This is a genomic window from Bacillus sp. LNXM12-1, from assembly GCF_003004375.1.
Lineage (GTDB): Bacteria > Bacillota > Bacilli > Bacillales > Bacillaceae > Bacillus.
This window is the reverse complement of sequence record NZ_PVWX01000002.1, coordinates 115,344-346,029: the sequence shown is the minus strand read 5'-3', so window position 1 is coordinate 346,029 and position 230,686 is coordinate 115,344. Positions and strand designations below refer to the sequence as shown.

230 protein-coding genes, 2 pseudogenes and 3 riboswitches (1 of these 235 running past the window's edge) are annotated in these 230,686 nt (G+C 42.6%); of the genes and pseudogenes, 65 read left to right on the top strand and 167 right to left on the bottom strand.

Annotated features, from left to right (window positions below; genetic code table 11):
* Positions 1-9: 9 nt before the first annotated feature.
* Complete coding sequence (locus tag C6Y07_RS09240) at positions 10-2,121, bottom strand: (Fe-S)-binding protein (RefSeq protein ID WP_060597499.1); 2,112 nt, start codon at positions 2,119-2,121, stop codon at positions 10-12.
* A gap of 143 nt (positions 2,122-2,264) precedes the next feature.
* Between C6Y07_RS09240 and cls (C6Y07_RS09235) the strand changes: the two genes are divergently transcribed.
* The 3 genes from cls (C6Y07_RS09235) to C6Y07_RS09225 all read left to right on the top strand — a co-directional run bounded on the left by cls (C6Y07_RS09235) (position 2,265) and on the right by C6Y07_RS09225 (position 4,764).
* A complete protein-coding gene (gene cls / locus C6Y07_RS09235; RefSeq protein ID WP_106048093.1) occupies positions 2,265-3,461 on the top strand; it encodes a cardiolipin synthase in 1,197 nt (398 codons plus the stop codon).
* Positions 3,462-3,473: 12 nt separating this feature from the next.
* Complete coding sequence (gene uvsE, locus C6Y07_RS09230) at positions 3,474-4,436, top strand: UV DNA damage repair endonuclease UvsE (protein WP_106156607.1); 963 nt, start codon at positions 3,474-3,476, stop codon at positions 4,434-4,436.
* Positions 4,437-4,509: 73 nt separating this feature from the next.
* On the top strand, positions 4,510-4,764 hold the full coding sequence (locus tag C6Y07_RS09225; RefSeq protein WP_095285673.1) for a general stress protein: 255 nt from the start codon (positions 4,510-4,512) through the stop codon (positions 4,762-4,764).
* A gap of 29 nt (positions 4,765-4,793) precedes the next feature.
* Here C6Y07_RS09225 and C6Y07_RS09220 read toward each other — a convergent pair whose 3' ends face one another.
* The 3 genes from C6Y07_RS09220 to cls (C6Y07_RS09210) all read right to left on the bottom strand — a co-directional run bounded on the left by C6Y07_RS09220 (position 4,794) and on the right by cls (C6Y07_RS09210) (position 9,392).
* On the bottom strand, positions 4,794-5,792 hold the full coding sequence (locus C6Y07_RS09220) for a S66 family peptidase (RefSeq protein ID WP_106156605.1): 999 nt from the start codon (positions 5,790-5,792) through the stop codon (positions 4,794-4,796).
* Positions 5,793-6,068: 276 nt separating this feature from the next.
* On the bottom strand, positions 6,069-7,784 hold the full coding sequence (locus C6Y07_RS09215) for an ABC transporter ATP-binding protein (RefSeq protein ID WP_060597738.1): 1,716 nt from the start codon (positions 7,782-7,784) through the stop codon (positions 6,069-6,071).
* Between the two features lie 105 nt (positions 7,785-7,889).
* Entirely contained in the window at positions 7,890-9,392 is a 1,503-nt protein-coding gene (gene cls / locus C6Y07_RS09210; protein ID WP_060597739.1) for a cardiolipin synthase, read from the bottom strand.
* 157 nt (positions 9,393-9,549) lie between these two features.
* Between cls (C6Y07_RS09210) and C6Y07_RS09205 the strand changes: the two genes are divergently transcribed.
* Positions 9,550-10,521, top strand: coding sequence for a S66 family peptidase (locus tag C6Y07_RS09205; RefSeq protein ID WP_106038965.1), 972 nt, complete (start codon positions 9,550-9,552; stop codon positions 10,519-10,521).
* 293 nt (positions 10,522-10,814) lie between these two features.
* Here the strand turns inward: C6Y07_RS09205 and argS are convergent, their stop codons facing one another.
* The 3 genes from argS to C6Y07_RS09190 all read right to left on the bottom strand — a co-directional run bounded on the left by argS (position 10,815) and on the right by C6Y07_RS09190 (position 13,390).
* On the bottom strand, positions 10,815-12,488 hold the full coding sequence (argS, locus tag C6Y07_RS09200; RefSeq protein WP_106072029.1) for an arginine--tRNA ligase: 1,674 nt from the start codon (positions 12,486-12,488) through the stop codon (positions 10,815-10,817).
* Complete coding sequence (locus C6Y07_RS09195) at positions 12,485-12,907, bottom strand: YwiB family protein (protein WP_003215400.1); 423 nt, start codon at positions 12,905-12,907, stop codon at positions 12,485-12,487. Before C6Y07_RS09195 ends, argS begins: the two co-directional genes overlap by 4 nt.
* Before the next feature lie 135 nt (positions 12,908-13,042).
* Positions 13,043-13,390: a hypothetical protein gene (locus tag C6Y07_RS09190; RefSeq protein ID WP_060597506.1), complete on the bottom strand. Its 348-nt coding sequence runs from the start codon at positions 13,388-13,390 to the stop codon at positions 13,043-13,045.
* An 81-nt stretch (positions 13,391-13,471) separates the two neighbouring features.
* On the opposite strand from C6Y07_RS09190, the gene C6Y07_RS09185 reads away from it, so the two are divergent.
* On the top strand, positions 13,472-14,386 hold the full coding sequence (locus tag C6Y07_RS09185) for a hypothetical protein (protein WP_060597507.1): 915 nt from the start codon (positions 13,472-13,474) through the stop codon (positions 14,384-14,386).
* Positions 14,387-14,433: 47 nt separating this feature from the next.
* On the opposite strand, the gene speB is transcribed toward C6Y07_RS09185, so the two are convergent.
* The gene (gene speB / locus C6Y07_RS09180; RefSeq protein ID WP_106071336.1) at positions 14,434-15,306 is read right to left on the bottom strand and encodes an agmatinase; all 873 of its coding nucleotides are present in this window, start codon (positions 15,304-15,306) and stop codon (positions 14,434-14,436) included.
* Between the two features lie 69 nt (positions 15,307-15,375).
* Positions 15,376-16,206: a spermidine synthase gene (gene speE / locus C6Y07_RS09175; protein ID WP_012011597.1), complete on the bottom strand. Its 831-nt coding sequence runs from the start codon at positions 16,204-16,206 to the stop codon at positions 15,376-15,378.
* A 224-nt stretch (positions 16,207-16,430) separates the two neighbouring features.
* Between speE and C6Y07_RS09170 the strand changes: the two genes are divergently transcribed.
* On the top strand, positions 16,431-18,500 hold the full coding sequence (locus C6Y07_RS09170) for a transglycosylase domain-containing protein (RefSeq protein WP_106071335.1): 2,070 nt from the start codon (positions 16,431-16,433) through the stop codon (positions 18,498-18,500).
* Positions 18,501-18,625: 125 nt separating this feature from the next.
* On the opposite strand, the gene C6Y07_RS09165 is transcribed toward C6Y07_RS09170, so the two are convergent.
* Both C6Y07_RS09165 and C6Y07_RS09160 read right to left on the bottom strand, forming a co-directional pair.
* The gene (locus tag C6Y07_RS09165) at positions 18,626-19,144 is read right to left on the bottom strand and encodes a YwhD family protein (RefSeq protein ID WP_060597510.1); all 519 of its coding nucleotides are present in this window, start codon (positions 19,142-19,144) and stop codon (positions 18,626-18,628) included.
* A 12-nt stretch (positions 19,145-19,156) separates the two neighbouring features.
* Positions 19,157-19,813 (bottom strand): site-2 protease family protein, encoded by a 657-nt coding sequence (locus C6Y07_RS09160; RefSeq protein WP_223250429.1) that lies wholly within the window; start codon positions 19,811-19,813, stop codon positions 19,157-19,159.
* A 114-nt stretch (positions 19,814-19,927) separates the two neighbouring features.
* On the opposite strand from C6Y07_RS09160, the gene C6Y07_RS09155 reads away from it, so the two are divergent.
* The gene (locus C6Y07_RS09155) at positions 19,928-20,113 is read left to right on the top strand and encodes a 2-hydroxymuconate tautomerase (RefSeq protein ID WP_012011601.1); all 186 of its coding nucleotides are present in this window, start codon (positions 19,928-19,930) and stop codon (positions 20,111-20,113) included.
* Between the two features lie 50 nt (positions 20,114-20,163).
* Here the strand turns inward: C6Y07_RS09155 and C6Y07_RS09150 are convergent, their stop codons facing one another.
* The 4 genes from C6Y07_RS09150 to C6Y07_RS09135 all read right to left on the bottom strand — a co-directional run bounded on the left by C6Y07_RS09150 (position 20,164) and on the right by C6Y07_RS09135 (position 23,424).
* Positions 20,164-20,976, bottom strand: coding sequence for a zinc-dependent metalloprotease (locus tag C6Y07_RS09150; protein WP_060597512.1), 813 nt, complete (start codon positions 20,974-20,976; stop codon positions 20,164-20,166).
* Positions 20,977-21,199: 223 nt separating this feature from the next.
* Positions 21,200-21,700 carry a YwgA family protein gene (locus C6Y07_RS09145; protein ID WP_012011603.1) on the bottom strand — a complete coding sequence of 167 codons (501 nt, stop codon included), beginning with the start codon at positions 21,698-21,700 and terminating at the stop codon, positions 21,200-21,202.
* A 30-nt stretch (positions 21,701-21,730) separates the two neighbouring features.
* Complete coding sequence (locus C6Y07_RS09140) at positions 21,731-23,032, bottom strand: HD domain-containing protein (RefSeq protein ID WP_007497716.1); 1,302 nt, start codon at positions 23,030-23,032, stop codon at positions 21,731-21,733.
* Positions 23,033-23,202: 170 nt separating this feature from the next.
* The gene (locus C6Y07_RS09135) at positions 23,203-23,424 is read right to left on the bottom strand and encodes a YuzB family protein (protein ID WP_003215259.1); all 222 of its coding nucleotides are present in this window, start codon (positions 23,422-23,424) and stop codon (positions 23,203-23,205) included.
* Positions 23,425-23,662: 238 nt separating this feature from the next.
* On the opposite strand from C6Y07_RS09135, the gene C6Y07_RS09130 reads away from it, so the two are divergent.
* Complete coding sequence (locus tag C6Y07_RS09130; RefSeq protein WP_034660339.1) at positions 23,663-24,463, top strand: RsfA family transcriptional regulator; 801 nt, start codon at positions 23,663-23,665, stop codon at positions 24,461-24,463.
* Between the two features lie 34 nt (positions 24,464-24,497).
* Here the strand turns inward: C6Y07_RS09130 and C6Y07_RS09125 are convergent, their stop codons facing one another.
* The 11 genes and pseudogenes from C6Y07_RS09125 to pta all read right to left on the bottom strand — a co-directional run bounded on the left by C6Y07_RS09125 (position 24,498) and on the right by pta (position 31,340).
* Positions 24,498-24,731, bottom strand: a complete 234-nt coding sequence (locus C6Y07_RS09125) for a DUF5970 family protein (protein WP_060597513.1) — start codon at positions 24,729-24,731, stop codon at positions 24,498-24,500.
* A 19-nt stretch (positions 24,732-24,750) separates the two neighbouring features.
* The gene (gene lipL / locus C6Y07_RS09120; RefSeq protein ID WP_060597514.1) at positions 24,751-25,596 is read right to left on the bottom strand and encodes an octanoyl-[GcvH]:protein N-octanoyltransferase; all 846 of its coding nucleotides are present in this window, start codon (positions 25,594-25,596) and stop codon (positions 24,751-24,753) included.
* 170 nt (positions 25,597-25,766) lie between these two features.
* On the bottom strand, positions 25,767-26,159 hold the full coding sequence (locus C6Y07_RS09115; protein WP_106061436.1) for an SMI1/KNR4 family protein: 393 nt from the start codon (positions 26,157-26,159) through the stop codon (positions 25,767-25,769).
* Between the two features lie 252 nt (positions 26,160-26,411).
* Positions 26,412-26,801, bottom strand: coding sequence for a hypothetical protein (locus C6Y07_RS09110; protein WP_106061434.1), 390 nt, complete (start codon positions 26,799-26,801; stop codon positions 26,412-26,414).
* A gap of 15 nt (positions 26,802-26,816) precedes the next feature.
* Entirely contained in the window at positions 26,817-27,188 is a 372-nt protein-coding gene (locus C6Y07_RS19220) for a hypothetical protein (RefSeq protein WP_189318342.1), read from the bottom strand.
* Between the two features lie 36 nt (positions 27,189-27,224).
* Positions 27,225-27,404: pseudogene (locus C6Y07_RS19285) on the bottom strand (pre-toxin TG domain-containing protein); the annotation flags it as partial.
* 218 nt (positions 27,405-27,622) lie between these two features.
* Positions 27,623-27,949 (bottom strand): hypothetical protein, encoded by a 327-nt coding sequence (locus tag C6Y07_RS09100; RefSeq protein ID WP_034660349.1) that lies wholly within the window; start codon positions 27,947-27,949, stop codon positions 27,623-27,625.
* Positions 27,950-27,965: 16 nt separating this feature from the next.
* Entirely contained in the window at positions 27,966-29,489 is a 1,524-nt protein-coding gene (locus C6Y07_RS09095) for a T7SS effector LXG polymorphic toxin (RefSeq protein WP_106156604.1), read from the bottom strand.
* Between the two features lie 11 nt (positions 29,490-29,500).
* Complete coding sequence (locus C6Y07_RS09090) at positions 29,501-29,779, bottom strand: YwqI/YxiC family protein (protein WP_095285665.1); 279 nt, start codon at positions 29,777-29,779, stop codon at positions 29,501-29,503.
* A gap of 1 nt (position 29,780) precedes the next feature.
* On the bottom strand, positions 29,781-30,182 hold the full coding sequence (locus tag C6Y07_RS09085) for a YwqH-like family protein (protein WP_106061428.1): 402 nt from the start codon (positions 30,180-30,182) through the stop codon (positions 29,781-29,783).
* Positions 30,183-30,368: 186 nt separating this feature from the next.
* A complete protein-coding gene (pta, locus tag C6Y07_RS09080; RefSeq protein ID WP_034660357.1) occupies positions 30,369-31,340 on the bottom strand; it encodes a phosphate acetyltransferase in 972 nt (323 codons plus the stop codon).
* A gap of 240 nt (positions 31,341-31,580) precedes the next feature.
* Between pta and hemQ the strand changes: the two genes are divergently transcribed.
* Positions 31,581-32,351 (top strand): hydrogen peroxide-dependent heme synthase, encoded by a 771-nt coding sequence (hemQ, locus tag C6Y07_RS09075; RefSeq protein WP_034660358.1) that lies wholly within the window; start codon positions 31,581-31,583, stop codon positions 32,349-32,351.
* A gap of 67 nt (positions 32,352-32,418) precedes the next feature.
* Positions 32,419-33,579, top strand: coding sequence for an MFS transporter (locus C6Y07_RS09070; RefSeq protein ID WP_106048083.1), 1,161 nt, complete (start codon positions 32,419-32,421; stop codon positions 33,577-33,579).
* A gap of 13 nt (positions 33,580-33,592) precedes the next feature.
* Here the strand turns inward: C6Y07_RS09070 and C6Y07_RS09065 are convergent, their stop codons facing one another.
* Complete coding sequence (locus C6Y07_RS09065; RefSeq protein WP_041816025.1) at positions 33,593-34,072, bottom strand: Lrp/AsnC family transcriptional regulator; 480 nt, start codon at positions 34,070-34,072, stop codon at positions 33,593-33,595.
* A 145-nt stretch (positions 34,073-34,217) separates the two neighbouring features.
* Between C6Y07_RS09065 and C6Y07_RS09060 the strand changes: the two genes are divergently transcribed.
* From C6Y07_RS09060 to C6Y07_RS09035, 6 genes are all read left to right on the top strand, one after another.
* Complete coding sequence (locus C6Y07_RS09060) at positions 34,218-35,450, top strand: MFS transporter (protein ID WP_060597520.1); 1,233 nt, start codon at positions 34,218-34,220, stop codon at positions 35,448-35,450.
* Between the two features lie 149 nt (positions 35,451-35,599).
* A complete protein-coding gene (locus tag C6Y07_RS09055; RefSeq protein ID WP_060597521.1) occupies positions 35,600-36,202 on the top strand; it encodes a type 2 periplasmic-binding domain-containing protein in 603 nt (200 codons plus the stop codon).
* A gap of 1 nt (position 36,203) precedes the next feature.
* On the top strand, positions 36,204-36,911 hold the full coding sequence (gene bacB, locus C6Y07_RS09050; protein ID WP_106156602.1) for a 3-((4R)-4-hydroxycyclohexa-1,5-dien-1-yl)-2-oxopropanoate isomerase: 708 nt from the start codon (positions 36,204-36,206) through the stop codon (positions 36,909-36,911).
* A complete protein-coding gene (locus C6Y07_RS09045; protein ID WP_106156600.1) occupies positions 36,908-37,669 on the top strand; it encodes an SDR family NAD(P)-dependent oxidoreductase in 762 nt (253 codons plus the stop codon). Before bacB ends, C6Y07_RS09045 begins: the two co-directional genes overlap by 4 nt.
* Before the next feature lie 15 nt (positions 37,670-37,684).
* Entirely contained in the window at positions 37,685-39,106 is a 1,422-nt protein-coding gene (gene bacD, locus C6Y07_RS09040; RefSeq protein WP_106156598.1) for an alanine--anticapsin ligase, read from the top strand.
* Between the two features lie 17 nt (positions 39,107-39,123).
* Positions 39,124-40,317, top strand: a complete 1,194-nt coding sequence (locus tag C6Y07_RS09035) for an aminotransferase class I/II-fold pyridoxal phosphate-dependent enzyme (RefSeq protein ID WP_034660730.1) — start codon at positions 39,124-39,126, stop codon at positions 40,315-40,317.
* Positions 40,318-40,331: 14 nt separating this feature from the next.
* Here C6Y07_RS09035 and C6Y07_RS09030 read toward each other — a convergent pair whose 3' ends face one another.
* The 12 genes from C6Y07_RS09030 to C6Y07_RS08975 all read right to left on the bottom strand — a co-directional run bounded on the left by C6Y07_RS09030 (position 40,332) and on the right by C6Y07_RS08975 (position 51,380).
* Positions 40,332-41,123, bottom strand: a complete 792-nt coding sequence (locus C6Y07_RS09030) for an SDR family oxidoreductase (protein WP_275718509.1) — start codon at positions 41,121-41,123, stop codon at positions 40,332-40,334.
* A gap of 103 nt (positions 41,124-41,226) precedes the next feature.
* The gene (locus C6Y07_RS09025) at positions 41,227-41,682 is read right to left on the bottom strand and encodes a dTDP-4-dehydrorhamnose 3,5-epimerase family protein (RefSeq protein WP_106043059.1); all 456 of its coding nucleotides are present in this window, start codon (positions 41,680-41,682) and stop codon (positions 41,227-41,229) included.
* Positions 41,675-42,529 carry a dTDP-4-dehydrorhamnose reductase gene (gene rfbD, locus C6Y07_RS09020; RefSeq protein ID WP_060597528.1) on the bottom strand — a complete coding sequence of 285 codons (855 nt, stop codon included), beginning with the start codon at positions 42,527-42,529 and terminating at the stop codon, positions 41,675-41,677. The genes C6Y07_RS09025 and rfbD overlap by 8 nt, the downstream gene beginning before the upstream one ends.
* Positions 42,530-42,532: 3 nt before the next feature.
* Positions 42,533-43,498, bottom strand: coding sequence for a dTDP-glucose 4,6-dehydratase (gene rfbB / locus C6Y07_RS09015; RefSeq protein WP_106156596.1), 966 nt, complete (start codon positions 43,496-43,498; stop codon positions 42,533-42,535).
* Complete coding sequence (locus C6Y07_RS09010) at positions 43,495-44,235, bottom strand: sugar phosphate nucleotidyltransferase (RefSeq protein WP_106156594.1); 741 nt, start codon at positions 44,233-44,235, stop codon at positions 43,495-43,497. Before C6Y07_RS09010 ends, rfbB begins: the two co-directional genes overlap by 4 nt.
* A gap of 2 nt (positions 44,236-44,237) precedes the next feature.
* The gene (locus C6Y07_RS09005; protein ID WP_106038952.1) at positions 44,238-45,266 is read right to left on the bottom strand and encodes a PseG/SpsG family protein; all 1,029 of its coding nucleotides are present in this window, start codon (positions 45,264-45,266) and stop codon (positions 44,238-44,240) included.
* On the bottom strand, positions 45,263-46,003 hold the full coding sequence (locus C6Y07_RS09000) for a cytidylyltransferase domain-containing protein (protein WP_106156592.1): 741 nt from the start codon (positions 46,001-46,003) through the stop codon (positions 45,263-45,265). The genes C6Y07_RS09005 and C6Y07_RS09000 overlap by 4 nt, the downstream gene beginning before the upstream one ends.
* A complete protein-coding gene (locus tag C6Y07_RS08995; RefSeq protein WP_060597531.1) occupies positions 45,993-47,117 on the bottom strand; it encodes an N-acetylneuraminate synthase family protein in 1,125 nt (374 codons plus the stop codon). The genes C6Y07_RS09000 and C6Y07_RS08995 overlap by 11 nt, the downstream gene beginning before the upstream one ends.
* Position 47,118: 1 nt before the next feature.
* Entirely contained in the window at positions 47,119-47,994 is an 876-nt protein-coding gene (locus tag C6Y07_RS08990) for a GNAT family N-acetyltransferase (protein ID WP_106036421.1), read from the bottom strand.
* Positions 47,991-49,169: a DegT/DnrJ/EryC1/StrS family aminotransferase gene (locus C6Y07_RS08985; protein ID WP_106036420.1), complete on the bottom strand. Its 1,179-nt coding sequence runs from the start codon at positions 49,167-49,169 to the stop codon at positions 47,991-47,993. The genes C6Y07_RS08990 and C6Y07_RS08985 overlap by 4 nt, the downstream gene beginning before the upstream one ends.
* Positions 49,170-49,190: 21 nt before the next feature.
* Positions 49,191-50,603 carry a capsular polysaccharide export protein, LipB/KpsS family gene (locus C6Y07_RS08980; protein WP_106036419.1) on the bottom strand — a complete coding sequence of 471 codons (1,413 nt, stop codon included), beginning with the start codon at positions 50,601-50,603 and terminating at the stop codon, positions 49,191-49,193.
* A 6-nt stretch (positions 50,604-50,609) separates the two neighbouring features.
* Complete coding sequence (locus tag C6Y07_RS08975) at positions 50,610-51,380, bottom strand: glycosyltransferase family 2 protein (RefSeq protein WP_181185421.1); 771 nt, start codon at positions 51,378-51,380, stop codon at positions 50,610-50,612.
* A gap of 175 nt (positions 51,381-51,555) precedes the next feature.
* Here C6Y07_RS08975 and C6Y07_RS08970 point away from each other — a divergent pair, with 175 nt between their 5' ends.
* The 3 genes from C6Y07_RS08970 (at position 51,556) to C6Y07_RS08960 (ending at position 53,759) form a co-directional block, all read left to right on the top strand.
* Positions 51,556-52,230 (top strand): YIP1 family protein, encoded by a 675-nt coding sequence (locus C6Y07_RS08970; RefSeq protein ID WP_106036418.1) that lies wholly within the window; start codon positions 51,556-51,558, stop codon positions 52,228-52,230.
* 235 nt (positions 52,231-52,465) lie between these two features.
* On the top strand, positions 52,466-53,008 hold the full coding sequence (gerQ, locus tag C6Y07_RS08965) for a spore coat protein GerQ (protein ID WP_060597535.1): 543 nt from the start codon (positions 52,466-52,468) through the stop codon (positions 53,006-53,008).
* Between the two features lie 133 nt (positions 53,009-53,141).
* Entirely contained in the window at positions 53,142-53,759 is a 618-nt protein-coding gene (locus C6Y07_RS08960) for a cupin domain-containing protein (RefSeq protein WP_060597536.1), read from the top strand.
* Between the two features lie 41 nt (positions 53,760-53,800).
* On the opposite strand, the gene C6Y07_RS08955 is transcribed toward C6Y07_RS08960, so the two are convergent.
* The 3 genes from C6Y07_RS08955 to C6Y07_RS08945 form a co-directional block, all read right to left on the bottom strand.
* Positions 53,801-54,172, bottom strand: coding sequence for a DUF423 domain-containing protein (locus C6Y07_RS08955; protein ID WP_060597537.1), 372 nt, complete (start codon positions 54,170-54,172; stop codon positions 53,801-53,803).
* 70 nt (positions 54,173-54,242) lie between these two features.
* Positions 54,243-55,550 carry a purine/pyrimidine permease gene (locus tag C6Y07_RS08950; RefSeq protein WP_106036416.1) on the bottom strand — a complete coding sequence of 436 codons (1,308 nt, stop codon included), beginning with the start codon at positions 55,548-55,550 and terminating at the stop codon, positions 54,243-54,245.
* A 33-nt stretch (positions 55,551-55,583) separates the two neighbouring features.
* Positions 55,584-55,916, bottom strand: a complete 333-nt coding sequence (locus C6Y07_RS08945) for a YwdI family protein (protein ID WP_034660391.1) — start codon at positions 55,914-55,916, stop codon at positions 55,584-55,586.
* A gap of 170 nt (positions 55,917-56,086) precedes the next feature.
* Here C6Y07_RS08945 and C6Y07_RS08940 point away from each other — a divergent pair, with 170 nt between their 5' ends.
* Complete coding sequence (locus tag C6Y07_RS08940; RefSeq protein ID WP_106036415.1) at positions 56,087-57,445, top strand: aldehyde dehydrogenase; 1,359 nt, start codon at positions 56,087-56,089, stop codon at positions 57,443-57,445.
* 33 nt (positions 57,446-57,478) lie between these two features.
* On the opposite strand, the gene C6Y07_RS08935 is transcribed toward C6Y07_RS08940, so the two are convergent.
* The gene (locus tag C6Y07_RS08935; protein WP_034660393.1) at positions 57,479-58,159 is read right to left on the bottom strand and encodes a uracil-DNA glycosylase; all 681 of its coding nucleotides are present in this window, start codon (positions 58,157-58,159) and stop codon (positions 57,479-57,481) included.
* A complete protein-coding gene (locus tag C6Y07_RS08930) occupies positions 58,156-58,983 on the bottom strand; it encodes a glycosyltransferase family 2 protein (protein WP_060597540.1) in 828 nt (275 codons plus the stop codon). The genes C6Y07_RS08935 and C6Y07_RS08930 overlap by 4 nt, the downstream gene beginning before the upstream one ends.
* A 128-nt stretch (positions 58,984-59,111) precedes the next feature.
* Here C6Y07_RS08930 and C6Y07_RS08925 point away from each other — a divergent pair, with 128 nt between their 5' ends.
* Complete coding sequence (locus C6Y07_RS08925) at positions 59,112-59,417, top strand: general stress protein (RefSeq protein ID WP_106036414.1); 306 nt, start codon at positions 59,112-59,114, stop codon at positions 59,415-59,417.
* Between the two features lie 126 nt (positions 59,418-59,543).
* Positions 59,544-60,353: a bifunctional hydroxymethylpyrimidine kinase/phosphomethylpyrimidine kinase gene (locus tag C6Y07_RS08920; RefSeq protein WP_034660396.1), complete on the top strand. Its 810-nt coding sequence runs from the start codon at positions 59,544-59,546 to the stop codon at positions 60,351-60,353.
* Between the two features lie 53 nt (positions 60,354-60,406).
* On the opposite strand, the gene C6Y07_RS08915 is transcribed toward C6Y07_RS08920, so the two are convergent.
* The 6 genes from C6Y07_RS08915 to C6Y07_RS08890 all read right to left on the bottom strand — a co-directional run bounded on the left by C6Y07_RS08915 (position 60,407) and on the right by C6Y07_RS08890 (position 65,700).
* On the bottom strand, positions 60,407-60,898 hold the full coding sequence (locus C6Y07_RS08915) for a hypothetical protein (RefSeq protein WP_106036413.1): 492 nt from the start codon (positions 60,896-60,898) through the stop codon (positions 60,407-60,409).
* A 75-nt stretch (positions 60,899-60,973) separates the two neighbouring features.
* Positions 60,974-61,228 (bottom strand): hypothetical protein, encoded by a 255-nt coding sequence (locus tag C6Y07_RS08910; protein WP_008359596.1) that lies wholly within the window; start codon positions 61,226-61,228, stop codon positions 60,974-60,976.
* A 187-nt stretch (positions 61,229-61,415) separates the two neighbouring features.
* The gene (locus C6Y07_RS08905; RefSeq protein ID WP_106036412.1) at positions 61,416-62,873 is read right to left on the bottom strand and encodes a sucrose-6-phosphate hydrolase; all 1,458 of its coding nucleotides are present in this window, start codon (positions 62,871-62,873) and stop codon (positions 61,416-61,418) included.
* Between the two features lie 19 nt (positions 62,874-62,892).
* A complete protein-coding gene (locus tag C6Y07_RS08900; protein WP_106036411.1) occupies positions 62,893-64,281 on the bottom strand; it encodes a sucrose-specific PTS transporter subunit IIBC in 1,389 nt (462 codons plus the stop codon).
* A gap of 254 nt (positions 64,282-64,535) precedes the next feature.
* Positions 64,536-65,369: a PRD domain-containing protein gene (locus tag C6Y07_RS08895; protein ID WP_066031570.1), complete on the bottom strand. Its 834-nt coding sequence runs from the start codon at positions 65,367-65,369 to the stop codon at positions 64,536-64,538.
* A 52-nt stretch (positions 65,370-65,421) separates the two neighbouring features.
* Positions 65,422-65,700 carry a hypothetical protein gene (locus C6Y07_RS08890; protein WP_106036410.1) on the bottom strand — a complete coding sequence of 93 codons (279 nt, stop codon included), beginning with the start codon at positions 65,698-65,700 and terminating at the stop codon, positions 65,422-65,424.
* Positions 65,701-66,199: 499 nt separating this feature from the next.
* On the opposite strand from C6Y07_RS08890, the gene C6Y07_RS08885 reads away from it, so the two are divergent.
* The gene (locus C6Y07_RS08885) at positions 66,200-68,626 is read left to right on the top strand and encodes a S8 family peptidase (protein WP_106071317.1); all 2,427 of its coding nucleotides are present in this window, start codon (positions 66,200-66,202) and stop codon (positions 68,624-68,626) included.
* A 309-nt stretch (positions 68,627-68,935) separates the two neighbouring features.
* On the opposite strand, the gene C6Y07_RS08875 is transcribed toward C6Y07_RS08885, so the two are convergent.
* The 3 genes from C6Y07_RS08875 to C6Y07_RS08865 form a co-directional block, all read right to left on the bottom strand.
* Entirely contained in the window at positions 68,936-69,940 is a 1,005-nt protein-coding gene (locus tag C6Y07_RS08875; RefSeq protein ID WP_181185420.1) for an LLM class flavin-dependent oxidoreductase, read from the bottom strand.
* Between the two features lie 54 nt (positions 69,941-69,994).
* Entirely contained in the window at positions 69,995-70,744 is a 750-nt protein-coding gene (gene nfsA / locus C6Y07_RS08870) for an oxygen-insensitive NADPH nitroreductase (RefSeq protein ID WP_034660404.1), read from the bottom strand.
* A gap of 110 nt (positions 70,745-70,854) precedes the next feature.
* Positions 70,855-72,066, bottom strand: a complete 1,212-nt coding sequence (locus C6Y07_RS08865; protein ID WP_058013388.1) for an FtsW/RodA/SpoVE family cell cycle protein — start codon at positions 72,064-72,066, stop codon at positions 70,855-70,857.
* A 476-nt stretch (positions 72,067-72,542) separates the two neighbouring features.
* Here C6Y07_RS08865 and C6Y07_RS08860 point away from each other — a divergent pair, with 476 nt between their 5' ends.
* Positions 72,543-72,809, top strand: a complete 267-nt coding sequence (locus C6Y07_RS08860; RefSeq protein ID WP_003215279.1) for a spore morphogenesis/germination protein YwcE — start codon at positions 72,543-72,545, stop codon at positions 72,807-72,809.
* Positions 72,810-72,887: 78 nt separating this feature from the next.
* On the opposite strand, the gene qoxD is transcribed toward C6Y07_RS08860, so the two are convergent.
* From qoxD to C6Y07_RS08820, 8 genes are all read right to left on the bottom strand, one after another.
* Positions 72,888-73,268: a cytochrome aa3 quinol oxidase subunit IV gene (gene qoxD / locus C6Y07_RS08855; protein ID WP_003215204.1), complete on the bottom strand. Its 381-nt coding sequence runs from the start codon at positions 73,266-73,268 to the stop codon at positions 72,888-72,890.
* A 1-nt stretch (position 73,269) separates the two neighbouring features.
* Positions 73,270-73,887, bottom strand: coding sequence for a cytochrome aa3 quinol oxidase subunit III (gene qoxC / locus C6Y07_RS08850; RefSeq protein WP_007497820.1), 618 nt, complete (start codon positions 73,885-73,887; stop codon positions 73,270-73,272).
* The gene (qoxB, locus tag C6Y07_RS08845; protein ID WP_060597551.1) at positions 73,887-75,845 is read right to left on the bottom strand and encodes a cytochrome aa3 quinol oxidase subunit I; all 1,959 of its coding nucleotides are present in this window, start codon (positions 75,843-75,845) and stop codon (positions 73,887-73,889) included. The genes qoxC and qoxB overlap by 1 nt, the downstream gene beginning before the upstream one ends.
* Before the next feature lie 27 nt (positions 75,846-75,872).
* Entirely contained in the window at positions 75,873-76,829 is a 957-nt protein-coding gene (gene qoxA, locus C6Y07_RS08840; protein ID WP_095285740.1) for a cytochrome aa3 quinol oxidase subunit II, read from the bottom strand.
* 515 nt (positions 76,830-77,344) lie between these two features.
* On the bottom strand, positions 77,345-78,427 hold the full coding sequence (locus C6Y07_RS08835) for a M24 family metallopeptidase (RefSeq protein ID WP_106030647.1): 1,083 nt from the start codon (positions 78,425-78,427) through the stop codon (positions 77,345-77,347).
* Between the two features lie 4 nt (positions 78,428-78,431).
* On the bottom strand, positions 78,432-79,952 hold the full coding sequence (gene galT / locus C6Y07_RS08830; protein WP_060597553.1) for a UDP-glucose--hexose-1-phosphate uridylyltransferase: 1,521 nt from the start codon (positions 79,950-79,952) through the stop codon (positions 78,432-78,434).
* Between the two features lie 35 nt (positions 79,953-79,987).
* A complete protein-coding gene (galE, locus tag C6Y07_RS08825) occupies positions 79,988-80,980 on the bottom strand; it encodes a UDP-glucose 4-epimerase GalE (protein ID WP_106036407.1) in 993 nt (330 codons plus the stop codon).
* Entirely contained in the window at positions 80,980-82,158 is a 1,179-nt protein-coding gene (locus C6Y07_RS08820; RefSeq protein ID WP_060597742.1) for a galactokinase, read from the bottom strand. Before C6Y07_RS08820 ends, galE begins: the two co-directional genes overlap by 1 nt.
* A gap of 181 nt (positions 82,159-82,339) precedes the next feature.
* Here C6Y07_RS08820 and C6Y07_RS08815 point away from each other — a divergent pair, with 181 nt between their 5' ends.
* On the top strand, positions 82,340-83,185 hold the full coding sequence (locus C6Y07_RS08815; RefSeq protein WP_106156590.1) for an AraC family transcriptional regulator: 846 nt from the start codon (positions 82,340-82,342) through the stop codon (positions 83,183-83,185).
* A 35-nt stretch (positions 83,186-83,220) separates the two neighbouring features.
* Here C6Y07_RS08815 and C6Y07_RS08810 read toward each other — a convergent pair whose 3' ends face one another.
* Together C6Y07_RS08810 and C6Y07_RS08805 are read right to left on the bottom strand one after the other, a co-directional pair.
* Positions 83,221-83,478, bottom strand: coding sequence for a hypothetical protein (locus C6Y07_RS08810; protein ID WP_003215318.1), 258 nt, complete (start codon positions 83,476-83,478; stop codon positions 83,221-83,223).
* A gap of 27 nt (positions 83,479-83,505) precedes the next feature.
* Complete coding sequence (locus tag C6Y07_RS08805) at positions 83,506-83,889, bottom strand: GtrA family protein (RefSeq protein WP_012011676.1); 384 nt, start codon at positions 83,887-83,889, stop codon at positions 83,506-83,508.
* A 456-nt stretch (positions 83,890-84,345) separates the two neighbouring features.
* Here C6Y07_RS08805 and C6Y07_RS08800 point away from each other — a divergent pair, with 456 nt between their 5' ends.
* From C6Y07_RS08800 to C6Y07_RS08780, 5 genes are all read left to right on the top strand, one after another.
* Positions 84,346-84,486: an anti-repressor SinI family protein gene (locus C6Y07_RS08800; protein ID WP_008345506.1), complete on the top strand. Its 141-nt coding sequence runs from the start codon at positions 84,346-84,348 to the stop codon at positions 84,484-84,486.
* A gap of 301 nt (positions 84,487-84,787) precedes the next feature.
* Positions 84,788-85,477 (top strand): class I SAM-dependent methyltransferase, encoded by a 690-nt coding sequence (locus C6Y07_RS08795; protein ID WP_034660413.1) that lies wholly within the window; start codon positions 84,788-84,790, stop codon positions 85,475-85,477.
* Positions 85,470-86,141, top strand: coding sequence for a glycosyltransferase family protein (locus tag C6Y07_RS08790; protein ID WP_106036404.1), 672 nt, complete (start codon positions 85,470-85,472; stop codon positions 86,139-86,141). Before C6Y07_RS08795 ends, C6Y07_RS08790 begins: the two co-directional genes overlap by 8 nt.
* A 107-nt stretch (positions 86,142-86,248) precedes the next feature.
* On the top strand, positions 86,249-86,563 hold the full coding sequence (locus C6Y07_RS08785) for a DUF485 domain-containing protein (protein WP_106036403.1): 315 nt from the start codon (positions 86,249-86,251) through the stop codon (positions 86,561-86,563).
* Entirely contained in the window at positions 86,560-88,101 is a 1,542-nt protein-coding gene (locus C6Y07_RS08780) for a solute symporter family protein (RefSeq protein ID WP_106030654.1), read from the top strand. Before C6Y07_RS08785 ends, C6Y07_RS08780 begins: the two co-directional genes overlap by 4 nt.
* A gap of 26 nt (positions 88,102-88,127) precedes the next feature.
* Here C6Y07_RS08780 and C6Y07_RS08775 read toward each other — a convergent pair whose 3' ends face one another.
* The 4 genes from C6Y07_RS08775 to cidR all read right to left on the bottom strand — a co-directional run bounded on the left by C6Y07_RS08775 (position 88,128) and on the right by cidR (position 91,021).
* The gene (locus tag C6Y07_RS08775; RefSeq protein WP_060597556.1) at positions 88,128-88,502 is read right to left on the bottom strand and encodes a nuclear transport factor 2 family protein; all 375 of its coding nucleotides are present in this window, start codon (positions 88,500-88,502) and stop codon (positions 88,128-88,130) included.
* 134 nt (positions 88,503-88,636) lie between these two features.
* Positions 88,637-89,305 carry a thiamine phosphate synthase gene (gene thiE / locus C6Y07_RS08770; protein WP_106036402.1) on the bottom strand — a complete coding sequence of 223 codons (669 nt, stop codon included), beginning with the start codon at positions 89,303-89,305 and terminating at the stop codon, positions 88,637-88,639.
* Positions 89,292-90,116, bottom strand: a complete 825-nt coding sequence (thiM, locus tag C6Y07_RS08765) for a hydroxyethylthiazole kinase (protein WP_106036401.1) — start codon at positions 90,114-90,116, stop codon at positions 89,292-89,294. The genes thiE and thiM overlap by 14 nt, the downstream gene beginning before the upstream one ends.
* 17 nt (positions 90,117-90,133) lie before the next feature.
* Positions 90,134-91,021 carry a cidABC operon transcriptional activator CidR gene (gene cidR / locus C6Y07_RS08760; protein ID WP_003214744.1) on the bottom strand — a complete coding sequence of 296 codons (888 nt, stop codon included), beginning with the start codon at positions 91,019-91,021 and terminating at the stop codon, positions 90,134-90,136.
* A gap of 165 nt (positions 91,022-91,186) precedes the next feature.
* Between cidR and C6Y07_RS08755 the strand changes: the two genes are divergently transcribed.
* Both C6Y07_RS08755 and C6Y07_RS08750 read left to right on the top strand, forming a co-directional pair.
* Entirely contained in the window at positions 91,187-91,570 is a 384-nt protein-coding gene (locus tag C6Y07_RS08755; protein WP_012011691.1) for a CidA/LrgA family holin-like protein, read from the top strand.
* Complete coding sequence (locus C6Y07_RS08750; protein WP_034660418.1) at positions 91,564-92,244, top strand: CidB/LrgB family autolysis modulator; 681 nt, start codon at positions 91,564-91,566, stop codon at positions 92,242-92,244. Before C6Y07_RS08755 ends, C6Y07_RS08750 begins: the two co-directional genes overlap by 7 nt.
* A 35-nt stretch (positions 92,245-92,279) precedes the next feature.
* Here C6Y07_RS08750 and C6Y07_RS08745 read toward each other — a convergent pair whose 3' ends face one another.
* A complete protein-coding gene (locus C6Y07_RS08745) occupies positions 92,280-93,461 on the bottom strand; it encodes a class I SAM-dependent rRNA methyltransferase (protein ID WP_106156588.1) in 1,182 nt (393 codons plus the stop codon).
* 118 nt (positions 93,462-93,579) lie between these two features.
* On the opposite strand from C6Y07_RS08745, the gene glxA reads away from it, so the two are divergent.
* Entirely contained in the window at positions 93,580-93,963 is a 384-nt protein-coding gene (gene glxA / locus C6Y07_RS08740; protein ID WP_034660421.1) for a glyoxalase GlxA, read from the top strand.
* 110 nt (positions 93,964-94,073) lie between these two features.
* Here the strand turns inward: glxA and C6Y07_RS08735 are convergent, their stop codons facing one another.
* From C6Y07_RS08735 to C6Y07_RS08725, 3 genes are all read right to left on the bottom strand, one after another.
* Positions 94,074-94,802, bottom strand: coding sequence for an amino acid ABC transporter ATP-binding protein (locus C6Y07_RS08735; protein WP_106038309.1), 729 nt, complete (start codon positions 94,800-94,802; stop codon positions 94,074-94,076).
* The gene (locus tag C6Y07_RS08730; protein ID WP_003215015.1) at positions 94,799-95,443 is read right to left on the bottom strand and encodes an amino acid ABC transporter permease; all 645 of its coding nucleotides are present in this window, start codon (positions 95,441-95,443) and stop codon (positions 94,799-94,801) included. The genes C6Y07_RS08735 and C6Y07_RS08730 overlap by 4 nt, the downstream gene beginning before the upstream one ends.
* Before the next feature lie 69 nt (positions 95,444-95,512).
* Positions 95,513-96,277 (bottom strand): transporter substrate-binding domain-containing protein, encoded by a 765-nt coding sequence (locus C6Y07_RS08725; RefSeq protein ID WP_034660424.1) that lies wholly within the window; start codon positions 96,275-96,277, stop codon positions 95,513-95,515.
* A gap of 528 nt (positions 96,278-96,805) precedes the next feature.
* Here C6Y07_RS08725 and C6Y07_RS08715 point away from each other — a divergent pair.
* Positions 96,806-97,891: a Rap family tetratricopeptide repeat protein gene (locus C6Y07_RS08715; protein ID WP_060597562.1), complete on the top strand. Its 1,086-nt coding sequence runs from the start codon at positions 96,806-96,808 to the stop codon at positions 97,889-97,891.
* Between the two features lie 19 nt (positions 97,892-97,910).
* Entirely contained in the window at positions 97,911-98,051 is a 141-nt protein-coding gene (locus C6Y07_RS18910; RefSeq protein WP_162839379.1) for a hypothetical protein, read from the top strand.
* A 48-nt stretch (positions 98,052-98,099) separates the two neighbouring features.
* On the opposite strand, the gene ywaC is transcribed toward C6Y07_RS18910, so the two are convergent.
* From ywaC to C6Y07_RS08690, 5 genes are all read right to left on the bottom strand, one after another.
* Positions 98,100-98,732 carry a GTP pyrophosphokinase YwaC gene (gene ywaC / locus C6Y07_RS08710; protein ID WP_003215004.1) on the bottom strand — a complete coding sequence of 211 codons (633 nt, stop codon included), beginning with the start codon at positions 98,730-98,732 and terminating at the stop codon, positions 98,100-98,102.
* A 94-nt stretch (positions 98,733-98,826) separates the two neighbouring features.
* Positions 98,827-99,840: an ABC transporter permease gene (locus tag C6Y07_RS08705; protein ID WP_034660426.1), complete on the bottom strand. Its 1,014-nt coding sequence runs from the start codon at positions 99,838-99,840 to the stop codon at positions 98,827-98,829.
* Complete coding sequence (locus tag C6Y07_RS08700; RefSeq protein ID WP_066031554.1) at positions 99,837-101,333, bottom strand: sugar ABC transporter ATP-binding protein; 1,497 nt, start codon at positions 101,331-101,333, stop codon at positions 99,837-99,839. Before C6Y07_RS08700 ends, C6Y07_RS08705 begins: the two co-directional genes overlap by 4 nt.
* Before the next feature lie 69 nt (positions 101,334-101,402).
* The gene (locus C6Y07_RS08695; RefSeq protein WP_106030659.1) at positions 101,403-102,521 is read right to left on the bottom strand and encodes a sugar ABC transporter substrate-binding protein; all 1,119 of its coding nucleotides are present in this window, start codon (positions 102,519-102,521) and stop codon (positions 101,403-101,405) included.
* A 169-nt stretch (positions 102,522-102,690) separates the two neighbouring features.
* Positions 102,691-102,800: riboswitch (SAM riboswitch) on the bottom strand.
* 116 nt (positions 102,801-102,916) lie between these two features.
* Positions 102,917-104,344 (bottom strand): DUF1565 domain-containing protein, encoded by a 1,428-nt coding sequence (locus C6Y07_RS08690; RefSeq protein WP_106073049.1) that lies wholly within the window; start codon positions 104,342-104,344, stop codon positions 102,917-102,919.
* 368 nt (positions 104,345-104,712) lie between these two features.
* Between C6Y07_RS08690 and C6Y07_RS08685 the strand changes: the two genes are divergently transcribed.
* On the top strand, positions 104,713-105,804 hold the full coding sequence (locus C6Y07_RS08685) for a branched-chain amino acid aminotransferase (RefSeq protein ID WP_060597564.1): 1,092 nt from the start codon (positions 104,713-104,715) through the stop codon (positions 105,802-105,804).
* A 314-nt stretch (positions 105,805-106,118) separates the two neighbouring features.
* On the opposite strand, the gene C6Y07_RS08675 is transcribed toward C6Y07_RS08685, so the two are convergent.
* From C6Y07_RS08675 to sigY, 13 genes are all read right to left on the bottom strand, one after another.
* Positions 106,119-106,517 carry a hypothetical protein gene (locus C6Y07_RS08675; protein WP_034660737.1) on the bottom strand — a complete coding sequence of 133 codons (399 nt, stop codon included), beginning with the start codon at positions 106,515-106,517 and terminating at the stop codon, positions 106,119-106,121.
* A gap of 117 nt (positions 106,518-106,634) precedes the next feature.
* Positions 106,635-107,963 (bottom strand): 6-phospho-beta-glucosidase, encoded by a 1,329-nt coding sequence (locus tag C6Y07_RS08670; RefSeq protein WP_106156586.1) that lies wholly within the window; start codon positions 107,961-107,963, stop codon positions 106,635-106,637.
* Positions 107,960-108,286, bottom strand: coding sequence for a PTS lactose/cellobiose transporter subunit IIA (locus C6Y07_RS08665; protein WP_003215078.1), 327 nt, complete (start codon positions 108,284-108,286; stop codon positions 107,960-107,962). The genes C6Y07_RS08670 and C6Y07_RS08665 overlap by 4 nt, the downstream gene beginning before the upstream one ends.
* 26 nt (positions 108,287-108,312) lie before the next feature.
* Complete coding sequence (gene celB, locus C6Y07_RS08660) at positions 108,313-109,662, bottom strand: PTS cellobiose transporter subunit IIC (protein WP_060597567.1); 1,350 nt, start codon at positions 109,660-109,662, stop codon at positions 108,313-108,315.
* A gap of 14 nt (positions 109,663-109,676) precedes the next feature.
* Positions 109,677-109,982 carry a PTS sugar transporter subunit IIB gene (locus tag C6Y07_RS08655; protein WP_034660433.1) on the bottom strand — a complete coding sequence of 102 codons (306 nt, stop codon included), beginning with the start codon at positions 109,980-109,982 and terminating at the stop codon, positions 109,677-109,679.
* A 122-nt stretch (positions 109,983-110,104) separates the two neighbouring features.
* On the bottom strand, positions 110,105-112,048 hold the full coding sequence (locus C6Y07_RS08650) for a BglG family transcription antiterminator (protein ID WP_060597568.1): 1,944 nt from the start codon (positions 112,046-112,048) through the stop codon (positions 110,105-110,107).
* A 237-nt stretch (positions 112,049-112,285) separates the two neighbouring features.
* A complete protein-coding gene (locus C6Y07_RS08645) occupies positions 112,286-112,900 on the bottom strand; it encodes a class F sortase (protein WP_106156584.1) in 615 nt (204 codons plus the stop codon).
* A gap of 70 nt (positions 112,901-112,970) precedes the next feature.
* Positions 112,971-113,711 (bottom strand): hypothetical protein, encoded by a 741-nt coding sequence (locus tag C6Y07_RS08640; RefSeq protein ID WP_223254142.1) that lies wholly within the window; start codon positions 113,709-113,711, stop codon positions 112,971-112,973.
* Positions 113,712-113,927: 216 nt separating this feature from the next.
* Positions 113,928-114,041: a hypothetical protein gene (locus tag C6Y07_RS19085; protein WP_223250414.1), complete on the bottom strand. Its 114-nt coding sequence runs from the start codon at positions 114,039-114,041 to the stop codon at positions 113,928-113,930.
* An 83-nt stretch (positions 114,042-114,124) separates the two neighbouring features.
* Complete coding sequence (gdhA, locus tag C6Y07_RS08635; RefSeq protein WP_060597570.1) at positions 114,125-115,495, bottom strand: NADP-specific glutamate dehydrogenase; 1,371 nt, start codon at positions 115,493-115,495, stop codon at positions 114,125-114,127.
* Positions 115,496-115,809: 314 nt separating this feature from the next.
* A complete protein-coding gene (locus tag C6Y07_RS08630) occupies positions 115,810-116,022 on the bottom strand; it encodes a hypothetical protein (protein WP_060597571.1) in 213 nt (70 codons plus the stop codon).
* On the bottom strand, positions 116,019-116,330 hold the full coding sequence (locus C6Y07_RS08625; RefSeq protein WP_034660438.1) for a YxlC family protein: 312 nt from the start codon (positions 116,328-116,330) through the stop codon (positions 116,019-116,021). Before C6Y07_RS08625 ends, C6Y07_RS08630 begins: the two co-directional genes overlap by 4 nt.
* Positions 116,327-116,860: an RNA polymerase sigma factor SigY gene (gene sigY / locus C6Y07_RS08620; protein WP_106156583.1), complete on the bottom strand. Its 534-nt coding sequence runs from the start codon at positions 116,858-116,860 to the stop codon at positions 116,327-116,329. Before sigY ends, C6Y07_RS08625 begins: the two co-directional genes overlap by 4 nt.
* 510 nt (positions 116,861-117,370) lie before the next feature.
* Here sigY and C6Y07_RS08615 point away from each other — a divergent pair.
* On the top strand, positions 117,371-118,381 hold the full coding sequence (locus tag C6Y07_RS08615; RefSeq protein ID WP_414428756.1) for a pectate lyase family protein: 1,011 nt from the start codon (positions 117,371-117,373) through the stop codon (positions 118,379-118,381).
* 57 nt (positions 118,382-118,438) lie between these two features.
* Here C6Y07_RS08615 and cydC read toward each other — a convergent pair whose 3' ends face one another.
* The 15 genes from cydC to C6Y07_RS08540 all read right to left on the bottom strand — a co-directional run bounded on the left by cydC (position 118,439) and on the right by C6Y07_RS08540 (position 134,909).
* Positions 118,439-120,172: a thiol reductant ABC exporter subunit CydC gene (gene cydC, locus C6Y07_RS08610; protein WP_106072997.1), complete on the bottom strand. Its 1,734-nt coding sequence runs from the start codon at positions 120,170-120,172 to the stop codon at positions 118,439-118,441.
* Positions 120,162-121,898, bottom strand: a complete 1,737-nt coding sequence (cydD, locus tag C6Y07_RS08605) for a thiol reductant ABC exporter subunit CydD (protein ID WP_106156581.1) — start codon at positions 121,896-121,898, stop codon at positions 120,162-120,164. The genes cydC and cydD overlap by 11 nt, the downstream gene beginning before the upstream one ends.
* Positions 121,898-122,914 (bottom strand): cytochrome d ubiquinol oxidase subunit II, encoded by a 1,017-nt coding sequence (gene cydB / locus C6Y07_RS08600; RefSeq protein WP_060597575.1) that lies wholly within the window; start codon positions 122,912-122,914, stop codon positions 121,898-121,900. Before cydB ends, cydD begins: the two co-directional genes overlap by 1 nt.
* Positions 122,901-124,316, bottom strand: coding sequence for a cytochrome ubiquinol oxidase subunit I (locus C6Y07_RS08595; protein ID WP_060597576.1), 1,416 nt, complete (start codon positions 124,314-124,316; stop codon positions 122,901-122,903). Before C6Y07_RS08595 ends, cydB begins: the two co-directional genes overlap by 14 nt.
* A 331-nt stretch (positions 124,317-124,647) precedes the next feature.
* On the bottom strand, positions 124,648-125,769 hold the full coding sequence (gene isdG / locus C6Y07_RS19245; RefSeq protein WP_060597577.1) for a heme oxygenase: 1,122 nt from the start codon (positions 125,767-125,769) through the stop codon (positions 124,648-124,650).
* Between the two features lies 1 nt (position 125,770).
* Complete coding sequence (locus tag C6Y07_RS08585) at positions 125,771-126,784, bottom strand: FecCD family ABC transporter permease (protein ID WP_106071305.1); 1,014 nt, start codon at positions 126,782-126,784, stop codon at positions 125,771-125,773.
* Entirely contained in the window at positions 126,781-127,719 is a 939-nt protein-coding gene (locus C6Y07_RS08580) for an ABC transporter substrate-binding protein (RefSeq protein WP_106156579.1), read from the bottom strand. The genes C6Y07_RS08585 and C6Y07_RS08580 overlap by 4 nt, the downstream gene beginning before the upstream one ends.
* Positions 127,720-127,737: 18 nt before the next feature.
* Entirely contained in the window at positions 127,738-128,490 is a 753-nt protein-coding gene (gene srtB, locus C6Y07_RS08575; RefSeq protein ID WP_106156578.1) for a class B sortase, read from the bottom strand.
* 16 nt (positions 128,491-128,506) lie between these two features.
* On the bottom strand, positions 128,507-129,277 hold the full coding sequence (locus tag C6Y07_RS08570; protein ID WP_034660447.1) for an ABC transporter ATP-binding protein: 771 nt from the start codon (positions 129,275-129,277) through the stop codon (positions 128,507-128,509).
* Positions 129,264-130,250 (bottom strand): FecCD family ABC transporter permease, encoded by a 987-nt coding sequence (locus C6Y07_RS08565; RefSeq protein WP_106156576.1) that lies wholly within the window; start codon positions 130,248-130,250, stop codon positions 129,264-129,266. Before C6Y07_RS08565 ends, C6Y07_RS08570 begins: the two co-directional genes overlap by 14 nt.
* A 33-nt stretch (positions 130,251-130,283) precedes the next feature.
* Positions 130,284-131,171 carry a heme ABC transporter substrate-binding protein IsdE gene (gene isdE, locus C6Y07_RS08560; RefSeq protein WP_106071303.1) on the bottom strand — a complete coding sequence of 296 codons (888 nt, stop codon included), beginning with the start codon at positions 131,169-131,171 and terminating at the stop codon, positions 130,284-130,286.
* A gap of 75 nt (positions 131,172-131,246) precedes the next feature.
* Positions 131,247-133,055, bottom strand: a complete 1,809-nt coding sequence (locus C6Y07_RS08555; RefSeq protein WP_106073001.1) for an NEAT domain-containing protein — start codon at positions 133,053-133,055, stop codon at positions 131,247-131,249.
* Positions 133,056-133,073: 18 nt separating this feature from the next.
* A complete protein-coding gene (gene isdC, locus C6Y07_RS08550) occupies positions 133,074-133,727 on the bottom strand; it encodes a heme uptake protein IsdC (RefSeq protein WP_060597745.1) in 654 nt (217 codons plus the stop codon).
* 20 nt (positions 133,728-133,747) lie between these two features.
* Entirely contained in the window at positions 133,748-134,206 is a 459-nt protein-coding gene (locus C6Y07_RS08545) for an NEAT domain-containing protein (RefSeq protein WP_066031542.1), read from the bottom strand.
* Between the two features lie 370 nt (positions 134,207-134,576).
* Positions 134,577-134,909 (bottom strand): winged helix-turn-helix transcriptional regulator, encoded by a 333-nt coding sequence (locus C6Y07_RS08540; protein WP_060597584.1) that lies wholly within the window; start codon positions 134,907-134,909, stop codon positions 134,577-134,579.
* A gap of 177 nt (positions 134,910-135,086) precedes the next feature.
* Between C6Y07_RS08540 and C6Y07_RS08535 the strand changes: the two genes are divergently transcribed.
* From C6Y07_RS08535 to fosM, 4 genes are read left to right on the top strand one after another with little or no spacing between them, the layout of a single operon-like run.
* Positions 135,087-135,980: a VOC family protein gene (locus tag C6Y07_RS08535; protein WP_060597585.1), complete on the top strand. Its 894-nt coding sequence runs from the start codon at positions 135,087-135,089 to the stop codon at positions 135,978-135,980.
* Positions 135,958-136,719 (top strand): GTP cyclohydrolase II, encoded by a 762-nt coding sequence (locus C6Y07_RS08530; RefSeq protein ID WP_066031541.1) that lies wholly within the window; start codon positions 135,958-135,960, stop codon positions 136,717-136,719. Before C6Y07_RS08535 ends, C6Y07_RS08530 begins: the two co-directional genes overlap by 23 nt.
* The gene (gene ribD / locus C6Y07_RS08525) at positions 136,706-137,797 is read left to right on the top strand and encodes a bifunctional diaminohydroxyphosphoribosylaminopyrimidine deaminase/5-amino-6-(5-phosphoribosylamino)uracil reductase RibD (protein WP_060597587.1); all 1,092 of its coding nucleotides are present in this window, start codon (positions 136,706-136,708) and stop codon (positions 137,795-137,797) included. The genes C6Y07_RS08530 and ribD overlap by 14 nt, the downstream gene beginning before the upstream one ends.
* 58 nt (positions 137,798-137,855) lie before the next feature.
* The gene (fosM, locus tag C6Y07_RS08520) at positions 137,856-138,281 is read left to right on the top strand and encodes a FosM family fosfomycin resistance protein (protein WP_060597588.1); all 426 of its coding nucleotides are present in this window, start codon (positions 137,856-137,858) and stop codon (positions 138,279-138,281) included.
* 129 nt (positions 138,282-138,410) lie between these two features.
* Here fosM and C6Y07_RS08515 read toward each other — a convergent pair whose 3' ends face one another.
* The 7 genes and pseudogenes from C6Y07_RS08515 to C6Y07_RS08485 all read right to left on the bottom strand — a co-directional run bounded on the left by C6Y07_RS08515 (position 138,411) and on the right by C6Y07_RS08485 (position 145,180).
* The gene (locus C6Y07_RS08515) at positions 138,411-139,268 is read right to left on the bottom strand and encodes a polysaccharide deacetylase family protein (RefSeq protein WP_060597589.1); all 858 of its coding nucleotides are present in this window, start codon (positions 139,266-139,268) and stop codon (positions 138,411-138,413) included.
* 65 nt (positions 139,269-139,333) lie between these two features.
* Positions 139,334-139,663 carry a PTS sugar transporter subunit IIA gene (locus C6Y07_RS08510; RefSeq protein ID WP_060597590.1) on the bottom strand — a complete coding sequence of 110 codons (330 nt, stop codon included), beginning with the start codon at positions 139,661-139,663 and terminating at the stop codon, positions 139,334-139,336.
* 19 nt (positions 139,664-139,682) lie between these two features.
* A complete protein-coding gene (locus C6Y07_RS08505) occupies positions 139,683-140,006 on the bottom strand; it encodes a PTS sugar transporter subunit IIB (protein ID WP_060597591.1) in 324 nt (107 codons plus the stop codon).
* A 12-nt stretch (positions 140,007-140,018) separates the two neighbouring features.
* A complete protein-coding gene (locus C6Y07_RS08500) occupies positions 140,019-141,452 on the bottom strand; it encodes a glycoside hydrolase family 1 protein (protein WP_066031540.1) in 1,434 nt (477 codons plus the stop codon).
* A pseudogene (locus tag C6Y07_RS19280) lies at positions 141,449-141,780 on the bottom strand (mannonate dehydratase); the annotation flags it as partial. The pseudogene C6Y07_RS19280 and the gene C6Y07_RS08500, both read right to left, overlap by 4 nt.
* 41 nt (positions 141,781-141,821) lie before the next feature.
* Complete coding sequence (locus C6Y07_RS08490; RefSeq protein ID WP_034660464.1) at positions 141,822-143,132, bottom strand: PTS sugar transporter subunit IIC; 1,311 nt, start codon at positions 143,130-143,132, stop codon at positions 141,822-141,824.
* Between the two features lie 89 nt (positions 143,133-143,221).
* Positions 143,222-145,180, bottom strand: a complete 1,959-nt coding sequence (locus tag C6Y07_RS08485) for a BglG family transcription antiterminator (protein WP_066031538.1) — start codon at positions 145,178-145,180, stop codon at positions 143,222-143,224.
* A gap of 136 nt (positions 145,181-145,316) precedes the next feature.
* Here C6Y07_RS08485 and C6Y07_RS08480 point away from each other — a divergent pair, with 136 nt between their 5' ends.
* Complete coding sequence (locus C6Y07_RS08480) at positions 145,317-145,529, top strand: hypothetical protein (RefSeq protein ID WP_223250412.1); 213 nt, start codon at positions 145,317-145,319, stop codon at positions 145,527-145,529.
* A 48-nt stretch (positions 145,530-145,577) separates the two neighbouring features.
* Here C6Y07_RS08480 and C6Y07_RS08475 read toward each other — a convergent pair whose 3' ends face one another.
* The 6 genes from C6Y07_RS08475 to C6Y07_RS08450 all read right to left on the bottom strand — a co-directional run bounded on the left by C6Y07_RS08475 (position 145,578) and on the right by C6Y07_RS08450 (position 151,303).
* Entirely contained in the window at positions 145,578-146,003 is a 426-nt protein-coding gene (locus C6Y07_RS08475; protein ID WP_060597595.1) for a YwqH-like family protein, read from the bottom strand.
* Between the two features lie 287 nt (positions 146,004-146,290).
* Positions 146,291-146,554 carry a YwqI/YxiC family protein gene (locus tag C6Y07_RS08470; protein ID WP_060597596.1) on the bottom strand — a complete coding sequence of 88 codons (264 nt, stop codon included), beginning with the start codon at positions 146,552-146,554 and terminating at the stop codon, positions 146,291-146,293.
* 38 nt (positions 146,555-146,592) lie between these two features.
* Complete coding sequence (locus C6Y07_RS08465; RefSeq protein WP_060597597.1) at positions 146,593-147,018, bottom strand: YwqH-like family protein; 426 nt, start codon at positions 147,016-147,018, stop codon at positions 146,593-146,595.
* A gap of 295 nt (positions 147,019-147,313) precedes the next feature.
* Positions 147,314-148,720 carry a Na+/H+ antiporter NhaC gene (nhaC, locus tag C6Y07_RS08460; protein ID WP_106042955.1) on the bottom strand — a complete coding sequence of 469 codons (1,407 nt, stop codon included), beginning with the start codon at positions 148,718-148,720 and terminating at the stop codon, positions 147,314-147,316.
* Positions 148,721-148,860: 140 nt separating this feature from the next.
* Complete coding sequence (aspA, locus tag C6Y07_RS08455) at positions 148,861-150,285, bottom strand: aspartate ammonia-lyase (protein WP_066031535.1); 1,425 nt, start codon at positions 150,283-150,285, stop codon at positions 148,861-148,863.
* A 28-nt stretch (positions 150,286-150,313) separates the two neighbouring features.
* On the bottom strand, positions 150,314-151,303 hold the full coding sequence (locus C6Y07_RS08450) for an asparaginase (protein ID WP_003215391.1): 990 nt from the start codon (positions 151,301-151,303) through the stop codon (positions 150,314-150,316).
* Between the two features lie 207 nt (positions 151,304-151,510).
* Here C6Y07_RS08450 and C6Y07_RS08445 point away from each other — a divergent pair, with 207 nt between their 5' ends.
* The gene (locus C6Y07_RS08445; RefSeq protein WP_003214932.1) at positions 151,511-151,858 is read left to right on the top strand and encodes a helix-turn-helix domain-containing protein; all 348 of its coding nucleotides are present in this window, start codon (positions 151,511-151,513) and stop codon (positions 151,856-151,858) included.
* A 61-nt stretch (positions 151,859-151,919) separates the two neighbouring features.
* Here the strand turns inward: C6Y07_RS08445 and C6Y07_RS08440 are convergent, their stop codons facing one another.
* From C6Y07_RS08440 to C6Y07_RS08420, 5 genes are all read right to left on the bottom strand, one after another.
* On the bottom strand, positions 151,920-152,387 hold the full coding sequence (locus C6Y07_RS08440; protein ID WP_034660471.1) for a helix-turn-helix domain-containing protein: 468 nt from the start codon (positions 152,385-152,387) through the stop codon (positions 151,920-151,922).
* Positions 152,388-152,485: 98 nt separating this feature from the next.
* Complete coding sequence (locus tag C6Y07_RS08435; protein ID WP_106156575.1) at positions 152,486-153,013, bottom strand: YfjD family protein; 528 nt, start codon at positions 153,011-153,013, stop codon at positions 152,486-152,488.
* A gap of 21 nt (positions 153,014-153,034) precedes the next feature.
* Positions 153,035-153,793, bottom strand: a complete 759-nt coding sequence (locus C6Y07_RS08430) for a hypothetical protein (protein ID WP_060597601.1) — start codon at positions 153,791-153,793, stop codon at positions 153,035-153,037.
* Positions 153,794-153,805: 12 nt separating this feature from the next.
* Entirely contained in the window at positions 153,806-155,002 is a 1,197-nt protein-coding gene (locus tag C6Y07_RS08425; protein WP_106156573.1) for a DUF6861 domain-containing protein, read from the bottom strand.
* Positions 155,003-155,006: 4 nt separating this feature from the next.
* Positions 155,007-155,330, bottom strand: coding sequence for a WXG100 family type VII secretion target (locus C6Y07_RS08420; protein ID WP_034660474.1), 324 nt, complete (start codon positions 155,328-155,330; stop codon positions 155,007-155,009).
* A gap of 226 nt (positions 155,331-155,556) precedes the next feature.
* On the opposite strand from C6Y07_RS08420, the gene pepT reads away from it, so the two are divergent.
* Together pepT and C6Y07_RS08410 are read left to right on the top strand one after the other, a co-directional pair.
* Entirely contained in the window at positions 155,557-156,789 is a 1,233-nt protein-coding gene (gene pepT, locus C6Y07_RS08415) for a peptidase T (protein ID WP_034660475.1), read from the top strand.
* Positions 156,790-157,076: 287 nt separating this feature from the next.
* Positions 157,077-157,256, top strand: a complete 180-nt coding sequence (locus tag C6Y07_RS08410; RefSeq protein WP_003215411.1) for a hypothetical protein — start codon at positions 157,077-157,079, stop codon at positions 157,254-157,256.
* A gap of 83 nt (positions 157,257-157,339) precedes the next feature.
* On the opposite strand, the gene C6Y07_RS08405 is transcribed toward C6Y07_RS08410, so the two are convergent.
* Entirely contained in the window at positions 157,340-158,017 is a 678-nt protein-coding gene (locus tag C6Y07_RS08405) for a DUF3298 and DUF4163 domain-containing protein (RefSeq protein WP_106071996.1), read from the bottom strand.
* Between the two features lie 211 nt (positions 158,018-158,228).
* Positions 158,229-158,341, top strand: a riboswitch (SAM riboswitch).
* 87 nt (positions 158,342-158,428) lie between these two features.
* Between C6Y07_RS08405 and C6Y07_RS08400 the strand changes: the two genes are divergently transcribed.
* A complete protein-coding gene (locus C6Y07_RS08400) occupies positions 158,429-159,553 on the top strand; it encodes a 5-methyltetrahydropteroyltriglutamate--homocysteine S-methyltransferase (RefSeq protein ID WP_060597603.1) in 1,125 nt (374 codons plus the stop codon).
* Positions 159,554-159,606: 53 nt separating this feature from the next.
* Here the strand turns inward: C6Y07_RS08400 and bglH are convergent, their stop codons facing one another.
* The 11 genes from bglH to C6Y07_RS08345 form a co-directional block, all read right to left on the bottom strand.
* Complete coding sequence (bglH, locus tag C6Y07_RS08395) at positions 159,607-161,025, bottom strand: aryl-phospho-beta-d-glucosidase (protein ID WP_106071295.1); 1,419 nt, start codon at positions 161,023-161,025, stop codon at positions 159,607-159,609.
* Positions 160,997-162,904: a beta-glucoside-specific PTS transporter subunit IIABC gene (locus tag C6Y07_RS08390; RefSeq protein WP_060597605.1), complete on the bottom strand. Its 1,908-nt coding sequence runs from the start codon at positions 162,902-162,904 to the stop codon at positions 160,997-160,999. The genes bglH and C6Y07_RS08390 overlap by 29 nt, the downstream gene beginning before the upstream one ends.
* Positions 162,905-163,231: 327 nt before the next feature.
* Positions 163,232-164,065 (bottom strand): BglG family transcription antiterminator LicT, encoded by an 834-nt coding sequence (licT, locus tag C6Y07_RS08385; RefSeq protein WP_034660482.1) that lies wholly within the window; start codon positions 164,063-164,065, stop codon positions 163,232-163,234.
* Between the two features lie 235 nt (positions 164,066-164,300).
* Positions 164,301-165,116 carry a YwqG family protein gene (locus tag C6Y07_RS08380; RefSeq protein WP_060597606.1) on the bottom strand — a complete coding sequence of 272 codons (816 nt, stop codon included), beginning with the start codon at positions 165,114-165,116 and terminating at the stop codon, positions 164,301-164,303.
* Between the two features lie 171 nt (positions 165,117-165,287).
* Positions 165,288-165,743, bottom strand: a complete 456-nt coding sequence (locus C6Y07_RS19275) for a methyl-accepting chemotaxis protein (RefSeq protein WP_258395123.1) — start codon at positions 165,741-165,743, stop codon at positions 165,288-165,290.
* A 533-nt stretch (positions 165,744-166,276) separates the two neighbouring features.
* A complete protein-coding gene (locus C6Y07_RS08370) occupies positions 166,277-167,011 on the bottom strand; it encodes an energy-coupling factor transporter transmembrane component T family protein (protein WP_060597607.1) in 735 nt (244 codons plus the stop codon).
* Complete coding sequence (locus C6Y07_RS08365; RefSeq protein ID WP_060597608.1) at positions 167,001-168,599, bottom strand: ABC transporter ATP-binding protein; 1,599 nt, start codon at positions 168,597-168,599, stop codon at positions 167,001-167,003. The genes C6Y07_RS08370 and C6Y07_RS08365 overlap by 11 nt, the downstream gene beginning before the upstream one ends.
* Complete coding sequence (locus C6Y07_RS08360; RefSeq protein ID WP_034660488.1) at positions 168,574-169,173, bottom strand: ECF transporter S component; 600 nt, start codon at positions 169,171-169,173, stop codon at positions 168,574-168,576. The genes C6Y07_RS08365 and C6Y07_RS08360 overlap by 26 nt, the downstream gene beginning before the upstream one ends.
* A complete protein-coding gene (gene tenA, locus C6Y07_RS08355) occupies positions 169,170-169,856 on the bottom strand; it encodes a thiaminase II (RefSeq protein WP_106071993.1) in 687 nt (228 codons plus the stop codon). The genes C6Y07_RS08360 and tenA overlap by 4 nt, the downstream gene beginning before the upstream one ends.
* Before the next feature lie 87 nt (positions 169,857-169,943).
* A riboswitch (TPP riboswitch) is annotated at positions 169,944-170,047 on the bottom strand.
* A 56-nt stretch (positions 170,048-170,103) separates the two neighbouring features.
* On the bottom strand, positions 170,104-171,231 hold the full coding sequence (locus C6Y07_RS08350; RefSeq protein ID WP_106156571.1) for a hypothetical protein: 1,128 nt from the start codon (positions 171,229-171,231) through the stop codon (positions 170,104-170,106).
* A gap of 141 nt (positions 171,232-171,372) precedes the next feature.
* A complete protein-coding gene (locus C6Y07_RS08345) occupies positions 171,373-172,029 on the bottom strand; it encodes a type 1 glutamine amidotransferase domain-containing protein (protein ID WP_106156569.1) in 657 nt (218 codons plus the stop codon).
* A gap of 254 nt (positions 172,030-172,283) precedes the next feature.
* Here C6Y07_RS08345 and C6Y07_RS18905 point away from each other — a divergent pair, with 254 nt between their 5' ends.
* The gene (locus C6Y07_RS18905; RefSeq protein ID WP_003214630.1) at positions 172,284-172,448 is read left to right on the top strand and encodes a hypothetical protein; all 165 of its coding nucleotides are present in this window, start codon (positions 172,284-172,286) and stop codon (positions 172,446-172,448) included.
* Between the two features lie 33 nt (positions 172,449-172,481).
* Here C6Y07_RS18905 and C6Y07_RS08340 read toward each other — a convergent pair whose 3' ends face one another.
* From C6Y07_RS08340 to C6Y07_RS08285, 11 genes are all read right to left on the bottom strand, one after another.
* Positions 172,482-172,853: a DUF1304 domain-containing protein gene (locus C6Y07_RS08340; protein ID WP_034660494.1), complete on the bottom strand. Its 372-nt coding sequence runs from the start codon at positions 172,851-172,853 to the stop codon at positions 172,482-172,484.
* Positions 172,854-172,858: 5 nt separating this feature from the next.
* Positions 172,859-173,113 carry an ORF6C domain-containing protein gene (locus C6Y07_RS08335; RefSeq protein WP_012011773.1) on the bottom strand — a complete coding sequence of 85 codons (255 nt, stop codon included), beginning with the start codon at positions 173,111-173,113 and terminating at the stop codon, positions 172,859-172,861.
* A 208-nt stretch (positions 173,114-173,321) separates the two neighbouring features.
* Positions 173,322-175,703 carry an immune inhibitor A domain-containing protein gene (locus C6Y07_RS08325; protein WP_066031529.1) on the bottom strand — a complete coding sequence of 794 codons (2,382 nt, stop codon included), beginning with the start codon at positions 175,701-175,703 and terminating at the stop codon, positions 173,322-173,324.
* A 189-nt stretch (positions 175,704-175,892) separates the two neighbouring features.
* A complete protein-coding gene (locus C6Y07_RS08320) occupies positions 175,893-176,186 on the bottom strand; it encodes a putative quinol monooxygenase (protein ID WP_106048024.1) in 294 nt (97 codons plus the stop codon).
* A gap of 25 nt (positions 176,187-176,211) precedes the next feature.
* On the bottom strand, positions 176,212-176,850 hold the full coding sequence (locus C6Y07_RS08315) for a nitroreductase family protein (protein WP_012011776.1): 639 nt from the start codon (positions 176,848-176,850) through the stop codon (positions 176,212-176,214).
* Between the two features lie 14 nt (positions 176,851-176,864).
* Complete coding sequence (locus C6Y07_RS08310) at positions 176,865-177,308, bottom strand: MarR family transcriptional regulator (protein WP_008345718.1); 444 nt, start codon at positions 177,306-177,308, stop codon at positions 176,865-176,867.
* Between the two features lie 180 nt (positions 177,309-177,488).
* Entirely contained in the window at positions 177,489-178,790 is a 1,302-nt protein-coding gene (locus C6Y07_RS08305; RefSeq protein ID WP_095285603.1) for a pyrimidine-nucleoside phosphorylase, read from the bottom strand.
* 25 nt (positions 178,791-178,815) lie between these two features.
* Positions 178,816-179,997: a NupC/NupG family nucleoside CNT transporter gene (locus tag C6Y07_RS08300; RefSeq protein ID WP_106048022.1), complete on the bottom strand. Its 1,182-nt coding sequence runs from the start codon at positions 179,995-179,997 to the stop codon at positions 178,816-178,818.
* 166 nt (positions 179,998-180,163) lie between these two features.
* A complete protein-coding gene (gene deoC, locus C6Y07_RS08295) occupies positions 180,164-180,835 on the bottom strand; it encodes a deoxyribose-phosphate aldolase (RefSeq protein WP_060597615.1) in 672 nt (223 codons plus the stop codon).
* Positions 180,836-180,917: 82 nt separating this feature from the next.
* Entirely contained in the window at positions 180,918-181,862 is a 945-nt protein-coding gene (gene deoR / locus C6Y07_RS08290) for a DNA-binding transcriptional repressor DeoR (protein WP_034660503.1), read from the bottom strand.
* A gap of 60 nt (positions 181,863-181,922) precedes the next feature.
* Positions 181,923-182,798 (bottom strand): aldose 1-epimerase family protein, encoded by an 876-nt coding sequence (locus C6Y07_RS08285; RefSeq protein ID WP_066031525.1) that lies wholly within the window; start codon positions 182,796-182,798, stop codon positions 181,923-181,925.
* Positions 182,799-183,039: 241 nt separating this feature from the next.
* Between C6Y07_RS08285 and C6Y07_RS08280 the strand changes: the two genes are divergently transcribed.
* Positions 183,040-184,863 (top strand): acyltransferase family protein, encoded by a 1,824-nt coding sequence (locus C6Y07_RS08280; protein WP_106156567.1) that lies wholly within the window; start codon positions 183,040-183,042, stop codon positions 184,861-184,863.
* 27 nt (positions 184,864-184,890) lie between these two features.
* Here the strand turns inward: C6Y07_RS08280 and C6Y07_RS08275 are convergent, their stop codons facing one another.
* Together C6Y07_RS08275 and C6Y07_RS08270 are read right to left on the bottom strand one after the other, a co-directional pair.
* Positions 184,891-185,988, bottom strand: a complete 1,098-nt coding sequence (locus tag C6Y07_RS08275) for a saccharopine dehydrogenase family protein (RefSeq protein ID WP_106156565.1) — start codon at positions 185,986-185,988, stop codon at positions 184,891-184,893.
* Positions 185,985-186,692 carry a class I SAM-dependent methyltransferase gene (locus C6Y07_RS08270; protein ID WP_106048019.1) on the bottom strand — a complete coding sequence of 236 codons (708 nt, stop codon included), beginning with the start codon at positions 186,690-186,692 and terminating at the stop codon, positions 185,985-185,987. The genes C6Y07_RS08275 and C6Y07_RS08270 overlap by 4 nt, the downstream gene beginning before the upstream one ends.
* Before the next feature lie 130 nt (positions 186,693-186,822).
* Between C6Y07_RS08270 and C6Y07_RS08265 the strand changes: the two genes are divergently transcribed.
* On the top strand, positions 186,823-187,830 hold the full coding sequence (locus C6Y07_RS08265; RefSeq protein ID WP_106048017.1) for a helix-turn-helix transcriptional regulator: 1,008 nt from the start codon (positions 186,823-186,825) through the stop codon (positions 187,828-187,830).
* A gap of 36 nt (positions 187,831-187,866) precedes the next feature.
* Here the strand turns inward: C6Y07_RS08265 and yidA are convergent, their stop codons facing one another.
* The gene (yidA, locus tag C6Y07_RS08260; protein ID WP_106030694.1) at positions 187,867-188,679 is read right to left on the bottom strand and encodes a sugar-phosphatase; all 813 of its coding nucleotides are present in this window, start codon (positions 188,677-188,679) and stop codon (positions 187,867-187,869) included.
* A 310-nt stretch (positions 188,680-188,989) separates the two neighbouring features.
* Here yidA and C6Y07_RS08255 point away from each other — a divergent pair, with 310 nt between their 5' ends.
* A complete protein-coding gene (locus C6Y07_RS08255) occupies positions 188,990-189,349 on the top strand; it encodes a MerR family transcriptional regulator (RefSeq protein WP_039182663.1) in 360 nt (119 codons plus the stop codon).
* A gap of 143 nt (positions 189,350-189,492) precedes the next feature.
* The gene (locus C6Y07_RS08250) at positions 189,493-190,476 is read left to right on the top strand and encodes a Gfo/Idh/MocA family protein (RefSeq protein ID WP_066031520.1); all 984 of its coding nucleotides are present in this window, start codon (positions 189,493-189,495) and stop codon (positions 190,474-190,476) included.
* Between the two features lie 39 nt (positions 190,477-190,515).
* Here C6Y07_RS08250 and C6Y07_RS08245 read toward each other — a convergent pair whose 3' ends face one another.
* On the bottom strand, positions 190,516-192,030 hold the full coding sequence (locus C6Y07_RS08245; RefSeq protein ID WP_060597623.1) for a methyl-accepting chemotaxis protein: 1,515 nt from the start codon (positions 192,028-192,030) through the stop codon (positions 190,516-190,518).
* A gap of 319 nt (positions 192,031-192,349) precedes the next feature.
* Between C6Y07_RS08245 and C6Y07_RS08240 the strand changes: the two genes are divergently transcribed.
* Positions 192,350-193,687 carry an amino acid permease gene (locus tag C6Y07_RS08240; protein ID WP_066031519.1) on the top strand — a complete coding sequence of 446 codons (1,338 nt, stop codon included), beginning with the start codon at positions 192,350-192,352 and terminating at the stop codon, positions 193,685-193,687.
* Between the two features lie 31 nt (positions 193,688-193,718).
* Here C6Y07_RS08240 and C6Y07_RS08235 read toward each other — a convergent pair whose 3' ends face one another.
* The 6 genes from C6Y07_RS08235 to C6Y07_RS08210 form a co-directional block, all read right to left on the bottom strand.
* On the bottom strand, positions 193,719-194,825 hold the full coding sequence (locus C6Y07_RS08235; RefSeq protein ID WP_066031518.1) for a DNA alkylation repair protein: 1,107 nt from the start codon (positions 194,823-194,825) through the stop codon (positions 193,719-193,721).
* An 89-nt stretch (positions 194,826-194,914) separates the two neighbouring features.
* Positions 194,915-196,243: a GntP family permease gene (locus tag C6Y07_RS08230; RefSeq protein WP_034660515.1), complete on the bottom strand. Its 1,329-nt coding sequence runs from the start codon at positions 196,241-196,243 to the stop codon at positions 194,915-194,917.
* A 24-nt stretch (positions 196,244-196,267) separates the two neighbouring features.
* Positions 196,268-197,812 carry a gluconokinase gene (gene gntK / locus C6Y07_RS08225; protein WP_060597626.1) on the bottom strand — a complete coding sequence of 515 codons (1,545 nt, stop codon included), beginning with the start codon at positions 197,810-197,812 and terminating at the stop codon, positions 196,268-196,270.
* A 185-nt stretch (positions 197,813-197,997) separates the two neighbouring features.
* A complete protein-coding gene (locus C6Y07_RS08220; protein ID WP_060597627.1) occupies positions 197,998-198,855 on the bottom strand; it encodes a MurR/RpiR family transcriptional regulator in 858 nt (285 codons plus the stop codon).
* Between the two features lie 164 nt (positions 198,856-199,019).
* Positions 199,020-199,358, bottom strand: coding sequence for a DUF3969 family protein (locus C6Y07_RS08215; RefSeq protein ID WP_045210169.1), 339 nt, complete (start codon positions 199,356-199,358; stop codon positions 199,020-199,022).
* Between the two features lie 3 nt (positions 199,359-199,361).
* Positions 199,362-199,805, bottom strand: coding sequence for a hypothetical protein (locus C6Y07_RS08210; RefSeq protein ID WP_024427564.1), 444 nt, complete (start codon positions 199,803-199,805; stop codon positions 199,362-199,364).
* Positions 199,806-200,202: 397 nt separating this feature from the next.
* Here C6Y07_RS08210 and C6Y07_RS08205 point away from each other — a divergent pair, with 397 nt between their 5' ends.
* Positions 200,203-201,879 carry a hypothetical protein gene (locus tag C6Y07_RS08205; RefSeq protein ID WP_060597628.1) on the top strand — a complete coding sequence of 559 codons (1,677 nt, stop codon included), beginning with the start codon at positions 200,203-200,205 and terminating at the stop codon, positions 201,877-201,879.
* A 15-nt stretch (positions 201,880-201,894) separates the two neighbouring features.
* Here the strand turns inward: C6Y07_RS08205 and C6Y07_RS08200 are convergent, their stop codons facing one another.
* Positions 201,895-202,794 (bottom strand): LysR family transcriptional regulator, encoded by a 900-nt coding sequence (locus tag C6Y07_RS08200; protein ID WP_034660520.1) that lies wholly within the window; start codon positions 202,792-202,794, stop codon positions 201,895-201,897.
* Between the two features lie 172 nt (positions 202,795-202,966).
* Here C6Y07_RS08200 and C6Y07_RS08195 point away from each other — a divergent pair, with 172 nt between their 5' ends.
* The 7 genes from C6Y07_RS08195 to C6Y07_RS08165 all read left to right on the top strand — a co-directional run bounded on the left by C6Y07_RS08195 (position 202,967) and on the right by C6Y07_RS08165 (position 212,557).
* Positions 202,967-203,962, top strand: coding sequence for a LacI family DNA-binding transcriptional regulator (locus tag C6Y07_RS08195; RefSeq protein ID WP_060597629.1), 996 nt, complete (start codon positions 202,967-202,969; stop codon positions 203,960-203,962).
* 172 nt (positions 203,963-204,134) lie between these two features.
* Positions 204,135-205,400 (top strand): galactooligosaccharide ABC transporter substrate-binding protein GanS, encoded by a 1,266-nt coding sequence (ganS, locus tag C6Y07_RS08190; protein ID WP_106156563.1) that lies wholly within the window; start codon positions 204,135-204,137, stop codon positions 205,398-205,400.
* 138 nt (positions 205,401-205,538) lie between these two features.
* A complete protein-coding gene (locus C6Y07_RS08185) occupies positions 205,539-206,777 on the top strand; it encodes a carbohydrate ABC transporter permease (RefSeq protein WP_076840566.1) in 1,239 nt (412 codons plus the stop codon).
* A 1-nt stretch (position 206,778) separates the two neighbouring features.
* Positions 206,779-207,621, top strand: a complete 843-nt coding sequence (locus tag C6Y07_RS08180) for a sugar ABC transporter permease (protein ID WP_012011808.1) — start codon at positions 206,779-206,781, stop codon at positions 207,619-207,621.
* Positions 207,622-207,632: 11 nt separating this feature from the next.
* Entirely contained in the window at positions 207,633-208,841 is a 1,209-nt protein-coding gene (locus tag C6Y07_RS08175; RefSeq protein WP_106073015.1) for a glycoside hydrolase family 53 protein, read from the top strand.
* Between the two features lie 23 nt (positions 208,842-208,864).
* The gene (locus C6Y07_RS08170) at positions 208,865-210,931 is read left to right on the top strand and encodes a beta-galactosidase (RefSeq protein ID WP_106156561.1); all 2,067 of its coding nucleotides are present in this window, start codon (positions 208,865-208,867) and stop codon (positions 210,929-210,931) included.
* A 297-nt stretch (positions 210,932-211,228) separates the two neighbouring features.
* The gene (locus C6Y07_RS08165) at positions 211,229-212,557 is read left to right on the top strand and encodes a CitMHS family transporter (protein WP_106156559.1); all 1,329 of its coding nucleotides are present in this window, start codon (positions 211,229-211,231) and stop codon (positions 212,555-212,557) included.
* Between the two features lie 45 nt (positions 212,558-212,602).
* Here the strand turns inward: C6Y07_RS08165 and C6Y07_RS08160 are convergent, their stop codons facing one another.
* The 7 genes from C6Y07_RS08160 to C6Y07_RS08130 all read right to left on the bottom strand — a co-directional run bounded on the left by C6Y07_RS08160 (position 212,603) and on the right by C6Y07_RS08130 (position 219,368).
* On the bottom strand, positions 212,603-213,031 hold the full coding sequence (locus tag C6Y07_RS08160) for a DUF4064 domain-containing protein (protein ID WP_060597634.1): 429 nt from the start codon (positions 213,029-213,031) through the stop codon (positions 212,603-212,605).
* A 24-nt stretch (positions 213,032-213,055) separates the two neighbouring features.
* A complete protein-coding gene (locus C6Y07_RS08155; protein WP_060597635.1) occupies positions 213,056-214,009 on the bottom strand; it encodes an ABC transporter permease in 954 nt (317 codons plus the stop codon).
* Positions 214,006-214,935 (bottom strand): ABC transporter ATP-binding protein, encoded by a 930-nt coding sequence (locus C6Y07_RS08150; RefSeq protein ID WP_106071987.1) that lies wholly within the window; start codon positions 214,933-214,935, stop codon positions 214,006-214,008. Before C6Y07_RS08150 ends, C6Y07_RS08155 begins: the two co-directional genes overlap by 4 nt.
* A 327-nt stretch (positions 214,936-215,262) precedes the next feature.
* Entirely contained in the window at positions 215,263-215,601 is a 339-nt protein-coding gene (locus tag C6Y07_RS08145) for a zinc ribbon domain-containing protein YjdM (RefSeq protein ID WP_060597637.1), read from the bottom strand.
* A 93-nt stretch (positions 215,602-215,694) separates the two neighbouring features.
* Positions 215,695-216,834 carry a glycerate kinase gene (locus tag C6Y07_RS08140; protein ID WP_106156557.1) on the bottom strand — a complete coding sequence of 380 codons (1,140 nt, stop codon included), beginning with the start codon at positions 216,832-216,834 and terminating at the stop codon, positions 215,695-215,697.
* Between the two features lie 31 nt (positions 216,835-216,865).
* Positions 216,866-218,137, bottom strand: a complete 1,272-nt coding sequence (locus C6Y07_RS08135) for a GntP family permease (protein ID WP_106156555.1) — start codon at positions 218,135-218,137, stop codon at positions 216,866-216,868.
* Between the two features lie 118 nt (positions 218,138-218,255).
* Positions 218,256-219,368 carry a CdaR family transcriptional regulator gene (locus tag C6Y07_RS08130; RefSeq protein ID WP_106156553.1) on the bottom strand — a complete coding sequence of 371 codons (1,113 nt, stop codon included), beginning with the start codon at positions 219,366-219,368 and terminating at the stop codon, positions 218,256-218,258.
* A 161-nt stretch (positions 219,369-219,529) separates the two neighbouring features.
* On the opposite strand from C6Y07_RS08130, the gene C6Y07_RS08125 reads away from it, so the two are divergent.
* The 4 genes from C6Y07_RS08125 to C6Y07_RS08110 all read left to right on the top strand — a co-directional run bounded on the left by C6Y07_RS08125 (position 219,530) and on the right by C6Y07_RS08110 (position 224,605).
* Positions 219,530-220,177: a TetR/AcrR family transcriptional regulator gene (locus C6Y07_RS08125; RefSeq protein ID WP_066031508.1), complete on the top strand. Its 648-nt coding sequence runs from the start codon at positions 219,530-219,532 to the stop codon at positions 220,175-220,177.
* Between the two features lie 72 nt (positions 220,178-220,249).
* Positions 220,250-221,503 carry an MFS transporter gene (locus C6Y07_RS08120; protein ID WP_106156552.1) on the top strand — a complete coding sequence of 418 codons (1,254 nt, stop codon included), beginning with the start codon at positions 220,250-220,252 and terminating at the stop codon, positions 221,501-221,503.
* Positions 221,500-223,830 carry an FtsX-like permease family protein gene (locus tag C6Y07_RS08115; RefSeq protein ID WP_106156550.1) on the top strand — a complete coding sequence of 777 codons (2,331 nt, stop codon included), beginning with the start codon at positions 221,500-221,502 and terminating at the stop codon, positions 223,828-223,830. The genes C6Y07_RS08120 and C6Y07_RS08115 overlap by 4 nt, the downstream gene beginning before the upstream one ends.
* A gap of 13 nt (positions 223,831-223,843) precedes the next feature.
* Positions 223,844-224,605, top strand: coding sequence for an ABC transporter ATP-binding protein (locus C6Y07_RS08110; protein WP_106156548.1), 762 nt, complete (start codon positions 223,844-223,846; stop codon positions 224,603-224,605).
* 32 nt (positions 224,606-224,637) lie between these two features.
* On the opposite strand, the gene C6Y07_RS08105 is transcribed toward C6Y07_RS08110, so the two are convergent.
* Positions 224,638-224,850: a hypothetical protein gene (locus C6Y07_RS08105; RefSeq protein WP_066031504.1), complete on the bottom strand. Its 213-nt coding sequence runs from the start codon at positions 224,848-224,850 to the stop codon at positions 224,638-224,640.
* Between the two features lie 413 nt (positions 224,851-225,263).
* Between C6Y07_RS08105 and C6Y07_RS08100 the strand changes: the two genes are divergently transcribed.
* On the top strand, positions 225,264-226,442 hold the full coding sequence (locus tag C6Y07_RS08100; protein WP_106156546.1) for a response regulator aspartate phosphatase: 1,179 nt from the start codon (positions 225,264-225,266) through the stop codon (positions 226,440-226,442).
* A gap of 100 nt (positions 226,443-226,542) precedes the next feature.
* Here the strand turns inward: C6Y07_RS08100 and C6Y07_RS08095 are convergent, their stop codons facing one another.
* The 3 genes in view from C6Y07_RS08095 to C6Y07_RS08085 are tightly spaced (at most 30 nt apart) and all read right to left on the bottom strand, a layout consistent with a single transcriptional unit that may run on beyond the window.
* Positions 226,543-227,391 (bottom strand): PRD domain-containing protein, encoded by an 849-nt coding sequence (locus C6Y07_RS08095; protein ID WP_106156544.1) that lies wholly within the window; start codon positions 227,389-227,391, stop codon positions 226,543-226,545.
* A gap of 30 nt (positions 227,392-227,421) precedes the next feature.
* Positions 227,422-228,888 (bottom strand): glycoside hydrolase family 1 protein, encoded by a 1,467-nt coding sequence (locus tag C6Y07_RS08090; protein ID WP_106036357.1) that lies wholly within the window; start codon positions 228,886-228,888, stop codon positions 227,422-227,424.
* Between the two features lie 4 nt (positions 228,889-228,892).
* On the bottom strand, positions 228,893-230,686 hold the 3' portion of the coding sequence (locus tag C6Y07_RS08085; protein WP_106036356.1) for a beta-glucoside-specific PTS transporter subunit IIABC. Its footprint extends 66 nt past the window's final position; the window shows 1,794 of its 1,860 coding nt (coding positions 67-1,860); its start codon lies off the right edge, out of view; its stop codon occupies positions 228,893-228,895.

Below are 230,686 nucleotides of genomic sequence, written 5' to 3'. Positions count from 1 at the left end.
CTGTTTTGTTTACGAAACCTGCTTTCCAGCTTCGCCAAACACTGATTTTTCAAGAAGCTCTGCGACATCAAATGTACCTACCTGCTCCTCTACTTCCTTCGCCTTCGTGCCATCTCCCAGCATCGTTAAGCAATAAGGACACCCTGAGCTGATGATGGACGGCTGCACTTGTAACGCCTGCTCCGTTCGGGCAGTGTTAATCCGGGTACCTGTCTCTTCTTCCATCCACATTAAGCCCCCGCCTGCACCGCAGCACATACCGGTTTCACGATGACGCTCCATTTCTCTCAGCGTCACACCAGGGATGGCTTTTAAAATGTCTCTCGGCGGATCATACACCTCGTTATATCTGCCTAGGTAGCAAGAGTCGTGGAAGGTAATCACTTCGTTCACTTCATGTACAGGCGTTATTTTCCCTTCTTTCACTAGCTCTGCCAGTAATTCTGTATGATGGTACACTTCTGCCTCAAGTCCGAAGTCTGGATACTCATTTTTAAATAAATTGTAGGCGTGCGGATCAATCGTGACGATCTTTGTGACCCCGTTTTTCTGGAATTCTTCAATATTTTTTGCAGCAAGCTCTTGGAATAAAAATTCGTTTCCAAGTCTTCTTGGTGTATCGCCTGAGTTTTTCTCTTTATTGCCTAGGATGGCAAAGGAGACCCCTGCTTCGTTGAGGAGCTTTGCAAAGGCAAGCGCAATTTTTTGGCTTCGATTGTCATATGCCCCCATTGAACCAACCCAGAATAAATAATCGAAGGTTTGATCTGCTTTTTTCAGCTCTTTTACTGTCGGCACATGCACATCTTCTCTCAGTTCACGCCAATTTTCTCTTTCTTTCCGGTTCAATCCCCACGGGTTCCCTTGGCGCTCAATGCTTGTCATGGCACGCTGTGCATCTGCATCCATTTTCCCTTCGGTCAGCACAAGATATCTGCGCATATCAATAATCTTGTCGACGTGTTCATTCATGACAGGGCATTGGTCTTCACAGTTTCGGCACGTCGTACATGCCCAAATTTCTTCTTCTGTAATGACCTCACCAATGAGAGAAGGATGATACATTGAGCTGGCCGCCGATTCCTCTGCACCTGCTCCTCTCGCCTGCAGCGCCAGCTGATTTCCTGTTGTCTGCCTGAAGGCAAGCTGCGGGACCCATGGTGTCTTCGATGTAATGGCGGCCCCTTTATTTGTTAAATGATCTCTTAACCTTAAAATCAAATCCATTGGAGACAGCATCTTCCCTGTTCCTGTTGCTGGGCACATATTTGTGCAGCGCCCGCATTCCACACAGGCGTAAAGGTCGATCAGCTGTGACTGACGGAAGTCTTCAATTTTTCCCACACCGAAGGTCTCTTGTGTCTCATCTTCAAAATCAATTTTTTGCAGCTTGCCTGGCGGGTCTAATCTGCTGGCAAATACATTCACCGGTCCTGCAATGAGGTGAGCGTGCTTTGACTGCGGGACATATACTAAGAATGTCAGCAAAATAAGGAGATGCACCCACCATGCGACATAAAAAACGACCGTTGCTGCAAGAGGTGAAATTCCGCCCAGCAAGAAAGCAATACTGGAGGCGATTGGCTCAGTTGGTGATAGAGAGTGTCCATGCCAAATGATGTTCATCCCGTTCCCCAGTAAGACTGTCAGCATCAAGCCGCCAATAAATAAAAGCACTAGACCTGATTTAAAGCCTCGTTTTAAACGGACAAGCTTCTCCACATACCTTCTATGGAATGCCCAAACAACGGCTACTAAAATGAGAAGTGTGACCACCTCTTGGAAAAAGGTAAAGACACCGTAAAGCGGACCTAAAGGGAGTCCGCTGCCCGGAACGAGTCCCTTCATAATAAAATCAAGGGCTCCGAACTGTACAAGGATAAATCCGTAGAAAAACAGCACATGAATGATGCCGCTCTTCTTGTCCTTTAACAGCTTCTTTTGCCCAAACACATTGACCCAAACACGCTCTAAGCGTTTCTTCATGTCTTGTTGAAATTCTTCTTTTTTACCAAGACGAATATACGCCGCTCGTGTTCGAATGAGATAAATAAACAAATACACAGCGTAAGCGGTCACCGCCGCAAATGCGATCAAGTTCATTATTAAAAGGCTATTCATCTTGCTCCCCCTTTCATTCCCCAAAAACCACTTTGTTCCGTTTCTATGTTGTACCTCTATCATAAATAATGAATGAGCATTCAGTCAATATTTTTTACACGTTTGGGTACACTATTGAAATATGCAAAAAAGGAGGAAGCTTCATGATCGCATTGATCATCCTACTCGTACTCATTGCCATCGTTTTTCTCGTGATGGTAGACCTTTATATGGGAAAGAAATATTTTTCTACCCGCGCTTTTGAACGGTCTTTTGACAAAACAAGCGGTGATGCAGCTTTTTATCATGATGGCGAACCATTTTTTGATCAGCTGCTCGCGGATATTCAACAGGCCTCTTCTTCTATTCATATGATGTTCTTTATTGTAAAGAACGACAAGATTGGCCAAAGGGTCTTACAAGCACTGAAAGCCAAAGCGGAACAAGGGGTTTCAGTCTTTTTGCTGACCGATCGACTAGGGTCCTATCCGTTTGATCAAAAGTCCATTGATATGCTAGAAAAAAGCGGCATCCAATTTTACTTTTTAAATAAGCCTCGTTTCCCTTTTTTGATTTATCGGTTAAACATGAGAAATCATCGTAAAATTACGGTGATTGATGGAAAGATTGGCTATATTGGCGGGTTTAATATTGGCGATGAATATGTTGGAAAAAATGGCCAGTTTGGCATTTGGAAAGATTATCATTTGCGCATGACAGGGCAAGTTGTCGCAGATCTCCAGCATGTGTTTTTAAATGATTTATACCGGTCATCTGGCATTCATCAGCTGCAATATGAGGTTTTTCCTGCTTTGGAACTGGGAACACTACAATGCACAACACGCGCGACTGCTGGTTTTTCTTTAGAAGCTTTGTTTCTCAAAGATATTCAGCAGGCGAGAAAGCAGATCATCATCTGTACGCCTTACTTTATTCCATCTGCCCCTCTTCTGAGTGCACTGCTTGATGCACGAGAGCGAGGTGTCACGGTTGAAATCATCATCCCAATGAAAGCGGATCATCCACTTGTCAAAGAGGCTGGATTTCATTATTTGAAAGACCTCATTGCCTCTGGCTGCCTTGTGTATCGTTTTTATAAAGGATTTTATCATGCGAAAGCCATTCTAATTGACCAGAGACGCTGTATGATTAGCACGGCAAATTTTGATAAACGCAGCTTGTTTCTAAATGAGGAAGTAGACGTCGCCATTGATGATGCCGACTTTACTGCACACGTAGAGGAAAAAATTCGGGAGCACATGGAAGTGTCTGAGCTTATGACAGAGGAGAAATTGACCCAGCGTCCGCTTTTGTCACGTCCGCTGGAATGGGTTGGCGCCATGTTCTCGTACTTTTTATAAAGGAGATGACCTATGCGTTATCGATTTGGTTATGTATCCAATGCCGTCACCTTGTGGGAAGCTTCTCCTGCCAAGTCGCTGACCTTTGCAAGATACAGTAAGCTCTCAAAGGAAGAGAGAGAAGAGGCTTTATTGCGAACAACGAAAGCCAATCTCGTGAATACATTAAGAACGCTCTATTTCGCCATTGCCCATGATATCCCGCTTTACCGTTTTTCAAGTTCGATCGTCCCGCTCGCGACCCATCCCGATGTGCGCTGGGACTTTGTGACACCTTTTCAAAAGGAGTTTCATGAAATTGGCGAGTTGGTGAAACGGCACGGATTACGTGTGAGCTTTCACCCTAATCAATTTACCTTGTTTACTAGCTCAAAGCCTTCAATCACAGAAAATGCCGTGATCGATATGACGTACCATTATCAAATGCTTGAGGCGATGAAGCTCGAAAAGGAAGGCTATATGAACATTCATGTGGGCGGTGCGTACGGTGATAAAGAATCGGCGCTTCAACGTTTTGATGACAATATCAAAAAGCTTCCGGCGCATATCAAGGCGAGAATGACGCTTGAGAATGATGACAAAACGTATACGTCGTTAGAAACCCTTGGTGTATGTGAAAAGCAAGGTATTCCATTTGTTTTTGATTACCATCATCACGTGGCCAATAAAGATGACGATGCCGCGCTTGAAGACATTCTGCCAAGAATGTTCGACACTTGGACGAGCACTGGCATTCCGCCTAAAATCCATTTATCCTCACCTAAATCAGAAAAAGCCATACGCAGTCATGCAGATGGTGTAGATATGTCCTTTGTCTTACCGCTTTTTCATGCATTAAAACCGTATGGGCGTGATGTAGATTTTATGATTGAGGCGAAGTTAAAGGATCAGGCACTGCTCCGACTTGTCGAAGAGCTGTCTGCGATAAGAGGCAATAAGCGAACGGGCGGAGGAACCTTTGAGTGGAAATCATAGAGAAAGGTTTATCCCTGTGCAAACAGGGGTAACAAAGCTATTGTGAGAAAGTAATTAACAGGAGGATATGAAGATGTCTCAAATCTATTCAATCCAAATCGCTGCGAAAGCATTGAATTTACATAAGCTTATTTCTCTTTATCAAAAATGCCACCAGGCTCAACATCGTCTATATGTGTATTCTAAAAAAACAATGTGCAACATCAAGAACATCGTAGAGCTTGAAACCTTCAGGCTCACTCATTTAGAGTCTGATTACTTAATTGTCGTAGAGGGAAAAAAAGCGCAAGATCTCTTGCAGCCATTTGAAAAAGAGCAGGTTTCATAAAAAAGAGCAGCCCTCAGGCCGCTCTTTTGTTATATCCACTCTTTTGCCAACCAAACTTGTTTTGAAGCTGCATCCATTTTCACTTGTACCCCGATTGGCATCGTAAGCATCGGGTGTGTATGGGCACAGTCAAAATCTGCGATGAGCGGTCTCTTTGTCTCTCCAAGCACCTCAAGTAAAATCTCGTAAGGTTCTTTTCCCGTTCCCTCATCATCAAACAGCTCATGTTTTCCCAAAAGAATACCTGATACCCGCTCAAACACTCCATTTACTTTCAATAAAGAGAAGTTTTTTTCTACAACCGAAGCGGTTTTCATGCAATCTTCAATAAGGAGGACGTCTCCGTTTTGAATGGCTGGCATGAACTCACTTCCCCATATACCGTACATGGCATTCAGATTCCCGCCGATCAATCTACCTTCTGCCTGTCCCTCTATGACGCACAGCCAATCGTTTGGACGCTGCTTTTTATCACGCGTCTTTTCTTCCCAATTGATTCGTTCATCCGTCCAAAAAGGTGGTTTTTTGACCTGATAAGGAATGGTTTGAGGCTGCATCAGGATGTCTTCGAACGACTGATATGTATAAGCGACGAACGGTTCAAACTCTCCAAAAGATGGGACAAGCGCCGGTCCGTAGAATACAGGCAGTCCCGTTTTTTCGTAGGCTGCTAAAAGAATCGCTGTCGCATCTGAATAACCGATCATGATTTTCGGATGTTGATTCAGCAGCTCAAAATCAAGATAAGGCAGCAAACTATTTGAATTTGTCCCGCCAATCATTGACATAACGCACGCCAAGTCCTCTCTAGCCATTAGCTCATTCAGCTCATCGGCTCGTTCTTGAATTGTACCTGAACGGTAGTGATCCTCTTTCCCTGTTAATGATCCTGGTACCACAATGAATCCTTTTTGCTCAAGCCACTTCTTCGCCCGCTGATACCTAAGAGGCGAGGTCGCTGATGCAGGACTTGAAGGTGAAAAAATACCGATCTTATCTCCCTTTTGTAATCGCCGAAGCCCCTTCATTCCATCAGATCCTTCCTACACGAGTTTTTTCTATCCTAACAAAAAAAGCCCCTTATCAAAAGGGCTTTCAGATTTTTGACAAAGGGCTATAATGATCTTTATTTTAGTCCTTTATCTTTTTTCAGCGTGATAGAAAACCTTTGCAGTCTAGGAAGGACGAGCACTGGAGCGGAGCGAATTGAACATTCGTGAGCACCAGAGCGCAGGACTGACAACGAATGCGAGGGTTTGTCTACACGCTGAAAGCCCTTTATCAAAAGGGCTTTCTCTTTCTTCTTAATGACCAAACTGCGCTTCGTGCAGTCTGCTGTATACGCCGCCCATTTGGATTAAGTCTTGGTGGCGGCCTTGTTCTTGAATGCCTTCCTCTGTCACGACGATGATACGGTCGGCGTGTTTAATTGTCGCAAGGCGGTGGGCAATGACGAGTGTTGTCCTGCCGACAGCTAGTTCGCTCAGTGCATCCTGTATGGCTTTTTCTGTTTCTGTATCAAGTGCTGATGTGGCTTCATCTAGAATGAGAATGGACGGGTTTTTCAGGAACATCCGCGCAATCGACAGACGCTGCTTTTGACCGCCTGACAGTTTGACGCCGCGCTCACCTATCACGGTATTTAACCCTTCTGGGAAACGCTGAACGAGTTCCTCTAAATGCGCACTTCTTACAGCCTCCCAAATCTCTGCATCACTGGCTTCTAGGTTGCCGTACGCAATGTTTTCACGAATGGTGCCCGAGAATAAAAAGACATCCTGCTGCACAATACCGATCTGCTGCCTTAAAGAAGACAATGTCATCGACTTTGTGCTTACACCATCAATCGTGATGTCCCCTTCATCCACATCATAAAAACGAGGCAGCAGACTGCAAATGGTTGATTTCCCCGCTCCTGAAGGCCCGACAAACGCAACCGTTTCTCCTTGTTTGATCTTTAAATCGATATCCTTTAGCACATGGCTGTGCTCATCGTAGCCAAATGTCACGTTTCGATATTCAATTTCACCTTTCAGTCCGTATACATCACGTGCTCCCTCTGTATCCTTCACATCCGGCTCTGTTTCTAGCAAATCGACATAGCTTTTAAAGCCCGCAATGCCTTTCGGATACATTTCAATGACCGTGTTGATTTTATCAATCGGTCTAAATAAAACATTTGTGATCAGAACAAACGCGATAAAGCCACCTGCCGTTAATTGACCTTGCAGGACAAACCATGTACCTGCGAGAAGGACAAACAGTGTCACAAGACGTGTGAGAATGTAACTGATCGATCCATTGACCGACATAATTTTATAAGAAAGAAGCTTCGCCTTCCGAAACCGGTTGTTGTTTTCAGCAAAACGTTTTTTCTCGAAATGTTCATTGGCAAAGGCTTGAACAAGACGAATGCCGCCGATATTGTTTTCAACCCTTGCATGAAAGTCTCCAATGTCATTGTTCAGCTGTGTAATCGCATGCGTCATTTTCTTATTAAAATGAAGGGCAAGCCAGATGATGACAGGCATGATCAGGAAGGTTAAAATAGCCAGCTGCCAGTTAATCATCAGCATGACAGCAAAGGCACCAAGAATTGTCATAATCGCTATAAACAAATCTTCAGGACCGTGATGCGCCACTTCTCCAATGTACATGAGGTCGTTTGTCATCCGTGACATGAGCTTACCCGTTTTGTTGTTATCAAAGAATTTAAAGGATAGGCGCTGAAAGTGATCAAACAGCTTCTTCCTCATATCTGTTTCAATATTAATTCCAAGCATATGCCCCCAGTACGACACAATAAATTGCATAACCGAGCTGAGTGCATAAATGACAAACAGCGCAAGTGCGGTCCAGCCAATGACCGCCCAGTTCCCTGTTGGCAATAATGTATCAATGAAGTAGTTCACGATAAGCGGGAAACCCAGTTCCATCAATCCAACGGCGACAGCGCAAAAGAAATCTAAAAAGAACAGACCTCGATAGGGCCTGTAATAGGCGAAAAAGCGTTTTAGCATATGTAAAAGAACCTCATTTCCTCTATAATTGATAATCATTTTCAATTATAGAGGAATCCTCTTTAAAATACTAGATCAGGAAATGATTTCTTTGACTTGAAATCCTCATAACACGCCAGAAAACAACCGGGCAAATGATTCCTTCAATCGCTCTTTTAACCCTCTTTTATAAAAATGAACAGGTCCCATTTGCTCACATTCTTTCATATCTTCCTCATAGTGGGCCATCAGTTGCTCAATTGGCTTTTTCGCGGCTGTAAAGACATTGACCTCAAAATTGAGCTGAAAGCTTCTCATATCCACATTTGCGGTGCCGACAGAGGCAAGTTCTCCATCTGCGATCATCACTTTTTGATGCATGAAGCCCTTTTGATAGTGATACACCTTGATACCTTCTTTTAGAAGCTCAGAAAAATAGGATCGTGTGGCGTATTGTGTGAGAAAGCCGTCATTGATCTCCGGAACCATCACCCGGACATCCACCCCTCTTGTAGCAGCAATTTTTAATGCTGTACGAAGGGATTCATTTGGGACAAAATAAGGTGTTGCAATCCAGACAAATTGTTTCGCATTTGAGATGAGTGCATCATATAAATCACTCATACTTTCTTTCATATCGGGTCCAGTCGGTACAACCTGAATGACATCCTCTCCCGTCACAGAGTGCGGCGTATGATACTTCGGATCATCAATTAATACTTCATCTGATACATACTCCCAGTCGAGCATAAAAACAGAGTGAAGGGTTTGAACAGCCTCACCCTTTAACATGGTATGCGTATCACGCCAAAAACCGATATTTTCATCACGTCCGACATATTCTTTTCCGACATTTAACCCACCGACAAACCCTGTCTTCCCATCAATTATCACGATTTTGCGGTGATTTCGGAAATTGAATTTTTGATTAAAAAAACCATATTTTAAAGGCAGAAAAGGAGCGACTTTTACTCCTTCCTGCTTCAAGCGTTTAATATCTTTTCGGGAGAAGCGAATGCTGCCAGCCGCATCATAGATGAAGCGAACCTCTACCCCTTCTTTCACTTTTTCTATCAGAATCTCCATCATCCGGTGCCCGAGGAAATCTGATTTGAACATGTAGTATTCTATATGGATGAACGATTTTGCCTTTTTTAATTCTTCAAAAATACGGGGAAAAGTCTCCTCCCCATTCTTTAAAATGTCCATATCACTATTTGTGTTCACATGCATGCCTGTTGCTTTTTCTGTGTAATGAAAAAAAGTTCGCTGATTTTCGGTTAGACGCGATTCATCCGGCTTGCTCTCAAGCTCAGATATTCTGCGTAACTTTTCACGGTTGTACATTCTCTTTGATTTGAATAAATGACCTTTCACATAGAGCTGTCCTGAGAACAAATAAAACATATAGCCAATGATCGGGAAAAAGATCAGCACATACATCCATAACAACGTGTGCTGTGATGTACGGTTCTCTAGCATGAGTGAGATGATACTAAATAAAATAATGGCGATATAAACTGCCGCGTACAGCTGAATGCTCCACGCTGGCACCGGCCACCAATACACCACATATGCCCCGAATATCATAAAATATAAAAATAAAAATTCCAGTCTCCTCTTTTTCACATTCTCCGCCCTCATTCGTTTCTGTCTTTTTCTCTTCCATACCCTTTGCACAGCTTGTATGAAACGCACGGCCTATGCCTTTCTCCTAGCTTTTACAGACTTGGACCATTTGATCCGATATAATGGAGAAATATGTGATGGAAAGGAAGATTTGTTTATGCATACACCCTCTCCTTTAAAAAAGGGCGATCATATTCGTGTCATTGCTCCAAGCCGAAGTGCCAGCATTTTATCAGAAGATGGAATCTCTCAATCAAAAAAACGTTTAGAGACCTTAGGTTTCACTGTCTCTTTTGGAAAACACGCGTTTGAATGTGATCTTCATTCCTCGTTATCCATTGAACACCGCTTGTCTGATCTGCATGAGGCGTTCACAGATGACGAAGTCGACGGTATTTTGACAGCCATCGGAGGCTTCAATTGCAATGAACTCTTGCCTTACATTGATTACGACTTGATTCGTCAGCATCCTAAAGTTCTTTGCGGCTACAGTGATATCACCGCACTCGCAAGCGCCATTACCGCCAAATGTGATATGGTGACATACTCTGGACCCCATTTCTCCAGCTTCCAAATGGAGCAGGGGCAAGAGGAGCAGTCCGCTATGTTTCAGGCCTGCTTGATGAACGGCGGTGAGCCATTTGATGTGATCCCTTCGACAAAATGGAGTGATGACGCGTGGTATCTCGATCAAGCGAACAGGCAGTTTCATCCGACGAAATGGAAAATGTATCAGGAAGGAACAGCTGAAGGCACCTTGTTTGGCGGAAACCTTTGTACACTGAACTTACTACAAGGGACATCGTTTATGCCTCAAATCAAGGATGCCATCTTATTTGTAGAGGATGATGAGTTGGTCTTCCCTGAAATGTTCGCCAGAGACCTCACCTCCCTCATGCAGCATGCAGAATCAATCAAAGGGTTGATCATCGGACGCTTCCAAAAGAAATCCGAGATGACAGAGGAACATTTGAGGTTCATTTTAGATAAACATCCAATGCTCAAACACATCCCAGTGATCTACGATGTCGATATCGGACATACGCAGCCGGTCTTCACCTTACCGATTGGCGGAGACGTGAAGCTAGCGTGTAAAGATGGAGCCGTGCAGCTGCGCATTCTATCATAAAACAGAGCCAAAAAAGCACCCAAATAAACGGTGCTTTTTTCTATGCCACGATCTTTTATAAAATTTTTTCAGAAAAAAGTGATCCAACCCTCCATCCCCTTCGTTAAGTAGATGTAAAAAGAAAAGAGAGGAGGGGGCAACATGTTCTCTGATGTACTTAGTCAATTATTCGATTCTATTTCTAACATTATTAATACGCTTGGGTAATGTTCAACACCTGCTGTCCTTAGAAGATAGCGGGTGTTTTCTTATAAAAAAGCCCCACTCCTATAGTAGAGCGGGGCTTTTTTGTATTACATCTTTTCCGGTGCAGATACGCCAATTAGTTTTAATGCATTAGCAAGCGTGATTTGTGTTGCTTTCATGAGTGAAAGACGTGCTGTTGTTTTTGTTTCGTTTTCTACATCAATAACCTTCTCGGCATTGTAGAAGCTGTGAAGGGCTGATGCAAGGTCATAAATATAGTTCGTCACGCGGTGCGGAATGCGCTTTTCAGCTGCTTCTGCTACAACTTCTGGGAAGCTGCCAATGATTTTGAGAAGATCGTATTCTTTTTCCGATTGAATGTGAGAGAAATCTGCTTTTTCAAGGCTCGGCTCGTAGCCTTTTTCTTCACCTTGACGCAGCATGCTGCAAATTCTCGCATGTGCATATTGTGCGTAGTACACAGGGTTTTCGTTAGACGTAGAGATGGCTAAGTCTAGGTCAAAGTCCATGTGTGTCGCCGCACTTCTCATCGCAAAGAAATAACGAGTGGCATCTAAGCCTACTTCTTCAATCAGGTCACGCATGGTGACAGCTTTTCCTGTACGCTTACTCATTTTCATCTTTTCACCGTTTTTGTAAAGGTGAACGAGCTGAATGATTTCTACTTCGAGCTTGCCAGCTGGATATCCAAGTGCTTGAATCGCCGCTTTCATTCGGGGGATATAGCCGTGATGGTCCGCTCCCCAAATGTTAATGAGCTGGTCAAAGCCTCTGTCTAGTTTGTCTTTATGGTATGCGATGTCTGGAAGCAGGTAAGTGAAGCTGCCGTCTTTTTTAATCAGCACACGGTCCTTGTCATCACCAAAATCAGTTGAACGCAGCCATGTTGCACCGTCTTCTTCAAAGACATAGCCTTTTTCACGAAGTGTTTCCAGCGCTGGTTCGATTTTTCCGTTTTCATATAAAGAGGTTTCTGAATACCATACATCAAATGGAACACGGAAATTCTCAAGGTCTACACGCAATTTCTCTAATTCGTATTTTAATCCGTATTCACGGAAGAACTTCATCCGCTCTTCTTCTGGCTCATGCACGAAACGGTCACCAAATTCATACGCAAGCTTTTGCCCGATGCCTTTGATGTCTTCTCCTCTGTAGCCGTCTTCAGGCATCTCTTTTTCAAGACCGAGTGCCTCAAAGTAACGTACTTCTACAGATAAAGCGAGATTATTGATTTGATTCCCTGCATCGTTGATATAGTATTCACGGCTCACATCGAACCCTGCTTTATCAAGGATGTTGCAAAGAGAATCACCTACAGCTGCTCCGCGGGCATGTCCAAGATGAAGGTCACCTGTTGGGTTGGCTGAAACGAATTCGACTTGCACCTTTTGGCCGCCGCCTGTATTTGTTTCGCCATATGCCTCTTTTGCTTCAAGGACAGCTGGGATGAGCTTTGTTAAATACTGATTGTTCATATAAAAGTTAATGAACCCTGGACCTGCGATATCCAGTTTTTCAATAGAAGCTTTCCCTTTATCAAACGCATTGACAATGTCCTCTGCGATTTGGCGAGGTGCTTTTTTCGCAATGCGGGCAAGCTGCATCGCCATGTTGGTGGAGTAATCACCGTGAGTTTTGTCTTTCGGCACTTCTAAAAGGACATCTGGTACCTGGCTTTCATCAGCAAGTCCTGCTTTGACGACTGCCGCAATGATTTCTTCTTTTAACGCATCTTTGACCTGTTCTGCGATATTCATGAACGTAAATCCTCCTTATACGAAATCGATAATGTATGTAAATGCTTTTGATCTTCCCCTGTCAGCATATCGTACGTAATGTGCAGCAGTCCCTTGTCCACATCTAGATCAATGCCATGTGTGTGTACATCAAGCTGTAGTGTACCGAAGGGCATCGTGTAATGTGTGACGGTCGTTTCTCCGATGAGAAAGCGCTGCTTCATTTGAATGGCACCTGATCTCATGACAAAAATTTCTTTTTCACTCATTTTCACAACGGTTTTTACTTGACCCATTTCATGTTCTTCATGGTAAGTGAGATACGTTTTGTCATTCTTCTCTTGATACGTTCCAGTCGTGCGGAATTCGATCGTTTCAGCCGGCTCCGTCTCTGGTTTCATCACTGACTTGACATGAATTGAAATTTGGTTTTGTGTCATTTTGCACTTCCTTTGCTAAGACCCGTTTAACTAAAATAGTATACCATATTCATGATCGCCTATCATACCATCATTTCTCTTCTTCACTGCGATTAAACTTTTTCTAACATAAAAAAAGAGCAGATAAACTGCTCTTTAGAAAAATAGGAAGATAAAACTGACTAACACAACAAGTACTGCCTTTAACCCCAAATCTTTTCTTTTAATTAAATAAAAAAGAGCTTGTATTCCCGAACTCGCCAAAAACACTTGAAAAAAATCAAATGGAACGATTTGTCCCTTTTTAAATACCACCTGCATAAATAACGCAATGGCCGTAAGATAGAAAAAACCTCGATCCTGAAACAAACCAACTAACTCCTCCTTTCCTTCCTTTTTAGAAGCAAAAACTGGTGGATCAGTTGCCAACTCTTTTTTCAGTGTAATAAAACCTGCCGCTAAAACACATAAAGCGAGTAACACCATGAATATAGAAGATAACATTTTATTCCTCCATTTACTTATAATAGAATTTATGTTAAATATTATATATGGAATATACTAATTTAAGAAAGAGGAGTTTTTATGAAAAGAAAATTGTACTCATCAATCCCTATTCTAATCACGTTAGCTCTAATTGGAACGATTATTAACCCTAAAATAACGCATGCAAAGGAAGAAATGAACCCCGCTAGTGATATAGAAAATATTACAGGAATAAACGGGATATTGAAATCAATCAAAAGTAATAATACTTACAAGTATGGAAATACTACAAAAGGATATGAAGTGCCAAAAGATCCTAATTCACCTATTCAACTTGATGTCTCAACTAATATATCTTTGCCTTCCGAAAATATCAAAAAAGGTGTAATTTCTCCAAATGGAACTGTAGTTTATAATAATAATGATAAGGAAAATGTAATTTACGCTGTTCAACCGACAAATGACGGTCTAAAGAGTTTAATACAGATTAATGATCAAAAAGCTCCTAAAGAATATCGATTTAAAATGAATTTGCCTAGGGGTAGTAAATTGGTAACTGCAGCGGAGTATTTGGGTAGTGAATTCGACACAGGAGAAGTTTATGTAGTTAACAAAGAAAATATGATCACTTCTATATTTAGTCCAGCTTGGGCAAAGGATGCCAATAATCAAGATGTCCCTACTTATTATAAAACTGATGGAAATACACTAATACAAGTTGTAGATTTTAATAGCAAAACTGCTTTCCCAATTATTGCTGATCCAGATTGGTCTAAGATCGCTGCGTGTTCAGCAGCAATAGCTTGGTTTATAGGTTCTAACTTGTTTGCTGCAGCTAAAATTATAAAAGTAAAAAAATACGTAAAAGAATTAGGTGGAATAAAAGAGACTGCAAAACTATTAGCTGGTGCTACATCATGGGAGGAAAAGTTGAAAATTGGCGGCGAAGCTTTTAAAGGACTTGCTGCCGAAATTACAGGTGTTGGCGGCCTAGCCGTTTGTATAAATTGGTAGATATTACTTTTGAAAAACCTGTCCAATTAGAAATTGGACAGGTTTTTTTATTTCACAAATCCAAGCAGCATTTCGCGTAAAAGCTTGCTCGCTGTATTCGCTGTTTGGTCGGAATGATCATATACAGGTGCTACCTCTACAAGATCTGCACCGACTACTTGAACCTCAGATCCTGCAATGGCATGAATAGATGCTAGCAGCTCTTTCGATGTAATACCGCCAGCATCCACCGTGCCTGTACCAGGTGCATGAGCCGGGTCTAATACATCAATGTCGATCGTCACATAAACTGGACGCCCCTTCAGCTTTGGCAATACTTGCATCAATGGCTCCAGCACTTCAAATTTAGAAATGTGCATGCCCGCTTCTTTTGCCCATTCAAATTCTTCCTTCATCCCAGAACGAATCCCGAAAGAGAACACATTCTCAGGTCCAATAAGTCCTGCTACTTTACGAATCGGTGTTGAATGAGACAGAGGCTCACCCTCATATTCCTCACGAAGATCCGTATGTGCATCCATATGAATAATCGCCAAATCAGGGTATTTCTTATGCATCGCACGGAAAACCGGCCAAGACACAAGATGCTCACCGCCCATTCCTAATGGAAACTTCCCTTTTTCTAAAATGCTGTCGACATACTCTTCAATTAAGTCTAAGCTTTTCTGTGCATTTCCAAAAGGAAGCGGAATGTCACCGGCATCAAAGAATGGTACCTCGTGCAGTTCACGATCTAAATAAGGGCTGTATTCCTCTAATCCAATCGAAACTTCACGAATACGGTTTGGGCCAAAACGTGAGCCCGGTCTATAACTGACGGTCCAATCCATCGGCATACCGTATAAAATGACTTTTGCATCTTCCCATGTCGGATGACTTCCAATAAACACTTTTCCTGAATAAGCCTCGTCGAATCTCATGCAAGATTCCTCCTTTTACGCTTCAAAAAATGCGCAAACTGTCATTTGCGCATTTCCACTTCGCTTGATTTATTTGATTAAGTCACTCACAAATTTCGGCAGAACGAATGCCGCTTTGTGCAATTCTTTTGTGTAATATTTAGTCTCAATATCAAAGAAACGGCTGTCTTCTACAGCAAGTGGATCATATTTTTTTGAACCGATGGTAAATGTCCAAAGACCACTTGGATACGTTGGAATATTCGCTGTGTAAAGCTTCGTGATTGGGAAAATCTCTTTCACATCGCGCTGTACATTTGTAATTAGCTCAGGTGTGAACCAAGGGTTGTCCGTTTGTGCCACGAAAATACCGTCTTCTTTGAGTGCTTTTGAAATTCCTGCGTAAAATCCTTTAGAGAACAGGTTCACAGCTGGTCCAACTGGTTCAGTTGAGTCCACCATGATGACATCATACTCATTGTCAGCTTCAGCAATGTGCATAAAGCCGTCTCCGACTTTAACATCTACACGAGGATCGTCTAGTTTCCCAGCAATCGAAGGAAGGAATTTCTTCGAGTATTCGATGACTTTGCCATCAATATCAACAAGTGTCGCTTTTTTCACACTTGGATGCTTCAGGATCTCACGAATAACACCGCCGTCTCCTCCGCCTACGACAAGAACATTTTCCGGGTTTGGATGAGTGAAAAGAGGAACATGTGCCACCATTTCGTGGTATACAAACTCATCTTTCTCAGATGTCATCACCATACCGTCTAAAAACAGCATATTGCCAAACTCTTCTGTTTCCACCATTTCTAAATGCTGAAAATCTGTTTGTTCTGTGTGAAGGGTTTTGTTCACCTTCAATGTAATACCAAAATTCTTCGTTTGCTTCTCTGTATACCAAAGTTCGCTCATTGTCCATCTTCCTCTCATCCAATAATAAACAAACATCTATTGTTAGCGCCTTTATCGGCTATGACTATATCGATTGTCCAAGAAAAAAGTATAGTGGATTCATATCAAATTGTAAAGAACCGCATGAGTTCTCTTCAATTTTAATGCACGCTCTTGCAATCATTTGTTTAAAACGGTTTTCTTTGTTCCATACTGATAAAAAACCGTCAAAATGGGGGCTTTGCATGGACACAATCATGAGTAATAAAAAAATCCGCATGACCGTGAAAACGATTCGAGCCTGTTTTTTTATCGGCTTGCTCGCTTTTCTATTTGCAGGCACTGTCTTTTTGACGATTCTTTTACTTGCCAAATGGCAAGGTGCCCCTTCTGTTCAAGTTCCCCAATCCACGACCATTTATGCAGCCGATGGTTCAAAGCTTGGAGAATCCAACTTTGGAGAAAAGAGATATTGGGTGCCATTAAAGGACATGTCCCCTCATATCAGGCAGGCAGCTGTAGCTGTAGAGGATAAAACCTTTTATGAGCATCATGGTTTTGATGTGAAACGGATGGCGGGTGCTGCAGTGGCTGATATTCGTGCCATGGCTAAGGTACAAGGAGCCAGCACGATCACCCAGCAATATGCACGAAACCTGTATTTAGATCATGATAAAACGTGGAAGCGGAAGTGGAATGAAGCCTTTTACACGATCCGCTTAGAGCAAAACTATACAAAAGATGAGATTTTAGAAGGATACTTGAACACCATTTATTATGGTCACGGAGCGTATGGCGTAGAAGCGGCGTCCCGGCTGTATTTCGGGAAAAAAGCGAAGAATTTGACCCTCGCTGAATCTGCCTTACTTGCCGGTATCCCAAAGGGCCCTTCTCTCTACTCCCCTTATGTGAATGAAGAGAAAGCCGGTGCAAGAAAGAATATGATTTTGAGGCACATGCAAGAGGACGGCATGATTACGAAAAAGGCAGCCGCTGAAGCCGCGAAAGAAAAACTGTCCTATCGCCCTTTGCAGCATAAGCAGCTGCAAGCAAAGCAAGCCCCGTATTTTTATGATGATGTAATTCGTGAGTTGAAACAAAGCTTGGGGTTAACTGAGGAGCAGATCGAAACCTATGGCCTTCATATCCAAACGACTTTAAATCCAGAGTTACAGAAAATTGCAGAGAAGACGTTAAAAAGCACAATCTATTCGAAATCAGATATCCAAATCGGTTTTACTGCTATCCATCCCCAAACAGGTCATGTACTCGCCCTCATAGGGGGAAGAGATTATGAGAAAAGTCCATTCAACCGAGTGACACAAGCGAAAAGACAGCCCGGTTCAACAATGAAACCTCTTCTCTATTACATTGCCTTGCAAAATGGGTTTACACCAGCAACCGTCATGCGCAGTGAAGAAACGGTTTTTGAGCTCGATGATCAAGGAAGCGGTGCTGCTTATTCACCAAGCAATTATCATGGCTATTACGCCAATGATGGCATTACCATGCTTCAGGCCTTGGCGCTGTCTGATAATATTTATGCCGTGAAAACCCATCTATTTTTAGGAATGGAGCAGCTTGTACGTGCTGGCAAAACATTTGGCATCAACGAAAAACTAGATCAAGTGCCATCACTTGCCCTAGGCACGTCCCCTGTCAAACCAATTGAAATGACCAATGCTTACGCAATGCTTGTCAATGGCGGAAAACGAGTCAAACCAACCTTTATTACGAAAGTAACGGACGCAAAAGGCAACGTGCTTTTTGAAGAGAAACAAAAACGAGAGCAAGTCCTAGATGAAAAGGCAGCATTTGTTACCACCGATATGATGTCAGGAATGTTCAATGATCAGTTAAACGGCTATACGAGTGTCACTGGCCGCACCATTATGAAGGATCTCACACGAACATACGGAGGGAAATCAGGAACGACAGGAGCGGACAGCTGGATGATCGGCTTCTCTCCCCAGCTCGTCACAGGTGTGTGGACGGGCTATGATAAAGGGCGTACCATTGACTCGGTCGAAGAAACAGCCTATGCAAAAAAGATATGGGCATCCTTTATGGAATCAGCCCTCTCGAAGCAGCCAGCGTCCTCCTTCATGCCGCCAGACGGTGTAAAAGGTGTGTATATCAATCCAAAAACCGGCGATCTTGCGGGTCCAGGGTGTGAATCAAAGGTATTCACCTATTTTATAGAAGGAACGGAGCCGACAGGTGTTTGCTACGGTGCGGAGGATAAATCTTTTGAGGAAGATCCGGTTCAAGATCAAAGGCCAAAGAAATGGTGGGAAAAGTGGCTGAAACGTTAAAAAAAGACATGAAAAACCCCGAGATCTGCATCTCGGGATTCTCCATGTCCTAGCTTTAACACCAGTTTACTCAAAAACCAGCTGGAATTGGTAGCAATTCACCATTCTTCACAAAAATTTCACAATTATTCAGAGACAGACAATCCTTCTTTTAATTCATCTGTGGATGCTTCCCATAGTGCTTCATTATGACTCTTCAAGAAATCAGCCAGCACCTTTTTCGAGACATCATCCATATGACTGACGACGATTTTTCGCTTCATTGATTTATCCATTAAATTCACATGCTCTGGAAGCGACTTATACCCGCGGCGGATTGAACGGTCGACGGTCATTTCGCAAGCCGTGACACCCGCATAATAAGGGCCTTCTTCTCTGCGGTCAATGGTTACCCATACGAGCCAATACGGCTTTCCGTTCGGTACCTCTTCTTTGCTTTTCAAGAATTTAATCCCTTTTTCCACGGCACTTCTCGCATGCATTGCACCAATATCAATGACCGCTTCCTTTTCCTCTACGTCAATGATCACTGGCGAAATGTTATCAAGGCTGAGCGCGCCCGCTCCAAAGCCTCCGTGTCCGTCGGTTGCATCTGTTTTTTTAATGATGTTAAAACCAATTGGTTTCTTTTTTTTACCTTCCATTCATTAGACCTCCTAAAGCAGCGGCTTCAAAATAAGATTAAACCAGTATATGATTTGATCCCGCATTCCGATCAATGGACCAAAAACAAACTGTCCTAGCGGCGTGATCACGAATATGAGAAAAATGATGATCCCATATTGTTCAAATTGCGTCATTTTCGCCCGGATACCAGGGCTGACGACGTCCTCAATAATACGATACCCATCCAGCGGCGGAAGTGGCAATAAGTTAAATAGGAACAAAATGACGTTCAAGTTAATAAAGATTAAGAAGAAATTATCGACTCCCGGCTCAAAGCGCATGAGCGACTCCCCGCCAAATTTCTGAAGAAGCACGTACACGAAAAAGCCTAGAAACGCCAACACCAAGTTACTTAAAGGGCCAGCAATCGAGACGCAGATTCCTGCTAAGCGCGGGTTTTTAAAATGATAACGATTCACCGGCACAGGTCTCGCCCAGCCAAACCCGGCCACAAAGATCAAAATCGTCCCAAATACATCAAGATGCTTCAGTGGATTTAATGTGAGTCTCCCTTGGTTCTTAGCTGTCGGGTCTCCGAAACGATACGCAACATATGCATGCGCCAGCTCGTGCATCGTAAATGCAACAACAAGCGTAATGGCGACATATGGAATAAGTTCTAATGGATACACAAGAAATTGGTCCAAAGGCATGAATCCCTCTTTCTTTCTATACAATGATTTACTTCATTCAGTATACTATAAGAAGTCCCTTAAACTAAAGGGAAGCGTAGCACGAAAAGGAAAAAGGAGGTTTTCGCATTGCCGATTGTCACCGTTCAAATGCTAGAAGGAAGAACAGACGAGCAGAAAAGAGCTCTTGTAGAGAAAGTCACTGATGCTGTTGTTGAAACAACAGGCGCAGGTGCAGAAAAAGTCTCTGTCATTATTGAAGAAATGAAAAAAGAACACTATGCCGTAGCAGGAAAACGAATCAGCGACCTGTAAGCATAAAAAAAGGACAAGCACATAGGGTGTTTGTCCTTTTGTCTCTTATTTTATCTGTACCACGCTTTGTTACGGTTCACTTGATTTTTATGAGCCGCATCAAAGAAATCGACTGTGTAGGAATAATCATAATTCATTAAGCAGACAATGCCGCTGCCTTGAGGGTCATGCGGTAAGCCAAAGTTATGACCGTATTCATGCGTAGCCGCTTTTGCTGTATTCGCTGTTCCTTGATCAAGGTTGACGGCAAATGCACTTCCGCTCGGTGCACTATTGTATACATATGCGATTCCGCCCGCATCAAAGTTTGGATTTGCTGTAAATCCTGTGACAAAATCGTATCCTCTGCCATCAAAGCTGCGCTGAAGGTTTGACAAGATTTGCTCTGCATTTGATCCAGAAGATGTCCAAGATCCTACTGCTTGTACGACAAAGTCTACATCATGGTCACGGTTAAAGGTGACGTCCGCTTGCTCAATAATGCTGACAATCCGCGTCTGCCAGTCACTATATTTCGCACGATACTGCGCATCTGCTACAGCATAGACCGTTACTTTCTGACTGCCTGTACTTGCCTTTGTTGAAATAGAATCTCCTGTATTCGCCTTAAAGGTTCTAGAGCCTACCTGCTTACCAGACTCATCTAATACCTTTGTTTTCACATCTCGTTCAATTGGAGGTGCTTTCGTCAAATCTTTAAAATCGTTTGCCTTTGGCAACCCCTCACTAATATGTGTTTCGAACGGCGCATGACCATGGTCATGCCCATGACCAGCACTCGCGACTGGTGCCGAAGCTGAACTTACTCCCGGTAACAAACTACCTACCAATAAAAATGACAAAAAGACTGAACGCTTTTTCATTCCTATCCCTCCTTTGATTTTTACAAGGTTATATATTCACTGAAAATTCACCATTTTCCTTCTATTCAGTCAAAAACAGGGAATTAGATACACAGAAAAAAGTCGAAATACGTCATATTCACTAATTTTTCGGATATTTCAGCACACATTTCATCGAAAAATAGCACTTTTGGTCTGGGTCTTACAAAACAAAAAAAGCCCTAAATGCTGGGCTTTTGCGAAACTAGTTCAATTCCTTCAATTGATCAATATAAGCAAGCGCATCCTCAAATTCTTCGTCCGTATAGCGCTGCTTGCTTTTAATGGTGAAGACCTTTTCCTTTACCTCATCTTCTGGCAGGTCATCAAAGTATAAAATTGTGGAGACGAGCTCTAGGAAACGAGACGACTGCTCGTTCATCTGCTGCGTCAGTACTTTGAGGTCAGGCATGTCCACTTCACACTGATCGAGAAACTCTTTCCCATTGTCCGTCAGCGAATAGCGATATTGATAGTATCCGCCCTTTTTTTCCTTCATTTCGTCCAAGAATCCAAGGTTGCACAGCTCTTCAATTCTGAGCGTCAACTCCTCTGAATAGGGGCCATAAAAATGAAAATCGTATTTCTCGTAAAAAGGCAAATCTAGCTTTTTTGCTATGTAAATCATCTTTTGCAGCTTCTTCCGTCCAACGATTTCCCCTGATTCAGAGAATACCTTCATCAACTTTGCATGCTCTTTCAACAAATTCCCGACATCTCCTTTTTCAGTACTTCCTTATCCCAATCCAAGCAGCTTCATGATCGCCTTCTTTTCTTCAGCTTTTTCCGACATATCTACAATTAAGTCCATCGGGAAATAAAGTTTATGATCGGTTCTTCGTTTACCGGAAATGGCGTCAACAATATCTGACTGTCTCGACAGCTCTTTAATATGACCACTTTGCGTCAAAAGGTGGATCGGCAGTCTCTCTTCTTCCTCCCCTGGTCTGTAGAAGTCGTAGGGCAAGTCAGAGGAAGAGTCGACGACTAAATAATAGTCAGGATCAATGCCTGCCTCCTTGAACAAGGCGGTCAGCTTGAAATATTTCGTCATTTCTTCATTCGGATTAAACTCTGTATATTGGAACAATCGGCGGTTCATAAAACGGCGGCACAAATCAGCCAGCACGTGATCTTCTTCGTCTTCCCACGCCTGAAAATAAAATAAGACAATGGATTCATCCAGCTTAATATAGTCCTCTGTGGTGACATTCCCCTCAAAGATCGAATAAAAATGAACAGGGGCATGTGTGAAAATATAGCCCGTTTCATGCAGCTCTTTTGCACGATGGAGAATTTTCGTTAAAATGACTTCCGCACTGCGTGTCACTGGGTGGAAATAAACTTGCCAGTACATTTGATAGCGACTCATAATATAATCCTCGACCGCATGCATCCCGCTCTGCTTCATCACAATCTGATCTTCTCTCGGACGCATCACGCGCAAAATACGTTCCATATCAAAATGGCCGTAGCTGACGCCTGTATAGTAGGCATCACGCTGCAAATAGTCCATACGGTCGGCATCAATTTGACTTGAGATCAAACTGACCACCTGTTTGTTTTGATACGTTTTGGCAATCACTTCTGCCACATGCTTCGGGAAATCATCACTAACCCGGCGAAGCACTTCATTGACTTCGGTTTGCCCTAAAATAATATCTCTTGTAAACGATTCATGGTCTAAGTGGAAGACCTTTTCAAAGGAATGAGAAAATGGACCATGTCCGAGGTCATGAAGCAAGGCTGCACTCAGTACAAGCTCGCGTTCTCCCTCATCCCATTCCGGCCGACCTTTGAATACATCATCCACAATCCGTCTCACAATCTCGTATACACCGAGTGAATGATTGAAACGGCTGTGTTCTGCACCATGAAACGTCAAGTAAGTGGTTCCTAGCTGTTTAATTCGTCGCAGGCGCTGAAATTCTCTTGTTCCTATTAAATCCCATATTAATGCGTCCCGTACGTGAACATAACGGTGCACAGGATCTTTAAATACCTTTTCCTCAGATAATTTCCCTTTTGGATACGCCATCGTTTCGTCCCTCTTTTTTTAAGACGTGTTTCTATTATATCGGGTAACTTTCCCCGAAAACATCCTTGAATTTGCTGGTGAATGTGTTCTCAAAGATTGCACGGACGTAAAAAGCCCGACCTGACAGGGACGGACCTCTTTTTAGGTCGACTGAACACATTCAGTGACATTTATTTGACTTTTTTTTGAACCTTTTCGAGTAACTCATCCTCTGTTGGTGCGGATAATGGGCGATTGTTTACAAACGCAAAAGCCTTTTTTCGTCCTGGACCACAATAGGATTGACAGCCAATCTCAATTTTTGCATCAGGGTCAACCGATTTGAGTCGAGGCAGCAACGTCTTTAGGTTCGTCGCATCACAATCGTCACATACGCGAAACTCATTAGCCATGGTCTTACGCTTCCTTTCAATGATGAACTTCATTCTATATGAAACAGTTGGAAAACCAAGAGTCATAATATACCACCCAACATTGTACATCGAAGCGGCTGGACTTGCAAGACGCATTGTAACCGCCGATACGTGCTTACATAAAAGCTAGTATTTTCCACTATCCTTTTAGCAAACTTGTATAAACTTTCTTGAACTTGGCTAATCTAATACCATCAAATCATATGGGGGTTTAAACATGTCAAAACAAAGACAAGATGCTTGGTCAGAGGAAGATGATCTTCTTTTGGCAGAAACCGTCTTACGTCACGTCAGAGAGGGCAGCACACAGCTGAATGCGTTTGAAGAAGTAGGAGACAAGCTGAACCGTACCTCAGCGGCATGCGGTTTTAGATGGAATGCTGTTGTGAGGCATCAATATGAAAAAGCGTTAGCTCTTGCCAAAAAACAGCGAAAACAACGGATGCGTGCACTTGGCAATGGCCAGCCTGCAAAGAAACGATTACTTTATCAGCCGCAAGTAGAAGAAACAGTCACGCAAGAGGAATTCTCACAGGAGCTGGAACCAGCGCAGGAAGAAACGTTTGCACCAGCATCTGAAACAGCCGAGCAGCTCCAGTTTGTGGATCAAAGCTACAATGAAGAGTTAGCTAGTTTATCACATTTATTGTCACAGGCTTCTCATGTCGTAGAGAAAAAGCCAGAAGCCAATCCTTTTAGGCAGCAACAGGATTTAACCATCGAAGATGTCATTGATTTCTTGCGCCGCTATGAAGGTGATGGCCAGCAATCGTCTGCCTTACGCATGGAAAACAGCCGGTTAAAACGAGAAAACAACGAACTTTCACATAAAGTCACACAGCTAGAAGCGGAAGTGAAAAAGCTTGAAAAGGATCAACTCACCATTCAAGAAGATTATGAAACACTCGTCAAAATCATGAACCGTGCAAGAAAACTAGTTTTGTTTGAAGAGGACGACACTGCCGCTCCAACCTTTAAAATGGACCGGAACGGCAACCTCGAAAAAATGGCAGAATAACCAAAAGTGCTCCCCATCTGCGGGAAGCACTTTTTTAAATGCCCAAAAATAGCATCACACTAAAAAGGACATTAATCAAAAAGACGAACATAAAAATATACCTGACTTGTCTCACCTGAAAATCACCAAATATAAAAAGATAAAGGCCTGCGACGCCAAGTGTCAGTACAGGCTGAAGAAACGGCACCAAAAGCGAAATGCCGTAGCCGGCTCCCATGATGACAGGAAGCCATAGTAAATAGAGGTAACCGCCGTTTTTGGATTTCACCAGAACCCTTCCTTTCTTTTTACGAAAACACCTTTTCATTCCGCTCAATCATCCGCGTCATGTTTTTCTCAAATTCCAGCTGTTCTTCTGCGTTCAGTCCTGACGCTGTCAGCTGATCACTGAGCTTTTGAAGCTCTTCTAGCAAAAGACGCATAAGAAGCGCACAATCAATTGGTTCTCCAGTTAATTCTGATAAAGACGCCATCGTATCTGGCTGTATATCAGGAAATACTGCCTTCACTTCTTCTCGTTTGTCTTTTAAGGCGGCGTCATAAAAACGGCGGATCAAGTCGGCACGTTCCCGCCCGCTTCCATCTGCACACAAATAAATTTGCACAGCGACTCCACCGCGTAATCTACGCTGAGAAATGCCTGCAAATTTCTTTCCATTGATGCTTAGATCATAACTGCCCGGACAATAAGAGCCGACAATTTCATAGGCTTCAATGTCCACTTCATACATCGACAGCATCCGGCGGACCAATTCCACCATCGCATCATACCCGCGGTCAATATCAATGCCCTTCTTTTGTTCTGCAAAGATTAATGACACATTCAAGACACCTTCATCCAGCACCACAGCAAGGCCGCCTGAATTGCGTACAATGACGCGATAGCCCTCTTCCTCAAGCAGTTTCACGCCATCTTGCAGAAATGGAAGTCTTGTATCCTGAATCCCAAGCACAATCGTATTGTGATGTACCCAAGAACGCGCTGTCGCTGGTGAGAGACCCTTCCCAACCGACGCACAAAGCGTATCATCCATCGCAAAGGATTGCTTCGGGTCCACATAAAGACCGAGGCTCGATTGATCTATGATTCGCCATTTCGGCTGTGTCAGTAACTCAATAGGTTCATTTTTCATGTCCTGCATATCCTCTCGTTCATAAACTGTGTTTATTATAACATGGGATGAATGGAGGGAGAATGAGAGAGATATCATCAAAATAGCTCCATGACATTTGGCGTCACAGAGCGTTTCAGTTGGATGATTTGGTTTTACTTTTCAGTGATTCATGCATTCAAGCAGTGTGATCATTCAATGATACATCCCTCACTCACCCATTTCAGCAAGTTTCCAGTCATCAACTCAGCATGCTGAGGGTCCATTACACCAGCATCAACAATCCATACCTTTTTCTCATCTTCAACCAGCCGCATGAGAAGTACTTGTCCGCCGCCATCGTCGCCAATCGCTACATAGCTGCTTGCATACTGATAGACTTCCCACGTTGCATTGCGTTCCGCAATGTCCTCAGTGCCGTATAGTAGGACATCGCCTCCAATGGAACATCCATTTGTTTGTTTTAGTAAGGTCTTATAGGCATGAGGCAACACCATGTTTAGTTGGGGTTCTGTCTCTTGGATGTGTAGGTCACTCGCTGGTTCGTTCAAGTGATTGTTTGGGTTTTGTGGGAAATTGATCATGTTTGAGAGCCTCCTATAATTTAAACATAAAACCTAACAGTAGAACTTCAAAAACATGATATGCATTCAGGACTAATCAATAAGAAAGCCTTGATAAACAGCATCCATATTTGGGAGGTAAATTCCTCTCATATATGCTGTCCCAATGACTAGAAGAACACTGATAATTAATAGCCAATTCTATTTTTTTGTGTTTTCTGATCTGTATTCCTTCTATACATATTTAAAAATGATATTATTTTGATTCTACCATTAGAGTGTTTCTGTTCTTAAAAATTCTATGCTAATTCTATCAACTTTTATTTCAACAGTTTTATTCATTAATTCAGGGAAATCGATGAAATACTCATCTTCGTCAGTAAAAATTAAACCCGCATCAATTTTATCCTCTTTTAGCAAACCTCTTAAATAATATTCATATCCCGAATCAATACGTTCAATCTCTTTCTTCTCTATCGGAATTTCATGAATAGTAAGCTCGTCTAATATAGTAAATCCTATTGAAACTGGATAACTTTTTCCTACTTCAATTTCATACGGACAAATATCAGCAAATCCTGTAAATTCTATTCCATTAATCTCAATGGTTGTTTCCTCCTCAATCTGAGGATCGAGTCTTTTAACAAAACAGTCGTATACCATAATAGCCCTCACTCTCTAATCTGATGGATTGATGACTGGAATATTTTCACCATTTATTGTCTTCCATATCTTTTTTCCACTTTGGGTATGGTAAGTCGTAATTTCATTTTTATTATTTGTACCTACAAATTCAAACTTAGCCTTACCACTTTTATTATTACCCATAAATTTGACATACCCTGTCCTTATTTCACCTTTATATTGATACTTAACTTTGATGCCACTATTAATGACCACTTTTGCACCTTCAAGGTACTCGTTAGCATTTCTATATAGTCCTGAGAACTCTTTTCCATGTTTATCAAAATGACCTTCTAATTTAGCACGATCCGCAAAGGCTGAATGCAGGTTTTTTATATCCTTAGCTGCCTTCTCAACCCTTTTCACCGCATTCTTCCCTTGATCCATCTTAAAAACATATTTCCCAACCTTCACTATTTTCGTGATTGGGATAATAGAAGCTGCGGACAGAGCTTTGTCTGTGCTGCTGATGTTTTGGCTGGTTTCGGGGTCTTTGCCTGTGACGGCTCGATAGCCATCGTAGATGCCGCTGTATTCTAGGATGATGTTTTCGGTGGTTGAGACGACTTCACCGTCTAATATGCGTTTGGCGTTTCCGCAGCTGCGGATTTGATTTTTTCTGTATCAGTTCCTTCAAAATATCCAATCACTTTATCGATTTGTATTGTGCCATCATAAATCTAACTTAGATAGAAAAAAGATGAGCGACATCTCTGTAAACTCACCTTTTCTATCACTTATTCTCATTTATTCTCATTTATTTTGAAAAGAATCTGGTCTGTCCAACTCATATTAGAGGTTTATTTAACGATACATTCAGGTGAAAATTTCACAAAAACAGAGTTTGAACCATCATCCATCATTCTTTTCAATTCCTTACCTAATGAATAATTAGAATTTGGTTCTGTTTGCAATATACAAACAATATTTCCACCCTCCCCTTGAGTTAGGCAGGTTAATTGTAAATATTCATTGTTATCATAAATAAAAGAAACGATGTAATCATAGAAATTATCTTCTATGTTGTCCTTATTTATTTCCTCCTTAAAAACTCTGATTATAGTTCCAGCCCAAATTCGAGTATCGTCTTCAATTTCACGAACAGATATCCAATCATTCCCAATCATTTCTATTACATCCTCTCTACTTAATTTTTAAATTATGACCACCAGATGCATCAGCAGGTTTAGTTTGTTTGAAATCAAAATCAACTTCTCCTTGATGCTTCCCCTTGTTATTTGTTTTTTCAAAACGACCATGCTGCGTATCTACTGAATATAAATCTCCAGTTTTAGGGTCTTTATATACATCCCTACTATTAATCTTACTTAATTTTGAATCTTTTATTAAACCATTACTTTTAGCAACTTCTTGTACTTTTATTTTTACAGCTGCAACGCGCTCTGCTGGAGGCAATTTCACTAACGACTTTTCAAAATCTTTAGCCCCATTCCTCGCACTTCCAGCACTCTTCTCAACCCTCTTAGCTACCTTCTCCCCTTTAATAATTTTAAAAACATATTTCCCCACTTTAACAATGTTGGTACTTGGAACCATGTACACCCCGGATACTAAACGATCCATATCAGCGACTTTATCACCTGTTACAGGATCTCTTCCTGTAATCGCTCGAATGGCGTCGTTTATTCCTGTAAATTCAACCGCTGTATTTAAGATGTTTTGGGGTTGATCGCCTGTTTTTACATCTGACATCGGTTTAACGCTCTCAATTGTTACTTTGTTCTTTTCAGATATTCGTAACCGATACAGCATTCCGTCTCGCATGACCTCAACCGTTTTGGCATTTTCGAAGTTGATCTTTTTGTACTCATTTATATGATATACTTTTCCATTTAAGGTCACGGTCGTTTGATTGATTTTACTAGACGGCTTTTCGTGGACAACCGTCTCCACATTCGCCCGTTCTTTCTCACTCAGTTTCTTCAGCATGAGCGTCATTGGATTGTCTTTCGGGTTATCTATTTTGTCATTCAATCCACTGATGGTGCTGCTTATTTTTTCTTCTTTTCCATTTTTGAAAATAGACCCTTTTTGATAGGTGGTGATGTCGATTTTTGGGCCGGTGAACATGGTGCTTAACGTGTTGATATATTGCTTCATTGTTTGAAGGGCGCTTTTGGTTTCATGTAAAGCACTTGTCTGCTCTCTGTCAAATGCATGAAGCAGACCAATGGTTCTTGAGGTCTCGAGCCATGCCTTTTGATAGTTTTGCTGAAAAGCTGATTCGTCTACATTTGGCAAATGAACAATATGACCAATGCTACTGATGGCATGGTTTACATCTGTTACAATCTCGGATATCGTGCGCTCTGCTTTTTTTAGTCCTTGATCTAGTTCGTGTTCAATAAATGATTGTGAGATCAAGCCGTGCTGATTTGATTCAAGAGCATGAAGCGCCTGTTTTGTGTTTTTCAGCGCAGAACTGTATTCCTCAATGACAACCTGAAAGAATTGCAAGAAAGGAATATGGCATTCTGTATAAAATGCTCGAATGGCTTGCCCTGCCTCTCCCTTTAGTGCATCATCAAGTGAGATGATGTGGTCGATTTGTTTTTCTAGTGAGCTGATGTTTTGTGATTGCTGCTTTAACGAATTCAGTGTTTGGTCAATTCCATTGATTAGCGCAAAGGCGTCAAGGGTTTTCATTCCGTTCTCCTTTATTTTCTTTTATGACTAGAAGCAAGCGATTTGTCCGTTTCAATCATGGTGCTCACGGCTTGTTCTGTTTGTACAAGCTGTTTCTGAAGTATCTCTATATAGGATGTACTTAGTTCATTCAATTGCTGGTTGATCTTTTCTATCTGTTCTGTGGTGGAGAGCTCATTTTTCCCTTTGATGGTTTTTGGAAGTGTTGAATGGACATGAGCGCCTGCTTGTTTTACATTTTTTAATGCTTTTTTCGCCTCACTGGCATCTATTTTAATTTCTTTGCTCATTTTATTTTCCTCGTTTTTCTTCCAGTTGTTTTTGCTTCTCTTTTTCTATCTTTCTTTCAACTGTATGAATATCACGTTCTAATGAATGGATACCTGCTGTCAAGTCATTGATTTTTTCATCAATTCGATTCAATAGATTGGTGAGCTGTGCATCCTTTATCTCTTGACTAACCGATTTCATCTCTTCCCTAAGGCTATCAAACGTATCTGCCAAGTGGCCAAACCATGTATGTGAAGTAAGGTCTGGACGCGTGATGTTCTTGCTCGCATCTGACAAGGCCATTTTTGCCTCTTTCACTTCTTTTCGACATATGCTCAGTTCGATGATTTGTTCTTTTTTTATGGATATGTCTGCCTTTAACGAATACAAGGCTGTTGTATAACCGATGATAGCTCCAGACATCGTCAAACACCTCTATTCCTCAAATAGTCCTCCGTTATGTTACCATTTCCTAGCACAAGAGGCATATGATTGAAAACGAATTCAACGAAAAATGAATCGTAGGTATTGGGTTTTTATACCTATTTCACACGCGCAAAAAAAGCTAGCTTCGTGTGAAAACGAAACTAGCTTTTTTGATCGTTACTATTATCGTGCTTGAGCTGCTGTGATGAGCGCAAGGTTGTAAACGTCTTCGGCATTACAGCCTCTTGAAAGATCGTTTACTGGCTGGTTTAAGCCTTGTAAGATTGGACCTACAGCTTCAAAGTTACCTAAGCGCTGTGCAATTTTGTAGCCGATGTTTCCAGCTTCTAGGCTAGGGAAAACAAATACGCTCGCATCGCCTTTGATGACGGAATCTGGCGCTTTTTTCGCTGCTACTGAAGGAACGAAAGCTGCATCGAATTGGAATTCTCCATCAAGTACAAGCTCAGGTGCCTTTTCTTTTGCAATACGAACTGCTTCAGATACTTTTTCTGTTTCGTCTGATTTTGCTGAGCCTTTTGTAGAGAAGCTAAGCATTGCCACACGTGGTTCGATGTCGAACATTTTGGCTGTGTTTGCACTTTCGATCGCAATTTCAGCTAGATCTTGGCTGTCTGGTGCAATGTTGATCGCACAATCAGCAAACACATATTGCTCTTCGCCGCGAGCCATGATGAAGACGCCAGATGTTTTCTTTACGCCTTCTTTTGTTTTAATGATTTGAAGTGCTGGGCGCACTGTGTCAGCAGTTGAGTGTGCTGCACCGCTCACAAGTCCGTCTGCAAGACCTTTATATACAAGCATTGTACCGAAGTAGTTTTCATCTAGTAATGCTTTTCTTGCCTGCTCTTCTGTTGCTTTGCCTTTACGTCTTTCTACGAAAGCTTGTACAAGCTCTTCAAAACCTTCATATGTATGAGGATCATACACGTCGACACCATCAAGTGTAAGACCTAATTCTTTTGCTTTTGCTTCAACTTCTTGTTTTTTACCTACAACAATTGGCTGCAATACTTTGCCATCTGCTAGTTTTTGAACGGCTGTTAGAATGCGTTCGTCCATTCCCTCAGGAAAAACGATCTTTACTCCTTTACCTGCAACCTTTTCCTGAACTGTTGAAAAAATATCTGCCACTTATATACCCTCCTTGATTTTACAAAAAAAGCGTTCTCTTTTAAGCATACTCTTCTTCTACATAAATTCAAACTACCAACTTACATTATAGCGCTTACAAATTAAATTCTTATTTTTCAAACTAATTTAATCAATTTCCATAAAAGCTGTTTTCGTCGTTCAAGTTTTGATCACATCTTCACTTGGACAAACTATGTTATAGTTGGAACAGATGGAAAACTGTAAATAGGAGTGAAATAAATGAGCGAACAACATACAACCAATGAAGCAGCTCAAACACTAGACGGCTGGTATGCACTGCATGATTTTAGAACCTTTGACTGGACAGCTTGGAAGCTGCTGACAAGTGATGAGCGCCAAGCGATTCTTCATGAGTTCACAGGTCTATTAGAAAAATGGAAAACAGCTGAGCACGATAAGGCTGGAAGCCAAACAATCTATAGTATTGTCGGCCAAAAAGCAGATATTATGCTCATGATTTTGCGTCCAACCATGGAAGAACTGGGTGAAATTGAACTTGAATTCAATAAAACACGACTAGCAGAGTTTACAATCCCAGCTTATTCGTACGTTTCAGTTGTGGAACTCAGCAACTACTTAGCTGGAGGCGGAGATGGCGGAGATCCTTACGAGAACCCGCATGTACGTGCGCGTCTATACCCAGAGCTCCCTTCTTCTCAATACGTGTGCTTCTATCCAATGGATAAAAGACGTTCTGGCAATGACAACTGGTACATGCTCTCCATGGATGAGCGTAAATCACTCATGAGAAGCCACGGCTTAATTGGCCGCAGTTATGCTGGGAAAGTAAAGCAGATCATTACAGGCTCCGTCGGTTTTGATGATTATGAGTGGGGCGTCACTCTTTTCGCTGACGATGTGCTTCAATTTAAAAAATTGGTTTATGAAATGCGCTTTGATGAAGTCAGTGCACGCTACGGCGAATTTGGTTCCTTCTTTGTCGGAAACCGATTAGCAAACGAGCAGCTGGCGTCTTATTTCCATGTATGATAAACTCTTAAGGCTTCGGAACTTTCCGAAGCTTTTTTATGTATTTGTTTAGAAAGGTGATCACATCATGAAAAACTTCCCCATCGCTATTTTTGCTTTAACGCTCGGTGCGTTTTCGATTGGCATGACTGAATTTGTCATTATGGGACTTTTGCCAAACGTCGCAAACGACCTTCATGTATCCATCTCTGCTTCAGGGCAGCTGATTACTGGATATGCACTTGGTGTCGCAGTTGGCGGACCTATTTTAACATTATCAACTGGGAAAATGTCGAGGAAACGTCTTCTCATTCTATTAATGATCCTGTTCGTGGCGGGAAATGCTGTTGCCGCTGTATCGACCACTTACGGTCTATTAATGGCCGCACGTATTTTGACGTCATTTGCTCATGGAACCTTCTTTGGCGTCGGAGCCATAATGGCTGCGCGGCTTGTGCCTAAGGAGAAAAGTGCAAGTGCGATCAGCTTCATGTTTACAGGACTGACGGTCGCCAATGTACTGGGTGTGCCGTTTGGTACCTTCATCGGAAATCAATTCGGCTGGCGTATGTCGTTTCTTGTTATTGCCGTCATTGGGCTCATTTCCTTAATCGGTATCATCAGCTTAGTACCCAATCAATCGAAGGATGAAGTACTGGATATTCGAAATGAAGTGTCTGTTTTGAAAAAGCCACAGGTACTCGTTTCTTTTGCAATGACGATCTTTGGTTTTGCAGGTGTGTTTACCGCCTTTACGTATATCAGCCCGATCCTGCTGCAAGTGACTGGTTTTCAGGAAAATGGGGTGACGCTCATCCTTGTTCTCTTCGGGCTTGGGGTGACCATCGGGAATTTAGTTGGCGGAAAGCTTGCCGATTGGAAGCTGATGCCGAGTATTATGGTGACACTGATCCTGCTGATGGCTGTCCTGTTATTGTTTACAATCACTTCCGAATTCAAAGTACCTGCTGTGCTGACCATTTTTGTTTGGGGAATCATTTCATTTATTCTTGTTCCTACCTTGCAATACCGCACGATGAACATGGCACATGAAGCACCGACACTCGCATCGACGCTTAGTCATTCTGCCTTTAATATTGGGAATGCTGGCGGTGCAGCGCTTGGCGGTCTCGCCATCGAACTGACACATTTACAGCTTGTTCCGTTATTTGCTGCAGCTGTAACCTTCATTGGGCTCATCATTACGATTATGAGCTATCAGTCAGATAGACGAACAAAAAGGACCTGAGTCAGGTCCTTTTTTATTTCATCACGGTCATTTCTGGCTCTTCTATTTGTTTCACACGTTCCTGAACTGGATGGGAAAAGGAGTGCTCGGATAAGACGATATGAGATACGGTTTTTGTAAACCCAGACACTGCCTGAATAAAGGCTTCAATTTCTTCAAGAGAAGCGACTGACAGCTTAATGAAAAAGCATGACTGTCCTGCCACTCGATAAGCAAAAAAAGCGCGTGGGTGCTGATTCATAAAAGCCACAAAACGTTGATACTCCCCGTTTAGCACTGTGACTTCCAGCAGGCAGTCAATCATAAGCCCTAATTTTTTATAGTTAACCTGAACCGAATACCCTTCAATAATTCCTGCATCCTCTAATTTACGTACTCTTTCTGCTACCGCAGGTGCGGATAAGTTGACTCGTTTGGACAATTCCCTCATAGACAAGCGGGCATCTTCTTTCAATTCATTTAAAATATGCACATCAACATCGGTGATTTTCATTCGTACCTCTCCTATCCGAAAGTCGTTCCATTTGAAAAGTATTTTATGATAATACTTATGATTCGAAATGTAAAATAAAACTAAATAATGGTAGAATTTATTTTAACGGAATTGAATGAAAAAGCAAGTATGGAGGGATCACCTGATGAAAGAATCTTTAGACAGCAAGGCTTCTAAAACGTTTCCCATCACACTTGCCATCGCGCTCACACTTGGCGTCTTTGCGGCGGGATCGGAAGAACTGGTGATTTCACCACTGCTGCCTGATTTATCAAACTCCTTTCAGCACTCTCTTGATATTCTCGCCCTTTCCATCAGCATTTATGGGTTAGCTGTGCTGGTTGGAGCCCCGCTGCTTGTTCCTTTAGGGGACCGGTATTCAAGGGAACTGTGTTTGATCATCGGGCTTTCTTTCTTTTTGATTGGAACCGTGATGTGTGCGGCTGCCCCGAATTTGGCAGTGTTTTTTGCTGGCCGTGCCATTTCTGGGCTGGCGACCGGTGTATTTGTGCCAACAGCCTATGCTCTTGTAGGCGACCGGGTTCCTTACGAATATCGAGGCAAAGTGATGGGGCTCATTGTGTCGAGCTGGTCTCTTTCTCTTGTCCTTGGTGTACCAATTGGCGCCTTCATCGGGCAGAGTTTAAACTGGCGATGGACCTTTTGGATTTTCGCCATCATGAGTCTCATTGTCCTGCTGCTCGTCATCCTTGAATCTCGTAAACAAACCGCCACAGCGAATACAGGAGCACCTCAAGCTAGGGAGAAAGCTGGCTCTATATGGGGCGCTTTGAAAATTGATCGTGTCCCCGCCTATTTGACCGTGACATTTTGTAATATGCTTGGATTTTATGGCATGTACTCGTTTTTAGGAGCGTATTTGCAAAGTTTGTTTTCTGGAGGGCAATCGACGGCAGGACTTCTGATCATGGCTTACGGCGTCGGTTTTTCCATGAGTGTATTTACAGGGAAATTAGCAGACTGGTTTGGCAAAACTCGTTCTCTTTTCTTTGTGCTGGGCGGCATTACGCTCGTTCTCGCCTTACTTCCTTATGCACCTTTCTCATGGACATTGCTGATTTTTGCCCTATTTATTTGGGGTGCCATGCAAAGTTTATCTGTCACGCTTTTGAGCACTGTCCTAAGCGACTGCTCCCAAACCCACCGAGGCAAAGTGATGGCTTTTTACAGCCTTGCGTCCAATCTTGCCGTTATGCTTGGTTCCGCTCTTATGGGACCTGTCTATGTCCATTTCGGCTATCATACGGTAGGGCTTGTATGTGCACTCATTACGCTTGTTGGTTTTCTTATTAGCTTCGCCAGCTATAAACGTGAACGAACCTTACAGCAGAAACATAAAAACACATTTGAAACGTAAGCTCAATTCACTGCACATCTAGGTATGTGCAGTTTTTTAGATCAATTTTTAATATCATCATAAAATACATTTTTTATAAATTTTGTTGACAATTGCCAATTTTATTTTTTATAATCTAGTAAAAATTTGAAAAAGATTGGATGGTAAACATGATCTTAAAGAATGATGTTTTTCATTTCAAAGAAGAGCCCATCGTTTCACCTAAGATGTTTACAGTCAATACACTAGGCCCTGAGGGGACAAGCAGTGAATATGCAGCAAAACATTTCATCTCTCATTCCACCACTACACTCGGCACTCATACGAAACTATCCCTTTACGACACGTTCGAAACTTGCATTGAACATACTCTCTCTAACGCACTCCAATACACTCTCGTTCCACACGCATACGAAGGAATCAAACACTTCTACATGAGACCTGACCTGCAGCTTTTACAAATTTTCAGATGTGACACACCCATGTATGGTTTGGCTGTCAGACCAGATTTCCCATTTCAAGAACAAATGCTCCACCATTTAAAAATTGTCTCTCACCCTGCACCTGTCAATTTGATTCAATATTTCATTCACCAAAATGCTGAATTTGAGCTAGTCAATTCGACAAGTACTGCCGCAAAAAAAGTAAGAGACGGCGAATTTGATTTCGCTTTAACTAATGAGGTAGCCAGAGCCACATACGGCCTCACCTTCATTCGAACGTTTAAAAGCATCCCAATGAGCTGGTCCATATTCGGAAAAGGAGAGATATAATATGCAAACTGAACAAAAGACGCAAGAACGATATTTTCCTCAAGCCAAAAAAGTAGAATGGGAGAATGGTGTCACACAATATTCCACGGTCAGAGGTGATACGGAAGTGTTAATTTCATACGTCCCTCCTCACACGATCATAGAACCTCACGAGCATCCCGAAGCACAAATCGGCATCGTATTAAAAGGCGAGCTTCAAATGACGGTCGGCCCATCGACCCAATTGCTCACCCCTTTAGAATCAGCCTATATCGCACCACCTTTTGTCCCTCACGGCGCATCTAACCTGACAGATGAGGAAGCGATCGCCATTGATATTAAGAGATTAAAAGAGGGCGAGGAATATACGGCTCCTCCTACTTATTTCTTAGATATTTTCAAAACACGGGATTTACTCCCTGGCATGGAAGTCACCTTTTTTGTTGAGGATTGGATGGAGCTCATGATTGCCAACATTCCTGGAAATGGCGGTGAAATGCCTTTTCATAAACACCGCAATGAACAAATCGGCATTTGCATCAGCGGAGGTTATGATATGACCATTGAAGGCTTTACAGAGAAAATGGCATTTGGCACCACTTATTTCTGTGATCCAAAGGAAGATCATGGTGCGATAAATCCAAAGCCGGAAGCATCAAAGTCTATTAATCTCTTCTTCCCTCCCCGCTATAATCGGTTGAAGCCAAAAGCGTCTAAGGTGAAGAAATGAACCTCGGCGGAAAAGTCGTCCTGATTACAGGAGGTGCATCAGGGATTGGGCTTGCCGCAGTCAAGCTTTTCCTTGAGCATGGAGCAAAAGTAGCAGTGGCTGACATCAATGAACAGAGCGGCAAACAACTCGTCGAATCATTGCCGCACGAGCATCTTGCGTTTTTCAAAACAGATATTACGAATGAGTCTGACTGTCAAAAAACCGTTCAGTTCGTGCTGAACCGTTTTGGAACAATTGATGTTTTGATTAACAATGCAGGCATCGAAATTGTCTCCCCCGTTCACGAGATGACGCTGGAGGATTGGAACCACATTTTACAGGTCAACCTGACGGGTGTATTTCTTATGAGTAAGCATGCATTGCCGCATATGCTTGAAAAAAAAAGCGGAAGTATTATCAATACAGGATCTGTCGGGGGTCTTGTCGGCTGGCCTGACATCCCTGCATATAACGCAACAAAGGGCGGTGTCATCCAGCTAACCAAATCCATGGCGGTCGACTATGCCGCCCATCAAATCAGGGTGAACTGTATCGCCCCGGGCATTATTGATACGCCATTAAATGAAAAATCCTTTTTAGACAATCATTCAGAAAGTCTTGAGGTTGTCAAAAAAGAAAAAGCAAAGGTGAACCCATTACTTCGTCTCGGAAAACCCGAAGAAATTGCGGGCGTCATGCTGTTTCTCGCCTCTGATCTATCCAGTTATATGACTGGAAGTGTTGTCACAGCAGATGGCGGTTACACCGCTAGATAAAAAGGAGTGCTTTCATTGAGTAAAAAAACCGTACTTGTCATTGCTGATCTGGGAGGATGCCCGCCCCATATGTTTTACGAAAGCGTGGCTGCATCGTATCATATCGTTTCTTATATCCCGAGACCCTTTGCTATTACAAAGGGACACGCTGAGCTAATCGAAAAATACTCCATTGCCGTCATCAAAGATCGAGATTATTTTGACACAAACCCTTCTTTTGAACACCCAGATTCTATTTACTGGGCACATGACGATTATCTGAAATCCGAGGAAGAGGTGGTGGACGACCTAGTTCGTGTGGCTTCCTTTTTCAAAGCGGATGCGATCACCACCAATAATGAATTATTCATTGCACCAATGGCAAAAGCAGCTGAGCGTCTTGGACTGCGCGGCGCTGGGGTAAAGGCAGCTGAATTAGCGCGTGATAAAAGTCAAATGAGGGCTGCATTCAACGCGGCTGGGGTCAAAGCAGTAAAAACTCAGCCTGTCACTACTTTAGCTGATTTCCAGCAAGCCATTGAACATATCGGGACACCGCTTATTTTAAAGCCTACATACTTAGCAAGCTCCATTGGCGTGACCCTTTTTCATGACCGAGCCGGCAGTGATGATCTCTTTTTAAACGTACAATCCTATTTGCAAACCATTCCCGTTCCAAACGCTGTGACGTATGAAGCTCCGTTTGTCGCTGAAACATACTTAGAGGGTGCTTACGAGGATTGGTATCAAGAGGACGGCTACGCTGATTATGTCAGTGTTGAAGGGTTAGTCGTTGAGGGTGAATATATCCCTTTTGTCATTCATGATAAGACCCCTCAAATCGGTTTTACAGAAACGGCTCATATTACTCCGTCGATCCTAGACAATAAAGCCCAGCAACTCATCATTGAGGCAGCAAAGAAGGCAAATGAAGGGCTAGGTCTTGAAAACTGTGCCACTCATACAGAAATCAAGCTCATGAAAAATCGAGAAACCGGATTAATCGAATCAGCAGCTAGATTTGCTGGCTGGAATATGATTCCGAATATCAAAAAGGTCTTTGGGGTAGATATGGCCAAGCTGTTGATTGATGTATTAGTCGATGGAAAAAAGGCTGATTTGCCAAAAGAACTGCTTTCTGGACATACGCATTATTTAGCAGACTGTCATTTATACCCTCAGCATTTCAAAGAGAGCGGACACATTCCGCCTGAGGTCACACATATCACCATTGATCATGTTCATATTCCGCAGGACACTTTAATTGGAGATACTGTCATCATCAGTGAATCCGTCCCACCTAAAGGAACCTTTGTGGATCTATCTTTATTCGAAGCATTTAATGGCATCGTGTCTCTTGAATTAAAAGGGTCGTCTTCTCAGGATGTTGCCGCATCCATCCGTAACATTCAGAAGCAGGCAACCATTCAGTTAATGGATGAACTAGTGAAGGGATAGAAAGAGAGGGTAACGTGGTGAAGATCTTACCATCTAACATGATTGAACGGCTGCCAGAACAAAAATTTGGAACCGTATTTGAGAAAATTGCACATAAAACACAAAACGGAGCGAACATTGTGAACCTTGGTCAGGGAAATCCCGATCTTCCTACTCCTGCCCATATTGTGAGTGCCCTTCAAGAGGCAGCAGGCACTTTGCAATTTCAGCAATATGCTCCTTTTAGAGGCTTTGACTTTTTCAAGCAAGCCATTGCAGATTTCTACAGAAAGGAATTCGGCATTGAGGTTGACCCGCAGAAGGAGATTGCCCTTTTCAATGGAGGGAAAACAGGCCTTTATGTGATGAGTCAGTGCCTGCTTGATCCAGGGGACATTGCCCTCGTCCCCGATCCTGGATACCCAGAATATCATTCAGGCATCTTGATGGCGGACGCAAAGCCATACTGCATCCGACTGGAAGAGGAAAATGGTTATTTGCCGAATTTCCCGTCAATTGATCCAGACGTGTTAAAAAAGGCAAAGGTTCTTTTCTTAAATTATCCGAATAACCCTACAGGTGCTGTGGCAAGTGAAGCATTTTTTGAAGAGGCTGCGGAATTTGCCTCAGCTCACGGTCTGCATGTGATTCATGATTTTGCCTATGGTTCATTTCATTATGAGCAAAAACCAGTAAGCTTTCTAAAGGCACCTCTTGGAAAAAAAGTAGGCGTGGAATTATATTCTTTATCCAAAACATTCAATATGGCAGGATGGAGAGTCGCTTTTGCTGTAGGGAATGAGGACATCATTCATGCCATAAACGCCTTCCAAGATCATGTGTTTGTCAGTATGTATGGCGGATTTCAACAAGCCGCCACCATTGCCTTACAAAGTGATGACTGTCATATTCAATCCTTGAAAGAAGTCTACCTTGAACGAATGAATTTCTTCATCCGTCAAGCGGAGAAGCAGCTTGGCTGGACCATTGAACGTCCAGCCGGCGCCTTTTATTTATGGGCTTCGATCCCTGATGATTTCGAGGATTCTCATGCTTTTGCCGACTATTTACTCGAGCATGCAGATGTCGTCGTGACGCCTGGGGGTGTATTTGGAGCACATGGAAGACGTCATGTCCGCATCTCAATGGTGGCGCCAATTGAACAGCTTGCCCTTTTTATCAATCGGCTCCATATACTGCCGATTCGCTTTCATCAAAAAACCCGCATATAGCGGGTTTTTCATATTTATATACTTTTCATCGAACCACCATCGACAGATATTTGCTGTCCTGTGACATAGGAGGCTTCCTCTGATGCGATAAAAGCGGCCAATGAAGCCATTTCACTCGCTGAACCTACTCTTTGCATCGGGATTCCTGACGCAACAGCCTGTACAGCTTCTTCCCGTGATAATCCCTGTTGACGCATCATGTTTCCGATAAATTGTTCATACCGATCTGTAGCAATAAATCCTGGGTTTAAACAATTTACTGTGATTCCTGAGGGCGCAAGCTGTGTGGCTGCATTTTTACTAGCATTGATAATCGCTGCATTCATCATACTGTTCGTAAACATTTGGTCACCAGGTTCCTTCCAGAGGTTCCCGACAATTTGAATGATCCGGCCGTATTCATGTCTTTTCATCATCGCTGCCGCACGTTTCATCGTATCAATGTACGCAATGGCTTTCTGAGAAAATGCTGCGAGCATCTGCTCACTTTCACATGAATCAAAAGTATCTGGCTTCCCTCCTGGAATGTTATTAATCAACACATCCAGTCTGCCAAACTCTTTTTCTATTGCCGCAAAGGCCTCCGCTCGCACTCCTTCATGCGACATATCGCCACAGAAAAGAGACACCGGCTCTTTTGTTTCTGCCATACGCCCAATGTGCTGCTGCGCATCTTCTAGTGAGGATTGATTTCTAGAATTGATGATGACTTTTACATGGTCTTGGGCGGCAAGCTTTATAGCAATTGCCTTTCCAATCCCTGTACTTGCCCCTGTGACAAATGCAATTCTTTTAGACAAACTCATCCACATCCCTTTTCTACTCAACTTAGTAAAAATACATAAAATGACACATATAGAATGTATTTCAACAAAAAAAGACCTTTCTCCTGCGAAAGGCCTCTGTTCTTTATTTAAATGTCGTTTCCCAATCAAATCCGATCGTCTCGTCATTCCAAGCGATTCTCTTTTCATCTGGGTTTTTCGGGTCATAAGATTCTGTCGTGAAATAGACAATTTGCAGCGGCGTCTCGCCTAGTACTCGGTATCCATGTGCGACACCCTTTGGGATGAGGAGCAGCATTGGATTGTCTTCCCCCATATAATACACGTCGGTTTGACCCTTTGTAGGAGAATCCTCACGCAAATCGTATAAAACGACCTGGGCATGACCTGCTGGGAAAAACCAAACATCGTCTTGCTTTTCATGATAATGAAAGGCTTTGATCACTCCTGGAAAGCTTTTCGACCACGATGCCTGCCCAAAGCGTTTCAGCATCGGCTCATCATCTCGAATGAGCTCTGCAAAAAAGCCGCGATCATCACAATGTTTCATGAGTTTTTTCGTTTGTACACCATCAATCATGCTGATGCCATCTCCCTTCTTTCTGCAAATATTCGTGAAGTGCATCCTTCCAATGTCTTGGTTGCCAGCCTGTGGCTTCAATCGCTTGAAGGTCTAACACAGAATAGGCTGGACGAGGCGTTTGGAAGCCGTACTCTTCCGTGGAAATTGGCTCAATGGTCGTAGACAGGCCGCTTTTTGCGACAATTTCTGACGCAAAGTCAAACCAGGAACAGCTGTCTCGGTTACTGACATGGTAAATCCCTGCCTTCTGATCAAACAAATGAATGATTGCCTCTGCGACATCCTTTGTATAAGTAGGTGATCCTACTTGATCGTTCACGATGCGCAAATGATCCTTTGTTTCTGCGAGCCTAAGAATGGTATTCACAAAGTTATGTCCCTCATGTCCGTATAGCCACGATGTACGGATGATTTTCACTTCGTCTGACACGAGATGAATCAATTCCTCACCAAGCTTTTTACTTTTTCCATAAATGGTTTGAGGATCTGCTTGTGCATCGACTTGGTAAGGGCTGTCTGCTTGCCCGTCAAATACATAATCTGTACTGACATGTAACACATCAGCCCCCACGTTCTTTGCCTCCAGCGCTGTATAATAGGCGCCAATGCCATTGACAAGATACGCCTTTTCCGTTTCTGTTTCACATTGATCAACAGATGTATATGCTGCTGCACTGACAACAATATCAGGCTGAAAGTGTCTCATTGCGTGTCTGACTGCTTGCTGGTCTGCGATATTGAGCATACTCCTCGTTAAGGCAATGACGGTGATATCTTTTTCCTTGAGCTGTCTGCTCAATTCTTTCCCTAGTTGCCCGCCTGCACCGGTGATTAAAACTTTCATCCGTCACCCTTCTTCGCTCTGATCAAATTTGGCACAATACCAATTGATCGTTTTTTCAATACCTGCTTCAAATGACGTCTCCTGCGTCCAGCCGAGCTCCCATTTTAGCTTACTGGCATCAATGGCATACCGTCTGTCATGCCCTTTTCGATCTTGAACAAACGCAATACGGTCATGACTGATCCCGAGCTGCGTCAGAATGGTCTTGGTCAAATCGAGATTCGTTTTCTCGTTGCCGCCGCCAATATTGTACACCTGCCCAGCTGTTCCGCTTTCAAGGACCTGCTTTACAGCTCTCGCATGATCCTCTACATACAGCCAATCGCGAATCTGCTGGCCGTCTCCATAAATCGGGATGTTTTCACCATTGATCGCTTTTCTAATAATAGTCGGTATTAATTTTTCTTCATGCTGATACGGTCCGTAGTTGTTGCTGCATCGTGTGATCATCGCGGGTAATTGGTGAGTGTGGATATAAGATTTCACAAGCAGGTCTGAACTCGCCTTGCTTGCTGAATAAGGATTATTCGGTGAAAGTGGTGTTAGTTCTGTGAAAGCAGGATCATCCAGCTCCAAATCTCCATATACTTCGTCTGTTGAAATATGAATGAGTTTTTTCGCCTTTCCTTTTAAGACTGCCTCCAGCATACGATAGGTGCCGAGCACATTGGTTTGAATAAAGGGCTCAGCCGATTCAATACTGCGATCAACATGGGATTCCGCTGCAAAATGAATGATGGCATCATAGACTTCATCAAATGCTTGATCCAACTCATGCTGAAGGGTGATATCCCCTTGAATAAAACGAAAATGAGACAGCTTTAATAATTCATCCATCTCCTCTGGATGACTGGCATATGTTAACTTGTCAAAAACAGTGAGCCGGACATCGGTTTCCTGAAGCAGCAGCTTCACAAAATTTAGTCCAATAAATCCCGCTCCGCCTGTAATTAAATAAGACTTCGTCATTCGTATCCCTCTTTTTTCTTCATCGTTTCAAACATTTTCGTAGATGCTTGGTGGAGAGATTCATGTGTTCCTGCATCAATCCACCACCCTTTTAACATATCATAGGTCAGCTGGCTATTTGAGATATAGAGATTGTTTACATCTGTAATCTCTAATTCGCCTCGATCTGACGGCGAGATTTTCTCTATATATTGAAAGACTTCTTGATCATAAAAATAGATGCCTGTGACGCAGTAAGATGAACGCGGATGCTCCGGTTTTTCCTCAATTGATAATATCCGGTGGTGAGCGGCATCAATTTCTGCAATGCCAAACCGCTTTGGATCTGCCACTTCTTTCAACAGAACCTTCGCTCCGCTTTCTTGCTGCTGAAAGGCTTCAACAAAAGGGCTTAGCGAATCCTCAAATACATTATCACCTAGCATCAGCACAAATTTCTCCTCTTCTACAAAGGGCTTTGCATAGGATAAACCGTCCGAAATTCCAGAAGCTTCAGGCTGTACCTGATAGACAATGTTCATCCCGAATTCCTGATCGCCTTCAAGTAGCTTTTGAAACAGCGGGATTTGTTCTTCTTGTGATATGATCATCACATCTAAAATCCCTGCTTCTTTCAGTTTGAACAAAGACCAATAAATCATTGGATATGGACCAACCGGCAATAAATGTTTATTGAAAATCTTCGTTAAAGGTGCCAGTCGTGATCCCTTTCCTCCTGCTAAAATAACTCCCTTCACATCTACACATCCTTATGTTCTTTTTGGTGATGATTCATGAGGTGTATAAGAATGTTTTTCACTCGTTCGGTTCCTTTTCCATCAATGAGTGACCGTCCATTGAGATGAATGCTCCTGCGGAGAAAGTAACTGGCGGATAGTCTTCGAGCAGCACGCCATATATCCTTTTCATCCACAAGGTCACCTAATCCAAGATGGTGGCAGGCTCCCTTTTGCGCAAAACGAGCGGCTGTCACTGTTTGGTGGTCTACTTGCGAAAGGACAATGCTGGGCACCCCGATACAAACTGCCTCATATAACGTCATCCCGCCAGCAACAATCGCCAGATCGGCTTCTGCAAGACGGGCAGGTAATTGATCCGTATGGCGAATGAATTGAATATGCGCAGCCTCGATTTGTTCTTCGATGCGAGAGGCTTTTCCTGTAACCGCTAGAATGTGTAAATGGCCAGCTTCGAAGAGTGCTGATACAGCCTTTGATAACAATCCGCCTGGATCACTGCCTCCAAGGCTGATAACCACCTTTTTGCATTCTTTTCGAACCTCATATGTGTCTTTTAATCTGCTGATCTCGTGATCTAACAATAAATAAGGTGTTCCATAAAAATAGTCCGTTCCATTTACTTGCAGACGCTTTTCGTCCAGACCACCATAAATGCCGTTCACGACAGCATCAGCAAGCTGGCAGGCTTCTGCTCTTTCTTCTTCAAATAAGACCAGCCTTGCAGAGGCGGAGGACGCTTTGATCGATCGAAGAAACTGGAGGTCACAATCAAGCACATCAATCAGCAGAAGATCAGGATTCAGCTCTTTTATGTCCTGCTCCATTTGAAGGAATACGTTTGGTTCCTGCACTAAATGAACGTGCCAAGCTGGATGCGAGAGCATTTCTACACAAATCTGTTCATTTGTATAGAAATATAAGTCGTTTCCTTCTTGAAACAATTCTTTTGCCAGCCGTCTCATTCTGGCGACATGCCCCATTCCTCTTAAAAAACCACCGTACACAACAATCATGATTTTTTTATTCATTCAGCATCCTTCTGTCTCACAAATTGATTCAACCGAACAATATCAGGATCTTGTTCACAAATGGAGATAAGCTCAGCCGTAGGCATAGCAATAGATCCACCAGCTTTCTCAAGTAAACGGGTGGCAAATACATAATCTTCTTCTGTATCAATCGTGAATCGATAAGCAGGATATGCGAGTTCTTTGGGCGGTGTGAATAATTGCAGTTGAAATCGCTCAGGATGCTTTCGGATATACAGCGTCACATGCTCACGCTCCGGCTGCGTAAGGGGAAAATTGTCGATTTCACGTAAAATTGATGCGTCGATCATTTCCCCGGAAATACCGAGTGGCGTTCCAGTCGTATACGTGTAATCAGCCTTCTTCTGTCTATGTTCTTCAACCATTTTCGACAAAAGCGCTGGATCTATAAATGGATTATCTCCCGTTAAACGGACAATGGTTTGCGGTTCAAAATGACGGACAATCTGCGCAAATCGCTGCAGTACATCTATCTCACTACCGCGAAATACCTTATAGCCCTTTGATAAACAATATTGAGCCAACAGATCATCCTCTGCCTCGACTGTTGTGGCAATCATGAGGTTCTGGGTTTTGTGATTGTAATGATCTGATTGCTTTACCCGTTCAACAATGAAATCGATCAGTGCCATACCGCCGATCGGTTTCATCACCTTTTTTGGCAGTCTTGTTGAGCCCATTCTAGCTTGTATGACAAAGAGCACATCATTGATCATGCTCGGACTCCTGCATGAGCACATCTTTCCACGAAACGCCTGTATGGGCTGGGATGTCTCTCACAGCCTTGGCGCCAAGTAAAATCTCCATGTACCGCGGATGCAGACCTTGGCTTTTTTGTCCTGGACGTAATACGGCTAGGTTTTGTGCTGTCAAAGTCTCGCCCTTTGCAATACCTTTTGTTGTAAAAATCCCTCGATACGCAAATTTACGAATCTGCCCTTCAATGGCTGTTGTCGTTTTATAAGAACTGCCAAGAATCTCCTCTGACAGAGGATGAGCGTCTTCTTCTGATTGATTTCGGTCCTTTTCCGCCGCTCGAATATGCTGAACCATTTCCTTTAATTCCTCTGGATCAAGTGCAAAGGAATGATCGGCCCCAGGCAGCGTCTTATCTACCGTGAAATGCTTTTCAATCATGGCTGCCCCAAGCTTCACAGCGGCAACAGGGGCTTCAGTTGGATGCTCACTATGATCAGAAAAGCCAATGACTGCCTCAGGAAAAGCCGAGGCTAAAGTTTGAAGCACACGTAGATTCGTGTAAGCTCTAGGTGCTGGATACTTTGCTACGCAATGCATAATAGCGACTTGATGGTTTTGCTCGCTTGTAATTGCCTCATATGCTTCATGAACATCTGCAATAGTGGCTCCGGCTGTTGAAAAAATGATGGGCTTTTGAAAAGAAGCCGTGTGACGCAAAAGAGGCAAATGATTGATTTCATAGGATGCCAGTTTGAAAGCCGGCGGATCGGTTTGATTCAATAGATCCGCAGATTCTTCGTCACACACTGTGCTTAAAAACATCAGCCCTTTTTCCTCACAGCGCGTCAATAAAGCTGGCAGCCATTCGGGCGGCAGCTCCATTTGTTCGACTAAAGAAAAAATGGATACCTCTTCTCCCTTGGCTGTTTCGTATAAACCCGGTTCCTTTTGATACATCCGATCAGCTTGAAACATTTGAAACTTCACTGCATCGGCACCTGCTTCTTTTGCCACATCAATTAAAGCAAGCGCCTGATCCAGCTTTCCATCATGGTTAATGCCTGCCTCTGCAATGATAAAAACAGGCGCACCATCCCCCACTTTGCGATCTCCAATATAGAAATGCGCCATCTTATCTCTCTCCTTTTTTCGGCCATACATGGTAATACAAGAAGGCATTTGTTGTTCTAAAGCCCATCTTTTCGTACAGCTGAATGGCGGTTGTGTTATGCAGCTGTGTTCCGGCAGAAATAAAACAATGCCCTCTCTCATAAGAGACCTTCATCATCTCGATAAACAGTTTTTTCCCGATCCCTTTTCCTTGTACATCCGGTCTAATCGCAAACAGCTCAAGCGCCATTTCATCGCCCTTGGTCATCCCTTGTATCAAGCCCACGACTTCATCGTTCACCTTTGCCACGAGATTGATATCTGCACGTCCGAGCAAATTGTTTCTCATCCATTCTTGATAGAAATGCTGGACGACATTCTGGTCTAAAAATGGATCGAGTGCATACCGGCTTTTCACAAAAGCCTGATGACCAAGTGAAACCGCCTCATCGTATTCCTTTTCATCCGGCAGACTTATCACCACATCTTCACCTGTTGATGGCATCTCCATGTGAACAGGCGGCGCCTCAAGCCGAGTGAGACCGCCCACATAGTACACATGTGACAGCCTTTGGACGATCCGGTTTTTTTCAAGTTCAGCCGCTTCAAGACGTAAAAAGAAAAAATCGCATTTTTCTGTTCTCATCCAATTGATGAAGCGCTCCATCAATTCTTGAAAAGCAGATGATGACTCAGCTTCCGCAAACTTCACATGAAAAATATGCTGATCAAATATGCCGCTTTCCCATTTTGACCAGTCGAATAACAGCACCGCTTTGAGCTGGGCGCCACTGACAAGACCAAACTGCTTGAAGCCTTTCATTTGTTCAGCTTGTTGGCCGTATTTCTCCAGCCAAGCGGACAGCACCTGATCGTCTATTGCATGAACGGTCTTCATGAAGATGCCTTCTGTTCTTTTAAAATAGACAGCACCGCGGTGATGACATCCTGCACATCTTCATCTGTCATACTTGGATAAAGAGGCAGTGAGAGAGTCCGCTTGTAGTAAGCGAGTGACTTAGGGAAATCCTCTGGTGAATAGTGATAGGTTTGTTGATAGTATGGATGCAAATGAACAGGGATAAAGTGAACACTCGTGCCGATTTTATACTCCTTTTGCAGCTGATCAATCAGCTCATCGCGTGTGATGAATGCTTCTTTTGGATCCACTTGCAGTACATACAAATGCCATGCATGTCTTCCCTCATGATGGACAGGCGGCAGAATCAGCCCTGCTTCTTTTTGAAAAGCCTGATTGTATGTTTTCGCAATTTGTTCTCTCCGCGCCTGCATATCATCCAGACGGCTTAGCTGGACAAGCCCTAACGATGCCTGCACATCAAACATGTTCATTTTATAGCCAGGTTCCTCGACCTCGTAGTACCATGTTCCTTTTTCTCCATAACGATTCCATGCTCCCTTGCTCATCCCATGGAGTGCTAGTCTTCTGATCCGAGCGGCAAGCGCATCATCGTTTGTCGTCAGCATGCCGCCTTCTCCAGTCGCTATGTTTTTCGTCGCATAAAAACTAAAGGCAGTCGCATCACCAATCGCTCCAATGGGCTGGCCATGGTACGTTGTATACAGAGCATGAGCGGCATCCTCGAGCACAAATAGATCGTACTTTTTGGCAATGGCTAAAATCCGGTCCATATCGCACGACTGACCAGCAAAATGAACAGGGACAATCGCTTTTGTATGTGGTGTAATCGCCGCTTCTAGTTTCTCTGCATCGAGATTGAGAGTCGCTGGGTCAATATCGACAAATACAGGTGCTGCCCCTGTATGAATGATCGTATTGGCTGTTGCGCAGAATGTCAGAGGCGTTGTAATCACCTCATCCCCACTCCCAATCCCTCTAGCCTTTAAGGCTAAAAATAAAGCAGCCGTACATGAATTGACAGCGATCGCATGTTTTGCACCGGTCAGCTGCCGAAACTCTTCTTCAAACTGTCTTACTTTTGGTCCGGTTGACAGCCAGCCGGATTTTAATGTTCCAATGACTTCGTCAATTTCTTCCTGCTCAATCAACGGCAGGGCATAAGGAAGAAATTGCGCTCTCTTTTTTTCCATATCGCTTGCACACCCCTATCTTCATCTCTGAAAATCCACACCTGTTTTTGTTTTAAGCAGAGAAAGCAGAACATCGGTCGATCGCGCATGCGGATAATGTTGTTTAATGAATTGAGCTCCTTGCTGCTTTGCCAGCTTCATCTCTTGATCATCCGACAAAATACGAATGGCTTTCTCAGCCAGTTCAACAGGGTTTTCCATATGATAGCTGCCAAGCGACTCGTAATAAGGGTATCTTCTGCCTTCTGTCATTTTCCCGATCAGCACACTCTTTTCAAAGAGCATTGCTTCAAGACCGACGGTTGATGTGAGCGTAATGACCATATCCATATATGGCAGCAGGTCATATAAGTCGATATCTTTTTTAATCAATCTCACATGATTTCCAGCTCGTTCAATGGACACATACTCATTTAATCGGTTTCGGGCAATTTCCCACGGATGCGGCTTCATGATCAACTGAATGTCTTTCCGTTTTGCAATCGTTTTAAGAACATCACCATAGAAGGCTTCTGAGAACGGCTGCGTTGCCACAAGCACGGTCTTTTTGGCAGGATTGAAGTTCAATTTACGAAAGATGAGTTCCTGTTGAAGCGGCGTTCGATCCTTCACCAAATCAAACCTCGGATGACCTGTGATCTCCACCTGTTCCGGCTGACAGCCTTTGTCTACATACCAGTCCTTTTCATACTTTCCAAACACCCCATGGCACGTCGTGAAAATCGGCAAAAAGGCTTCGTCTCCCATAAGTGCGCCGTGCTGAAGACAGATACTCGTGAGCTGGCGTTTCACTGTTTGCAGTGCCAGTACGCGGCTGTAAGCATCCTCCGTCGTCCCCACAATGACGGCTGCAATTGGCTCCATCTGAAATAGAACTTCTGTCTGGTCAATCACATCAATAAATTGCACAATGTCCTTCCGAAGCTTTTCTCTAAAAAAGACATTGCCAAAGACGGGGTGCTTTGCGTAAGGTTTAAGGAGAGCATTTGCTTTTTCAATATATTCAGCATGGGCTTCTTTATTAACCTCTCCGGCTAATTCCGGCTTGCTGATGACGGGTAAACCGAAATAATCTGCCTTCTTCCAGCGAGCGAGCACCACCGTTTGACTCGTATGGAACCGCGTGTAATTTTGTTCAGTAAAACGCAGATGTTCAAAGTGAAGCAATACCTTTCCATTCGCCGGACGATAAGCAATTCGCTTGATCTGCTGCTTATGCTGATCAAAAAATGGCTGAATCTCTTCCGGCAATGGACAATCGGTTGTCAATTCTTGACCGAATACTTCATCCTCCATGCGTTCCCTTACTTCAGGACTGATATATTGATAGAAATTGCTGATCAACCCAAGAGGAATTTGTTTATAGGACAAATCCTTCATGAGATTCACATACTCAAAGTACACCTGCCAATAATGATGAATATAGTGCGACACTTCAGGTCACCTCCCATGTCTTTGTTTTAATATGTGGCGGAGCTCCCAGCAGGTAGACTGCTCAGGAAGTGCTTGAATAAAGGCACTTTTCTCTTCTTCTGCCAGCTGATAGTGAATCGACTGTTCTGTGATGTAATTTGTATCTAAAACTTCATCAAAGGGATAGAACGGATAAAAATGATTTAATCGAAAAAAGAACCGGGCATCTCCTATTCGATAAAAATGCGGACTCTCGTCCCAGTAAGACCCAAATTCAGCTTGAATCTTTGATAAAATAGATGCACGATGAACGACCGAGCAATGATCTATGGCACAGGGTGCATTCCATTGCACCGTTTGCGCAGGTCGAATCGTTTCCTTTACTGGCTCTTTTTTGCTATTTAAATAGATTACTTTCGATGCAGAATAGACAATATCATCACCTGGTCGTGCATCTAGATAATGAGTGAGCTTCTCTAAACGGTCCGGGGCATAGACATTGTCATCTGTGGCATAGGAAATATACTCGCCCTTTGCCAGTTCTAATGCTTGATTAATCAGGACGGCGTATCGGGTTTTCACTGTTCTCTCCTCCAGCGATTTGACACCGCTTTGGATAAAATGAACACGGGGATCTTTGCGAAAGGGCTCAATCGCAGCAAGGGTTTTTTCGTTTGAACCATCATCCATGATAAATAGTTCAAAGTCTGAAAGCGTCTGCTGCAAGACCGCTTCAATCGATCTGCCGACGTAAGCCGCCTTGTTGTAGCTCGTCATAATGACAGTTACTTTTGTCAAAGTTTTCACCTCGGTCTCTTTCAAACTATGTTTATCATATGTGTCTCCTCTTAAAGAGACTGTAGAGTGACCTATTTTTTATAAAATTGTATTTTTTTATTGATCTATCTTTGAAAAACGCGAACTTTTTGGTAATATAAGTAATCATTTATGTGTATTAAAGGAGTAAAGAACATTGGAAGCTATGAAGAATGATCACTCCCAAGAAGAGGAAGCAAAAGGTTTTTTTCGATTTTTTAAAATTTTCGTCGCAACAAAAACGATTATTCGCTCATATCAACATTCCTCTATTCCAATTTGGCTGATGATGCTCCTTGCAAGTATCGCTGGTACAGGCTGGGTCTACGAAGGTTATTTTAGCGAGTATATGGGCAATCATATTCCGTTCCCTTTTATTCTGTTACAAGGAGCGGGATATGGTATTCTTGCAGGCAATCTGGTTCTATTTTTCGGTGTACTCATCCTAAAGTGGTTAGGGCATCTTTTTTTTGGCAGTCAAACAGCATATCGAGATGTGCTCAAAGCCTGCACGCTGACGATCTTTTTCCCTTCCGCTTTATTTTCACTCAGTTGGATTTTCACTATTGGAATGCTTGGTCCGTATACGTTTGTCAAAATCTCACCTTATTTAGATCAGCATTATGAAGTTTGGTATTATCTCGATCTTTTGACACTGATTGATGCTTATGCAAAGACGTGGATATTTGGAATGACTGTTTTAGGCATTGTCGCTGTGATGAAGCTCAGATTATGGCAAGCCTTTCTCATTGTGATCACACCGCTTGCGGCATGTTTTCTTATCATTACACTTTTATTTGGTGTCCAGCGCGCTGTAAATTGGATGATGTAAGGAAGGTTGAGCATCAGAGAGAATTTGATATTCGTGAGCAACGAAGCGCAGATCTGGCAAAGAATGCGAGGGTTTGCCCACGCCTAAGGAACTGCACCGCAGTTCCTTTTTTTCGTTCAATGTACATATTCCATCCTCCTGTCTCATAGTGTGAAAGAGAGAAAGAATGCTATGGAAACAACAGGTGCTTAAGCGCCTTCTGTTTAGAACACCATGAGGAAAGAGGAGGAACGTTATGAAATTGAAAAATCAATTTGGGCAAGGTTCGGGTTTCGAAGGTCAAGATTTTCGCCAGCAACAATATGGAGCAAATCCGTATCCTGCGCAGCAGATGGGTTATTCAGTCCCTCCCCAAATGCAGGGTCAAATGCAAGGACAAATGCAGCAGGGATTTTCACCACTGCCGTCTACTGGTTCTTCACAAGGGGGGCAGGGCACGCAGAGCGGCGGGCAGCCGTATCAAATTCCTTCTGGACCGATTTATCAGCAGAATGTCACTGGTCAGCTGCCAATCGAGCAGTCCTATATTGAAAATATTTTACGATTGAACCGCGGCAAGGTAGCCACGATTTACATGACGTTTGAGGCAAGTAAGGAATGGAACTCGAAGATTTTCAGAGGCGTCATTGAAGCTGCAGGACGTGACCACATTATCATTAGTGATAATAAGACGGGAACACGATACTTACTATTAACGATCTATCTTGATTACATTACGTTTGATGGGGAAATTCAATACGACTATCCATACTCTATGTCCACGTATTCTCCGAGATAGATAACGCCACATATAGCAAAAGCAAGGAGCAGGCGCCCTTGCTTTTTTCTTTTGACTAGGTTTTTGTCACACCTCTAAGGCGCTGGTCATAAGATGCCTAGTAGTTTTTATCAAACGCCTAGAGGTGACATCAATGACTGTTGAGCTGGATTATACATCACCGAATGTTAAATATTCATACGATCTGAGTCAAAGCCCCCTTGTGAAGTACGATCAGCATAATCTGATTAATGTTTTAGGAAAAAAACAATTAAACTCGTTGGATCAAGTATCCCTGCTGGATATATATTTGAGTAAAAGCAAAGTCGTAGAGCCTCATTATCATCAAAATGCCGCAGAGCTTGTTTATTGTATAGCCGGTTCTGCTGCTGTCTCGATGCTGAATCCATTCACAAAAAAACTGCACACCTATACCATCACCCCTGGACAGGTGGCAAACGTACCTCAAGGCTGGTGGCACTATGAAGTTGCCCTCCAAGACAGAACTCATTTGTTAGCCGTTTTTAACGCATCTACGCCAGAAGTGATCCTAGGCTCAGACCTTCTCACCCTCACCCCTGCTCACATCATGGCACATACGTATTGCATGAACGAAACACAGTGGAAGCAGGCGACACAGCCTGTGAAGCCAAGTGTGTTTATCGGACCATTTTGCCACAGAGAAGAGGAGGCACAAACGCATCCTGTCCCTCCGTCTCACTACATCCCTTATTATCAAGCACCGCCAAATTATGCCCCTTACTGGAATTAAGAAAAAAACCGATGCCCCTCTCAGAGCATCGGTTTTTTGACTTATAAATTTTTTGCTGCTGCAATGACAAGCATGATCCAAGAAGCGATAAACGCCACTCCGCCAATTGGGGTAATGGCACCTAGAATCTTCACCTGTGTCAATGCCAGCACGTAAAGGCTTCCTGAGAAGAAAAGGATGCCTGCAAGCATCACCCAGCCAGCGGTGGGAACTAGAGAAACACCTGACAGCTTATCTGCAAGAAAGGCGACAATAAATAATCCAATCGCATGGAACATCTGATATTGAACCCCTTTGTTCCATATGTCTATATACTTTTCAGGGATTTTCCCTTCCAGACCGTGCGCACCGAAGGCTCCGAGTCCAACAGCTAGCATGGCATTAATCGCACCTAAAATGAAAAATAGTTTCATTCGTCATTCTCCTTATCTCGTCAATTATGTTTATCATAGCGCGGGTGACAGACGACATTCAACTTTCCCTTTACGTTGACACGAGATTGTCGGATTTCTTTTTCTTTCGTAACAGGACTTGATCGACCGCAATCGCAATGAGTGTACCTAGAACAAGACCATTGCTTAATAATGAAATGAGCACAGGATGCATGCCTTTCAAGGCTCCCTGCGGTACAAACATCGCCCCTACACCTGCTAAAACGGCAATCCCTAGGACAAAGCGAATCCGCGGAATTTCTTCTTTCTCATACTGATCAAACTCTGACATCGCAATCCCAATCATCGAGGAGAACACCACAAAGTTTACAGCAAGCCCCACAGGTGATGGCAATGCGGAGAAAAAGCTCATGAGCAGCGGGAACAAACTAATGAGTACAATGAGCAGACTTCCTATGAAAAATGGCTTTCTCGATGGAATTTTCGTTGTCTGTATAAATCCTGCTGCTCCGGAAATAGGTACAGGCGCAATGGCACCGATCAATCCGCTCAGTAAGTGACCAAATGCTGCGACAAAACCAGCCGGCCGAGCTCTCTTCCGCTCACGCAGTTCACCAAATGCCTTCACTGAACTTTCCACAATTCGAATACTTGCCAGCATGTTCACAATGAGTAAGATCGTAATAAAAAAGGACGTGACAAGTAGTCCACTGTCAAAGACCGGCATGCCGAATGGGAACAGCTTCGGAAACTCGATGATTTTTTCTGGAATTCGAACCGGCTTTGCCAACCCGAGTAGAGCGAATAACAGCCAGCCTCCTGCAAGGGCAAATAACACAGAAAACTGCCTTAAGTAATGCCATTTTGAGCGGCTGATCATGAAGGTAAGGATAATAATCAAGATCGATAAGCAAAAGACAAGCCCGTCCACCTGATTTCCTCGATAGCCGATGCCCATCAGCCCTTGCATGATCGGCTGACTTAACTGCACAACTAGCAGCAGCAAGTAAATGCCTGTGACGACTGGCGTAAATAAAGAAGCGAGCCAATTAATGATTTTAAATAAACTAAAAATAAAAAAGAATGCGGCACTAAAAATTAAAGCTCCTTGTAAGGCTTGCAGGGTTTCAGGATACGTCGCAAAAATTGTTCCTGTCATGCCTGCATAAAGGGTATACACACCCCACCAAAGCCCTGCTGGACTTTCATTGATCGGCAGCATATGGCCGCATAAACACTGCACCATCGCCACAAGACCAAGTGAAAAGAATGTACTTTGAATCAGCTCCGCTGACTGCACTTGGTTCAATTCAAACGCTTGTGCAATCGCAATAGGTACGGCAATAGAAGCTGCGATAAAAAATGCCATCCACTGAATGGCGCCCAAAAATAGTTTCAAACCGATCACCTTCCCTTTGTCGTGACAAGACCATTAAAAATCAAAAATAGAGTCGCCGTTCCCATCCTTCTCTTTTTGCCCCTCTTCTTGATGCTGAAATTTCTTCGCACCACTCGCACCCATCAGTTTCTCAAGCATGGCTTGATCTGAGGATACGGGCGGCGCGGACGGTGTCTGTATCGAAGAAGGTGGCGAGATAACCGGCGACTGCGGCATTTGCACCTGTGATGGTGCATCGAGAATGACCTCACATAGTGAAGAAATCGCTGCCACATGACGTTTCACCTCTTCATCATTTCCACTTTGTTTCGCCTTTTGAACCGCTTCCTCCATTTTTTGAAGCAGACTTGATATATGAATATTCAAGGGTAGACCCTCCAATCTAAAAAATTCGTTTTCCAACATTATTTTACCAAATGAACAAACGAAATGGGTTCATTTTTTCAAAGCAGTGCGCTCATGTTGCTCTTATTTGACCCGGCATGGTCGTTCACACATAATAAAAGGAACAAAATCGTCTATGAAAGGATTGAATAATGGACAAACTCACTGCTCTTTTTCAGAAACAAAAAGTCTTTCAAAAGCCGCCGGTTCAAGAACGCATCCGTCTCCTTAAAGACTTAAAAGCAGAAATCAAACAGCATGAAAAGGATATTTTACAAGCCTTAGCCCATGATTTACATAAATCCGAACAAGAAGCCTATACAACAGAGATTGGGATGGTATATGAAGAAATCAATCATACCATCAAGCATCTTCACAAATGGGCAAAGCCAACACGCGCGCGAACACCTCTGACTCATATCGGATCGAAAAGTATGATCATCAAAGAACCTTACGGCAGTGTGCTCATCATTGCCCCTTGGAACTATCCTTTCCAATTGGCTCTTTCTCCATTAGTCGGAGCTATTGCTGCGGGTAATGCCGTCATCTTAAAACCGTCTGAGCTGACGCCGCAAGTCTCACAAATAATCAGCGCAATGGTGGAACGTGTATTTCAAGAAGACCATGCAGCTGTCGTAGAAGGCGGTGTAGATGTGAGTACAGAGCTGCTGAAACTGCCCTTTGATTATATCTTCTTTACAGGAAGTGTGGCAGTCGGCAAAGTCGTCATGGAAGCCGCCGCAAAGCATTTGACTCCTGTCACACTCGAACTTGGCGGAAAAAGCCCTTGCATCGTCATGCCTGATGCAGACATCAAACTAGCGGCGAAGCGAATCACTTTCGGCAAATTCACCAATGCAGGGCAAACATGCATTGCGCCAGACTATTTGCTCGTTCATGAGTCCATTAAAGAGGACCTTTTGCGGGAAATGACAGCTTGTATCCGGGACTTTTATGGTGAACACCCTGAAACACATCCGCACTTTGGGAAAAATGTCAGCCAGCGTCATTTTGACAGACTCTCACAATTCCTCTCAAATGGAACGATTGTCACGGGTGGACAGCGCAATGAACACGAGCTCAAAATCGCTCCGACCATTTTAGACCACATCACATGGGAAGATCCCGTCATGCAGGAGGAAATTTTCGGACCGATTCTGCCTGTCATGACCTTTGATTCTCTGCATGAGGCAGCGCATATGATCAAAACAAGGCCGAAGCCGCTTGCTCTTTACTTATTTACAACAAGTAAAGAAACAGAATCCTATATTCTAGACCATCTTTCATTTGGCGGAGGATGTATCAATGACACGCTCATGCATGTCGCTACTCCTTACCTGCCATTCGGAGGCGTGGGTGAAAGCGGCATGGGACGATATCATGGGAAAGAAAGCTTCTTTACCTTTACGCATGAAAAAAGCGTCCTGCGCCAAACCAATCGCTTCGATTTTTCCTTCCGTTATCCAAATGCGAAAAACGGACTCGACTTGGTTCGTAAATTTTTAAAATAAACAGGACGAAGGGGCTCTTCCCTCGTCCTCTTTTCACTCAATACCTTGGATACACCAGTTGATTTCTTCGATCCCCATTTGTTTTAAATACGCGTTTACCTTTGAAAACGGACGACTGCCAAAAAAGCCGTTTCTTGCAGAAAAAGGACTTGGATGAGGTGACTCAATGATGTAATGCTTGTTTTGATCAATGCGTTCTTTCTTATTTTGAGCATGTCTTCCCCATAACACAAAAACGACGGGCTGATCACGTTCATTCAGCACATCAATGACACGGTCTGTCACACGTTCCCAGCCCTTGCCTTTATGCGAGTTCGCCTCGCCCTTTCTCACGGTCAGCACAGTGTTTAAGAGCAGCACACCCTGCTCTGCCCAGCTCACAAGTGAGCCATGATTTGGAACAGGACAGCCAAGATCATCCTTTAGCTCCTGAAAAATATTTCTCAATGAGGGCGGATGCTTCACGCCAGGCTGAACAGAAAAGCTTAATCCATGTGCCTGACCTGGGCCATGATAAGGGTCTTGTCCCAAAATCACCACTTTGACCTCTTCATAAGACGTCAAATGAAGCGCACGATAAACGTCATCCGGTTTCGGAAAAACGGTCTGCGTGCGATATTCTTCCTTCATCCATTCACGTAATTCCTGATAATATGGCTGTTCAAATTCACTTTTCATCACAGCCCACCAGCTATCATTTAAAAATGGCTTCATTGGGGTTCTCCTCCTTCTATTTGCTGCGTTAGTCTGGAGATCATCGGTTTTCCGTCCCACACAATATCACTCTCTGATTCTCGTTTTTTCATCGCTGGTTCTTCTAATAAGACAGCAAAGTTAGCTGTCGGCAGGTCACCCAGCCCATGCTTTTCACTTAGATCATCTAAGTAGTTCTTCCTTGTTTCACCAAGATCACTAGACTGATTCCCACCGCCGTCAAAAAACGCATAGATCACGCTGGCAGCTGGCACTCGTTTGACACGGGCATGCTGTGATACACGCAAAAAGAAGTCCCAGTCCCAATAATGATGCATCGCTGGATCAAAGTAGCCAATCTCATCGTGTATACAGCGTTTGTACATACTGCCGGAAGGAACATAGGTAGAAAAAACACGCATATCCTCAATAGCTGCTGTATAAGCAAATAAACGTCTCGACACCGGGAAACGGGTCGCGCCTTTTTCTTCAAATGACACAATTTCTGCATCAGAAAAGACAAAATCGGCGTCCTCCAGCGCCTTACTCATACGTTCAATATGACAAGGTGTAAAGTAATCATCGTCGTCACTCAGCATGATGACATCGCCTGTCAGCTCCCGCACCCCCACGTTTCTAGCATTCACATGCTGGACATTCTCATCTAAATGGATCAAGCGGATCGGAAGTTCAGAGTAGAGTTCCTGGATGATGTCGACTCGCTCTCCTGCATCATTCACGACCACAATTTCAAAAGGCTGTACAGTTTGTCTCGTAATGGATTCAAGCAGCTCACACAGTGCGCTGAGCCGGTTATGTGTCACAATTAATAAGGAAATCTTCATATTCAGCTTACTCCTTTAATAGATTCGTCTTTTTCCATTAAAACATAAAATGACGTTCTTCTCATGATATAAAAGGCGGTTTGATGTGACGGGAAAATGGGAATTTTTGATGAAAAGGAGTGATCACGATGGAATACTTCACAGTAGAAAATAGCAAAGAAGCCAAACAGACCATTGAACAAATACATTCAGCAAAGGATGATATTTTCGTTTTTGCGTACGATCCAGAACGCTCTGATACCGTCACAGAGCATACAAATGCCAAAAGCATGACAGCGGTCGATCAAGGGATTTTAGATCAAATCGCCAATGTCATCCGCACCCGGGATGACGAGCTCATGGCCAAAATGATGTCGGTTGGCGCGGATCAGGAATTAACCTTAACACTTTTAGACGAACTGAAAAAAGGAAAATTGGTGATTTGTAAAAGGTAAGGAGAAAGGCGTTCCTCCTAGGGTGGAACGCTTTTTTATGTCGTTTCATTGTGATAAACGGAAAAGCTGATTATAATAAGGGATAGAACAGTAACTGTTACACATCACATTGGAGGTTCAGCAACTATGTCTATGAATAAAGCACTCACCATCGCAGGGTCGGATTCAAGCGGCGGTGCAGGTATCCAAGCAGATTTAAAAACGTTTCAAGAAAAAAACGTCTACGGGATGACAGCTTTAACCGTTGTCGTTGCAATGGACCCTCATAACCATTGGGATCATCAGGTGTTTCCAATTGATACGGCGACGATTCGTGCGCAGCTCTCTACCATTGTAGAAGGCATTGGGGTAGATGCACTGAAAACGGGTATGCTCCCAACAGTCGACGTGATCGAACTTGCAGCTGACACTATCAAAACATACGACCTAAAAAATGTCGTCATTGATCCTGTTATGGTTTGTAAGGGTGCGAACGAAGTGCTATATCCGGAGCACGCTGAAGCACTACGCGAAAAGCTTACGCCACTGGCAACCGTCATCACGCCTAACCTTTTCGAAGCAGGTCAATTAAGCGGAATCGGTGAGATCAAAACGATCGAACAAATGGAAGAAGCAGCAAAACGCATTCACGAACTTGGTGCCAAGTATGTGGTCATCACGGGAGGCGGTAAGCTAAGCCAAGATAAAGCGATCGATTTGCTTTATGATGGACAAACCTTCGAACGCCTTGAAACAGATAAGATCGACACAGAATACACACACGGCGCAGGCTGCACATTCTCAGCAGCAGTCACAGCTGAACTAGCAAACGGCTCAGACGTGAAAGAAGCCATTTATGCAGCAAAAGAATTCATCACAGCTGCCATCAAAGGCTCTTTCCAGCTAAATGAATACATCGGACCAACAAAGCATTCTGCTCATCGTGTTGACAAATAGAACAGAAAAACCCGATTCGCCTTGTTAATGGGCGAATCGGGTTTTGTTTGTACTTACAAGCTCTTGTATACCTTCTCTATTCTCTCAAATTCATCACGTAAATCACTATCATCAGGTCTTCCCGTAATCACTTTTAAAAACTCGATAAATTGACGACCTGATTCAATGAGTTGATATACAAACTCTTTAAAGTCAGCCACCAATATCTGATTTTCAAGTGATAACATAATTTCTCGATCGGATTTTCTCTCCAACTGTATTTCTAGGGGTAAACTTGGATAATAAATCTTTCCGTACCCTTCTTCCATGTAATCTACTAATACATTTTTATAATAATGCCACAACTCTTCAATAGAATCTGGATTTTCGAAATCCTCTATTTTCCCCTTTTTCCCATGATCGAACGTAATTGTTCCTTCAAGGTTTGTAAACCCTTGTTCCATAAAATCTTCTTTTGTAGCAACGAAGGTTTTGATCTTTTCAATATCATCAATGGTTACAAACTTCTTCTTGTCCTCCAAATAAATATACGTTTCTATCTTCAATTGACGTCACCCTTTCATTTCATGAAAAAAAGCATACCCGCGTCTGGGTACACTCTTTTATCCATACAGGAATACCTACTTTTGCTGATCAGATTCTTTCGCCATTTTTCGAATAAAGGCTTCAATGGATTCAACAAATAAGGCATATTCTTTCATTTGTTTATACGTATCTGACAGCTTCTCTTTTAATTCTTCCTGCTCTAGAGAAGGTTCACCGAGAATAGATTGGACTTGAATGAGCAATTCTTTATATTCTTCACGTTTATCTTCAACATGATCTGCCATTGTCTCCAAGCGTTTTCTAGTCGTCGGCTGCTGTTTTGAATTCAAGTAAACAACCCCTTTTTGTCCTACCGCATTTGGATAAACGTCAGCCTCAGCTGTATATATTTTAAAATGATACCATAATTCCACTTGTTATCATATATGTAAAACGTCATCAAACCGCTTCAGGCCACCCTTGTATATACATGTTATAGGTTCTAAGATACAGGCGGATTTCACTAGAAAAAGCAGATTATTGATCTGCTTTTCTTTGTAAATGCCATGTTTTTAGTTTAAGCTTTGTTTCATTTCTGCCACTGATCGAGATTGATTTATTTCCCGGGGAAGGAAAGTAACGAGCAGTAAATACTTCTCGGCCTCCGTTTACAAAAATCTCGATCGACGATGCATCGATAAAGATGTGAAGGTCGTGTAATTCCTCTATTGCTACTTCTCGAATTTCTTTTGATCGATCTTCAAATCGATCTCGCTCTAATGTTAATTTGCCTTCATCTTTATCATAAATGATACGGGCTGCCGCTCGAATACAGCATTCAAACCCTTTTTGTGTGTCAATTTGATCAATGAATACCTCTGCGCTTGTAATATCATCTACAGGAATCGATTGGACGGAGCGTTTGATATGAAAAACATTCTCTTGTTCATTGGTTCTCATCGCCTGGAGCTCAGTGACTGGTTTTTGAATCAGATGTCCGTTATCATCTAATCGCAGCTCTCTCGGGATCGTGAGGCAGTGTATCCATTGATACGAAATCGTTGGATGATGCTCTTCTCCTTGATCAGGCACCCCCATCCATCCGATTAAAAGACGTCTGCCTGATTCGTCTAGAAAGGTTTGCTGCGCATAGAAGTCAAAGCCGCGGTCCAGCTCCTCAAACGCTCCGTGCGTATATTGATAGGTATGATCATCCAATCTCCCAACAAAATAGCCTGATTGATGTGTATTATGATATTTTAAGCCATCCGGCTTGAGCCCCTGCGGGGACACAATCAATACATCCCGGCCATCTAATTCAAATAGATCTGGACATTCCCACATATAACCGAAATCCTCTAATCTATTTTTCCCACTGCCAGCAATCATGCCTTGAAACGTCCAATTGTCTAAAGTATCAGAGGTAAACAAGACGAGATTCCCTTTCAGGTCCAGGCTTTGTGCACCAAGAACCATGTACCACTGGCCATTTCGCTTCCATACTTTCGGATCACGAAAATGGGCGGTGAATCCTTCTGGCAGCGTCGCCACGACACCTTTTTTCTGAAAATGAATGCCATCTTCTGAAACAGCTAAACATTGATATGTCTCACGGTTTCCTTGTTCATCGCGAACGTTTCCAGTGTACATCACATACATCTGTCCATCGTCAATGACTGCACTGCCAGAATAACAGCCGTTTTGATCAAACCAATCACTTGGGGCAAGGGCGGCTTCCTCGTGCTGCCAATTCACTAGATCTGTCGATGTGTAATGGCCCCAAAATTTTGCGCCGTGTCCCGTTTTGAATGGCTGCCACTGATAAAAAACGTGGTAAACCCCTTTCCACTGAATCAACCCATTCGGGTCATTTAAAAGACCAACTGGCGGCATTAAATGAAAATGCTGACGGTACACATCTTTTTTCACCAAATGCTCATAGTTTCGAATACGGTCTGCTACCTTTTGACGAAGTGCTGCGTCAGTTGTTGTCATAACTGTGACCACTCCTTGATTATTTTTCTACTTCTTTTACTTTAAAGATGATGGTGAGAGTAAATGAAACAGCAACAGCGATTAACATACCAATCACATAATTCACCACATTCTGCACACCGTATGGCGCGGCAATCGCAATCATCGGAATACCCGTTAAACCATAGGCGTTGGCTGCAACCTTCGTGAAGACAACAAATGCCCCGCCTAATGAGCCTCCGATCATCGCGGCAATAAACGGCTTACGATAGCGGAGGTTGACACCAAATATGACAGGCTCGGTAATACCTAGGAAAGCTGAGAAAGCTGCAGGAAGTGCGATTTCTTTTATTTTCGCGCGTTTCGTTAAGAAAAAGACAGCCAATCCCGCCCCGCCTTGAGCTACGTTGGACATGGCCCAAATTGGCAGCAAATAGTTACGCCCAATATCATTCAGCAGTCCTGCTTCAATCGCATGGAAGCTATGATGAACCCCTGTAAGAACAATGAGAGAGTAGGCACCTCCGAAAATGAGTCCTGCTAAGAAGCCTGCATGATCATAAATAAATGTCAATGCATTCGAAATTCCAGTACCGAGCATTCTTCCAAGCGGTCCAACTGCAATAAACGTCACAAATCCAGTCACAATCACCGTCACAAACGGGGTCACAAGTAAATCAATACTGTTCGGAACCACTTTTCTTAAATTCTTTTGAACAAGACACATGATGTACACAGTCAATAAGACTGGAATGACTGTTCCTTGGTAACCAAGAAGAGCAATATCAAAATTGAATAAATGCATATACTCTGGTTTCGCATCCGTCAGCCCCCACGGGTTGAGCAGGTTCGGGTGAATCATAATCCCCCCAATAACGGCTCCTAAATACGGATTTCCACCAAACTCTTTCGCTGCACTGACCCCAATTAAAATCGGCAAAATGATAAAGGCTGCACTTGAGAACATATCAAGCATTTGGAAGATCGCAGAGCTTGGGTCAGCCCATTTGAAGGCTTTCATCATGCCTAATAGGCCCATTAATAAACCGCTTGCAACAATTGCTGGAATGATCGGTACAAAAATATTTGATAACGTCTTTGCAAAACGTGCAAGTGGATTCATTTTTTGTTTCACTGCTTCATCATGGCTGACAGGCTTTTGTTTCTCGTCTCCTGTCTCAAGACCAGTCTCACGAGCAAATGGTTCATATACTTTGTTGACTGCCCCCGTTCCAAAAATGATTTGGAATTGTCCCGAGCTTGAGAAAGCCCCCTTCACCCCTTCAAGTTCCTCAATGGCTTCTTTGTCAATCAGTTCCTCATCTTTTATCACCAATCTGAGTCTTGTTGCACAATGCGTGGCACTGATGACATTTTCTTTGCCGCCTAATCGTTTTGTTAATTCTTTGGCTGTTTTTTGATAATCCATGTTGTCTCCTCCTTTTTTAAAGCAAAAAAGACCTAAAATTCACCAACGATAAAAGGACATACACGTCCCCTCGTTACGCAAATTTTAGGTCTTGCCTGCCTGGCAGTCACAATCCCACGATATCAAATTTTGATTACGCTTTCATCATAGTATAAGAGTGAGACGTGCGTCAACCTCTTTTTTCGAATCAATTGACCCATATACACTAATAAGAGTAGTGTGCATAAAAAAAAGCCTGCATGCAGGCACAACCACTAAACCAATTCGGCATCCTGCAGACGCTGGACATGCAGCGTGATGTAGCCGATCTCCGATTCAGGGAGATGAAGTTCATATTCATTTTTCAACAAATCAGCGAGTCCACGTGCACACCGGTAAGCCAAATCATACTTTGTTTGGATAAAACTCAGCATGTCATCGTCCATGATTTGAAATGCCTCATTTGATTCCAACCTGCCTAATGCATACCTCAAATGTGTCACAAGCCGCTGATAGGAAATACTATCCTCATCAATTGAATGTTGAAAATAGCTTTCTATATGCTCGATCATTTCTTTGATCATCGTTGTATATTTCACGGTCTTTTTCATAGACTCCGTATTCATTTTGGCCGTATGAATATGGAGTGCCACATATCCTGCCTCATCGTCCGGCAGTTCAACCCCAAGCCGATCCTTTACATAACGAATGGCATACTTTCCAATATCATATTCCTGCTTATATAAGACTTTGATCTCACCAAGCAATTTATTATATAGCACAATGCCCTTTTGAATGCGCTCAATGGCAAAGGATAAATGGTCAGTCAGTGATATATGAATATGATCACTAAGCGGCATCATCAGTTCACCCTCTGCATAACTGATAATATGCTCTGCCACCTCAATATGCGCTTCGGGCAATGTCGCAAGAATTTGTTTGAATTTCTCATTTTCTTCACGCACAACAAAGATTTTCTCTATTTTTTGAACGGGAACGACGTCATTTTTCCCCTTCTGAAAAGCAATTCCAGGCCCCATCACAATTTTCTCCTGATCACCTTCCTTTACAATCACCGCATTGTTATTCAATATCTTATATATCTTCAAGGGGTATCCTCTCCCACCAGATAACGTTTCTTATGAGGGATTTTACCCTGTTTCATCTCTCATGTAAAGGTAAGAGCGGACCAGCACGCGCCTCTCTCGCCGTCTTCTCATCAAGCATCATCAGACTTTGCTTAAACGGTTTCTCTGACCTGCGCTTCTTCTTCTTTTCTTCTGCCAGCTTCTCTAGCTCTCTCTCTTTCACGACTTGAAAGAACCTATCATCCACCGCGGCCGCCTGAAAACGTTGCTGCTTCATCATCACACCAGGATTCACAAGCACATTCATCATGAAACCAAACCATACACTCAACCAGTTTTTGAATTTCCTCACTGAACATCCCTCCGCTTTTCTTAGAATCTAGCAGTTCTAGCAAAACAACTGCTCCTATCATATCCCGAGAAAAAAGAGAGGTTTGTCACAATCTGGGTGAAAAAACAAACTAGTTTTCAGAAGTTTTGTTGAAAAGTGCAGAAGATCATCAAGTACGAGGATGTTTGAATAAAAATTTTATACACACTCTATCCAAAAGATAAGCACACCTTATCAACAGGGTTTATCCACATATCAACATCCCATTACTAGATTTTGTGTATGCGATTTTTTTATTTTCCATATATATATCTAAATAATTGAGTTATCAACAGGAGTTTGTGCATAAGTGAGACTTTATAAACAAAATAGTTCTTTATAACTATGTAAAATAAGACCATTTTAGTAAAGGAATTGTTTTCATCGTATTGAATACTTAATAACGGGCAGTGAATCTTTCCTATTTATCCACAAAAAGAAAGGCTATCTCCCTAAAACACAGCTAGAAAGGGGAAAATTAATGAAAAAGGTCATCTCTCGTTCTTCTGTTCTATTGTTCTCCACTATTTTTATTTTATCCACATTCTTTACAGGTCAACAGGCTGCTGCCGCTCCATCGAACAAACAGGTGGAATTGGAAAAAGCAGAAATCTTCGGTGAAATCAATGTCAACTCTAGAAAACATACCACTGTTATTGTTGAATTAAAGGAAAAATCCTTAGTTGAAGCCAAGCAAGAAGGCAAAGCTCAAACAAAGGCCTCCCTCAAAAAATCTCGAACAAAAGTAAAAAATGCAGCACTCAAAGAAATTGATAAAGCGAGTGTTCGTCAGGAATATGAAAAAGTCTTCTCTGGTTTCTCTATGAAACTTCCTGCAAACGAAATTCCGAAGCTGCTCGCAGTTGACGGAGTAAAAGCCGTTTATCCGGATGTTACATATAAAACAGATGAAGTGAAAAAGGAAAGCATTCAGCTTCCAAATGAAGATGTCTCCCCTCTTATGGATAAAAGCGCTCCATTTATCGGTGCACCAAAAGCTTGGGATGCCGGCTACTCTGGAAAAGGGGTAAAAGTCGCTGTCATTGATACTGGAGTAGACTATACCCACCCTGATTTAAAAGGAAACTTTGGTTTATACAAAGGCTATGATTTTGTTGATAACGATTATTCTCCGCAAGAGACGCCTAAAGGAGACCCTAGAGGTGAATCGACAGACCATGGCACACACGTCGCAGGAACAATTGCTGCCAATGGACAAATTAAAGGTGTCGCAAAGGATGCCACACTTCTTGCGTACCGTGTACTTGGACCAGGCGGGTCTGGGACAACTGAGAACGTTCTTGCAGGCATCGACCGCGCTGTTACTGATGGAGCAGATGTCATGAACCTCTCTCTCGGAAACAGTGTGAATAACCCTGATTATGCCACAAGCATCGCACTCGATTGGGCCATGTCTGAAGGCGTTGTCGCTGTCACATCGAATGGAAACAGCGGACCGAACAGCTGGACAGTCGGTTCTCCCGGCACGTCAAGAGATGCCATTTCTGTCGGAGCAACTCAACTTCCGTACAGCCTTTATAGTGTGAAATTCCCGAACTATTCTACTGCAAAAGTGATGGGCTACTACCAAGAGAGTGATTTAAAAGCACTTGACCAAAAACAAGTCACACTCGTCCATGCAGGTATCGGTGACGAAAAAGCATTTGAAGACATCGATGTGAAAGGAAAGGTTGCCGTGATCGAACGAGGAGCCATTGCCTTTGTTGATAAAGTCGACAATGCAAAAGCTGCTGGTGCAATCGGCGTTGTGATGTATAACAACACCGATGGAGAAATTCCAGTCGATGTACCGGGTCTCGCTCTTCCTACGATTAAGCTTTCAAAAGCTGAAGGAACGGCGCTTGTCAAAGCCATTGAGGCTGGAAACAATACAACGACTTTCTCCATTCAATTTGTCAAAGAACTTAGTGAGCAAGTCGCTGACTTCTCATCTCGCGGACCAGTTGTGGATACGTGGATGATTAAGCCTGATTTATCAGCACCTGGCGTCAGCATTGTGAGTACGATTCCAACGCATAACCCTTCTCAGCCTTACGGATATGGCTCAAAGCAAGGAACAAGCATGGCTTCACCGCATGTGGCAGGGGTCGCAGCGATCATCAAGCAAGCAAAACCATCTTACTCAACTGAACAGATCAAAGCACTGATGATGAATACAGCAGAAAAACTATTTGACGCAAATGGCAGCCCATTCCCTCATAACACACAAGGGACAGGCAGTGTTCGAATCATCGAATCACTCCAAGCGTCATCTATCGTTTCTGATGCCAGCTATTCTTACGGCACTTTCTTGAAAGAAAAAGGCGTTCAAATCAAAACGAAGAAATTCAAGGTAGAAAACCTTTCAAAAGCACCGAAAACGTATACCATTGATTACAAATTCAATGGCAGCGGCATCAGCACAAACGGAACGAAAAAAATCACTGTCAAAGGGAATTCCACTGGGTCCTTTACTTCCGCGGTACAAGTGAAATACGGTAAAACCAAAAAAGGAACGTACCAAGGCAGCATTACCCTTCGTGAAAATGGCAGAAAGGTCACAGAGATTCCTACTTTATTGATTGTAAAAGAGCCTGATTATCCGCGCGTCACTTCGGTTTCCGTCGAGCCGGATAACCGTGCTGGAAGCTATGTCATTAGCAGCTATCTGCCTGGTGGCGCTGAGAACCTTGCATTTCTCGTCTACTCGACAGATGGAGAGTATTTAGGTGAAGCAGGTGTTTATCAACATGTAGATAAAGGAGAACACCGCGTAAAATGGAATGGCACGATCAATCAAGGTCAAAAGCTGGAACCTGGTGAGTATACAATGCTTGCGTATGCAAGTTTGAAAGGGAAATCAGACACTGTTCAAACGAAGGAACCCTTCGATATTTATCCTGAATAAACGTGAATCACAAGAAAAGCCTTGTATGAGCGGATTAGCTCATCAAGGCTTTTTGATTATATATGGAGGAAAGAGAGTTTGATGTTGATATTGCTATGGATCGTTTCTTTTTTGACTGCTTTTTTTCTAACGATCACTTTGGTGTATTTTTTCGAAACATCCTCGTCCTTTTCATCAACCATGCGAGCTGACGGTCTATGTGTCCTTCATTACCCGCTTAGTTTGCTGGTGACAGCCGCGTTTATTTTCATCATGATGCTCCTTTTCCCCCTCTATTGGCTGCGTGGACGGTAAACAGACATACATACGTTATGCATCAAAGGCTTCTTTTAATAAACGATACGATGTGAGCCGGTCTTGCATGTGGTGAGTGATCGTCACAGCGATTACTTCATTTGTACGATACGCTTTCGCTAGTGCCGTCAGCTGCTTTTTCACAGAAGATGGCGTTCCAACCACCATCCTTTGACGATTGGCAGCCACTCGTTTTTGTTCATATGGACTGTAGGAATAAGCTTGTGCCTTTTCATATGAAGGAAAGCCCCCGAGGTTTTGCCCCTGTTCATTGGCGAGTAAGGATAAATCTAAGCTGACTGCCAGTTTTTCTGCCTGTTCCTCTGTTTCAGCACATAAAACGAAGACCGCAAGACTGACGCGCGGCTCATCACCGAATGCTGAAGGTTCGAACCGGTTGATGTATTGCTCCACAGAATCTTCTCCGCCTTCGCCATTGATAAATAGAGCAAACGTATAGCCTGCACCTGCTTTCGCCGCAAGTCTTGCACTCCCTCCGGAGGAACCAAGAATCCATACCTCTGGTGCAGTCTCTACCTTCGGAGAAGCGGTTAAATGGGGCAGCGGGTAAAATTCATCCGCTAGGTCGTGTAAATAGACCTTCAATTCTTCTACCTGCTCAGGATATTGATCACCTAGTCGTTTTCGTTCACCATGATGAAGGGCAATGGAGGAAATGGGCATACCACCAGGAGCACGTCCAATCCCAAGATCAATTCTGCCAGGAGCCAGTGCTTCGAGAACCCTGAAGTTCTCTGCTACTTTATAGGCACTATAGTGAGGCAGCATCACACCGCCTGAGCCAATACGTATATGTGACGTAACGGCTGATAAATGACCGAGTAGCACCTCTGGACTCGACCCTGCAAGCCGGTTTGAAAAGTGATGCTCTGATACCCAAAAACGGTGATAGCCCCACTTCTCTGCCTGCTTTGCCAATTCAACCGTTTGCTTCAATGCTTCAGCAGGTGTTGCATCTCCGATCAAAGGAGATTGATCCAGTATACTTAATTTCATCATGCTGCACCTCTTACAGAAATCCCCCTCTCTCAATCGAAAGGGGGGATGTCTTATTTATTTTCGATTAAAGCCCTTCTCTTTAACAAATTCTCCAAGGAAGGCACGCTTTGGCTGACTAAAGCCGCGAAGCATCTGCTTAGACCAAGTATCTTTTCTCTCTCCGTTTGTTCGTTCTTCATAATATGATGAAATACGATCATCGTATTCTTTTAAATAACGATCCACATGCGCTTCATCTTGCTGATATGCATTTTCATGATAAATGAGTTCAACTGGCAGCCGTTCCTTTTGTGACGATTGACTCGCTGGATGTCCGACAGCCAGACCAAATAACGGCAGCACATAAGATGGCGTTTCAAGTAATTCAGACACTTCTTTCAGTTGATTACGCAGACCGCCAATATAGCAGATCCCAAGTCCCATTGATTCTGCGGCTACACTCATATTTTGCGCAGCGAGCGCCGTATCAATGACGCTAATGAGAAAGGCTTCCGTATTCTCAAGCGCCTCCTGATGATTTTCCCCTGCTTTTTTTGCAATATCATCATGGCGTTTCAAGTCTGCACAGAAGACAAAGAAATGCCCATTCTTCTCAACGTATGGCTGATTCCCAGCCAGTTCAGCAAGCTTGGCCTTCTTCTCTTGATCTGTCACTCCAATAATACTATACGCCTGTACATAGCTTGATGTCGAAGCAGCCTGTGCACTTTTAATGAGTGTCAGCACCTCTTCTTCGGACAAACGCTCGTCTGTAAACGAACGGATGGACCGATGATTTAATATCGTTTCTATCGTTTTGTTCAATTCGAAGACCTCCTTCACTTGTACTATCATATGACAAAGACATATGGCTTTTCAAAAATTAAAACTCGCATGAAAAAAGACAGTCTATACTTAGACTGCCCTTACCCGTTTTATTTAAATAAATAACTTTGATATTTCGTTAATTGAACACTTGCGTTATAAGCAATCCCGAATCCAATAAGGACAGATAAGACAGAGCTTCCTCCGAAGCTGATAAATAGGAGCGGAATCCCTGTTACAGGCATCACGCCTATATTCATCCCAATGTTCTGGAACGTATGGATCACAATCAGTGCTGTATATCCTACACAGAAGAATGACGCAAACCGGCTATAAGGATGGATACGGTCGATCAGCACGACAAGCCGGTAGATCAAGAAGAAGAACATGATCACAACAAAAGCACAGCCGATAAAGCCAAAGGCTTCTCCTATAATGGAGAAAATCATATCTGTTTGTGCCTCTGGGACATAGACTTTTAAGTTTTTAACCCCATTCCCAAAAATCTGTCCAGCACCAATAGCCATAATGGCCTGGTCTACTTGATATTTATCAGACCCAGACGCATCCTGAGTCTGCGCTTGGTTGGCTGACGTAGAGCTATCAGGCAGCCAAGCGGTAATCCGGTTAATCTGATACTGCTGAATGCCAATTGTTTTCGCAACATCAGGGAAGAGAATGATCACGGCTAACACAGCGGCAACTAAAAGCACAACCACAGAACCGATGAGAGAAATCAGCTTCCAATTAACCCCTGATAAAAACACCATCACAACGACAATAAACATACAGACAGCTGCCGTACCTGCGTCCTGTAAGAAAATCAGTCCAACTGGAACGGCTGCTACACCGGCAATTTTTAATAGTAGGAAGATATCATCTTCTAATGTCCGTTTTCCTCTAGGGCTTGACTTACCGATGACAGATGCAAGCATCATAATCAAACCAATTTTCATAAACTCTGAAGGCTGAAGTGTCCCAATCCCTGGTATCACAAACCAGCTTTTTGCACCATTTTTAATTGGAGCAAAATCATGACCTCCGATTTGTGCAGGAGCGACTTTCAGAAAAAGTAACAACAGTATGCCACCTATAAAAATATAGAGGCTTAGCTTCTCTAATTGCTCCAAATCAAAGTAATTTATAGCTACAATACATATAACTCCGACCATGTAGTAAATAATCTGCCTCGTCCATGCATTAGATCCATACTGTCCAAATTGACCCGCAGCATAAATCGCAATGACACTGATGGCAAAGAAGGCTAAAAATATAAAAATTAAATCCCCTTGATAGTACGGAGATGTATTCTGCTTGTTCATGAACTAACCACCCTTATTACAAAACATAAAAGCCCTTATTTATATTAGATTGAATTTTTCACAAAAGCAACTCACCTTAAATATGACGGAAGATACATCCGAAAGGTTCCAATCATTTTTCAAAAAATGAAATACTTTTCATTCTAACAATAGGAAAAAATTCCTCTATACTCTTTCCATTCATCCGATCATGAGTCCTTTAAAAAGATTATTTTACAGATATTAAGGGGAAAATTCAATGACCTATGTGGCGATATGACAAGCAATTATCAAGCCAGCATAAGCTGTACGGAGAGAAAAGGAAAAAGCCACTTTCTACGGAATAAGGCCCATTTTCCAATTATTGAGTTTACTTCAAAGTCAATTGTGGTATAATACTTGTAACAAAATGTTCACAATATCTCCTAAAAACAGACACAATTGCATCCTGACCTCTCATTTGATTTGGATATCAACTTACAAAGGAGTTGGATACGATGGATATGTTCTTTGCGTACCTATGTATTGCAACGGCTACACCCCTGTTTTTATGGCTTGAAAACAGAAAAATTGCACTAGCTTCTATTCCACCCATTATGATTATGTGGATTTTCTTCGGTCTTTACATGACGAGCAGTTTATCTCCAGCAGGACATACCTTCATGATCGCATTCTTTGCCATTAACGTCATTTTGGCACACATTGCAGCGTTTCTCATTTATGGACTTCCATTCATTCGCAAAAGATTCAGCAGCACCAGATAAATCACGCACCACCTATTGGAGGCGTAATCAACATCATGATAAAAACCACTCACCTTTGAGGGATGAGTGGTTTTTTTATTATTTCTCTGAATGCTCAGACTGCTTTGGCGCAGAAGGTGAATAACCGTCTTTGCTGTTCTCTCCGTGGCTGTAGTGAGCCGCAAAGATCCAAACAGATCCGATAACGAAGATAATCGCACAAAACAGACCAAACAATGTATTTCCGACTTGAACAGTTCCGTTCTCGCTTTCTGTCATGTGCATAAACATGAATAGCTGCAAGAACGCTTGAATGAAAGCAAAACCAAAGATAATCCATAGTTTTGCAGAACTGCCAATTTCAGCTCCAATGGCAATCCAGAATGCTAAGATTGTTAGCACAATGGATAAGATGAAGCCAACTACGTGTTTCCAAGGGAAGTGTTCGTGCTCTGCTGAGGAATTTGTTTTTCCAGCCATATCACAAAAGCCCCCCTAATCCGATCAAGTAAACAGCTGTGAAGATGAAAATCCATACAACATCAAGGAAATGCCAGTATAGACTTGAGATAAAAATCTTCGCTGCTGTTTGTGGAGTTAATCCACGTTTTTTAATTTGGAACAAGACCCCGGTAATCCAGAAGATACCGATGGATACGTGTAGTCCGTGAGTTCCTAAGAGTACAAAGAATGCAGACCAATACGCACTTGTATGGATGCTCGCACCCTCATGTACATAATGGAAGAACTCGAAAATCTCAAAGCCAACGAAGCCTGCACCTAGAAGCAGTGTCAGAATCGTCCAAATGACAACCCCTTTTGTACTTCCACGGCGCATTTCATGAACAGCAATCCCGCATGTAAATGAACTAACCAATAGCAGGAATGTCATGATCAATACAAGCTTCATATCGAACAGCTCAGCTGGTAAAACGCCGCCAGCTGTTCTGCCATGAAGAACAAAGTAGGTCGCAAAAAGTGTTGAGAATAACACGATTTCCGCGCCAAGGAATATCCAGAAACCAAGGATGTTTAAACGTCCTGTTTCAGACTGATATTCAAGCGGTGCATTTGCATAGCTGCTATCATTATGTCCCATTACTTCTGCGCCTCCTTATTCTTTTTCTCTGTTTCAATCACTTCTTCAACAGGAATATAGTAGCCATCGTCATATTCAAATGAGCGTAAAATCATTGTTGCGAATACACCGATTAAGCCAATAATGCCAATCCAGTACCATTCAAATACAAGACCGAATGCACCAAGTCCGAAGAATGCAGACATGATGAGTGGTCTGCCTGAATTGTGCGGCATGTGAATTTTCTTGAATTCTTTTTCAGGATGAACGTCTACGTTGTTTTGCTTCCAATGATGGAATGCATCTGGTGTTGTCACTTCTGGAAGTGCTGCAAAGTTATAATGCGGCGGAATTGCAGAAGATGTCGCCCAGTCAAGAGTACGTCCATCTCCCCAGCTGTCTCCAGACACTTCACGTTTCGCGTGTCTCCAGCTGTAGTAGATGTTGTAGCAAAGGATGATGAATCCGATACCCATCATAAATGCACCAATTGTTGAAATAAAGTTTAGTGCAGTCCAGCCATCTTCTGGTCCATACGTATAAATACGTCTTGGCATTCCTTGCAGTCCTAAGAAGTACTGCGGGAAGAAACAGATGTTAAATCCGATCATGAATACCCAGAAGAACCATTTGCCGATTCTTTCGTTTAGCTTGTAACCAAACATTTTTGGATACCAGAAAACAAGACCAGCAAAACAAGCAAAGACAGTACCTGCGATTAATACATAGTGGAAGTGGGATACAAGGAAGTACGTGTTATGGTACTGGTAATCCGCAGCTGCCATCGCAAGCATAACCCCAGTGACACCACCGATAACGAAGTTCGGGATGAAACCAAGTGCCCAAAGCATTGGTGAAGTAAAGCTGATACGGCCTCGATACATCGTAAAGAGCCAGTTAAAGATTTTCACACCTGTTGGTACAGAAATCGCCATTGTTGTAATCGAGAAGAATGAGTTAACCGCTGCACTGTTCCCCATTGTAAAGAAGTGGTGAACCCACACAAGGAAACTAAGAACAGAGATTGCCACAATCGATACAACCATCGCTTTGTAACCAAACAGCTGTTTTCTTGAGAACGTCGCAAAGATTTCTGAGAAAATACCGAAAGCCGGCAGGATGACGATATATACCTCAGGATGTCCCCAAATCCAGAAAAGGTTCGCCCAAAGCATTGGCATACCGCCTGCTTCGAGTGTAAAGAATGCAGAACCGAATAAACGATCAAATGTCATAAGTGCTAAAGCAACTGTTAATACAGGGAATGCGAATACGATGATGACAGACGTAATCAATGTTGTCCATGTAAACATTGGCATACGCATAAGCGTCATACCTTTTGTACGCATTTTTAAGATGGTCACCATGAAGTTAATACCAGTCATAAGTGTACCAATACCTGCAATTTGGAGCCCGAGCAAGTAATAGTTCTGTCCAGGACCTGGTGAGAAATCATTTCCGGCTAGCGGCATGTAACTCGTCCAGCCTGCACTTGGTGATCCTCCAATGACGAAGGAAATGTTGAACAACATCGCTCCAACCATGAATGTCCAGAAGCTAAGGTTGTTCAAATAAGGGAATGCAACGTCACGTGCACCAATTTGAAGAGGAACAACGACGTTGATTAAACCAATTAAAAATGGCATCGCCATGAATAGAATCATGATCGTACCATGCGTTGTGAAAATTTCATTATAGTGGTTGGAATCTAAAAACGTATTATTAGGAAGCGCCAGCTGCGCGCGCATCATCAGTCCGTCTACCCCACCGCGGAAGAACATAATCACAGCAGCAAGGATATACATGATCCCAAGCTTTTTATGATCAACTGATGTTAGCCATTCTTTCCAGAGCCATTTCCACTTTTTAAAGTAGGTTAAAACAAACACGATAGCAATGGAAGTAAGAGCGATAGAAATTTGCGCACCAAGAATTAATGGGTCTCCAGTTACAAAAAACTCATCCCATTTCAAATGCATAACGGCCTCCTCCTTTCCTTAGTCAGTTTATTCATTATCTAGTTTTCTTTTATAGTTCTTCACATTCTCGAAAGGATCTGTTTTGGAATGCGGAGAAACTGATTGGTAACCTAAACGTTTGCGTGCTTGGAGTGCGTATTCAGAATCCTCTCCATGCTTCGCAAAGGATAAATGTGTTGATGAGAATGTCTGCACATCTGCAGCATCCGGAAGCATCAAGTAGTCATACGTTTTCTTCGTTAACTTTGGTGCTTCTTTCTTCGTTTTGCTTACCCATTTATCATAGTCAGACTGCGTCATCGCATTGACTTTGAATTTTTGCTGAGCAAAGCCCTCGCCTGTGAAGTTGGCGTTTCTTCCTTCATAAGTGCCAACTTGATCAGCTTGAAGATATTGTTCCATCTCCATTCCAGCCATCGCATACTTCTCCCCGCCTAGCTGAGGAATCCATAGTGATGCCATTGTATCAGCGGAAGTGATTTTGAATAAAACCGGCTGATCTTTTGGAATGTTTAAGTAGTTCACTGTCTCAATATTTTCCTCTGGATAGCTAAAGATCCATTTCCAATCAACAGCTGTAGCATAAACGACAAGTGGATCTTTATGACTTGTTGCTTGAGGTGCCTCTTCCAAAGAGTAAATTGTTTTTACAGTTGGAACCGAAAGGGCAGCAACGATTAATATTGGGATCACTGTCCAGATAACTTCTAGAAGCGTATTCCCGTGTAGTTCTGGGTTATAAGAGGCGTTTCCAACGTCCTTACGCTCACGGTATTTAACCAAAATGATGGTAAACAGTACAAATACCGCACCAACGATAAAGAGCATGAATCCAATGGATAAAAGGATTAAGTCTTTTTGTTGTGCTGCGACAGGTCCTTTAGGATCTAAAACAGCGATATTGCTGCAACCTCCTAATAAAAAAACACTCACGAGCATCGCTAATAAAAGCATAGGTTTAATGGCTCTGAACAAGAAGATCACCATCCTTCCTTAGATAATGTATAAATTGCTGAATAATTGTGAAAAGCCATCTGCCTTCGAAAACTTTTCTTCCCTTTGTAATGCTATCAAAATCTGTTAGAGTTAGCTTCCCTTTTTTCAAAAGTTCATTTATTTTTCAACAGATTTCTATTAAAATGTCATAAATTCGACATAAATTTATATTATTGCACACACAATAAATTTCTAGGATTTTGAAAAGTTGAGAGTTGAAGGCAAAGGACAAACAATCAAGAACTTTGTCAAATTTAGGTTTACCACAATAAAAAAGTTTGGTCGAATTTCAATTTAACTTAATGAAATTTTATCTAGGTAAACAATTTTGAAATAGGTATCCCCACATTTAACAAAAACCTTACTCATTTTAACGCAAGTTCACAAGAAAAGAAAGTATCGATTCTCTGCGATACGCTGTAAGAATTGGTAATGATGCTGAATTAGTGGAATCTCGCTAAAGACTTCCAGCAAAAAACCGGCTCAGCGCCGGCACTCTGCATTTATTCATCTCTCACTAAGATGTCAGGTCGTCTATAGATCTCCCCTTCATGTTCAATGTCCATGTACGTCCACTTGCCTGTATAGGTTAAAAAGCGGTTGCCCTCTTTTTCTACTACTATCGTATCCTCTGATTTCAGTCCAGGCAATGAAGGATTCCACGTAAACACTTGATGCAGCTGAATTTCTTCCTTCGATGAGGGAACAGCAATGATTTCCCTAGATACAAATCCCGTCTTTCCCCCTTGATGAAGCTTTTTCCAGCTATCAGGGAAGCCCTCTTTTTCATACTGAGCAATACCTGCTTTCAGTACATCTCCTAATGTTTTACCAGGACGTGTGGCGGCATTCATGACTGTATCAATTCGTGCAAGCCGCTCTTTGTTCTCTTCAAGCTCCTTTGGAAGCTGACCAAAGTAAACAGACCTTGTGACATTCGCTACGAGCCCGTGCCGTTCTGCACAGAGGACAACAAGCGCGTGCTTTTGAAGTGCTTTCTCTGTTGGAATCGGGTGACGGTATTGATGGATCCGGTCATCCGTTGCCACAAGCAGGACTTCTATCGTCATCCCTTGTGCAATGGCTCTTTGAGCAATAAGCGAAGCAATTTCGTGTTCGGTCTGCCCTGGCACGATTTCTTGACAGACACTTTCTACAATGACCGCTGTTTCATGACAAAGGATTTCATATTGACTGAGCAGCGAGGCAGTAAGGATCGATCGAACATGTGACAAATCCGGCTCGATCCATTCGAATCCATCCATTTGAATGTCCGCCCCAATTCGTTTACCTTTTGTGAGTTCTTGAATGTAGGGGGTCTCATCCTCATACCAATCCATTGTGACCACCTGAAAGGGATGATCGACATACGCCATTTCCTCTTCAATGATCCGCTTTTCTTCCATTTGATTCACAATGAGGACGAGGTCGTCTTTTAAGACGAGCAGCTGGCACACGCCCTCTGGCGTATTTAACACAATGTGATTCCTTCTTCCGCCTGTCAGCCAGGAGAAGTTATTTCGCTTTTGAATCAAGACACCATCAAGCTGCTTTTCTTCCATTAGTTCTCTTACTTGTTCAATCATCTAATCACCTGCCTGTATGAAGTGTTTGAATGAAACGGTTAAAAGCTGTTTTCCCTTGCTCAGTTCTTTTAAACACACCCGCCTGCGAGAGAATTCGAGAAAAAATAGAGCCAATTTCTTGTTGTAAAATGGTTTCGGTATTGTCCTCTGTAAAGGTGTTCTCTTCAAGCAGTCGCTTTGCCCATGTTTCGTGTTTCATGATAGCAGGACGGGCTTTGATTTCTTCAAGAGGACTTTCGGATAGCAATGCCTCTTTTAATTGGCTTAACTCCTCTGCTAATCTGCCAGGAAGGACAGCAAGGCCCATGACTTCAATTAATCCGATATTCTCTTTTTTAATATGGTGGACTTCTTCGTGCGGATGGAAAATGCCGTCTGGGTGCCGCTTGTCTGTACGGTTATTACGCAGCACTAAATCTAATTCATAGTCATCCCCGTGGCGTCGCGCAATAGGTGTAATGGTATTGTGCGGAGTCTCTCCTGTATGAGCGATCAGCCCCACCTCTTCATCTGAATACAATTTCCACTCATGTAAGATAAAGTCTGCAGCGTCCGCGAGCGACTGCCGCTCGCTGCTTCGAAGGCGGATCACAGACATCGGCCATTTCACAATGCCAGCTCGCACATCCGGAAAGGCTTTGAGAGAAAAGACTTCTTCCATCTCTGCTTTCGCCATCGGAAATTCATGTGCACCGCCCTGAAAATGGTCATGACTTAATATACTGCCTCCGACAATCGGAAGGTCGGCGTTCGACCCGATGAAATAGTGCGGGTATATAGATATGAAGGAAAGCAGTCGTTCAAAGGTTTTTTTGGTGATGCTCATTGGCTCATGTTTACCTTTGAACACTATGCAGTGCTCGTTGTAATACACATAAGGTGAAAATTGCAGAAACCACGATTCACCTGAGAGTGTCACAGGAATAATCCGGTGATTCTGTCTCGCTGGATGGTTGATCCGCCCCTCGAAGCCAACGTTTTCTTTACAAAGGAGACAAAGAGGGTATTGCTTTTGACTGAGCTTCTTAGCTTCAGCGATGGCTTTGGGGTCCTTTTCCGGTTTTGATAGATTAATGGTGATCTCCAGCACACCATCGTCTGTTGGTGTAAACCACTGTACATTTTTGGCGATCCTGCCTGTATGAATATAGTGGGCATGCTGCTGCATCGCATAGAACCAGCTTGTAGCTGCCTCTGGTCCCTCATGTTGGCGTTTTTCTTCAAACTTCGCATAGATGACACTTGGAGGTGCCACCAAGCAGCCCATGATTTTCGCATCTAGTAAATCACGATACGTATCCGTCCCCTCAGGAATAAGGCCTGTTTCAACTGCCCAATCCAGCATCGGCATTAAAATGTCTTCAAGGTCTCCTTCTCCTGAGACTGTTCTTGCTTCAGCGTCATCGAGCCCGAGCACCTCAAGCAGCCGATTTCTTGTATAATCGATATCTAGTGATGTCATCAGCTCTTTATTGATCCCGTATTGAATCAGCTGTTCCAATTTTTCAAAAATATCAATCGCCATTCCCTCTGTCCCCTCTCTTGCCTGCCTGTTACGCTTTATTCACTTTGGTAGCCATCTGGATGCTTCTGAAACCAATCCCACGCGCTCTGAATGATCGTGTGAAGGTCAGCATATTGAGGTGTCCATCCCAATTCTTGCAGCGCTTTTTCAGAAGAAGCAATCAGCTTTGCTGGATCTCCCGCGCGTCTTTTTGCCACTTGTGCCGGGATGGCATGCCCCGTGACTTTTCTGACAGCTTCTACGACCTGCTTCACGGAGAAACCTGTTCCATTCCCTAAGTTGTAGGTAGCACTACCTTTTCCAGCACGCAGCCGATCAACGGCTAAGATGTGTGCCTCTACTAAGTCCATCACATGAATGTAATCTCTAATACACGTGCCGTCCTCTGTCTCATAATCATCACCGTAAATCTTGATCTGATCCCGTTTTCCTAAAGCAACTTGCAGAATAATTGGAATGAGATGTGTTTCAGGCTGATGATCCTCTCCGACAAGTCCTTCTGTATGGGCACCAGCTACATTAAAGTACCGAAGCACCACGTATTCTATTCCATACGCTTGCTCAGACCACTTCAGCATTTTTTCAATCGCTAATTTTGTTTCTCCATAAGGATTCGTTGGGTTCGTTTCATCCGTTTCAACGATCGGCACGCACTTCGGTTCACCGTATGCAGCAGCAGTTGAAGAAAAGACGATGTGTTTCACATCAAATTCATTCATTATTTGTAGTAAAGCGGTTGCTCCGCCGACGTTGTTGTCATAGTACTTAAGCGGGTCTGTCACACTCTCCCCGACAAGTGAATCTGCCGCAAAGTGCATGACCGCTTCTATTTGATGCGTTTTGAAAACCTGTCTTAAAAAGACGTGATCCCGTAAATCTCCCTCTTCTAAGACAGCTCCTTCCAAAACAGCTTCTTTGTGGCCTGTCTGCAAATTATCCACTACCACTACTCGTTCGCCTTTCGCTAGAAGAGCCGCCACCGCATGACTGCCTATGTACCCTGCTCCTCCACAAACTAAAATTGTCATCACACTTCCTCCTTTGTGAGTTCTCTTGCGCCGCCTCCAATTCCAGCTGTGTAAAAAGAGGCTTGAATGCCTGTTTTCTCTTGATATATCGCACCAGTTTCTTCTATAAATGAACCCAGCAGTTCTTCTTTCACAATGCTGATCGTGCATCCGCCAAAGCCTGCACCTGTCATACGGGAGCCAATCGTCCCCGGGTGCCGCCAAGCTGCTTCAGCCAGTGCATCTAGTTCAAGTCCTGTTACTTCATAATCATTCTTTAAAGAAAGATGAGAAGCCTTCATGAGCCCACCTAGTTCTTCCATTTTATCATCTTTCAGAAAATTTACTGCTTTCATCGTCCGCTCGTTTTCCGTCACGACATGTCTTGCCCGTTTGCGGCATATGTCATCTTCAATCAAGTGGGCATGTGCTGCAAATTCATCCGCAGTGAGCTCACATAAGTGGGTGATGTCGATTTTTTTCCGAAGATCATTTAAAGCTGATTGACACTCTGCCCGGCGCTCATTGTATTTGGAATCAGCCAGTGTCCGCTTTTTGTTTGTATTGGCGATGACAAGCGCCAGTCCCTCTTGCCGAAAAGGACTGTATTCAAAGGCAAGGGTGTCACAATTGAGCAAAATGGCGTGATCTTCTTTTCCAAGGGAAATCGAAAACTGATCCATGATCCCGCAATTGACGCCAATAAATTCATTTTCTGCACGCTGTGAGAGGAGGGCAAGACGGGCATTTGAAACGCTGAATGAATGCCATTCGTTGATGAGAACAGCGGTGACAAGCTCAATGGAGGCAGAGGAAGACAGACCTGCGCCATTTGGAATATTGCCGCTGTACACAATGTCAAAGCCTTCTTCTATCTTCATCCCTGCTTCTATAAACTGATTGAACACACCCTTCGGATAATTCGCCCAGCCGTCCGATTCCACGTAAGCGATTTCATAAAGGTTGAATTCTTTCACACCATCGCTATCAAAGTTCAAGGAATACATTCTCACGCGGCCATCTGAACGCTTCGCACAAGCAGCATACGTTCCGAGAGTAAGTGCGCATGGAAACACATGGCCTCCATTGTAATCTGTATGTTCACCAATCAAGTTCACCCTTCCTGGGGCAAAAAAATAGCGAAGTTCTTCTCCATCTCCAAATTGCTGGTGAAATGCCGCGCGTAACGTCTCGATCATATCCATTCCCCTTTTCTCTTCTGATACTTTTATTTTAGTTGTCCCAGCAGCATCAGTTCAATGGTAAAAAAACCGTTAAAAAATACCCTTTTTTTGCTGTGAATGGTACGATGTGATATGAGGTGTAACATGATTCTAAATAGAAAAAGGTTGTTTTTTGCTGCGAAGGAGGATTTCCAATTTGAAGAAGGAAGCATTTGCATTTCGTTTTCACCATTCTGATGTGACATTGCCGGCGCAAATATGGTCTGTTGGCTGGGAAGTACAATCATCTTCGTTATATAGCTGGAATAGCGTGGAGCGGAAAGATCAAGGCAAGTGCATCTTTCAGCTCACACTGTCTGGACATGGCATGATTGAAATCGGAGAGAAACGTTTCAAAGTGTTGCCGGGTCAGGCCTTTCTCGTGAAAAGCCCAAGTGCCTATCAATATTATTTTCCAGAGGACAGTGAGCATTGGGAATTCCTTTATTTAACGCTTTACGGGGAAGCCTGCGATCTTTGCTTTGACCAATTTATTGACCAAGGAAAGCAGGTCATGCGTTTTCATCCAAATTCCAGACCGATCCGCCTGCTCAAGAACATTTATGATGAAGCCAGTGAAAGACGGATTACCAATCCATTTGAGGGGTCTAGCCTTGCTTATCAATTTGTCATGGAACTATATTCATATTTGCCAAAGCTTGAGGGACAAATGGAGAAATGGCCCGAGCCCATCGTTCAAGCTGCCTTGTTTGCCAGCCATCATTTTCACGAGGAAATTGGCCCGGACGATATGGCAGCTGCGGCACGTTTATCCAAAAGTCATTTTACGAGGGAATTCAAAAAAGCCACTGGCTTCACACCTATTCACTATCTAACCAATATCCGGTTAGAAAAGGCGGAAACGTTACTGAAAACAACAAAATACTCGATTGAAGAAATCGCCATACAGTGCGGCTACCGAAATGCGAATTACTTGAATAAAGTCTTTCGAAAGAAAATCGGCATGTCTCCAAAGCAACTGCGGGAAACAAGCGATGCATAATAAAAAGCAGCCGCTTTCACAATTGGCTGCTTCTTTTACGCTTTCGTCAGGTCAACATGAATTCTCCCTTGTCTTAAAACAATGGTCATTTGCGTGTCAGGTGTCATTAAGTTTTCTAAAATGTCCGTTGCCGTTTGAAGCGCAATGTCCATTCGGTTGATCTTTTCCTTTTCTTGTTCCGAAAACGCTTCTGGATGTGCGGTCATTTCTTTGACTAGCCTCAGCACTTGTTCATGCTGCTTTTCTGTTTGCTGATATATGACATCATATAATTCGTCTGGCCTGCTGCTCATTTCACATCACCTATCTTTTTTCATGTGTTAAATCGCATCTTCTTTTGTTTTCTTGAAGACGAACCATTTACTGGCGACATAATTCACAACCACAATCACAAAGTTGACAAGAATTTTTGCGACGGTTTCATTGAGCGCCATTTGGCTCACAAATAAAATCATCAGCCCCAGATCTACACCTAGAGACATGAGACGAACACTAAAAAATGAAGAAAGCTCACGCATAAGGCTTTTCGTATCACGAGCCTTTTGCTTGAAGACATACTTCTTATTGGTGATATAAGCAAAGAGAACAGCAAATACCCATGAAACAACTGTAGCTGTTTTATAATCCATGGAAAACATCTCAACGAATAAGTAGAAGCTGACTATGTTGACAATGGTTGTACACACACCCATCACAAGATACATGACAACTTCTTGATACTTTTGAAAAAGGCTATACATGTCTTTCTTCATTCCTTCTTGGTGGTTTCTGTTTCTTTTAGAATACCATCTTGAGAAGAACTTCCCAAACGAACAATATGTACGTCCTGCACAGATGAAATTTGTTCTACTTGATGGCAAATGTCAACCTAATTGGTTTATATAAGCCAAATGATTTAGGTCTTTTTCATTATTTTAATTTATAATCTTTTAACTGACTTTACAATTGTTTATTATTAGAAGTAAGAAATCAATATTTATGGGTTTTTTAGTCATTTTTTTAGGAACGTGGTAGGTGATAGATTTTACAAAATAGGTTAAATGTCATCATTTTTCGACAAAATCTATTTTGCGCTGTTTTCATCCACACGTACAGTTACTAGACGGTTTGTTCAAGTCATTGGTTGCAGATGAATATGTCTTATTGAACTGGAGGATATTATGGATACGCAAGTGAAAAGAAGAGTTGACGAAGAGTGGGTTTATTTGATTCAGGAAGCGAAAAAAATTGGACTAGGCATCGAAGAAATACAAGCTTTTTTAACATCCAACGGTGATCAGAAGATGATAAACAAACCGTAAATCAACGCCGTTATCCTTTGTCTTTCAGACTGCTTTGGCTAAAAGTTCTGACTTGTCAATTGACCTTTTGAAAATCCTTTCATGACGATACGCTACAGTAATTGAACACCCCTTCATACCAATCCCTTCCACTCATGGGGTTCTGTCTTTCTATATTAGGAGGACAGTCCGTTTCCCGTTCTTTATATGATCCCTTTATAGCCGCTATTCATGAAAATTGTCATTCTCACGTTATAAAACCAAGCTCCCCACCCATATATTAAGCATGAAAACAATGAGAAAGCAGAAAGGTGGGTAGAGCGTGAGTTCAGATTCCCTTTCCTATTATCACCAAAAAAAGGATCAGTATTATCATGGCGTGAACCCGGTCATTGTCAGCCGTATTCGTGAGGAATGGACGTCTTTATTGGATATCGGATGCGGCACAGGCAAACTTGGAAAAGTCCTGAAACAAAAGGGCCGGACCATTTATGGAATTGAATCGTTTGAGGATGCAGCAAAAGAGGCTGAGCAAGAGCTAGATCATGTGCTATGCGGAAATATTGAACAGATGACTCTCCCTTACGAACATGAACACTTTGACTGCATCATTTTCGGAGATGTCCTTGAACATTTATTGGATCCGTGGGCCGTTTTAAAGAAGGTCAAACCCTTCCTTAAAAAAGAAGGAGTCATCCTGTCATCCATTCCGAATATCGGTCACATATCAACAGTTTTAGAATTACTAGCCGGCAGATTCACTTATACAGATGCAGGATTAATGGATCAAACACATTTACGTTTCTTCACCCTTCACGAAATTCATGCACTCTTTCATTCAGCAGGCTTTCGTATTCGCGAACTCGAAACCATTCGCGTAAAGCATCCTTCCTATGCAAGCGTGATGAGTGATTTACATGAATTACTCATGAAGCATGGCATTCGTTCAGATTTTCACGAGGCCGCTACCGCCTATCAGTATGTGGTTGAGGCGGTTCAGTTTCATGAGTAACCCCACCATCCTGTTTGTTTTATGTGTAAATGATGAATCGATGTTTCAGGCTTGCTTTCGGCAGCTCGCTTCACTTCCTGCTCCCCATGGATATCATGTGGAGGTTTTGCCGATTAGACATGCATCCAGTATGACCTCTGCTTATAATGAAGCGATCACCCATCCAGCTCAGTTTAAAATTTATCTTCATCAAGATACCTTGATTGTCAAACAGCATATGCTGCTTGAGCTGATCCCGCTTTTTTTACAGCATCCATCACTTGGGATGATTGGGGTCATAGGAGCTGAAAGCGTGCCTGACAATGGGATTTGGTGGGAGAGTTCTCATTGCAGGGGGAAAGTCATTGAATATCGTCACGACACCTATCAGCTGCTTTCGTTTGAAAGAGGTCGTCAACAACAGGCGGAAACGCAAGATTATATCAATGCTTCGGCGATTGATGGTCTTTTCATGGCGACGCAGTATGATGTGAAGTGGCGTGAGGATCTCTTTGATGGCTTTCATTTTTATGATGTTTCGCAGTCCTTTGAATTCGTCCAGCAGGGCTATGAGGTTGGAATTGCGAGACAAGAAGAGCCTTGGTGTATCCACAAATGCGGAGATCATTTTGACGCAGAAACATATGAAAAAGCGAGACAAACATTTCTTGCGAATTATCGGTAGAAAGCACCCTTTTCGGGTGCCTTTTTTATGATATACTGTCATAAACAACCAGATCGTCTCATATGCATTGGAGTACCTTGTCCCTAATTCGTACAAAGGAGGAAACAATGGCAGACAAAAAAGTTCATTATAAGAAGGTTGCCGCTTCAGAGGATTTTCGAAAACTTCTCGAGGAAAAACGCAGATTTATCGTACCGATGACGATTTTCTTTTTTCTCTTTTACTTTTCACTTCCGGTTGCTACATCCTACTTCACCTTTTTGAACACGCCGGCAATTGGCGCGATCTCATGGGCTTGGTTATTCGCCCTCACACAATTTGTCATGACCTGGGTATTATGTGGACTTTATGCGAGAAAAGCAGCTCAGTTTGACAAATATGTAAGCGCTTTAAAAACTAAATCAAGAGGTGATGACGAATGAGCATGACCGCTTTTATTTTATTCATAGCGATCGTAGGGCTCACATTGGTCATCACATATTTTGCTGCGAAAAAAACGAGCAATGCGAGCGATTTTTACACGGCAGGCGGAGGTTTGACTGGGTTTCAGAACGGCCTTGCCATCGCCGGGGACTATATGTCTGCCGCATCATTTTTAGGGATCGCTGGAATGATCGCGTTAAATGGATTTGACGGCTTTTTCTATAGCATTGGCTTTCTAGTGGCGTATCTTGTCGTTCTTTACGTTGTGGCCGAACCGCTTCGAAATCTAGGGAAATATACGATGGCCGATATGATTGCTGCACGATTTAAGCGTCCTGCCATTCGAGGGGTTGCCGCGTTTAACACAATCACAGTCTCTACTTTTTATATGATTGCACAGCTTGTTGGGGCAGGTGCATTAATCAAACTGCTTCTTGGCATTGATTACTGGATTGCTGTGCTGGTCGTAGGTGTCTTGATGACCATTTATGTCGTGTTTGGCGGCATGATCGCTACCAGCTGGGTACAGATCACAAAGGCTGTGCTTCTCATGCTTGGGACCCTGATTATTTCACTGCTTGTATTTGCAAAGTTTGATTTTAGTCTGCTGAAGATGTTTGAGGAGATGAAAACAGCGACCCCGCTCGGTGGGGCATTTCTTCACCCGGGAAATAAATATGATGTGCCTTTAGAGACGCTGTCTTTGAACCTTGCTTTAGTGCTTGGGACAGCAGGTTTGCCGCACATTTTGATCCGGTTTTATACGGTAAAGGATGCCATTTCTGCGCGTAAATCTGTTTTATCCGCTACGTGGATCATCGGCATTTTTTATTTAATGACGGTTTTCCTTGGCTTCGGTGCTGCTGCCTTTGTTGGAACAGAAGCGATCACAGCAGCAGATGCAGCAGGAAATATGGCCGCTCCTCTGCTCGCCCAAGCCCTTGGAGGTGATTTATTATTTGCCTTTGTTTCCGCTATTGCCTTTGCGACCATTTTGGCAGTGGTAACTGGTCTCGTCTTATCCGCAGCGTCTGCCTTTGCCCATGACTTTTATAGTCAGATCATCCGCAAAGGGAAAGCGAGTGAACGGGAACAGGTGAAGGCGGCACGCTTTGCTTCCATAGGCGTGGCCATTCTTTCCATCATTCTTGCATTATTTGCCCAATCCTTAAACGTCGCTTTTCTTGTGTCACTTGCCTTCGCCGTGGCAGCAAGTGCAAATTTACCATTGATTATCTTCACTGTCTTTTGGAAACGATTTAATTCTACGGGTGCCATTGCAGGGAGCTTAGTAGGACTGTTGAGCGCACTGATCATCGTCTCGCTCAGTCCAAGCGTCTGGGACCCATCGGGAACAGCCATCTTTACAGGAGATCCGCTCATCCCGCTGTCGAACCCTGGAATTATCTCGATCCCACTCGGATTCCTTGCCGCTTACTTAGGCACGATATTCTCCTCTGAAAAAGCAGATGATGACACCTTTACGGAAATTCAAGTAAAGGCACATACAGGCATGCATATGGATACTGATTCATAAGGAAAAGCCGGCAGCGAGCCGGCTTTTTAATAGCGCTGAAATAACTCTGGATTTTTCGGAACGTTTTCTAAATAAACGATCTTTCCTTTGTCGTCCAGTTCTGCAATGTCAATTCCTTCTGCTGTATAGACACGGCCATCCGAAAGTTTCCCGCAAACAGCCCAGTTCGTTTCATATTTTCCGTCTTCTCTTTTTTTCCATCCATCCCACATATGCTTGATGTCTTCATGCACGTGGAAAAACGTGTTTAAAAACTGTGTAAACGCTTGGATGCCAGGCTTCTCGGCACCATTTAAGACAATCATGACATCGTCAGAAAACAATGCTAGCAATTCATCCATTTGCTCCTGTCCTTTTCCTGCTTCATCGTAGCGGCGAAAATACGTATCGAGCACTTCCATTGTTCATTCTCCTTTATTTACCTGTCATTTCGAAAATAATCGAACAATTTAATTGTACACAATTGTTTCTCACCTGTCTATTTTCCCTGAAATCAGAAAAGACATGAATTGAGTCAATCCATGTCTCCTACAGGTTAAAGAGATGCTTTTTCTAATGCAACAAGTGCTTTCAATTTTTCTGCTGCTTTTTTTGGATCAGCGCTCTGGCTAATGGCGCTAATGATGCTAATACCATCTGCCCCTGCTTGGATGACTGGTGCAGCATTGTCGTATGTGATACCCCCGATGCCAACAATTGGAATATGAAGACCATGACGACGTACTTCAGTGATCAAAGATACTCCTTGGACACTGCGTGTATCCTTTTTCGTTTCTGTTGGATAAACTGGGCCCATGCCGACATAATCTGCGCCGTCCTTCATGGCTTGTTTCACTTCATCTAGGTTATGCGTAGACACACCTAATATTTTATTTCCGATCCGTTGTCTGACGTCTTCTGCATTTGTGTCTTCCTGTCCAACATGAACGCCATCTGCATTAAGGTCTATCGCTAGCTGTACATCATCATTCACAATAAAAGGAACATTTGCTTCTTGGCAAAGCACTTGAAGTTGACGAGCCAATTGTTTCTTCTCTCCTCCTTGCAAGGCTCCCTCGCCCTTTTCTCGAAATTGAAACATGGTGATTCCGCCTTGAATGGCTTCTTTTACGACATCAAGCGGCGGTCTGCTTGTATTCGCTGTTCCCATAATAAAATAAACCGATAATTGCTGTTTGATTTGCTGTTGATCAGCCTTTGTCATGTGAAATTCCCCCTATTCTCCCCATAGTCACCACATCATCGCCAGTTGTGTGTGTGAGTGAATTTAACAATTCCATTTGAAACGTCCCTGGCCCTTTATCCTGAGTGTAATGAGCTGCCCTTTCAGCTGCGACACCATAAAACAGTAATGCAGCTGCTGACGCATGAATAGGCCGTTCACCCACTGCACAAAATGCCCCGATGACAGACGTCAGTAAACAGCCGGTTCCCGTCACCTTGGTGAGCCATTCATGTCCATTATGAATAGACAACACGTCCTCTCCATCTGACACCACATCGACTTTTCCTGTGATCACCACAACGGTCTGAAGTGTCCTTGCCGCTTGTTTGGCTAGTGCCGATACATCTCCGTTCGCTGCTTTCGCATCAACGCCTTTTGACTCCCAGCCATCCACTCCAAGTAAATGAGCCATTTCTGCAGCATTTCCTCTGACAACGGTCATGTTCACTTGCTCTAACAGCTGTTTTGCCGCTTTCGTTCGAAACGTTGTCGCACCGACGCCGACAGGATCTAATAGAACAGGTACACCATTTTCATTGGCAGCTTGTCCAGCCAGAACCATGGCCTCCACCGTGTCCTTTGTCAATGTGCCGATATTGAGCACAAGTGCATCCGCCAACTGCGCCATTTCAGCCACTTCTTCTTTGGCATTTGCCATGACTGGCGAAGCGCCTAAAGCAAGCAGACCATTCGCTGTAAAATTCGTCACGACTTGATTGGTGATATTATGAACGAGTGGATTTTCCGCTCGAACCCTCTCCAATAAATGAGACACGCAGCTTGTTTTCATCCGTATCGTCCTCCCTTTTACTCTGCTCCCCACACATAGGATTTAGTATGCTTTAACCATTCTCTTGCCGCAAACGACAAATAGCGATCCTTTCGCCAAATGACTCCTAAATGCCACGGGATCGACGTGTTTAAGGAAATGACTTTCACCTTTTCAGGATCAAGATCACGGCAGATCCGCTCAGGCAGAAGACCAATTCCCAAGTTCTCGGCTACCATCTCACTAATGAAATCCCATTGAGACGTTTCATAAATGACATTGGGCCGGAATCCCGCATTCATACATTCATTCAATATCCGGCTATGCAGAACAAAATCTTCTCGAAAGAAAATAAAAGACTCTTCCTTTAAATCAGCTAAATCAACCTTATCACGACCTGCCATCGGATGTGATGGATGCGTCACGAGCTTCATGTCTTCTTTAATAATGGTGTACGTATGAAAAATTTTATCATTTGCAGGCAGAACAATGACACCAATATCTAACGAACCATCTTCGACCCCTTCCTCTACTTTAATAGAGCCGTGCTCCACCAATTGAAATGTGACATCTGGATACTGCTGGCGGAATTCTCCCATGACATTCGGGAAAAAACTCGATCCAATCATCGGCGGCAGCCCGATGCGAATATGTCCTTTTTTGACATTCATTAAATCATTTAGCTCGCTCGTTAAATTCTGAAATGATTGTGTGATTTCACTCGCCTGTGTATACATCGTTTGTCCAGCATCTGTCATTTCAACCTGCCGGCCATTTCGATAAAACAACTGCACCCCCAGCTCATCCTCGAGATTTTTGACCATCTTGGAAATGGTAGGCTGCGACACATAAAGAGATTGTGATGCTTTTGTGAAGCTTTTTAACCTCGCCACTTCTAAGAAATATGTTAAATGTCTAATGTCCACATGACTCACCCTTCCTATAGACAAAAGGAATACTAACTATTCGATATATGTATTTTACCTATAACTGAACGTGCTGTACACTTTAAAGTAAGCTAATCAATTGGAACGTTGTCATGTTTTTGTGAAACAGTGAACAATTTATATAGAAAAAGGAGTGAACAGAAAGTGAAATTGCTCAAAACGCCGCTGATTGCTGTCCTTCAGATTATGGCTTTGTTTGTTTTTGCGAAATTGATGAATGTGCTCGCGGCCTTTTTGCATTTAAGAATTCCGGGCACGATTTTAGGCATTCTGGTCATTTTCTTATTACTTCATTTTAAAATTATTCAATTAAAATGGATTGAACTTGGCGCCGTATGGCTGCTTGGAGAACTGCTGCTATTCTTTATCCCGTCAGCAGTTGGTGTCATTGATTATGGAACATTGCTTTCTCAATCTGGCACAAGTATTGTCCTTGTCGTCTTACTTAGTACCTTTGTCGTCATGCTCTCGACTGGTATCATGACGCAAATGATTGCGAAAAGAAAGGAGCGAAAAAAGCTATGTTAGTTGGCGCACTATTTCTGATCTTAACGGTTCTTTTATATCTCGGATCAAAAGCGGTGTATAAACGGCATCCGAAGGTCTATGTCTCCCCATTACTTGTGACGCCGCTTGTCCTTGTCGTCTTGCTATTAATCGTCAACATTCCTTACGATGCATACAATCAAGGCGGTAAATGGCTCACGAATATGCTTCAGCCTGCGACTGTTGCTTTTGCCATTCCTTTATATAAGTATTTTCACATTCTGAAGAAGCATGCAGTGGAAATTATTTTGAATGTGGCTTGTGGTTCTGTCATTGCGATCCTATCAACAGCATTTATCGCCAAGTTGTTTCATTTGGATACAGGCCTTATTGAAAGTCTTGTCCCAAGGTCGGTCACAACACCAGTGGCGATGAGTGTGTCAGAAATGATTGGCGGCATGCCGTCCGTTACGGCTGTATTCGTCATTTTAACCGCACTGTTTGGGTCAATCATCGGTCCAATGGTCATTCGTTATTTCCGTATTGATAATGACATTGCCATGGGCGTCCTGCTTGGAACAGGTGCACACGGGGCAGGAACATCGAAGGCATTTGAAATGAGCTCCGTCTCAGGGACGATCTCAAGTGTGTCGATGATTCTTTCAGCTATTATTACATTATGTGCAGCGCCTCTCCTCATGTCGTTTGCCTTATAAAAAAGCCATTTCCTTTATCGGAAAATGGCTTTTTCTTATGCTTGGATAAAGACAACCTTTAAATAATTTCCTTCAGGATAATTCTTCGTTGTACGGAAATCCTCAGGAAGTGTATATTCTTCAAGGATACGATAGGTTTGCCCTGATTCTTTAAAGGCCTGCGCAATAAATCCTTTGAATTTCTTCATACCAAATGCACTGCTATTCGTTGATGCCACAATGACGCCGTTCTCAGCTGTGATTTGGATGGCTTCTTTTAATAGCTTCTTATAATCCTTCGCCGCACTGAATGTGTGCTTTTTCGTGCGTGCAAAGGATGGCGGGTCTAAGATGACAAGATCATAAGTCCATCCTTTTTTCGCAGCAAACGGAAAATATTTAAAGACATCCATGACTTTCATATCCTGCCCGTCCACATCTATATCGTTGACTTCAAACTGTTCAGATGTTTTTTTCAAACTGCGATTTGCGACATCTACACTTGTCGTCCGGCTCGCTCCGCCAAGCGCTGCTGCCACGGAGAAAGCGCCTGTGTAAGAAAATGTATTAAGCACGGTCTTTCCTTTTGCATAACGATCTCGAATCGCTTTTCTCACATGACGTTGATCAAGAAAAATGCCTGTCATCGCACCATCATTTAAGTAAACCGCTACGTTCATGCCATTTTCTTTCACGATGAGAGGAAATTCACCTTTCTCTCCCTTCACAAAATCATCATCTTCTATATACTGTCCAGACGTATCAAATCGTTTCTTTTCATAAATGCCTTTATAGCCTGGATATACGTGCTCAAGTGCAGCCAATACTTCCGCCTTGAATGTATAAACTCCTTCGCTATACCATTGGATGAGATAGAAACCGTCATAATGATCAATCGTGAAGCCGCCAATGCCATCTCCCTCTCCGTTGAACACACGGAAAGCAGTCGTCTGCGCATCACGAAATAAATGCGTTCTGCTTTTCGCTGCCTGCTCAAGCTTGGAGACAAAAAAGGCTTGGTCTATTTTTTCGTTGGCATCAAATGTGAGTACCCAGCCGATTCCTTTATTTTGTACACCATAATATCCTTTTCCTAAAAAGGCGCCTCGCTCATCCACCCATTCAATCAGCTCGCCTTCTTTCACACCGCTTACATGAGATACAGCATCTTTGGAAATGAGCGGATATCCCTTTTTCACTTGTTCTGCAAATGTTTGTTTTAATGAGATTTTTTTCATTTGTGTCATCCTTATCCTAAATTGACTCTCTCTATCCTATCATATGAATGTATACGTTACTCCTATTATGATAAGATGAGGAGAAAAATATCAACACACCATAGAGGAGGCTCTTTTTTTGACGACATTACGATTAGATCATACAGGTATTATGGTCACAAATATTGATCAGTCCATTGATTTTTATGAAAAGGTCGTGGGCATGAAATTAAAGGATCGCATCACTCATACAAACGGAGTCATTGAGCTTGCATTTCTCGGTTTTAAAGATGAGACAGAAACGGAAATTGAGCTCATCCAAGGGTACAGCAGCGACCTGCCATCTGAAGGAAAGGTCCATCATCTTGCCTTTACAACAGACAATATTCATGCTGAATTCAATCGTATTCAAAAGCTGCAAATTGAATTAATTGATGAAGAAATTACGACGTTACCAAATGGATACTGCTACTTCTTTTTCAGAGGCCCAGACCAAGAATGGATCGAATTCTTCCAGCGCTAATATTTCCTAGGAAATGAGGCCAGTTACCTTTATCATCATATAAACTGCGATATTTCTTAGGCTCCATAAAAGAAAAAGAGTAAGAGCATCCATATGCCCTTACTCTTTTTTTATAACACCTTACTAAGAAATGATTTTGTCCGCTCATGCTGCGGGTTTCCAAAGAGAGCCTCCGGTTTGTCTTCTTCGACAATATATCCGCCATCCATAAAGATCACGCGGTCTCCTACCTCTCTCGCAAAGCCCATTTCATGTGTGACCACAATCATTGTCATGCCTTCGACGGCTAATTGTTTCATTACTGCTAATACATCCCCGACGACTTCAGGGTCAAGAGCAGATGTCGGTTCATCGAATAATAACACTTTCGGGTCCATTGCCAAGGCTCTTGCAATGGCGACACGCTGTTTTTGTCCACCAGATAATTGGTTAGGGTAGCTTTTGGCTTTGTCTTTTAAGCCGACCTTTTCAAGCAGGTCTATTGCTTTATCGACTGCCGCCTTCTTGTCGGCGCCTTTTACCTTCATCGGTGCGATCGTGATGTTTTCTAAAACGGTTTTATGAGGAAATAAATTAAAGTGCTGAAACACCATCCCCACTTCTTGTCGTACTTTATTGATATTCACCTTTGGATCTGTAATCGTATGTCCGTGGACAACGACTTCGCCAGCCGTAATATCTTCTAATTTATTGAGACATCTTAGAAACGTGCTTTTGCCTGATCCAGAAGGACCAATCACACACACTACTTCCTTTTCCTCGATGACTGCATTAATGTCCTTTAACACTTCGTGATCGCCAAAGGATTTCTTTAAATTTTTCACCGTAATCATACTCATTTGATATCAAATCTCCTTTCTGCGTAGCTAGCCAGTAGAGAAAGTAAATAAATGATCACGAAATAAATGATACCGACAATGAGCCAGACATTCAAAGGATCAAATGTTGCCGATGCTTGTACTTGTCCCCGCTGCATAATATCGGCGATTCCAATAATCGATAAGAGAGACGTGTCCTTCAAGCTGATGATGGCTTGGTTTGTAATCGCTGGAAGCATGCGGCGGAATGCCTGCGGAAGGACGATAAAGCGCATGTTTTGTCCCCCTGTAAAACCTAAGGAACGTGCAGCTTCTGTTTGTCCTTTATCAATGGACTGAATTCCTGCACGAATAATTTCTGAGAAATAAGCCCCTGCATTAATCGCTACTGTAATAATCCCTGCCGGCACTCGATCAAGCGATATGAATTCAAGTGTATTCAAACCAAAGTAAATGAAGAATAGCTGTACGATAAATGGTGTGCCTCGAATGGCATTGACAAAGACAAGTGCGATGAAGTTTAAGATTTTAAAAGGTGACAGACGGAATAATGCCACAATCAAACCGATGATAAATCCTAAAATGATGGCAACAACAAAGATATATAAAGTGGTTTGCAAACCATCCATTAAATATGGAAATGCATTAATAATCGTGTCCATGTTTCTCCCTCCCTAATTCACATACGGTGCCACATAAAGAAAGCGCGCTCGGAGCGCGCCTCGCTTGTGTTATGACTTCAAATATTTATCAATAATTTTGTCATATTCACCGTTTTTCTTTAGGTTCTCTAGACCTTTATTGATCTTTTTCAATAGGTCTTGGTTTTTCCCCTTCATCACAGAAATACCATACTGGTCTCCATTCAATCGGTCTCCAACTGTTTTCAATTTTAAATCTTGTTGTGCGATTGCATACGTAATGACAGGATAATCCTCTATTAAGGCATCTGCATTTCCGTTTGAAACTTCTTGGAACATCGATGGGCTGTCATTAAATTGAACCACTTCATACCCATATTTATCTGCGTTATCTGATGCAAATTTTGCACCTGTCGTCCCATTTTTAACAGCTAGCTTTTTCCCCTTTAAATCATCAATTGATTTGATGCTGCTGTCCTTTTTCACAACAACTGTCAGTCCAGCGTCGAAGTATGGATCTGAGAAATCCACCTTCTTCTTACGCTCATCTGTAATACTCATCCCGCCCATTCCTACATCAAGCTGGCCTGCCTGCATTGCTGGAATAATGCCTGAGAAGTCCATAGCTTCAAGTTTCACTTTGAAGTCTTGGTCTTTCGCGATTGCGTTAATCAGATCAACGTCTATTCCTTCATATTTACCGCCCTTTTCAAATTCAAACGGCGGATATGTTGTATCTATCCCTATTTTATATGTGCCTTTGCCTTCTCCCGAACCGCTGTCCGATTTTGATCCACAGGCTGCCATGACGAGCACAACAATGAGTCCCATGATCAGTAACATCGATTTTTTCATAAAACACGACCCCCTATTGTCAGTTTTGTCTAAATATTCGCAATACCAATAATACTATACCACGCTAAATCTATAGCGTGTGATATTTTTTATCAATACCAAAGATCCATACAATACTAGATCAATAGTCTCTTTAAATTTTACTTTTTTGCGAATAACTCATTTTATTCTAAAAGAAGAGTGATTCACAATCATGATGTGAGATAATCTTACGAAAAAACGAGACATCACCTTGAAAATCTCCGTTTTTTCTAACATACGAAAACAGACTCTTGAATTACCTTCTTCTCTCTATTGATATCGTAATATATTTTTTCCAAAACCCTCTTTTTACCTAAAAATATGTAAACGCATACAAAAAGATGGATGATCCCTATTTCTTTCACAACTGGTTGAATTTACATCAAAAAACATGTTTTACAAATTGCAAGAGAGCGCTTAAAATATAAGAAGATACTGAATATGGAAAGTGAATTCAGATGAATGGACATCGAACTAGATGGATAGATGAAGAAAGGAGGATATAAATTGGCCGAAACAGGTGTTTTGTCGTCCGTTGATGTAGCGAATATGTTAAATGACTGGTATGTCATGATGAAAAAAAGAGAAATACAAGGTGCGATCCAGCTAAAAGAAGAGATTCTTCAAGCGTTTGATCGAATGGAAGAGAATCAAGACGTCTTACTTTACTATCAATTGCTAGAGTACCGTTTTAAGGATCTCATCGAAGATACAGCTTCGTTGGATCATAGTCTTTTTGTTGATGAAAATGCGATCCGTACAGATGACATGCTCAGTTACTATTTCTATTTCTTTAAAGGGATGTATGAAATGCGCAGAGGCAATCAGGATACGGCATTTCACCTTTTAAAATTGGCCGAGGATAAATTAGATCTCGTGCACGATGACATTGAAAAAGCAGAATTTCATTATAAAACAGGGTGTCTTTACTATAATATAAGGTCCACGCTTCTCTCCATACACCACTTAAAGATGGCTTCATCTATTTATGACGCAGATCCATGTTATGTGAAAAAATCAATCAGCTGTCAAATGATGCTCGCTTTGAATTATGCTGATCAATCGAAATATGATGAGGCAGAGTCATTATTTGAAGAAGTAATTCATTCACTAGAACAAATGGAAGACCCAGATTTACTTGGTCACGCGTATTGCAATGCAGCTTTTATTAAAAGTCTTAGAAATGAATACAGTGAAGCTGTGCCGCTCCTAGAAAAAGCTTTATTGATCGAGACATTTGAAACGTCTTCTCCAGGCGGCTACTTACTTGCCATGTATGCTTATACAAAAGCACTGTTCAAGCTGAAAAAGCCTGGTTTGTTCCACTATTATGTACAGCTTTCACTACAAAAAGCAGAAAATTTAAAACAACGAAACATTTCACTTAAATTATCCATTTTAGAAACACTTATGCTTCAGCCAGACAACATGATGGAGCAAATCAAATCTTATTGTGATCAATTAGAATCTATGAATTTCCTTGTCGATCTTGAAGCCATCTGTCAGGATGCAGCTGCTTACTTAACGGATCTTGGACTTCATGAAGAATCCACTTATTTCTGGAACAAGGCGTTGTCCTTAAAAACTTGTTAAAAATATGGAGTGATGTATGATGAAAAAATGGTTTATCACAACTGCGATTTTGACACTCTTGATAACAGGTGTTTCCATTGGCGCTTCTATCCAAAAAGACAGCCAATCTGCACAATCTCAAGATATCATTCAAAAGAGAGACCGCGGCACCAATCCTTAAAAATGAAAAAGAGCAGCTGTGAATATAACAGCTGCTCTTTTCTATGCGCTAATCAATTTCTCGTTTAATATTTTGCATTTTTTCATCTAAGTAATGGGCGATATCTGCCGCTTCCTTCAATTCATCGGTCAGCTGATGAGGGACATCGTTTTGCAGTTTATAATAGATTTTATGTTCAAGGCTCGCCCAAAAATCCATCGCTATGGTCCGCACCTGAATCTCAACCTTCACATGCTCCACACGATTCGTTAAGTACACAGGGATTTCCACAATTAAATGAAGACTTCTGTAGCCATTTGGTTTTGGATGTTGAATGTAATCCTTCACTTCAAGGATTTTTAGATCCTCTCTTTGCCTCAATACATCCATAATATTATAGATATCTTGAATAAAAGAGCAGATGATACGGACACCTGCGATATCATGGATATACTCCTTGGCACATTGTGTTGTGATGTCGCATCCTTTTCTTGCTAATTTATTTACAATGCTTTCAAAGGATTTGATTCGTGATTTTGTATGCTCTATTGGATTGTGTCCATGGATTAAATTATATTCCTGGCTGATAATTGAAAACTTTGTATCCATTTCATCTAATGCAAATTTATATACTAATAATTCATTTTTCCAGTCTTCCATGACGTTTTTCAAATCTTCTACATGAGTTGCTGACATATTCATTTCTTTTTGTCATCTCCTTTTGGGAAACGGCGGCTGCACCGCTTTCCGTTTACTAGACGGAGAAAGGACTCAAAAGGTTTTAAAAAATACGTCGTCAGCCTCGCTGTTTGTAATACGTTAACGCCAGCGCAAGCGCGAGTACAGAGCCTTTCACAATATCCATCGCGTAATAAGGGACAGACATCATCACAAGTCCATTTTGCAAAATACCGATGAGCACAGCCCCAATAAACGTACCAAATGCATTTGGCTTTCCTGCTCCCATGACGGAAAAACCGATAAAAGCTGCCGCTACGCCATCCATTAAATAAGGTGCGCCAGCATTTATTTCCGCTGTCATCACCCTTGATGCCAGCACAATACCACCGATTGCTGCAAATAAAGCCGAGAGCAGATATGCTGCGATTTTATATTTGTTTACATGAATACCGGACAATCGAGCCGCTTCCTTATTCCCTCCAATAATGTACATAAATCGGCCGTGCTTTGTGTAGGTCATGAAAACATGTGCAAATAGCACAATGGCTGCCATTAAGAGAATGATATATGGCACCTGGCCGATTTTGCTGAAAAAGGCGGGGATTGTGCCCGTTGAGAATGTACCGTCAGGCAGCACCATGTTTTCAGAAATGGTCGCCCCTTTCGTATACGTTTGAGCCAGTCCTTGAATGATAAACATCATAGCTAATGTCATGAGCATATCTGGAATTTTCATTTTGACAATCATCAAGGCATTGAGTAATCCAACAATAAGGGCAGCCGCTAGCGCAGAGAGGATCGCAATCAGCGGGTTTTGCGAAAACCACACGAACATAGAAATCACAATTGCATTCGATAACGTTGCGACTGATCCGACTGATAAATCAAAGCCGTTTACTGCCAATGAGATGGTAAGGCCCACCGCAATAATGGTCACAATGGAGATAGACCGTAATATATTGATGATATTCCCTGATTGCAAAAACGCTGGATTCGCTGCCGCAAATACCACAATCAATACGACAATGGTTAAGATCGTGCCATATCGATAAAAGAAATCAAATAGATGAAAGGATGGCCGCTGTTTTTTCATTTGCTGCACAGGGGCTGGAATTTGTCGTTCACTCATGATTGTCCTCCTGTTGAATGATATAAAAGCTCTTCCTCAGTCGTTGGCGCAGTCATTTCCCGGGCAATGCTGCCATCATACAGCACGTAGACTCGGTCTGCGATACCTGCAATCTCCGACAGCTCACTTGACGCATAAATCACAGATTTCCCGCGGGCGGCAAGCTCTGCAATCAGGGTGAAAATATCTTTTTTCGCTCCAACGTCAACGCCTTTTGTTGGTTCATCAAAGAGATAGATATCCGCTTCAGCCAGCAGCCATTTTCCTATGGAAATCTTCTGTTGATTTCCACCGGATAGATGCTTCACCTTTGCTTCAAGAGATGGGGTTTTGACACCAAGCCGTTTGACGATTACGTCTGCTTCCCGCTTTTCCTTCGAACGATGTAAGAAGCTGAACACTCTTGAGAATGAACGAAGACTTGCAGCCGTTAAGTTCCATCCCACGCTCTCTTCTGTTAGAACCCCTTCCTTTCTACGTTCTTCCGGCACAAGGGCCATTCCAGCTCTCACGGCTTGATGAGGCGATGTGATGCGAACGGTTTGACCATGAAGCTGCACAGTTCCCGTCTTTTTTTCTGAGGCGCCGAAAAGGGCTTTACACAATTCCGTTTTTCCAGCACCGACAAGGCCTGCAATTCCGAGAATTTCTCCCTTTTTCACGTGAAGATGAATGTTGCGTAATTTATGCTGGTCGTTTAGCTGCTTCACTTCAAGCACAATAGGTGCATCCTTCAAAGGTGTACGGAGCGGGAATTGCTCCTCTAATGGCGCACCTAGCATTTCTTCAATAATCTGCTGCGGATTTGTATCTTGAACGAGGTGTTTTGCGACATCGGTTCCATTTCGCATCACTGTCAGTTCATCACAGATGGTGAAAATTTCAGGCATGCGATGGGAGATAAACACAATGCCCGTTCCATTCTGTTTCAGCCGATCAATCATTGAGAATAACTTGCTTGTTTCTGTATGACTAAGAGGGGCCGTTGGTTCATCTAAGATTAAAATGCTGCATTTAATCGAAACGGCCTTGGCAATGAGCACCATCTGTTTTTCTGCAAGGGTCAGATCACTCACAAGGCGTTTTGTGGAGATGTCGATGTCCATTTCTTTTAATAGTTGAGCTGCCTTACGGTGCAGCTCTTTCCAGCCGACAAATGTTTTTTTCTCAATCTGATGCATCATCATATTCTCACCAACACTTAAGTAGGGAACTAGCGCCGTATCCACTTCTTGATGGACCGTCTGCACACCATATGAGGCCGCATTCTTTGGGGTTTGAATGGATGCCGCCTGACCATTGATATGGATGCTTCCTTCATAGTGCGAATGAGCGCCAGAAAGAACTTTCATTAACGTGGACTTCCCAGCACCATTCGCTCCAATCAGCGCATGAACCGTCCCTTTTTTTAATGTAAAATTCACTTGATCTAACGCTTTTACTCCTGGGAATTCAATCGAAATATGTTTCATACAAACAAGCGGCGAAGTCATAGGTGTCCTCCTTCTCATGATCATCATCTGAAAAACGAAACACTCTCTATGGAAGAGAGTGCACGTCGTTTATTTTGTATAATGCTTCTTCAAGGTCTTCATCCAATCTTCTTCAAAAGCAGTCGATGAGCCGAACCCCTTCACTTCGTCTGCAAGATTGACCATATTGATGGCTTTTCCTGCTTGTTGAAGCTGATTTTGCGAGATGAGAGAGGCCTCAAGGTCATAGGAAGATGGCGTTTTCTCACCCGCTATTTTCTTCGCAAGAATTCTCACGTCAACAGCGCCGATGAGCTTCGGATCAACCGCTGCTGTGTACTTCCATGGACTTTCTTTCGCTGTCATTTCTTGAAGATCAGCATTTGACACATCAATCCCGTAAATCTTCACTTCTGTTCTTCCTGCTTCCTTTAGCGCTCTTGCTGCGCCAATGGCAAAGGCATCCCACGTGGCAAAAATAGCGTCAAGTTTACCCTTTGGATATTTATTCAGCATGGCTGCTACTGCATTTTGCGTTTGAACAGACGTATCAGAGGAAGCAATGCCAAAGCGGTCAAGTTCCTTGATCCCTTTGTGTTGGTTGAGCGTTTCTTGATAGACCTTGTTTCGTCTCACCATTGGCGGGAACCCATCTACCCAGAGGTATGCAATATTTGCTTTTCCTTTAAAATCAGATACGAGTGCGTCTAATGATTTTTTCGCTAATTGTTCGTCATCTTGAGACGTCACTGTGACCCCTTTGATGTCCTTCAGCTTAGGATTCGAATCAAACGCTACGACTGGAATGCCCTTCGCTGTAATCTTTTTCACGTCAGCGACGGTCGCCTCGTCGTCCCCATGAGAGATGATAAAGCCATCATAATTTTCTTCCAGCGCCTGAGAGATCGCATCATGGAATTTCGCTGTATCTCCATTTGCGGTGTAGACATCTACCGTAAAGCCAAGCGCTTCACCTTCTGCCTTCGTCCCAGCTAAAAACTGCGCTGTATGATCATCTCCTCCGATTTTACGGATGACTTTAATTTTTGCTCCCTGTCCCTTTGCAAATCGCTTCGGTACATTGTCAAAGGAGACCTTTTCGTTCGCATTTGCCTTTGAGCCTGCACTTGATCCAGTGCCGCAGCCCGTTAATAGGATCGTCAATACCATTAATAATATAAGACATGATGTAAAATGCTTACGCTTCATTGCTGTTCCTCCTCAAGTTGTTTTTATTTTTCACATCGGAAAACTAGGTAAAACAGTGGGAAAACGCCAGTAAACTGTTCTTTCATTTGAAAAAGAGACAAAAAAAAGCCTCTCCTGGAAAGAGAGGCTTGATCACCGTTGCATGAAACATGTATCGGGAAATCTTCCTCTCTTATCTGTCAAAGCTGTAACAGCTTTGCAGGAATTAGCACCAATTTCTATAGTAGAAACGGTTGCCGGGCGTCATAGGGCCAGTCCCTCTGCCTCTCTTGATAAGAGATCCGTTATGAAATTTTGTTTTAGTTAAAATGTCTTCTTTACTTTAATGTGATGTCACATCAATGTCAATGATTTTTTTGAAAATTTAAAACAATGCGTTTGTGGTTCAGACATGCTTAACTTCCGATGATTTTCTTAGCAGGTGATGATTTCTTCAGGCGAAAGTCATATTTTTTCTCATTCACAAATTGTGGATTGAGGTGTGCTGATCCTTTATCTTGGCCGCTTTTCAAGAGATACGTTTTGTAGCCTTCCATCCATTTCCCGCGCCATACCCACTGTGATGTCTTTGCACCTTTTCGGTCGTCATACACGTTCTTCTGGAAGGTATTCTTTTGATTCACTCCATAAAGATTCACGACTAAGTAATGCGACGCACTCGCTGTCATAATATTATTCGTGATTCGATTGTTCACGGCTTGATATTGCATCAACAATTGACCGCCTTCTAAGCCGGCTGTGTCATTTTTGTACAAAATATTATGTGAGATCGTCGTATTTGTTGTTCCGCCTCGCTTTTTATCATAGCCGCCAATTGAAATGCCTGTATAACGGTTCAAATACACTTGATTGTGTTCGATGCGAATGCGATCTGCCATTTTTCCTTTATGTTCACTTGTGACTTCAATCCCCAGGTCATTGTGATGTGTGATGTTATGATCAATCACAATGTCCTTCCCGCCATCAACATAAATTCCGCCAGCGGAGATGTCTTTGCCATAGGCTGGATTTCCTGCACTCGTAATCTCATATACTTTGTTTTTAGATACGACACCATTTCTGACTTGATCGTACTTTTTAGAAGGTGCTACGTTCTCAAAACCAATTAAATCAATGCCTATATTATCTGTGTGGCGAACCGTGTTATGTGTCACACGGAACTTGTTGACGTTCCCATTTAGCACAAGCGCTTCACTGAAGCCAAGCTTTAATTTTTCAACAGTGTTTCCTTTGATTTCAATGTCTTCAATGGCCGCAGGAGCTTTTGTTCCATAGACCGCAATACCGTGCGCATTCCCATTTTTGTGTTTCGTCTGAATGTCATACACTCGGTTGTTGAGCAGTTTGACGCCTTTTCCGCTTCCTTTGATGAAAATACCGACTGGTGTCACATCTTCCTTATTCGTCTTGAGATGTCCCACCGTCAGACCTTTGAGGGTGATGTAGCTTTTTTGATCGATCGTGACAAGACCGCCATCTGCTTGATTTCCTTTAAGAGAAGCCCCGCTAATGACAGGTTTTTCTTTTCCGTAAGCTTGAAAGATAACGGGTGCTTTCTTTGTACCTGAATGGCGGACAATCAATTTCTCTTTGTATGTGCCGCCTCTCATGTAAATGGTTGCCCCGGCTTTCGCCATACTTGCCGCTTTTTTCAGCGTGCGAAAAGGTTTTTGCTTCGTTCCCGGGTTTTTGTCGTTTCCGTTTGGCGCCACGTAATAGGCTGTGCTTTGCTTAGCGCCAGCCTCCTCTGTCATCGCTTGACAGCCGAAGCTGATCACGGTCATGAATAAAATAAGTAAAATGCCTAGTATCGCTCGTTTCATCTTGTTGTTTGCTCCTTTCACTTCTCTTCTTCCTTTATCGGTTAAAAAAAAGAGGATTAAAATATGAGAATGCCCCTTGCAATGTACTAGTCAAAAGGTGTATGGTTGAAAGAATATCTTACAGGAAAATCATCCGCTTTTAAATTGTCAGATTAATCAGTTAATAATGCATTTGGATTTTATTTCTTTATTAAAAAGGGGTGACATGAGGCAGACTGATGGCAGAGAGAAGGAAAGCGCTTTAACAGATTTTTCTTATCTGAATTCCAGAAAAGCTATTGCTTATATTTTGTGAAGGTATAGAATAGAATCATAATTATTTCATATTATTAGAATTTTCAAATAATCAAACAGCAAGGAGATTTACGATGCCAAAACAACCCATCCGCGTTGAACTTAGTTCAACAAAAAAACCAAAACCTCAATCTGATCAACTTGAATTCGGAAAAATCTTCACAGATCACATGTTTGTGATGGATTATTCCATTGATCAAGGCTGGTACGATCCCAGAATTATACCTTATCAGGCCATTCCAATGGACCCAGCTTCGATGGTCTACCATTATGGGCAATCTGTTTTTGAAGGCTTAAAAGCTTATGTTTCTGAGGATCAGAAAATTCTCTTATTCCGTCCGGAAAAGAACATGGAACGCTTAAACAGATCCAATGACCGCCTGTGTATCCCGCAAATTGATACAGAAACGGTTTTAGAGGGCTTAAATGAACTCATTCGCATTGATAAGGATTGGGTACCTGATGCAGAGGGCACTTCCTTGTATATCCGTCCATTCATTATTTCCACTGAGCCGTATTTAGGCGTTGCGCCGTCAAGCACGTATAAGCTGCTGATTATCTTATCTCCAGTGGGATCTTACTATAAAGAAGGCATCCACCCGGTCAAAATTGCAGTTGAAAACGAATTTGTCCGTGCCGTTAAGGGCGGGACAGGAAATGCCAAAACAGCTGGAAACTACGCCTCAAGCCTCAAGGCACAGCAAGTCGCTGAAACCAAAGGCTTTTCACAGGTTCTTTGGCTTGATGGAGTCGAGAAAAAGTACATTGAAGAAGTCGGGAGTATGAATATCTTCTTTAAAATCAAAGGAGAAATCGTGACGCCTGAATTGAACGGCAGCATTTTAGAAGGCATCACCCGTAACTCTGTACTTGAGCTGTTAAAACATTGGGGTATTCCAGTGACAGAGCGTAAAATTTCGATTGATGAGTTAATTGAAGCACATCAATCAGGTGAGCTTGAAGAAATCTTTGGAACTGGAACGGCGGCCGTCATCTCTCCTGTCGGGGAATTAATTTATCACGATCAGCCATATGTAATTCAAGATGGTCAAACAGGTGAAGTATCGAAGAAATTGTACGAAGCCATTACTGGTATTCAAAAAGGAACACAGCCAGATATCTTCGGCTGGACAGTAGAAGTCGACTCGGTCGTCAAACAGACTTAAGCATGTAAAAGAACCTTTCAGTCATGAAGGGTTCTTTTTTTGTTTATTTACCCCTCCAATATACCTTATAATGGTAATCATACGTATAAGGAGTGATGGTATGTTTTTTACTTATCTACTAGCGTTCTTAGGTATTTGCATCGGATCGATGATCATAGCTACAGGTTTCGACGATTCACCGTTCCTCACCCGGTTTCTATTTAAGGTTCTCGGGATTTTTATCCTTGTTCTTTCCATTACTTTTGTAAAGGTTAGACGAAAGAGGCTACACAACAAAAAGGCGAAATAGACTCAGATGTCCAGTCAGCCGCCCATCAAATCGTGCACCAAAACAAGACCGATACCCCCACAATCGCCCCTGCATATATCCACTGTTTCCTTTTTATGCTCCGCTTTCTTTCGATCAGTAAAAAGATCTCTGGTAAAAAGACGATGATGATTTCTAGGATAAAGACAAGATAATAAACAAGCGGCATGGGCTGGAAATCAAAGTCTCTTTCATCTCCACCAATCGTTGCGAAATACATCAACAGGTTGGTCACTGGAATGGTAAAACAAACGAGCAGGCGGAGAACATAAATCCACACATACTGTCTATGACGAATAAGACCAATAAATGAAGCAATGATGCCATACAAAAACAAGACCACTGTGCCGTAACTCATCAGTGGTTGAACGATAAAGCCGTAAAGCATTAAACCAATTGCAACCATATTCAAACAGTCCTTTCTTTGAAGCCATACATGCTGTTTTTTCTATCATACACTTCTTTCTTGAATTCCCATATGGGGCAATGATAAAAAACGACCCCATAAAGGGGCCATTTTGTTTTACGCTTTGACTGATTTGAAGAATTGCGGTAAATATTCACGATGCGCTTCGAGCATTTCATCTAAAATTTGCTTTGCAATTTCATCAGATGGGACAAGCGGATTAATCGTCATCGCCACAAGAGCCGTCTCGTAATCTCCTGTTACAGCCGCTTCTGCTGCCACACGCTCGAATGATTTGATTTGTTGAACGAGCCCTCTCACAGCTACAGGCAGATCGCCCGTCGCAATTGGTTTTGGTCCGTCCTTCGTAATGATACAGTTCACTTCAACCGCTGATTCAGCCGGAATGCTGGCAATCGCCCCTCTGTTCACTGTATTGACAGGTTGGATGTCATGCTTATCATTATAGATGGAGCTGATTAAGTTACATGCCGCATCACTGTAATACGCCCCGCCTCTTTTTTCGAGCTGCGGTGGTTTAATCGATAAATCAGGATTTTTATAGAGCTCAAATAATTCTTGCTCGACCTGCTGTACAACCTCTGCTCTTGTTCCTTTTTCTTGGGCCGCTTTTTGCTCTTCTTCCAGCATATCTTTCGTTTTATAGTAATAGCGATGATACGGACATGGGATCACCCCTAAGCCTTTCACAAAAGAAGGTTCCCAGTTTTTCGCTTCAATGTTCTTCATAGACCACTGACTATTCGGATTTCCCAATTCATCGAGCACTTGATCCATAATGCTGACCCCGTCTAAATACACATCTAACCCATAGACCATGTGATTGAGGCCCGCAAACTGTACCTCGATCCGCTCAACATCCACATCAAGCGCCTTGGCAATCCCCATTTTCATCCCAATTGGTACATTGCATAGACCGACTACTTTTTTTAGATTTGTGTAGCGTAATACAGCTTCTGTGACCATGCCTGCCGGATTTGTAAAGTTCACAAGCCATGCATCTGGACAAAGTTCTTCCATATCCTTCACGATATCTAGAATGACTGGGATGGTTCGAAGTCCTTTAAATAAACCGCCTGGTCCGTTCGTTTCCTGACCGATGACGCCGTATTTGAGCGGGATTCTCTCATCTTTTGCCCGTGCTTCCAGCAGTCCTACACGAAATTGTGTCGTCACGAAATCTGCGTCCTTCAGGGCTTCCCGGCGGTCAAGCGTCAGGTGTACCTCAATCGGCAGACCCGCTTTTTCAACCATGCGTTTCGCGAGAGCGCCCACGATGTTTAACTTTTCCTGACCCGCTTCAATATCCACTAGCCATAATTCCTTTACAGGCAATTCATGATATCGTTTGATAAACCCTTCGACAAGCTCAGGCGTATAGCTCGATCCCCCGCCTATTGTGACAATTTTGATTCCATCTTTCATGAATTGACACCTCCGAGTTGCTTCATTTTTTCATGGAGCTCGATGATTTCCGCCGCGAGTTCCTTGACGGTCATTGCGTTCATGAGATGATCCTGGGCATGGATCATTAAGAGACTGATGTCGGTCTTTTCTCCTCTAATTTCTCCTTGGATCAGCTCTGTTTGTGCGTGATGCGCCTCATTTAACGCGTCTTGTGCTTCCTGCAATTTTTGCTTCGCCTCATCAAAATTTCCTTGCTTTGCACATGTAATGGCCTCCATCGCGGAGCTTCTGCCATTCCCGCCGTGTAAGATGAGTTGAAACACAATTTGTTCCATTTCCATCGGCCGCATCCCCCTTGTTTCCTCTATTACATGCTGACGACATTTTCATCAGTTGATGCTTTTGTTTCTAGCTCACTTTCTTCTTTTAATTTCTGCTTATCCCACATTCTAAAGAATGGGTAGTATAAAGCGAATGACAACGCCAGGTTAATCAGCTGCATGACAGCACCAGAGATTTTGCCTCCTGTGGCGAGATAGCCTGAAATGATGGGCGGCATAGTCCATGGGACAGCAATCCCCGCCGGTTTTGCTACAAGTCCTGTGCTCATTCCGATATATGTGGTGATGATCATCATGATTGGCGTAAGGATAAACGGAATGAGAAGCATTGGGTTCATGACAATCGGCATTCCAAAAATGATCGGTTCGTTGATGTTAAAGATGGCTGGCCCAATGGCAAGTCGGCCAAGCTGTTTCATTTGTTTACTTCTGGCACGTAAGATCATCGTCAGCACCAAGGCAAGCGTTGCACCGCTTCCGCCGACATTGATGAAGATTTCAAAGAACTGCGCTGTGAAGATATTTGGCAGCACTTCTCCTGCTTGGAATGCGAGACGGTTCTCATCCATCGCACCGAGCCAAATTGGGCCCATGACGCCGCCGACAATGGTTGCTCCGTGAATACCACATGCCCAGAGGAGCATTTGCACACCAATGGCGACAATACTTCCGCCTAAGCTTCCACCAAGAATGGAAAGCGGTGTGCCAATTAAGACCGTGATGATATTATGAATACTCTCAAATGGTGTCATCTCAATCACAAGTCTAACGACCCAGATCAGCGTGATGACCACAAAACCTGGAATAAGTGCGATAAACGATTTACTCACTGCTGGCGGTACACCATCAGGCATCCTAATGACGATATTCCGCTGGACAATGAATCGGTAAATTTCAGTTGAAAGCATGGCAATAATCATGGCAACGAATAACCCTTTACTGCCCATCAATGTGACTGGAATTCCCCCACCTACTAGGATGGCTTCTGTTGAGCCTTCAGGTGTGAAAGGAACTTGATATGGTGTCGCCAAAAGGAAAGCTGCAACAGCGATCGCACCAGATGATAGGGCATCCACTGCATACTTTTCAGCAAGCCTGTAGGCAATCCCGAAGGTGGCAACAAGTGCCATAATGTCAAAGGTTGCATTAACAGGATAGGATAGTTTCGTGGCCCATTCAGCTCCAAAGATACTTGCCATAAAATCGCTGTATCCTGGGATCGGAAGGTTGGCTAAAATGAGAAACAGTGAACCGACAATAATGAGAGGCATGGTTAAAACAATTCCGTCACGCAATGCTTGTAAATGTCTTTGAGCGGCAATCTTCCCTGCAAACGGCATGACCTTCTCTTCTAGAAATCGGTTGAATCCATTCATCCCTTCCGCCCCCTTTATCCGTTCACTAACTGTTCAGCAGATTTTAAAACCTCAGCCCCATTACATACGCCATAATGCACGGTATTAATGACGTCGACTGGAATTCCTTTTTCTTCTCCGAGCTTTTTCATTTGTGGTAATAAATATCGAACCTGTGGTCCTAATAAAAGCACATCGGCTTGATCAATATGACTTTTTGCTGAATCTCCTGATACTGCCCAAATACGATAGTCTTTTCCTTGTTCTTGTGCGCTTTTCTCCATTTTTGTGACTAGTAAGCTTGTTGACATACCTGCTGCACAAACCAATAAGATGTTCATGTGTAAACGCCCCCTTTTGAAAGTGTGAAGCTTTTCTTTACACATTCATCATATTATGAAACCGCTTTCATAAACACCTATACTTTTTCCTTTAGGAAGCGGAAAAAGTTAAGATCACACTGTTAGTTCTTGTACGAAGGGACCTTTTTATACATGATATCCAGCATGTCTTCAAATGTATCACAGGCGATGAGATGCTGAATGAATTTCACATTATGCACAAGCTCGCCCAGCAGACGGTACATCCCTTTTAAATCTTTGGCATTCTCTTTTTCGACACAAAGCAAGCAGACAAATTGAACTTTTTTCTCTCCCCATATGATCGGTTTTTCTAATGTACATATCGCCCAAAACGTCTCTTCTGTCAGCGGCGTCATAGGGTGCGGAATGGCTGTATAATGCCCGAAGGATGTCGGTGCAGCTTCTTCTCTTTCCATCACAGAAGGTGTAAGCTCTGCTGGTGCTAAACCCATATCGATGATTTTTTCCGTGAGAAAGGTGATGACCTCTTCCTTTGTTTGAAAGGCGCATTTTGTAAAGACCAATTCCTTTTTCATATATTGAGAGGCCAATGTCACCCTTGTTTCACTCGTCAGGGCTTCTTCAATTTTTAAAAAGTCGCCGCCTCCCAAAATGGTGTTTACTTGTATGACTGGAATCGGTAAATCCATCTGAATCGGGACCGTTGTAATAATCAAATCCAGGGCATGTAAAGACACATGCGGAAGCGAATAAAGCTCTGCTGTTCCTAAAATGGTCAGTTTTGACCCAAATTGTGACCGCAAACGATCCTGAAGCAGCCTTGCACTCCCTGCACCAGATGCACAGACAATGAGACATCGCTTCGGCGGAATCTCCATTTTCCTCCTCTCTAAAGCCGCACCAAAATGAAGCGCCATATATCCGATTTCATTCTCATGAATACTCAGCCCCTCCTCTTCTTCTAGGACCCTGCTGGCGATAATACCTGCTTCAAAAGCAAGTGGATACCCCGCCTTTATTTCATCAAGCATCGGATTTCTTAAGTTCATTCCATATTTACACCGGGTCATAGCTGGCTTTAAATGCAGACTCAGTCCAATCATTAATTCCGCATCGCCGGCTAAATCAAGCTGCAGTTTTTGATCAATGGCTTGGAGCATAAGCTGAACAAGACGGCTCGTGTCATCATCCACAATTTGTTTTTGACCACTCGATGAAAAGGACTGTACCATTTTGGCTGTTCCTAATAAATGAATGGCGATATAGACGATCTCCTCTTGTGGAAAAGAGACGTCCAGCAGTCCTTCAAGGCGTTCCACCATTTTTTTAGCGACCTTATATTCCTTTGCCTGTGGTATCTCATTGATTTCCTCTGGCAAAACAGATACATAGTTTCCGTGTCTAATCCGTTTGCAGGCAATCGCAACATGAACGATTAAATTATTCATGCAAATGTCTGATAGATTCATTCTTTCTTCATTGATATAATCAATCATTGTTTTCTGAATCAATTCCAATTCATGTTTTGGCAAAATGGTGACTGCTGTGTTCAGCATCGTTTGGCAGGAACGGCGTTCATTGAATAAATATTCTGACATACAATAACGAATTTTCATCTCCGATCCTTTGATCCGGCAGCCTTTATTCGGCTTCGCTTCCAGCTTCAGATCAAAGGGCTCAAGCTTGCGTTTGACCCATTTCATATCGTTACTCATCGTCGATTTACTAATAAACAGCTGATCCTGTAAGTCTTCCAGTTTCACATAAGACTCTGCGAGAAGCAGCTTCTTTAAAATAAACCGAACGCGCTCCTCCGGCAGAACAGCCAGTGGCTCTTCCTGTTCGACCTCCTCTTTCATAAAACGGCGAAAGGCATTCTCATCGTTGATCAACAGCTCATAGCCAGCTCCTCGAACAGCTGATACAGCCGCTTGATAAGGAGCGAGACGGTCGTTCAGTTCCTTGATGTCTGTACGAATGGTGCGGCTTGTCACTTGTAAGCTGACAGAAAGCGCAGCGCTTGTGAGCGGGGTCTCCGCTGCCATGAGCTGACTTAAGATGTGCGCCAGTCTTTTACTCAGCATCAGATCGGCCTCCTTATGTAAGGGTGGAGAATCTGCCTTGTCTGGACAAGGTGTATACGCTTGCAGTTCTCTTCATTACTCATATTCTACTGAAAAGAAATAAAAATTGCCAACTCATTTATATGACAAACGCCCCTATTTATACAACAAACCATATCTAATGACCTATGAATCTTTTTGTAGGACTCTGGCAGAAACCATAAAAAAAGGCGCTACACCTCCGTGTAATCGCCTTTTTTATGAAGGGATCAGCTGGGTAAAGACAACCAGTCTCTTTTCATGAGTCCCTGCTGCATGATCAAATGTCCCTGTACACGTAATGAAATTGAGATTCCGTGTAAAAGCGTACCCGAAAAACGCATTCGGCTTTTCTTCACGCGGATAGCTTTGCACTTTGATCACTTCAAAAGTTCGCTTTTTTCCTGACGAGGACGTCACGATTACCTTGTTTCCCTTTTTTAGCTCCTTTAATCGATAAAAAACAGAAGGTCCCCATTTATTATCAACATGGCCATTCATGACGGCATTTCCTTTATCTCCTGGCTTTGGACCATCTTTAAACCAAGCTGTGTTGTCCGTATTTTTTGGGACGCCCATACTGCCATCCTTTGATAAAGTTGTTTTCTCCACTTTTGCTTTGACATCAATCGCCGGAATCGCAATTTCAGCCGGGACAATACCAGACGGTTCGTCTTTTAACATGTCTTGTGAATGAGACTGTTTTGCGGCTTGGTTTGTTGTCATTTTTTCAGGAGATGAGGTTGTTTTAGAGGATGACGAATCAACCATAGATTGTGATGCGCAGCCCGTGATGATGAGAAGCATCAGAAGACCAAACAACCACCTTTTCAAGTCAGTCTGCCTCCTTTTAACGAAAGGAACGGCACGATTGTGCACGTTCCCCTTTCCTTTTTATACGAGCTTAATTTGATGTCTTACGGCGAGTAAGGAAGAACGCACCCGCTGCACCGCCGGCTAGGATCAAACTTGCGATCATTCCCGCAAATGCTTCATATGACATACCTAAAGGACCGGCTGTGCCTCCCATACCTGTTTTCGGCATTTCATTAGGCATGTTGGATTTGAACAGTTCAGGATGCTGATCAACAATCGCTGCTGCGACATCTTGACCGACCATGAACATATGACCGTACGCTTCTCTCACTGTTGGATAAAGCTGATCATATTCGCCATTATGGTAAGACGTATATGTTTTGATCAGCTCATCAATATGCATTTTCAAGCCAGCTTCTAAATCCGCCGCCTTCAAACGTCCATCTGTCGCTTGATCTAGAAATTTCGCTTGCTTCATCCGATACGCATCTAAGTTTTTCACAGCTTTTTCTTTCGCTTCTTTGTCTCCTGATGCATCCGCTTTGACATAATCAACTAAGTAACCGATATGGCTTGACCAAATGGCTTTAAATTGTTTCCCTGCTTTTTTTCCGTACACAGAGGCGATGGCATCTGATAAGTCATTCGTGTTGTCATTTAACGCTGCCGCTGCTTGATCAAAATCTTTACTGCCGTCAATTCCCTTTTGCATCGTGATCACTGCTAAATAAGCATGCTCCGAAAACAGCTGGTCTAGTGCTGCTCGAAGATCGGTTGCTTTGTTTGACACTTCTTGTGACGAAGACGTCTTCTTTTCCTCTCCATGCATATGTCCTTCGCGTGCACTTGCGATATGAGCTGCCGGAAATATAGTAATGCTGCGCTAAGCGGGATAGTTAAAATCGCTTTTTTCATGTTCATCTGTTATTGCCTCCTCTTTCCGTTTGTTATGTACTTAACGGAGAGAAGCATGAAATGGATCATTCAAATCTATTATTTTTTCGTTCAGGGCTCAATCGGTAATGCTTGCATAAAAAAAGCCGGATTATCCGGCTGATACGTTACGACGTTTAGATGCTTTTCGCTCTTTATATATTTTCCTCACCACTGGATAAATCACTGGTGCCCATTTGACAATTTGTTTCAGCCATTTTTTCATTTCTCCCGCGCCTCCTTATTGTCATTCTTACAAGGACGATTCCCCATCTTGTCATGAAATAAACAGGTGCGGGAGAGCAGGAGTTAAATCACGCCTTGTGCGATCATCGCATCTGCCACTTTGCGAAATCCTGCAATATTTGCTCCTACGATTAAGTTTCCAGAGTGTCCATATTCGTCTGCTGTCTCTGTACACTGACGATAAATCGTCTGCATCATTTGTTTCAGCTGATCATCTACTTCTTCAAATGTCCAAGACATTCTTGCACTATTTTGTGCCATTTCCAGTGCTGAGACTCCTACCCCGCCAGCATTCGCCGCTTTTGCCGGCGCAAATAGAATATCATTCTGTTCAAACACTTTGACTGCCTGAAGAGTAGAGGGCATATTAGCTCCTTCTCCTACCGCAATGACACCATTTTCCACGAGCTGCTGCGCTTGCATCTCAGATATTTCATTTTGCGTTGCACATGGAAGCGCAATATCACAAGGAACAGACCAAATTTGTTCACAATCTTCAATCAATTCGGCATGCGGGTGAATGTCTATGTATGCCCCAATCCGTTGATTGCTCACTTCCTTTAGCTGCTTCACAGTCTCAAGTGAAATGCCTTGAGGATCATAAATCGCTCCGCTTGAATCACTGCAAGCAACGACCTTACCGCCTAGCTCCATGACCTTTTCCATCGCATAAATAGACACATTCCCTGATCCAGACACAACAACTGAATGCCCTTCAAATTGCAGTCCATGCGCTTTTAACATTTCTTCCATAAAGTACACCAGTCCATAGCCTGTCGCTTCTTTTCTCGCTAAGCTGCCTCCAAATCCAGGACTTTTCCCTGTGAGCACACCCGCCTCATAAGCACCGCGCATTTTCTTGTACTGTCCGAACATATAGCCAATTTCGCGTGCCCCTACGCCAATATCACCTGCTGGTACATCTTGATCAGGTCCAATATATCGGCTGAGTTCACTCATAAAGCTTTGGACGAAACGCATGATTTCTCCATCAGATTTCCCTTTAGGGTCAAAATCTGATCCACCTTTTCCCCCGCCGATCGGCATACCAGTCAGTGCGTTTTTAAAGATTTGTTCAAATCCTAAAAACTTAATAATGCTTGCATTGACAGATGGGTGGAATCGAATGCCTCCTTTATAAGGACCGATGGCACTATTGAATTGAACCCTGAAACCCCGATTGACTTGTACTTTCCCCTCATCATCTACCCAAGGTACACGAAATACCACAAGCCGCTCAGGCTCAATGAGTCGTTCTAAAATGCCCTGTTTTTCATACTCTGGGTGTTTTGCAAAAACAGGAACGAGTGATTCTAGAATTTCTTTTACGGCTTGCTGAAATTCCTCCTCACCAGGATTTCGTTTTTCCACCTCCTCTAACACACGGTCGATGTAGCTTTGTGCTGTTTGTGCTGCTCGATCTAAGGTCAACATGTCTCATCTGCCTCCTTGTAGATATCTTCACACATTTATCTGTTAGATTTTCTAACGCATATTGAGATTAATTTAACACCATTTGTAAAATCTGATCAATACTGATAACAGATGAAAATGATGCCGATTTGAGATGGATCAAGCAGCCGCAGCAATCGTTTTTAGAAAGTATCTCTTGCAGAATGACTATTGTGCTAGAAATGATGATTTAGACGTTATATATCCCGCACTCTTTGACAAATAGATGAATCATGAATGATTTCTAGTTGATCTTCAACCCGAAAAAAAGGCCTAAAGTTTTATAGGCCGTCCGCTCAATCTTTTCGGATCTTCTCATCTTTCTTTCGATCAGGGTACACGACACAAAGCCAATATAAAATAGAAGACGATGGGAAATTAATTAAACCGACAATGCCCCAAAACCACTTATAGCGCCCTCTTTTCTTTGCATCCATAAATAAAAGAAGCCCCTGCGCAAACAATAACGGCAATGCGCACAATAAGATGATCATCTCCGTCTGACTCATAAGGAAGACCCTCCTTTAATGTGTTGATATTCCTTGATGCCGACAACGACGCAGAGCGGCACACTCACTACTTGAAGAAGAATGAAGATGATAGGCAAATGGGTGATGGCAGCGACAAATAGTGCCAGAATGGTCAGACTGATGAGAACGTACGCCAGTACTTCTTGTTTAAAACGCCTTTTCTCTTGTTCCTTTGCCTGCTTCAGCATCATCATGACAGCCTGCTCACTTGGCTCTTTCACTTCAATTTGTTCATCTAGCTGCTGTAACTCTTCCTTTAAACGTTCGGTGAACTGATCTTCCTTCATTGAGACCACTCCTTTCGAATTTTCTTTAATCCATGATGAACCCTCGACTTCACAGTGCCTTCTCTCGTACCGAGCATTGAAGCAATCTCTGGATAAGTAAAGCCATAATAATAGTGCAAAATAATCGGTGCTCTCTCCTGTGCCTTCAATTCGTTTAGAGCATCCCACATCTCATGCCATGTGTGGCCCTTTTGCTGAATGTCCCATTTGAAGCGGCGTATGGTCTCTTGATTCGCCTTCCCTTCTCTTAATTGTTCACGTTTTCTTTTCCTCTGGTGATCTAAAAATTGTCTAGATGCAATGGAAATGAGCCATGTTGAAAATAAGGAATCTCCTCTAAATGAAGAAAGTTTCATGTACGCTTTCAGCATCGTTTCTTGCATGATTTCTTCTGCCAGCTCTTGTTGAAGGGTGAGCTTCATTATATAACGGTAAAGAAAGGAATAATGATGACGATAAAGGGCTGTAAATGCAGCATCATCTCCCTGTTTTGCCCGCTGAATCAATAATGTCTCTTCTGTCTGCTCCAAACACACCCCTCCTTCCTTTTCTTCTCTTATTCATGTGACGACACGGATGACGACATCGTTCAAAATAGACTTAATTTTTTTAACTTGGCTCCTTTTCTCCCTGTTGATCCAGTATTTGATTCATTTTATATCCAATTTTTTCTTATGTAATGATTATGACATTCTTTCGTCCCTAACAAAATGGTGCGTTCGTAATCATCTTGATTTTCTATCAAGCGAAGAGCCTCTCCCTCATAATCACTAGGTCATCCCAATACCTATCGTCAATGATCCTTGTCTCATTTAGATGAAAATAAAATAATCATGGCCTTAGTTTCCTAGAAAATCATGGAATACACAGCGCCAATTCTTAGCCGATGATACCTTTTTGCGTGCTATGCTCTTCCTACATTCCGAAAAAGGCGATACTGGCGAAGAAAGGGGGGGCAGTTGAATTGCAGCTTATTTTTGGAAACGTTTACATTAAAACAAAATAGAATGGAGATGTTGACTTTGAAGAAAAAAGTTCCAATGTTAGCTGGTGTGTTAGCGGTTGGTCTCGTGACTTCATTATTTGCACCTAATGGGGAGGCAAAAGCGGCAGCCAAGTATCCAGAAAGCCCTTCTATTATGGCCAATTTTAATCAACAAGGATTCTCCACATTAAATGGCGGTACAACAGGCGGTGAAGGCGGTAAAACCGTCACAGTCAAAACTGGAAATGAACTATTGGCTGCCCTCAAAAGTAAAGGAACAAACGAAAAATTAAAAATTGTTGTCGACGGGACGATTAACCCTTCTAATACATCTGCCAATAAAATCGATGTGAAAGATACAAACAATGTCTCGATCGTCGGCAAAGGCACGAAAGGTGAATTTAATGGAATTGGTATCAAAGTATGGCGTTCCAATAACGTCATTATCCGCAACCTGAAAATCCATCACAGTAACATCGGTGACAAGGATGCCATCGGAATCGAAGGCGCTTCTAAAAACGTATGGGTCGATCATAATGAGCTGTACAACACATTAAACTCTGGGAAAGATGATTATGATGGATTATTTGATGTGAAAAAAGACTCCGACTATATTACCTTCTCATGGAACTATGTACATGACAGCTGGAAAACGATGCTCATGGGCAGCTCTGATAACGACAACTACAACCGAAAAATTACGTTCCATAACAACCGTTTTGAAAACCTGAATTCTCGTGTACCGTCTATGCGCTACGGGGAAGGTCATGTGTATAACAACTACTATAAAGGCATTCATACCACAGCGATCAACTCTCGTATGGGCGCGAAGATGAGAATTGAGCACAACGTATTTGAAAATACAAATAATGCGATCGGCAGCTGGGACAGCCGTCAAGTCGGTACATGGCATGTCATCAACAACTCATTTATTAACAGCACAGGCAGTCTGCCAACGTCTTCAACAGGTACGTACAACCCTCCTTATCACTACTCTTTGCTTAACGTGAACAATGTCAAATCAGAAGTGGTATCAAATGCTGGTGTTGGAAAGGTAAACCCTTAAAACCACAAAACGTTCGGGCAGAGATCTCTGTCCGAACGTTCTTGTTATTTCGTTTATTTATATTGTAGAAAATGGACGATCCATCTCATACAATTTTTGATAGCGCAGGTTTTCTCTCAGTAAATCCTGATGCTCCCCCTGCATCTCAATTTGTCCATCTTCAATAAACATAATGCGGTCACATGCCTCACAGCCAGTGAGATGATGGGTAATCCAAATGACCGTTTTTCCTTTTAACACACGAAAGATGGTTTCAAGCAGCTCACGCTCTGTGCGCGGATCAAGTCCGACGGTGGGCTCATCTAATACAACAATCGGGGTGTTTTGCAGCAAAATCCGGGCTAATGCCATCCGTTGTCTTTCTCCACCTGAGAAACGAACCCCTGTCTCCTGCACACCGGTGTGATAACCTTCTGGCAAGGATTCGATGGTATCGTGCAGCTGCACTTGCCTCGCTGCTTCTTTTACTTGCTCTTCTGTCGCATCTGGAGAGCCTAAGCGAATATTGTTTAAAACAGAGGTATCGAATAAATACGGCTGTTGATTGAGCACTGACACATAGGTGGACACGGTTTCTCGAATGCTTTCTACCGGTTTCCCCTGGATACTGACAGCTCCTTGATTTGGCACGACAGCTCCTTCTAACAATTTCAAAATAGTCGATTTTCCTGCACCACTTTTTCCTAAGAGAGCAAGTGATTCACCTTGCTTCAGTGAAAATGAGAGATGCTTTAGCACGTGTTGGTGCGAATCATACCCAAAGGACACTTGATCAAAACAGACAGCTTGATCGTGAGAAATGGTTGACTGATCCACTGTCTTGCGCTCAGATTCTCCTTCATACGAAAGCTTTTCATAATGATTTAATCTGCTGACAGCATGCTGATAGACGGGAATATCACCTGCTGCATCTGAGAGTGGAAGAAAGGCTTCTGTTAACGGAAATAGCACAAGCACAAAGGCTGCAATCAGTGTGTGTGACATCGAGCCTGACTGAACGACCGAACCGCTCCAATACACGACAAGCACGACAGCTCCTCCAATCATAAGCTGGGCAAAAAACTGGCGCAGACGGATAAACCGGTGCTTGGCTGCTTCAAGCGCTAACAGTTTCGCTTCTTTTTGTTCATATTCATCAACAAAATCTTTCTGCCTGCCGCTAAACAGCCAGTCACTAACGCCCATGACTGCATCTGTTAAATGGCTGTACAGTTCATTTCTGCCTTTTTTCATTTGAATTTGTCTCGCCCGGTTCACTAGCACTGTGACGTATGGGAAAACAAATACGAGAAGTGCCATATAAAGCAGCATCAGTCCAGCAAAAGGCCACGAGAATAGACCAAGTGCCCCAATGGATGCGGCATATAAAAGCAGCGCCCCGATGGATGGAAAGATGGTTTTTAAATAGGCGTCCTGCAGTCTCTCGACATCATCTGACAGGAGCCCAAGCATTTCACCTGTACCCAGCTTTGTCTGTTTCGCACTTCGTTCAGCCATGTCATACAGACGGACACGCATTTTTTCAATCATGGTCAAAATGAGCTGGTGGCTCGCCAGTCTTTCTGCATAGCGGGCAGCTGAGCGTGAAATACCAAAGGTCCGTACAGCTACAATTGGAACGTATACCATAAGTATATTCTCAGGTCTTGTGGCAGCTTTTGAAATGAGAAATCCTGATGTATACATCAGCATAGAAGCAGACAATACTGCAATTGCCCCTAGAAATAAAACCAGCGCAAACAGCTTTTGATTCTCCTTGATATAAGGTATAAACCAGCCTTTACTGACCATGTGTGACCGCCCCCATTTGCTCCTGTACCAATTGATAATACACGCCTTTTCTTTGCATTAATGATTCATGTGTACCCATTTCTGCAATCGTTCCTTGATCCATGACAATGATCTCATCCATGTCTGGCATCCAATGGAGCCTATGTGTCGCTAAGAACACAAGTTTATCTTCAAACAGCGGAAGCATTGTTTTCTTCAATTCATACTCTGTCTCAATATCGAGATGCGCCGTTGGTTCATCTAACAGCATAATTGAACGCTGGCCCAGCACCGTTCGCGCAAGCGCGATTCTTTGTGCCTGTCCGCCGCTCAGTCCTCTTCCCTGTTCTCCAATGACCTCATCGAGACCATTTGGCAGCTGCGCTACGAGCTGAGATAAGCCAGCTTCACAGACAGCTCTTTCCACTTCTTCATCTGTGGCATGCGGTTCATAAAAACGAATGTTTTCTCTCAATGTCATGTGAAATAAATAAGGGTGCTGCGGCATATAGACGACTTCCTTTTGCCATTCCTTCATCTGTAAATGAACAAGCGGCTGGCCGTTTAACGTGATTTGACCTGAGGTCGGTTCAACAAAGCCGCCGAGCACATCGGTTAACGTCGATTTCCCTGAACCACTGGCACCAATGATTCCGATTTTTTTCTTCCCTTTGACAGTGAGGTCTACATCCTGAATCGAATAAGGGGCATGTTCATCATGCTGGACACTAACATCTTGCAGCGTGAGCACAGCTTGTTCACCCCACTTGTCTAGCTGCACGGATTGTTTCTCCTGCGCGCGGAAGCCCTTTTCTTCTAAAATGACCTGCATCGCTTCATTCGCTTCTTTCCCATTTAGCGTCGCATGATAATCATTTCCCACTTCACGTACTGGCAGGAAATATTCCGGCGCCAGCATGAGCGCCGTCAGAGCCGGCAATAACAGAAGCTCTCCTTCAATTAATCGCAAGCCAAGAAAGACAGCGACGGTTGCAATCGACAGCATGGAAAAGAAATCAAGCGCAAATGATGAAAGAAATGCAACCTGCAGCGTGCTCATGGTCGCCTTTCGATATCGCTTTGACACTTCCCCGATATTGCGGGAATGTTTTTTGCTAATGCCTAAGTAACGAAGCGTTTCAAGGCCGCGGAGAGAATCAGTAAAATGATTGGATAATTTCTCATACGATCTCCATTGTTTGGCCGCTTTACGCTGAGCGACAAGGCCTAGCAAAATCATAAAGATAATTAAAATCGGCAGCGTCACGATTAAAATGACGGCAGATGTTTCGTCTAATGTCCAAACATAGATGAGAACCATAGCCGGTATCACTGCCATGTTCACCATTTTCGGTAAAAATAGCTGTAAATACTGACGATATTGAGCAATCCCCTCCATCGCTAATGTGACAAGCTTTCCTGTACCTTTTTTCTTTGTAAAAGCTGGACCTAAACGAAAGAGTTGGTCTAACAGCTGTTTTCTGACGTCTGCTCCAATTCGGGAAGAGTAGGTAAACATGACCTTCTCCCGAATCAAGGTGAGACCGTGCCGCACCAGAAAGGCAGCAAGAAACAGCAGGACATAAGGCGTTGCCTGCGAAAGGCTTTTCCCGTCAAACAGCGTAGTAATGGCATGTGCCAGCCACTGTGCTTGGAAAATAATACTTGCTCCTTGGATGAGTGACACAATACCCAAGAGGGCAAGAAGCCCCCTCATTCCTTTTAATTGAAGCAAACGTTTATCCATTAGTAGGTCATTGGCTCCTTACCGCTTACACGTTTACGGAAGACGTAATAGCTCCAAATTTGATACCCAAGCACAAAGGGCAGCAAAGAAATGGCAACAATCGTCATCACCGTCAGTGAATATGATCCGGATGCAGCGTTTTGAATGGTAAGATCAAACGCATGGTTGATTGAACTAATCATGACGCGCGGGAACAATGCAGTGAAAAGCATCGTCACTGTCACCATGATGCCTGCACCTGTGAATAAGAATGTCCAGCCATCACGTTCTTTTCTCATAAAGAATAGAGCCGCGACGTAACAAACCACAATCAGGACAGTTAACGGAATGGTGATGATCGGGCGTACCGTATAAATGTCTGTTTCCATGATAGATACACCCACAAATAGGACAAGAACTGGCAGCGCAATAAGCAGGACACGCTTGCCAAGCTTTCTTGCACGATCTCTTAAATCACCCTCTGTACGTAGTGTGACGAAAATCAATCCGTGCAGAAGGCAAAGAACCGTCACAGCTAACCCGCCAATCACTGAATAAAGGTTCACAAAATCCGTAAAACCAGCATACATATTCATGTCTTGATCAATTGGCATCCCGCGTAAAATACTCGTGAATAGCACACCGAGTAAAAACGGCGGCAGCAGACTGCCAAAGAAGATGACCCAGTCCCATGCTTTGATCCAAGAGGCTTTCTCCACCTTCCCTCGGAATTCAAAGGCGACTCCGCGCCCAATGAGCGCTAAGAGGAGAACCGCAAATGGTATATAGTATCCACTGAACATCGTGGCATACCAGTGAGGGAATGCAGCGAAAATAGCGCCCCCAGCTGTAATCAGCCAGACCTCATTCGCATCCCAGAAAGGACCAATCGTATTAATTAAAATGCGGCGTTCGTGCGCATCCTTTCCAAGCAGCTGCATGGACATCCCAACACCAAAATCAAATCCCTCTAAGAAGAAAAATCCAACAAACAATACTGCGACAAGAATAAACCAAATCTCGTTAAGATATGCCATGATATGCGCCTCCATCAAATGGATCTGTAGACAGGTCCGTTTCATCCTTTTGATCTGTATCCTCTTCCGAATGTGCACCTTTTTTAATTTCTCGAATGAATAGGTAGGCAAGCAAGATGGCAAGAATCAGATAAATCGTCGTAAAGCTAATGACTGAGAATAACAGCATGCCATACGATACGTTTGGCGAAATCGATTGAGCCGTCGTCATCATACCAAAGACAGTCCACGGCTGACGCCCAATTTCAGTCATGATCCAGCCAGCTGAGTTCGCAATAAACGGGAACGCAATCATCCCTACCATGAAGCGTAAAAACCATTTGTTCGTTTCGAGTTTCTTTCTAAAGCTCAAGTACAAGCCAATCATACTGGCAAAAATCATCAGCATTCCGGCACCAACCATGATTCTAAAGCTCCAGAAGGTTGTTTTCACTGGCGGAATGTAGTCTCCAGGGCCAAACTTTGCTTCATATTCTTTTTGAAGTGTCAGCATGCCTGGCACATCTCCACTGAACTTCTGATAAGCCAAGTAACTTAAAGCAAACGGAATATTGATCTCCGCAGAGTTTTCTTTTTTATCTGTGTCAATATTGGCAAATAGTGTCCAAGCCGCTGGATCTCCACTATCCTTCCAAAGGGCTTCACTTGCTGCCATCTTCATCGGCTGTGATTTCATTAAGTGCTTCGCTTGATCATGTCCAGAGAACGCCACACCTAAGCCAGAAATTAAAGCGAGGACCATGGCAATCTGGAATGATTTTTTGAAAAAGGCGATTTCTTGTTTTTTGATCATTTTATAGGCACTAACTCCTGCAATAAAGAATGCACCTGTAGCCAGCGCACCAAACAGAACGTGCGGGAATTCAACCCAAAGCTGCGGGTTCGTTACAAGAGCGCCAAAATCATTCATTTCTGCGCGGCCATTTTTAATGACAAATCCAACTGGCTCTTGCATAAATGAGTTGGCGAGTAGAATCCAAAACGCCGAAAAGATCGTACCAAGAGAAACAAGCCAAATACACAATAAATGAATCTTCTTCGGCAGACGATCCCAGCCGAATATCCAAAGTCCAATAAATGTAGATTCAAGGAAAAAGGCGAGCAGTGCTTCAATGGCAAGCGGTGCACCAAACACATCACCGACAAACCTTGAATAATCTGACCAGTTCATCCCAAACTGGAATTCCTGCAAAATCCCTGTCACCACACCTACTGCAAAATTGAGTAAGAATAGATGACCCCAAAACTTCGCCATTTTTTTATAAATCTCTTTTTTCTTGACGACATAAAGGGTCTGCATCAAGGCGACGATAAACACCAAACCTATTGACATAGGAACAAAAATAAAATGAAATAATGTCGTTGAAGCAAATTGAAATCTTGCTAAAAACAGCTCACTCACAGCCTTACATCCTCCCTTACTTTCACATGCCGAATGATTCGAAACAACTATGCTCACCACTTCACAAAATATTCACTATTTGTTCAATGATTCACAAATAATAGCCTGTTTGAAATGGTTTACTCGGTGAAATTTTACTCTTGCTTTTCATTCGGTTAGTTATTTATACCTGTACTTTACACCCATGCGCTTCAAAAATAAAGTAAATTTTACCTAAAAATTGGATGGTATTGTGTCAGTTGTTTGAATACTTTGTCAAAGATATGTGACAGAAAGTAAAAAAACGCAAAAAAATAGCGCTGCACATGAACCGCAGCGCTATGTTTCTTTTTTAGGCTTTTTTCTGTAAAGCTGGTCTAGTGACTTGCACTTCGTAGTACGTAATTTTGTTTTTTAATAGTCCTTCAGGTTTCGCTTTCCCATGAGCGTGCGCATCACCAAACGCCTGAGATTTTGTCCAGTTCACAAAGTCTTCTTTTCGATTCCAGCGGGTATGAATGGTCACTTCATCGTAATCGGTTGTCTGCTGCGTGACCCATACTTCCATGCCTAAAAATCCTTCCATGAATTCTACTTGTCCCTGCTTGTTAAAACGCTTGACGAGGTGGTCAGCACTGCCTTTTTCTACTCTTACCTGGTTGTTGACAATGATCATTTTCTGTTCATCTCCCTTTGGTTGTTGGATCGAAGCGATTGGGATAATGAGCGGATGCTCACCGTCTAAGTGAACCTCAGCCTGAATCCCAAAGACTTCTTTGAAAAAGTTTTCTGTTAATACTTCGTTTGGTGTCCCTATTTGATAAACCTGACCACCCTTCATCGCAATGAGGCGGTCACAATATTTTGCTGCCTGCTGCAGGTCGTGAAGAACCATTAAAATGGTGATTCCATGCGTCTTATTCAGCTGTTTGAGCAGCTCTAGTAAATCAAGCTGATGTGCAATATCTAGGTAAGTCGTCGGCTCATCCAGAATCAAAGTCTCTGTCTTCTGAGCGAGCGCCATCGCAATATACGCCTTTTGTCTTTCTCCGCCTGACAATGTATGCAGCATTCTGTTTTCATTGATGCGGCTATTGGTCACATCAAGCGCCCACTCAATCGCTTCTTGATCTGTCTTCGAGCTCTTTTTCCAGATCGAACGATGCGGACTGCGTCCAAGTGCGACCAGCTCCCGTACGGTCATAGATGGAATGGCTGTTCTCGTCTGCATGAGAACGGCGATTTCCTTTGCAATCTCCTGAGCTGTCATCTCTTTTTGCGGTATATCGTGAATGTATATCATGCCGCTTTCGATCGATGTAAGACGTGCGGCTGCTTTAATAAAAGTCGACTTCCCTGATCCATTTGGTCCAATAATTCCTGTCACACTTCCTTTAGGAACAGCTGCTGAAATAGACGACAGCCGAAAGCCTCCTTGACTGAGACTCACGTCATCCATAGCTATCACATTCAACTTAACCCCTCCCTTTCTTTTTTAATAAATAGAGGAAGAAAGGTGCACCGATGCAGGCAAGCAGGATACCGACAGGCAGTTCAACCGGTGTAAACCATACCCGTGCCGCTGTATCTGCAAAAACCACAAGTACGCCTCCGCCCAGCATTGAGATAGGCAGCAGGTACCGGTAGTCATCTCCAATTAAAAGACGGATAAAATGAGGAACGACCAGCCCGACAAATCCAATTAAGCCGCTCACACTTACAGCTGCACCAGCTAAAAGCGCCGCCAGCGCAATTAAGAAAAACCGGGTGCGCTCTACTCTAAGGCCGAGTAACTGCGCCGATTCATCACCAAGCAAAAGAAGGTTTGCCGGCTTGATGGCAAAAAAACAAAGGCACAACCCAGCAAGCGCATATGGCGACACGAAGCTTAGATGATGCCAGCTCCGTCCATTTAATCCTCCGGATAAAAAAGGCAGAACAGCCTGCACACGCTCACTATAAAGCACCATAAACCCATTCATAACCGCCCCAAGGAGGGCATTGACTGCCACTCCCGCCAAAATCAATTTCAGCGGGGAAACCCCTTGATCAAATGACAGCATATACACCACGAGTGCCGCTAATAAAGCGCCAAGGAAAGCAGCAGCTGGCAGCAAATACGTAAATTGCGGAAACACAATCATGCTGAGCACAGCAGCCAATCCGCCGCCAGCAGTCACACCGATGATGCCAGGGTCAGCGAGTGGATTCCGGACGACTCCTTGTAAAATCGCCCCTGATGCTGCGAGACAGGCTCCGACAATAAAACCGATCAAAACACGCGGCAGGCGTAAATCCATCACAATTTTCTCATGAACAGGCTGGCCTGATCCCGTCAAAGCGGCGAGTAGGTCTTGCAGCGATAATTGAACGGAACCTAATGCAAGCCCTAAGCATGCGCCTACAACTAACGAGATGAATAGTCCGGGTATCAGCCATTTTCGTCTCGACTGTCTTTTTTGAAAATCTAATTCTGTATTCATTTTCATGATGACAATCGCTTCAATCTTTTCTCTAGCTCATCAATCGCTCTCATCACTTCCGCGCCTGGGTTCGTCCCAAATAGATCACTCGGCAGAATCTCGACGTGTCCATTTTTGACAGCTGACACATCGTGCCAAGCGGCATTCTGTTTCATTTCACTCATAAAGCCCGCTTTCACATCTTCAGGATTGCTGTGAGTCATAAGCAGAATAAGATCAGGATCGGCTTCGATGACCTTTTCTGCATTGATTTGAGCGTATTGAGGGAATTTCTCGAGTGCCGGTTCATTTTCAGCGATGTTCGTCCCTCCTGCGATGTGCAGTAAATCTCCGCTTAAGGATTGAGGAAGTGCCGCCATATATGTGCCAGGTGCCCCGTATACAACGAGTGTCTTCACTTTTTTCTGAGGCTGCTTGACCTGCTTTTTCCTCTGATCGATTTGCTCATTGAGGGCTTTGGCCTTTTGCTGCTTTCCGAGCAAATCCCCGAATAACGTTATTTGACGCTGAATATCCTTCACTGAATTGGCACTTGTCAAAAGAAGCTGTGAACCAATTCCTTCTATTGTAGAGATGTCCTTACTGTTTAATTGTTCATTCCCAAGCACAACATCGGGCGTTAAGCTTGTGATGAGCTCTACATCAAATTGATGCGTTGTGCCAATCGTTTGTACAGACTTTGCCTTTTGTAAGCTGTCTGGTAATTCGGCGGCCGGACGGCCAACTACCTCACCGCCTAAGGCATACAGGATGCTCATGTCTCCAGTCGATAATGCGACGATACGCTGAGGGGATTCTTCAAACGACAGCGTTCTGCCAGTAAAATCCTTTATCTTCAGCGCACCTTGCCCGCTTCCTTTCTCTACAGGTGCTGCCTGACTGCATCCGCCGAGGAGAAGCATCAAGACGAGTCCAGCGAAGATCACATGTGAAAATTTCAACCGTCTGTCTCTCCTTTTCTAGTAAACTTTCTTTAGCTTTGCCTGTACGACAAGACGCCCATTTTTAGGTGCAAGCACATGATCACAAGTCGATAAGGTGAGGATGAGGTCATCTGTGGACACGTCTGTCTTCGTTTGATAGATTGATTTTTTCCGCACAGCTTGTAAGTAGTGCGCATATTCGCCAAGATCTTGAAAATCGGTTTGAATATAATCGAAATCCACCGTTGTTTCATACACGGCAAAAATCTCCGCCTCATAGCTTTGATACAGCGTATCGTACTGAAATGTCCGATGATCATGGAAGAAATCCTTTTTTAAATAGTTTGTGAGTCCAGCGAACATGGATCCATCCCTCATCCGATGCCCGTACACCACAGTATTCGGGCTTTCATGCAAGACGTCATTGCGATAATCCATAAAGATACTGCCTGCCCGGGTGTCGTTTTTTAAGTAATTACGGGTTAAGTAGTATGCATTATCACGAGATTGAACGATTGGGTACTGAATCATCGTGTCCTTCATATTGATCCAGCCGACAATGTCGTTGTTCACCTTCCGCAGCTCATCAAATGACGTACGGGTGGTTCCCGGTTCCCGGCTTTCAGTCATTCCTTGCTCTTGACCATACATCGTCTGAGCCTTTGCAAGCACCTGACGATTTTGATAATAGCCGAACAGTTCTAAACCAATGGCTGTACCGCTATAAATGAATACACCTAAACAGACGATCGTCAGCATACGCTGCCAGACCCGTTTTCCTCTTTTCACACTGTTTCACCTGCTTTTATATGCCAACAGGCACGATGTACATTCCTGTTTCTGCATCCTGTCTAATCGTGACGGACACATCATAAATGTGCCGCACATTCTCTTCTGTTAACACATCGTTTGGCTGTCCTTCACTGATAATTCGTCCATCCTTCATCGCAATGATGACGTCACTGTAGCGGACAGCCTGATTCATGTCGTGCAGCACCATGACAATCGTGAGTCCATGCACGACATTGAGCTCACGGATCAGCTCAAGAATGTCAAATTGATAGTAGATATCCAAATAGGTTGTCGGTTCATCTAAGAAAAGGATCGGTGTTTTTTGCGCAAGTGCCATCGCAATCCATACACGCTGACGCTCACCACCTGACAGTGAGGCGAGCGGCACCTTTCGTTTTTCCGTTAGTTTTGTACTGGACAGTGCCCACTCTATCGCTCTCTCATCCTCTTCCTTGTCACCCCCGCGCATCGTCTGGTACGGCGTTCTACCGAATGCCACGACCCGTTCGATCGTTAAATCAAGCGGTGCTTCATTTTGCTGATGGACGACAGCCAGCTTTTTTGCCAGCTCCTTTGGCTTAAATGCATTCAGCGCTTGTCCGTCTAAGTGAATCTGCCCTTTGTTTGGACAATGATTATTCGCCATCAAGGAAAGCAGTGTGGATTTCCCCGAGCCATTTGGACCGATAATGGTTGTGATTTTCCCCTTTTCGATCTGTGTTGTGACCGATTGAACGATGTCCTTCTGCTGGTCATATGAGAATGACACCTCACGAATGTCCATGGAGACGGTCCCCCCTTCTTAACAAAAAGATCAGAAACGGCCCGCCAATCACGGCCATGATCGTAGAAGCAGGAATCTCATTTGGCGCTACAAGCGTCCTGCCGAGCGTATCAGCCGTCAAAATCAGCAAAGCCCCGCTTAACGTAGAAAAAGGAATGAGTACCCGATGATCCGAGCCAACAAGCCTTCTTGAAATGTGCGGAATGAGCAAACCGACAAAGGCAATCACGCCCGCTACCGCAGCTGTCACCGCCGCGAGTAATACCGCTGTGATGGAAATCAAAAGGCGCATTCTGGTCACACGCAATCCTAAATTTTTCGCTGTCTTGTCCTGAAGAGCCAAGAGGTTACACCATCTGCTGAAGAAAAGTGCTACGACAAGGCCGACGACGCCATAGACTCCGATTAAACGGACATCTCCCCACGTTTTCATCGTGAGATTTGACTGTCCTGACTGATTGATCGTGATATTGAAATAGCTGCAAATGGTCACAAATGCTTCAGCCATTCCAGTAAACATGGCATTGATGGCGATCCCAACCAAAATCATGCGGATTGGGCTTAAACCGCCCTTCCAAGACAGAACGTACACGAGGAAACATGCAATGGCTCCGCCTAATACCGAAAATAAAGGAGAGTAGAAATAAAATTGAGGAAGCGCTGTAATCGCCATTAAAGAAAAGAAGCTGGCTCCTGATGAAATTCCAATGACGCCGGCATCAGCTAATGGATTTCTCATGACCGACTGCAGCAGTACACCGGAGACAGATAAGGCGGCCCCTGTAAACATTGCGATGAGCATGCGGGGAATTCTCAAATCTTTAATGATGTCTACCTGTGCATGTTGACCGGTGATGAGCCCTTCCAATAATTCAATCGGGGTGACATGAATACTCCCAGTAATGGCGGAATAAATAAACACGCACACCAGTAAGAGACTAACTATCAGAAATAAAATCCCTGTTTTTTTCATCTTGAACGTCCTTTTATCATTAAGATTCGCCGCTTATGACGGGTAGAGCATACGCGTTAGTTCATCTAATGCTTCTGCTGCCTTTAAATTGCCCGTTGTCCCAAATAAGCTTTCTTCGAGGTCGTACACCCGGTCTTGCTTGACCGCATGAAAATGCTTCCAGATGTCATTTGTTTTAAATTCTTGATCAAACATGCGGACAACTTCATCTGGCATCCCATGTGCGGCCCGGAGTATGATATCTGGATTGGCTTTTTGTAAATACTCCGTATTAGATGCCAAATACTCCATTTTCTCACCTTTGACAATGTTCTTTCCGCCTGCGATACGTACAAGATCACCAATATATGAATTCTCTGTTGCCACCAAATAACTGCCCGGTACACCAAGCAAAATCAGAACGGACGGCTTGCGCTTTCCCTTCGTCTTCTCTTGTATGTCTTTCTTTTTTTGTTCAAAGTCAGACACGATGCGCTCGGCTTGTTTCTTTCTGTCATACTGAGCTCCAAGCTTCGTGATCGCCTTCTCCATGCTACCAAGGCTCTCGAGATTTAAGTATGTGGCAGGGACACCTGCTTGCTGAAAGGGTGTCTCTAAATCATATTGAAGGGTTGTGACAGACAGGACATCTGTCGGTTTAAGTGATTGGATGATTTCCATGTCCGGGCTCATTGGATTACCGACTTCCGGCAGTCCTTTATAACGAGCTGGCAAGGATTTTTGACTTGTTGGCACCCCGACAAGATCCACCTCTAAAGCATCCATAATCTCCACAGCAGCTACAGTCGTTGCCACAATGCGCGCACTTGATTCTGCGCTTTTTTTGCCTTTCGCTGAACTTTCGGCTGACTGTGAGCAGCCCGATAAGATCACGCACACACTAAGAGCAGCGATCAGGGTACATAACATTCGATGCTTCAAAAACAGAAGCCTCCTTTCGAAAAAAGAGAGTGGATGCGCCGAGAGAAATTGCGCATCTCACTTAAACTAATCCATCTATCTTGTTCTTGTTTGATACTTTCTTACGAGTACGAATAATGACCCGCCGAATAAAAGAATATACACCCAAAAAAGAGAGGTATCTCCTGTTTTCGGATTCAACTGTCCAGTCTCAGACTTGGTTTGGTCATCTGATGGAGTAAATGTCATCTGCTCTGCGCCTGTTTCCTCTGGCGCTAGATTTTCAAGCTGATTTGTTTGAGAATCGCGATCATTTGGATTTTTGACAAAGCCGATACTCTCATCGTCTCCGATTACCATAGCAATGCCGCTTCCTTCACCAAGAGTGATTCCTTTTGTGTCATAGACAAGTTTGACATCGTACTGCTCATGATAATTCGCAGCCGGAATATCAATTTTTACGCGTGCTGCTTGAGCAGTGCTTAAACTTTTGGCTTCATATTGAATCACTCGTGTGTCTGCTTTTTGATCTGTTTTTGCGACAAGAGTCTCTTCATATTTCCCGCCTGTCCCTACTTGGAAGGATGTGATGGCTGAGCTGTTCTTCACTGTATATGAAACGAAATGGCGGCCATTTTTTACGACCAATGTCGCAGGGCTCACGACGTAATCGTTCATACGAGAAGGCTCATCCTTGTCTGCTTTCTTCATTGAGAAAGGCAGCTTGTATACACCATCTTTAAGCTTAGCCGTCTCTTGAGCAGCTCCGCCGTTATTTGTTTCTGGTGATGGTGTGTTTGGTTTTGGTGTTTCTGGTGCAGCCGGTGTTTCTTCCTCTACCTGCCCGTCCTTAAGTGGAGCGATACTCTTTGCATCGAATTGAAAACGAATATCGTAGGTTTGGTCATAGTGAGCAGCTGCTACCACGATGTGTACTTTTCCTTTGACCGCTTTTTTCAGATCAGCGACATCAAATGACACCACTCTTGTGTTCTTTGCTTTATCTGTGCTGACCGTCTTCACTTCTTGATAAGATCCGTTTTTCTCTGTTTTCAAGGAAGCGACAGACGTATGATCCTTCACCGTAAAGGAAATGGTTTGTTTTCCATTTTTGATGGTTAAGGATGCAGGATGTGAGAAGTATTGGTTCATCCGAGATGCCTCGTCCTGATCCCCTTTCAGCACACTGTAATTGATGCGGTATTCGCCATCTTTTAATTGATTTTGCGCAGAATCATCTGGTTTTGTGCCATTGTTATTGCCAGGTGTTGCCTGATGATCGTCTGGCTTTGTCCCATTTTGATCATCCGGCTTTGTTTCGTTATCGTCTGGCTTTGACCCGTTTTGATCATCCGGCTTTGTTTCATTATCGTCTGGCTTTGACCCGTTTTGGTCATCCGGTTTTGTTTCGTTATCGTCTGGCTTTGCAGGTGTAACGAGTGTTAGGCTGCTTTGATCGAATGCAAGCTGTACGTCATACGCTTCGTCATAAATAAAGCCGCCTAAATCCCAGTAAATTTTCACCCAGCCGTTTAATTTGGCTGATAAGTCAGCAACATCAAATTTGATCACACGTGTATTGGCTGTTTCATCCTCACTGACGGTTTCAGTGGTGACAAGAGCACCATTTTGTTCAACTTTGAAATCTGTAATCTCTTTGCTTTGCTTCAGCGTGACATAGGCTGTTGTCTTGCCATTCTCCACAATCAGCTTAGCTGGCTTTTCTGTATACGTATCCATCATGGACGCTTCTGTGCTGCCATTCTTTAAAATGGTGAATCCGGCCGTGTATTCACCATCAACAAATGATGCCGCTTGAGCCGTTCCTTGAGGAATCTGAAACGCAGTCAATAAACTGAATAAAACGAGCAGAATAGCTGCCTTTAGATGAAAAAGACGTTTCAAATGGTGACACTTCCTTTCTTAATGCTTGATGATCCACTTTCTTGCTAAAAACCCGCCTGAGCATAGAGCAAGCACAAGGAGCCACCCTGTCTGGTTTGTATCACCAGTTTGAGGATTCTCTTCTTGTTTTGTCGTGGATGAATCAGATGTTTTCGTTGATTCTTTTGATGGCTGCTGATCTTCTGCTGCACCCGCTGATTTGTTTGTGCTGTTAGACGAAAGCGATTTCATGCTGCTCTCATCGAATTTCAGCTGAATGGTATAATCATGATCATAATCAGCAGATTTAACAGTGACATGAATTTTTGACTTGATTGGCTTAGACAAGCTCTGAGCTTGGAACTGAACAAGCCTTGTGTTGGCTTTTTTATTAGTTGAGAGAACCGTTGTGTCGACATAGCCGCCATTTCCCGGCACTTTAAATTCCGTCACCCAGCTGCTATTTTTAATGGTCATTTGTACAGTCAGCTTCCCATTTTTTGCAATCACTTTTGCTGGCTTCAGCCAGTAATCATTTGCCATGGAAACCGCATTTCCTTCAGCCTTCAGCACAGTATAGTTGACGGAGTATGTACCATCCTTTAACGTGGCAGCCTGTGCGTTTGAAAAAGGCAGCATAAGTGCCAATAATAAAGCGGTCATGAAGACTGATAGCCTCATCATTTTTTTCATCAAGCGAATTTCCTCCCTTTCTATTGAACAGATGCTGCATCAAACTTGAGGCGGATGTCGTAATTGCCTGTATATCCGATGACCGGTACAGTCACGCTCACTTTTGCTGGTACGACTTCTGTCAGGCTGTTCACGTTGAATTCAACCGTTCTCTTATTTGCAGCTGTATTTGTACTGATCACCTTCGCATCTTTGTACACACCTTGATCAAGTGTTTTAAAGCTTGTGATCCAAGAGCTATTCGTTAACGTGACTTGTGCTTTGATTTTTCCATTCTTCACGACAAGCTTGGCTGGTTTTTCAAAATACGTATTCGCTGTTGAAGTCGAATCGCTATCTGCCTTCCATACCACATATTGTGCTGAATGTTGACCATCTGCTAAGCCTGCTGCTGAGGCTGAGCTAACCGGGGCTAGGGCAAATAATAGAACAAAACTAAAGAACAATAATACGTGTGATGTTGAACGAATGGCTTTCATGTGAACCCTCCTAAATGATATTGATAATTATTCTCAATAGACAATAAAAAAAATAACCTTCATAAGCGCTGGATCACACTTATAGATGATTATGATAATCATTATCAATTGAGTTGAAAAAATAAATCTTTGCTTCCTAAAAGCCAAAGATGTCTGTTTCTAAATGATGGTTTGAAACGTGTTTTAGGTAATCTGTCCCATTCATGATACCATGGCATAACCTCCATTCCATTACAGGGAAAAGAACCCTCTTCTCCTTGATATTATATGATGAATGAATTTATTGTCAACATCATTTTTCATACTATTGACTTAGATTTCTGGAAAATCGCACAAAAAAATTTCGACCAGACAGACTGATCGAAATCGATTAGGAAGGGACATGTTCCCCTTTTTTGCTGTTTTTACGTTCTAAAGACCAAGCATACATTTCACGAATAATCGGCTCAATTTTCTTCCCTTGCGCTGTTAATTCGTATTCAATCCGTACTGGAATGTCAGGGTATACGTTTTTCTCAACGAGTCCTTCAGCCTCTAAATCCTTCAGCCTTTCTGATAATAATCGTCCGCTGATGTCCATTTCATTTTCAAGCTGACAGAAACGCTTAGGGCCTGTCAGAAGCTGATTGATGATGAGAATGACCCACTTCTTGCCTAGAATCTCCATGGCATCTGTGATTGGACAGCCATCTACTTGAGCCATACCTTACTCCCTCCCGCTTTTCTCTCTTTTTTTTCATTATAGCACAATTAATTACTTGAAATAAGTCACTAACTATTATATAGTTTAGTTACTTTAAGTAACAAGGTATTCATTTTTATAGATTTTCAAAAACATTTGAACATGCCGATGCATATATCATGAAGGAGCTGACCGAGCTTGAAGACAATTGAGGAGCTAAGATTGGGTGTAACAGAGTTACATGTGTCCAGCTTTGAGCGTTCTTTACCTTTTTATACAGACATTTTAGGATTTACAATAGTAGAACAGACGGAATCCACCGTCACTCTTGGAAGCAATGCAAAGGAACCCATTCTTTTGTTAAAAGAGGATGCACAGCTCAAGGAGAAGCCTGATCATGAGCCAGGACTTTATCATTTTGCTGTTTTATTACCTACCAGAAAAAACCTGGGCACATGGCTGGCACATGTGATCAAAAAAGGCTATCCTTTAATTGGAGCAAGCGATCACTTTTTCAGTGAAGCCATTTATTTAAGTGACCCTGACGGCATTGGCGTAGAAATATATGCTGATCGCCCTGAGGACGTTTGGGTAGGTGAGCATGGAGAACTGAAAGGTGGCGGAAATGCACCTCTTGATGGAGATGGTCTCCTGCAAGAAGCCGCTGATACAACTTGGGAAGGACTTCCCGCTGGTACAGTTATGGGACACTTACATTTCCATCTTAACCCAGAAGAAGCTGATTCCTTTTATGTCAATACGCTCGGTTTTCACATCAGAATGGCTCCACCAGCAAGCCTGTTTATCGCCGCTGGTGTGTACCACCATCACCTTGCCTTTAATGCATGGGGACGGGGACGAAAAGGAGCCATTGATCCACGTTTTTCAGGAATTAGAAGCTATACACTGGTATTCCCACAAGAAGCAGACAGACAGTCCGTCGTCGAGTGTCTGACAAAAGCAGGCACTCAAGTGAAAACAACAGGGAAAAGTAACGAATTTGTTGATCCATTTGGCGTTCTCGTTCGTTTACAGATTGAAGAAACAGACAAAAAAGAAGGTGCAGAATATGGACAAACACACAGATCTTAAAACAGCCATTTTAAAAGATAAAATCAAACGAGTACAGCAAGAAGACGGGTATATATATATCACTGGACCCATTAAATTGCCAGTGAATTTAGACGGCAGAACCGTGATGTTCAACTGGTATTCATGGTTAAAAGACGATGGAAAAGAGCCATTGTCAGATGACGCTTTAATTGAAAGCCTCTCGTCCCGCCAGCTTGCCGATCATCAGCAGTCAAGCGTTCTAGTGTATGGGGAGTTCGAGCACGCTGACGAAGCCCTTATCCGCATGCATTCCATTTGCCACACTGGTGATATTTTCGGAAGCAAGCGCTGCGACTGCGGGTTCCAATTGAAGCAGTCCATGCGGATGATTGAAGACAATGGTGCAGGTGCACTGTTCTATTTAGCCAATCATGAAGGCCGCGGTATTGGACTTTTCAGTAAAGCCATGGCTTATATTCTTCAAGAAAACGGCTACGATACAGTAGAAGCGAACGAAGCACTCGGCTTTGAAGATGACACGCGTCAATATGAAGAAGCCATCGCGGTTCTTCAAACACTTCGTACAAAGCCAGTCAGACTCATTACCAATAATCCGAAAAAGACAGATGCCATCAGCCATGCAGGTCTATCTCTTTCTGGACGCATTCCGCTTTGGGGTGATGTCTCGGAGTTTAATGAAAAATACTTACAGACAAAAATCAACCGCTCAGGTCACATGAAGGCGGAGCAAGAGGTGCGTACGATTGCCACATCATGAGCGATATATGAATCTAGCCCTTGAAAATGCACAGGCAATGAAAGGTCAGACCTCTCCAAACCCGCTCGTCGGGGCTGTGATTGTGCGAGAGAATGAAATTGTTGGTGTCGGTGCTCACATGAAAGCCGGTGAACCGCATGCTGAAATTCATGCACTTAAAATGGCTGGAGACAAGGCAAAAGGAGCCACCATTTATGTGACCCTCGAGCCTTGTTCCCATCACGGCCGCACAGGCCCTTGCGCGGAAGCACTTGTGAAAGCAGGCGTCGAAACCGTTGTCGTGGCAGCGCTTGACCCGAACCCGCTTGTCGCAGGCCGCGGGATTGCCATCTTACAAGATGCTGGCATCCAAGTGATTACAGGCGTACTGGAACAGGAATCCATTCTCATGAATGAAGTATTTAATCATTTTATTACGAAAAAAACACCTTTCGTGACGCTCAAGGCAGGTATTACCTTAGACGGAAAAATTGCGTCTGCTACGTCTGACAGTAAATGGATTACATCTGAAACATCTCGTTATGATGCTCATCATATCCGCAGTATCAATGATGCGATTTTGGTCGGTGCTCAAACCGTTATTCATGACGATCCTTCACTAACTGCACGGATTCCAAATGGGCATCATCCGATTCGAATTGTCTTAGACTCTAAGCTGTCAACACCGCTGACAGCAAAGATCGTCACTGATCAGACGGCACCTACATGGATCTTTACGACAAAGCAAGCCAATGAGGGAAAACGAGCCGCTTTAGAAGCAGCTGGCGTCAGTGTCTTTATAACAGATAGCGACACGCGGGTGCCCCTGCAAGAAGTGCTTCAAGTGCTGGGAGAAAGAAATGTCTCCGCCCTCATGATTGAAGGCGGCGGCCAGGTCAATGCCTCATTTTTAGAACAGCAGCTTGTAGATAAATTGGTCATCTATATGGCACCTAAACTCATTGGCGGTCGGCTGTCCCCTTCCTTTTTTGGAGGCGAAGGCATACGCCTCATGAGTGATGCCATCGAATTGGATCAACTCTCAGTAGAACCACTAGGGAAAGATATCAAAATAACGGGCTATCCTGTTTATCAATAAACAAGCTTGTAGACCCCATCTACAGGCTTTTTTTCAAATATGTTTTGAGGTGAATGTGATGTCGATAAAAGGAATCAATCATTTGTTATTTTCTGTTTCTGATTTAGAAACCTCTATTGATTTTTACACAAACGTATTTGACGCCACTTTATTAGTAAAAGGAAAAAAGACAGCTTACTTTGATTTGAACGGGCTATGGCTTGCACTGAATGTGGAAAAAGACATTCCTCGTCAAGACATTCAGCACGCTTACACGCACATCGCTTTTTCAATTGATGAAGAGGATGTAGATCACATGTACAACAAGCTAAAACATTTGAACGTCAACATCTTGCCAGGCCGTCCGAGAGATGAAAAAGATCATCAGTCGATCTACTTTACGGACCCTGATGGACATAAATTTGAGTTTCATACCGGGACCATGAAAGATCGAATCGATTATTACAAGCAAGAAAAAGCTCATATGGAATTTTTTGATGAATGATAAAAAAACAGAACTTCCATCTTCATGAAAGTTCTGTTTCGCCTTTGAACCACCCAAATGTCGATTCACCAATCATCACCGTGAAACTTGTCGTAAAATGTTTCATGTGAAACATTTGTGATTTGATCTCTATCGATTCCCCTCTACCAATCTGCCAAAGCTTTCGGGTGAAAGTCCCGGTGACACGCGAACACGGTGCAAGGACATCATGCCCTGTTCCTTCTTCGCATGTCCTGGTTCAGTGGTGACAGCCATTTGATAACCGGCTTCCTTCGCTAGCTTCAGCGTGTCTTCGTTATAGCGCCCAACAGGATAACTGACCATTCTCGTATGCTGAGAAAATCGTTGATCAAAGAATGCCTTTGATCCTTTTAATTCCTCTTTCTGCTGCTCCTTTGATAAACGATTGAGCTCTAAATGATGAATTGTATGACTCTCAATCGAAAGCCCATTTGCTATCATTTCATCCATTTGATCATCCGTTAAGTGGTTCGGGCGCCCAATGGATTGCGCAATCATGAAAATCGTTGCCTTCATTCTATACTGCTTTAAAATCGGGAATGCCTTTGTATAGTTATCGGTATATCCATCATCGAATGTAATGAGGACACACTTTTCACTTGGCTTCGTATTTGTTGTGAAGACGCGGTAAGCTTCTTCTGGCGACAGCGTGACATAGTCGTTGTCCTTCAGCCATTTCATATGAGCCGCAAACTCGCTCTTTGGTACACGAAGCGAGTTGCCGCTGGAGATGCTGTGATACATCAAAATCGGAAGCTCTACCGGCTCCTTTTGCTCAATCCAACTTTGTGTATCAATCTCTGCTGCTTCTGTCTGCTGAATCTCTTCTGTTTCTTTTAATCGTAATGGACCCTTTTCCTCTTTGACTACTTGCTGGTTTCCTATCGTTTGCTCCTTCGTTCCCATACAGCCCGAAATGAGCAGCACCAAAAGACCAACCGCAATCAACATACATGTTTTTTTCATTCACCAATCCTGCTTTCTCTCTATCTACCGAATGATTATAACAGAAATTGGTTAATAGCTGATATCTATTTTGACAGGGCGTTCATTTTTTTACACATTTCGATCATTTCGATGGCGAGCAGATGAATGGTCTCTGTTGTGAGCATTTGATCTTCTGCGTGTATCAGCAGTAAAGAAAAGGGAAGCTGCTCACCTGCCGCCTCTTTTTGGATCAGCGGCAAGTGCAGATTGTGGATGCTTCGAAACGCTTCCTCCCCTTTTTCAATCAACTGCTGTGCTTTTTCAAAATCATCTGCTCTTGCTAGACGAATCGCTTCGACATAATGACTTCTTGCCTCGCCTGCATGAGCAATGATTTGAAAGGCTGCTCCCTGCATTTCCTCTAATACCGTCATCTGCTTCTCCTCCAATTACTTAAGATTCATTTGCTAGTTTCAGAGCATGCTCTAGTATTTTTTCCCCGTTCGCTGTTCCGTATAATCTCACATTGATGACATCGACAGGTATTTGATAAGGTGCAGCGGTTTTTTCTGCTGCCTTTTTCATAAAGCTTACTTGCGGTCCAAGTAAAATCACCTGAACATCTCCTCCATGCTCTTCTAATTCATCCGCAATGGCCCCTTCAGGTATGGCGTAGATATCATAATCCAGCTCTTTAGCTTCTGCAGCAGCCTTCATTTTGGACACTACAATGGACGTCGACATTCCTGCGGCACAAGCGAGAATGATTCGTTTCATATTCCATCACTCCTATCGATAGATGACTTCTGTTTCAACCTTCAGTTCCCTTGTTTTGATTAATGTCTGGTACCAATACGCTGATGCTTTCAACTGGCGATTCCGTTCATTTTCCAGCTGGATTTCGACTAATCCGTAGCGGTTTTTAAAGGCATTCATCGGTGAGACATTATCCGTAAAAGCCCACAGCATATAGCCCGTGCAATTTGATCCTTCTGCTTTCGCTTGAAGTGCCCGCTTCAAATGCTGGCTGATAAATGAAATGCGATACTGATCATCAATGATACCGTCTTCATTTTTAAACCGTTCTTCCTTTTCTACACCCATCCCGTTTTCGGCTACAAACCACTCGATATTTCCGTATTCTTCTTTTATTCTCATCCCCATATCATAGACAATGTTTGGGTAGATTTCCCAGCCTCTGAATGGATTCATTTTTCTCCCTGGAAGCTCAAACATATCGTAATAATAAGACGGATGAAATGGCGTCCCTTCGTTCCACGCCTTACTCGGCGCCTTGACACGATGCGGATAGTATAAGTTGAGCCCGACGACATCGACCGTATGATTCTTGATGACCTGAAGCTCTTCCTCTGTCGCATCAAAAAGAATATCATGCTTTTTCAACACATCGAGCAATTCCTCTGGATACTCCCCTTTGATGGAGGGATCTAAGAACATTCGATTGAAAAACAAATCATACATCCGTGCCGCTTCTTGATCATGCGGGGCAGAGGATCTTGCATACGTCACTTCTGGATTGAGAATCACCCCGATTTTTGCACCTGTCGATTCCTTCAATCCCATCTCCCGAAACAGCTTCACCACTTTTGCTGTTGCCAGCGCTTTATGATAGTTCCACTGCATCCATTTTTTCGTATTTTGCTCAAAGGGATAACGGATGGCATCTAGATAAACACGTGTTTGGACAACAATTGGTTCATTAAAGCTAAACCAATGTTTGACCCTGTCCCCGTAGCGCTCAAACACTTTTTCCGCATAGAGAACAAACAGCTCGACGACATGCTTTGATGACCATCCGCCATACTTCTCAAGCAAAACGGCAGGAAGCTCATAATGCTCTAAGCAAAACATTGGCTCTACACCTGCTGCAATTAATCCATTGATCAAGTCATCAATGTAACGGGCATAGGTCTCATCCACAATCCCCTTCTCGTAATCTATGAGAAACCTCGACCAATTGATCGATGTCCTATAATGTGTCAGTCCAATCTCTCTCATTAAGGCCACATCTTCAGGATAGCGCTCGTAAAAGTTCGTCGCACCAGCCGGACCATATCCTTCGTGCCACACGTGATAACCTTCCTTATACCATGAATCAATGTACGAATCCTGATGCACCTGCTTTCCCTTCCATCCCTCTGTTTGCCAAGCAGAAGCCGCTGCACCTAGGATAAAATCACTTGGAATCTCGATTCTGTTCATATCGCTACCTTCCCTTTCCTCGTTTGAACGTGAAGCCCCTCCCAAATTCCTTGCAAATACACAGCCCCAAGTGCTCGATCATATAAACCGTAGCCAGGTCTGCCTGTCTCGCCAAAGATCATACGTCCATGATCCGACCGGACATAGCCATTAGAGCCCTCTTCAAACAAAGCCTTCACAATTGCCCCCATATCAAGACTTCCTGCTGACGAAAGGTGCGCTGACTCTTCAAAATCACCATTTTCATGAACGATGGCATTTCGTCAATGAGCAAAGTGGATGCGTCATTTTTCGCATATTTACGCGCAAGTGAAACAGGATCATCCTCTCCATACCACTTACATTGCATGTTCATTCATGCCCCTCCTTTTATTCTGAATCTGGTGCCGCTTCTGGTTTGCGGTTAGACAAGAGAACAAATGGCAAATAGATGAAGACTGCTACTACAATACAGATGAGCTGTGTGATGACAGCTCCCATGCTGCCAGCGGTTGACAGCCATGCATTCACAATCGGCGGTGTCGTCCACGGCACCATCACGACTGCTTTTCCAGCAAATCCTGTAGCTGTCGCAATGTAACCAATCGTCCCTGTCACAAGCGGTGTGACGATAAATGGGATTGCCATCACAGGGTTTAACATAACGGGTAATCCAAAAATAACGGGTTCATTGATGTTGAAGAGGCCCGGTCCAGATGAGAGCTTGGCAATGCTTCGCATCTCTTCCCTTCTTCCAGCAATAAAAATCGCAATCAAAAGCCCAATGGTCACACCTGAACCACCAATACTCATATACACATCCCAAAATGGCATCGTGATGATATTCGGAATCTCTTTTCCCTCTTGAAATGCTGTCATATTCACTGCAATCGACCCTAATAAGAGCGGCTCCCGGATCGGTTTGATCATCTGGTTGCCATGGATGCCGATCACCCAGAAAAATTGCGCCACAAACATCAACGTTAAAATCCCCGGCAGACCCTGTACAACACTTTCTAGCGGGCGCTGCACCACGTTATACACTGCTTCATGCAAATAAATGCCTGTCAAACGGTGAAATGCAAAGCCGAATGAACTAATGATCGTAATCGTAATGATCGAAGGAAAAAGTGACGAAAAAGATGTCGCAACATTCGATGGAACAGAATCTGGCATCTTGATTTGAAGCCATTTCACCTCGGTCAGCTTACAAAAGATTTCCACAGATATGATCGCAATGATCATCCCTAAAAATAAGCTTTTTGGATCAGAAAATTGCCTTGCCAGTACATCTACAACCTCACGCATCGATCCATCCACTTCAAGAAGAAGTGTCGTTGGAATAACAGATATAAATGAAATCAATGCCATCAGCCCTGGGAACAGGGACTTGTGCCCGTTGATTTTCCCAAGCTCTATCCCGATGAGGAACACAGCCCCAATCGTTAAAAAGTTCAGCGTGGCATAATTGATTGCCTTCATAATTGGCTGAAGCTCCGCTAAAAATCTGAATATCTCAAAATGAGCAAGCCCTGTTTCCGGGCTCATGATCATATTTGCCACCAATACAGCAAAAGCCCCTGTAATGATGATTGGCATCAATGTGACAAATGCCTGTTTAATCGCCATAATATATTTCTGATTCGTGATGCGATAAGCCACATTCCCCATGACGTCTGCCGCTTTCTCCTTGAAGCTCATGATCCGTCTCCCCCTTTGCAAAAACTCGTGATCATCCTCCTTTTTGATGTTATTTTAAAAGCGCTTTCATTAACATCTAATCTTTTTCCTCACAGATGCGGAAATGGGTGTCCCGTTTTTTCATTCGGATGCTCCAATACTTGAAGCGCCGCCGTCAGTTCCTCAAATGAAGCGGCCTTGATGAGTTGTTCCACCACTTCCTTCCGCTCTGTCAGCCGCACAAGAAATTGATAAAGCGACTGTAATTCTTTTTGATACGTCTTCTGGATACTCAACAAACAAACGACTTGTACTCGATCTTCACCCCACAGCACCGGTTTTTTCAACGTGCAGATCGCACAAAACGTGTCATCTGTTGCCGGCTTCATCGGATGAGGAATCGCGACCAAATGACCGAACGATGTCGGGGACACTTGCTCTCTTTCCAGCAATAATTGTTCAAACTCGTCCGGGATGCGATGTTGTTCCTTTAGCACGTTCACGAAAAATTGAAGAACCTCTTCTCTTGATTGAAGGTCTTGCTGAAAAAATGCCAGCGCCGGACTGACATACCGCAAAACCCCTGTATCCTGTGGATCCTGCACAAAACGTTTCAGCCGTACAATATCATCGTCACTTAAAATCGTATGTACATCAATCACTGGCACCGGCAATGTGTTCTGAAGCGGAATGGTACTAATAATAAAATCAATGCTTCTCAAATCATACGAAGGAAGATCCCCAATACTTGCAGTTCCAGCGATCTCCAGCCTTCCGCTAAAAGCCGCCGTCAGCTTATGAAGAAGGAGCTGACTGCTGGCGACACCCGTTGCACACACAATAAGGCATCTCTTTCTCACATGCTGTGATTTTGTCCGCTCGATTGCAGCACCGATATGGAGCGCCAAATACCCAATCTCATCCTCATGGATCTCGACCCCCTCTTTTTCCTTCAGCCATCTGCCCATATAGACACCCGCTTCAAATGCAATGGGATAATGCCTTTTAATGTCCGGTAAATAGGGGTTACGAATGTTCATATCGTACTTAAAACGATGAATGGCGGAACGCAAATGAAGACTTAATCCAACGATCAACTCCTTATCAAATTGAATATCAAGTGACATGTGCTCCTCTACATAAGCAAGTAATTGGTGAGTGAAGCGAAAGTGATCTTCGTCTAGAAGGTGAAATAGCGTATGGCCGTCATCTCCATATGCCATCATCTTGGCACCCATCAAGTGAATCGCAATGTACGCCATTTCAGATAACGGAAAATCAATAGCTAATACATGCCGAATATCTTCTGCCATTTGTTGAGCCACTTGAAAAACAGGCTGCACTTGAATGTCTTTCAATTCCGCTTCTGGCATCATGACTAGTTTTTTCTCTTCAATTCGTTTGCATGCAATGGCGATGTGGGTGACTAAATTACTTAAACCGATCTCTGACAGATGAAGTCCGCTTGCTTTTGTACGTGAACGCACAATGTCCTGAACCAATTGATACGTTTCTTCAGGTAACAGCGCAGAGTTCGCATGCTCTTGCTGAAACACATGCTCAGCCATACAATATCTTAATTTCATTTCATCCCCTGTCAGCCGCAATCCATATTTAGGGCGATGTGCTACAGAAAGTCCATGTAATGAAAACAAATGTCTGACCGCTTTCAAATCATTCTTCACTGTCGATTCACTCACAAATAGTTCCTCTGCCAACCCATCTAATTTGATATAGTCTTCAGACAGAAGCAGCCTTTTCAATAGATACGCCACACGGTCTTTAGGCTGATTGGGAATGACCTGTTCCTTTTTTTCGTTTCTTTCTCTCAGCGACTTTTTCAAAAATGTACGAAATGCCCCATAATCCTCGACGGTCAATGTATACCCTGCCCCGCGTTTGATATGTAGTGCGGCTCCTTGTTCATCTATTATAGATTTAAGCGCTTTCATATCTGTTCGGATGGTTCGTGATGTGACGCCAATCACGCGGGCAATTTCTTCACTTGTCAGTTCCTGCTCCGCTTGCATCAAGCGTTTCAGGAGCTCCTCCTGACGTAAAGATAGCATGGGCTCTCCTCCCTTGGCATTTACTTTTGCCTATCATCATAAACGAAAATAGAACTCTTTGCCCAGTTTTTCTTACAAATCGGGAACCTCAATATGGCTCAATCGTATGATGATGAAACAAGAGGAGGGATGCATCATGGGTTCTTTTATGTTTGTTGTTATGATCATATTGGCTTCTTTAGGAGCAATCATTGCCCACCTGTTCACATCAAAGGATAAACGTACATCTGCTAAGCGTTCTTCACATCACAGTTCAACGACAAGTACCTATACTGATTCATATACTCATCACGCTTCTGATGCCTCCTGCGGGGGAGATTCAGGCGATAGCGGTGGTGGATGTGACTAAACAAAAAAACAGCCGCTCGCTTATGAGACGGCTGTTTTATATTTTATTTTAAAGAGCTTTCCAGCCCCGTTCAATCAAATGTTTAACATCCTTTGCAAAATCCTCGCCCTTTTCCATCACGTCCTGGGCTCTTCCGGCAAAATTACTGGCAACAGCCAGCTCCATTTTTTTTAATTCAAAGTGCAAGATTTTTTGATCAATCTCGGTTATATATTTTTCATACTCATTGTTCACGATGTCGTGCATTACATGGTAGGCGTCTTTTCGGTGGCGATGAAAGTCGGTTCCTCTCTCACCTTTCCATGACGAATCTAGAGCAGGCTTCTTAATTTCCTTTATGTCTGACTGCGCAAGATCTTGTTCTGTTCGAATATTGCTTTTGGCTGTCTTTAACCGAGAGATCATTTCATCAAATTCTGCACGTCTGTTTTCAATTCCCATATGCAGATGGTGTAGCATCTCGGATAAACTCATGTCATCCACCTCTATCGGACCTCATACGAAAGCACAGCGTCAGAGCCTTGGAAGCTATCGACTCACTTGATTTTTCCAATCCTGACATTTCTATCGTTTCGCTTTCATTAAGTATAGTATAAGGTGAAAAGCCTCAGTCTTAAATAGGGAAAAGGTGTCCTTTTAGTGACGTGTTTGGAAGAAAAACGGAATAATACAAGGTCGTACATCCTGAATTTTATATGATTCCATTGAACTATATTTCTTATCATGCAAATGTAATCCATAAATAAAAGCGATTGTGCTGATTATTTTGCAGCAATCGCTTCGTCCTGTTCTTTTAAGGTTTTCACATTCGAGCGCGTGTCCTGGACATTTTTGATTAAGGCTTCTTTAAAGTTTGAGACCATTTCGTTCACCTCTGCCTCACGTGCCGTCCATTTGGTCACAAATTCAAGGCTGTTTTCACCCGCTTTATCTGCTGCTTTTTTCATCATTAAAGCTTCGACTGCTTGGGAGACTTCATCTAGTTGATTCATAACTGTTTGGTAGTTTAACTTAATTTGTCCCATCGTGATATCCTCCAGATTTGTTCAGCATGAAAGCAGCTTTAAAAACTGTTCCATGCTTTTGAGATCAAGCGTTTGGCGTCCTCTACTGCGTCTTCTCCTTTTTCAGCAAGACGTGCGGCGTCTCCAGCTAAGGAACTGGCAAAGGATAACGCAGTTTGTTCAGCTTCTAATGTACTGATTTTGAATTCGATGCGGCTCACGTAGCGTGGGTATTTGTCGTTCACAATCGTTTGCAGCGCATCATGTGCTTCATTCCGCTCTGATTTGAAATCCTTGCTTCGCTCACCTTTCCAAGAGGCCCCAAGCTTTGGCTGCTTGATTTGCTTCAGGTCTGTTTCTGCCGCATCTTGTTCTCGTTCGACCTTACTTTTCGCCTTTTTAAGTCGAGCGATTTTCTCTTCAATTTCTGCTTTTTTACTTGTAATGCCACCGTTTAGGGCAGACAGCATATCCGACAAGCTCATTATGGGTTCCTCCTCCTGTCAAAAAATAAAAACGCTGCTTAGAGTTCCTCTAAACGAGCGTAAGGTGAATAGCACTTTTTCCAATATTGTTATTATAAGGTTCAAAGACTCATGTTTGAATAGGGATTTGTACCCTTTTTATGGGATAAATATGCTTTCGTTCTGCTTCACATTACCCCTTTAGACCTCTTTTATAAAGGGTCTAAACTCCCGATCATCTTCTTTATATCATATGTAGTCTCTCGGTCCTAGGACAAGCAAAAGCCGCCTAATTGAGGCGGCTTTTGTAAACGGCTTATGAAGCCGATTCTTCTGAGTCTTGTTGATTTTTGACGTACCAAATGAATTTCCCTGTATATCCGTAGATAATGGCAAGAGCAATGGCAACAAAGCTCAACCACATAAATGGTAAATATGAGAATGTCGAGACGCCTAGAATTCCAGCCATGTAAATTCCGTTATCTGACCACGGAACCATACCAGACGTCATTGTTCCACCGACCTCAGCGTTTCTAGATAGAACGCGTCTGTCTATTTTCAATTTATCGTAGCTTTTTTCCATAATTTTCGGTGTAAGAATTAATGAAACGTACATTGCACAGCCAAAAATATTTGCGAAGAATGCAACAACAAGTGTAGATAAGGTTACATTTCCTGCATTATATAATTTCTTCTCGAAAGTAGCGACAATCACTTTTAAGACGCCGAGATATTCAAGTACGCCACCAAAACCAAGCCCGAGAATAATGACAACTAAAGATCCAAGCATATTCACAATACCGCCACGATTTAACAGCGTATTTAAGAAATCTACATCTGAATTAATAGAGAAGCCATTGTATGCTGAACCAATCGCATCTGCTGGATTCATTCCTTGGAAAGCCATCGCCCAAATAGATCCTAAAAGAGCACCAATGGCAATAACAGGCATTGAAGGTTTCTTAAATACGAGCAGTAATACAACCACTACTGCTGGGATGACCATCCAAATGTTGATGGTGAATGTATCATGAAGGGCATTTTTCAAAAATTCTACCTTATCTTGATCAATGTTGCGTCCGCCATACATAAAGCCTGTAACCGTAAACATAATGGCCGTAATGACAAAGGCTGGTACGGATAAAACCATCATCGCTCGAACATGCGCCAGCACGTCCACTTTTGAAAGAGAGGAAGCGAGCACTGTACTATCTGATAATGGGGATAATTTATCTCCAAAATAAGCACCAGATAAGACGGCACCTGCCACGATCGGAAGTGGGATACCTAGCCCTTCACCAATTGCGATCATCGCAATCCCTGCCGTTCCAACCGTCCCCCAAGAGGTTCCTGTTGCAATGGACATGAGTGCACAGATGACAAGTGTAGCTAATAAGAAGATATTAGGATGAATAAACTCTAGACCGTAGTAAATTAACGTAGGTACAACTCCACCTGCAATCCATGTACCAACAAGTGCACCTACTGCAATTAAAATTAAAATGGCTTCTAGACCATTCGATATCCCTTTTGTGATCGCATTTTGAAGATCCTTATATGAATGCCCCAATCGAATACCTAATGCGATAACTATAAACCATGAGATAAACAATGCTAGTTGGATATCTAATTTGAAATAAAGAGTAAAAGATAAAACAATTGCTAAAAATAAGCCAAGTACAGACACGACTTCTAACATAGACGGCAGACGTGGTGATTTCATTGTGTTTCCTCCCTTTGTGAGTGCGTTAAGCGTTTTCAAAATATTGTGAAAAAAGTGTGTCAATTCGAAAGAAAGTGAATTGCCTGTTTTTCTCTATTTCACAGGCAATTCGACATATTAATAAAATAAAATTTTTGATATTATTCCCGTTCTAGCAGTTCTTGTCCTGCAATACCAGGCTTTGTCATCTCGTATGGATTCAAAATAATATCAAGTTCTTCTTCTGTTAACACATCATTTTGCAAGCAAAGATCTCTAATGGATTCTCCACTTAAAATAGCTTCCCTTGCGATTCTAGCCGCGGCTTCATAGCCTAAGTGAGGGTTTACCGCAGTAATGACGCCTGCACTTTTTTCTACATATTCTTTCAAACGTTTTTCATTTGCTTCAATGTCCACTAAACAATGATCTGTGAATGAGCGGAATCCGTTATTCATTATACTAATAGATTGAAGCAAGTTAAAGACCAAAACAGGCTCCATCACATTTAACTCAAGCTGGCCTGCTTCAGAAGCAAGACAGATGGTATGGTCGTTCCCAATGACCTGGAATGCAATTTGGTTAATGAGCTCTGCCATAACTGGATTGACTTTCCCAGGCATAATGGATGATCCAGGCTGACGAGCGGGCAATGCAATTTCAGCAAGTCCTGCACGTGGACCAGATGCCATTAGGCGAAGGTCGTTGGCAATCTTAGACATGTTCATCATGCATACTTTTAATGCGGCGGACACTTCTGTGTAAGCATCTGTATTTTGCGTAGCATCAACGAGATGCTCTGCGCCTACAAGCGGAAGACCAGAAATATCTGCTAGCTTCTTCACCACGATTTCAATATAACGAGGATCTGCGTTTAGGCCTGTCCCAACAGCTGTTGCACCCATATTCACTTCATATAAATGCTGCTTTGATTGGTTGATCCGTTTAATGTCACGGCTGAGCACGCGGCTGTATGCCTCAAATTCCTGTCCTAAACGAATTGGAACAGCATCCTGCAGGTGTGTACGTCCCATTTTGATCACATGATCAAATTCTTTTGCTTTCTTTTTGAATACGTCCTGCATCGTTTGCATTGTTTCAAGCAGAATGTCTAACTGCTTCAATACAGCGATGTGGATCGCTGTTGGAAACGAGTCATTCGTCGATTGTGACATGTTTACATGTGTGTTTGGGCTTAAATGGATGTATTCACCCTTTTGATGTCCCATGATTTCTAGCGCTCTGTTTCCAATCACTTCATTGGCATTCATATTCATCGACGTTCCTGCGCCGCCTTGGATTGGGTCTACAATAAAGTACTCATGCAGCTTGCCTTCAATAACTTCATCAGAGGCTTGTACGATGGCATTTCCAATTCCTTCATATAAACGTCCAACTTCCATATTGGCTTGAGCTGCTGCTTTTTTCACGATGGCAAAGGCTCTGATCAGTTCCTCGTGCATGCGATATCCTGTAATCGGGAAATTTTCTTTTGCACGAAGGGTTTGAACCCCATAATACACGTCTGCCGGAATTTCTTTTTCACCAAGAAAATCCTTCTCATAGCGATAAGTTGCTTGAACCATCTGATATGACCTGCTTTCTATAGAATAGTTAAATCACTAAATCTTCTGCGATTGGCGTTTCCATAATCTTTTTCACTTCTCTTGGGTCTGTTGTTTTACCTAGTGCCCACATAAGTTTCGGCACGATAGCCTCTGTGTTCATGTTTCGTGAACGTGCCACCAGTTCTTGATTGATTTTGCGTCCTACTTCATACACGCTCATGTCTTCTCCTTCTTCAAGACACTGAGTTGTGATGACAACAGAAATGCCTTCTTCGAGCAATTCGTTGATTTTCTCTAAAAGGTTTCTTCCTTCGAAAGGAATACCGCCGCTGCCGTAGCTTTCGATCACGACTCCTTTGTAGACGCCTTTGATTGCATCTAAGAACTCAGGCTTTAGACCTGGGTGCAATTTCAAGAGACAAACGTCGGTGTTTAAAGATGCGTCTAATTTAAGCGGTTTCATTGACGATCTTTTTACTTTGCTATTGTATTCAATTTGATGGTTTTCAATCGATGCAATATATGGGTAGTTAATACTTTCAAATGCATCATAGCTTTTCGTTCTTAGTTTGATTGCGCGTGTTCCTTGAATGACTCTGCCATCAAAGACAACATACACGCCGCCTACGCCGTCACATGCAAAGCGAATCGCATCGGTGATGTTTTTCTTCGCATCTGTTTTCTTAAACGTAATCGGGATTTGTGAGCCTGTAATGACAATTGGCTTATCCGGATTTTGCAGCATATAAGAAAGAGCTGCTGATGTATAGGCCATCGTGTCTGTACCATGCGTGACAACAAAACCGTCATATTGATCATAATTTTCATAAATGGCTGTTGCAATATCCACCCAGTATTCAGGCTGCATATTTGTACTATCTATACTCATTAGGGACTTTGTGTCCATTGTATACTCTGCATTAATTTCGTTTAAATAGCTTAAAAGGTCCTCAGCTTTAACACCTGGAGCCAAACCGTTTTCACTCTCTACAGATGCAATCGTCCCACCAGTGGTTAAAAGCAATAATTTCTTCAACAGGTCCACCTCTTTCAATAAAATTACTTCGTTTGTCACACATATTATAAGCTAGCTTGTGCTATTCTATAATATACGCTTTACGCGTACCTTCATTGCCATTATAGTCACATAACGCGAATTAATCAAGAAATTATTACGCATAACGCGTACATTCCATGTCAAAATATGATATACTGTTGTTGTATATAAAGGAGCGTTCATGTAATGATACTCGATCGTTTAACCACCCTTAGAAAAAAGAAAAAATGGTCTCTCCAGCATACGGCAGATCGCCTAGGTATCGCCAAAAGCACCTATGCCGGTTACGAATCTGGGTACCGACGACCTTCGCTTGAAGCAGTGAAGCGGCTGGCTGATTTGTATGATACGTCCATTGATTTTTTACTTGGTAGAACGGACGAGCCAGAGATACAACGCAAAATCTCTGATATCAAAATTGAACTGACGGAAGCAAAAGAAGGAACCATCCTTGTCGACGGCGTTCCCCTAAATGATGAAGAAATCAAACAGCTTGTTGCCTTTATTCGGGCGAAAAACACTCTAAAAGTATAAACACAGAAAAGAGAGGTCCCTATCAATCGGGTGCCTCTCTTTCCTTTTTCCTATCAGCTGCTTATGAATAAGGAGAAGACAGCTGACTTAATTCCTCTAACCGCCGCTTCGCTTCATCTTTATTAAACGAACTATAATAGCGATAATTCTCATCATCTAAGATGCGGTAATGCTGACTAAGCACATTTTGCTGAAGACGAAATGTGCCTTTTTTGATAGACGTCCGCCACCAAACCTTTCCGCCAATCGTACGTTCCACCGATAGATGCAATTCATCATGTGCCACGACTTCCAGAATCTCAAGCGGATCATCCCCAAGTGTCCCTTTTAAAATGTCACTATCCCTGAATAATGCACATACGGCCGCAGTTTGCGTCCAGTTGAGGCGCAGCCTATTTTTTTCAACCTGCTGCAAATGCCGTTTCGATAGACCAAGTACCTCAGCCATGCGGTCCTGCGTATAATTCTTTTCTTTTCGAATCCGTGCCATTTGTTCTGTGACGAGGTCGATTACCATCTCTTTATCCATCTCTCATCACCTCTCCGAGTGTTCAGTCTTTACTGACATCATACACGATTTCTTCGAAAAAGTGGCACCTCATCCTTCGGAATCATGGAAAATACATCCTAGTCGATCTGCTCTTCGACCTGACCATGCTGCTGTCTCCAGTTCTCTTGGGCTGACTGATTTAAATATGGGTAGATCTCTTGTTTGACGGCTTGCTCGAATACTTCTTCATCTAAAATACTGTACGCTGGAATCTTGATCAATTTCCCGTTTATTTTCCGAATCAACACATCCATGAAGAGAAAACCCCGTACACTGTACCGATGCCTGCGCATATCGATGGATTGAATGTCTTGAAAAGGGATCGCTTGCCCGCGATGTAAAACCGCGCCATTCTTCCCGCGCTGAATGCGAAAAATCACATTTCCTCTCTTCGTAAAAGCCGGTAAAATCATCAAGAAAGAGATCCAGCCATAAACAATGCCTAGTAGTCCGCCTAAAAATAAAAACAATGTATAATTCGATTCAAATGTAAGAGCTTCTGAAAACAACCAAATACCGATGATACCGAAGCCGCCTGTTGCTAAGAATGCCCATACCCTTAAAAAGGTCCTGCTCCTCACTTCTATTACTTCACTTGGATTCAAGCGTCATTCTCCTTTTCTCCATTAGAATATAGAACGTAATCCGTCTCTATGAGCCGTCTCAATGCGAAATTCATTTTCTTTTATTCCCGACACAAGCCACGACTGTTCCTCACCTGGAATGACAAATAACATGGACTCCACATCAGGAGTATTGTTTTTGTCGTAGACGACCTTCATCAGGGAGTCCATCTTTCCTTTTCTCGCCTTTACATCAGAAACAAATGCCTGCACGAGTTCTTCGTTCTCTGCTCGATGAAGGAAGGAGGGCCACTCATTCTTCGCCTCACTTGCTTGCTCTAATAGCTTTTCAAATTCCTCTGCTTGTAGGGTGACGACAGGTGCAGGGTGTTCACTCATCTGTATGTTGAAAAAGTCAGTCACTTGCTCCTCTGCCAGCTGGTCGTCTTTCAGTTTTTGAATCTGATGGACTTGTTGATCATACAGCGTATGGTGCGCATATACGCCCATTTGTGTCGTGTGAAAGGAGGTACTGACTTCTTCATCTTTATCCCCAAATCGAGACGCCTTGACGGTGTGAGATGCATCATTCATCGCCTGAATGAAATGACGGTATTCCGCTTTATAACGATATTGTCTGTTTTGAAATTCAAGTACACCTTTTGCGAGCAAAGAGCGGCACGCAATTTCAAATAAAAACCCTAGGCGCTCGTCCTCTACATCAGGATAATACGCTTCCTTTAAGGACATGCCCTGTTCAAAATAGCCTTCACTGTAAAAACTAAAGATGAGTTCCTCAATACTTAGACTTAGCTGATCCAACTTGATCTCTCCTTATCCAAAAGAAAATGCACCCTTAAAGAAATCGCCTGCACCTTTAATGAGCGAATCTGCGGTTTCTTTTGTTTTTTCTATCCCTTTATGTATCACCTGATTTGCCTGATCAATGGTGTCATTGACTGCTTTCACACCTTGACCCGCCAGCTCGAATGCTTGTTTCCCTTTATCCACGACCGCATGAATTGGGTCCTTTAATTTCACTGCAACCTGCTCAGCAAAGCCTGATGTCAGCTTGGCGACTTTTTCTCCTATAAATCCACCGACTGCTGAACCAATGGCTCCTCCGACAACGGTTCCAATCGGTCCTGCAAAACTTCCTAGAACTCCTCCGACAACGGCACCTGCGACAGATCCGCCAGCGATAAAGACCGTATTGTTCACTGCATTTCCAACAGCCTTCGCATTTTCACGCTTAAGGACTTCTGGCTGATCACCGAATTCTGCATAGTTCTCGGCAATTTTCAATCCACAGCCGACCGTTTCCGTTGCACCAGTGACAACCGTTGCAATGATGGCATTTCCTTTGGCGAATCTTGATCCATTTTTCAAAACAGACTTGATCGCAGCCGTGTCCTTCCAATTGATACTTCCTTTTGTAAAGTCACGGACACTATTCGTGAATGCAACTGTATCGTCAGGATAAAATTTTGTGAATTTCTTATGGACCAAATCAGCCATCGACCAGTTTGATCGCTTTAATAATTCTTTTTTACTCAGCCAAATCCTTGCTAACCGGTCAAATCTCGTTCCTTCTACCCGGCTGGTCAGATCAAGCAGCAGCTTTGAATGCTGCGCTGCATACCGGCCATTGTCTTTAATGAAGGTCGTCATCCCAAGCCCGTAGTATTTCGCCTGCATCATCACAATACCAGCTAAGCTCGTGAGTGTACCATATTGATCATAGATGCTGTACATTTTCCGTAAAATATCGTCTGCTTCGACCATTTTATCTTTTGCATGACGAATCGCAATATCATCACTGCTCAATTTACTGATCAATGCTTGTCCTGCTCCCCATGCATCCCCGACACCTGAAAAACAGCTTCTATACCGAGGATCACAGCCTAAAATGAGACCATCCAGTTCACTATGTAAATCGCGGTGCTTCGTTTCAATGACAGACAATTCGCCTACAACATCATTCGCCAGTCCTGTCAGCTGATCTGGATCAACCACAATGTCACGTGCCATCACATCATCTCCCTTCTCGATTTCTTTCTCTCCGTTCTTCTCTTCTCTTTCGCTCAAGCTCTTCCATTCTGGCAATTTCAGCTTTCCGTTCCTCGATTTTGACCGCTGCGTCGCGCAGTTCCTGACTTGTTTCAAGCAAGTCCTTTTCAAATTGATCATAGCGTGACGTTGTTTCCTCAAAGCTTTGATCAAATTTATTCCTTGCTTCTCCCTGCCAGCCTGATCCTACTGCCTTCAGCCGATTCTCCAGCAGCTGCTTTGACTGCCGAATCTCATCAGCTGCTTCCTGAAACTTTTGAGCGAGTGCCAGCGTTTGACTAGAATCCAACTTTCGCACCCCTTTCTCCCAATTTAACGTACAAATGGATGATTTTATATGTCCTCATTATAAATAAAAAGACACCCAAAAAAATCACCCTAAAGAACCATTCAACACACCACCTAATGAAAGTAGGTCTTTTTACTCTCTAATTGCCAGAGAAAACCTTTCTTGTTATGAAGCGCATTCAAGACGTGATAAAATGGACGTATTCTACAAAAGGAGTGACGTATAGATGAAAAAGGAAATGATTCAGCGTTTCACAAATTATGTGAAGGTAGATACGCAGTCAGATGCAGAAAAGGAAAGCTGCCCATCTACTGAAGGACAGTTGAACCTAGCGAGACAGCTAGTTGAAGAGATGAAGTCCATCGGGATTCAAGAAGTGACAATGGATGAAAACGGCTATGTCATGGGAACGATCCCGTCTAACACTGACAAAGACGTGCCGACCATTGGCTTCCTGGCTCATATCGACACAGCCACTGACTTCACCGGCAAGAATGTGAAACCGCAGCTTCATGAAAACTATCAAGGCGGCGACATCACCTTAAATGAAAATCTACATATCGTTTTATCTCCAGCACAGTTTCCAAATTTACAAAAATATCAAGGACATACGCTGATCACAACAGATGGCACGACCCTGCTTGGTGCAGATAACAAAGCAGGTATCGCAGAAATTATGACCGCTATGCATTACTTGATTGAGCATCCAGAAATCAAGCATGGAAAAATTCGCGTCGCCTTTACACCAGATGAAGAAATTGGCAGAGGGCCGCACAAATTTGATGTTGATGCCTTTGGCGCTTCCTATGCTTATACAATTGACGGAGGACCGCTCGGGGAGCTGCAATATGAAAGCTTCAACGCAGCAGGTGCGAAAGTATCAATTAAAGGAAACAACGTCCACCCAGGGACAGCAAAAGACAAAATGGTCAGCGCTGCGAAGATTGGGATGCTCTTCCACAATAAGCTCCCTTCTGATGAATCTCCGGAATACACAGAAGGCTACGAAGGATTTTTCCATCTCACGAAGTTTGTAGGAGAAGTCGAAGAAGCAGAGCTGCAATATATTATTCGTGATTTTGATAAAGACAAATTTAACGATCGCAAAGCACTGTTTGAAAAAATAGCAAATGACTTAAAAGCCATCTACGGAGAAAACAGCATAAACCTCAGCATTCAAGATCAATATTATAATATGAGAGAAAAAATTGAGCCGGTGAAACATATTGTGGATATTGCCCATGAAGCAATGGAAAACCGCTCAGTGACACCTGTGATCGAACCGATCCGCGGCGGTACAGATGGCTCTCAGCTTTCATATAAAGGTCTTCCAACGCCAAACATCTTTACTGGCGGGGAAAACTTCCACGGTAAATATGAATTTATTTCTGTCGAGAACATGGTGAAAGCAACAGAAGTCATCGTTGAAATCGCACGTTTATTTGAAGAAAAAGCATAGATATGTTTACAACCGTTCCTGTTCGGGAACGGTTTTTTAATAAAAGTTTACAATTTTCTGAAACTTTTATGACACTTTTTCGTACTAATAGAGACAACACCAGAAAAATTCTTCTTGACGAGTGTAATAACTGGAAATATAATAGTTAAAAACAACCAGTATTTTAGACCTAAATTAGCAGATCGACTAAACCTTAAGAACTAAACCGATTCTGCTGCTTATTTTCAGTTATAAACATCACTCACCCTGTCTACACTAAAGAATAGGATGAATTGGAGGAATGTCATATGATGATTTTATTGATTATCGCTTCACTTTGCTGCTACTTACTATTCTCTTTCAAAAAAGATAACCGCACACCAAAACGAAAAAGCGCAGAGCTTTCGGAGTTTGAAATCTTTCGTATGCGCCGCCACTACAACGGAAAACGCCGTCATCCACTAAATGATGCACCTAAACAAGTATAAATCTAAAGAGAGAGCCTCATGAGGGGCTCTTTTTGTTTGAGTAAATAACAAAAAACGACCAGATTCATTGGCCGTTTTTCTTTTTATTTATATACCTTCGCAGGAACTTGAATCATAGGAATTCCTACATAATAAGGTGAAATTTCATATGGCTGGAAGACAACAGCAATTCCCTTTTTCGTGAAGTAATACTGCGTGTTGTAGTTGATTTCAATGTCACTTTTTTTCAGGTTCGCATAGAATTTGCTTTTATGTTTCTTTGTATAGTTATAGACATAATCTCTAACTTTCGTACGCTTTTTCTTCGTTTTCACAACATCTGTAAAAAACAGCTGTTTTGTCTTTTTCTTTGTTAACACATAGTTCATGCTGGAAACCATCGTATCCCCATGCATTCCACCATCATTCATGTAGTCATAGTTTAAGATACTGAGCTTCTTCCCATTGTTAAATTTCGTTTTAAACGATCTTTCGTACGTGATCTTCCCAAAGCCTTCCTTTTTCGCTTCGTCCTTTAAGAACAAGTACGTAGAATAAGAGAATGCGATATCTTCTTTTAAATCACGATTGATGGTTTTCATATGCGACTTGCTTAGGTTTTTCACCTGTGCATATTTGAATGTTTTTTTCTTTTTATAATAGTGTGTGCTTACTTTTGCTTTTTTTGCTTGTTTGGCATCCGCAGATCCAACTGGCGCAAACAACGAAACAATCAGCGAAAAAATGAGCAGGCTGATTATTAGGCCTTTTTTCATTGTCATAGTAAAAACCCCCATTTTTGTCTATTACCAATTGAGTATACCATGACAAAAGAACCAAAAGAAGCACTTTTTCCATATTATTCTTCCTTTTTCCACTTCGGGTTTGTTTACCATTATTTGTTTATGTAGAAAATTAAACAGTAAAAACCATTGACTTTCTCTCGAAAAAGTTGAATAATTATGTTTATTAAGAAAATTGAATCAAAAGGTAACCTTATTAAGAGTGGTGGAGGGACTGGCCCTGTGAAACCCGGCAACCGCTGTTCCTCGGAACAGAATGGTGCTAATTCCTTAAACAAGCAGATGCTTGTTTGAAGATAAGGCAGAGTTCTCTCAGTATATGATGCTCTTCCTTATCCAAGGAAGAGCTTTTTTATTTGATTTTTAACCTGTAGAAAGAAGGGATTCAGCATGACACAAGTACAAACCATTGGAAAGAAAACAACGAAACCGCCATTTCGCGCAGATCAAGTAGGCAGCTTACTTCGTTCAGAACGTATCAAGGAAGCACGCAAGCAAAAGGCAGACGGTACGCTGACAGCAGAGCAGCTCCGACAAATTGAAAATGAAGAAATTACACGCATTGTGGAGAAACAAAAAGAAATTGGATTAGAGGTTGTCACAGATGGAGAATTCAGACGTGCATGGTGGCATTTTGACTTTCTTGAGGGATTAGATGGGGTCGAAGGATTTGAAGCGGATCAAGGTATTCAATTCCACAATACGACAACAAAAGCGCGTGGCATCAAGGTAACGGACAAGATTGACTTTACAGATCATCCAATGCTGGAGGATTACCGTTTCCTTCAAAGCATCGCTGGTGATCATACGGCTAAAATGACGATTCCAAGTCCGAATATGCTCTTTTTCCGTGGAAAACTTGAAGAAGGAGTATACGACAGCCTAGAGGCATTCCACCATGATGTGGCACAGGCGTATAAGAAAGCCATCCGTGCTTTTTATGATGCAGGCTGCCGCTACTTACAGCTCGATGATACAGCATGGGCGGTGTTCTTTTCTGAAAAAGGTCATGAACAAATCGAAGCCTTTGGCCGAGAAGAAGATGAACTGCGTGAGTCATTTGCGAAAACAATCAATGAAGCGGTTGCCGATCGTCCAGAGGATTTGGTGATCACTATGCACATTTGTCGTGGTAACTTTAAATCGACGTGGGCAGCTGAAGGCGGTTATGAAGCAGCGGCAGAAACAATTTTCGCCGGCTTAGATCTGGATGGTCTCTTTTTAGAATTCGACGACGATCGTTCTGGCGGTTTTGAACCCCTACGCTATGTGAAGAACCCAAACCTCCAAATCGTACTAGGGCTTGTCACTTCAAAATATGGTGAGCTTGAGCCGGCTGAACAGATTAAAAAACGGATCGAGGAAGCGGCTCAATATGTCGACATTAACCAGATTTGCTTGAGTCCGCAATGCGGGTTCGCCTCAACGGAGGAAGGCAATCTGTTAACAGAAGAGCAGCAATGGGAGAAGCTGCGTCATGTGATTGAGATTGCAGATCAAGTGTGGACTTCATAGTCCCCTTGACGAAAAAAAGACAAACCGCAGTATGAACGGTTTGTCTTTTTCTTTTATGCATCTAAATGATCACCATTTGTCGCAATCACTTGTTTATACCAATCAAAGCTTTTCTTTTTCTTTCTATCTAATGTACCTTTTCCTTCGTTATCACGGTCAACATATATGAAGCCGTAGCGCTTTTTCATTTCAGCTGTTGATGCGCTGACAAGGTCAATTGGGCCCCAGCTTGTATAACCCATCAAGTCTACTCCATCTGCAATGGCTTCTCTCGCCTCTAGCAAATGACTTCTGAGGTAATCAATTCGGTAATCGTCTTGAATGGATCCGTCTTCTTCTACTTGATCGACAGCTCCCAATCCATTTTCTACAATAAACAATGGTTTTTGGTAGCGGTCATATAGCTGGTTTAGTGTTGTACGAAGTCCTTTTGGATCAATTTGCCAGCCCCAATCACTTGCTTCTAGATAAGGGTTTTTCACGCCTTCAAATAGGTTACCACCAGTAACTTGTCCAAGAACCTCTGGATCTGTACTTGTCACAAAACTCATATAATAGCTGAAGCCAATATAGTCCACTGTATGGTTTCTTAGGATGTCTTCATCACCATCTTGGAACTCAATATGAATTCCATTTTCGCGGAAGTATCGTTTCATGTAACCTGGGTAGTAGCCTCTTGCCTGTACATCTGAGAAGAACAATGTTTTACGATCCTGATCCATTGCAGCAAACATATCTTCTGGTCTTGAGCTGTACGGATAAGTCGTCATCGCTGCAATCATACAGCCGATTTTCGCATCAGGAATGATTTCGTGTCCTGCTTTGACAGCTAAAGCACTTGCAACAAATTGGTGATGCGCTGCTTGATATTGAATGCTTTTCTCGTCATCATCCTCTTCAAATACAAGTCCGCCGCCAGTGAAAGGCGCATGTAACACGACGTTGATTTCATTAAAGGTCATCCAATATTTCACTTTGTCTTTATAGCGAGTAAACAACGTTTTCGCGTATGTTTCATAAAGATCGACAAGCTTACGGTTTCTCCAACCGCCGTAGTTTTTCACAAGTGCAAGCGGCATTTCATAATGAGAAATCGTGACAACTGGTTCAATTCCATGTTTATGCAGTTCATCAAATACTCTGTCATAAAAAGCAAGGCCTGCTTCATTTGGTTCAGCATCGTCGCCATTTGGGAAAATACGCGGCCAAGAAATGGATAGTCTGAAGCATTTGAATCCCATTTCTGCAAAGAGTGCAATATCTTCTTTATAGCGATGGTAGAAGTCAATCGCATCATGATATAAGTTCAAGTCTTTCATTGATTCATCGAATGGATGCATAATCCCGTGTGGTGATACATCAGCTGTCGATAAGCCTTTTCCATCTTTATTATAAGCACCTTCAATTTGGTTGCCCGCAACAGCGCCGCCCCATAAAAAACCTTTAGGAAATGTTTTTTCTAACTTGTTCATGTTGAATGCCCTCCTCATTTTCTTCTACACTGACTGTGAGCAGTGTCTCTTGTACTGAAATCGTGCCTTCTGTTTTCGCATCAACTTGTGCAAAATCGTTTGTGTTGGTCACAATAATTGGTGTGGTGACATCATAGCCTTCTTGCTGAATGCCCTCGATATCAAATTCAACGAGCACATCTCCTGCTTGAACAAGATCACCTGACTCTACATGACTTGTGAAATGTTTTCCGCCGAGCTTCACCGTATCAATTCCAACATGGATGAGAAGCTCTGTGCCTTGGTCACTCTTTAAGCCAATGGCATGTTTCGTTTGAAAAATGGTTTCAACCTTACCGTTGAACGGTGCTACAACACGTCCAACTGTTGGGACAATGGCTGCACCTTTACCCATGATTTCATTAGAGAATGTTGCATCATTGACTTGATTTAGCGGCTTTAGTTGACCTTCAAGCGGGCTTTGTACCACTTCATTTTGAAGCGTTGCTGTATCTTTCTTCTCTTCTGGTTTGTCTGCCTTTGTATCATCTTTCACTGGTACATCTTTGAACCCTAGAACAAGTGTCATGATGGTTGCTACAACAAAACCGATGACCAATCCAATGATAGAGTAGACAAATGTTGGGCCAACGAATGTTGGGATACCTGGAATACCTGCTGATCCCGACACCACATATGATTTTACTTTAAAGATCGACATGAACACGCCGCCTGCTGCTGCACCAATGAGGGCTGCAAAGAACGGTTTTTTCAATCGCATGTTCACACCATACATAGCAGGTTCAGTAATACCCATTAATGCTGTGATACTTGTAGACATCGCCAATGATTTGAAAGTTTTGTTTTTTGATCTCAAGAAGACACCGAATGCTGCGCCTGCTTGGGCCATATTCGCTACAAACATCATTGGGAGAATGTAGTCAAAACCGTTTAACGTAATGTTGTTGATCATGATTGGAAGTAGTGCATAGTGCATACCCGTAATGATCAATGGTGACATGAAGCCGCCGATCAAGAGTCCGGCCAAAATACCTGCATGTTTAAACAATAAATCAATTCCACCTGAAAGACCATTTCCGATAATCCCACCAAGCGGTCCAACAGCGATGAGCATAATTGGTACAACGACAAGAAGTGTGACCGTTGGAACAAGGATGATCTTTAATGATTTCGGACTATATTTTTCTGCAAATCTTTCAACATATGAACCGAGCCAGATGGTGAGTAGAATTGGAATCACCGATGAAGAGTACACAACAGAAACCACTGGCAAGCCTAGAAATTCTGTATTTCCCGCGCCCAGTAAAGCAGTTAACTGCGGGTGCAGTGCGGCTGCTGCAATGGCAGCGGCAATATACTGATTTGTGCCAAGTTTTTTGGCTACGCTTACAGCTAGTAGAATCGGTAAGAAGTAAAAGGCTCCGTCTCCGATGGCTGTTAAAATTGCATACGTACTGCTTTTATCTGATATCCACTGGAACGTAAGCATGAGTGCCAATATCCCTTTGATCATACCGGCTCCAGCGATGGCTGGAAGAATCGGCGTGAAGACACCAGAGATAAAATCGAAAAGTTTTGATATCACATTTTGTTTTGATGCTTCTTCTGTACCGCCTGACTTTACATCTGTTGACAGTCCTGAGTCAGCAATCATCGCTTGATAGACATTTGAAACATCATTGCCGATAATGACATGATATTGGCCTCCGCTTTGATTCACACCCATGACGCCGTCTGTTGATTGCAGCTTCTCTTTATCCGCTTTGCCTTCATCGTATAAGTTGAAGCGAAGTCTTGTCATACAATGCGTGACGTGCTTGACGTTCTTTTCACCGCCGACAAGCTCTAGAACTTCTTTTGCTGTTTGTTTGTGGTTCATTGTATTACCCTCCAATCGTTGATTAAATCATGATATAGAAAAAACCTAAACATCCATTAATGTCCGAGAAATAGCAATTCAGACATTAATCGATATTTAGGTTTTGCCTGCTTAACCAGTAACAATCCTTCATAGCGATTGATCGTTATTTAATTTTTATAAGTCTTTAGATATAAAAAAACCTAAATCACGCCTTATCAAAGATAGGGACAATGATTTAGGTTTTGCCTGCTTGACCAGTAACAATCCTAAAAGATTGTGGGTTATTTCGTTTATAGTTATAAATTATCATGTTAATTTTATGATGTCAACGCTTTCTTTTTGAATTTATTTTCTTTTTACCACTCTGTCGATATGCAAAGTTAAATATAGCATCTCATCTTCTATGAGACTTCGGTTGTATTCTTTTTGAACATAATCGTTAATTTTTTCAGCGCATTGAAAAGCTGCGGTGTTTTTTTCTTTTACTACTTCATACAGGAATTCATTTTGATTTTCCATTTGTGTTTCGTTAAACAGACGCTGTCCAAAAAACTTCAAATGCGTGACAAAACGGAAATAATTTAATGATTCCTCGTCTAAATCAATTTGAAAGTGATACTTGACGATATTTAAAATATCTTGAATGAGTTTGGTAATTTGAATCACGTTTGGCATTTCTTCATTGAGCTCTGCATTGACAATATGCATGGCAATAAAACCGGCTTCATCCTCAGGAAGATGAATGTTAAGCTTGTCCTGAATAATCCGGATCGCTTCTACACCACACATGAACTCTTCTTTGTACAACCGCTTGATTTCCCAGAGCAAAGCATTTTTGATGTCCATTCCTTTTTGATGACGTTCAATAGCAAAGGTGATATGATCCGTGAGCGTCACATAGATGCTGTCATTCAAATTTTTATTAAGGGTTGTTCTCGCATGATCAATAATCGCCTCACACACTTGCATATACTCGATTGGAATATCATAAAGCAGGGTTTTGAATTTTTCTGATATATCTTTATTTTGAATGGAAAATACTTTTTCAATACGTTCTTCGTCAATCGGATCTCCACTTTTCTTTTGAAAAGCGATCCCTCTGCCCATAATGACCAGCTCATGCTGCTCGTCATCATACGCACTGACCACATTATTATTGATTACTTTCGAAATGATCAATTGATACCCCCCAGTACATTCCACTTTTTCGAGCATCTCATTGTAGATTGATATGTCATTTTATTATTATCTTCAAAAAAGAGGACTTTAAGATGATTTTACATTTTTTTTTGATACGGTCAACTAGAAAGAATGACATATTACCTCTCAAAAATGACAAAATAGGGGCAAAAAAGTCTAAAAACATACACAAAAACACTCTAAAAAGAGTGCTTAAAGAGTGTTTTTTACAAAATTAGGAGCAATCCCAATTATAGACGACATTCTCGAAATTTTTTCGTTTGAGGTCTTCTGGTTTGATAAAAAAGTTGGCGATTCCGCAATCTCCCCACAACAGATCTACTTCATCATCTGAATCGATTTGTAATAACAGAACGGTATGTTCCTGGTCTTCATAGGTACGCGGGTCCTCTTGTGTAAAGCCTGGATATCCGCCCAATTTGTGACCAAAGCCACTCGCTGCATCATGAAATTCATCTAGCAAGGCATCCGCTTCATCTCCATCAATGCCTTTTACATCTTCGAATAGGTCCCAGCTGCGCTTACCTGTGATTTTCTCAAAGCGGAAATCTTCTACACTAATCGTTTCACTTGATCGTTCACCTGTAATGACGCCTTCCTTTGTCACAGGAAAATAAAAATCATCAGGAATTTTCACAAAAGAAAAATCAGTCAACAACTCTTCTTCTGCCAAGAAAGGTTCCTCAATAAATTTGATCCGAAAATTTTTTTGCTCTGTTTTATGGTCAATATTCATCCCATAAAGATCATCATGCACAGAAATAAAAATTTGCAGAAGCCCTGTTTCTGGATAATCCTTCAGCTTCGGCAGCTGTCCAAAATTTATTTGTGCCAAAAGCTTCATAGGGTGCCCTTCACCATCAACTGGATATTCGTCGTTTTTTGGGAAGTAAGGATCGCCTGCAATTTTGCTGTCGTATGGTCCTGTTTTTCCTTGTTTCATCTGTAATTGAATCATTGGTTGTTCAGTTTGATCTAACATTGTACGGTAAGGTGCTATTATTTCTTGCAGCTTCGCTGATTGTGTCACGATGGTCTTCCTCCTTATGAATAGGTCTACTGACCAGACTAGTATCTCTTTTTCTATCATACAGAAGTGTACCCTGCCTGTCAGCGATAAATCGGTCATTATCCGAACAACTTGCCCACCTTAAAACGTAAAAAAACCTCCGATTCATCTGGAGGTTTTGGTCGGTATTTTTTATTTCACTTGATAGTTCACTAAGTCTTCTGCCAGTGATTTCATCGTTTCATTTGTTTCATGAAGACCTTCAATAATTTTTGTGAACGTGCCTACAAGCTCTGCTTGATGCTCAGAGGAAGCGACAATTTGTGCTATTTCTTCTTCCATTCCTTTAATCGATCCCTGCACATCTTTTAGCGCTGTTTCAATATCCGTCGTCGCTTGTTTGGCGTGAGTTGACAGCTTTCTCACTTCCGTTGCGACCACTCCGAAGCCTGCTCCTGCTTCACCTACTCTTGCAGCTTCAATTGATGCGTTGAGTCCAAGTAAGTTCGTTTGATCAGAGATACCTTTTATAAGATTGGACACTTGATTGATTTTAGAGGAATTTTCTACAGTGGTTTTCGTGTTTTGTAGAATTTGTTCACTTGTCGCTTGTAGTTCCTCTGAATGTGCGGCAACTTGCTGAACCATTGCGACTAGTTTTTCGGAAGCTTGGTTGCTCTCCGTCATGATGTGATCTAATCGTTGTTGATTGGTCTGGTCATAGGCCACGCAGAAAGCAGCGACTACTTGACCCGTCTCATCTTTAATTGGAACGGCTACAATATCCATTGGAATCCCGTATACCTCTTTCGGAATTTGGATAAACGATGGCTCTCTCCCATTTTTCAACATAGAAAAGTTTTCGAACCCTGGAGCTACTATGTCCCCAGCTTTAAACCCTAAGTCAATGTTCCCATGTTGCTGATAATAAAGAACCTTCTCTTTCCCTAAAACAGAAAAGGTTAGTTGCTCTCTCATAGCTAGTCCAATGATTGGTAAAGCGTCTATTATGTTATCAATTCTCTGTGACATTCGCTCACGTTCATCCTCTCTTTTTCTCAGTACATCCTCTTTATCGGTTCGTTATAAGGTCTATTACAGCCTGTAATGTGCACTAATATCAATCAAATGACCTAAGACATATAAAAAGCCCACATTCTATCAATAGAATGTGGGTATTTTTAAAAAAAGGACATGCACATCAAGACACTGATACCGATGAGCAAAAGATACATATAGTCGATCCACGAAGTGCTGATGACATGATAATACGTCCGCTCCCTCGCCCCCGTGAAACCTCGTGCTTCCATCGCAATCGCTAAGCGCTCTGATTTTCGTACGCCCTGCGTAAAAAGAGGAAGTGCATAACGCATAAAGGCTTTCCAGCTGTTTTTTTGCTTATAGCCTCTGATTTTATGTGCTGCCTTCATTTGCTTTAATTCACTTTGAAATAACGGGATAAACCGGAAGCCGGCAAGCATCCCATATGCCCATTTTGGGGACATTCGGCATTGATGTATTAAGCTCATCATAAAGGCCGTCAAATCTGTTGTGGACGTAAAAAGGAGACCGAATGTCACAAAGCCAAGCATTCTGAAAGAAATGGTAAGGCCATTTTTCAAACTCTCCTCTGTAATATGAAACCATGCCCACTTCCAAACAGTATGATCCCCCTTGCCAAAGGCCGCCATCATCCAAAATACGAGAATAAAAAAGAGCAGATAAGGGACAAGTCTTGTGAAAAGATACTTCATATTCCATCCGCCTAAGACAAGTCCAATACCAAGTGCAAACAGCCAGATGATGAAGGTTGTTTTAGGGTCAGATATCGCCATGAGACAACACATCGCAAGCAGATGAGCGAGTAATTTGATGACTGGATTCACATTGGAAAGAAAGGAGTGATTACTTTGCAATCGTCAGCACGTCCTTTCTTTCAGCCACATAGCGATAATGCAAAGGGGCTCTCAGCTGATAAGCATCGACAAGTTCCTGATTTGAAAATAAATCATAAGGCGTGCCATCATACACATGCTTTCCTTGGTGAAAAAGAAGCACTTGATCGGCACACTTATCGACGAGGTCCATATCATGTGTGACCATCAAAATGGTGGTGCCTTGGCATTGACGCTCTTTCAAACGCCTCATTAATTCCTTCGCCGTTCTTTCATCCTGCCCGAAAGTCGGTTCGTCTAACAATAGTACATCCTGATCAAAAAGGAGCATTGTGGCCACACTCAATCTTCTTTTTTGACCTAAGCTTAAGGTGAAAGGATGCGCTTTTGCATGCTTCTCTAAACCGAACTCTTCCAATAGCTGAACTGTTTTTTCTTGCACAACGGATTCTGGCCAATTTCGTTGTCTTCCACCAAATGCGATTTCATCGTAGACTGTGTCTTGTATGAATTGAAGCTCCGGATTTTGAAACACAAAGCCTGTTTTTTCATATAGTCGTCGGTCAGACCACTTTTTGAGGGGTGTCTCTTTTAAGAAAATGCTGCCTTTTTTCATTGGCTCTAAACGGACTAAATGTTTGAGACATGTGCTTTTCCCACTTCCATTTTCCCCAATTATCGCCACCCAATCCCCTGCTTTGATATCCAGCTGAAGGTCACTCATAATCCTTTTTTTTCCATAGCTTAATTGAAGATCTTCTGTGCGAATGATGGTCTCTCGCTCAGTCGACGGCACTTTTTTACGCTGCTCTTTTCTTGCTTCAAAGGTTTGCATAAGCGTTTGACTCATTGGATGAAATGGGTCTTGAATAATTGTGGACCATTTCTCGGGAAATAATTTCGGCCGCCAAATCCCTGCCTCTTTCATTTCTTCTTCATATGTCGCGAACACATCTTTTGGAGGCCCCTCTGCTAAAATGCTGCCTTGATCGTCTAATAAAATCACCCGGTCCATCCATTCGATGACACCATCTAGCACATGCTCTACAAAAATCATGGTTTGTCGCTGATCACCTGCAAGCTGCTGTAGAAGCTGAAATATCTCCATTCTGCCTGCTGGATCAAGCTGTGCGGTCGGTTCATCAAAGAACAGCACATCTGGCTCTAACGCTAGTAAACAAGCAAGTGCCAATCGCTGCTTCATGCCCCCAGATAATGTATGAATGTCTGTATTCGGATCGACATCGAGTTGGACTTTTTGCATGAGCTGCTGAATGATGTCATCCATCTCTTCACGAGGGACGGAACGGTTCTCTAAGCTAAAGGCAATTTCTTCATTGACGCGGTGCATACAAAACTGGGAATCAGGATCTTGAAACATGACGCCTGTATGTCTTTGCAATATCACTTCGCCCTGCATGTCAGCTTCCATATGTTCTGGAATAATCCCAGCCAGAACTGAAATGAGTGTGGATTTACCGCTCCCGCTTGGTCCTAAAATAAGCACCTTTTCTCCTTTTTGAATGGAAAGAGAGATTTGATGCAAAACAGGCTGAGGCTGTTCATAAAAACGGACAGTGAGATTATTGCACGCGAGAAATGAATCCATGCTGTTCACCTTTGTTTCGTTTTTCTTTCATGATGGCATATTGATTCAGTACACCGGTTTTGGATAATGCGTCCACCACAACTTTCGCTAAGCATCCGCCCAGTATCATCCCGCTGATGATTTGAGTCATCAGTGTGATGAGTAAAACTTGAGGCGTGTAATAACCAAAGCCATTTGCAACGAGGCTATATGCCATTGCTCCAACAGCTGCAAAGGCACCTGACAGCATCAGTGTCCACATGCGATATCGTTTATAACCAAAAAGAGCAAAGGCGATTTCTGCCCCAAGCCCTTGGCATACACCAATCAGCAGGGCTGAAAGACCAAAGTGGCTGCCTGTCAGTAATTCCACAGCGGCAGCGGCTGTTTCTGCAATCAGGGCAGCTCCCGGCTTTTGGATGATATACGCGACGATTGGACTGGCAATCACCCAAATGCCAAACATGATGTTGCCTCCTGCTGGGCCAACTAGTGCTGTAATTGGTAAGTAAAGTGTGGACCATCCTAAATAGATGACACCGCACGCAACGGATAAAATGACAGCAAGGACGACTTCTTTCATCTTCCATGTCATGATGAATGCACCTGCAATGGAACTGGCCACTCTTCCACCGTAAACGCCATTTCCCAAAACTTGTACTCAAGCTGACAGCTTAAGATAAAGTGCTGTTTCATTTTTTCCTTTTCCTTCTCACTTGCTCCTTCCGCCAGCTGATCGAGCCGCTTGCAAAGCTCCACTGTAATAGAGTCGGTTAACCCTCCATAAAACGTGATCCACTCATAAAACGGATGTGACGGGTCAGGCTGCACGTCTGAGAGCATTCGTTTTCCAATTTCCCAATATGTCCAAGGACATGGAAGCAGGACAGCAATGATTTCCCCAAGCGTGCCTTCCTGGGCGACTTGCAGCATGTGATGAATATAGTGATGAGCACTCGGAGCCAATGAAGCTCCTTGGAGCTCATCATACGATACACCTGCCACTCGGCAAAGATTTTGATGAGGGTGCGTCTCACTATCTAGTACAAACGCAATCTGCTGATGGAAAAAGGCAATATCTTCTTTGTCTGTACATCTGCTTAGAGCCGCTGCATAAATTTTAATAAATGCATGTAAGTATTCTGCATCTTGTTTGACGTAATGAATGATCTGTTCCTTTTCCAGCTTTCCTGCTGCCAGGCCTCTGACAAACGGATGCTGATAAATGGCTTCAAATAATGGTTCTGCTTCTTTTCTTAATTGCGCTGAAAACGTCATAAAAAAAGCCTCCTCTTCTTCAGTTGAATAAATGAAAAAGCCACCCCAAATGGAGCGGCCTTCTTATCGATTCAATCATGAATAAGACAAGGTCCAGCTCCACTTCCCTCCGCTAGTACGAACTAGATCAGGTTCAAAGGGTCCAAGATTTCTTCTTGTCTCAGTCATACATGACTCCCCTAGTGGACTTTTGTCATTTAATTATCTTCACTCTACACATGTGGTGATTTGATGTCAACCACCTTTCTTAATTCAATGTTTTGATCGTTGGCAGCTTCTCGATCCCTGCGGCATAGTAAAAATTAAGGACACTGAAGAAATCAATTGGCTTTCCTGTTTTCAAATCAACAGCTAAAATATGATCGCCGTAATTTGTCATATCATCAATATCTAAATACCTTGGCGTTTTCTTGCCAAGTGTATCTACAAAGGTATCGTGGTAATATTGACCGCTTGCATATGAAGATTGATGGTACATAAACAATGTCTCCACATCTAAGTAGACGAGAATGGCCTCTGAGGAGCTTGCATAAGGCGCTGAGTACGACACTGGAGCGGAAATGCTTTTCACTTTTACACTTGAAATCGAATGGGTTCTTTGTTCGTATTTACCATCATAAGAGAAATAAAATACACGCTCCCATTCATAATCTGCTGTCTTCGATTGCTTGTTGTATACTTTTGCGCCATTGGCAAATACATCCCCATTTGCATACTCAGCTACAAAGTATTGTAAGGTTGACGATAGGGATACAGCCCCTGTGAAATTGGGCGGGTTTTTTGCATTCACCTGTAACGTGTAAGAGTCTCCGAAATCTCCACCGCTTGTGATACCGAATGCGTAGTCACCTGCTGGTAAATTGGTCAAACCAAGGAGACTGCCTGCCGGCTGAATCAGGTCTGTCGGGTACGCTTGTCCTGTTTCATAATCAACAACAAATAATTGAACGAAATAATCGGGATTTGAAGAGGTAATCCGGCTGATGAGTGCCTGAGGTGAAGATGTGCTTAAAAACCATAAATCAACTGGGTCGTCCTCTGATAAGACAACCGATTGGTTGATTGCTAGTCCATCAATGGAGCGAATGGCAGATGTACGCATCTTGCCATCTTTAGCGGCTTTTCGTTTGATACTGATTCCATTTTTCTTATCTACTTTAAAAGATTTTTTCAGTTGCTTCTGTTGGATAGCGGTTCCTTGATCCTGCTTCAAAAACGACTCTTGCACTTGCTGAATGGCTTTTTCCGTCAGTGTTGACAATTTCCCATCTGATTTCGGTGTTTCTTCTGCTTTTAATGCCGGTGAAAATAAACCTGTTGTGACGAGTAAAATAGACAATAAAGCTGCAGTGATTTTCACATAAAATGCTCTCACAGGAACATCCCCTTTTTCCTTAATTGGGTTTTTTGCCCTGTTAATATTTTACCATTATTCTATTCATTGTTTTGGTCTTTTTTAGGACATCTTTATGACAAAAAAACCAGCCGCATATATTACGACTGGTTTTTGATCATTTTATGAAATGGTTTTAACAAACTGGCGTGCTGTTTCTGCGCTGGAACCTGGGTTTTGTCCAGTAATGATTTGCCCGTCAACTACAGCGAATGGTGCAAAGGCATCTCCTTTTTCAAACGCTGCCCCTTGCTCACGAAGTTTTGTTTCCAATAAAAATGGAACCTTTGATGTCAGCTGAACAGCTTCCTCTTCTTCGTTTGTGAAGCCTGTGATTTTTTTGCCTTCGATAAATGATTTGCCATCTTGATCCTTCACATCAACGAATGCTGAAACACCGTGACAAACAGCTCCGACTGCACCATTTTTGTCTGAAATGGCTAAGATTGCATCGGCTACCAATTGATTAGATGCAAAGTCGATCATTGGGCCGTGTCCTCCCGCAAAGAAGATGCCATCATAATCAGCTGGGTTCACATCTGTAAGCGCCTTTGTGTCTTGAAGTAATTCATATACATCTTGATATTGCGCTGGAACACCTTCTGGAATGGAATTTTTATCAATAGGGACAGTGCCTCCTTGAATAGAGACAATTTGGACATCTAGTTCATTTTCTTTAAAAATATGAAATGGCTCTGCCAATTCTTCTAGCCATAAGCCTGTTGGATGTCCGTTCATTTCCGAACTGCTTGTCGATACTAATAACACTTTCTTACTCATCTTGATCATCCTTTCGATATATCATATGGTTATTTTATATTTTGCACAATTAAATATCAAGCAATTAAACTTCAATGCAGCTCTTTATGGTATACCCGATTTTCTAAAAAATATGGCATGACATCAAATCTAATCAATATGTCACATTCTATTGGTAGGGAATTTCATGTAAAATTGTCATTGAGTGATATCATATGAGGTAAGATGGATAGACCTCTCGGATGTGAGGGGACTTTAAAAGGAGTGGAAAAGAGATGAAAACCTATTCGATTGTGATGATCATCATCACGCTCTGTATCATATTGGCCGTCTTTTTGATGAACCTAACAGGGGTCATGTATGGAAAAATTATTTTGGCTGTTGCCGTTGCTCTTTGTCTGACATCCATTATTCGTCTGATGGGTCTTCGAAAAAGATAAAAGCCGCCCTCACTAGGGCGGCTTTATTTATGGTTAAATTGCCAGGATAAGCGCAATTAATGCAAGCAGCGCTGGTACTCCTTGCTTGATGATGATTGATTTATTAGAGGTCACACCGCCAAATACCGCAGCGATGATCACACAAAGAATGAAAAATAGCTGAATCATATATCCAACAGTATTCGATCCGAGAATGAGCCCCCAAATGAGTCCTGCAGCTAAAAACCCGTTATAAAGCCCCTGATTGGCAAACATCACTTTTACATTTGGATCCTTTTGCAAGTGTTCTGGCAGCTTAAAGGATCTCTTTGCCATCTTTGATTCCATAAAAAACATTTCTAATAACATAATGACAATGTGTTCTAATGCGACAATTCCTACTAATATCATTGCTAAAATATTCAATTTAGTTAATTCCTTTCTGATAGACGATCACGAATCTCTATTTTATCCGTGTATAAATCAAAGTCTTGTATTAATTCAAGCGCTTCAGTAAACCGGCTTTGTGGAATGTCTTTCATTTTTCTCACACCGAATTCCTTTTTAATAAAAGCCATGATGGTATTGATATGAAGCTTACCGTGACCATCATACTCCAAATGGCTGCAAAAAGTCTGCATCGTCCCTCTAATCACCTTCAATTGCTTAGCAGTGACACAACTCATTGGTAACGCTCATCCTTTCCTTTGTTTTAACAGCTAAAAAAGAACCATGTATGAAAGAAAAACCTTCCAGTCTCTATTATATAATGATTTCATTCGGATATCAAAATAAAAAAGAACAGACATTCGACCAAAAAGCCGCCCTTTTCATCAAAAACATTTTATTACCATATCAAAAAGCCGGATTCAATGGTAGAATCCGGCTTTCTGTTTAGTTACTTTTAGAAATTAATACCTTTCCAACAGAACGATCCTTACTTTGTCCAACGACTTTAAAGGATAGACCGTATGTTGGTACATCACGCCCTGCATCTGGATTATTTGGATTCACATAATTCTTTTTATCACTAAATGTACGAGTCGGACGAATATAGCGATCTGCCAACGTTAAGCCCGTTGTCGCTGTATAATCAATATTCAGCTTCGTACTTGGATTCAAAGAAAATGCTGCATCATGTACTTGGAAGCCTGTGGCAGCAATGGAGCCGTCACTCCACTTCAATACTTGCTGATCAGCATCTACTACCCCAAGGAAACCGTTCCCTGGGTGATTTCCTACCCAGTTATCACTATAGGATTGATCGACATACCACACGACCAAACCGTTATTATAGCTCATGAGGCTTGCCCCACGTTTGATATGCTTTAAGCCTTTATCAACGTCAGCATAAGAGCGCCACTCTAACAAATAATATTGGGGTGCATATTGTTTTCCATTAGATTTTGAGAATCCGTTAAAGGTGAAAGTAGACGTGCCCTCGGCATCATCTGACCACACTTTCGTCCCATCTGCTGTGATGTTTAAATCATCTACAAATAACCCTGGCAGTGAATAGCCTGCATCGGTTGTATAGCGGAATTGCAGGTCGATTTTCTTCCCTGCATAAGCAGAAAGATCAAAGGCTGCATCTACCCATCCGTCCGATTTTCCGTCAATTCCATTGCCTTCGTTCGCACCTGCTTCATTTCGATCATTCGTGATGTTACCAGCAATGGTCTTCCACTGATCAGTTCCTGTTTCACGTACTTCTACATACGCATAATCATAATCTTCTTCGATATCGTACCATGCTTTAAATGTAAGCTTTGCTTTGCTCCCCTTCGACAAATCGATACCTGTTGTTGTCATGGTCGCATTCAAATTGTCACCCGTTCCGCTGAAGTACGAATATTGTCCTTGAGCAGGTTTTGTGACCACAATCTCTTTATCTGGTAAATCCACTCGAACCGCATCATGATTCGTTCCTTTTGTTGCTGCTTCATCAATCAGCACTGTTTTGCTTTTCTTTAATGTTTTACCATCAATGGTTTGTCCAGTAAGCCAGTTACCACCATGCAAGTTTTGAAGCATTTCTTTCGCATATGGACTAAAGCCTGTTGGTTCCGTTCCAGGGACTTTACCTGCCCAGCTTCCGCTTGACATGATCGACCAGTATGAAACAGGCTCGCCTCCGCCTGTGTACTGTGTATCGTACTCATCAGGAAGACCAAGATCATGTCCAAATTCATGTGTGAACACGCCTGCCGCGCCATCTTCAGGCTCGATAGTGTAATCTAACGCACCTAATTTTCCGCCTTGCCCGACTTCAGATTCAGTGTTTGGAATTTCAAATACATCACCAAGTGACCAGCGGTGCGACCAAATCGCATTAGAGCCAAGTTGTCCGCCGCCAGCTTCTTCACCTACGCCAGCATGAACGACCATCAGATGGTCAATGATGCCGTCTGGTTCGTTATAAACGCCGTCTCCATCCATATCATAGCGGTCCCATTGATCATATTCACCGAGATCAATGTTCGGGTCTTTTGCTGCTGCTTCGAGTACTTCTTTCACCAATTCACGCGGTTTGCCGTCACTGCCTGATTCGTCTGGTACGTTTCCACCGTAATAGGCTGCTTCATGCTTAGCTGTATACCATCCTGCAACTGTTCCACTGATTGTGTAACTACCGCCGGACTGCTTTTCATAATATTGCTTCATGGATACTTTGCGTTTACCATCTGGACCGATGTAGCCATTTTTTCCGAAAAGCATATCTTGATAGTGCTGTTGATTGTACTTGTCATAGTACATATCAGTCTCTTCTTTTTTAATACTATTATGCTTATAATCTTTAAAATCTACTAATAAAACCAATACCTTATCATTGCGAACATCGCCTTTATACTTTTCCTTTTTGACCGGTTTTACATGATTCCCTTCTTTTCCTTTATGCTTCTTTAACTTTTTCTTTTTGGCTAATTTGTTATGTACCTCTTGTTTGTATTCTTTCAGAAATTCAGGCTCTTCTGTTAAGGTGCTTGCACTTTGTTTCATGGCAGATTCTTCTTTTTTCTTTAGATATTTCTTTAATGCTTTTTGGGTTTCTGCCTCATTGGCATTTTTTTTGATCTTTCCTTGTTTTTTCAAGGCTTTGATGAGACGGTCTTCATTCACGACACTTGCGTCAAATGGAATACCTGAATAATGACCGCCATCTGAGGATGTTGATTTCTCTGTGGTGTGGGCAGATAGAGGGGTGCTGAAAGCTGCCAATGTGCCTAAACTGAGGACAGCTGTTAGTGCAATGCTCGTCCATTTCCCTTTTTTCATATTAGTTCCTCCCTAATTTGGTAATAAATAATATCTCATTCTAGCATATTCCAATATACTTAAGTCGAAAAACATTTTATTTTCAGAAACTTTGTGGAAAATGCACAATACGGGATTGAAATGGGTGGAACAAGGTGTCGAAAATAAAAGAACCCTAGACGATACCCGCCTAGGGTGTTTGTTGTTTTACTATGAAAGCTGCTGGCCTTGAAATGCAACAACGTCAAGTGGAGCGGCTAAGAATTCTTTTGCCTTCGCTACGAAAGCTTGGAAATGTGCACTTGCATTATGGCTCTGAACCGCAGCGTCATCTTTCCACACTTCTACCATTAAAAAGGTATTTTCCTTTTCTGTATCCTTGAACAGCTTGTAGGATACATTGCCTTCTTCAGCTTGTGAAGCTTTCATTAATGCATTGATTTCTTCTAGAAATACGTTTTCTTTTTCTGAATGAATGGTCATCCCTGCATGAATAATAATCATATGATCGTCTCCTTTTTAAAAGATATTATTTCCACTCTGTAATGCGTTCAATCGGTAAGCGGTAAGATGCATAACCTTCGTCAGCAGCTTTCCCAATTGATAACAGCATCACTGGTACATAACGTTCTTTATCCCAGCCAAATGTTTCAGCGATGACTTCTTTATCAAATCCGCCAATTGGATTTGTATCATAGCCGTGTGCACGTGCTGCAAGCATAAGCTGCATAGACACAATTCCACCGTCAATTAAGATTGTTTCGCGATTGACTTGCTCTGGAAGAACCTCAAAGTGTGCAGTTAGTGCAGCAATTTGTCTTTCTTTCACTTCTTGCGGCATGTAGCCATGCTCTACTGCTTTTGAATAAATTTCATCTAAGTATTCATTGCTTTTCATATCTGCAAATACTGCAATGACAGCTGCTGATGTTGACACTTGAGTTTGGTTGAATTTTGCAAGTGGTGCAAGCTTTTCTTTTCCTTCTGGGCTGTCAATGACCATAAAGCGCCAAGGCTGTGCATTCACTGATGATGGTGCCGTTGTTGCTTCTTCTAAAATCTCTGCCATTTCTTCTTTGCTGATTTTCACAGCTGGGTCATAGTTACGAATAGAGCGGCGCCCTTTCATAATTTCCATAAAATCGTTTGTTTTTAATGTTGTAGCCATGTTGCAACACTCCTTTAGGTTGTTTGAATCTTTTCGATGTTTTGTTGTATACGGATGAGCACATCAGTGAGAAGCTTTCGTTCTTCGTCACTTACGTTTTCAAGCATTTCTGAGATAAATCGTTCTTTTTCTTTTTTAGAAGCTTCGATTCTCGTTCTGCCTTCTTCTGTCAGACGAACAAGTGTGACTCGATTATCTTCTGGCTTTCTTCTGCGCGTAACCATTCCTTTTGTTTCTAACTGTTTTAAGTGACGCGTCACAGCCGCACTGTCAATATTTACTTTTTTCTGCAAATCTGACTGGCTGATTTCGTCGGCTTGGAATAACAGTGATAGCAACTCTAGTCTTGATTGGCTGATGCCCGTGCATGCTTCGAACTTCACACCCATCATACGGTTCACGCACTGCAAACGGTATAATACCTCTGCTTCTTCAGAGCAAAATGCAGTCAATGCCATCCCCTCTTTTCTATTCAGATCAATTAGTTGATATATCAATCATTGACTCGTCAACTAATATACACCCATTATTTGATGATTGCAAGAGGTTTGTTTCATAAAGTGAAATTTTTTATCTCAATAGAAAAAGAAATGAACAAAAAAGGACAAAAGCGACGAAGCACTTTTGTCCTTTTTCCTTTATTCTGTGATCACAGTGTGAATGAGAGTTGGTGCATCAGCATGATCTGCGATGCGGATGTTGTTATAAATTTTTTCCATGACATTCGCAACATCTTCACGATTTGCATGAAGTGTCACGAGTGAATCTCCTTTTTCAACACGATCGCCGACTTTTTTGTTCAGCATGATGCCGACAGATAGGTCGATCTCGTCCTCTTTTGTTGCACGTCCTGCTCCAAGAATCATCGCTGCAACACCGATTTCGTCTGCGACGATTTCAGCAACCACACCTGATTCCTTTGCAGGAACGTCGATTTGGTAAGGGGCTTGCGGCAGTTTTTCCGGCTGATCTACAATCGAGCCGTCTCCACCTTGATTTTCTAAGAATTCCTTGAATTTCTCAAGTGCTTTGCCGTTTTTCATGACTTCAATTAGCTTTTCTCTTGCTTCATCAAGTGTCTCTGCTTTTTTCGCAAGAACAACCATTTGACTTCCTAATGTGAGCACAAGCTCGTTTAAGTCTTCAGGGCCTTCGCCTCTAAGCGTGTCAATCGCTTCTTTCACTTCAAGGGAATTTCCAATCGCTAATCCTAGCGGCTGAGACATATCAGAGATGACAGCCATCGTTTGTCTGCCTACGTTGTTTCCAATGCGAACCATTGCTTTTGCAAGCTTCTCAGAGTCTTCAGGTGTTTTCATGAAAGCACCTGCGCCCGTTTTCACATCTAGTACGATTGCATCTGCACCAGCAGCAATCTTCTTACTCATAATAGAGCTTGCAATAAGCGGGATGGAGTTAACGGTTCCTGTCACATCACGAAGGGCATAAAGCTTTTTATCCGCTGGTGTCAGGTTGCCTGATTGACCAATGACCGCTACTTTATGACGGTTTACAAGCTCGATGAATTCGTCTTTTGTAATTTCTACGTGGAAGCCTTTTACCGCTTCAAGCTTGTCCACTGTACCGCCTGTATGTCCAAGGCCGCGGCCAGACATTTTCGCAACAGGTACATCAAGTGCAGCCACAAGAGGAGCAAGTACAAGCGTTGTTGTATCGCCTACACCGCCTGTTGAGTGCTTGTCTACTTTAATGCCCTCAATGGCAGACAGGTCAATCGTGTCTCCTGAGTTCGCCATAGCGAGCGTTAAGTCTGCACGTTCTTGATCCGTCATATCTTGGAAGAAAATCGCCATAGCCAAGGCACTTGCTTGGTAGTCGGGAATTGTTCCGTCTGTATATTCTTTGACAAAGAAAGAAATTTCCTCTGAAGATAATTCTTTTCCGTCACGTTTTTTCGCAATGATATCTACCATTCTCATTGTTTTCACCATTCCTTTTTTTAAATTAGTAAATCAAACCGACAACGCCTGCTGTTAAGAAGCTGACAAGTGTTGCACCGAATAACAGCTTTAATCCAAAGCGTGCGACAACGTTCCCTTGTTTTTCGTTTAAGCCTTTGACTGCTCCAGCAATGATACCGATAGAAGAGAAGTTCGCAAATGACACAAGGAATACAGAAATGATCGCTTCTGTACGAGCACTGAAATGCACACTATCTCCATTTAGAGCAAGCATTGCCACAAATTCGTTAGATACCATTTTCGTTGCCATAATGCTTCCTGCTTGTACGGCTTCGCTCCAAGGTACACCGATAAGGAAAGCAAATGGAGCAAACACATATCCAAGTACATCTTGGAAAGAAACACCGATGAAAGCTGTAAAGATTCCATTAATCATCGCAATTAATGCAACGAATCCAATCAACATCGCAGCGACAACAATCGCTACTTTGAAACCATCCATAATATATTCGCCAAGCATTTCAAAGAAGGATTGCTTTTCTTCTTCAACGACTTCGAGCATGTCTTCGTCCTTAGCTACTTCATATGGATTGATAATAGACGCGATAATAAATCCACCAAATAGGTTCAGCACAAGTGCTGTGACCACGTACTCTGGTTTAATCATTTGCATGTACGCACCGACAATAGACATCGAAACTGTCGACATCGCAGATGCACATAATGTATAAAGACGCTGCTGAGGTAACAATCCAAGCTGCTTCTTAATAGAAATAAACACTTCTGATTGTCCTAAAATCGCAGACGCTACTGCGTTGTAAGATTCTAGTTTTCCCATACCGTTTACTTTGCTAAGCAAATAACCGATTCCGCGTACGATAAGCGGAAGGATACGCCAATGCTGCAAAATACCGATCAATGCCGAAATAAAGACGATCGGCAGTAAGACGTTGATGAAGAAAGTTGACGCATTATCATTCATTAACCCGCCAAATACGAAGTTGATTCCTTCGCCGGCATAGCCTAGAAGCATTTGGAATCCTTTTGCAAAGCCGCCGACTAGGAAGTTTCCAACACCTGTATTGAGCAGAATATAACCTAAAATAAATTGCAGTACAATCATGACAAATACTGGACGGAATTTTACTCGTTTTTTCCCGTTACTAGCCAGCCATGCAATGGCGAGAATCACCAGCAAACCGATGATACCAATCAAGTATTTCATGTTTTTCCTCCTCGAATGAATTCGTTTACATTAATGCGCTTGTATGGAACAAACCCTATTTAGTAAACAAAGTGCGGAAGAAATTCCCAGAAGTGAGATCCTTCCGCATATGACTTTTTCATCATTTATGAGTCACGAATGTTATCCTACCATAGGATCGTATGAATTAATAGTCTTTCGAAGGAGCTGATTGGTCCCCTTTGATAATAGAAACGCCTGCACTCGCACCAATGCGGGTAGCGCCTGCAGCTGTCATCGCTTCAACGTCCTCTTTTGTTCTCACGCCGCCTGATGCTTTCACACCAATGTCAGGTCCAACTGTTTTACGCATTAATGCGATATCCTCAGCTGTTGCACCGCCTGTACTAAATCCAGTCGATGTTTTCACAAAATCAGCGCCAGCTTTTACTGAAAGCTCACAAGCTTTGACTTTTTCTTCATCTGTTAATAAACAAGTTTCAATGATGACTTTCACTAAGGCTTTGCCTTTTGCTGCGTCTACAACTGCACGAATATCTTGTTCAACTGCATCATATTCGCCGTCTTTCAATGCCGCGATATTGATGACCATGTCCACTTCAGTTGCACCGTTTTCAATTGCATCATTTGTTTCGAATGCTTTCACTGCTGTTGTGTTTGCACCTAACGGGAAACCGATGACTGTACATACATCAACGCCTGTTCCTGCTAGTTCCTTCGCTGCAAGAGATACCCAAGTTGGATTCACACAAACGGATGCAAATTGATGAGTTTTTGCTTCTTCAAGTAACTGCATAATGGCAGCTCTAGATGTATCTGGTTTTAGTGCTGTATGATCAATGAGCTTTGCTATCGTCATGCTTACACTTCCTTTTATTATGATACTTTCATCATATATGACCGATGAACATTTGTAAACATAGTTATGAAATTTTGTTCATCTATTTTGTGACATTTAAAAGAGCCTTTGCTGTATGCTGATCAATAATCAATACGTTCGCATATTTTCCTCTTAGTGCCCCGTGGATAGAAGCAACCTTGCGATGTCCGCCAGCCACAAGAATGGAGCGTTCTTTTGTCCTTAAATCATCAAGCTCCACACCAATAGTGCGGTTGTTAATCGCTTCACTGCAAATGCGCCCTTCCTGATCATAAAAGCGCGAACAGATGTCTCCGACGCTGGATGCTTTGAGCAGCGCTTTTTCTTCTTCACGGAAATAACCAAGTCTAAACAAAAGTGCTTCATCTCTTACCGTTCCAACAGTAAACACAGCAATATTCGCCTGTTTCCCCATTTCAATGATGCGCTGAATATGTCTGTCCTGCTCAACCATCTCCTTGACGGCAGCACTATCAAATACAACAGGAAGCGGTAAATAGCGCGGTGCTGTTTGAAAGGCCTCAGCAAACAGCTGGATGGTTTCCGCAGAATATGTATTCACATGGGAGTGGCTGATCCCACCCTTCAGCTGGACAACCTCCACACCTTTGACCTGTTTAGGTTGCATCTTTTGGGCAATTTGATACATGGTGGTTCCCCAGCTCACACCAACGATATCACCGTCTTTCACTGTGTCTTGCAAGTACTCGGCACCAAATTGGCTCAAGTATTCGGTAATCGTTGGATAATCATCTTTGGGCGAAAACACCACATGAGCTTCGAGCAGGTCATATTTTTCCTTGAGCAATGAAGATAGCTCATTTAAGTCTTCAAATGGGTCCATTACCGTTATCTGGACGTACCCCTTCTCCTTCGCATATTGAAGCAGCCGAGACACAGTTGGTCTCGACAGGTCGAGTTGTTTGGCAATTTCCTGCTGGCTGTAATCCGATAAATAATAAAGCCTTGCCGCTTCAATACTCAGTTGTTGTTTCTCCCGATCCATTCGTACGCCTCCTTTTTTCTTCTATCATAACAAAATGTTCATCTTATCATGCACAAATGTTCATTTGAAGAAAATCGTATAGGCGGCTTGGAAGGTTTCATTCTTCTCTAAAGTTTGAATACCGAACTTTTCCTTGTACTGCCCATTCGCCCCTTCAACATCGGCAATACCGTACCAAGGCTCAATACATACAAATGGAGCCATTGTGCCTTTTTCTTTATTATAAGGTGACCAAATACCAACAAACGGAAAACCAGTGAGATCAACCTCAACCCCGTGACCTGCCTGAGAAATCAATGACACTCGATTGATATGACTATAGATCATCGCATCATGCTGAAAAAGCTCTGGTCGAAGCTGAATCGGTTCAAGTTGAATGCCTTTTTCTTTCTCCCTGACAAGTGAATTTTTTAGTTCATATTGGACAGGAAGATACTCAGTGGAAGGGGTCAATGTCAGGTAGTAATCTGCTGTGCGCTCACCTTCAACAAGCGGGACATGAAATGCGGGGTGCCCTCCAATGGAGAAATACATCGTGTCATCTCCGTCATGATCAATTTCCCAGGAAATCGTCAGACCATTTTCCGACAGCTCGTATCGAATACGGGCGGTAAATTCATAAGGATACTGCTCGATGTGGCGGCCTTTTGATTCATATTGAAAGGTCACCGTATGTTTCGTTTCTTCATATAAATCAAAATCAACATCCCGCAAGAATCCATGCTGCGCAAGCTCATAGGTTTGATCACCTATCTTGTATTGGTCATTCTTTAATCGTCCGACAATTGGAAATAAGACTGGCGACACCCTGCCCCAATAAGCAGGATCGCCAGACCACATATAGTGACGTCCACTTTCCTTGTGAAGCACCTCTCTGACCTCAGCACCTCTCCCATTGACCTGAATCAATAACTGATCATTTTCAATCGTTCTCATTCCACACATCCCCTTTCCTTCTTCTTTTATTATGACAGGGATTTTGGTTTTGAGTATAAAAATAAGGCAGCCTTCCAGGCCATCAATTCTTTCTTTATATAAAAATTTTAAAAAAAGACAGAAATTCGCCAACAAAATGTGATGCTGATCCGTCTAATCTTATATAAAATAAAAGAATCGTTGTTCTTTTGGAATGACAACAAAAAAGAAGCGTTTTGACATAAATGGGGGATTCATTTTCATGAACAGCAAGGAAAATCGTTTACGTTATATATTAGGATTAGATGGGCTGAGGGCTGTTGCTGTATTGGCAGTCATTGCTTATCACTTACATATCGGACCTGCAAGCGGCGGGTTTCTTGGCGTTGATTTGTTTTTTGTGATTTCTGGATACTTGATTACGACGATCTTGTTACATAAGCAGGATCTGGGCTATCAAGAGCTTTTACCATTTTGGATGGGCCGGATCAGAAGGCTTCTTCCAGCTGCTTACGTGATGATTTTTTTAACCGTCAGCTGGTGTGCGATTGCGGGTTCGAATGCACTATTGTCCATTCGTGGCGATGCCTTATCGTCCTTTTTTTATGTCAGTAACTGGTGGTACATCTTCCATCAGCTGTCTTATTTTGATAGCTTCAACGCTGTATCTCCACTGAAAAATTTGTGGTCTTTGGCGATAGAAGAGCAATTTTATATCATTTGGCCGATTCTATTGATTGCAGGGCTAAAATGGGTGAAAAATAGATCCCATCTGCCAATGATCACCTTTGGCCATGCACTTGTCTCCGCCTTATGGATGGCGATTCTTTATTCACCAGATACGGATCCAAGCAGAGTTTATTACGGAACAGATACTCGTGCATTTGCGCTCCTGATTGGGTGCAGCCTGGCATTTGTATGGCCCATGCAAAGACTGTCCAGCAAAAAGTTACTTCCTGTTGGCAGACGTATTTTACATATCGCTGGTTTTGGTTCGTTTGCGGTTTTTCTTTTGTGTGTTTATGCAGTGGACGAATTTGACGGCTTTCTCTATCAAGGAGGCATGCTTTTATTCTGTCTAAATGCAGCAATTTTAATTGCGTGCATCTGCCACCCTGCAAGTCTTTTAGGGAAATGGCTCTCCTATCAGCCGCTCGTCTGGCTCGGAAAGCGTTCTTATGGTATTTACCTGTGGCATTATCCCATCATCGTGCTGACCACCCCTGTCATTGAAATTGGACAGCCTTCTATGGGGCGTGTCGCATTGCAGCTCATGGCCATTTTACTCATTGCAGAGGCCTCTTACCGCTTCATCGAACAGCCGATTCGCCGGCTTGGCTTCAGACAATATTTTGCCTCTTGGTCTATTTGGAAAAAGGGATTCAAACAATGGTCTACGTCTCATAAAGTGTTCCTTGGAATCGCAGCAGCTCTTTTGATCTTATTTACCATTGGCATGTCCAGTTCGTCCCATACGTCCCCACATGCCAAGGAAGTGACACAAATTAAGACGGCACCGAAAAAAGCAGGAGACTCTGCGGAACCAAAAGCTAAGAAAAAGAAAGAAAAACACGAGAAGAAAGCAGCAGATCAGAAACAGTTTCACCAAATTCTTGCTATTGGTGATTCCGTCATGCTGGACATTGCGCCGAATCTTGAAAAAGCATATGCACAAATCACCATCGATGCAAAGGTTGGCAGACAAATGAACGAAGCCGTCAGCATCGCTCCTCAATATGCTTCATTTAATCAATCTGATGCCGCTGTTATTATTGAGCTTGGCACGAATGGCTATTTTACTGAGGGCACATTGACAGCATTCATTCAACAATTTTCAAAGGCGCACATTTTCCTTGTGAACACGAGAGTCCCAAGGTCTTGGGAAAATGATGTGAATGCAGTCATTCAGCGAGTGGCCGATCAACATTCCAATGTGACCCTTGTCGATTGGCATTCAGCCGCCACCGGACAGCCATCTTATTTTCAGCCTGATGGTGTTCACCTTTCAACAAAAGGCTCTGACACATTGACACAGCTCATTACAGCGAGCATCAAAAAAAAAGGAGATGTGTCATCTTCATCATAAAAAGACTAGCATCCTGCTAGTCTTCTTTTATTCCGTCAAAAGGCTGGCTCTAACCGCTAACACCCGCTTTTCCTTCGTTGTTTGATCCACCAAAGCAAAATCACCGTTCTCATACGCTAGAGAAAATACTTCTTCGATATGAAAAACACCTGTCTGAAACCGCCTGCTCAATAAATGCAATGCCGCAGCAGAGGCGACTTGAGCTGTTGCTTGAGACTCATCGCGTCCTTTTATTCCAAGCGCTGCTTGATGAATCTTGTTCCCATCCATTCCTGTAGCCTCCACTTTCACTGCATATTGATCTGTTCCCATTTGAGCAGATTGAATCATGGAAATGGCTCGTTTCTTGATTTTCGGCACAGTGAGAAGGGACGTCATTCCGAGACTCCTTGTGAAGGCAAATGCACGCGTCGCCGCGCGGGAATCAAAACAAAGCCTTGTCGTCACAGAAGGCACGTGAAGCGTTGAAGGCAATGTCTGCTGATCAGAGAAGGGGAACTGATAGGCATGCCGCTTTCCAAGACTTCCACCAAAGTCTATCCGTTTACCTCCAGTAAAGCTTTTGACTCTTTTACGCTGATGATGCTTAGTAAGCACATAGTCAGTATGGACATGATCAAGCGTCCATTCAATAGCGGCTTTTCCATGCTGATCACCCAACCCAAGCATAATCCCTATATCTATTTGATTCACTGATGAGAGCATAGATGCTGCTTTCGCTGCCAATAAATTCGTAAGGCCAGGCGCAAGCCCGACACTGAGCAAAGCCGTTGCACCGATGTGCCGCTGATCCAGCTTTGCCACCTGCTCCATGTACGCCCCTTTCGCGGAGATATCAATATAATCAATGCCTGACCGCAGAACTGCTTCAGCAAATGACGGATCTTCTTGATCAAGACACATGATCACCAGCTTTGTTTTATCCATCCAGTCCAAATATAGCGGCTCACTGACATCTAGTTGATAAGGACGAACTTTCCCTTTTGACTGGCGTGAAAATTTCTCTGCCTTCTCATAGCTTCTGCCTGCCGCAACAATTTGTCCCGGATACACTTCACTTAACTGCAGACATATTTGCTGTCCAACATGTCCATAGCCGCCAATCACCATCACCTGTGATCTCATTTCTCATCCGCCTCTCTACGACCTCGCTTGCAAACAAGCCCTTTGATCATTCCTGCCTGAAAATAAGATCTGATGTCTTCAAATCCCGCTTTGATTAAATGCTCTCTTATCTCTTCCTCAGGAACAGGGTGTGTCGCGTGTCCCAGCCTGTTTTTAAAGGATGTAAACACTTCTTTTTCTAGACCCTGCCGCTGCATGAAAAGAGAAAGCATGTAAAGCTCCTGTTGAAATGTATGGGACTTCATCTCTCCCTGTATAAATGCCAACACAAGCGGTGCATCTGGTTGAAGCCTGCGGGCAATCTCCTCCAAAAAGGACTGGCGCCTTTCTATAAAATGAATCACAAGCAAACTCATCGCTGCATCGTAAACAGGTTCAGCAGAAACCTTATCTAATACGGTCTCATGCCATGTGACACGCGCCTCCATCTGAAGCTGTCCAACTCGCCTTTTCGCCATATCCAGCATAGAAGGCGACGGATCGACCCCTGTGATCAGCCAGTCTTCTTTTCTTTGTAGCATGTTGATGATCTCTTCGCCCCCGCCCGCTCCAACAGTCAGAATGCGAGAAGCCGCTCCCTTTAATTCAGTTTCTAATACGTCTAATGTCAACTCATGCAATAGCTGATAGCCGGGTACTTTATGGGCAATCGTAGCTGCGTATGACTCAGCAACGGGATCGTGCCAATACTGGTTTCCTTTCATGTCCTTCCCCTCCAGTTCCTTTCCGCTTTACATCGTTTCCTGTACACTAACGGTATGACATCTTTATTGTAAAAAGAGACATCAGAAAACACGATCCCTAAAAGTGGGGATTTTTTGAGGAGGAGATCATGTGACCAATCCAGCCACTCATTTTCAGCAGCTGAGACAACACATTCGGGACGAGCTTGCTGCCGTCCTTGATTTTGATGCCGCCTGTATCACGACCATTGATCCAGCCACTCTCCTCTCGACGGGTTCCTTCACAGATGAACCGATTGAAGAAATTCATGACCAGCTGTTTCAAAATGAATTCTTAAAAAAGGACGTGCATCTACATGAGTATCTAGCCAAAGGCCCTATTCATGCTGCGAGCTTAGTCCAAAGCGGGGAATATCTCAACAGTGATCGCTACAGAGACATTTTGTTGCCTAAAGGATGGTCTGATGAATTGCGGGCAGCCCTTGTGATTCAAGGAGAATGCTGGGGTATTGCCAGCCTATATCGTCTAAAGGACAAGGAACCTTTTCAAGAACAAGATATCCGAGCGGTCATCGAACAAACGCCCAGACTCGCAGCCAAGCTAAGAGATGAACTTTTCAAGAAAAGAGATACTGAAGAGGATGACGCAGCGGAGCAGCAAGGTTTCCTCATTCTCTCACACGATTACAATCTTCTTTATGGAAATGAGACAGGGCTTCATTGGCTTCATACATTTCAAGCCTTTGAACAAATCCATGACAAGGCGACCATGCCGCGCCCGTTCAGAGCATTAGGGGCTAAACTTTTATACGGCGGTATCGACCAAACAGCGGCAATCATGACGAGAATGCCAACGGGGCTGTTCCTCTCTCTTCAAGCATTTCGATTAGCACAGGCAGCCGGACAGGAAGAGGCTGTCATGATTCATATCAAGAGAGCCCAAACAAATGATATTCTTCCTTATGCGGCAAAAACGTACCGGCTGACAGAAAGAGAGATGAACGTCCTCGACTGCTTATTAAAGGGACAGTCTACAAAGGAAATCGCCAGTACCTTATTTATTTCAACCCATACCGTCCATGATCATGTGAAGGCGATGCTGCAAAAAACAAATTTGAGCAGCAGACGGATGCTTGTTTACTTTTTCTCTCACATATAAAAAAGCGGCTACCTCACTGGTAGACCGCTTTTTTGTTTATTTTCCTAAAACTAACTCATGCAGGACATGTGCTACTCCGGCTTCATTATTGGATTTTGTCACAACATCCGCTACTGCTTTGACATCATCAATGGCATTTCCCATGGCAACGCCGCAGCCCGCAAATTCCAGCATCGATACGTCGTTCCCATTGTCACCAATGGCCATGACCTCTTCACGAGCAATTCCCAGCTCTTTCGCTAGAAGCTTCACGGCGTTTCCTTTGCTGACTTCAGGATGCAGGATTTCAAGGAAGAAATCTGTGCTTTTCACCATCATGTACTTGTCTTTTACTTCAGATGGAATGGCTTGTATCGTCTTCTCCAACCGTTCTGGCTGATCAATATACATCATCTTCGGAAGTCTCATTGAAGGATCTGCCTCTTCAACAGGTAAATATTTAAGCGGCAGCTTTGTTAAATAAGATTCAAGTACTGTGTATTCACTAATATCACGATTCGGTGTGTACAAATGAGCGGAATCGAAATAATGCATCGGTGTATCAAGCTCACGGCTCAGCTCATATAAAGAAGTCAAATCATCATAGGATAATGTCAGTTCTGACACCACTCCATTTGTATGGCTGTTTTGGACAAGCGCCCCATTGTAGGCAATCACATAGTCTCCTTCTTGATTGAGCTGAAGATCATCTAGATAGCGATTCACTCCGCCAATAGGTCGTCCTGTACATAATACAATCTTAACTCCCTCTGCCTTCGCCTGTTGAATGGCTTCAAACACCTCAGCTGGCACCATATGTTGATCATTTAATAACGTACCATCCATATCAATTGCAACTAATTTATACATTCACTGGTCCCCTTTTCTCAGCAAAAAACGTGCTGTCACTATTTTGAGCCATCATCTATATGATGACAGGTTATATCATTACTATTTACCTATTTTAGCCTATCGTTTTTTCATCACGCTGTCTACTTGTTCTCACCTGTAACAAAATTGTCATCTGCCTACTCTATTATATCGTATTCTATTCATCCTGCTTTAAACAGAGTTTCTGCCCTTTTCCAACGGGGAAATGAAAACAAATGTTCACCACTGAACATTTTGAAACTAGCAAATCTAATTGTATGATGGATAGCAAAGAAAGGAGGTGCAGGGAATGATTACGTTTACTAGAGGTAAATTGTCAAAAATGTCTGGTGTACATATTGAAACCATTCGTTTTTATGAAAATGAGGGTGTGCTCCCCGAACCAAAGAGAGCACATAACGGCTATCGTTTATATGATAAAAAATATGTACTCATGCTTTCCTTTATCACAGAAGCAAGAAAGCTAGATTTCTCACTCAAAGAAATTCGCGAAATTATCAAATCACTATTTGAAAAACAATCAAAGACAGAAGCTGAACAGCTGCTCGAACAAAAAGTTGAGGATATTCAACACTCCATTCAAGAGTTAAAGAAGAGGAAAGCTGCCATTCAATTGTTAACAAAACAAACATTAGCGAACATCAGCTAATTGTAAGGGCTGCCAAAGTGTGCCAGTGTTTGCCACTGGCGCCCCTCTCCGCCCAGGTCTCAAGTGCACGTGCAATTCAAACATCAGTTATACTAGAGAAAGCTTTACTTGATATCAAACGAGTGGAAGGGGTTTTGAGTAGAATGAACATTGCAACCATTGGAACAGGTGTGATTGTGGAAAGCTTCTTGCAAGCGGTTGAACAGCTTGAAGGCGCTTCTTGTCATGCCGTCTATTCAAGAAAGGAAGCAACTGCAAAGAAACTCGCAGACCAATTTGGTGTGAAAACAACTTATACGGACTTAACGGCTATGCTAGAAGATCCGAACATTGAAGCCGTTTATATTGCATCACCGAATCGTTTACATAGCGAGCATGCCGCAGCTGCATTGGAACACGGAAAACATGTGATTTGCGAAAAGCCTTTCACCTCTAATGTCAAAGAGCTGGAAGCCTTAATCGCACTCGCAAAGGAAAAGCAGCTTCTCTTATTTGAGGCCATTACGACCATTCATATGCCAAACTATCATTTGATTAAAAAGCATCTTCATCAATTAGGTGAAATCAAACTGGTTCAATGTAACTATAGTCAATATTCAAGCAAATATAATCAGCTGCTAGCCGGCGAAACGCCAAATGTCTTTAACCCTGAATTCTCCGGAGGAGCGTTGATGGATATTAATATCTATAATGTCCATTTCATCATGAACCTCTTCGGATCACCAGAACAGGTCCGCTACCAGGCAAACCGTCACCCAAATGGCATCGATACATCTGGTGTTTTGACTTTCACCTACAATGATTTCATTGCGACAAGTGTCGGCAGTAAGGATACAAGCAGCATGAATTTTGCATTGATTCAAGGAGAAAAAGGCTTCATTCATGTGAAAAATGGGGCGAATGGCTGCGAGGAAGTGTTACTTCATGTGAATGATCAGGTGACCTCACTCAATGCACAAACAAATTCAAACCGTCTGTTTTATGAAACAGAAGCTTTTCAGCACATCATTGAAACAAAAAATTATGAACAGTGCTATGCATGGCTTGATGAAAGTCTCTCTGTAATGAAAGTCCTTGAAGCTGCAAGAAAAGATGCAGGCATTGTTTTCCCAGCAGATCAATTTTAATGAAAAAACCGCCGTCTATGAGAGGGCGGTTTTTGGTGATTAAATACTCTTTGAATAGGCCACAAGGCGCTGAGACATGTGGTTCACTTCATCGACTGAAGCATTTACTTGCTCTGTTAAAGCAGCCTGTGTTTGTGTAAGAGCTGTCATGTTCGAGATATTTTCAAGAATTTCATCAATTTGTGTTTTCATTTCTGTTAAACTAGATTCGATATTCTCCGTTGCATTGGCACTATGAAGCGCCAGCTTACGCACTTCATCTGCAACGACTGAGAATCCTCTTCCTTGCTCACCAGCTCTCGCTGCCTCGATCGCAGCATTTAAACCAAGCAGGTTCGTTTGGTTCGCTACTTCTTTGATCAAGTCAGAAATATTTTTCGTCTCATCTGCACTATTTTTTGCTAGATTGGCAGCAGATGTTGACTGCTCTTGTGCGACAGCAAGCTCTTGCGCTTGGTTTGTCACAGAGCTGATGCCTGATACCATCTCGCTGATCGAACTTGAAAGCTGTTCTACTTGTGAAGCCATTTCATTCGCTGTTTTCTCTTTGTTTTTCTCTAACGTGATGTCACGAATGGTTCCAGCCACACGAAGAGGAACACCTTTTTCATCACGAATGGTTTCACCACCTGCATGATACCAGCGATACTCGCCATTTTTGCTCTGCAATCTGTAATCAATGTCAAATGGTGTGCGTCCAGAGTGATCATTTAAATGATCTGCAAAAGCTTGGAGAGCCTTTTCTTGATCCTCAGGATGCAGGCGATCGCTCCAGCTGCTTAAGACGTTCGGGAAATCCTTTTCATCCGTAAAACCAAGCGTTTTTCTGAACTGCGGGGACCACCAGAACTCGTTATTCGGATTGACTGGATCGCCGGCCTCTACGACCATGTCCCAAGGAGCTTCCACAAGCGCACGGTTGATCAAGTCATATCTCGTCACGAATGCTTGCAGCTCTTCTTCTTTCAATTTCTGATCATGAATATCAAAAAGAGCTCCCGCTACACGAAGAGGGACACCATTTCGATCACGAATGGTCGTGCCAGTTGCTTTGAACCAGCGATAATCTCCGTTTTTCAACTTCAAGCGATATTCGATATCATATGGTGTATGTCCCGAATGATCCAATAAATGCGAAGAGAATGCATTTAAGGTATATTCTTGTTCATCCGGATGGATTCGAGATGCCCAGCTGTCTAAAACATTTGGAAAATCGTGCTCATTTTGAAAGCCGATCATTTTGCGGAAATCATCCGTCCATGTGAACTCATTTTTTGGATTGACCGGATCTCCAGCGACAACGATCATATCCCATAAACCAACTTGAATGGCTTTTGTCACTAAATTCATCCGCATTTGAATATCTTCATTTACTTCCTGCATCTTTTGCAAAGCTTCATTTATTTGGGCTACTGCTTCAATCGTTTGACTTGAAGAGAATGCAGCAGTATCTATTCTTGCTGAAAGGTCTCCCTTCTCAATTCGTTCTACTAATCGACTGCTTTCATTTAAAAGGGTTCCCGCTGACGAATCATTTGCTTTTCTCATAAACATCTTTCATAACTCCTTTCACTTCTTCATACATTTTTGAAATATTTTACAGTTATAAACAATTCTTTATTAGGACTTTAGTATTACAAAAGATATATCGACAAAAACTGAAAATTGTTTATGTCAGAATGAAGGCAAATGTTCATTTTTTCTCGAAGTTTCAGATTTTGGTGATGGGTCGTGGAAAGAATTTATGGAAAAAAACGGCCCATTTGAAAGAAACAACCGCCTTTTTTGTCTGAAAAATCTCTTTTTTTATATTGACACTGACGTCCCGAAAAAAGAAAATGGAACATAAGCATTTTTAAAAAAGGAGAACGTCATGAGCGCGAATCAGGAACAACAAGAATTAAAAAAGCTTTTATCACCGCGTCACATTCGCATGATTGCATTGGGCGGGGTCATTGGTACAGGAATTTTTAAAGGAAGTGCCGATACAATCGGTTTAGCAGGTCCTGGGGTCATCTTTTCCTATGTATTTGCCGGATTATTATTGCTCATCGTGATGGCAGCCTTAGCTGAAATGGCGATTGTCTATCCGGGAAATAACCTTCGCGACCTGATACAGATTGCGCTTGGTCAACGTTTTTCATTTGTCGTCGGCTGGGTTTACTGTTTCATGTGGCTCACTGTGTGTGTCATTGAGATTATCGCGGCAGGCAGCTTGCTTCAATACTGGATGCCGAACGTGCCGCTATGGTCACTATGTTTACTCTGCTCACTCTTAGTCATCGGAATTAACTTAAATAATGTAAAATACTTTGGTGAAATTGAGTTTTGGTTCGCTGGAATGAAGATTTTCGTTATTATTGTGTTTATTATTCTTGGTGCAGCCCTATTATTTGGGATCATTCCGAACGAACAAAGCACACCTGCACTCACCAACTATCAAAACTTCGTCCCGAACGGATGGGGTGCGATCTTTGCATCTTTATTAGTCGTTATCTTCTCTTACGGGGGCTCTGAATTGATCGGGCTGACCATTACAGAAACAAAGGATGCAGAGAAGGTCTTGCCTGGTGTTGTTAAAAGTATGATGTGGCGTATTATCTTATTTTACACTTTGCCGATTTTGATCATCTGCGGACTCATTCCTTGGAATCAAATTGATCCAAATAACAGCCCATTTGTTCAAGTCTTTTCAGCAGCCGGTATGCAAGGCGCCTCTCACTTCATTAATTTTGTATTGATTACAGCCGTTTTATCTGCGGCCAATTCTGGCATTTATGGAACGACGAGAATGATGCATTCTCTCTCTAAATCAGATGGCGGTCCGAAAAAGCTGGCACAGGTCAATAAAAGAGGCGTACCCATTTTGAGTTTATGGGTGACCGTTCTGTTTCTTCTCATCGGAACATTCTTTGCTTACTTATATCCAGAGCAAATTTTCAGCTATATGCTGGCTATTCCTGGTTTTGCTGTTTCACTCATTTGGATTAGCATTTGCATGGCACATCTGAAACTTCGCCCGAAATATCCACAGGAGCCGTATTTTAAGGTGTGGCTGTTTCCGTATTTGACTTTATTTGCAGGTTTTGTACTAAGTGTGAGTTTTGTGATGTTTCTATTCAGACCAGAAAACTTGCCTAGCTCGATTATCAGCATCGGTTTCTTAGTAGCAGCCATCATTGCTTCATTCTTAATGAAAAAGAAGGCTTAAACGCCAAAACCCGCCTAATGGCGGGTTTTTTTCATGAGCTGCTGGCTTCTGTCACTTCAAAATCAACCGACGCTTTTGGGATACCGTTGATGATAATCGATAAAGTATGGGTTCCCTCATAATGTTTTCTCGTCGTCATATTTTGAAAAGACTGTGACCTGACGAATTCTCTATGTAACGCTGAGCCTCTTTCAAACTCTGTAATTTTAAATACCTTCTGATTGCGGGTCCCCCGAGCTTTGACGTAGTCTATGGCATACTCTACACGCAGCTTTAGCGGCTTATCGGCCTGAAGTGTAAAATGAAAAGTCATTTTCTCACCGATCCGAATAGGGTCTTGTACTATCTTCAAATCCGTTACCTGAACGGATGGATCGTCTCCATAGCCAAACAAAGCCATGATATCTGGATCTCCTTTTTTGAGTAAAGTACGGGATGCATGTTTGACAATCCAGTTCGTATGTTTGTTGGTTCCATACCAGTTTTGAACTGTCTGCTTCATCAGATCAGGCTGAATTGCTGAGATATCATTTAGATGGTTCGCTACACTTTTTTGCACATACCGCGCCGAGTCAGACTTCAAATTTTCCAAAATCGGCAGTGTGACCGAAGGATTTTTTTTAAGCGAAGGAACAGATAAGCCCCATGGCAGACGCGGTCTGCAGCCTTCACTAGCAAGCCTCCGTATATGCTCATTTTGATCCTGAGACCATACGAGCATTTGCGCCAGCATTTTGTCTTGATCTTGAATCAGAAATGGCCGAACGGCAAATTCAGAAGTGGAAAAAGGCGTGAAGAATTCGAGCGCCTTGATCGAGAGATCCCAATGTGCAAGGCCATATGTCTCGACATAGTCTGGAAATACGAGCGCACTAAGCCCTGAAAAATGCGGCGCTGCCTGACGCAGTACCTCAATTGCCTGCTTATAATCCTCAGGCAGACAGGCATGCATCGATTCAGTGACTCTTCTCATCCGTCCTTTTAACTCAAGCTGCTGCCAATCCTCTTGAAGCACGAGCCGCTGGAATTGCTCAGCATCAAATACAGTCGAAGCCTGTACAAGTTTCTCCGCTAATTCTTGAATAAATAATTCATGGTACACATGTTTTAATGGTTCGATCGTGTCCGCCTCCCACATCTCAATATCATTATTTTACCCCAATCTGAAGAAAGTGGTATCACAACAAGCAAAAACAGCCCAATTCCAAAGAACCAGGCTGTTGTTCGCTATATAAACATATTAATGATCATAATAAATGCAATAGCACTAACGGAAATGATCGTCTCCATAGCCGTCCATGTCAAAAACGTCTCTTTAATGGTCATACCAAAATACTCCTTGATCAGCCAAAAACCAGAGTCATTGACGTGAGATAAAATTAACGAACCCGCTCCTGTGGCTAACACAAGCAGCTCTCTGCTCACATCCGGCATAGTTGCAGCAATTGGGGCTACAATACCTGCTGCCGTCATCATAGAGACCGTCGCAGATCCAGTTGCTACACGAATCACCGCAGCAATTAGCCAGCTTAGCAAAATCGGTGAAATCGGCGAGTGTTTGGCTACATCTGCAATATAATCACCAACGCCCGAATCAATGAGCACATTATTGAAAGCCCCGCCTGCTCCAATGACAAGCAAAATGGAAGCGATTGGTCCTAAGCACTCGTTGCTAAATGAAAGCACTCTGTCACGGCTCATTCCTTGCATAAAGCCAAGACTGAAGAAAGAATACACCGTTGCAATCAGCAGTGCTGTAATTGGATCCCCGATGTACTTGAATACCTGAAACCACATATTGTCCTCTGGTAAGATAATGTCCGCCAATGTGGCAAGAAGCATCAGAATCACCGGCACCAATATGGTAAACATCGTATTCGCAAAGCCGGGGAGCCTTCGATCTTCATTTCGTTCAGTGAATTGCTTTCTCAGCATCTCCGGAACTGGTTTATGTATCCGTTTTCCAATCCACTTACCATACAGCGGTCCAGCAATAATCGCTGTCGGCAATCCGACAATTATAGAAAAGAAAATGGTTTTCCCCACGTTGGCATGATAGATGCCAACGGCTGCCATTGCCGCTGGATGAGGCGGCACTAGTCCATGCACGACAGACAAGCCAGCAATTAACGAGAGCCCAATTGTCACGAGCGAGATGCCTGTTTCAATAGCAATTGTAAAAAGTAAAGGAATGAGAAGAACGAAACCGACCTGGAAAAAGACAGGTATCCCCACGATAAAGGCAACAAACATCATTGCCCAATGCACATTTTTCGTCCCAAACCGGCCGATTAAAGTTTGAGCTATCCGCTCTGCTCCCCCTGATTCAGCCATCATTTTCCCAAGCATTGTACCAAGCGCTAGAACAATTGCCAGCAATGATAACGTATTGCCTAATCCCGTTTTAATCGATTGAATGATTTCCTGCAAATCCATTCCAGTAGCAAAGCCCACTAGCATCGAAGTAATAATTAAACTCACAAATGGATTCAACTTAGCGATTGTAATGAGAATGAGTAAAAGGACAATCGCCGCAATCACGATGAATAAAAGCATGTTCTCCCACCTTTTCCCTGATGTTTAACGATTTTGTTTTAATTGCAGCGCACTAATGACATCAAATTCATCCTTCAGTTTATCGTAGAGACGCTCATATAAATAAAACAGCTCTATGTAAGTTTCATTGTTCTTCATATTAGGTTCATGACGGGCAGAAATTCGAATCCACTCTTGAACCTCTTCTATCTCTTCCATATGACCTAAACTATGAAGTGCGAGGACAGCCGCCCCAAGTGCTGACGCTTCATAACTTTCTGGAACAAGTACTTCTCTGCCCATCGTATCCGCTAAAATTTGCCGCCACAGCGGAGATCGTGCAAATCCGCCCGAAGCTCTGACATCCTTTGCAGAACCGGTTAAATCTCTTAAAGCAACACCGATCGAGAAAACACTCATAATGACGCCTTCTAACACAGCTCTAATAAAATGCTCCCGCTTATGCTGAAGACCGATCCCAAAGAAGGTGCCTCTCGCATTTGGATTCCAATAAGGTGCACGCTCACCCGATAAAAATGGCAGAAACAGCAGTCCCTCTGAGCCTGCTGGAATCTTTTCCGCAATATCCATCATTAAATCGTAAGGGTCCACACCAAGGCGCTTTGCTACCTCCACCTCTGAAGATCCAAATTCATCCTTCAGCCATCTCAGCATGATCCCGCCATTATTGGTCGGTCCTCCCACAACCCAATGTTTATCTGTCAGCGCATAGCAGAACGTTCTTGATTGCTCATCTGTGATTGGTTTGTCTACAACCGTACGGACCGCACCGCTTGTCCCAATCGTAACAGCCACCTCTCCTTTTCCAATCGCGCCAACACCTAAATTCGCTAGTACGCCATCATTCGCACCAATCACAAATGGTGTATCTTCTTTAATGCCCATGCGCAGTGCAATCTCAGGCTGAAGTCCTCTCAGCTGATACGTCGTTGGGACAAGTTCAGACAGTTGACTGGCTTCAATTCCAGCAATACGAAGCGCCTGTTCATCCCATTGAAGCGTTTCCAAATGGAACAGACCTGTTGCTGAAGCGATTGAATAATCGACGACATACTGACCGAAGAAATGATATAGAATATATTCTTTGATAGAAATAAATTTCGCTGCCTTCTTGAAGAGATCAGGTGCCATTTCCTTGATCCAACGTATTTTTGAAAGCGGTGACATTGGATGGATCGGTGTACCTGTCCTTTTATAAATGTGGAAGCCATCCATATCTGATAAGATTCGTTTCGCTTGTTCTGCACTTCTGTTATCTGCCCAAATGATACTGTTCGTTAACGCCTTGCCATCCTCATCCATCACAATTAAGGAATGCATCGCAGTACTAATCCCGATGCCGATGAGATTTGCTACATCAAATGCTGCTGTCGTCAATGCACCTCTTACACTCGCAATGACGGCTTCTAATATCTTTTCAGGGTCCTGCTCAACCCATGCTGGCTGGGGCTGAATGAGATCATAAGGTACTGAATGCTTCGTTATTACTTTCCCCTGTGGTCCAAACAGAACCGCCTTTGTACTTGTTGTTCCAATATCCAAACCAATTACCGCCTGGTTTCCCTTCATCTGTATCACGCCCAATCATTGATTTGAAATCAGATATGAAGTTTTTGATATACCTGTTAAATCCCATTATAAAAATAATTTTTTCGACATTCAACGACCGAAAAGAAAATTATTTTCATCCAAAAGCTCACAATCGTTACCATAGCAGCATTTTTCATCATCAGAAAAATTTATTTTTGGAATCATTACACCCTTTTTTGTGATATGGTTTCTCGCATTTGCTTTAAATTTGTTATTGTTTCCTGCTGCCTTAAGTGAGCAAGTGCAAAATATAGAACGTCAATGACAGTCAGCTGAGCAAGTCTTGCAGACATCGCTTCTGTTCGAAAAGCCGTTTCTTGCGTCGCTGTATACAACGTGACATCTGCAAGCTGACTCAATGGAGAGCGCTGATAGCTTGTAATGCCGATGGTTTTGGCTCCTTTTCCCTTTGCTGTTTTCATCGCATCGAGTAAATCTTTATTACGTCCAGAATGAGATATACCGATCACTGTACTGTGCTGGTCAAGGAGACCAGCAGACATCGCTTGAAAGTGAGAATCTGTGTGAACAATACAGTTGATACCTGTCCTCATAAATTTATGAAAAGCGTCTGTTGCAATGAGTCCAGACCCACCACTCCCATAAAACTCTAAGCGTTTCGCTTCATGTATGATTTGTATGGCCTTTTCTACATCCTCTGGATTCAACAATTGAAAGCTATCCTTTAAAGCGGATATATTCGCCTGAAAAACCTTTTGCATAAAAATCGCTGTATCATCATCAAGACTCATTTCTTCATCTACATAATTAGGCTTTGTTTGGTCTATTTCCTGGGCAATAGCAATCTTCAAATCTTGAAAGCCCTCAAAGCCAAGCCTTTTACAAAGACGAAAAATCGTTGCCTCTGAGCTCGCTGTCTTTTTCGCAAGTTCGACAATAGACAAATGGATGATGTCGCGGGGCTCACTCGTAATATGTTCTGCAATTCCTTTCAGCTTTGGCGGCAATCCCCTGCTTGCTGCTCGTATTTTTTCAATACTACTTAAACTGACAGAAGCCAATTGACTTCACTCCTCCCTTATTTATGTGAGCGCATACATTTCCTTATGTTCCCATCTTATAAAAAAGAAGCCTGTTTGCACAGACTTCTCTTTTTATGAATTCATCGTTTTAATCAATAAATCAAAAAAGATTTACTCAAAATTTTATAATATACACTTTTAGCTCAACAATCTACCACATTATTTTCAACTTCATTTTCTATATTTCTTTCCAAAAATCTTAAGCATTTTACCCTTATTTCTTCTAAACTATCACTTAATTCATGTGGTATTAAACTTTCTACATCTTCAAGTTCTGTTCCCAAATGAAGTATATTTATCAGTTCTTCATTTATCCCTTTCTTTTTTAAAACATCGATTGTTCGTGGACTGAACATGAGCTTTTCCGCTTCTTCTATAGTGATTAAACCTTCTTTTAGCGATATGATTATACCAATGATATTTATAACAATAATCCTATCTAAATCTTCATGTGAAGAATATCTTAGTTCTATTTTATTCATAAATCATTTCACACTCCAACCTTTTTTAACTTTCACATCATACACCAAACCAGATTTACTTTGAAAATAATGTACAGAAACCTTTTTTCCGTCTTTATAGCCATCTTTATATACTTTTTTCCAAGTCCCTCCTTCAATCTGTTTTAACTCAGATAACAACTTCTTATTATTTACTGTAACTTTTTTAGTCCCATTTTGAACAGCTTTAAAACCAGCAGGATATTTAGGGGCATATTTTATTGATTTATACAAATGTTTACTTGCTTTCACCCCGTTTACAAAAATAGTCCGGATGACAAGACCCCATACAGCATCGGCTTCTTTATAACCAATTTGGACACTTTTGTCTCTTGAAGAAGCCTCTCGATTAATATTGAATGTTACAGACGGTGAAAATAACGATACAATTAAAGTAAAAATAATGAGAAAAGGAATACGTCTTTTCAATTTAAATTATCTCCTAATATTAACTATATAAAATACAATATAACATACTAGGAATATTATAACTATTTCATTCTGTAGAAAATTAAAATGAATCTTTATACTGTTTAAAAGATATCTCTATCTTTTAACATCTTATTTATTACAATATAAATTCCTAAAGTAATGAATAAAAAAGAATATACCCCTCGGAGATAAAAATTAAAGTTTAAGTCCACAAAATATTCACTAAAATCTAATCATCTAGCGCAAGGACAATATCATTTAACCTACCGAAATATTAAAAGGCCCTTTTCAACTCATTTTTTCATAAAATCGAATTGGTATGATTCTTCTGAATCTTTTCCCCGTCTCACTCGTATATACTAAAAGAGTGATTGATTTGAAAGGAGATCTGTTTGTGGGATATATTTTGTTATTTTCGGTTGTGATCGGTCTGATTTTGACCCTTTTGCTCACACCGCTCAGATTGTTCGTTAGAAAGAAAGGAACAGAACAGCAGGTTCCGCTTATGTGGATTGCAGGCCTTGCTTTGCTGTTCATGGTCGGTATTTTTATTTACTATTACATCACCAATTTAGATCGTAACCCTTCATCCCTATGGTTGATTGGACTTGTTGTGACAGCAGCAGGTGCCTTTTTGTCAGTTGGATTGGAGCGTAAGATCAAAGGCGTGCTGTTTCTTATTCTATTACTGCTCGGTGTTTATATGGCGACAGCTTTTCTATTCAATGCGAATGAGAAATTTGATGTCTCCAAAATGGAACAAAAAGTGGAAATCAAAGCGTTTGATGAGACGGAAACACCTGCGAGTGTACCGCCTCAATTTGCTCGGAACAAAATGAAGAAATCGTTCGGACAGGTTCCAAACACAAGCTACTATGAGCTTGGCAGCCTGCAAATCCAGAAGGTCAACGGTGAGTATGTGTACATCGCCCCAGTGGAGTTCTCGGACTTCTTTAAATGGATTCGTTCGGGCAGTACGCCGGGTTACTTTACATTAAGTGCGACCGACTCATCTGCTAATCCAAAGTTTGTGAAAACAGAGATGGTTTACACACCTTCCTCTTATTTCAACAAAGAAATTGAGCGGCATATCCGGCTTCAGTACCCTGATTTGATTTTCTACGGCGACACCCAGCTGGAAATCAATGATGATGGTAAGCCTTATTACATTCGCACGTATGGCGATTTTATCTCTGCCCGAAACGGCTTTAAAGCTTCCGGCGTAGTCGTTGTTGATGCCAAAACAGGTGCAACGAAGAAATATGCTCTAGATCAAGTACCTGCTTTTATTGATGGTGCTGTTTCACCAGAAGCGGTCAGTCTGCAAAACAGTTATTTCGGAAACTATATTCACGGGTTCTGGAACAGTATGTTTGGAAAATCAGATGTGAAGCTGCCTTCAGATGAAGGAACAGAAGCCAATGTAAGTCCAGTGTTTGATTCAAAAGGAGATATGTATTACTTCACAGATTTCACAAGTCCGAAAGAGGGCGTTGATTCGATGCTTGGGTATGCCCTGACAAATGCCCGGACAGGAAAAGCGACTTATTATACCGGTAATCTTGAAGAGTCCTACATGGATTCTCAAGGCGCTCTGCAAATTATTGAAAAACGATTCATCGAGAAGAAATGGAAAGGGCGCATGCCCATTCTCTATAATTTCTATGGAGAAGCCAGCTGGCTCACACCGGTTCTCGATTCAAATGGATTCCTGCAAAACTACTTTATCGTTTCTGCAGCCAATCCTGAAATCGCTGCGTACGCTTCAACACCAAACGAAGCGTTGAGAGCCTATAAGACAGCTCTTCAAAAAGGCGGCGGCACCGTCAACAGTTCATCTAAGCAGGAAAAGAAAGAAGCTACAGGAAAAGTCAAACGAGTCTATAAAGAAAAGACCGGTGATTATACAACCGTCACCTTCCTGCTAGACGATGGTAAAAGCTACACCATGTCATCTGAAAAAGAACCTCTTGTCATTTATTTAAAAGAAGGCGATCAGGTCACCATGAAATACACAGATACAGGTGAAATCTTCCTTCCAGTTGATGAAATCAAAATCAAAGGATTATAAAAAAAGACGTTTCTCCTACTGAGGAGAAGCGTCTTTTCTCTCTTTCCTTAACAATTCAACGAGCAATTCTTTATTTTTATTTCCCCCTGTCATTGGTGACTCGACATAGGAGAATTTTCGTTTGAAATCCATTCCTCTCACAGAAATGACAGCCAATTCACCGCCAATGCTGCCTCGCTGGAGGACATATTTAGATAAAACGGAAAGCCCCATTCCGTGAATCACAGCTTCTTTAATCGCTTGATTGCTGCTAAATGTCACAAAGGTCCGTGCTTTCAGCCCATTTGATTTCAGGACGTGCTGTAAGTATTCTCCGGTACCTGATCCCTCTTCTCTCGTGATCCATGTTTCGTTCTGCAGTTGATCAATCGTGACATCCTTTTTCTTAGCAAAGGGGTGATCTAATGGCGCCACGATATAGAGCTCGTCTTCTAGAAAAGTTTCGACAGTTAGTTCTTTGTCATTGGTCTGTCCTTCGATCAAACCGATGTCAACATGGAATAAGCGGACATGTCTGGCGATCGCCTCTGTGTTATCAATGACCACCTCAATATCAACATGCGGATAGAGCTGATGAAACTCTGCCAATATTTGCGGCAGCACGTACTCTCCAATGGTGAAACTCGCCCCGATTGTCAGCTTCCCTCTTGCCAGATGATGATGCTCATAAATATCCTGCTTCGCCTGTTCATATAAACGAATGATTTGTTTTGATCGATGGTACAGCATATCCCCAGTTGGTGTAACCGTTAATTGCTTTGGCGAACGATTCAGCAGCACGGTCTGGAATTCCTGCTCCAAGTTCTTAATATGAAGACTGACACTCGGCTGAGAAATCCGCAGCTTTTGGGCTGCTTTTGTAAAGTTTTTCTCTTCCACAACTGTCACAAATGTCTTCAGTGCATCGTAATACATCGGTCCCTCTCCTATCAGAAATCTTAATCCAAAACCTTTCATATATATATCTTACTAATTCCTTCCCAGTGCGTAAAGAAGCGCTTAACTGAAAACAATTTAATAAAAATATTTACTAATTTTTTTAAAGACTCTATACTAGGAGGAGATATTTTCTATAGGAGGTGCTGGTTTGGCAGCTAAAATAAAGGACATTGCTGAAAAAGCTGGATTATCCATTGCGACTGTATCTCGCGTACTGAACCAAGATCCCAACCTATCTGTCACGGATCAAACACGCGAAAAAGTATACGCCGCCGCAGAAGCTTTGTCCTATCAAAAGAAAACATTCAAACATTCATTAAAAAAAATCGCCTTTCTCTATTGGATGACCGAAAAGGAAGAGCTTGAAGATATTTATTTCAAATCCATTCGTCTGGGCATTGAGGAACTGACCAATACTCGGAGTTTAAATGTCACCGCTTACAATCCATCTGATGGGCTTCATTCCATTGATCCTTCTACAGAAGGGATCATCGCCATCGGCCGATTTAAAACGTCAGAGCTTGATCAATTATATGCAATCACCCAGCATATCGTTTTTATTGATACGTCACCGGATGAAGACCGTTTTGATTCTGTAAAACCAAATCTAAAACGAATTGTTGAAAAGATCATCGATTCTTTTATTGAAAAAAAACACACATCCATTGGATTCGTAGGCGGCACAGACCTTGACCTGAATACGAATGTGCATATTCCAGATATTCGCGAAACGACTTTCCGTGAATATATGATGGCTCACAATGTCCTTGATGAGCGATTGGTCTATGTCGGTCATCATTTCTCAGTAGATGAAGGGTATTCGCTGATGATGAAGGCGATTGATGAGCTTGGTGATGATCTGCCCACCGCTTTTTGTGTCGCTAGTGATCCTCTTGCCATCGGCTGCTTACAAGCATTAAACGAGCGCGGATTTTCTCTGCCGAACCGCGTGAGCGTCTTTAGTATCAACGATATTCATGTGTCTCAATATGTGTCACCACCGCTCACCACGTATCATATCCACACGTCTTTACTTTGTGAAACAGCTGTCGATTTACTGTTAGAAAGACTTGTGGACGGCAGAGCATTACCTAAAACTGTGCTGATTGCCTCAGAACCTGTCTTTCGGAAAAGTACGATATAAACAACTAGAAGCCCCGTCCAATGTGGAGGGCTTCTTTTCTTTCTATATGAGTAAAAAATTTTACTTAATAAATTTAATAAAATATGTTTACTTTTTTTACTTAAGTTGATATTCTCACATTAAGAAAGCGTTTTCTTATCATCTGTGAAAAAAGAACGAGAGGGGATTACCAATGAAAAAGGGAAAATGGGCGACATTATCAGCAGTCGTTGGTACTGCTGTGCTTCTGCTTTCAGCTTGCGGACCGGGAGATGACAATTCAAGCGGTACACAGCCGGCATCTACAGGTACAAAGACCTTGCTAGTGTGGGAGGATGTCAAAAAGTCTGATGGGATTCAAGACGCTGTAAAAGAATTCGAAAAACAACATGATGTGAAAATCAAAGTGGTCGAAAAAGCTTATGCCGACCAAATTGAAGCTCTACGTCTAGATGGCGCAGCTGGGACAGGTCCAGACGTCATCACGATGCCTCACGATCAAATTGGATCAGCTGTCACTGAGGGGCTATTACAGGAAATCAAACCAGATCAAAAAGTGATTAACTCCTTCACAGACGAATCGATTCAATCACAAACGGTAGACGGCAAGCTGTATGGTCTTCCTAAATCCGTTGAAACGACGGTGCTTTTCTATAATAAAGACCTTGTCAAAAAGGCACCAACGACACTTGATGGCTGGTATGATCTATCGAAAAAGCTGACAAAAGACGGAAAGTACGGCTTTGTTGCGAAATGGGATGAAATTTACTATGCGCAAAGTGTTTTAGGCGGATCTGGGGGCTATATTTTCAAGCAGAAAAGCGATGGCTCTTATGATGTTAATGACATTGGTCTGAACAACGATGGCGCCATCCAAGGCGAAGAATACATTCAAAAATTCTTTAGCGAAGGACTTTTCCCGAAAGGCATCATTGGGGAACAAGGAATCAATGTCCTCAACTCCTTATTCACAGAGAAAAAAGCAGCAGCTGTCATTTCTGGTCCATGGTCATTTGGTCCATTTAAAAAGGCGGGTATTAACTATGGCGTGGCTGAACTGCCAACACTCCCTAACGGAAAACATATGAGCTCCTTCTTAGGTGTAAAGAGCTACAACGTCTCCTCTTATTCTAAAAATAAAGAACTTGCTGAGAAATTTGTTGAATTTATCACGAACGAAAAAAATGCGAAGAAACGCTTTGAATTGACAGAGGAAATTCCACCAGTGAAAAAACTGATGAAAGATCCAATCATTACGGAAAACGCTAATGCGGATGCTGTTTCAAAACAAACGAAATATGCCACGCTGACACCGAACAATCCTGAAATGGTAGAAGTGTGGAAGCCGATTGATAGTGCATTAGGTCTCATTGCAACTGGTCGTACAGATGTGAAAAAGGCATTTGATGATGCGGTCAATCAAATAGACTCTCAAATTAAAGCAAATCACTCCAAATAACCATCAAATGCGGGTAGTCTATCAAACTGCCCGTAGTTGATCTAATTTCATATGAAGTAGGTGTTAGACGTGACGGGTAACCTTGAACTAGACCGCACACACACAGTGGAATCAAAGACACACCGGAGACGGGCGCTAATGTTCTCCTTTATACCCGGGATGGGGCAGATATACAACAAACAGTACGGCAAAGGGGCACTCTTTTTCCTGTTTGGCGTCTCTTTTTTGATTGTATTTTATGATTTATTCAATATTGGCTTCTGGGGGCTGTTCACACTTGGGACGATGCTGCCTCGTGACAACTCTGTTTTTCTTTTAGCAAAGGGGATTATTGCGCTGTTAACAGCTGGTTTTGGTATCGGCTTTTATGTACTCATGATGCGTGATGCTTTTATAAACGGAAAGAAACGTGATCAAGGGGTTCCGCTTCATTCCATCCGTGCTCAATATCATCAGCTCATCGATCAAGGCTTCCCTTACTTAATGAGCACTCCTGCTTTCTTTTTACTTCTATTTTCTGTTGTCTTTCCTATTATGTTCAGCTTTGCGCTTGCCTTTACGAACTATGATTTATACCACTCGCCTCCTGCCAATCTGATCGACTGGGTAGGAATCAAGAACTTTCAAAATATCTTTTCCATTGATATTTGGAGAGACACCTTCATTGATGTACTTGGCTGGACCGTCGTATGGACTTTGGCCGCGTCAACCCTTCAATGTGCCATCGGCATCTTTTTAGCGGTTCTGCTCAATCAGAAGGATTTAAAGGGAAAACGGTTTTTTAGAACCATTTTGATTCTTCCTTGGGCTGTTCCAGGCTTTGTGACCATTTTGGTGTTTGCTGGACTGTTCAATGATACCTTTGGTGCCATTAACAATACACTTTTTGCATCGATAGGGATTGATCCAAAACCATGGCTGACAGATCCATTTTGGAGCAAAATTGCCCTTATTGCGATGCAGACTTGGCTTGGATTTCCTTTTGTTTTCATTATGACAACAGGCGTTTTGCAGGCGATTCCCGAGGATTTATATGAGGCTGCGACCATCGATGGAGCCAATTTTTTTCAGAAATTCCGGTCCATCACGTTACCGCTTGTTCTCTATTCCATTGCACCCATCCTTATCACACAATATACGTTTAACTTTAACAACTTTAATATTATCTACTTATTTAATGGCGGGGGACCGCCTGTTGCGGGGTCAACCGCTGGAGGAACGGACATCTTGGTTTCTTGGATTTATAAACTTACGATGCAGTCCTCTCAATATGCACTCGCTGCGGCTGTCACGATTTTACTTTCAATCTTTGTCATCGCCATTGCACTCTGGCAGTTTAAGAGAACGAATTCATTCAAAGAGGAGGACATGATGTGATATGGGATCAAAACAAAACAAGCTCATTCGCCTGAGCATTACTTATTTTATCCTTTTCATTGCCTCCATTTGTATTCTATATCCACTGCTTTGGACAATCGGTGCTTCCTTTAATCCTGGAAACAGCCTCATGAGTACAAGTATGTTTCCGAAGAATCCAACGTTCAGCCACTTTACCGAGCTCTTTTTCGGTCAGGGAGCACTTTATGCAAAATGGTATTGGAATTCAATGAAGATCAGTATTGCGACTATGCTCTTAACGTTAATTCTTGTCAGTTTTACAGGCTATGCCTTTTCCAGATTCCGTTTCAAAGGACGGAAAAATGGGCTGATGCTCTTTTTGCTGTTGCAAATGATTCCGCAATTTTCAGCGCTGATTGCGATTTTTGTTTTGGCTCAAATGCTTGGACTGATTAACAGCCACCTTGCACTAATTTTGATTTATGCAGGCGGGCAAATTCCGATGAATACGTATTTAATGAAAGGCTATCTTGATGCGATTCCGAAGGATCTCGATGAATCAGCCAGAATGGACGGCGCAGGGCATTTCCGGATTTTCATCCAAATTATTATGCCGCTTGCTAAGCCGATTTTGGCGGTTGTTGCCATCAACTCTTTTACAGGACCACTGGGTGATTTCATCATCTCCAGTGTCATTGTCCGCTCACCCGAAATGTATACGCTCCCGATCGGTCTGTACAATCTTGTGTCAGACAAAATGGGGGCCAGCTACACGACCTTTGCAGCCGGGGCTTTACTCATTGCGATTCCAGTCGCTTTATTGTTTCTTGTTTTACAAAAACAATTTGTATCCGGCCTCACACAAGGCGGGACAAAAGGATAAGGGGAGATTTGATGAAAAAATGGATGCTCGTCACGGTTGTCGTTTTCTTTTTTATGGGGTTAGGTATTTTGCCTGAAGCAAAAGCCGATACGATTTTTGTTCAGCCGATCAATGGACTGCAGGGTGATTTCGTCAAAGGAGCCGATATCTCTATGCTTGCAGAAGTAGAGAGAAGCGGGGGCAGATACTTCGACCAGAACGGAAAACAGGTGGACCCGCTCAAGCTATTAAAGGAAAAAGGCGTCAACTATGTGCGCATTAGACTGTGGAACCATCCATACGACAACCAAGGCCGTGCCTATAACGGTGGGACAAATGATTTAAACACAGCCATCGCTCTATCGAAACGTGCAAAAGCACAAAATATGAAAGTGCTGCTTGATTTTCACTACAGTGATTTCTGGACTGATCCTGGTAAACAATTCAAACCGAAAGTGTGGGCATCTCTTTCACAAAGCGATTTAGAAAAAGCGGTCGGCACTTACACAGGGGATGTACTCAAAGCGATGAGAGCACAAAATGCCCTTCCGAACATGGTTCAGGTTGGGAATGAACTGAACTCAGGCATGCTGTGGCCAAATGGAAAGAGCTGGGGTGAAGGCGGCGGGGAATTTGATCGGCTCGCCGCTTTGCTAAAGGCTGGCACAAATGCTGTCCGCTCTGTCGATTCTAACATCAAAATCATGCTTCACCTTGCACACGGAGGGGACAATGGTGCGTCCCGCTGGTGGTTTGATGAAATCACAAAACGAGGCGTCTCATTCGATACGATCGGTCTATCTTATTACCCGTATTGGGACGGTGGATTTAATGGTCTGACGTCTAATATGAATGATATTAGTGCCCGCTATCACAAAGACGTGATTGTTGTGGAAACCGCCTATGGGTTTACGACAGCAAATGGCGACAACCTAGAGAATTCATTTAATCAAGACTCTGTCAAAACAGCCGGCTACCCGGCTTCACCTCAAGGCCAGGCATCTTTTATACGAGATCTATCAGAGAACATTTCACAAGTGAAAAACAATCGCGGAAAAGGGTTCTTTTATTGGGAGCCGCTTTGGATTCCAGCGAAAGGCGCTCCGTGGTCTAGTCAATACGGGCTGGCTTATATCCAAACAACCGGTACAGTCGGAAATGCTTGGGAAAATCAAGCGATGTTTGATTTCAACGGAAAAGCACTGCCTTCTCTTGATGTATTTAAACAAATGACACCGTAATTAAAAGGATAGGACGTGACAAAATGGGAAAGCGTTACCCACTCGTTCACCCAAATGTGAAAGGCTTTTTGCATGGTGGCGATTATAATCCAGAGCAATGGCTCCATATGCCGGAGATCATTGACGAAGATTTTCGATTAATGAAGCTTGCACACTGTCAAACATTCTCCATCAACATTTTCGCATGGAGTAAGCTAGAGCCAAAAGAAGGGCAGTATGATTTTGCATGGCTGGATGACATCATGGACCGCTTGGCAGCTCAGGGGGCTCACGCCATTCTCGCAACGCCAAGCGGGGCAAGACCTGCTTGGCTGTCACAAGCATATCCAGAGGTATTGCGCGTCGAAGCGAACCGTCAGCGTAATTTACATGGACTGCGCCATAATCATTGCTTCACCTCACCGGTTTATCGAGAAAAAACGAATACACTCAACCGGCTGCTAGCTGAACGCTACAAGGATCATCCAGCACTGATCATGTGGCACATTTCGAATGAGTACGGCGGCGAATGTCATTGTGATCTTTGCCAGGAAGCATTTCGGGACTATTTGAAAGACAAATACAATCATGACCTTGAAGCTTTGAATCAAGCATGGTGGACGGGTTTTTGGAGCCACACGTATAGTGACTGGTCACAAATCGAATCACCTGCACCGCACGGGGAGCACATGATTCACGGGATGAACCTAGACTGGAAGCGCTTTGTCACAGCGCAAACGATCAATTTTTATCAAAATGAAATTGAACCGCTGCGGGAATTGACGCCTCATATCCCAGTGACCACCAACTTTATGGGCGACTACCCGCATATGCGCCCATTCCTTGGGCTGGATTATCATCAATTTGCAAAAGAGGTCGACGTGATTTCATGGGATAGCTATCCAGCATGGCATAGCGGCAGGGAAACAACCTCCGAATTAGCGTCAAACGTCGCCTTCGTTCACGATTTATATCGTTCATTAAAGGACGGTCAGCCATTTCTCGTTATGGAGAGTACACCGAGCCTTGTGAACTGGCATGAAGTGAATAAGGTCAAACACAAAGGAATGGCACACCTTTCTGCCATACAGGCGATTGCCCACGGATCAGACTCCGTGCTTTACTTTCAGTGGCGCCAAGGCCGAGGTGCCTCCGAGAAATTCCATGGCGCCGTAGTCGATCATTCCGGGCATGAACATACGCGCGTGTTTCAAGAAGTCGCTGATCTAGGGAAACAATTGGAGCAGCTGCAGCCCATTGCGGGCACGTCCGTACAACCAGAAGTCGCCATCATATACGATTGGGAAAACCACTGGGCCATTGATGATGCACAAGGCTTAAATAATACAAACAAACGCTATGTAGAGGCTTGTCAAACTCACTATCGAAGCTTTTGGAAAAAAGGCATCCCTGTTGACATTGTCGGCATGGAAAAGGATTTCTCATCCTATCGTGTGCTGGTTGCTCCAATGCTCTACATGATCAAACCAGGCGTCGCAGAAAAAATCGAAGCCTTTGTCAAAAAGGGCGGTATTTTTATCGCGACATATTGGAGCGGCATGGTCGACGAAAACGATCTCTGCTTCCTCGGCGGTTTCCCGGGCCCTCTCCGCCATGTACTTGGCATATGGGCTGAGGAAATCAACACATTGATGCCAGATGAACATGTGTTAATGACCACAGGGAATGGACGCACCTACCATGTCGGGCAATATTGCGAATCCATTCATCCTGAAACGGCCTCTGTGTTAGGGCATTTTGAGAATGGCTGCTATGAAGGACAGCCAGCCCTGACCGTCCATCCTTTTGGAGATGGAAAAGCATACTATATGGCTTCCGAAAATGAGCAGATTTTTTATGATGAGTTCTACGAGGATCTCATCGCAGGAATGGGTATACAGCCCGTCCTATCATCTGTGATTCCAGAGGGAGTTAGTGTACAAAAACGAACAGATGGCACGCAAGACTATGTATTTATGATGAATTTTACAGAAGAGCAGCAGAACATATCACTAGATTCAGCGGAAAGCTATGAAAATATGCTGACTGAAGAGCAGGTGCCAGACCAGCTTCAGCTTGACCCTTACGAGTACGTCATCTTGAAAAAATAATTTGAAAGAAGCGTTCATTCATTGGACGCTTCTTTTATTTTAATGATTCCAAATACCTATACAAATATATTTGCTTGTAGAAGTGCCCTTGAATCGTTATATTTTATCTAAATTTTTTGACATGTTTGATACCGTGCCGTGAATGGATTCGCCATCCTTTTTTACCATTGTATAGGTATGAAAGCGGTTGCCTAATACTTATATTTTTGATACCCTTTTTTTCAATGCAGATATGGGACTGCATTGTCATAAAAAGAGCAAGAAAATGTAAACGGTTTATTGTAGGGGGAGGGACTTATGTTAACGTTTGTTGGATTATTGATTATTTTAACGATTGTTGTATTGCTGATTTGGGGGAAAGCAAGTCCAATTGTTGCCATGGTCATGGTGCCTTTAATCGGGGCATTCATCGCAGGATTTGGAATCAATGACATTCAATCTTTCTTTGAAGAGGGGATTATCAAAGTACTGCCAGTGGCGACCATGTTCATCTTCGCCATTTTATTTTTTGGTATTTTACAAGATACAGGGTTCTTTGAACCTGTAATAAAAGCGCTCATTAAACTGACAAAGGGAAATGTTGTCACGGTTGCGATGGGGACAGCTCTAATAGGAGTAATCGCTCATTTAGACGGAGCAGGAGCTACGACCTTTTTATTAACTGTACCTGCACTGCTACCGCTTTATAAAAAATTACATATGAGTCCGTACTTATTGCTGTTATTGATTGGGACGAGTGCCGGCTTAACCAATATGGTGCCGTGGGCTGGCCCCACAGGACGGGCAGCAAGTGTGTTGAATATAGACCCATCTGAACTTTGGGTGCCGCTCATTCCCATTCAGCTCATTGGAGTCGTTCTCGTATTAGGAATGGCATTTATTTTAGGGAAAAGGGAAGAAAAACGCATTCGGGTAAAAATCGCTGCAAACGAAATCGCTGCTGTTCAATTAGAAGGCGCAGATTGGGACCGGGCTATTCAATCCATTAGCGAGACAGGTGACGCCGCTTTAAAACGTTATCACTTGATGTGGGTGAATTTCATTCTGTTTATAGCCGTAGTTGTCCTTCTTGTGCTCAACGTGATTCCGGCTAGTTATATGTTTATGATTGGTCTTTCTCTCGCACTATTAATTAACTATCCGAAAGTGGATGTACAAATGGAGAGAATCAAGGCGCATGCACCTAGTGCACTCATGATGGCTGCCGTTATTTTCTCCGCAGGTTCATTTTTAGGAATTCTCGAAGGAACGGGCATGCTAAAAGCTATTGCTGTGGACAGCATCCAGATTCTACCTGCTTTCCTGCTTCCTTTTTTACATATCATTGTTGGGATGTTTGGGGTACCGCTGGATATGCTGACAAGTACAGACGCCTATTATTATGCTCTACTTCCAATTGTCGAATCGATTACAACTGAGGTTGGCGTGTCGGGCACTTCCGCTGCGTATGCCATGATGATTGGTAACATCATCGGAACCTTTGTCAGTCCACTCGCTCCAGCCGTTTGGCTTGCGATAGGCCTTGCAGGGGTCGATATGGGGAAACATATCCGCTACTCCTTCTTTTGGATGTGGGGATTCAGTATTATCCTTCTGTTCGTGGCGATGCTGATCGGTATCATTTAAAAAAGAAAGACATGCGTACAACGACGCATGTCTTTTTCTTTGTATTTATGAAGGATATTCACTCGTGTGAATGTCTGTTTTCGGCTTTCTAATAAGAGACATCAATCCAATCACAAACAATAGAACCATTGGAGCAAATGCAAGACCGACTGTTCCAATTAAAAGAGTCACAGCAGAAACCAAGAAAAGAATACCTGAAAGCACGGCACGGCGGTCTGTTTTCAAGAAAATCACACCGACAATCGATAGCACAGCCGCAATTGCGGAAACGACCATGAACTGAGTACCAAATGCATTAACCGAAGCCTGAAGCGTTTCAATCGGCAATGTTTCTCCTTCCTCTTGTAACACTTCATTGATTTCATCATAAAATGATGGACCTAAGGAGAGAATTAATGCTCCAAATCCAACACCAATGACATTGAGGACAATACTAATAATCCCCATAATTTTTTCACCTTTACGTCTAATCATGTGTAAACCTCCTAAAAAGTTAAATTAACTACCTGTTTTCACTTCTCGCTTTTGGAAGACAATTAAGGCAATCGCCAAGAAAATAGCCCAATAGATCACTAGGACTGTTAATGAGAATCCTAGAGACATACCTTCGATAAGAGTAACCTCTTCCATAAAATATTGAGATGGATCATTTGCAAATAACAAATATTTTGCCCAATCAAAGAAGAGCATTAAAATACCTGTAATTGATCCACCCACAATATAAGCTAACACACTAATAGCGATGGAGATAGCTTCACTTCTAAATACTGTAGAAATGGCGAACGAAAGTGTTCCCAATACGACAAACATTGCACAATGAGCAAGATAATAAAAGACCATATTTGCAAACTGCGAACGTTCAATCACTTCACCATTTTGATAGACCAAATTCACATAATCAGTGTTGAGGCCGAAGAAAATGGCACCCAATATAAATGACAAGATAAACAGTACCACAACAAGTAAAAGAGCATACAGCTGCACCGTAATATATTTAGATATTAGGATCTTTAGCCTTGATGGTGGGCGAATCAATAATAATTTAATTGTACCATGCTTGTATTCAGCCGAGACAATGGTGGAAGCAATAATGATCACAAACACACCTACAAGCTGAAGTAAATTGGCGTTTGTTTTCACATAATCCCATACACTGTCACTAAACTGATTAGCTGGCGGTAAGTTATGCTTGATTCGATAATCATTAATAGCGATCTCTTTTTCAAGGCTTCTTTTAAAGAAACCATTTTCTGTTTCTTTGAGTTCCTTCTTGTTCTCAGTATTCATCATTTCTAGCTCGGTTTTCCAATCACCCAAAGCTTGATCTTTGTCATTTGTTTTCACTGCAAAGATCAGTGTGGCAATCATACCTAAAACAAGAAGTCCAACCATAATCCAAGTTCCAACACGATAACTGATCTTCATCCACTCGTTTTGAATGAGGCGAATCATACGTCTGCCTCCTTTTTACCTGTTAAGCTTAAGAACTTATCTTCTAAGGTTTGTTTTTCTATTTTGATTTCGTACAAATGAATGGACGCGTCACTCAAATGACGAATCAATTCCGGCATTTTCTCTTCTGGCAAGGAGAAGAATAAATACTGCTCCTCTTCTCTTACAGTCGTGCCTTCCTCAAATACACCAATGAGCTTCTGCGCTTCTTCCAGCTCACCGGATTCGACCTTCATTCGATAATTGACCAGTTCGTCTTGATTCGTCTCTGTACGCTGATCCTCAATCGCAATCAACTTTCCTTTTTGGATAATCGCAAAACGATCACACATCAATTCCATTTCTGACATGAGGTGACTTGAAACAATGACAGCCAGCCCTTCTTCCTTTGCAAGCCTTCTCAAGTAATCTCGTATCATGCGAATTCCCTCTGGATCAAGTCCATTGGTCGGCTCATCTAATATAAGCAGTTTCGGTCTATGTATGAGTGCTTGCGCAATGCCTAAACGCTGCTTCATTCCTAATGAAAACGTACGGACACGCTTATGTTTCACGTGCTGTAAGCTGACCAACTCTAGCAACTCATCAATTCGCCCTTCATCCACTTTCCCATTCATTCTGGCAAAGTGAACAAGATTTTGTCTGGCTGTTAAGTGATTATACATTTCTGGGTTTTCAATTATGGCACCAACATCTTGAATGGCATGCTGATATGAGGATTGAATACTATGACCATTAATCAGAATGTCGCCAGATGTAATAGGAGAAAGACCGACCATCATACGAATGGTTGTTGTTTTCCCTGCGCCGTTTGGTCCTAAGAAGCCAAAGACTTCGCCCGCTTGGACAGAAAAGCTCAAGTCTTGAACAATCTTTTTCCCGTGAATATGCCTAGATACATTATGCAGTTCTAAAACGTTCGTCACGTTACCTCTCCTTCTTTGTCTAAGTATCATCTATCATCTATTTCCTGATAAACACCATGATCCGTTAAAAATAGAAGAACACTTCCATATGGTACAGCAATGCCCAAAAGTTGTGAAGGGGATTAGCCAAAATTTAGCGAATCATCTGCCTTTTTTAAGGTAGGGTTAAGAAAACAGCAATTTTTTATGTGAAAAGAGGCTTGATTTTTTTAAAAAATGAACCTTTTTCAACAGGTATATATGTATGGAATTCTGTTTAAGATTATTCCTTTCACCTATAAATAAAGAAATAAAAAGAGGCCTCTTACTGACAGCCTCCTTTCGTTATTATACCTTTTTCACAAACTCTGATTTTAACTTCATTGCGCCAAAGCTAGGAATTTTACAATCAATGTTATGATCGCCTTCTACTAAACGAATGCCTTTGACCTTCGTCCCTATTTTTAAAACGGAAGAAGAACCTTTTACTTTTAAATCTTTGATGACAGAGACCGTGTCCCCATCATTTAACAGATTCCCATTCGCATCTTTGACAACAAGCTGGTCCTCTGCCGCTTGTTCTTGTTCAAGTGACCATTCATGCGCACATTCAGGACAAACCAGCAGACTGCCATCCTCGTAAGTATAAGGTGAACTGCATGAAGGACAATTCGGTAGATTAGACATTTGTGTTTCCTCCAACTTTCTATTTTATTTCATACAATTTTACCACATTTCTATAGAAAGGAATGTGATAGAAAAGGAAACATTTTTCAACGTTTACTTATTTCTTCCAATTGATATAGCAGCCGCAATATTCCGAGCGGTTCTCTCTACATGAAGAGCCCCATCTCTCATCGCCTCAGAAAGAGAAGTTACACCTGGAACGATACTAAAAAGTGCATCAATTCCATGCTCATGTACAACTGCACTGTCTTTTGAGAGGGAGCCCGCAATACCAATCACAGGCAGGTGATACTGCTTTGCTGCTTTGGCTACACCAATTGGCGTTTTTCCATAAATGGTCTGCTGGTCAATCCGGCCTTCCCCAGTAATGACAAGGTCTGCCTCCTTGATGACATCATCAAAATGAACTGCCTTCAGCACAATATCAATTCCTCTTTGCAAATCGGCGTGTAAAAAGCCTAATAAACTCGCACCAAGTCCTCCTGCCGCTCCTGCCCCTGCTACACCTTCAAAAAATACATTGAACTGTTTTTCTGCTACTTGTGCAAAATGAGCTAAGTTTTTATCTAACACTTGAACCGTTTCTTTATCAGCACCCTTTTGAGGACCAAATACAGCAGATGCTCCTCTTTCACCCGTTAAAGGATTGTCCACATCACAAGCTGCCTCCAGCCGAACGGATTGCAGTCTTGGGTCAAGTCCAGATAGATCAATAGAAGCTAATTGATGAAGGGTTCCACCGCCTGGCGACAGATCCTGTCCTGCATTATCAAGAAAAGCCGCACCTAATCCTTGCATCATCCCAACGCCGCCATCATTTGTTGCACTTCCGCCAAGCCCAATGATGACATGCTTCGCTCCTTGATCCAGTGCCGCAAGCATTAATTCCCCTGTTCCTCTCGATGTCGTGAATAAGGGATTGCGTTTTTCTTGCGGAACAAGGTGTAACCCAGAGGCTGCGGCCATCTCTATGACGGCAGTCTGACCGTCCCCTAACATGCCAAAAAAGGCATCAACAGGCTCCCCAAGCGGGCCTGTGACCACTTGATTGACAATGTGCCCGCCCGTCGCATCAACTAGCGATTGAACAGTTCCCTCTCCTCCATCTGCCATTGGAAGTTTGATATATTCAGCGTTTGGCAAAATCGCATGAAATCCTCGTTCAATGGCACATGCTGTCTCATATGCAGATAAACTTTCTTTAAATGAATCTGGTGCAATCACAATTTTCATCCTAAAGCCCCTCGTTTCTTATCAAATGTCATCAGCCAAACAACTGGAAAACGCCGAATATAATGGTCGATACGACGGTTAATGTCAAACCAATTAACGATTCAAATGGCATGAGTTTCAACCGCTCTTTGATGTCCATTTGAACACTTCCTGCTGTGGCATGGAAAAAGCTCCCGTGCGGCATATGATCTAGCACTGTTGCCCCAGCATGAATCATGGCTGCTCCTGAAAGAGCAGATACGCCAAGGCCAATTAATGTACCGCTAAATACGCCACTCGCTACCGCCGTTCCTGCTGTTGTCGAAGCGGTGGCGGCTGACATAAATATCCCTGAAGCTGGTGCAAGTAAATACGGAGGTAATCCCGATGCATCGAGTGCTTGAATAAACACATCTTTTAAGGAAGAATTCGATACAATTCCTGCTAGTGTGCCTGTCCCTAATAACATAATCGCTACACCCGACATTTTATGAAGCCCCGATATCGCATAATCATTGAGAAACTTCCCTTTTTTCATGAAAAGAGCGCCTACAATGCCTCCGATCGGTAAGGCGATCATTGGGTCTATATTGATTTGAAAAAGCGGTCTTAAAGCCAACAATAAAATGGTGACAAGCGGACCCGCAAGTGCTTGAAAAAAAGCTGGCACTTGAACTTTGCTTTGCGCAGTTTCCTCTTCAAGAACAGGTGTCCCTTTTTTTGCAAGCTTTTTGGCTAACACATATGTAACAGCCAATCCAAACACAGCCGGGATGACACCCGCAGCCATCATTGAAGTAAGCGGTACACCAAAAGCATCAGAAGCGGCAATGGCATTCGGATTCGGTGACATGATATTCCCTGCCTTCCCGCCTCCAATCATGGCAAGTAGAATCCCCGTTTTCGACAGCTTTGCCCGTTTGGCAATGGCAAGTGCAATGGGCGCTACCGTGATAACAGCTACATCTACAAAAACGCCCACTGTTGTTAAAATCATGGTTGCCAGTGCGAGTGCTAATAACGCCCTCGCCTCTCCAAGCTTTTTCACGATAGCCTCGGCGATAGTTAAAGCTGCACCCGACTCAATCAAAACGCCAGCTAGTACACCTGCCGCCATAATTCTGAGGACAGCCGGAATCATATCCTTAGCGCCTTCCATCATGACGTTGACGGTCTGAACAATATCTACACCGCCTGCCAAGCCGCCTATGAAGGCACCTGCCAGCATGCCATATGCAGGTGATACTTTTTTTAGAATAAGAACAATCGCTATCACAAGCGCCGTCACGGCTCCCAGTGTACTTACTGTCACATCTCCACTCATCCTCGATCTCCCCCAAAATGTCTTTCTCCAATTGTAAGCGTTTACTAGTGGGGATCGGGTTGTGAATCTAGATGAATTTTTTTAATTTATCCCTTCATTCCATTGTGCATATGCACAATCAAGATAGTTGACTCATCAACTGCGCCATATAAAGCTCCATCAACTGTTTCACATGACGGGGATTTTTTCCGGTCAATGCTTGAATTTTATCTAAACGATATCGCAAAGTATTCCGGTGAATAAATAAACGATCAACAATTCTTTGTAAATCACCGCCCTCTTCAATGTAAATCCTTAATGTTTGGGCGAGCTCCGCTTCCTGTGTTAATGGGTTGTAAAAGTCAGTCCATCTAATCTCCTCTTCAACAGCTCCTGCAGTGAGGAATAGCCTTTCCAACTGATAAGATTTAAAAAAATAAATACTCTCCTCGGGATCAAGAGTTTTCCCCAACCTCAAGGCATCTCTTGCGTGCTCAAAAGACAATGGCAGCCGGCTTATGTCGTCAGCGACAGTCCCTATCCCCACCAGCACCTGACCTCCTACTGCTTTTTCCATTGTTCTTTGCAGCTGCCCTGCCACATGCTTTAAACGATGATCAGGGATCGGCTGCCTTAAAAGAACCAATTCATGACGAAAGGTCATGCCAAGCAAATCATCCGCATTCTTATCGTATTGAATCGCATGCATCATTTTATGCACAGCGTCTTCCGAGGATGGAACTGGCTGAAAAACGATGACCATTCGGCGCTTATCTAAATCCATTCCCAGCCATGCAGCTCGGTTCTTTAGCTGATGATCACCAACGTCCGAATCAGAAATTAACTGATTGACAATTTCACTCTCTATTCTTTGCCGCCACTGAATTCGTTCAAGCAGAAAAGACTGCTCTAACACAAGCTCAGCTGCCATTTTCACCAGCTCGGCATGATGCCGAATGTCCTCTGGCTCACCAGTAATTCCAATCACACCAACTACTTGTTCACGAAAGCAAATAGGCAAATTGATTCCAGGTCTCACTCCTTCTAAGCGTAAGGACGCCTCATGGTCAATTTCCATACTGTTCCCGCTTGTCAGCACAAGTCGTGCACCATCATGTTTCTGACCAATCCTGTTTCGTTCACCAGAACCAATTATGACACCATCTGCATTCATCACATTAATGTTTTTATCTAAAATACGCATCGTACGTTCAACCATTTCTTGCGCCAATTCAGCAGTTAAAAATTGCATGAGGCATCTCTCCTGAGGCTGTTTTCATTCAATGTATCATAGTGTCATTGCACAATAAATGCAAAGTGTTCAAAAATGAGGCATTGACAAAGGGACATTGAAAAGTGTTTAATCAAATCAAAGGATCGACCGACAGTCTAGTCAAAAGAAAGGATGGCTTTATGAGAACCGTTAAACATCCTGAAGAACGTAAAAATGACATCTTAAACGCAGCCGAAGAGCTTTTTTCTACCAAAGGCTATCAGCAAACAACGATTATCGACATTCTGAAAGCTGTTGGCATTGCAAAAGGCACTTTTTATTATTACTTTTCATCCAAAGAAGAAGTGATGGATGCCATTATTGACAGGATCATCAAAGCAGATATCATCGTGGCAAAGCGTATTGCGGCTGAGCCAGACCTTCCAGTCGTCGACAAACTATTTCGTATCATCATGGCACAATCGCCTCAGCAAGGAAGCAATAAACAGGGGATGATTGAACAATTCCATCAGCCTTCTAATGCAGAGATGCACCAAAAAAGCTTAATCAAAGCGATTAAAGAACTATCACCCGTATTGGCAGACGTCATTCAGCAAGGGGTGGAAGAAGGAACATTCAAAACAAAGTTCCCGCAAGAAACGGTTGAATTCCTTCTTGCTTCTGCGCAGGTCATATTTGATGAGGGCCTTTTTCAATGGACAGCCGAAGAAAGTATACAGCGCGCTCTAGCTTTTATCGATATCCTCGAATCCTCATTACATGCAGAAAAGGGGAGCTTCTCCTTTCTTCTAAAGCGATTAACTGGAGAGCTGGATGAAAAGAATTAGTGATTGGTCACTTCAATACCAATCCTGCATACATTATAGACTGACGGTCGGTCTAAAAGGAGAGTGATACTCATGACTTTGTTATCCAAAAGAGGTTCATCCCACTTTATGTACCTCGTTCTCGGACAAATTATTTCCGTTTTTGGTTCTTCCTTAATTCGGTTTGTTCTATCTTTACACGTACTGGATATGACGCAGCGTGTTGACTTATATGCCTTACTATTCGCTTTATCCAATGTCCCACTCCTTCTTTCTCCCTTAGCAGGAGCAATCGCTGACCGGTTTAACAGAAGGAACTTGATGATTTTATTTGATGTTCTCACCGGCATCATGATTCTGGCTTTTTATTTTTGGTTATTCTCAGGAAATGATTCACTCTATATGATCGGAGCGGTCATGGTGCTTCTTGGTGTGATGAGTACGTTCTATGCTCCTGCTGTGATGTCCAGCATTCCACAGTTAGTAAAACAGGAACAATTAGAACAAGCAAACGGAATCGTCAATGGCGTGCAGGCACTTTCAGGTGTTCTCGCTCCTATTATCGGCGGGGTTCTGTACGGACTGATTGGAAGTCAATCCATCATAGGTGCCAGTGCTATCGTGTTTTTTCTATCAGCATGCATGCTTTTACGGTTAAACATATCCTTCTCACCTAGCCCGCTAACGGAAACTATGGGCAAAGTGCTCATAATAGATATGAAACAGGGATTTTCCTATATTGGCAGTCAGCCATTTTTAAAAAGAGCCATGCTGCTTGCTGCAATGTTAAATTTCATCCTCACGCCATTTTTTATCGTGGGTGGTCCAATCATTTTAAGGGTCACAATGAAAAGCAGTGACATCATGTATGGAATAGGCATGGGCTTGATTGAGTTCGCTGTGATCGCAGGGGCTCTGCTAGTTGGACTTGTAGCAAAGCATTGGCAGATACCTACTTTATATCGCTGGCTGATCGTCATCGCGATCATCTTGCTACCTGTCGCATTCTCAACATCCAACACAGCTCTTCAATTTGGCACTTATCCAGCTTATTTTCTCTTTCTAGCAGGATGTCTTCCAATTGCTATGCTGCTTACAATGATCTCAATCGTTGTAATTTCACATGTTCAAAAGAAAACGCCAAATAGTCAATTAGGAAAAGTGATGGCGAACCTGACAATGGTTTCTCAATGTGCTGCCCCGCTTGGTCAAATGATGTATGGATTCTTGTTCAATACGTTTTCAGCCAACATGTATGTGACGGTGCTAATAGTCAGCACTTTCATGTTTGCCCTTGCCTACTTAACAAAAAATATGCTTCAACATGAAGGAGAATCAGCCTCATGAGACTGACGTTTATAAAGAAAGACTTAACCCGCCACCGTCTCATTTCCATCGGTTTAACCATTTGTATTATGTTGACATCATTTCTCGCAACAAACGCCGCTCAAATGACAGTACAGCTGAATGGTTCCATTTCTAATCTGCTCCATTCAGCCAAGGCACCAGATTTTGTCCAAATGCATGACGGCAGCCTAAATGAAAAAGACATTGAAGCATTTTCAAACAAGCAGTCCATGGTAAAAGCACATCAAATCGTCCCAATGATTCCAATTGAACATGCAAACATCAAGTTCGGACATGAACCCGCCAAAGCAGGTGTGATGGATCATTTATTTGTGAAACAAAATCGTCATTTTGATTTTCTTTTAAATGAACAAAATGAAAAGCTCACTGTCAATAAAGGTGAAGTGGCTGTCCCTATCTATTTTCAACAAAAGTATCATCTCAAGATAGGAGAAACGTTACTGATTGGGAAAGGGTCTAATCAATTCTCTTTCCGCATCAAAGCGTTCTTGCGAGATGCACAAATGAACCCCAGTCTTGTTAGTTCGAAAAGATTCCTTCTTCATCACAAGGATTGGGACGCAATGAATCAAGTGTTTCATAAAAAGGAATATTTAATTGAATTTTTACTGCATGATGCCGCTCAGGCAGATGCCTTTCAAGCAATCTACCAGTCATCACAGCTTCCACAGCAAGGTCCAGCTGTCACATTACCTTTGCTCCGTATGCTGAATGCATTGACAGATGGACTGGTGATTGCCATTCTCCTGCTTGTTTGCATGCTACTTATCGGTATAGCCCTCCTCTCTCTCCATCTTGCTATGACAGCTTCTATAGAAGAGGATGAACGTGAAATTGGAATACTGAAGGTGCTTGGGATTCCTTTAACAAGAATCAAGCAATTATACGTTGGAAAGTATGCCGTGCTTGCTTGTGTAGGGTGTATAGCAGGATATGGGTTAACGCTTTTATTTGGTGATTTGTTTACGACCAATATTCAGCGCTACATGGGGAATCAGCCTTCTTTTACTTCTTGGTTCATCCCGCTTTGTGTTTCTATTGTGATGGCAATGATCGTCATTTCTTGCAGCTATACTGTCCTAAGAAAGTTTGGTCAAGTATCAGCTGCTCAAGCACTTCAAGGCGCCGCCATTTCAACGAATGATAAAAAAAAACTAATACCCCTACATCTCAAGAAAAACAGGTTCATACCGGTCAATATTTGGCTTGGTTTAAAAGATCTGTTATCACGAAAGAAGTTGTACACAACGATTACTTGTATTATCGCGCTTTGTACATTTTTGATGCTGCTGCCTATTCAGCTATGGCACACCTTACAATCACCGAATTTCATCACATATCTTGGCTCTGGTCAAAGTGACCTTCGAATTGATATACGACAAGGAAATCATCTAGAGGAAAATACAAATGAAATAGAATCAATGATTCGTGAAGATCGGGATATTCATACATCAGCCATATATGAAACAACTTCTCTTCAGGCAAAATCAAAGGAGAATACATTAGAAACACTCTATTTAGAAACAGGTGATCTCTCAGCATTTCCTCTCACCTATTTACAAGGGCGACAGCCTTTAAAGAATAAAGAAATTGCCTTATCAGTACTAAGTTCAGATTCACTCCAGAAAAAGGTAGGAGAAAAAATCACTCTCGTAACAAACGGGCATGAAATTCAAAAAACAGTGACTGGCATTTATCAGGATGTCACCAACGGCGGCAAAACAGCCAAAGCAATATCACAGCCATTTTCCCAATCAGCCCTTTGGAAAACCATTCAAATCCAACTAAAACAAGGAGTAGAAATTGCGGAGAAAAAGACAGTATTTGAAAAAGGGATATCTCCTGCAAAAGTGACAGATATGAAAGAATACGTTCATCAAACAATCGGCAGCACGGCCTCTTTAGTAAAAATCGTTGCATTTTTGTCTACATTAGCTGCTTTTGGAACCGCCAGTTTGATGCTATTCATGTTTCTGCACATGTTAAAGACGAAAGATTCAAGTCGAAACCACATGTTAAGAATGATTGGATTTTCTAAAAAAGATGTAACAGCACAATATATCACAAGTTTTATCGTCGTTATCTCTTTGGGCGCCTTTATTGGTACGATCGCTGTCCATACGATTGGACCAGCTTTGATGAGTGTAGGTGGAGCCTCCCTAGGGGCATCAAGCCTGCAGTGGCTGGCACCACAATGGGTGTCAGTTGTGTACCCAATCACACTGTTGATTGTCAGCTTAGCTTTAACCGCTTCGTTATTGAAGACGTTTTTTACTAATCAAACTACACGTCATACACTTTCATAAGGAGATGTTTCACATGGAACACTTGATTGAAACAAAGCGATTGTCTTTGCAAATCGATTCTTTAAAAGGACAGAAACAAATCATTCTTAAAGATATCCATTTATCGATAAAGCCTGGGGAATTTGTGACCATTATGGGACCTTCCGGATGCGGGAAAACTTCCTTGCTTTATCAACTTAGCGGGATAGAAACAGCCTCAACAGGTGAGATCAAATATAAAGGCCGATTACTATCAGAAATGACAGACAAACAGTTAACTGCTCTGCGCTTAACAGATATGGGATTTGTCTTTCAACACAGCCACTTACTAAAAAATCTTAATCTATTTGACAACATCATTGCTGCCGCTTACTTAACAAAGAAAAAGCCAAGAAAAGAAGTGAATGAACGAGCTGGATATTTAATGGAAAAACTTGATATTGATCATTTAGCAGATCGATATTTGTCAGAAGTATCAGGAGGTCAGCTTCAAAGGGCCTCTATCTGTCGAGCGCTTATGAATGAACCAGACATTCTTTTCGCTGATGAACCAACAGGTGCTCTTAACTCTAATGCAACGAAGGAAGTGATGAATATATTTTCGAAAATCCATTCTGAAGGAGCAACACTACTGCTTGTCACACATGACCCAAAGGTTGCTCTTCGTTCTGAAAGAATCATGTTTATGAATGACGGAGAAATAACAGCCAGCTTACATTTAGGGAGATATGATGACTCAACTGCCGAGAATCGAGAATTTAGATTAAATCAATGGCTGCAAAATTTAGGTTTGTAATTGGAGTAAAAACAGGCAGAAAGCTGCCTGTTCTACTTTTTCTGGCACTCAAACGAATAATCCATCGAAAAACGATTTGTTTCTAATATGATTTTGCCGCCTACTTGTTGACAAGATTCTGTCAGTAACTCTATTTCTTTGCTATAAAAGTATCTCTTTGACATATACAGAGTCACTAAAACGAGTAACAGCGTCGTCATGATCACTGTGATTTGCCAGTTTAAGATTTGAAATCTTTTTTTCATATCAACGTCCTTTCTAATAGACTAGTGTTTGTGATTGGCATTTACTTTTGTCTGCTTCTATCAGTTTCTATTCCAAATTTGATCTAGCATCATCATAACTGATTTTCTTTAATAGATCGACCCTCCAACTTCTCTATTCCTTACCTAAAATCACTTTATTTGTAATATACCAGTGATATTTTCGAACATAATTATAAAACCCAATGTATATATCCCTTTTTTAGACGACTAAAAAAAGATTTTAATCATTTGTAAAAACATTCAATCACCATTACAATTTCGTACATCACATGACCTTAGGTCCTTTTTATTACCTCTTGGCAATCACCTCGCAGAAATGATTATATTCTTCCAAAAATTGTGATATCGTTTTTAGTGAAACAGGTGAAAGGATCTTAAAGAGGTGAAATTTCATGGCTATCATTTCTGCTGAACAGGTGGGGAACCGTTTAAATGATTGGCGAATTGCGATTCGCAAGCATGATGTACACAGTGCTAACGCAATGTACACAGAATTAAAGCAATTACTTCAAGAAATGGAAGAGAATCAGGAGGTCTTGACTTATTATTCATTGCTAGAAGGCAAGTATAAACTCATGTTATATGAACGGAGAGGTAAAAAACTGAATGAACAGACAGAGCTAGATTGCCCCTCTAAAACAAACGATTTAATTGAATACTATTTTTACCTATACAAAGCCCTTTACGCTTCATATAACAGGGACTATGCATCAGCCATTGGACTGTTTAAAATTGCCGAGAAAAAACTGCAAAACATTCCGGATGAAATAGAAGTAGCAGAATTTCATACGAAAATCGCAAACTTATATATGCTACTTCGTCAAAGCCTAATTTCTCTTCACTATATTCAGAATGCTATAGAAATTTTCAAAAGTCATGAAGGATATGAAAGAAGACTAGCGACAGCCTTTGTTATCGCCGCTGCTAATTATATGGACATTAACGACTTCATAAGAGCAGAAAACTACTACAAAAAAGCAATACACATCGCTGACAGTCTAAATGATCATTTTCTAACTTCACAGCTTTTTCATAATATCAGTATTCTGTATGCCGAAGCTGGAGAATCGAAAAAATGTATCGATGCCCTAGAAAAGGCTCTAAGTGATGAAAACTACCTCTCATCGTGCTATTTCCATCACTCCATGTTTATGTTAGTCAAAGAGCTGCTCTCTATTGATGAAAGAACACAAGCTCTCTATTACTTCGAATTGGTCAACCAAAAACATGAATCAGAGAAATGCCCCATCTATACAGCAAAAATGAATTTGCTTTACCATCTATATTTTACTGAAGATATGGTTCAAAAAGCTCAAGCCTGTTTCGATGAAATCAGCATTCTAAAAGAATTAAAGGATGCTGAAGGTGCCTGTGAATTAAGTGCTCTAGCTGCAAAACACTTTGAGGATTTGGATGACATTCATCAAGCCTATCTCTTTTTAAAGGAAGCCTATCACAGGAACCATCCTATACTTGACTGGAGGAATTCTAATGAAAAAAATGAGTTTATTGATCATCGCTTTAACCATCGTTGTTTTTGGACAAACAGCGTCTTTCAATTCGTTAAATGAGACGAATGCTGGTACAACAGAACGACCTATCGGAACTTAATATAAAAATTGGTCATAGCAAAGAACCACTTGCCTGATCATAAGGCAAGTGGTTCCACCATTATTTTAATTGCTGATAAGATATGAGGCGGTGTATATGTACCGCAAGATAAGTAAGCTCATCATTAGGAATGACGATACTATGCACCTGTTTAATATAATCTTTGATTTTAAAAGCAACATCCATCGCTTGAGGATACAAGTGTGCAATTTGTTCAAACAACTCATTTTCTTGATCTGAGAGTAATTTATTTGCATAAAATCTTTCTACAAAGAACTTCACATGTGTAATGAACCGACTGTAATGAATATTCTCTTGGTCCATTTTCATATTCAATGTATAGCGCACAAGATTGACAATACTCCCGATCATTTTGGCATATTTCATGCCATCTTTCGAATCAGATTCTTCACCTAATGCATTAATTAAGTGAAAGGCGATATTGGCGGCTTCTTCTTTTGGTAATTGTATGCCCAATGTATCATTTACTAACTCAAGTGCGTACTTCCCTACTTCAAATTCTTCAGTATAGTAATTTTTGATTTCCCAGTACACGCGATTCGTCATATTAATATTCTTTTTATGTCGTTCGACAGCAAAATTCAAATGATCCATTAAGGTAAAATAAACACCTGAATTTAGATTTGAATTTAACCGTTTTTCTGCATATTGGACGATGTGCTGAGTTAAATCGATAAACTCTTGAGGCATTGAATCTAACAGTTGAAGAAATTCTTTTGCTCTCAAGTTATCGACTGACATAAAGACTTGGTCCGCTTTTTTCTCTTCTATCATTTGACCCGGTTTCTGTCCATAGCCAATCCCTCGGCCAAACAAAACCATCTCCTGATGGTTCTGATCTTCAGCCAGGACCACACTCGAGTTTAAAACTTTTTTGATTTTAAACATCGTCATCACCTGTTTTCATGATTGTGGTGTTCAATCAAGCGATTCACCATTTGTCTCAATGACTTTTTGGTACCAATAAAATGAGTCTTTTCGAGATCGTTTTAAGGTTCCGTTGCCATCATCATCTTGATCTACGTGAATGAAGCCATAGCGTTTTGACATTTGTGATGTACCTGCACTAATAATATCAATTGAGCCCCAGCTCGTATATCCAAAGAGATCGACGCCTTCTTCAATCGCTTCTCTCATCTGACGGAAATGCTCTTTAAAATAGTTAATACGATAGTCGTCATGGATAGAGCCATCACTTTCAACTACATCCTTTGCACCCATTCCGTTCTCGACAATGATAAGAGGCTTTTGATAGCGATCATACAATTCGATTAAAGAAATTTTCAGACCAACCGGATCAATTTGCCAGCCCCAGTCAGTTGAAGGAAGATAAGGGTTTTTGACTCCACGAATCGTATTCCCTTCTGTCTGTTCTAATCCTTCTTGGGCTGATTCAGTTAAAGACATATAGTAGCTAAATGAGATAAAATCTACTGTGTTTTCTTTTAGAATGGTTAGATCATCTGCTTCCATATGAATTTGAATATTTTTTCTCTCAAGCATACGTGTAATCAGTGGCGGATATTCGCCAAACACCTGAACATCTGCATAGAAGTAGTTTTCTAAGTTTTGTTTCAAGGCTTGTTCCATATCATTCGGATGACATGTATGCGGATACGTTGTCAATTTTGTCAGCATACACCCAACCTGGCTGCCTGGGATAATACGATGGCAATCTGCTGTTACAAGAGCAGATGCGACAAATTGATGATGAAGCGCTTGATACACCGTCTCTTCTACTTTTCCTTCTGGGCAACGATCAGGAATAATTCCTGCAGTAATGAATGAGTGGCGGTGTATACTATCAATTTCATTAAAAGTGAGCCAATATTTCACATCATGTTGATAACGTTCGAAACAAACATTGGCGAACTTCACAAAGAGATCGACCACTTTTCTTTCAACCCAGCCGTTATATTTCACACTAAGGGCTAAAGGCATTTCATAATGAGAGAGTGTCACAATCGGTTCTATGTTGAGTTTTTTCATTTCGGCAAATACACGATCATAAAATTGCAGCCCTTTTTCATTCGGTTCAGCTTCTTCTCCAGTAGGGAAGATCCGGCTCCATGCAATAGAAATGCGAAGTGTTTTAAAGCCCATTTCAGCAAATAGAGCCAAATCCTCTTTATAGTGATGATAGAAATCAACACCTCTGCGTTTTGGGTACTTTTTATCGTCTGGATCCTTTATTGCACGATCTATATTTTCAGAAGTAACAGCAAGATGTCCTTCATAATCTTCTACACTTAAATTGGAACGATACATTGCAATATCTGCAACTGATGGTCCCTTTCCATCTATATTCCAGGCGCCTTCTGCCTGGTTGGCGGCAATGGCGCCGCCCCATAAAAATCCTTTTGGAAAACCTTTAATTGTTGTCATATGATTAGCCTCCTAATTGTGTGACAACCATCAATGTATCTTGACGATTGACCTCTTGTAATGGCCGTACCTTTATATCATATTGATCTGTATTTGTGATTACAGCAAGTGTAACTGGATCATATCCTGCTGCTATGATTTTTTCTACATCAAATTCAATCAGTAAATCTCCTGCTTGAACACGTTCTCCTGCCTGCACTTTTGGATGAAAATACTGTCCTTCCAGCTGAACGGTATCGATGCCAATGTGGAATAATACTTCAACCCCTTGGTCCGTTTTCATACCAAGTGCGTGATTTGTTTCGAACAGCAAGGTCACCTCGCCATCTACTGGTGCATAAAGCGCTCCTTTTGAAGGTACTATGGCAATTCCTTCACCCATGACCTTTGAAGAGAAAATATCATCTTTTACTTCAGATAGAGAGATCATTTGACCAATCACAGGGCTTTTGAATGTTTCACCTGCCCCAATTTGTTCAGCAAATGCAGCTTGATCATTTGTCTTTTCTTCTCCTGTTTTATCCTTACCTAATACAAAAGCAGCGATAAAGGCGACAATAAACGAAATGACTGCTCCAATGACAGCAAACATCAGATTTCGCGGGAGCTCATCTGAGATAAACATCGACATACTTGCTAATCCAGGGCCAACAAGTACAAAGGCTTGTATACCAACTAATCCAATGAAGATTCCGCCAACAAACGAACCAATCATGACACTTCCAAGGACCCGCTTATTTTGAAGTGTCACACCATACAAAGCAGGCTCTGTGATGCCAAAAAATGCTGAAATCCCTGCCGAAATAGCTGTTGATCTGAGTACCTTGTCTTTTGTGCGTAGTGCCACAGCGAAACACGCTCCACTTTCAGCAATATTATGCGCAAGTGATGCTGGTAAATAAAGTGCTTCTTTCCCAAGGGTTCCCATCGTTGTGACTGCATAAGGGACCATTGCTTTGTGCATACCTGATGCGACCATGAATGGGAGGACTGCTGCTAAAATTGCGACAGCTACCCAGCCTACTGTATTAAACATTGCAAGAATGATGGATGAAAAACCTTGTCCTGCTGTAAAACCAATCGGTCCTAATAGAAGTAACGTAACTGGTACAGTAATGACCAATGACATCATTGGGACAAAGAAAATCCGAATTGGTTTTGGTGAAAATCGTGTAAAGAATTTTTCCATTTGAGCGTAAAGCAATACAGAAAGGATTGCTGGGAACACTTGATACGCATAAGCTATATTTTTTACGTCGAATGTCATCAATTGCGCACCTTCAGTAAGCATAGCCGTCATGTTCGGAAGAAGGAGCGCACCGACTGCTGATAATGCGACCAGTGGGTTTACTTTTAGTTTATTGGCAGTCGTTACAGCGACTAGTAAAGGGAGGAAGTAAAGAGGTGCGTCCCCTACCATGTTCAATATTTGATAGGTTTGGCCCTTTGCATCCATCCAGCCTAATAAAGAGAAAAGGAGAAGAAATGATTTTAAAATCCCTCCGCCTGCGATAGCTGGAACAAGCGGCTGGAAGACACCTACAATGAAATCTAACAGAACTGTGCCTGCTTTTCTTTTTTCTTTTGGCTGATTGGAAGGCGCGTCTTTCCCTGATGAGCTGCTACCTATTAAACTTGTTAACTTTTGATACACTTCGATGACGTCATTCCCAATGACCACTTGGCATTGACCTGACATTCTGACAGCTATGACACCTGGCGTTTTTTCTAGAGCCGGTACATCTGCCTTCTTCTGATCAATCAGTGTGAAGCGAAGTCTTGTTGAACAGTGCTCAAG

Excerpts from the sequence above, each read along its gene's own strand:
- C6Y07_RS08285 (WP_066031525.1), bottom strand. The coding sequence starts at position 182,798 with ATGAGAACGATTGAAAATGATCAGTTATTGATTCAGGTCAATGGGAGA.
- nhaC (WP_106042955.1), bottom strand. The coding sequence starts at position 148,720 with ATGAAATCACCACGTCTGCCGTCTATGTTAGAAGTCGTGTCTGTACTT.
- aspA (WP_066031535.1), bottom strand. The coding sequence starts at position 150,285 with ATGGTTCAAGCAACTTATCGCTATGAGAAGGATTTTCTTGGTGAAAAA.
- C6Y07_RS08805 (WP_012011676.1), bottom strand. The coding sequence starts at position 83,889 with ATGTATCTTGTGATGGGTGTGTGTACAACCATTGTCAACATAGTCAGC.
- gdhA (WP_060597570.1), bottom strand. The coding sequence starts at position 115,495 with ATGTTGACCTTAGATCGAGCAGCACAAACAGCACAAAGCTACATCGAC.
- C6Y07_RS08325 (WP_066031529.1), bottom strand. The coding sequence starts at position 175,703 with ATGAAAAAAGGGAAATGGACGAGCATTGCACTAACAGCTGTCCTCAGT.
- gerQ (WP_060597535.1), top strand. The coding sequence starts at position 52,466 with ATGAAATTGAAAAATCAATTTGGGCAAGGTTCGGGTTTCGAAGGTCAA.
- deoC (WP_060597615.1), bottom strand. The coding sequence starts at position 180,835 with ATGACGATAGCAAAGCTCATTGATCATACAGCACTAAAACCAGATACA.
- C6Y07_RS09225 (WP_095285673.1), top strand. The coding sequence starts at position 4,510 with ATGTCTCAAATCTATTCAATCCAAATCGCTGCGAAAGCATTGAATTTA.
- C6Y07_RS08165 (WP_106156559.1), top strand. The coding sequence starts at position 211,229 with ATGTTAACGTTTGTTGGATTATTGATTATTTTAACGATTGTTGTATTG.
- yidA (WP_106030694.1), bottom strand. The coding sequence starts at position 188,679 with ATGTATAAATTAGTTGCAATTGATATGGATGGTACGTTATTAAATGAT.
- C6Y07_RS08095 (WP_106156544.1), bottom strand. The coding sequence starts at position 227,391 with ATGTTTAAAATCAAAAAAGTTTTAAACTCGAGTGTGGTCCTGGCTGAA.
- ywaC (WP_003215004.1), bottom strand. The coding sequence starts at position 98,732 with ATGAATATGTCAGCAACTCATGTAGAAGATTTGAAAAACGTCATGGAA.
- C6Y07_RS09140 (WP_007497716.1), bottom strand. The coding sequence starts at position 23,032 with ATGGCGTATCCAAAAGGGAAATTATCTGAGGAAAAGGTATTTAAAGAT.
- C6Y07_RS09005 (WP_106038952.1), bottom strand. The coding sequence starts at position 45,266 with ATGAATAAAAAAATCATGATTGTTGTGTACGGTGGTTTTTTAAGAGGA.
- C6Y07_RS08235 (WP_066031518.1), bottom strand. The coding sequence starts at position 194,825 with ATGTGGGAGGCGGACACGATCGAACCATTAAAACATGTGTACCATGAA.
- C6Y07_RS08240 (WP_066031519.1), top strand. The coding sequence starts at position 192,350 with ATGAGCGCGAATCAGGAACAACAAGAATTAAAAAAGCTTTTATCACCG.
- C6Y07_RS08615 (WP_414428756.1), top strand. The coding sequence starts at position 117,371 with ATGTTAGCTGGTGTGTTAGCGGTTGGTCTCGTGACTTCATTATTTGCA.
- C6Y07_RS09070 (WP_106048083.1), top strand. The coding sequence starts at position 32,419 with ATGAAAAACTTCCCCATCGCTATTTTTGCTTTAACGCTCGGTGCGTTT.
- thiE (WP_106036402.1), bottom strand. The coding sequence starts at position 89,305 with ATGACAAAGGCTGATCAACAGCAAATCAAACAGCAATTATCGGTTTAT.
- C6Y07_RS08310 (WP_008345718.1), bottom strand. The coding sequence starts at position 177,308 with ATGGCATTGACTGCATTTTGCTCTGAAGAAGCAGAGGTATTATACCGT.
- C6Y07_RS08885 (WP_106071317.1), top strand. The coding sequence starts at position 66,200 with ATGAAAAAGGTCATCTCTCGTTCTTCTGTTCTATTGTTCTCCACTATT.
- C6Y07_RS08775 (WP_060597556.1), bottom strand. The coding sequence starts at position 88,502 with ATGGAAGTGCTCGATACGTATTTTCGCCGCTACGATGAAGCAGGAAAA.
- C6Y07_RS08930 (WP_060597540.1), bottom strand. The coding sequence starts at position 58,983 with ATGAAGATTTCCTTATTAATTGTGACACATAACCGGCTCAGCGCACTG.
- qoxC (WP_007497820.1), bottom strand. The coding sequence starts at position 73,887 with ATGGGACATAATGATAGCAGCTATGCAAATGCACCGCTTGAATATCAG.
- C6Y07_RS08695 (WP_106030659.1), bottom strand. The coding sequence starts at position 102,521 with ATGAAGCGTAAGCATTTTACATCATGTCTTATATTATTAATGGTATTG.
- C6Y07_RS08700 (WP_066031554.1), bottom strand. The coding sequence starts at position 101,333 with ATGACTTCGCCGCTTGTTTGTATGAAACATATTTCGATTGAATTCCCA.
- C6Y07_RS08935 (WP_034660393.1), bottom strand. The coding sequence starts at position 58,159 with ATGAAGCCATTTTTAAATGATAGCTGGTGGGCTGTGATGAAAAGTGAA.
- C6Y07_RS08105 (WP_066031504.1), bottom strand. The coding sequence starts at position 224,850 with ATGAAAAAAAGATTTCAAATCTTAAACTGGCAAATCACAGTGATCATG.
- C6Y07_RS08170 (WP_106156561.1), top strand. The coding sequence starts at position 208,865 with ATGGGAAAGCGTTACCCACTCGTTCACCCAAATGTGAAAGGCTTTTTG.
- C6Y07_RS18905 (WP_003214630.1), top strand. The coding sequence starts at position 172,284 with ATGAAAACCTATTCGATTGTGATGATCATCATCACGCTCTGTATCATA.
- C6Y07_RS08625 (WP_034660438.1), bottom strand. The coding sequence starts at position 116,330 with ATGAAGGAAGATCAGTTCACCGAACGTTTAAAGGAAGAGTTACAGCAG.
- C6Y07_RS08835 (WP_106030647.1), bottom strand. The coding sequence starts at position 78,427 with ATGATTGAACAAGTAAGAGAACTAATGGAAGAAAAGCAGCTTGATGGT.
- bacB (WP_106156602.1), top strand. The coding sequence starts at position 36,204 with ATGCAAACTGAACAAAAGACGCAAGAACGATATTTTCCTCAAGCCAAA.
- C6Y07_RS09240 (WP_060597499.1), bottom strand. The coding sequence starts at position 2,121 with ATGAATAGCCTTTTAATAATGAACTTGATCGCATTTGCGGCGGTGACC.
- C6Y07_RS08725 (WP_034660424.1), bottom strand. The coding sequence starts at position 96,277 with ATGAAAAAATCGATGTTACTGATCATGGGACTCATTGTTGTGCTCGTC.
- pepT (WP_034660475.1), top strand. The coding sequence starts at position 155,557 with ATGAAAAAGGAAATGATTCAGCGTTTCACAAATTATGTGAAGGTAGAT.
- C6Y07_RS08985 (WP_106036420.1), bottom strand. The coding sequence starts at position 49,169 with ATGGAAAAAAAGAGAGCGCAATTTCTTCCTTATGCCCTGCCGTTGATT.
- C6Y07_RS08920 (WP_034660396.1), top strand. The coding sequence starts at position 59,544 with ATGTCTATGAATAAAGCACTCACCATCGCAGGGTCGGATTCAAGCGGC.
- C6Y07_RS08445 (WP_003214932.1), top strand. The coding sequence starts at position 151,511 with ATGATACTCGATCGTTTAACCACCCTTAGAAAAAAGAAAAAATGGTCT.
- C6Y07_RS08860 (WP_003215279.1), top strand. The coding sequence starts at position 72,543 with ATGGATATGTTCTTTGCGTACCTATGTATTGCAACGGCTACACCCCTG.
- speB (WP_106071336.1), bottom strand. The coding sequence starts at position 15,306 with ATGAGATTCGACGAGGCTTATTCAGGAAAAGTGTTTATTGGAAGTCAT.
- C6Y07_RS08690 (WP_106073049.1), bottom strand. The coding sequence starts at position 104,344 with ATGAAACGAGCGATACTAGGCATTTTACTTATTTTATTCATGACCGTG.
- C6Y07_RS08900 (WP_106036411.1), bottom strand. The coding sequence starts at position 64,281 with ATGGATTATCAAAAAACAGCCAAAGAATTAACAAAACGATTAGGCGGC.
- thiM (WP_106036401.1), bottom strand. The coding sequence starts at position 90,116 with ATGAAAACAAGCTGCGTGTCTCATTTATTGGAGAGGGTTCGAGCGGAA.
- C6Y07_RS08955 (WP_060597537.1), bottom strand. The coding sequence starts at position 54,172 with ATGAAACTATTTTTCATTTTAGGTGCGATTAATGCCATGCTAGCTGTT.
- qoxD (WP_003215204.1), bottom strand. The coding sequence starts at position 73,268 with ATGGCTGGAAAAACAAATTCCTCAGCAGAGCACGAACACTTCCCTTGG.
- C6Y07_RS08245 (WP_060597623.1), bottom strand. The coding sequence starts at position 192,030 with ATGTTTATGAGAAAAGCAAATGATTCGTCAGCGGGAACCCTTTTAAAT.
- C6Y07_RS09205 (WP_106038965.1), top strand. The coding sequence starts at position 9,550 with ATGCATACACCCTCTCCTTTAAAAAAGGGCGATCATATTCGTGTCATT.
- C6Y07_RS09025 (WP_106043059.1), bottom strand. The coding sequence starts at position 41,682 with ATGATTGATGGTGTACAAACGAAAAAACTCATGAAACATTGTGATGAT.
- C6Y07_RS08090 (WP_106036357.1), bottom strand. The coding sequence starts at position 228,888 with ATGACAACAATTAAAGGTTTTCCAAAAGGATTTTTATGGGGCGGCGCC.
- C6Y07_RS08175 (WP_106073015.1), top strand. The coding sequence starts at position 207,633 with ATGAAAAAATGGATGCTCGTCACGGTTGTCGTTTTCTTTTTTATGGGG.
- C6Y07_RS08545 (WP_066031542.1), bottom strand. The coding sequence starts at position 134,206 with ATGAAAGCCATTCGTTCAACATCACACGTATTATTGTTCTTTAGTTTT.
- C6Y07_RS08565 (WP_106156576.1), bottom strand. The coding sequence starts at position 130,250 with ATGAAAAAAACAGGGATTTTATTTCTGATAGTTAGTCTCTTACTGGTG.
- C6Y07_RS08365 (WP_060597608.1), bottom strand. The coding sequence starts at position 168,599 with ATGGATTCATTTCTCGCGTGCAATAATCTCACTGTCCGTTTTTATGAA.
- cls (WP_106048093.1), top strand. The coding sequence starts at position 2,265 with ATGATCGCATTGATCATCCTACTCGTACTCATTGCCATCGTTTTTCTC.
- C6Y07_RS08650 (WP_060597568.1), bottom strand. The coding sequence starts at position 112,048 with ATGCTGAGTAAAAGACTGGCGCACATCTTAAGTCAGCTCATGGCAGCG.
- C6Y07_RS08115 (WP_106156550.1), top strand. The coding sequence starts at position 221,500 with ATGAGACTGACGTTTATAAAGAAAGACTTAACCCGCCACCGTCTCATT.
- C6Y07_RS08255 (WP_039182663.1), top strand. The coding sequence starts at position 188,990 with ATGATTACGTTTACTAGAGGTAAATTGTCAAAAATGTCTGGTGTACAT.
- C6Y07_RS08345 (WP_106156569.1), bottom strand. The coding sequence starts at position 172,029 with ATGAGTAAGAAAGTGTTATTAGTATCGACAAGCAGTTCGGAAATGAAC.
- C6Y07_RS08500 (WP_066031540.1), bottom strand. The coding sequence starts at position 141,452 with ATGAACAGAATCGAGATTCCAAGTGATTTTATCCTAGGTGCAGCGGCT.
- C6Y07_RS09110 (WP_106061434.1), bottom strand. The coding sequence starts at position 26,801 with ATGGTATACGACTGTTTTGTTAAAAGACTCGATCCTCAGATTGAGGAG.
- C6Y07_RS08785 (WP_106036403.1), top strand. The coding sequence starts at position 86,249 with ATGGCAGACAAAAAAGTTCATTATAAGAAGGTTGCCGCTTCAGAGGAT.
- uvsE (WP_106156607.1), top strand. The coding sequence starts at position 3,474 with ATGCGTTATCGATTTGGTTATGTATCCAATGCCGTCACCTTGTGGGAA.
- C6Y07_RS08490 (WP_034660464.1), bottom strand. The coding sequence starts at position 143,132 with ATGAGCTTCAAGGAGAAAGCGGCAGACGTCATGGGGAATGTGGCTTAT.
- C6Y07_RS08630 (WP_060597571.1), bottom strand. The coding sequence starts at position 116,022 with ATGAGTCAGACGGAGATGATCATCTTATTGTGCGCATTGCCGTTATTG.
- C6Y07_RS08995 (WP_060597531.1), bottom strand. The coding sequence starts at position 47,117 with ATGGCGCATTTCTATATTGGAGATCGCAAAGTGGGGGATGGTGCGCCT.
- C6Y07_RS08960 (WP_060597536.1), top strand. The coding sequence starts at position 53,142 with ATGACTGTTGAGCTGGATTATACATCACCGAATGTTAAATATTCATAC.
- C6Y07_RS08810 (WP_003215318.1), bottom strand. The coding sequence starts at position 83,478 with ATGAGCAGCAGGCCAGACGAATTATATGATGTCATATATCAGCAAACA.
- C6Y07_RS08315 (WP_012011776.1), bottom strand. The coding sequence starts at position 176,850 with ATGGCTACAACATTAAAAACAAACGATTTTATGGAAATTATGAAAGGG.
- C6Y07_RS08585 (WP_106071305.1), bottom strand. The coding sequence starts at position 126,784 with ATGAAAATGAATACAGAATTAGATTTTCAAAAAAGACAGTCGAGACGA.
- C6Y07_RS08465 (WP_060597597.1), bottom strand. The coding sequence starts at position 147,018 with ATGAGCTTGTCGGATATGCTGTCTGCCCTAAACGGTGGCATTACAAGT.
- C6Y07_RS08140 (WP_106156557.1), bottom strand. The coding sequence starts at position 216,834 with ATGAAAATTGTGATTGCACCAGATTCATTTAAAGAAAGTTTATCTGCA.
- C6Y07_RS08750 (WP_034660418.1), top strand. The coding sequence starts at position 91,564 with ATGTTAGTTGGCGCACTATTTCTGATCTTAACGGTTCTTTTATATCTC.
- hemQ (WP_034660358.1), top strand. The coding sequence starts at position 31,581 with ATGAGCGAACAACATACAACCAATGAAGCAGCTCAAACACTAGACGGC.
- isdC (WP_060597745.1), bottom strand. The coding sequence starts at position 133,727 with ATGAAAAAAATGATGAGGCTATCAGTCTTCATGACCGCTTTATTATTG.
- deoR (WP_034660503.1), bottom strand. The coding sequence starts at position 181,862 with ATGGATCGGGAGAAACAACAACTGAGTATTGAAGCGGCAAGGCTTTAT.
- C6Y07_RS09100 (WP_034660349.1), bottom strand. The coding sequence starts at position 27,949 with ATGATTGGGAATGATTGGATATCTGTTCGTGAAATTGAAGACGATACT.
- celB (WP_060597567.1), bottom strand. The coding sequence starts at position 109,662 with ATGAATGGATTCAACCGATTTCTAGAAGAGAAGGTCATGCCGTTTGCA.
- C6Y07_RS08160 (WP_060597634.1), bottom strand. The coding sequence starts at position 213,031 with ATGATTAGACGTAAAGGTGAAAAAATTATGGGGATTATTAGTATTGTC.
- speE (WP_012011597.1), bottom strand. The coding sequence starts at position 16,206 with ATGAGCGAACTTTGGTATACAGAGAAGCAAACGAAGAATTTTGGTATT.
- C6Y07_RS08875 (WP_181185420.1), bottom strand. The coding sequence starts at position 69,940 with ATGATGAAATTAAGTATACTGGATCAATCTCCTTTGATCGGAGATGCA.
- C6Y07_RS08675 (WP_034660737.1), bottom strand. The coding sequence starts at position 106,517 with ATGGTTGCAATTGGTTTAATGCTTTACGGCTTTATCGTTCAACCACTG.
- galE (WP_106036407.1), bottom strand. The coding sequence starts at position 80,980 with ATGACAATTTTAGTTTGTGGAGGAGCAGGGTACATAGGCAGTCATGCG.
- C6Y07_RS08925 (WP_106036414.1), top strand. The coding sequence starts at position 59,112 with ATGGAATACTTCACAGTAGAAAATAGCAAAGAAGCCAAACAGACCATT.
- C6Y07_RS08735 (WP_106038309.1), bottom strand. The coding sequence starts at position 94,802 with ATGAGTATGATTACGGTGAAAAATTTAAAGAAATCCTTTGGCGATCAC.
- C6Y07_RS09185 (WP_060597507.1), top strand. The coding sequence starts at position 13,472 with ATGAAAAGAAAATTGTACTCATCAATCCCTATTCTAATCACGTTAGCT.
- qoxB (WP_060597551.1), bottom strand. The coding sequence starts at position 75,845 with ATGCATTTGAAATGGGATGAGTTTTTTGTAACTGGAGACCCATTAATT.
- C6Y07_RS08940 (WP_106036415.1), top strand. The coding sequence starts at position 56,087 with ATGGACAAACTCACTGCTCTTTTTCAGAAACAAAAAGTCTTTCAAAAG.
- C6Y07_RS08425 (WP_106156573.1), bottom strand. The coding sequence starts at position 155,002 with ATGGCACGTGACATTGTGGTTGATCCAGATCAGCTGACAGGACTGGCG.
- C6Y07_RS08705 (WP_034660426.1), bottom strand. The coding sequence starts at position 99,840 with ATGAGTGAACGACAAATTCCAGCCCCTGTGCAGCAAATGAAAAAACAG.
- C6Y07_RS08390 (WP_060597605.1), bottom strand. The coding sequence starts at position 162,904 with ATGAACCACAAACAAACAGCAAAAGAAGTTCTAGAGCTTGTCGGCGGT.
- C6Y07_RS08215 (WP_045210169.1), bottom strand. The coding sequence starts at position 199,358 with ATGAATAAAATAGAACTAAGATATTCTTCACATGAAGATTTAGATAGG.
- C6Y07_RS08665 (WP_003215078.1), bottom strand. The coding sequence starts at position 108,286 with ATGGAAATGGAACAAATTGTGTTTCAACTCATCTTACACGGCGGGAAT.
- C6Y07_RS08540 (WP_060597584.1), bottom strand. The coding sequence starts at position 134,909 with ATGGCTCAAGTAGATGGCTGTCCAATCACAGATGCCATGGAGATTCTA.
- C6Y07_RS08800 (WP_008345506.1), top strand. The coding sequence starts at position 84,346 with ATGGATACGCAAGTGAAAAGAAGAGTTGACGAAGAGTGGGTTTATTTG.
- C6Y07_RS08200 (WP_034660520.1), bottom strand. The coding sequence starts at position 202,794 with ATGTATTACGATGCACTGAAGACATTTGTGACAGTTGTGGAAGAGAAA.
- C6Y07_RS09220 (WP_106156605.1), bottom strand. The coding sequence starts at position 5,792 with ATGAAGGGGCTTCGGCGATTACAAAAGGGAGATAAGATCGGTATTTTT.
- C6Y07_RS08790 (WP_106036404.1), top strand. The coding sequence starts at position 85,470 with ATGAGTAACCCCACCATCCTGTTTGTTTTATGTGTAAATGATGAATCG.
- argS (WP_106072029.1), bottom strand. The coding sequence starts at position 12,488 with ATGAATATCGCAGAACAGGTCAAAGATGCGTTAAAAGAAGAAATCATT.
- C6Y07_RS09060 (WP_060597520.1), top strand. The coding sequence starts at position 34,218 with ATGAAAGAATCTTTAGACAGCAAGGCTTCTAAAACGTTTCCCATCACA.
- lipL (WP_060597514.1), bottom strand. The coding sequence starts at position 25,596 with ATGAAAAATGAACCTATTGAGTTACTGACACAGCCGAAATGGCGAATC.
- C6Y07_RS08820 (WP_060597742.1), bottom strand. The coding sequence starts at position 82,158 with ATGATCGAGACGTTACGCGCGGCATTTCACCAGCAATTTGGAGATGGA.
- C6Y07_RS09090 (WP_095285665.1), bottom strand. The coding sequence starts at position 29,779 with ATGAGCAAAGAAATTAAAATAGATGCCAGTGAGGCGAAAAAAGCATTA.
- rfbD (WP_060597528.1), bottom strand. The coding sequence starts at position 42,529 with ATGAAAGTTTTAATCACCGGTGCAGGCGGGCAACTAGGGAAAGAATTG.
- C6Y07_RS08125 (WP_066031508.1), top strand. The coding sequence starts at position 219,530 with ATGAGAACCGTTAAACATCCTGAAGAACGTAAAAATGACATCTTAAAC.
- C6Y07_RS08485 (WP_066031538.1), bottom strand. The coding sequence starts at position 145,180 with ATGCTATCTTTACGTCAGGAGGAGCTCCTGAAACGCTTGATGCAAGCG.
- galT (WP_060597553.1), bottom strand. The coding sequence starts at position 79,952 with ATGGCGATTGATATTTTTGAAAAATTGGAACAGCTGATTCAATACGGG.
- C6Y07_RS08440 (WP_034660471.1), bottom strand. The coding sequence starts at position 152,387 with ATGGATAAAGAGATGGTAATCGACCTCGTCACAGAACAAATGGCACGG.
- C6Y07_RS09195 (WP_003215400.1), bottom strand. The coding sequence starts at position 12,907 with ATGACACAAAACCAAATTTCAATTCATGTCAAGTCAGTGATGAAACCA.
- cydC (WP_106072997.1), bottom strand. The coding sequence starts at position 120,172 with ATGGTCAGTAAAGGCTGGTTTATACCTTATATCAAGGAGAATCAAAAG.
- C6Y07_RS08110 (WP_106156548.1), top strand. The coding sequence starts at position 223,844 with ATGGAACACTTGATTGAAACAAAGCGATTGTCTTTGCAAATCGATTCT.
- tenA (WP_106071993.1), bottom strand. The coding sequence starts at position 169,856 with ATGACGTTTTCAGCGCAATTAAGAAAAGAAGCAGAACCATTATTTGAA.
- C6Y07_RS08480 (WP_223250412.1), top strand. The coding sequence starts at position 145,317 with ATGGGTTCTTTTATGTTTGTTGTTATGATCATATTGGCTTCTTTAGGA.
- C6Y07_RS08865 (WP_058013388.1), bottom strand. The coding sequence starts at position 72,066 with ATGAACAAGCAGAATACATCTCCGTACTATCAAGGGGATTTAATTTTT.
- C6Y07_RS09170 (WP_106071335.1), top strand. The coding sequence starts at position 16,431 with ATGGACACAATCATGAGTAATAAAAAAATCCGCATGACCGTGAAAACG.
- cydD (WP_106156581.1), bottom strand. The coding sequence starts at position 121,898 with ATGGATAAACGTTTGCTTCAATTAAAAGGAATGAGGGGGCTTCTTGCC.
- C6Y07_RS08405 (WP_106071996.1), bottom strand. The coding sequence starts at position 158,017 with ATGACAATGAAAAAAGGCCTAATAATCAGCCTGCTCATTTTTTCGCTG.
- C6Y07_RS09085 (WP_106061428.1), bottom strand. The coding sequence starts at position 30,182 with ATGTCTGGAGCTATCATCGGTTATACAACAGCCTTGTATTCGTTAAAG.
- C6Y07_RS08185 (WP_076840566.1), top strand. The coding sequence starts at position 205,539 with ATGTTCTCCTTTATACCCGGGATGGGGCAGATATACAACAAACAGTAC.
- C6Y07_RS09000 (WP_106156592.1), bottom strand. The coding sequence starts at position 46,003 with ATGATCAATGATGTGCTCTTTGTCATACAAGCTAGAATGGGCTCAACA.
- C6Y07_RS08400 (WP_060597603.1), top strand. The coding sequence starts at position 158,429 with ATGACACAAGTACAAACCATTGGAAAGAAAACAACGAAACCGCCATTT.
- C6Y07_RS08270 (WP_106048019.1), bottom strand. The coding sequence starts at position 186,692 with ATGAAAGGAAACCAGTATTGGCACGATCCCGTTGCTGAGTCATACGCA.
- C6Y07_RS08230 (WP_034660515.1), bottom strand. The coding sequence starts at position 196,243 with ATGCTTTTATTCATCGTGATTGCGGCGATTGTCCTTTTACTCATTCTC.
- gntK (WP_060597626.1), bottom strand. The coding sequence starts at position 197,812 with ATGAAGGGAAACCAGGCGGTAATTGGTTTGGATATTGGAACAACAAGT.
- C6Y07_RS08730 (WP_003215015.1), bottom strand. The coding sequence starts at position 95,443 with ATGGACACGATTATTAATGCATTTCCATATTTAATGGATGGTTTGCAA.
- C6Y07_RS08100 (WP_106156546.1), top strand. The coding sequence starts at position 225,264 with ATGGCTATCATTTCTGCTGAACAGGTGGGGAACCGTTTAAATGATTGG.
- C6Y07_RS08475 (WP_060597595.1), bottom strand. The coding sequence starts at position 146,003 with ATGAGTTTATCCGAGATGCTACACCATCTGCATATGGGAATTGAAAAC.
- C6Y07_RS08515 (WP_060597589.1), bottom strand. The coding sequence starts at position 139,268 with ATGAAAAAAACATGTATGTTGATTGCGGTTGGTCTTTTGGTGCTGCTC.
- C6Y07_RS08320 (WP_106048024.1), bottom strand. The coding sequence starts at position 176,186 with ATGATTATTATTCATGCAGGGATGACCATTCATTCAGAAAAAGAAAAC.
- C6Y07_RS08360 (WP_034660488.1), bottom strand. The coding sequence starts at position 169,173 with ATGACATGGAAGATGAAAGAAGTCGTCCTTGCTGTCATTTTATCCGTT.
- C6Y07_RS08275 (WP_106156565.1), bottom strand. The coding sequence starts at position 185,988 with ATGAGATCACAGGTGATGGTGATTGGCGGCTATGGACATGTTGGACAG.
- C6Y07_RS08180 (WP_012011808.1), top strand. The coding sequence starts at position 206,779 with ATGGGATCAAAACAAAACAAGCTCATTCGCCTGAGCATTACTTATTTT.
- C6Y07_RS08250 (WP_066031520.1), top strand. The coding sequence starts at position 189,493 with ATGAACATTGCAACCATTGGAACAGGTGTGATTGTGGAAAGCTTCTTG.
- C6Y07_RS08685 (WP_060597564.1), top strand. The coding sequence starts at position 104,713 with ATGCCAAAACAACCCATCCGCGTTGAACTTAGTTCAACAAAAAAACCA.
- C6Y07_RS09055 (WP_060597521.1), top strand. The coding sequence starts at position 35,600 with ATGATCTTAAAGAATGATGTTTTTCATTTCAAAGAAGAGCCCATCGTT.
- C6Y07_RS08990 (WP_106036421.1), bottom strand. The coding sequence starts at position 47,994 with ATGAAGACCGTTCATGCAATAGACGATCAGGTGCTGTCCGCTTGGCTG.
- C6Y07_RS08505 (WP_060597591.1), bottom strand. The coding sequence starts at position 140,006 with ATGAAACGAATCATTCTCGCTTGTGCCGCAGGAATGTCGACGTCCATT.
- rfbB (WP_106156596.1), bottom strand. The coding sequence starts at position 43,498 with ATGACGAAGTCTTATTTAATTACAGGCGGAGCGGGATTTATTGGACTA.
- C6Y07_RS09065 (WP_041816025.1), bottom strand. The coding sequence starts at position 34,072 with ATGAAAATCACCGATGTTGATGTGCATATTTTAAATGAATTGAAAGAA.
- fosM (WP_060597588.1), top strand. The coding sequence starts at position 137,856 with ATGTCGATAAAAGGAATCAATCATTTGTTATTTTCTGTTTCTGATTTA.
- C6Y07_RS08300 (WP_106048022.1), bottom strand. The coding sequence starts at position 179,997 with ATGAAATACTTGATTGGTATCATCGGTTTGCTGGTGATTCTCGCCATT.
- C6Y07_RS08745 (WP_106156588.1), bottom strand. The coding sequence starts at position 93,461 with ATGAAAAAAATCTCATTAAAACAAACATTTGCAGAACAAGTGAAAAAG.
- C6Y07_RS09135 (WP_003215259.1), bottom strand. The coding sequence starts at position 23,424 with ATGGCTAATGAGTTTCGCGTATGTGACGATTGTGATGCGACGAACCTA.
- C6Y07_RS08410 (WP_003215411.1), top strand. The coding sequence starts at position 157,077 with ATGATGATTTTATTGATTATCGCTTCACTTTGCTGCTACTTACTATTC.
- C6Y07_RS09165 (WP_060597510.1), bottom strand. The coding sequence starts at position 19,144 with ATGGAAGGTAAAAAAAAGAAACCAATTGGTTTTAACATCATTAAAAAA.
- C6Y07_RS09130 (WP_034660339.1), top strand. The coding sequence starts at position 23,663 with ATGTCAAAACAAAGACAAGATGCTTGGTCAGAGGAAGATGATCTTCTT.
- C6Y07_RS08280 (WP_106156567.1), top strand. The coding sequence starts at position 183,040 with ATGAACAGCAAGGAAAATCGTTTACGTTATATATTAGGATTAGATGGG.
- C6Y07_RS18910 (WP_162839379.1), top strand. The coding sequence starts at position 97,911 with ATGAAAAAATGGTTTATCACAACTGCGATTTTGACACTCTTGATAACA.
- C6Y07_RS19085 (WP_223250414.1), bottom strand. The coding sequence starts at position 114,041 with ATGAAAAAATGGCTGAAACAAATTGTCAAATGGGCACCAGTGATTTAT.
- C6Y07_RS08670 (WP_106156586.1), bottom strand. The coding sequence starts at position 107,963 with ATGAAAGATGGAATCAAAATTGTCACAATAGGCGGGGGATCGAGCTAT.
- C6Y07_RS08120 (WP_106156552.1), top strand. The coding sequence starts at position 220,250 with ATGACTTTGTTATCCAAAAGAGGTTCATCCCACTTTATGTACCTCGTT.
- C6Y07_RS08135 (WP_106156555.1), bottom strand. The coding sequence starts at position 218,137 with ATGAGTGGAGATGTGACAGTAAGTACACTGGGAGCCGTGACGGCGCTT.
- C6Y07_RS08570 (WP_034660447.1), bottom strand. The coding sequence starts at position 129,277 with ATGGACATTCGTGAGGTGTCATTCTCATATGACCAGCAGAAGGACATC.
- ganS (WP_106156563.1), top strand. The coding sequence starts at position 204,135 with ATGAAAAAGGGAAAATGGGCGACATTATCAGCAGTCGTTGGTACTGCT.
- C6Y07_RS08335 (WP_012011773.1), bottom strand. The coding sequence starts at position 173,113 with ATGAGTTGTGTCACTGCTAAGCAATTGAAGGTGATTAGAGGGACGATG.
- C6Y07_RS09030 (WP_275718509.1), bottom strand. The coding sequence starts at position 41,123 with ATGAGTTTGTCTAAAAGAATTGCATTTGTCACAGGGGCAAGTACAGGG.
- C6Y07_RS08905 (WP_106036412.1), bottom strand. The coding sequence starts at position 62,873 with ATGACAACAACTGACGCAGCACTTCGTCAAAAGGTAGCAGACCGTATT.
- C6Y07_RS08510 (WP_060597590.1), bottom strand. The coding sequence starts at position 139,663 with ATGACGGTATTAGAGGAAATGCAGGGAGCAGCCTTTCAAATCATTGCT.
- C6Y07_RS08640 (WP_223254142.1), bottom strand. The coding sequence starts at position 113,711 with ATGCATGGAGAGGAAAAGAAGACGTCTTCGTCACAAGAAGTGTCAAAC.
- C6Y07_RS19275 (WP_258395123.1), bottom strand. The coding sequence starts at position 165,743 with ATGGTTCAGCAAGTTGCCGCACATTCAGAGGAACTACAAGCGACAAGT.
- bglH (WP_106071295.1), bottom strand. The coding sequence starts at position 161,025 with ATGAACAAGTTAGAAAAAACATTTCCTAAAGGTTTTTTATGGGGCGGC.
- C6Y07_RS08130 (WP_106156553.1), bottom strand. The coding sequence starts at position 219,368 with ATGCAATTTTTAACTGCTGAATTGGCGCAAGAAATGGTTGAACGTACG.
- C6Y07_RS08530 (WP_066031541.1), top strand. The coding sequence starts at position 135,958 with ATGGACAAACACACAGATCTTAAAACAGCCATTTTAAAAGATAAAATC.
- C6Y07_RS08145 (WP_060597637.1), bottom strand. The coding sequence starts at position 215,601 with ATGTCTAATCTACCGAATTGTCCTTCATGCAGTTCACCTTATACTTAC.
- C6Y07_RS09215 (WP_060597738.1), bottom strand. The coding sequence starts at position 7,784 with ATGCTAAAACGCTTTTTCGCCTATTACAGGCCCTATCGAGGTCTGTTC.
- C6Y07_RS08655 (WP_034660433.1), bottom strand. The coding sequence starts at position 109,982 with ATGAACATCTTATTGGTTTGTGCAGCAGGTATGTCAACAAGCTTACTA.
- C6Y07_RS09190 (WP_060597506.1), bottom strand. The coding sequence starts at position 13,390 with ATGTTATCTTCTATATTCATGGTGTTACTCGCTTTATGTGTTTTAGCG.
- C6Y07_RS08155 (WP_060597635.1), bottom strand. The coding sequence starts at position 214,009 with ATGATTCGCCTCATTCAAAACGAGTGGATGAAGATCAGTTATCGTGTT.
- C6Y07_RS08780 (WP_106030654.1), top strand. The coding sequence starts at position 86,560 with ATGAGCATGACCGCTTTTATTTTATTCATAGCGATCGTAGGGCTCACA.
- C6Y07_RS08305 (WP_095285603.1), bottom strand. The coding sequence starts at position 178,790 with ATGAGAATGGTAGATATCATTGCGAAAAAACGTGACGGAAAAGAATTA.
- C6Y07_RS09115 (WP_106061436.1), bottom strand. The coding sequence starts at position 26,159 with ATGATCAATTTCCCACAAAACCCAAACAATCACTTGAACGAACCAGCG.
- C6Y07_RS08470 (WP_060597596.1), bottom strand. The coding sequence starts at position 146,554 with ATGGGACAAATTAAGTTAAACTACCAAACAGTTATGAATCAACTAGAT.
- C6Y07_RS09095 (WP_106156604.1), bottom strand. The coding sequence starts at position 29,489 with ATGAAAACCCTTGACGCCTTTGCGCTAATCAATGGAATTGACCAAACA.
- C6Y07_RS09045 (WP_106156600.1), top strand. The coding sequence starts at position 36,908 with ATGAACCTCGGCGGAAAAGTCGTCCTGATTACAGGAGGTGCATCAGGG.
- cydB (WP_060597575.1), bottom strand. The coding sequence starts at position 122,914 with ATGGCATATCTTAACGAGATTTGGTTTATTCTTGTCGCAGTATTGTTT.
- C6Y07_RS09150 (WP_060597512.1), bottom strand. The coding sequence starts at position 20,976 with ATGAAAAAGCGTTCAGTCTTTTTGTCATTTTTATTGGTAGGTAGTTTG.